The sequence below is a fragment of the Paenibacillus sp. FSL H8-0283 genome (genome assembly GCF_045040675.1).
Taxonomy (GTDB): Bacteria; Bacillota; Bacilli; order Paenibacillales; family Paenibacillaceae; genus Paenibacillus; species Paenibacillus amylolyticus.
In genome coordinates this window covers 1-230686 of the sequence record NZ_CP150295.1, presented here as the reverse complement: position 1 = coordinate 230686, position 230686 = coordinate 1, and the positions used below count along the sequence as shown (strand labels likewise).

198 protein-coding genes, 12 tRNA genes, 9 rRNA genes, 2 other RNA genes and 2 riboswitches (1 of these 223 cut by a window edge) are annotated in these 230686 nt (G+C 46.9%); of the genes, 28 read left to right on the top strand and 193 right to left on the bottom strand.

The window, feature by feature from the left end; genetic code table 11:
- The 4 genes from MHI52_RS01105 to MHI52_RS01090 all read right to left on the bottom strand — a co-directional run.
- Positions 1-1014, bottom strand: partial view of a TFIIB-type zinc ribbon-containing protein gene (locus tag MHI52_RS01105; RefSeq protein ID WP_338707501.1) — the 5' portion only. It extends 18 nt beyond the left edge of the window; only the first 1014 of its 1032 coding nucleotides appear in the window; the start codon lies at positions 1012-1014; the stop codon falls past the left edge of the window.
- A gap of 36 nt (positions 1015-1050) precedes the next feature.
- The gene (locus MHI52_RS01100; RefSeq protein WP_405158281.1) at positions 1051-1755 is read right to left on the bottom strand and encodes a PspA/IM30 family protein; all 705 of its coding nucleotides are present in this window, start codon (positions 1753-1755) and stop codon (positions 1051-1053) included.
- A gap of 203 nt (positions 1756-1958) precedes the next feature.
- The gene (locus MHI52_RS01095; RefSeq protein WP_405158280.1) at positions 1959-2912 is read right to left on the bottom strand and encodes an alpha/beta hydrolase; all 954 of its coding nucleotides are present in this window, start codon (positions 2910-2912) and stop codon (positions 1959-1961) included.
- Between the two features lie 109 nt (positions 2913-3021).
- Positions 3022-3240, bottom strand: coding sequence for a hypothetical protein (locus tag MHI52_RS01090; protein ID WP_127546406.1), 219 nt, complete (start codon positions 3238-3240; stop codon positions 3022-3024).
- 228 nt (positions 3241-3468) lie between these two features.
- On the opposite strand from MHI52_RS01090, the gene MHI52_RS01085 reads away from it, so the two are divergent.
- From MHI52_RS01085 to MHI52_RS01055, 7 genes are all read left to right on the top strand, one after another.
- Positions 3469-5151, top strand: a complete 1683-nt coding sequence (locus MHI52_RS01085) for a sigma-54-dependent transcriptional regulator (protein WP_076329624.1) — start codon at positions 3469-3471, stop codon at positions 5149-5151.
- A gap of 166 nt (positions 5152-5317) precedes the next feature.
- Positions 5318-6304, top strand: a complete 987-nt coding sequence (locus MHI52_RS01080; protein ID WP_036616292.1) for a 2-keto-3-deoxygluconate permease — start codon at positions 5318-5320, stop codon at positions 6302-6304.
- A 95-nt stretch (positions 6305-6399) separates the two neighbouring features.
- Positions 6400-7695 carry a four-carbon acid sugar kinase family protein gene (locus MHI52_RS01075; RefSeq protein ID WP_315370706.1) on the top strand — a complete coding sequence of 432 codons (1296 nt, stop codon included), beginning with the start codon at positions 6400-6402 and terminating at the stop codon, positions 7693-7695.
- The gene (gene pdxA / locus MHI52_RS01070) at positions 7692-8693 is read left to right on the top strand and encodes a 4-hydroxythreonine-4-phosphate dehydrogenase PdxA (RefSeq protein WP_315370705.1); all 1002 of its coding nucleotides are present in this window, start codon (positions 7692-7694) and stop codon (positions 8691-8693) included. The genes MHI52_RS01075 and pdxA overlap by 4 nt, the downstream gene beginning before the upstream one ends.
- A 306-nt stretch (positions 8694-8999) precedes the next feature.
- Complete coding sequence (locus tag MHI52_RS01065) at positions 9000-9566, top strand: TetR/AcrR family transcriptional regulator (protein ID WP_405158279.1); 567 nt, start codon at positions 9000-9002, stop codon at positions 9564-9566.
- Between the two features lie 123 nt (positions 9567-9689).
- Positions 9690-10811, top strand: coding sequence for an ABC transporter permease (locus MHI52_RS01060; protein WP_405158278.1), 1122 nt, complete (start codon positions 9690-9692; stop codon positions 10809-10811).
- Positions 10811-11494: an ABC transporter ATP-binding protein gene (locus MHI52_RS01055; RefSeq protein WP_405158277.1), complete on the top strand. Its 684-nt coding sequence runs from the start codon at positions 10811-10813 to the stop codon at positions 11492-11494. Before MHI52_RS01060 ends, MHI52_RS01055 begins: the two co-directional genes overlap by 1 nt.
- Positions 11495-11617: 123 nt before the next feature.
- Here the strand turns inward: MHI52_RS01055 and MHI52_RS01050 are convergent, their stop codons facing one another.
- Entirely contained in the window at positions 11618-12559 is a 942-nt protein-coding gene (locus MHI52_RS01050) for an AraC family transcriptional regulator (protein WP_405158276.1), read from the bottom strand.
- A gap of 199 nt (positions 12560-12758) precedes the next feature.
- Here MHI52_RS01050 and MHI52_RS01045 point away from each other — a divergent pair, with 199 nt between their 5' ends.
- On the top strand, positions 12759-15932 hold the full coding sequence (locus MHI52_RS01045) for an alpha-mannosidase (protein ID WP_405158275.1): 3174 nt from the start codon (positions 12759-12761) through the stop codon (positions 15930-15932).
- A gap of 117 nt (positions 15933-16049) precedes the next feature.
- Here MHI52_RS01045 and MHI52_RS01040 read toward each other — a convergent pair whose 3' ends face one another.
- From MHI52_RS01040 to MHI52_RS00915, 26 genes are all read right to left on the bottom strand, one after another.
- On the bottom strand, positions 16050-16904 hold the full coding sequence (locus tag MHI52_RS01040) for an aldo/keto reductase (RefSeq protein WP_405158274.1): 855 nt from the start codon (positions 16902-16904) through the stop codon (positions 16050-16052).
- Positions 16905-17069: 165 nt separating this feature from the next.
- Positions 17070-18314, bottom strand: coding sequence for a macrolide family glycosyltransferase (locus MHI52_RS01035; RefSeq protein WP_405158273.1), 1245 nt, complete (start codon positions 18312-18314; stop codon positions 17070-17072).
- A 181-nt stretch (positions 18315-18495) separates the two neighbouring features.
- Positions 18496-18945 carry a hypothetical protein gene (locus MHI52_RS01030; protein ID WP_127546376.1) on the bottom strand — a complete coding sequence of 150 codons (450 nt, stop codon included), beginning with the start codon at positions 18943-18945 and terminating at the stop codon, positions 18496-18498.
- Positions 18946-19327: 382 nt separating this feature from the next.
- Entirely contained in the window at positions 19328-20581 is a 1254-nt protein-coding gene (locus tag MHI52_RS01025) for a mechanosensitive ion channel family protein (protein ID WP_405158272.1), read from the bottom strand.
- 148 nt (positions 20582-20729) lie between these two features.
- Positions 20730-21371 (bottom strand): polysaccharide deacetylase family protein, encoded by a 642-nt coding sequence (locus MHI52_RS01020; RefSeq protein ID WP_405158271.1) that lies wholly within the window; start codon positions 21369-21371, stop codon positions 20730-20732.
- A 45-nt stretch (positions 21372-21416) separates the two neighbouring features.
- Positions 21417-21542 carry a hypothetical protein gene (locus tag MHI52_RS01015; protein WP_405158270.1) on the bottom strand — a complete coding sequence of 42 codons (126 nt, stop codon included), beginning with the start codon at positions 21540-21542 and terminating at the stop codon, positions 21417-21419.
- Positions 21543-21568: 26 nt separating this feature from the next.
- Positions 21569-22444 (bottom strand): carbohydrate ABC transporter permease, encoded by an 876-nt coding sequence (locus tag MHI52_RS01010; RefSeq protein WP_405158269.1) that lies wholly within the window; start codon positions 22442-22444, stop codon positions 21569-21571.
- 15 nt (positions 22445-22459) lie between these two features.
- Positions 22460-23329: a carbohydrate ABC transporter permease gene (locus MHI52_RS01005; RefSeq protein WP_017691225.1), complete on the bottom strand. Its 870-nt coding sequence runs from the start codon at positions 23327-23329 to the stop codon at positions 22460-22462.
- Between the two features lie 144 nt (positions 23330-23473).
- Positions 23474-24787 carry an extracellular solute-binding protein gene (locus MHI52_RS01000; RefSeq protein ID WP_282319728.1) on the bottom strand — a complete coding sequence of 438 codons (1314 nt, stop codon included), beginning with the start codon at positions 24785-24787 and terminating at the stop codon, positions 23474-23476.
- Between the two features lie 172 nt (positions 24788-24959).
- Positions 24960-26723, bottom strand: coding sequence for a response regulator (locus MHI52_RS00995; protein WP_405158268.1), 1764 nt, complete (start codon positions 26721-26723; stop codon positions 24960-24962).
- Positions 26714-28735, bottom strand: a complete 2022-nt coding sequence (locus MHI52_RS00990) for a sensor histidine kinase (RefSeq protein WP_339285006.1) — start codon at positions 28733-28735, stop codon at positions 26714-26716. The genes MHI52_RS00995 and MHI52_RS00990 overlap by 10 nt, the downstream gene beginning before the upstream one ends.
- 633 nt (positions 28736-29368) lie before the next feature.
- Positions 29369-29731, bottom strand: coding sequence for a hypothetical protein (locus tag MHI52_RS00985; protein ID WP_210110274.1), 363 nt, complete (start codon positions 29729-29731; stop codon positions 29369-29371).
- A gap of 108 nt (positions 29732-29839) precedes the next feature.
- The gene (locus MHI52_RS00980; RefSeq protein WP_405158267.1) at positions 29840-30547 is read right to left on the bottom strand and encodes a uracil-DNA glycosylase; all 708 of its coding nucleotides are present in this window, start codon (positions 30545-30547) and stop codon (positions 29840-29842) included.
- A gap of 131 nt (positions 30548-30678) precedes the next feature.
- Positions 30679-31605, bottom strand: a complete 927-nt coding sequence (locus MHI52_RS00975) for a metal-dependent hydrolase (RefSeq protein ID WP_340983769.1) — start codon at positions 31603-31605, stop codon at positions 30679-30681.
- A 478-nt stretch (positions 31606-32083) separates the two neighbouring features.
- Positions 32084-32656: a zeta toxin family protein gene (locus tag MHI52_RS00970; RefSeq protein ID WP_340983770.1), complete on the bottom strand. Its 573-nt coding sequence runs from the start codon at positions 32654-32656 to the stop codon at positions 32084-32086.
- Positions 32649-32846, bottom strand: a complete 198-nt coding sequence (locus MHI52_RS00965; protein ID WP_017691232.1) for a hypothetical protein — start codon at positions 32844-32846, stop codon at positions 32649-32651. Before MHI52_RS00965 ends, MHI52_RS00970 begins: the two co-directional genes overlap by 8 nt.
- Positions 32847-32933: 87 nt before the next feature.
- Positions 32934-33298: a transfer-messenger RNA gene (gene ssrA, locus MHI52_RS00960) on the bottom strand.
- Positions 33299-33885: 587 nt separating this feature from the next.
- Positions 33886-34368: an SsrA-binding protein SmpB gene (gene smpB, locus MHI52_RS00955; RefSeq protein ID WP_036674736.1), complete on the bottom strand. Its 483-nt coding sequence runs from the start codon at positions 34366-34368 to the stop codon at positions 33886-33888.
- Positions 34369-34628: 260 nt separating this feature from the next.
- Positions 34629-37418, bottom strand: a complete 2790-nt coding sequence (gene rnr, locus MHI52_RS00950) for a ribonuclease R (protein WP_405158266.1) — start codon at positions 37416-37418, stop codon at positions 34629-34631.
- 560 nt (positions 37419-37978) lie between these two features.
- On the bottom strand, positions 37979-38212 hold the full coding sequence (gene secG, locus MHI52_RS00945; RefSeq protein WP_036616231.1) for a preprotein translocase subunit SecG: 234 nt from the start codon (positions 38210-38212) through the stop codon (positions 37979-37981).
- 211 nt (positions 38213-38423) lie between these two features.
- Complete coding sequence (eno, locus tag MHI52_RS00940; RefSeq protein ID WP_036616228.1) at positions 38424-39710, bottom strand: phosphopyruvate hydratase; 1287 nt, start codon at positions 39708-39710, stop codon at positions 38424-38426.
- 239 nt (positions 39711-39949) lie between these two features.
- A complete protein-coding gene (gpmI, locus tag MHI52_RS00935; protein WP_036616224.1) occupies positions 39950-41494 on the bottom strand; it encodes a 2,3-bisphosphoglycerate-independent phosphoglycerate mutase in 1545 nt (514 codons plus the stop codon).
- 1 nt (position 41495) lies between these two features.
- A complete protein-coding gene (gene tpiA / locus MHI52_RS00930) occupies positions 41496-42248 on the bottom strand; it encodes a triose-phosphate isomerase (RefSeq protein WP_036616221.1) in 753 nt (250 codons plus the stop codon).
- 36 nt (positions 42249-42284) lie between these two features.
- Positions 42285-43466, bottom strand: a complete 1182-nt coding sequence (locus MHI52_RS00925; protein ID WP_340983772.1) for a phosphoglycerate kinase — start codon at positions 43464-43466, stop codon at positions 42285-42287.
- Positions 43467-43617: 151 nt separating this feature from the next.
- Complete coding sequence (gene gap / locus MHI52_RS00920) at positions 43618-44625, bottom strand: type I glyceraldehyde-3-phosphate dehydrogenase (protein WP_017691243.1); 1008 nt, start codon at positions 44623-44625, stop codon at positions 43618-43620.
- A gap of 106 nt (positions 44626-44731) precedes the next feature.
- Positions 44732-45757, bottom strand: a complete 1026-nt coding sequence (locus MHI52_RS00915; RefSeq protein WP_036616216.1) for a sugar-binding transcriptional regulator — start codon at positions 45755-45757, stop codon at positions 44732-44734.
- 458 nt (positions 45758-46215) lie between these two features.
- Here MHI52_RS00915 and MHI52_RS00910 point away from each other — a divergent pair.
- Positions 46216-46290 (top strand) — tRNA-Arg (locus MHI52_RS00910).
- Positions 46291-46466: 176 nt separating this feature from the next.
- Positions 46467-47063 carry an ATP-dependent Clp endopeptidase proteolytic subunit ClpP gene (clpP, locus tag MHI52_RS00905; RefSeq protein WP_017691245.1) on the top strand — a complete coding sequence of 199 codons (597 nt, stop codon included), beginning with the start codon at positions 46467-46469 and terminating at the stop codon, positions 47061-47063.
- Positions 47064-47230: 167 nt separating this feature from the next.
- Here the strand turns inward: clpP and MHI52_RS00900 are convergent, their stop codons facing one another.
- The 10 genes from MHI52_RS00900 to MHI52_RS00855 all read right to left on the bottom strand — a co-directional run bounded on the left by MHI52_RS00900 (position 47231) and on the right by MHI52_RS00855 (position 58503).
- Positions 47231-48328: a stalk domain-containing protein gene (locus tag MHI52_RS00900; RefSeq protein ID WP_076320060.1), complete on the bottom strand. Its 1098-nt coding sequence runs from the start codon at positions 48326-48328 to the stop codon at positions 47231-47233.
- A gap of 389 nt (positions 48329-48717) precedes the next feature.
- Positions 48718-49470, bottom strand: a complete 753-nt coding sequence (locus tag MHI52_RS00895; protein WP_047841458.1) for an SIMPL domain-containing protein — start codon at positions 49468-49470, stop codon at positions 48718-48720.
- A 156-nt stretch (positions 49471-49626) separates the two neighbouring features.
- Positions 49627-49896 (bottom strand): HPr family phosphocarrier protein, encoded by a 270-nt coding sequence (locus MHI52_RS00890; RefSeq protein WP_017691248.1) that lies wholly within the window; start codon positions 49894-49896, stop codon positions 49627-49629.
- Positions 49897-50150: 254 nt separating this feature from the next.
- On the bottom strand, positions 50151-51089 hold the full coding sequence (whiA, locus tag MHI52_RS00885) for a DNA-binding protein WhiA (protein WP_036616210.1): 939 nt from the start codon (positions 51087-51089) through the stop codon (positions 50151-50153).
- A 6-nt stretch (positions 51090-51095) separates the two neighbouring features.
- Complete coding sequence (gene yvcK, locus MHI52_RS00880) at positions 51096-52082, bottom strand: YvcK family protein (RefSeq protein ID WP_017691250.1); 987 nt, start codon at positions 52080-52082, stop codon at positions 51096-51098.
- Positions 52083-52095: 13 nt separating this feature from the next.
- On the bottom strand, positions 52096-52995 hold the full coding sequence (gene rapZ / locus MHI52_RS00875) for an RNase adapter RapZ (RefSeq protein ID WP_017691251.1): 900 nt from the start codon (positions 52993-52995) through the stop codon (positions 52096-52098).
- 51 nt (positions 52996-53046) lie between these two features.
- Positions 53047-53997 carry an ROK family glucokinase gene (locus tag MHI52_RS00870; protein ID WP_340388316.1) on the bottom strand — a complete coding sequence of 317 codons (951 nt, stop codon included), beginning with the start codon at positions 53995-53997 and terminating at the stop codon, positions 53047-53049.
- Between the two features lie 447 nt (positions 53998-54444).
- The gene (locus MHI52_RS00865; RefSeq protein ID WP_036616412.1) at positions 54445-55476 is read right to left on the bottom strand and encodes an AI-2E family transporter; all 1032 of its coding nucleotides are present in this window, start codon (positions 55474-55476) and stop codon (positions 54445-54447) included.
- Between the two features lie 162 nt (positions 55477-55638).
- On the bottom strand, positions 55639-56598 hold the full coding sequence (gene trxB / locus MHI52_RS00860) for a thioredoxin-disulfide reductase (RefSeq protein ID WP_036674745.1): 960 nt from the start codon (positions 56596-56598) through the stop codon (positions 55639-55641).
- Between the two features lie 171 nt (positions 56599-56769).
- Complete coding sequence (locus tag MHI52_RS00855) at positions 56770-58503, bottom strand: tetratricopeptide repeat protein (RefSeq protein WP_340388314.1); 1734 nt, start codon at positions 58501-58503, stop codon at positions 56770-56772.
- Between the two features lie 479 nt (positions 58504-58982).
- On the opposite strand from MHI52_RS00855, the gene MHI52_RS00850 reads away from it, so the two are divergent.
- The gene (locus MHI52_RS00850) at positions 58983-59390 is read left to right on the top strand and encodes a hypothetical protein (protein WP_340388311.1); all 408 of its coding nucleotides are present in this window, start codon (positions 58983-58985) and stop codon (positions 59388-59390) included.
- Between the two features lie 139 nt (positions 59391-59529).
- On the opposite strand, the gene MHI52_RS00845 is transcribed toward MHI52_RS00850, so the two are convergent.
- The 50 genes from MHI52_RS00845 to rpoE form a co-directional block, all read right to left on the bottom strand.
- Positions 59530-61281 (bottom strand): hypothetical protein, encoded by a 1752-nt coding sequence (locus MHI52_RS00845; protein ID WP_340018869.1) that lies wholly within the window; start codon positions 61279-61281, stop codon positions 59530-59532.
- 255 nt (positions 61282-61536) lie between these two features.
- Positions 61537-62487: a sugar phosphate isomerase/epimerase gene (locus MHI52_RS00840; RefSeq protein WP_282322250.1), complete on the bottom strand. Its 951-nt coding sequence runs from the start codon at positions 62485-62487 to the stop codon at positions 61537-61539.
- A gap of 59 nt (positions 62488-62546) precedes the next feature.
- A complete protein-coding gene (locus MHI52_RS00835) occupies positions 62547-63419 on the bottom strand; it encodes a carbohydrate ABC transporter permease (protein ID WP_074092962.1) in 873 nt (290 codons plus the stop codon).
- A 75-nt stretch (positions 63420-63494) separates the two neighbouring features.
- Positions 63495-64391, bottom strand: coding sequence for a sugar ABC transporter permease (locus MHI52_RS00830; RefSeq protein WP_074092961.1), 897 nt, complete (start codon positions 64389-64391; stop codon positions 63495-63497).
- Positions 64392-64493: 102 nt separating this feature from the next.
- Entirely contained in the window at positions 64494-66080 is a 1587-nt protein-coding gene (locus tag MHI52_RS00825) for an extracellular solute-binding protein (protein ID WP_074092960.1), read from the bottom strand.
- Between the two features lie 425 nt (positions 66081-66505).
- Positions 66506-68764, bottom strand: coding sequence for an AraC family transcriptional regulator (locus tag MHI52_RS00820; RefSeq protein WP_282319735.1), 2259 nt, complete (start codon positions 68762-68764; stop codon positions 66506-66508).
- Positions 68765-69018: 254 nt separating this feature from the next.
- Positions 69019-69966 carry a ribose-phosphate diphosphokinase gene (locus MHI52_RS00815; RefSeq protein ID WP_405158265.1) on the bottom strand — a complete coding sequence of 316 codons (948 nt, stop codon included), beginning with the start codon at positions 69964-69966 and terminating at the stop codon, positions 69019-69021.
- An 80-nt stretch (positions 69967-70046) separates the two neighbouring features.
- Entirely contained in the window at positions 70047-70871 is an 825-nt protein-coding gene (gene hisJ / locus MHI52_RS00810; RefSeq protein ID WP_036674758.1) for a histidinol-phosphatase HisJ, read from the bottom strand.
- 12 nt (positions 70872-70883) lie between these two features.
- Positions 70884-71618: a bifunctional phosphoribosyl-AMP cyclohydrolase/phosphoribosyl-ATP diphosphatase HisIE gene (hisIE, locus tag MHI52_RS00805; RefSeq protein ID WP_127546306.1), complete on the bottom strand. Its 735-nt coding sequence runs from the start codon at positions 71616-71618 to the stop codon at positions 70884-70886.
- Positions 71611-72372, bottom strand: coding sequence for an imidazole glycerol phosphate synthase subunit HisF (hisF, locus tag MHI52_RS00800; RefSeq protein WP_405158264.1), 762 nt, complete (start codon positions 72370-72372; stop codon positions 71611-71613). Before hisF ends, hisIE begins: the two co-directional genes overlap by 8 nt.
- A 30-nt stretch (positions 72373-72402) precedes the next feature.
- Entirely contained in the window at positions 72403-73137 is a 735-nt protein-coding gene (hisA, locus tag MHI52_RS00795) for a 1-(5-phosphoribosyl)-5-[(5-phosphoribosylamino)methylideneamino]imidazole-4-carboxamide isomerase (protein WP_047841450.1), read from the bottom strand.
- Between the two features lie 62 nt (positions 73138-73199).
- Entirely contained in the window at positions 73200-73826 is a 627-nt protein-coding gene (hisH, locus tag MHI52_RS00790) for an imidazole glycerol phosphate synthase subunit HisH (RefSeq protein WP_100526428.1), read from the bottom strand.
- A gap of 3 nt (positions 73827-73829) precedes the next feature.
- The gene (hisB, locus tag MHI52_RS00785) at positions 73830-74459 is read right to left on the bottom strand and encodes an imidazoleglycerol-phosphate dehydratase HisB (protein WP_405158263.1); all 630 of its coding nucleotides are present in this window, start codon (positions 74457-74459) and stop codon (positions 73830-73832) included.
- Entirely contained in the window at positions 74452-75756 is a 1305-nt protein-coding gene (gene hisD, locus MHI52_RS00780; RefSeq protein WP_340031597.1) for a histidinol dehydrogenase, read from the bottom strand. The genes hisB and hisD overlap by 8 nt, the downstream gene beginning before the upstream one ends.
- Before the next feature lie 132 nt (positions 75757-75888).
- Positions 75889-76548, bottom strand: coding sequence for an ATP phosphoribosyltransferase (gene hisG, locus MHI52_RS00775; protein WP_315371828.1), 660 nt, complete (start codon positions 76546-76548; stop codon positions 75889-75891).
- 1 nt (position 76549) lies between these two features.
- On the bottom strand, positions 76550-77749 hold the full coding sequence (locus MHI52_RS00770) for an ATP phosphoribosyltransferase regulatory subunit (RefSeq protein WP_405158262.1): 1200 nt from the start codon (positions 77747-77749) through the stop codon (positions 76550-76552).
- Positions 77750-78152: 403 nt separating this feature from the next.
- Positions 78153-78695: a DapH/DapD/GlmU-related protein gene (locus MHI52_RS00765; protein ID WP_127546293.1), complete on the bottom strand. Its 543-nt coding sequence runs from the start codon at positions 78693-78695 to the stop codon at positions 78153-78155.
- On the bottom strand, positions 78692-79348 hold the full coding sequence (gene ppaX, locus MHI52_RS00760; protein ID WP_127546290.1) for a pyrophosphatase PpaX: 657 nt from the start codon (positions 79346-79348) through the stop codon (positions 78692-78694). The genes MHI52_RS00765 and ppaX overlap by 4 nt, the downstream gene beginning before the upstream one ends.
- A 6-nt stretch (positions 79349-79354) precedes the next feature.
- The gene (lgt, locus tag MHI52_RS00755; RefSeq protein WP_405158261.1) at positions 79355-80380 is read right to left on the bottom strand and encodes a prolipoprotein diacylglyceryl transferase; all 1026 of its coding nucleotides are present in this window, start codon (positions 80378-80380) and stop codon (positions 79355-79357) included.
- A gap of 121 nt (positions 80381-80501) precedes the next feature.
- Positions 80502-81440, bottom strand: a complete 939-nt coding sequence (gene hprK, locus MHI52_RS00750) for an HPr(Ser) kinase/phosphatase (protein WP_017691278.1) — start codon at positions 81438-81440, stop codon at positions 80502-80504.
- A gap of 418 nt (positions 81441-81858) precedes the next feature.
- The gene (locus MHI52_RS00745) at positions 81859-82986 is read right to left on the bottom strand and encodes an ABC transporter ATP-binding protein (RefSeq protein WP_017691279.1); all 1128 of its coding nucleotides are present in this window, start codon (positions 82984-82986) and stop codon (positions 81859-81861) included.
- Between the two features lie 103 nt (positions 82987-83089).
- A complete protein-coding gene (locus MHI52_RS00740; RefSeq protein WP_405158260.1) occupies positions 83090-84307 on the bottom strand; it encodes a PucR family transcriptional regulator in 1218 nt (405 codons plus the stop codon).
- 120 nt (positions 84308-84427) lie between these two features.
- Positions 84428-84500, bottom strand: a tRNA-Lys gene (locus MHI52_RS00735).
- A 7-nt stretch (positions 84501-84507) separates the two neighbouring features.
- A tRNA-Tyr gene (locus tag MHI52_RS00730) sits at positions 84508-84593 on the bottom strand.
- A gap of 12 nt (positions 84594-84605) precedes the next feature.
- A tRNA-Phe gene (locus MHI52_RS00725) sits at positions 84606-84678 on the bottom strand.
- 21 nt (positions 84679-84699) lie between these two features.
- A tRNA-Asp gene (locus MHI52_RS00720) sits at positions 84700-84777 on the bottom strand.
- A gap of 9 nt (positions 84778-84786) precedes the next feature.
- A tRNA-Thr gene (locus MHI52_RS00715) sits at positions 84787-84862 on the bottom strand.
- Between the two features lie 5 nt (positions 84863-84867).
- Positions 84868-84943: transfer RNA gene (locus MHI52_RS00710), tRNA-Val, on the bottom strand.
- A gap of 9 nt (positions 84944-84952) precedes the next feature.
- Positions 84953-85029 (bottom strand) — tRNA-Met (locus tag MHI52_RS00705).
- A 43-nt stretch (positions 85030-85072) separates the two neighbouring features.
- Positions 85073-85164, bottom strand: a tRNA-Ser gene (locus MHI52_RS00700).
- Between the two features lie 81 nt (positions 85165-85245).
- Positions 85246-88170 (bottom strand): 23S ribosomal RNA (locus MHI52_RS00695).
- A 210-nt stretch (positions 88171-88380) separates the two neighbouring features.
- Positions 88381-88456, bottom strand: a tRNA-Ala gene (locus tag MHI52_RS00690).
- A gap of 22 nt (positions 88457-88478) precedes the next feature.
- Positions 88479-88555: transfer RNA gene (locus MHI52_RS00685), tRNA-Ile, on the bottom strand.
- A gap of 36 nt (positions 88556-88591) precedes the next feature.
- Positions 88592-88708 (bottom strand): 5S ribosomal RNA (gene rrf, locus MHI52_RS00680).
- A gap of 106 nt (positions 88709-88814) precedes the next feature.
- Positions 88815-90367 (bottom strand): 16S ribosomal RNA (locus MHI52_RS00675).
- The 16S, 23S and 5S rRNA genes sit together here with 10 tRNA genes alongside, the layout of an rRNA operon.
- A gap of 348 nt (positions 90368-90715) precedes the next feature.
- Positions 90716-90985: a pro-sigmaK processing inhibitor BofA family protein gene (locus MHI52_RS00670; RefSeq protein WP_036607241.1), complete on the bottom strand. Its 270-nt coding sequence runs from the start codon at positions 90983-90985 to the stop codon at positions 90716-90718.
- Positions 90986-91019: 34 nt separating this feature from the next.
- Entirely contained in the window at positions 91020-91247 is a 228-nt protein-coding gene (locus MHI52_RS00665; protein WP_051447031.1) for a DUF2508 family protein, read from the bottom strand.
- Positions 91248-91480: 233 nt separating this feature from the next.
- Complete coding sequence (gene recR, locus MHI52_RS00660; protein WP_036607246.1) at positions 91481-92080, bottom strand: recombination mediator RecR; 600 nt, start codon at positions 92078-92080, stop codon at positions 91481-91483.
- A 36-nt stretch (positions 92081-92116) separates the two neighbouring features.
- The gene (locus tag MHI52_RS00655) at positions 92117-92428 is read right to left on the bottom strand and encodes a YbaB/EbfC family nucleoid-associated protein (protein WP_036607248.1); all 312 of its coding nucleotides are present in this window, start codon (positions 92426-92428) and stop codon (positions 92117-92119) included.
- Positions 92429-92469: 41 nt separating this feature from the next.
- The gene (gene dnaX / locus MHI52_RS00650) at positions 92470-94215 is read right to left on the bottom strand and encodes a DNA polymerase III subunit gamma/tau (protein ID WP_405158259.1); all 1746 of its coding nucleotides are present in this window, start codon (positions 94213-94215) and stop codon (positions 92470-92472) included.
- A 174-nt stretch (positions 94216-94389) separates the two neighbouring features.
- An RNA gene (gene ffs, locus MHI52_RS00645) (signal recognition particle sRNA large type) lies at positions 94390-94657 on the bottom strand.
- Between the two features lie 147 nt (positions 94658-94804).
- Complete coding sequence (gene rpmE, locus MHI52_RS00640; protein WP_036607255.1) at positions 94805-95002, bottom strand: 50S ribosomal protein L31; 198 nt, start codon at positions 95000-95002, stop codon at positions 94805-94807.
- Positions 95003-95104: 102 nt separating this feature from the next.
- Positions 95105-96379 (bottom strand): radical SAM protein, encoded by a 1275-nt coding sequence (locus tag MHI52_RS00635; RefSeq protein WP_036607256.1) that lies wholly within the window; start codon positions 96377-96379, stop codon positions 95105-95107.
- A 96-nt stretch (positions 96380-96475) separates the two neighbouring features.
- Positions 96476-97801: a transcription termination factor Rho gene (gene rho, locus MHI52_RS00630; protein WP_036607258.1), complete on the bottom strand. Its 1326-nt coding sequence runs from the start codon at positions 97799-97801 to the stop codon at positions 96476-96478.
- A 465-nt stretch (positions 97802-98266) separates the two neighbouring features.
- Positions 98267-99520 carry a UDP-N-acetylglucosamine 1-carboxyvinyltransferase gene (locus tag MHI52_RS00625; protein ID WP_036607261.1) on the bottom strand — a complete coding sequence of 418 codons (1254 nt, stop codon included), beginning with the start codon at positions 99518-99520 and terminating at the stop codon, positions 98267-98269.
- A gap of 147 nt (positions 99521-99667) precedes the next feature.
- A complete protein-coding gene (fba, locus tag MHI52_RS00620) occupies positions 99668-100522 on the bottom strand; it encodes a class II fructose-1,6-bisphosphate aldolase (protein ID WP_036607263.1) in 855 nt (284 codons plus the stop codon).
- Positions 100523-100782: 260 nt separating this feature from the next.
- On the bottom strand, positions 100783-101169 hold the full coding sequence (locus MHI52_RS00615; protein WP_017691292.1) for a response regulator: 387 nt from the start codon (positions 101167-101169) through the stop codon (positions 100783-100785).
- Between the two features lie 225 nt (positions 101170-101394).
- Positions 101395-102999, bottom strand: coding sequence for a CTP synthase (locus MHI52_RS00610; protein WP_405158258.1), 1605 nt, complete (start codon positions 102997-102999; stop codon positions 101395-101397).
- A gap of 80 nt (positions 103000-103079) precedes the next feature.
- The gene (locus MHI52_RS00605) at positions 103080-103358 is read right to left on the bottom strand and encodes a hypothetical protein (protein WP_143781163.1); all 279 of its coding nucleotides are present in this window, start codon (positions 103356-103358) and stop codon (positions 103080-103082) included.
- A gap of 93 nt (positions 103359-103451) precedes the next feature.
- Entirely contained in the window at positions 103452-104021 is a 570-nt protein-coding gene (gene rpoE, locus MHI52_RS00600; protein WP_047841137.1) for a DNA-directed RNA polymerase subunit delta, read from the bottom strand.
- A gap of 462 nt (positions 104022-104483) precedes the next feature.
- On the opposite strand from rpoE, the gene MHI52_RS00595 reads away from it, so the two are divergent.
- Entirely contained in the window at positions 104484-105638 is a 1155-nt protein-coding gene (locus tag MHI52_RS00595) for a S8 family peptidase (RefSeq protein WP_036607270.1), read from the top strand.
- Between the two features lie 288 nt (positions 105639-105926).
- On the opposite strand, the gene argS is transcribed toward MHI52_RS00595, so the two are convergent.
- The 5 genes from argS to MHI52_RS00570 all read right to left on the bottom strand — a co-directional run bounded on the left by argS (position 105927) and on the right by MHI52_RS00570 (position 111451).
- Complete coding sequence (argS, locus tag MHI52_RS00590) at positions 105927-107606, bottom strand: arginine--tRNA ligase (RefSeq protein ID WP_036667693.1); 1680 nt, start codon at positions 107604-107606, stop codon at positions 105927-105929.
- A complete protein-coding gene (locus MHI52_RS00585) occupies positions 107603-108028 on the bottom strand; it encodes a DUF1934 domain-containing protein (protein WP_017691299.1) in 426 nt (141 codons plus the stop codon). The genes argS and MHI52_RS00585 overlap by 4 nt, the downstream gene beginning before the upstream one ends.
- Positions 108029-108293: 265 nt before the next feature.
- A complete protein-coding gene (locus tag MHI52_RS00580; RefSeq protein WP_036667692.1) occupies positions 108294-108560 on the bottom strand; it encodes a DUF6171 family protein in 267 nt (88 codons plus the stop codon).
- A gap of 3 nt (positions 108561-108563) precedes the next feature.
- Positions 108564-110045: an alpha-N-arabinofuranosidase gene (locus tag MHI52_RS00575; RefSeq protein WP_282319745.1), complete on the bottom strand. Its 1482-nt coding sequence runs from the start codon at positions 110043-110045 to the stop codon at positions 108564-108566.
- 218 nt (positions 110046-110263) lie between these two features.
- Positions 110264-111451: a WD40/YVTN/BNR-like repeat-containing protein gene (locus MHI52_RS00570; RefSeq protein WP_405158257.1), complete on the bottom strand. Its 1188-nt coding sequence runs from the start codon at positions 111449-111451 to the stop codon at positions 110264-110266.
- Positions 111452-112079: 628 nt separating this feature from the next.
- Here MHI52_RS00570 and MHI52_RS00565 point away from each other — a divergent pair.
- Positions 112080-112211: a hypothetical protein gene (locus tag MHI52_RS00565; RefSeq protein ID WP_017691304.1), complete on the top strand. Its 132-nt coding sequence runs from the start codon at positions 112080-112082 to the stop codon at positions 112209-112211.
- A 308-nt stretch (positions 112212-112519) separates the two neighbouring features.
- Here the strand turns inward: MHI52_RS00565 and speB are convergent, their stop codons facing one another.
- Together speB and speE are read right to left on the bottom strand one after the other, a co-directional pair.
- Complete coding sequence (gene speB, locus MHI52_RS00560; protein ID WP_036607280.1) at positions 112520-113389, bottom strand: agmatinase; 870 nt, start codon at positions 113387-113389, stop codon at positions 112520-112522.
- Between the two features lie 15 nt (positions 113390-113404).
- On the bottom strand, positions 113405-114232 hold the full coding sequence (gene speE / locus MHI52_RS00555) for a polyamine aminopropyltransferase (protein WP_282319746.1): 828 nt from the start codon (positions 114230-114232) through the stop codon (positions 113405-113407).
- Positions 114233-114645: 413 nt separating this feature from the next.
- On the opposite strand from speE, the gene MHI52_RS00550 reads away from it, so the two are divergent.
- Positions 114646-116724 (top strand): transglycosylase domain-containing protein, encoded by a 2079-nt coding sequence (locus tag MHI52_RS00550; RefSeq protein ID WP_101315111.1) that lies wholly within the window; start codon positions 114646-114648, stop codon positions 116722-116724.
- Between the two features lie 198 nt (positions 116725-116922).
- Here MHI52_RS00550 and MHI52_RS00545 read toward each other — a convergent pair whose 3' ends face one another.
- Complete coding sequence (locus tag MHI52_RS00545; protein WP_017691308.1) at positions 116923-117426, bottom strand: YwhD family protein; 504 nt, start codon at positions 117424-117426, stop codon at positions 116923-116925.
- Positions 117427-117527: 101 nt separating this feature from the next.
- Between MHI52_RS00545 and MHI52_RS00540 the strand changes: the two genes are divergently transcribed.
- From MHI52_RS00540 to MHI52_RS00520, 5 genes are all read left to right on the top strand, one after another.
- Complete coding sequence (locus tag MHI52_RS00540; protein ID WP_405158256.1) at positions 117528-119519, top strand: M1 family metallopeptidase; 1992 nt, start codon at positions 117528-117530, stop codon at positions 119517-119519.
- Positions 119520-119529: 10 nt separating this feature from the next.
- Positions 119530-120381, top strand: coding sequence for a hypothetical protein (locus MHI52_RS00535; protein WP_036607309.1), 852 nt, complete (start codon positions 119530-119532; stop codon positions 120379-120381).
- 245 nt (positions 120382-120626) lie between these two features.
- Positions 120627-120764, top strand: a riboswitch (cyclic di-AMP (ydaO/yuaA leader).
- A 3-nt stretch (positions 120765-120767) separates the two neighbouring features.
- Positions 120768-121238, top strand: coding sequence for a C40 family peptidase (locus tag MHI52_RS00530; RefSeq protein WP_405158255.1), 471 nt, complete (start codon positions 120768-120770; stop codon positions 121236-121238).
- 355 nt (positions 121239-121593) lie between these two features.
- A complete protein-coding gene (locus MHI52_RS00525) occupies positions 121594-122088 on the top strand; it encodes a GNAT family N-acetyltransferase (protein WP_036607287.1) in 495 nt (164 codons plus the stop codon).
- A gap of 150 nt (positions 122089-122238) precedes the next feature.
- Positions 122239-122595: a cytochrome c gene (locus MHI52_RS00520; protein WP_036607288.1), complete on the top strand. Its 357-nt coding sequence runs from the start codon at positions 122239-122241 to the stop codon at positions 122593-122595.
- 74 nt (positions 122596-122669) lie between these two features.
- Here MHI52_RS00520 and rbsK read toward each other — a convergent pair whose 3' ends face one another.
- From rbsK to MHI52_RS00500, 4 genes are all read right to left on the bottom strand, one after another.
- Positions 122670-123653, bottom strand: coding sequence for a ribokinase (gene rbsK, locus MHI52_RS00515; RefSeq protein ID WP_405158254.1), 984 nt, complete (start codon positions 123651-123653; stop codon positions 122670-122672).
- A gap of 44 nt (positions 123654-123697) precedes the next feature.
- On the bottom strand, positions 123698-123994 hold the full coding sequence (locus MHI52_RS00510) for a 4a-hydroxytetrahydrobiopterin dehydratase (RefSeq protein WP_017691315.1): 297 nt from the start codon (positions 123992-123994) through the stop codon (positions 123698-123700).
- Between the two features lie 30 nt (positions 123995-124024).
- Positions 124025-124180, bottom strand: a complete 156-nt coding sequence (locus MHI52_RS00505; protein WP_157116010.1) for a hypothetical protein — start codon at positions 124178-124180, stop codon at positions 124025-124027.
- Positions 124181-124244: 64 nt separating this feature from the next.
- Positions 124245-124538 carry a hypothetical protein gene (locus MHI52_RS00500; RefSeq protein WP_074092938.1) on the bottom strand — a complete coding sequence of 98 codons (294 nt, stop codon included), beginning with the start codon at positions 124536-124538 and terminating at the stop codon, positions 124245-124247.
- A gap of 233 nt (positions 124539-124771) precedes the next feature.
- Here MHI52_RS00500 and motA point away from each other — a divergent pair, with 233 nt between their 5' ends.
- Together motA and motB are read left to right on the top strand one after the other, a co-directional pair.
- Complete coding sequence (gene motA / locus MHI52_RS00495; protein ID WP_036607291.1) at positions 124772-125572, top strand: flagellar motor stator protein MotA; 801 nt, start codon at positions 124772-124774, stop codon at positions 125570-125572.
- Positions 125559-126377, top strand: a complete 819-nt coding sequence (gene motB, locus MHI52_RS00490) for a flagellar motor protein MotB (protein WP_036607292.1) — start codon at positions 125559-125561, stop codon at positions 126375-126377. Before motA ends, motB begins: the two co-directional genes overlap by 14 nt.
- 217 nt (positions 126378-126594) lie before the next feature.
- On the opposite strand, the gene rluF is transcribed toward motB, so the two are convergent.
- Both rluF and MHI52_RS00480 read right to left on the bottom strand, forming a co-directional pair.
- The gene (gene rluF / locus MHI52_RS00485) at positions 126595-127296 is read right to left on the bottom strand and encodes a 23S rRNA pseudouridine(2604) synthase RluF (RefSeq protein WP_036607293.1); all 702 of its coding nucleotides are present in this window, start codon (positions 127294-127296) and stop codon (positions 126595-126597) included.
- Between the two features lie 18 nt (positions 127297-127314).
- Complete coding sequence (locus tag MHI52_RS00480) at positions 127315-129654, bottom strand: ATP-binding protein (protein WP_405158253.1); 2340 nt, start codon at positions 129652-129654, stop codon at positions 127315-127317.
- Between the two features lie 332 nt (positions 129655-129986).
- Here MHI52_RS00480 and tadA point away from each other — a divergent pair, with 332 nt between their 5' ends.
- Positions 129987-130493, top strand: a complete 507-nt coding sequence (gene tadA, locus MHI52_RS00475) for a tRNA adenosine(34) deaminase TadA (RefSeq protein ID WP_076254823.1) — start codon at positions 129987-129989, stop codon at positions 130491-130493.
- Positions 130494-130536: 43 nt separating this feature from the next.
- Positions 130537-131106, top strand: coding sequence for a GNAT family protein (locus MHI52_RS00470; RefSeq protein WP_339284960.1), 570 nt, complete (start codon positions 130537-130539; stop codon positions 131104-131106).
- A 261-nt stretch (positions 131107-131367) separates the two neighbouring features.
- Here the strand turns inward: MHI52_RS00470 and MHI52_RS00465 are convergent, their stop codons facing one another.
- The 13 genes from MHI52_RS00465 to MHI52_RS00405 all read right to left on the bottom strand — a co-directional run bounded on the left by MHI52_RS00465 (position 131368) and on the right by MHI52_RS00405 (position 145865).
- On the bottom strand, positions 131368-132462 hold the full coding sequence (locus tag MHI52_RS00465; protein ID WP_340983791.1) for a hypothetical protein: 1095 nt from the start codon (positions 132460-132462) through the stop codon (positions 131368-131370).
- Between the two features lie 235 nt (positions 132463-132697).
- Positions 132698-132850, bottom strand: coding sequence for a small acid-soluble spore protein P (locus MHI52_RS00460; protein WP_036607296.1), 153 nt, complete (start codon positions 132848-132850; stop codon positions 132698-132700).
- Positions 132851-132871: 21 nt separating this feature from the next.
- Positions 132872-133048 (bottom strand): hypothetical protein, encoded by a 177-nt coding sequence (locus MHI52_RS00455; RefSeq protein ID WP_340983792.1) that lies wholly within the window; start codon positions 133046-133048, stop codon positions 132872-132874.
- Positions 133049-133077: 29 nt separating this feature from the next.
- On the bottom strand, positions 133078-133416 hold the full coding sequence (locus MHI52_RS00450) for a hypothetical protein (protein WP_036607297.1): 339 nt from the start codon (positions 133414-133416) through the stop codon (positions 133078-133080).
- A 192-nt stretch (positions 133417-133608) separates the two neighbouring features.
- Positions 133609-133697 (bottom strand) — tRNA-Ser (locus tag MHI52_RS00445).
- A gap of 197 nt (positions 133698-133894) precedes the next feature.
- On the bottom strand, positions 133895-135178 hold the full coding sequence (gene serS, locus MHI52_RS00440; protein WP_017691327.1) for a serine--tRNA ligase: 1284 nt from the start codon (positions 135176-135178) through the stop codon (positions 133895-133897).
- A gap of 273 nt (positions 135179-135451) precedes the next feature.
- Positions 135452-136042 (bottom strand): pyridoxal 5'-phosphate synthase glutaminase subunit PdxT, encoded by a 591-nt coding sequence (gene pdxT, locus MHI52_RS00435; protein ID WP_036671585.1) that lies wholly within the window; start codon positions 136040-136042, stop codon positions 135452-135454.
- A gap of 217 nt (positions 136043-136259) precedes the next feature.
- The gene (locus MHI52_RS00430) at positions 136260-137648 is read right to left on the bottom strand and encodes a D-alanyl-D-alanine carboxypeptidase family protein (protein ID WP_340388285.1); all 1389 of its coding nucleotides are present in this window, start codon (positions 137646-137648) and stop codon (positions 136260-136262) included.
- 416 nt (positions 137649-138064) lie between these two features.
- Positions 138065-139522 carry an IMP dehydrogenase gene (gene guaB, locus MHI52_RS00425; protein ID WP_036607306.1) on the bottom strand — a complete coding sequence of 486 codons (1458 nt, stop codon included), beginning with the start codon at positions 139520-139522 and terminating at the stop codon, positions 138065-138067.
- 367 nt (positions 139523-139889) lie between these two features.
- Positions 139890-140006: ribosomal RNA gene (gene rrf, locus MHI52_RS00420) — 5S ribosomal RNA — on the bottom strand.
- Between the two features lie 78 nt (positions 140007-140084).
- Positions 140085-143010, bottom strand: a 23S ribosomal RNA gene (locus tag MHI52_RS00415).
- A 311-nt stretch (positions 143011-143321) separates the two neighbouring features.
- Positions 143322-144874, bottom strand: a 16S ribosomal RNA gene (locus MHI52_RS00410).
- A 439-nt stretch (positions 144875-145313) separates the two neighbouring features.
- Positions 145314-145865 carry a hypothetical protein gene (locus MHI52_RS00405; protein WP_036606096.1) on the bottom strand — a complete coding sequence of 184 codons (552 nt, stop codon included), beginning with the start codon at positions 145863-145865 and terminating at the stop codon, positions 145314-145316.
- An 86-nt stretch (positions 145866-145951) separates the two neighbouring features.
- On the opposite strand from MHI52_RS00405, the gene MHI52_RS00400 reads away from it, so the two are divergent.
- A complete protein-coding gene (locus MHI52_RS00400; RefSeq protein ID WP_076329925.1) occupies positions 145952-146542 on the top strand; it encodes a TetR/AcrR family transcriptional regulator in 591 nt (196 codons plus the stop codon).
- An 86-nt stretch (positions 146543-146628) separates the two neighbouring features.
- On the opposite strand, the gene MHI52_RS00395 is transcribed toward MHI52_RS00400, so the two are convergent.
- The 37 genes from MHI52_RS00395 to pth form a co-directional block, all read right to left on the bottom strand.
- Positions 146629-147966 carry a TrkH family potassium uptake protein gene (locus tag MHI52_RS00395; RefSeq protein WP_036606097.1) on the bottom strand — a complete coding sequence of 446 codons (1338 nt, stop codon included), beginning with the start codon at positions 147964-147966 and terminating at the stop codon, positions 146629-146631.
- A 204-nt stretch (positions 147967-148170) separates the two neighbouring features.
- On the bottom strand, positions 148171-149682 hold the full coding sequence (lysS, locus tag MHI52_RS00390) for a lysine--tRNA ligase (RefSeq protein ID WP_036606098.1): 1512 nt from the start codon (positions 149680-149682) through the stop codon (positions 148171-148173).
- A gap of 116 nt (positions 149683-149798) precedes the next feature.
- Entirely contained in the window at positions 149799-150278 is a 480-nt protein-coding gene (gene greA, locus MHI52_RS00385) for a transcription elongation factor GreA (protein ID WP_036606099.1), read from the bottom strand.
- A gap of 251 nt (positions 150279-150529) precedes the next feature.
- The gene (gene dusB / locus MHI52_RS00380) at positions 150530-151549 is read right to left on the bottom strand and encodes a tRNA dihydrouridine synthase DusB (RefSeq protein WP_047844501.1); all 1020 of its coding nucleotides are present in this window, start codon (positions 151547-151549) and stop codon (positions 150530-150532) included.
- A 96-nt stretch (positions 151550-151645) separates the two neighbouring features.
- Positions 151646-151840, bottom strand: coding sequence for a helix-turn-helix domain-containing protein (locus tag MHI52_RS00375; protein WP_036668438.1), 195 nt, complete (start codon positions 151838-151840; stop codon positions 151646-151648).
- Positions 151801-152349, bottom strand: coding sequence for a 2-amino-4-hydroxy-6-hydroxymethyldihydropteridine diphosphokinase (folK, locus tag MHI52_RS00370; protein ID WP_100528138.1), 549 nt, complete (start codon positions 152347-152349; stop codon positions 151801-151803). Before folK ends, MHI52_RS00375 begins: the two co-directional genes overlap by 40 nt.
- A gap of 9 nt (positions 152350-152358) precedes the next feature.
- Positions 152359-152721 carry a dihydroneopterin aldolase gene (gene folB, locus MHI52_RS00365; RefSeq protein WP_036606103.1) on the bottom strand — a complete coding sequence of 121 codons (363 nt, stop codon included), beginning with the start codon at positions 152719-152721 and terminating at the stop codon, positions 152359-152361.
- 117 nt (positions 152722-152838) lie between these two features.
- Complete coding sequence (folP, locus tag MHI52_RS00360; protein ID WP_405158252.1) at positions 152839-153702, bottom strand: dihydropteroate synthase; 864 nt, start codon at positions 153700-153702, stop codon at positions 152839-152841.
- Complete coding sequence (locus MHI52_RS00355; protein WP_405158251.1) at positions 153699-154583, bottom strand: aminotransferase class IV; 885 nt, start codon at positions 154581-154583, stop codon at positions 153699-153701. The genes folP and MHI52_RS00355 overlap by 4 nt, the downstream gene beginning before the upstream one ends.
- Before the next feature lies 1 nt (position 154584).
- Positions 154585-155160, bottom strand: coding sequence for an aminodeoxychorismate/anthranilate synthase component II (gene pabA, locus MHI52_RS00350; protein WP_036606106.1), 576 nt, complete (start codon positions 155158-155160; stop codon positions 154585-154587).
- A 70-nt stretch (positions 155161-155230) separates the two neighbouring features.
- Positions 155231-156838: an anthranilate synthase component I family protein gene (locus MHI52_RS00345; RefSeq protein ID WP_405158250.1), complete on the bottom strand. Its 1608-nt coding sequence runs from the start codon at positions 156836-156838 to the stop codon at positions 155231-155233.
- Positions 156839-156977: 139 nt separating this feature from the next.
- Positions 156978-157916, bottom strand: coding sequence for a cysteine synthase A (gene cysK / locus MHI52_RS00340; RefSeq protein ID WP_036668448.1), 939 nt, complete (start codon positions 157914-157916; stop codon positions 156978-156980).
- 344 nt (positions 157917-158260) lie between these two features.
- Positions 158261-159211 (bottom strand): peptidyl-prolyl cis-trans isomerase, encoded by a 951-nt coding sequence (locus MHI52_RS00335; protein ID WP_405158249.1) that lies wholly within the window; start codon positions 159209-159211, stop codon positions 158261-158263.
- A 23-nt stretch (positions 159212-159234) separates the two neighbouring features.
- On the bottom strand, positions 159235-160155 hold the full coding sequence (hslO, locus tag MHI52_RS00330) for an Hsp33 family molecular chaperone HslO (RefSeq protein WP_405158248.1): 921 nt from the start codon (positions 160153-160155) through the stop codon (positions 159235-159237).
- A gap of 73 nt (positions 160156-160228) precedes the next feature.
- Positions 160229-160999, bottom strand: coding sequence for a type III pantothenate kinase (locus tag MHI52_RS00325; RefSeq protein ID WP_026081372.1), 771 nt, complete (start codon positions 160997-160999; stop codon positions 160229-160231).
- A gap of 6 nt (positions 161000-161005) precedes the next feature.
- Complete coding sequence (gene nadC / locus MHI52_RS00320; protein WP_076254636.1) at positions 161006-161872, bottom strand: carboxylating nicotinate-nucleotide diphosphorylase; 867 nt, start codon at positions 161870-161872, stop codon at positions 161006-161008.
- Positions 161869-163509, bottom strand: coding sequence for an L-aspartate oxidase (gene nadB, locus MHI52_RS00315; RefSeq protein ID WP_405159345.1), 1641 nt, complete (start codon positions 163507-163509; stop codon positions 161869-161871). Before nadB ends, nadC begins: the two co-directional genes overlap by 4 nt.
- A gap of 35 nt (positions 163510-163544) precedes the next feature.
- The gene (gene nadA, locus MHI52_RS00310; RefSeq protein ID WP_036606114.1) at positions 163545-164483 is read right to left on the bottom strand and encodes a quinolinate synthase NadA; all 939 of its coding nucleotides are present in this window, start codon (positions 164481-164483) and stop codon (positions 163545-163547) included.
- Between the two features lie 299 nt (positions 164484-164782).
- Complete coding sequence (gene ftsH, locus MHI52_RS00305; protein ID WP_036606115.1) at positions 164783-166828, bottom strand: ATP-dependent zinc metalloprotease FtsH; 2046 nt, start codon at positions 166826-166828, stop codon at positions 164783-164785.
- Positions 166829-166928: 100 nt separating this feature from the next.
- Positions 166929-167468, bottom strand: a complete 540-nt coding sequence (gene hpt / locus MHI52_RS00300; protein ID WP_017691352.1) for a hypoxanthine phosphoribosyltransferase — start codon at positions 167466-167468, stop codon at positions 166929-166931.
- 52 nt (positions 167469-167520) lie between these two features.
- On the bottom strand, positions 167521-168960 hold the full coding sequence (tilS, locus tag MHI52_RS00295) for a tRNA lysidine(34) synthetase TilS (RefSeq protein WP_253504665.1): 1440 nt from the start codon (positions 168958-168960) through the stop codon (positions 167521-167523).
- 44 nt (positions 168961-169004) lie between these two features.
- The gene (locus MHI52_RS00290) at positions 169005-169952 is read right to left on the bottom strand and encodes a protein kinase domain-containing protein (protein ID WP_036606117.1); all 948 of its coding nucleotides are present in this window, start codon (positions 169950-169952) and stop codon (positions 169005-169007) included.
- A complete protein-coding gene (locus MHI52_RS00285; protein WP_036668461.1) occupies positions 169936-170688 on the bottom strand; it encodes a VWA domain-containing protein in 753 nt (250 codons plus the stop codon). The genes MHI52_RS00290 and MHI52_RS00285 overlap by 17 nt, the downstream gene beginning before the upstream one ends.
- Positions 170689-170774: 86 nt before the next feature.
- A complete protein-coding gene (spoIIE, locus tag MHI52_RS00280) occupies positions 170775-173282 on the bottom strand; it encodes a stage II sporulation protein E (protein WP_179086611.1) in 2508 nt (835 codons plus the stop codon).
- A gap of 472 nt (positions 173283-173754) precedes the next feature.
- Entirely contained in the window at positions 173755-174285 is a 531-nt protein-coding gene (locus tag MHI52_RS00275) for a S1 domain-containing RNA-binding protein (protein WP_017691357.1), read from the bottom strand.
- A gap of 198 nt (positions 174286-174483) precedes the next feature.
- Complete coding sequence (locus MHI52_RS00270) at positions 174484-174819, bottom strand: septum formation initiator family protein (RefSeq protein WP_017691358.1); 336 nt, start codon at positions 174817-174819, stop codon at positions 174484-174486.
- Positions 174820-174830: 11 nt separating this feature from the next.
- Positions 174831-175400, bottom strand: coding sequence for a spore cortex biosynthesis protein YabQ (gene yabQ / locus MHI52_RS00265; protein WP_076329917.1), 570 nt, complete (start codon positions 175398-175400; stop codon positions 174831-174833).
- Entirely contained in the window at positions 175397-175681 is a 285-nt protein-coding gene (gene yabP, locus MHI52_RS00260; RefSeq protein WP_036606119.1) for a sporulation protein YabP, read from the bottom strand. The genes yabQ and yabP overlap by 4 nt, the downstream gene beginning before the upstream one ends.
- Before the next feature lie 172 nt (positions 175682-175853).
- On the bottom strand, positions 175854-176132 hold the full coding sequence (locus MHI52_RS00255; protein WP_036606120.1) for an RNA-binding S4 domain-containing protein: 279 nt from the start codon (positions 176130-176132) through the stop codon (positions 175854-175856).
- A complete protein-coding gene (locus MHI52_RS00250) occupies positions 176132-176404 on the bottom strand; it encodes an HU family DNA-binding protein (protein WP_017691362.1) in 273 nt (90 codons plus the stop codon). Before MHI52_RS00250 ends, MHI52_RS00255 begins: the two co-directional genes overlap by 1 nt.
- 307 nt (positions 176405-176711) lie before the next feature.
- On the bottom strand, positions 176712-178205 hold the full coding sequence (gene mazG / locus MHI52_RS00245) for a nucleoside triphosphate pyrophosphohydrolase (protein WP_340983798.1): 1494 nt from the start codon (positions 178203-178205) through the stop codon (positions 176712-176714).
- Between the two features lie 148 nt (positions 178206-178353).
- Positions 178354-180102, bottom strand: coding sequence for an oligosaccharide flippase family protein (locus MHI52_RS00240; protein WP_405159344.1), 1749 nt, complete (start codon positions 180100-180102; stop codon positions 178354-178356).
- A gap of 167 nt (positions 180103-180269) precedes the next feature.
- Positions 180270-180812 (bottom strand): stage V sporulation protein T, encoded by a 543-nt coding sequence (gene spoVT / locus MHI52_RS00235; RefSeq protein ID WP_036606123.1) that lies wholly within the window; start codon positions 180810-180812, stop codon positions 180270-180272.
- Positions 180813-181143: 331 nt separating this feature from the next.
- Positions 181144-182304: a peptidylprolyl isomerase gene (locus MHI52_RS00230; protein WP_036668467.1), complete on the bottom strand. Its 1161-nt coding sequence runs from the start codon at positions 182302-182304 to the stop codon at positions 181144-181146.
- Positions 182288-185815 carry a transcription-repair coupling factor gene (gene mfd / locus MHI52_RS00225; RefSeq protein ID WP_036606125.1) on the bottom strand — a complete coding sequence of 1176 codons (3528 nt, stop codon included), beginning with the start codon at positions 185813-185815 and terminating at the stop codon, positions 182288-182290. The genes MHI52_RS00230 and mfd overlap by 17 nt, the downstream gene beginning before the upstream one ends.
- 272 nt (positions 185816-186087) lie before the next feature.
- Positions 186088-186318 (bottom strand): anti-sigma-F factor Fin family protein, encoded by a 231-nt coding sequence (locus MHI52_RS00220; protein ID WP_017691368.1) that lies wholly within the window; start codon positions 186316-186318, stop codon positions 186088-186090.
- 97 nt (positions 186319-186415) lie between these two features.
- Entirely contained in the window at positions 186416-186976 is a 561-nt protein-coding gene (pth, locus tag MHI52_RS00215) for an aminoacyl-tRNA hydrolase (RefSeq protein WP_405158247.1), read from the bottom strand.
- 139 nt (positions 186977-187115) lie between these two features.
- Here pth and MHI52_RS00210 point away from each other — a divergent pair, with 139 nt between their 5' ends.
- Positions 187116-187316, top strand: coding sequence for a hypothetical protein (locus MHI52_RS00210; protein WP_024633712.1), 201 nt, complete (start codon positions 187116-187118; stop codon positions 187314-187316).
- Positions 187317-187421: 105 nt separating this feature from the next.
- Here MHI52_RS00210 and MHI52_RS00205 read toward each other — a convergent pair whose 3' ends face one another.
- From MHI52_RS00205 to MHI52_RS00140, 14 genes are all read right to left on the bottom strand, one after another.
- Positions 187422-188375, bottom strand: a complete 954-nt coding sequence (locus tag MHI52_RS00205; RefSeq protein WP_017691370.1) for a ribose-phosphate diphosphokinase — start codon at positions 188373-188375, stop codon at positions 187422-187424.
- A gap of 101 nt (positions 188376-188476) precedes the next feature.
- Complete coding sequence (gene glmU / locus MHI52_RS00200; RefSeq protein WP_260633062.1) at positions 188477-189868, bottom strand: bifunctional UDP-N-acetylglucosamine diphosphorylase/glucosamine-1-phosphate N-acetyltransferase GlmU; 1392 nt, start codon at positions 189866-189868, stop codon at positions 188477-188479.
- A 77-nt stretch (positions 189869-189945) separates the two neighbouring features.
- Complete coding sequence (locus MHI52_RS00195; RefSeq protein WP_124118801.1) at positions 189946-190140, bottom strand: hypothetical protein; 195 nt, start codon at positions 190138-190140, stop codon at positions 189946-189948.
- Positions 190141-190223: 83 nt separating this feature from the next.
- Positions 190224-190508 carry a septation regulator SpoVG gene (gene spoVG, locus MHI52_RS00190; protein WP_017691372.1) on the bottom strand — a complete coding sequence of 95 codons (285 nt, stop codon included), beginning with the start codon at positions 190506-190508 and terminating at the stop codon, positions 190224-190226.
- 188 nt (positions 190509-190696) lie between these two features.
- On the bottom strand, positions 190697-191524 hold the full coding sequence (gene purR, locus MHI52_RS00185; RefSeq protein WP_017691373.1) for a pur operon repressor: 828 nt from the start codon (positions 191522-191524) through the stop codon (positions 190697-190699).
- A 97-nt stretch (positions 191525-191621) separates the two neighbouring features.
- Positions 191622-192476, bottom strand: a complete 855-nt coding sequence (gene ispE / locus MHI52_RS00180; protein ID WP_076254660.1) for a 4-(cytidine 5'-diphospho)-2-C-methyl-D-erythritol kinase — start codon at positions 192474-192476, stop codon at positions 191622-191624.
- Between the two features lie 149 nt (positions 192477-192625).
- Complete coding sequence (locus MHI52_RS00175) at positions 192626-192802, bottom strand: small, acid-soluble spore protein, alpha/beta type (protein WP_017691375.1); 177 nt, start codon at positions 192800-192802, stop codon at positions 192626-192628.
- 256 nt (positions 192803-193058) lie between these two features.
- Positions 193059-193334: a biofilm formation stimulator Veg gene (gene veg, locus MHI52_RS00170; protein WP_017691376.1), complete on the bottom strand. Its 276-nt coding sequence runs from the start codon at positions 193332-193334 to the stop codon at positions 193059-193061.
- Positions 193335-193487: 153 nt separating this feature from the next.
- The gene (gene yabG, locus MHI52_RS00165; protein ID WP_017691377.1) at positions 193488-194384 is read right to left on the bottom strand and encodes a sporulation peptidase YabG; all 897 of its coding nucleotides are present in this window, start codon (positions 194382-194384) and stop codon (positions 193488-193490) included.
- A gap of 59 nt (positions 194385-194443) precedes the next feature.
- Entirely contained in the window at positions 194444-195346 is a 903-nt protein-coding gene (gene rsmA, locus MHI52_RS00160) for a 16S rRNA (adenine(1518)-N(6)/adenine(1519)-N(6))-dimethyltransferase RsmA (RefSeq protein WP_100528122.1), read from the bottom strand.
- A 4-nt stretch (positions 195347-195350) separates the two neighbouring features.
- Positions 195351-195896 carry a ribonuclease M5 gene (gene rnmV, locus MHI52_RS00155; RefSeq protein ID WP_017691379.1) on the bottom strand — a complete coding sequence of 182 codons (546 nt, stop codon included), beginning with the start codon at positions 195894-195896 and terminating at the stop codon, positions 195351-195353.
- A gap of 155 nt (positions 195897-196051) precedes the next feature.
- Positions 196052-197236, bottom strand: a complete 1185-nt coding sequence (locus MHI52_RS00150) for a 3D domain-containing protein (RefSeq protein ID WP_074092915.1) — start codon at positions 197234-197236, stop codon at positions 196052-196054.
- A 273-nt stretch (positions 197237-197509) separates the two neighbouring features.
- Positions 197510-197763: riboswitch (cyclic di-AMP (ydaO/yuaA leader) on the bottom strand.
- Between the two features lie 241 nt (positions 197764-198004).
- Positions 198005-198775 (bottom strand): TatD family hydrolase, encoded by a 771-nt coding sequence (locus MHI52_RS00145; RefSeq protein ID WP_340984877.1) that lies wholly within the window; start codon positions 198773-198775, stop codon positions 198005-198007.
- Positions 198776-199108: 333 nt separating this feature from the next.
- Entirely contained in the window at positions 199109-200386 is a 1278-nt protein-coding gene (locus MHI52_RS00140) for an HD domain-containing protein (protein WP_036606129.1), read from the bottom strand.
- A 317-nt stretch (positions 200387-200703) separates the two neighbouring features.
- Here MHI52_RS00140 and MHI52_RS00135 point away from each other — a divergent pair, with 317 nt between their 5' ends.
- Positions 200704-200958 carry an AbrB/MazE/SpoVT family DNA-binding domain-containing protein gene (locus tag MHI52_RS00135; protein ID WP_024633700.1) on the top strand — a complete coding sequence of 85 codons (255 nt, stop codon included), beginning with the start codon at positions 200704-200706 and terminating at the stop codon, positions 200956-200958.
- Positions 200959-201240: 282 nt separating this feature from the next.
- Here the strand turns inward: MHI52_RS00135 and rsmI are convergent, their stop codons facing one another.
- The 12 genes from rsmI to MHI52_RS00075 all read right to left on the bottom strand — a co-directional run bounded on the left by rsmI (position 201241) and on the right by MHI52_RS00075 (position 211208).
- On the bottom strand, positions 201241-202125 hold the full coding sequence (gene rsmI / locus MHI52_RS00130; protein WP_036606130.1) for a 16S rRNA (cytidine(1402)-2'-O)-methyltransferase: 885 nt from the start codon (positions 202123-202125) through the stop codon (positions 201241-201243).
- On the bottom strand, positions 202126-202905 hold the full coding sequence (locus tag MHI52_RS00125; protein WP_036606131.1) for a tRNA1(Val) (adenine(37)-N6)-methyltransferase: 780 nt from the start codon (positions 202903-202905) through the stop codon (positions 202126-202128).
- A gap of 95 nt (positions 202906-203000) precedes the next feature.
- Positions 203001-203369 carry a DNA replication initiation control protein YabA gene (yabA, locus tag MHI52_RS00120; protein ID WP_017691386.1) on the bottom strand — a complete coding sequence of 123 codons (369 nt, stop codon included), beginning with the start codon at positions 203367-203369 and terminating at the stop codon, positions 203001-203003.
- A 28-nt stretch (positions 203370-203397) separates the two neighbouring features.
- Positions 203398-204198 (bottom strand): stage 0 sporulation family protein, encoded by an 801-nt coding sequence (locus tag MHI52_RS00115; RefSeq protein ID WP_017691387.1) that lies wholly within the window; start codon positions 204196-204198, stop codon positions 203398-203400.
- A gap of 117 nt (positions 204199-204315) precedes the next feature.
- Positions 204316-205287 carry a DNA polymerase III subunit delta' gene (holB, locus tag MHI52_RS00110; protein WP_036606132.1) on the bottom strand — a complete coding sequence of 324 codons (972 nt, stop codon included), beginning with the start codon at positions 205285-205287 and terminating at the stop codon, positions 204316-204318.
- Between the two features lie 9 nt (positions 205288-205296).
- Positions 205297-205740, bottom strand: a complete 444-nt coding sequence (locus MHI52_RS00105) for a YaaR family protein (protein ID WP_017691389.1) — start codon at positions 205738-205740, stop codon at positions 205297-205299.
- A gap of 342 nt (positions 205741-206082) precedes the next feature.
- Positions 206083-206412, bottom strand: a complete 330-nt coding sequence (locus tag MHI52_RS00100) for a cyclic-di-AMP receptor (protein WP_017691391.1) — start codon at positions 206410-206412, stop codon at positions 206083-206085.
- 61 nt (positions 206413-206473) lie between these two features.
- Positions 206474-207121, bottom strand: coding sequence for a dTMP kinase (tmk, locus tag MHI52_RS00095; RefSeq protein ID WP_017691392.1), 648 nt, complete (start codon positions 207119-207121; stop codon positions 206474-206476).
- A gap of 217 nt (positions 207122-207338) precedes the next feature.
- Positions 207339-208031 carry an LrgB family protein gene (locus MHI52_RS00090; RefSeq protein WP_083677615.1) on the bottom strand — a complete coding sequence of 231 codons (693 nt, stop codon included), beginning with the start codon at positions 208029-208031 and terminating at the stop codon, positions 207339-207341.
- The gene (locus MHI52_RS00085) at positions 208001-208429 is read right to left on the bottom strand and encodes a CidA/LrgA family protein (protein WP_083677614.1); all 429 of its coding nucleotides are present in this window, start codon (positions 208427-208429) and stop codon (positions 208001-208003) included. The genes MHI52_RS00090 and MHI52_RS00085 overlap by 31 nt, the downstream gene beginning before the upstream one ends.
- A gap of 509 nt (positions 208430-208938) precedes the next feature.
- Positions 208939-210765 carry an aminotransferase class I/II-fold pyridoxal phosphate-dependent enzyme gene (locus MHI52_RS00080; protein ID WP_405158246.1) on the bottom strand — a complete coding sequence of 609 codons (1827 nt, stop codon included), beginning with the start codon at positions 210763-210765 and terminating at the stop codon, positions 208939-208941.
- A gap of 257 nt (positions 210766-211022) precedes the next feature.
- Positions 211023-211208: a sigma factor G inhibitor Gin gene (locus MHI52_RS00075; RefSeq protein ID WP_017691396.1), complete on the bottom strand. Its 186-nt coding sequence runs from the start codon at positions 211206-211208 to the stop codon at positions 211023-211025.
- Between the two features lie 500 nt (positions 211209-211708).
- Here MHI52_RS00075 and MHI52_RS00070 point away from each other — a divergent pair, with 500 nt between their 5' ends.
- Positions 211709-212233, top strand: a complete 525-nt coding sequence (locus MHI52_RS00070; RefSeq protein ID WP_036606136.1) for a hypothetical protein — start codon at positions 211709-211711, stop codon at positions 212231-212233.
- 624 nt (positions 212234-212857) lie between these two features.
- Here the strand turns inward: MHI52_RS00070 and MHI52_RS00065 are convergent.
- The 6 genes from MHI52_RS00065 to gyrA all read right to left on the bottom strand — a co-directional run bounded on the left by MHI52_RS00065 (position 212858) and on the right by gyrA (position 222865).
- Complete coding sequence (locus MHI52_RS00065) at positions 212858-213298, bottom strand: hypothetical protein (RefSeq protein ID WP_017691399.1); 441 nt, start codon at positions 213296-213298, stop codon at positions 212858-212860.
- 212 nt (positions 213299-213510) lie between these two features.
- Positions 213511-213627, bottom strand: a 5S ribosomal RNA gene (gene rrf, locus MHI52_RS00060).
- Positions 213628-213701: 74 nt separating this feature from the next.
- A 23S ribosomal RNA gene (locus MHI52_RS00055) occupies positions 213702-216627 on the bottom strand.
- Positions 216628-216939: 312 nt separating this feature from the next.
- A 16S ribosomal RNA gene (locus MHI52_RS00050) occupies positions 216940-218492 on the bottom strand.
- Positions 218493-218959: 467 nt separating this feature from the next.
- The gene (locus MHI52_RS00045) at positions 218960-220078 is read right to left on the bottom strand and encodes an HD-GYP domain-containing protein (protein WP_405158245.1); all 1119 of its coding nucleotides are present in this window, start codon (positions 220076-220078) and stop codon (positions 218960-218962) included.
- Positions 220079-220300: 222 nt separating this feature from the next.
- Positions 220301-222865, bottom strand: a complete 2565-nt coding sequence (gene gyrA, locus MHI52_RS00040; RefSeq protein WP_076329292.1) for a DNA gyrase subunit A — start codon at positions 222863-222865, stop codon at positions 220301-220303.
- A 427-nt stretch (positions 222866-223292) separates the two neighbouring features.
- On the opposite strand from gyrA, the gene MHI52_RS00035 reads away from it, so the two are divergent.
- Positions 223293-224240 carry a YheC/YheD family protein gene (locus tag MHI52_RS00035; RefSeq protein ID WP_338707443.1) on the top strand — a complete coding sequence of 316 codons (948 nt, stop codon included), beginning with the start codon at positions 223293-223295 and terminating at the stop codon, positions 224238-224240.
- 93 nt (positions 224241-224333) lie between these two features.
- Here the strand turns inward: MHI52_RS00035 and gyrB are convergent, their stop codons facing one another.
- The 6 genes from gyrB to dnaA form a co-directional block, all read right to left on the bottom strand.
- Positions 224334-226244, bottom strand: a complete 1911-nt coding sequence (gene gyrB, locus MHI52_RS00030) for a DNA topoisomerase (ATP-hydrolyzing) subunit B (RefSeq protein WP_036611997.1) — start codon at positions 226242-226244, stop codon at positions 224334-224336.
- Between the two features lie 67 nt (positions 226245-226311).
- A complete protein-coding gene (remB, locus tag MHI52_RS00025) occupies positions 226312-226560 on the bottom strand; it encodes an extracellular matrix regulator RemB (RefSeq protein ID WP_017691405.1) in 249 nt (82 codons plus the stop codon).
- Positions 226561-226574: 14 nt separating this feature from the next.
- Positions 226575-227687 carry a DNA replication/repair protein RecF gene (gene recF, locus MHI52_RS00020; RefSeq protein ID WP_017691406.1) on the bottom strand — a complete coding sequence of 371 codons (1113 nt, stop codon included), beginning with the start codon at positions 227685-227687 and terminating at the stop codon, positions 226575-226577.
- Positions 227688-227744: 57 nt separating this feature from the next.
- Positions 227745-227960 carry a S4 domain-containing protein YaaA gene (yaaA, locus tag MHI52_RS00015; protein ID WP_036611994.1) on the bottom strand — a complete coding sequence of 72 codons (216 nt, stop codon included), beginning with the start codon at positions 227958-227960 and terminating at the stop codon, positions 227745-227747.
- Between the two features lie 16 nt (positions 227961-227976).
- On the bottom strand, positions 227977-229119 hold the full coding sequence (gene dnaN / locus MHI52_RS00010; RefSeq protein ID WP_017691408.1) for a DNA polymerase III subunit beta: 1143 nt from the start codon (positions 229117-229119) through the stop codon (positions 227977-227979).
- Between the two features lie 220 nt (positions 229120-229339).
- A complete protein-coding gene (gene dnaA / locus MHI52_RS00005; RefSeq protein WP_036611990.1) occupies positions 229340-230686 on the bottom strand; it encodes a chromosomal replication initiator protein DnaA in 1347 nt (448 codons plus the stop codon).

Here is a 230686-nt window from a genome sequence, read left to right as displayed (position 1 = left end):
CATCATCCAGGAAACCAGCTTCAGTGACAACAACGAGACCGCTGATACCCCTGCGAACCATCCTGCCACTTTAGCTTTGCTGATCGGTGGTTTACCGACCACCTTACCTGTCTGACCATTCATGGCAAAGGTATACTGTGCCCGATTGTAGTCATAGTTGACCATCCACACCGGGAGTAGCACATAGTCCGCATTTTTGAGCGTAGTATCAATCTGTTTGTCCGTGTAGCTCACGCTGGTATATCCGGATACAGTTGAGGCAATATAAGAATCAATGTACGATCTCGTTTTATCCTTGGCCCGTGGGAAAAGTTCCTCGTCCGTATAACTGTATTTTTCCGCAATGTACCCCGCCAGATACGGGGTCTTGAACAATTTCAGCTGATTATATGGGAAAGGCTCCAGCTTATCCATCAGTTCATCCTTCATTTTCTCCGATGCATCGATGGGCAGGTTCACGTAATTCAGCCGAATCCGGCGGTATATATCAAAATGCTGTGTTTCCGTGTAATGGTAGTCGCCCTGGGTGTAGGATCTGACCTTGGTGCCACGACCATGCACTTCGATTTTGTTATGTAACTCATACAACCAGAACGGCACGTACATGCCAGTAATACTCTGAATCCGATCGGCGGACATGAAGCCACTTGGCGTTAAAAGGCCGTTTCTGCACCACTTTTTGAAAGCCTGCTTGGCTTGATCCTTGTTGATCGAAAAGGGAATCACCATCGCAGGGGCCAGATTGCCCGTCAGCCGATCACTGAGTACAACCGCTGCACCGCAGAAACTGCAGGTCGTCGCACTGGTCTCCGGTTCTGTCACAATGTCAGCTCCGCAGCTATTACAGTGGTATTCCTTGACCTCATTTTCGGTGAATACTTGTCTTTTCAGGGGATCGGGGATCTGCTCTATGTTGTCCTCGCGGCCGCAGCTGGGACAGGATAGTGCACCTGACACACTATCAAAGATCATACCACTGCCGCAGTTTGGACATTTATATTCAATAACCGGCATCTGCTCACCTCAATGTTAACGAAATGGTGTAACGTATTACTTATTCTTCAGTTTTTCCTGAATCGCTGCGAGTTCTTCCGCTGCACTTGGCGACGCACTCTCATTATTACCCGCATCTGCGTTCATGTCCCTCTCCAACTGGGCAATTAATTCGTCCAAATCATCTTCCTGTGCCCCAGCACGAAGTTCTGCCAAAGCCTCTGCTTCGTTCAGCGCCTGGTTCGCCTTGTCTTCCATGGCCTTCAATGCAGCATCAGCTCTGCCCGCAGATGCATTCCGTTCGTTGGCCTGTTGCTGCGCCTTTGCATCTGCCATGCGACCTTTCAGTTCTGCATGCCGCGCCTCCAATTTCCCCAGATCTGCAACGAGTTTATCATTCATATGTTTCATCATCTTCGCTTTGGCTGAAGCACGTTCATAGGCAGCCTGTAATTCGTTCAATTTGCCAGCCAACTTCACTTTCTTCTCCAGAAAACCACGTGCCTTGTCTTCGTCTCCCGACTCCGCCGATTTTTCCGCATACCGCTGGAACTTGTTGACCTCGGCACTACACTCATCCAATGCTCGCTTCGCCCGGCTCTCATCCGACAGCACCGCTGCCGTTTCAGCCTTCACCTGACCCAGATCACTGCTCAGGTTGCGCATATATTCATTCACACTTTTCTCCGGGTCTTCCGCCCGAGACAACATGTGGTTCACATTGGCCTTCATCACGTCTCTAAACCTCGATAAGATTCCCATTACTTGTTCCTCCTCCGAAAAGTTCATATGTATACTATAATACATGAATACGCCCACATACGTTTCACATTTCACGATGGCAAGTGGAGTTACTACGATCCAAATCCGTACTATAAAAACGTAATATAAGAAAAGACGAGCACTTATAGTGTCGTCTTATAATCCAAAAATCCTCTCCTAATTCTCAGTTCTTTCTTCCTAGTTTACAGTCCTTTAATGAACAGCACACTTTCCTCTGCAATCCGATCTGGATCCGTATTATGTATGTAATGACCGCCATCTAAAATCTGATATTGTCCCATCTTCACAGACTCGATATAAGTTATTAGGTACTTTTTCCAATTCTCAACGGGTAACTCTTCTCCATTAGATATGAAAAAATACATCGGCACATCCGGAATTCCCTGTGTAGCAACTTTTGTTGCATTCTGTTTAATCATGTTGACTTCATCATTCATATTCGATGTCTGCGTATTCTTGTAGAATAGCGCCCGGTAAAGTTCCTCTTCCTGAGGAGACAGGTGATCCTCCTTAATCGCAGCGGATGAATCCACAATCCCGGGGAAAAAGCGTGTAATTCCCATTCGTGCTCCCAAACCTGTCAGACTCATCATGCCTCCCGAGGGCAAAGGATATGCTTCATATACCTCTGGAATAGCAGGGTCCAATCCAATAATCGCCTTAACTTCGGTTGGATACCGTTGTGCCCAATATAATGCTTCAATGCCTGACATGGAATGCGGAAACAACACATACGGTGGATTCTGGCCAGCTAAAGTCAGCGCTGTTCTGGTTTCTTCCAATATCGTATCGATATCGCGGGACACCTTGGCCGTTTCACTGAAGCCATACCCTGCCTTCTCAACTACAGCAATTTTGTATTGTTCAGACAATCTGGAGTAAAGTGCCTTGAAATCCAATACAGGAGCGGATGTACCCCCACCTGACAGAAAGACCAGTGTTTGTGACCCAGAACCTTCTGCATAGACATGCATTTGGTGATTATTCACGTTAACCATTGCACCTGGCGGCGACAGAATACTCAACTCACTCTTGAGCTTAATCGTATGATTCGTGAAACTAATTACAATGAACATTAGCATGACACCCAATATTGCCAAAGCACCATACCCCAATCTCTTCAACACAATTCTCATTGGTTCCCCTCCAACGTGATGTACACTCTTATTTATTTTATCATGTACATTGGAAGTTATATGAGATTTAATCCTTTTCTCATCGCGCTCTAATAAATCCCTACCTGATCTACGGCTCGACCGGAAGGCTCTCCACCGCTGTGAAAAACACATCCAGTAGCTCAACGTTGTACGTAATGCGGACGTATTCGGTTATTAACGCCACATCCTCTTCCCCCTGATACTCCAAGCATGGGCGGCCCTCACTCCACAGCACCCTGCACGGGAACCTCCCGACAACATCCTTAATGATGTGATCCGGCTCAGCTACTTTATGAATGTCTCCCATATGAAATCTCCTCATTTCTCTATACTTATCGTGTGCAATTATGCATTAATTTTGAAATACATAACGATTCGATTCAGTGCACTTCATCACATTCCACTCGGAGAGTTATGAAGGCATAACACACAGGCATTTTGCAGACACAACAGGGCTGGTTCCCCCATAGGTGCCATTCCTTCGTAAGTTGGCTATAATAAGGGGATCAAAGTTTTCTATAAAGGCAGGAAAATTATGCGTACACTGGTTCACTTTATTGCTCCCTACGAATCGATGATTCCTATTATACAAGAGTGCATTCCTCGCTTTCCCCAGTTAACCATTCAGACGGACGTGGGCGACTTGGCAAACGGTGTGGAATTAGCAACTCAAGCTGAGAAAAACGGTGCAGAGATTATCATCAGCCGCGGCGGAACCGCCCAACTCATTAAAAAAGCAGTGACCATTCCCGTCATTGATGTGCAGTTATCGGGCTATGATATGATTCGTTCACTTACACTGGCAAGCCAGTTTAACGGCCAAACAGCCATTGTTGGCTTCTCCAACATCACCTCTGGTGCACAATCGATTATTGATCTGATGGATCTGCCCCTCAAGGTCTATACCATACATAGCTCGGAAGATGTCGCCCGATTACTCTTGGAGTTGAAAGCTTCCGGGTACCGACAGATTGTCGGAGATGTGATCACCGTCAACACCGCGAAGACCTATGGTCTGGAGGGATTGTTAATCCAATCTGGACAGGAATCCATCCTTAGAGCGATGGAGGATGCACAGCTGGTCTACCGTTATTTGAGCAAAAATCATGCGATATCGATCATCCTGAATGACCTGGTTACACGGGAACATCCCAATTTACTTATTTTAAATGAACGGAATGAAGTTGTATTCGAGAACCTGACCGATTTTGGGAAAAATCCGCTGACCGATAATCACATATATCTGACCAATACCAGTCTGGAGTTCCATCAATCCCAGATCCAAAATGTGTTCATGGTGGACGATTACCAGCTCACGGTTAACGCCTATGAAACGACCCTGGACAACAAGAACTACAAGGTATATATGCTGGAAAAAGGACAACCCTATGCCTTTGCACAATTCGGCATAACAACGTTTACGGACGCATCGATGGAGCCTATCGTTGCCGAATCCCCTGCCATGCAGGCGGTATTACAGAACATTCGGGCACTCTACGAGAATCATGAACCGATCTATCTGCGGGGTGAAGCAGATTCCGGTAAATCTTTTCTGGTCAAACATATTCATCAGATGTACTCAGGTGGCGGACTCTTATTACAGATGGATCTCTCGCAAGTTCCGCCCGGTCATTTGCACAAGATACCACTCGCCAAGGTTAGAAATGTAGAGATTAACCACATGGAAACACGGATGGAAGATCCGGAGTTGCTCGCCTTTATCCAGAGCTGCCTTCAAAATCAGATTGGGGTGTTTATACTCGGGGAACAGATAATGAACCCGCAGTGGTCACTTGATCTGGAGCTTAATACAATCATGATGCCAAATCTTGCGGATAGACCAGAGGATCTGGCTCCACTGATGCAACATTTCCTGACGGATTACTACCACAAATACGGAACTACTGCGGTGAGAATCAAAGAAGATGCTCTACAGCTGATCCAAGATCAGATCACACATATGAATGTCAACCAGCTGAAACATCTGATCAAGCAGGCTGCACTCAACGAACAAGATTATGTAATCACCACGGCTACCTTGTCCCGCTTGCTGGATCAGCAACCTTCTTCAAGCCCAATGAAGTTGAACGGTACGCTGAAGGAGATTGAGAAAGAAGTTATTCAGTTCGTGCTTCAGGAGGAAAATAACAATCAATCAAAGGCCGCAGAGCGTCTGGGGATTAACCGGGCCACATTATGGCGTAAACTTAAAGATTAACTTTAAGTTTGCGTCTTTTTTATCGCTTTTATATGTTGCATTTTTAAACAGTTAACTGCGTATTTAAAATTTACAATAATTTATTGTTGCTATATTAAACGATATGGGATAATATAATCCCTGCAAGCGCTTCATAAAAACGATTACTTCATAAGGAGCTACTACTATGAACATTAAAGCAACTTTAGATCGCATCCCTGGCGGTATGATGGTCGTTCCCCTGTTACTTGGTGCAACCATTAATACATTCTTCCCGAATGCCCTGCGCATTGGCGGATTCACGGAAGCACTTTTTGTTAACAGTGCCAGTACGTTGATTGCCCTGTTCCTGTTCATTGCGGGTACACAGATTACGTTTAAAACAGCAGGTTCCTCTGTCGGCAAAGGTTTGACCTTGCTTACGTTCAAATGGGTGATTGGTGCAGCCCTTGGTTTTATCGCTATTTTGTTCGCGGATTCAAACGGGTTATTTCTCGGTCTGGCCCCGCTGGCCATTATTGCTGCAATGACTAACTCTAATGGCGGTTTGTACATTGCTCTCGCCGGCCAATACGGGAAAGAAGATGACAAAGCAGCCTACCCTTTCCTCGCTCTCAGTGATGGTCCTTTCCTGACCATGGTAGCGCTCTCCATCTTTGGTGCGATGGGTTTTGCAAACGGTATGTTTTCCCCTATGGCCTTTGTTGCGGTATTGCTTCCACTCATCGTTGGTGTCATTATTGGTAATCTGGACCGCAATCTGGCGGAATGGCTGCATAAAGGCAGTGACAAACTTGTTCCGTTCTTTGCATTTGCTCTGGGTATGAACATTAGCTTCTCCTCCATCATTCAAGGTGGTCTTAGCGGAATTTTACTTGGTGTGTTAACCGTGTTATTAACGGGGGGAATCGGTTTCCTGCTCTTTAAAGCCATCGGCTGGAACCCGATCGTTGGTGCTTCCGAAGGTTCAACTGCCGGGAATGCCGTAGGTACACCTGCTGCCATCGTGGCTGCTAATGCTTCATTTGGCCCAATTGCCGAGATTGCTACGGTGCAAATTGCAGCGAGCGTTGTAACAACAGCCATCCTGTTGCCGATCTTCATCGGGTTCCTCTCCAAACGATTAGAGAAATCAGGTGGAGTCGAGAAATACAATCAACGACCAACCACATAAATGGGTATCACCTGATTTAATTTGCTTAATCTGTGCTTAATGGATGATCTGAACGGACTTTTTATTAAATTGTGCTTACAAGGAGGGATGACTGCATGAAATTAGCCATTATTGCAGATGATTTGACCGGTGCCAATGACAGCGGGGTGCAGCTTGCCCGTCACGGCTTGAAGACCAGTGTTCTTTTTAATATAGATGAAGGCCCTCTTACACGTTACGATGCCGTCGTCTTTGATACAGATAGTCGTTCCATATCCTCGCAGGAAGCGTATGACCGTGTATATCAGGCTGCTGAATTGTTGACGAACAACGGATTTGAGACGATTTTCAAAAAAATGGACTCCACCATGCGTGGTAATATCGGCATCGAGATTGATGCTGTATATGATGTCGTAAAGCCGGACTTTATGATGATCGCCCCGGGTTATCCAAAAAATAACCGGACGATATTGGAAGGAATCCATTACCTGAACGGCGTTCCGCTGGCAGATACTGAAATTGCCCATGATCCGAAGACACCTGTAACGATTTCCTACCTTCCGGACTTGTTGAAACAACAGACCAAGTACGAAGTTGGCGAGATCACCATCGCTGATCTGGAAGCCGGGCAGAATCATATTCGCACCAAGCTAGAGCAGTTGAAAACAAAGAATATCCCGTATGTAATGGTGGACTCCACCGAAGAAAGACATCTGGAACTGATTCTGCAGATGACTCGTGAGTTGGAGTATACCTTTACTTGGGCAGGTTCGGCGGGCATTGCCAATTACCTCCCCGCACATTACGAGTTGGAATCCAGGGCTGCGTCACTTGATATCCCGGAGAATCCCGGTCCAATCCTAACGGTGGTCGGCAGCGTGAACAAAAACTCCCGAGAGCAGCTGCATCGCTTGATGCGCAAGTCCCGCGTAGCTTCAGTCTCCTTCCATTCCTTCAAAGCGGTATCCGCAACCGCAGACCGCGCGGAAGAGATGGAACGTGTCTATAACGAGGTTCGAGACAAAGCGCTGGAAGGACAAGATGTTGTCCTCTACTCCACCGCTGAACAGGTGGATATCGAACTGGCACGAGCAACGGGCGAAATTCGTGGTCTCAATCACACGGAAGTCAGCAACGAGATTGTACTTGCGATGGGTGAGATCTGTGCCAGACTGCTGGAAGAGGGACTTTTCAAAGGGGTATCCATGACCGGCGGTGATACAGCTAAACAAATCTGTCTGAAATGGAATATTAGCGGCTTCGAGCTGCTGGATGAGCTTGAAATCGGCGTGCCGATCTCCAAGTTTATCGGGATTGATGATCTGCATGTGATTACCAAAGCAGGCGGATTCGGCAAACCGGATGTCTTTATCCATGCGATTCAAAAATTAAAAGGGGGTATTCTTGTATGAAACCTACAATTGGAATTACGATGGGCGACGCAGCAGGTATTGGACCGGAGATTATTATGAAAGCACTGGGTCATCAAGAAATGTACGATCAATGCAATCCACTCGTTATCGGTGATGCGAAGATTCTGGAGCGTGTGTTGCCAGTCATCGGTTCAAGTCTGAACGTTAACGCGATTCAAGAGCCTTCTGAAGCCAAGTATGAATTCGGTACTGTGGATGTGATTGATCTGAACCTCGTTCCTGCGGATCTGGAATACGGTAAAGTATCTGCCGTGGCTGGAGATGCAGCATTCCAGTTTCTCGCCAAAGCCATTGATCTTGCCAAAACACAGCAGATTCACTCCATCTGCACCGCGCCTTTGAACAAAGAAGCTCTGCATCAAGGGGGGCACCTGTATCCGGGGCACACCGAGATTCTGGCTGACCTGACGGATACGCAGGACTTCTCGATGATGCTGACCACGCCTAATCTGCGCGTTATTCACCTGACAACACACATGGGTCTGATCGATGCCATTGCAAGTATTAACCCGGAAAGAACCTACACCGTCGTGAAGCTTGCTCATGATACGTTGAAAAAAGCAGGCTTTGAGAATCCGCGCGTTGCCGTATGCGGAATCAATCCTCATGCTGGAGAGAACGGCTTGTTCGGTAATGGAGAAGAAGAAGAGAAGCTTCAGCCCGGTATCGAACGTGCACAGCAGGAAGGCATTAACGTCGTTGGTCCACTCCCGGCGGACACACTCTTCTTCCGCGCTGGTCGAGGTGACTTCGATATCGTCGTAGCCTGCTATCACGACCAAGGCCATGCACCGATCAAAGTAATGGGCATTGAAGAAGGCGTGAACATCACCGTTGGTCTGAAAGGCGGTATCATCCGTACGTCTGTTGACCACGGTACAGCCTTCGATATCGCTGGTAAAAATATCGCCGATGATAAAAGCATGCTGGCTGCCATCCGCTCTGCTATTGAGCTGGCGCCGAAGGATCGAGGATAACATCAAGATTTATTCGGTACATGCGTGAGTCTGATCGTAAGATCAATTGTATTCGTATCGGTATATATTCGGTATTCGATAAATAGAAGGAAAAAGGCAAACCCTCTGTAAGTTCAAGGGTTTGCCTTTTTGTATATCGTCCACCCATTTATTCAGACCAAGAGTCTTGGTTGGTATTATGGCCATCAAACATATGCTAAACTGATCATAATAAGCAAGTAAAGTGGAGAACTCCTGTAGACCTGCAGTACACATCGATTACGTGAAGTTCACACCGATTTTAAATGATAAAAAGGAAGAGATTTAATGGGACGAAAACAATCTTTTACTGAAACAGAGCTACTGGACACAACTAAAAAATTAGTACTTGAGCATGGCTATGACGGTTTTCATCTCAAGCTGCTCTCACAGCATCTGTCCGGAGCCCGGAGCACGATATATCAATATTACGCGAATAAAGAAGAGATCGTCGCTGCTTGTATGAAGCGATCAATTGCAACCGTATTAGAGAATTCATTAGCCATTGATGAGACTGATCCAATGGATGCTCTTGAGCAACTGCTTCTGATTTACGCAGAAGAATCTACGCTCCATCAACTTTTGGGAGATGCTAGTAAAATTAATACGACTAATTCTGCTGCAGCAGCGAGAGATCTTGAATTTATTGAGGAAGCACATAGGACCCTAAAAATTCAATTATCACGCTTGTTTGAACGCGCTCAGCAGGATCAAGCCCTGCGACAAGATATTCCTCTACCTGTACTTATTGGTGTTTTTTTTAACTTAATTAATACGCCTAATATTCTAAATATCCCTACGCCTGATTGGGGAAAGCTACTGTTCCAAATGTGGATCGGAGGAGCCAAGAGCTAACTTTATTCTTGGCTTTAATTTGACACAAGTGTCATTTATATCGTTTAATAATGAAGACCGCGTGGCCGCGCATCTAAATTGACACTTGTGTCAAAAAAAGATAGAGAAGGAGTTGAACAGAACATGTTTTTAGCGATGAAGGAGTTAATGCATAATAAAATGAAGTTTTTGATGATTATCATTATCTTCGTACTAATGGCTTGGTTGGTATTTATTTTATCCGGTCTGGGAAATGGATTATCTACGCTAGCCGCATCAACATTCAAGACCATGAAGGCTGATTATGTCATCTTTGAAGAAGGAGCTCAGTCTTCCATGAGCAAGTCACTGCTGTCAGATCAACTGGTGGCGAAGGCGGAACAACTTCCTAATGTGGATGCTGCATCCCCTATGGGAAGTACGATGGCAACAGCAATGAAAGAGACGAGTACCAAGAATGAAGATAAAGTCGATATAGCGATTATAGGAGTTAACCCAGGAAGCTTCCTGGAACCAGCTATTGTAGAAGGTGAAAGCCTGTCTTCCGAGAATCCCACCGGGGTGGTTGTGAATTCGACCCTAAAAGATGAGGGCTATAATATCGGGGACACCTTTCAACTGGATGGCACGACGGAATCATTGACAATTATCGGATATGTGGAGAATCAGACGTATAACCACGTTGCATCCGTATTTACCCCAATGGCTGAATGGCGGGAGATTACCTTCGCGGCTCCAAGTTCAGATAAAGGAATCGCCGGACCGGTTAATGCGATCATGTTACAAGGCGAGAATATTGATCCAGAAGCTATAAATAAAGAGTTATCCAGCACAGATACAGTTACCCGAGCAGCAGCTGTACAAGGAATGCCAGGATACAAAGAAGAGAACGGTACGATTCTAATGATGCTTGCATTTCTACTCGCGATCTCTGCATTTGTACTCGGGGTATTCTTCTATGTCATTACGATGCAAAAAACCAACCAGTTTGGCATTATGAAAGCGATAGGCGCTAGTAACCGTTTCTTGGGAAAAGCCATTATCTCGCAAGTGTTTGTACTTTCGCTGACTAGTATTGTTGTTGGAATCTTGCTAACTTATGGGACAGCAGCAATTATGCCAAAAGGAATGCCATTTAAGCTGGAAACCAGTCTTGTCTTCAATTATTCTATTATCTTGCTGGTTATTGCTATGTTAAGTTCACTGGTATCTGTTCGCAAAATTACTAAGATTGATCCGCTTAAGGCGCTCGGGAGGGTTGAATAATGAGTAAGGGACTGCACATGCGGGAAGTCACCATGTATTATGCCGAAGGAAACAATCGGATCACCGCGCTTGATCATGTATCCATATCCGTGGAACCGGGGGAGTTTGTTGCTGTAGTCGGACCTTCTGGTTCTGGTAAAAGTACATTCTTATCTATTGCTGGGGCCATGCTGAAAGCCTCCGAAGGAGATATTCAACTAAACGGAAATCATATTTCGAAGCTTACGGAGAAAGAGCTATCTAATATAAGGCTGCAAGAAGTTGGATTTATTATGCAATCTTCAAATCTAGTTCCCTATCTAAATGTTCTGGATCAACTGCTAGTTGTAAAAAGGATGACCGGGACGATTAAAAAAGAGGATAAGGCATTTGCCTCCAAGCTGCTGGAAGAACTGGGGCTGGGTTTGAAGTTAAAAAGTTTTCCCGAAGAGTTATCCGGTGGTGAGAAACAACGGACAGCCATTGCTCGTTCTTTAATGAATAATCCCAACATCATCTTAGCCGATGAACCAACCGCCAGTTTGGATACCAAACGAGCCCATGAAGTGGTTAGTCTAATCGCGCAAGAAGTGAAATCACGCCAAAAGGCGGCCATTATGGTTACCCATGATGAGCGTATGCTTGAATATTGTGACAGAGTATATCGGATGTATGATGGCGGTTTGTTCCTAGCTGAATCGTAAATATATGGACCAAACAATATACCATTTCTCTTCTCTATTCTTTCTTTTATAAAAAGCTTCTATTCAGAAAAGAGTAACATGTTAAGTAGATTTTAGGTCTGTCCATCACTCTCCTCGTCCCACTCACTCTAGGCTCCCAAGTGGTTCGGGTCTCTCACCCACAAGTATAACTTCACGCTCGCTCTGCGAACGTCTGCTTCGGCGATATGCACTTGGTGACATTCCGTTCTGTTTGTTGAAGATGCGATTGAACTGGGAAAAGCTTGTGAACCCACACTGTGCAGCAATATCTGTGATTTTCTCACTCGAATTCAGCAGCATTTGCTGGGCATTCCGAATACGGGTCATCTGCACGTACTCTGTGAAGGTGAAGCCGGTAACCTTATTGAATTGGCGAGACAAGTGATGGGCACTTACATAAAAACGCTTGGATACCTCGTCCAAAGATAAATCCTGCTGATAATGGCTGTGAATATAAGAGGCAATGGCATACATGCGCCTGGACATCGTTGATCCAGTCTCTTCACGCACATACCCGTTCTCTGGTGAGTAACGATGAAGAGCACAGAGAAACTCCACGAACTTGCTATGAATCATAACCGATTGAAGGACAAAAGGGTGCTGCGATATAGCAAAAATATCATTGATTGGCGCGAGGACTTCCTTGCGTCTTTCTTCTGTAAATCGGAATATCGGGACCGGTTTATCAAAAATCGAGAACAGCTCTTTGTAACCGCTATCAAGACCAGGTGTATTAAGTGGCATGGCAAAGGTGATCATCAATCGTTTCGGCGGAGCACCCTTCGGATATTGCGTTTTATGCAGCAATGAAGGCCGCAACAGAACGATATCCAGAGGCTGGATCTCATATAAACTGCCTTCAATGATGTGCGCAGCTGTGCGATCGAGAAGGATACAGATTTCATAGAAATCATGGAAATGCTGAAATTCCATATTCAGTTCATGGGAGCGCTCGTCATAATCCAGATGATAAAAAAGTGAATCTCCAGGCTGGTTCACATGGATCGCATATCCTTGCTCGTATGCCAAAACCGATGGTGTCATGGACATGCCCCCTATCCTGATTCTAATGATTTTATTTTAGCATGAAATGCAATAAAAAGACGTTATTTTCAGCATACAATACATAGTTTCGCCCATTTCTCTTTTGTTATGATAGAGTTGATATGTTAGCGCTTGCAGTATTATCACTCCAACAACGACTACAGCCTGTACTTACTACAAACCAAGGTGGGAAACCAACATGAAAATGAATTCCTTATATACTCGAATCCATACCATTGTGAAACACTTGGAACGTGCACGACTAACCTCAAAGACATATATCCCTGAGCTTTATCATAAAGAAAGTGGTTACCACTCCTGGGAACTAGTGCATGAGGACCCTTCCTCCTGGAACGTATTCCGTAAGGGTGATGGCTGGGGTGGCAAAGATGTACACAGCTGCTTTAAAACCCGCATTCGAATCCCGGATCATCTGGAAGGAAAAAAGGTCGTGTGTACCATCGTTACTGGTGCTGATGACATCTGGAATTACGATAATCCGCAATTCTTAGCATTCCTCAATGGGGAACTGATCTGCGGTCTAGACGTGAACCATACGGAAATTGACCTGACACCCGCTGCGGCAAAAGGTGATGAATTCGAACTGGCATTATATGCGTATTGCAGTACGTCTGCCGCGGATGTTTTTCTAAATGTATATATCGCCGAGCATCATCAGCAAGTCTCCGATTTGTATTACGATCTCAAGGCTGCGCTGGATGCTGCGGATCTGCTGCGTGAGGATGATCTGGAGCGCCTGAAGTTGGTCGAACATCTGAATAAAGCCGTGAATTTGCTGGATTTGCGCCAGGAAAACAGCGCAGAATTCCATGCGTCGGTACTGGAAGCGCGCCGATATCTGCAAGATCATGTCTATGGTGATATCCGCCCTGCCGGTGATCACATCCCTACCGTGCACTGTATCGGACACACGCATATCGATGTGGCATGGCTGTGGACGCTGGATCAGACTCGGGAGAAGGTCATTCGTAGCTTCGCGAGTGTATTGTATCTGATGGACAAGTTCCCGGAGTATACCTTTATGTCCTCTCAGCCTCAGCTGTATGCATACCTGAAAGCAGACTACCCGTCCCTATATGAAAAAATCAAAGAAAAGGTGGCCGAAGGCCGCTGGGAAGCGGAAGGTTCAATGTGGCTGGAAGCCGATTGTAACCTGATCTCGGGCGAGTCCATGATCCGTCAGATTATCTATGGGAAGCGTTTCTTCAAGGAAGAATTCGGCGTGGAGAACCGTGTGCTCTGGTTGCCGGATGTATTTGGTTATAGTGCAGCGATGCCGCAGATTATGCGCAAGAGCGGCATTGATTATTTTATGACAACCAAAATTGCCTGGAATGATACAAACCAGATTCCAAACGATACGATGTACTGGCGAGGAATCGACGGATCAGAGGTCCTGACCCACTTTATCACAGCAACAGACTATGACAAACACCCTGATTTCAGGCAGCGTCGCTTCGAAACGACCTATAATGGACGGTTTAATGCTTCGCAAGTGAAAGGCACGTGGCAGCGATACCAGAACAAAAACATCAATGCAGATGTCCTGCAATGTTTCGGATTCGGAGATGGCGGCGGTGGACCAACTGAGGAGATGCTGGAGCATGGCAGACGACTTGATGTTGGATTGCCTGGTGTACCCGCGGTGAAACGTACCTTTGTACGCGAGTTTTTCGAGAAGCTGGAGCAAAATCTGGCTGATGTTCCTTCCGTTCCTCGCTGGTCGGGTGAGCTGTATCTGGAGTATCACCGGGGTACCTATACTTCCATGGCGCGTAACAAACGGTACAACCGTCATAGTGAATTTGCGCTGGCCGATGCCGAGCTGTATGCCATGATTCATCGACAGGCGAATGCACAGGCGGCCTATCCAACCGATGCACTGGAGCATGCATGGAAGCTGACGATGCTGAACCAGTTCCATGATATTCTCCCGGGCAGCTCCATTGAGCAGGTATATGTGGATTCCAAGGAGCAATATGAAGAAGTTCTGCGTGTCACGGATGAGCTGAAAGACAGTGCGCTGAACGGCATTGCAAGCCAAATTACATCTGATGGCGAAGCCATTGTAGTATTCAACACGACCGGATTTGTACGGACGGATGTGGTTGAACTGCCTGCTTTTGCGAGAAAAGTAACCGTCTATGATGGAGATCGCCCTGTACCAAGCCAGCAGACTCCCGAGGGAGGCCTCGTGTTCCTTGCAGAGAACATGCCTGCATCCGGGTATAAATCTTTCCGAATCACACCAGATCTAACAGACGAGCTTGTCGCGGGAGTTTCGGTTGCACAGTGGGAAGCAGATCGGCGCCATATCCACACACCTTGGTACGATATTCACCTGAATGAAAGTGCCGAGTTCACATCCGTATGGGACAAGCTGGAGGGCCGTGAGCTGCTCCAGTCTGGCAAGCGTGGTAACGTGTTGCAAGTGTTCGAGGATCGACCTGCGGAATACGAGGCATGGAACATTGACGATTATTATGAACAGCATATGTGGGAGATTAATGACCTGCAGTCGCTGGAGTGGGTTGAAAGTGGGCCGGTACGTTCCGTGCTTCAAGTGAAGCGACAGTTCCTGGACTCGGTCATTGAGCAGACGATCATCTTCTATGCGCACACGCGCCGGATTGATTTCCGTACGTTTGTGGACTGGAAGCAGGAGCATTTGCTGCTGAAAGCCGCCTTCCCGCTTGATATCTGGAGTGAAAAGGCCGTCTACGAAATCCAGTACGGCAACGTTGAGCGTGCTACCCACCGTAATACGAGCTGGGATCAAGCCCGGTTTGAAGTATGCGGGCAGAAGTGGGCCGATCTGGCGGAGAACGGGTACGGTGCTGCTCTGCTGAACGACTGCAAATACGGATATGATATTCATAACTCGGTGATGCGACTGTCGCTGATCAAGAGCGCAACGTACCCGAATGAAAATGCCGACAAAGAGCAGCACGTATTCACCTACGCGCTCTATCCGCATCAGGGCGACTTCCGTGAAGGACGTGTCATCCAAGCTGCTTATGATCTCAACCGTCCGCTGGTTGCCCGTGAAGTAAGTCCGCAAACCGGTACGTTGCCGGGAACATGGTCAATTGCATCGGTCGATCAGGATAATGTCGTGCTGGAGGTTATCAAAAAAGCCGAGAACAACGATGATATGATCATCCGAGTCTACGAAGCACATGGCCGCCGCAGCCGTGCTTCCCTGCAATTGCCTGAGGGAGCAGGTGTTACGGCGTACGCGTGTGATTTGCTCGAGAATAACGAAGCGGAATGCGCCGTGGAAAATGGTCGAATTTCTTTTGATATCAAACCGTATGAGATTCTGACCTTCCGTATCCCTGCTGAACAGTAAACAGAAATTACGCAACATGAAAAACTGCAACATTGCTTAATATGCTTCAACAATAAAGCAATAAAGGGCTGCCTCCTGTCATATCTGACATGAGAGCAGCCCTTCATTTGTCGTTCTTTAAAATTCTTCGTACTCGCTTGGGTCCTGATCCCACAACCGTCCATCTGGACGATTAAATGCAGAGATGACCTGCATCTCTTCTGTGCTCAACTCAAAATCGAATATATCGATATTTTCCTGTTGATGCTGCAAGGAGCCGGCTTTCGGAATGGGAATGCAACCCAGCTGAACATGCCAGCGCAGAATGATCTGGGTTGGCGTTTTGCCATGCGTTTCCGCAATCCGAAGAATGTTCTCATCCTTCAGAATATCCTGTACGGCATCATTGCCACGTCCAATCGGACTCCAGGATTCGTTCACGATGCCATGCTTTGTATCCTGTTCCCGCTGATCGGCTTGGTCAAAGAACGGATGCAGCTCAATCTGATTCAGACTCGGCGCTATCCCCGTTTCCTTAATCAGCCGTTCATTGTGCTCAGGCAGGAAGTTGCTGACTCCAATGGATCGGATATATCCACGTTTTTTGGCTTCGATCAGTGCTTGCCATGCCTCCACATACATGTCCTTTTTCGGATTGGGCCAGTGAATCAGATACAGGTCGTAATAATCCAGATCCGCTCTATACAGGGATTCCTGGATCGCCACAAGTGCTTTATCATGAGCGTGATAACGCCCCGGCAGCTTCGAGGAAATGAGCAGTTCTTCTCTGGCGATGGAGCTTTGTTTGATTGCTCTGCCCACCGTTGCCTCATTCTCATAGTTATACGCAGTATCAATTAATCGATAACCCGCATCCATTGCGGAGGCGATCGATTTAACACCTTCTTCACCTTTTAAACTATAGGTACCAAATCCAATTGCAGGCACTTTCAAGCCATCGTTCAATGTATATTCCGGAATTCGATGATTCATCTGAAGACTCTCCTTTGCAAAAGGTATACGAACAATATGGTAAAAATAATGCCCCTCTCCGTTTATCTACCCCTCCATACGCGCTTGAATCAATTGGAAGTCACCACTCCGTTTTAGTCGGGTGACGGCTTCCTCTTCTAGCTCTCATGAAGAACGGTCTCCTTTTCATTCAAACGAAGAGATGGGCGTGGCCGATAACCGTTGATTGCCTATAAAGTTCTTAATAGCCATAGCAGCCTGCTTATACCCGCCAGCATCGCGTAACGTTTTCCCAATAACCTCAGCATGCTCCTTGTAGGAGGCATTACCGAGCACTTCTAATACTGCGTTTCTAAGCACATCGGGTGTAAGGTTATTTTTGTCCACGATGACCCCTGCTCCCAACTCCTGTACCCGGCCTGCTACACGCGGCTGATCCGATGTTAACGGAAGCATGATTAATGGTACATTGTAATACAAAGCTTCGCTGGTACTGTTCATGCCTGCATGTGTCAGAAAAGCATCTACACACTGCAACACTTCCAGTTGAGGGACATAGGGTCTTATGATGAAATTGTCAGGAATGAGATCAGCAATGGGCTCTATATCGGTATCCATCCCAGAAGATAATATAAACTGCACAGGCAAATTACGAAAGGCCGTGAAGCAAAGCTTATAAAAATCAAGATCCTTATTTAAAATGGTTCCCATCGAAATATAAACTGCCTGTTTGTAAAGAGCATACAGAGATTCGTTTGCAAAGCCTGGCGCATCCTTGCGGGGGATAATAGATGGGCCAGTGAATACAAAGCTGTCATCCATCTTCTCCCCCATCGGTTGAAAATAACGACTTGTATACACAATCTTCAGTTGTCCTGAATGCTCTAAAAGTTCCGCCAGGGAAGGTACAGCCACATCGAACTGGGAAGCTATTTGCTGGGACACTTCCACGATGCTGTTATATAGCTCCTTGACCTCCTCCGTATCATCATTCAGTTGATTGTCTGACCCAAGAGGCTCCACAAAAACAAAGGTGCTGGTTGAGCATACCGTTGGTATACCTAGCTTCTCACCTAGAATTTGTCCTCCCCAGCCTATGATGGAGTCAAAAATGATATAATCGTAGGTTTCATGTTCGATCAGATTCAGAACATCTGGAATAAACCGTTGAATAACTTTTGCCAATATCATATATAAAAATTGGTAAGGATGCTTGAGTTCAAATGGCTTCATACCAGGGTTGTTGAGCAGGGTTGCCTCGTTGAAGGAATAGGCCTTAAATTGTGCGCCTAACGCTTCAATCTTCGTCCGGTATTTTTCGGTACAACAGTAAACCACTTCATCACCGTTCTCTACCAGTTCCTTGATTAATCCAAGCGACGGATTGATATGGCCTTCTGCAGGGATCATCACAACTAATACACGTGCCACGGCACTCACCTCCATTAAATTTTCCAATGCACTCAAGTGGGGGATATGGTAACCCATTCTTCCAGACCATTGGCTTGAATAAATAAAACTCTACTACCTCATTGAGGCGGTAGAGTTCCTATTCATGAGACGGAAGCATTAAAGTCTACGATACCTAACGTTTTTTACTCTCACGAGCTGGTCACGGCACCCAGACATCCCTTTTATAAAAGGTTACGCTGTAAGCATCGGTATCGCTGTATCGTCCATCTTTGCTTATCACTTTAAAATATACATTATTGTAGTCGACAAGAACTGTATCCGCTCCTGACGTATTCGTAGAAGAAGCAACCAAATTTCCAGCGCTGTCATAGGCGTACAGATCGTAATCATAGCCGGAAGGAGAACCCAGCACGACAGATTTGCCATGCCCTCTGAATGTAAAGTAGTCTACATCTGTCGGGGATGATAGATAAGACCAAGCACTTCCACCCCAGTAAGCCGGACCGTAGGGAGTGGCCACCGTTTGCGTTGGGATTTTATACGCGCTGCTCAAAGTGTCATTCGACTCGTAATTATCCGCCAAGGCCGTACCCACAATCGATCCTGATAAAAGCGTCACCATAATAGCAGAATACAACGTTTTCTTCATTTCATTCTCCCTCCATTTCTTTTGAAAAGTTAGCACGCCAAAGAGACTTCATGCTTTTCCCTCGTTCATAGACACGCCTGATCAGAAAAAGCTCCAAATCACCCCTTTCAAAATATGGAATTAATTAGATTATAATGTAAAGAAATACATATTGTCTACTTGTTTTTGCAGACATTCTGTTTTGTTATCTTGCACTGAACCCTATCCCATGAACTGACCGTCAGTCTCATAAATAAAGCACTTGGATCTGTTCCTGTAATTTTAAAATTAGCCAACTTGTTAAGACTCCACGTATCCTCACCCATGGCCGAATTGGAGGGGCATCCAAACGTAAAAACGACCACCAATATGGTGGCCGTCACATCTATTTTGATAAATCTTCTTAATATTCTCGCGAGTATTGCTTATCCTCTTTCAGTTGCACAATGTCATGTCCGGTTGGATTCTGGAAGGCCCGTAATCCAAATGTTGACGCCACCGCGAAGATATGGTCAAAGATATCCGCCTGAACGTTCTCATATACACCCCAGTTAATATCATTGCTGAATGCATAGATTTCCAGAGGCAGCCCGCGATCTTCCGGTGCTAATTGTCGCACAATCATCGTCATATCTTTATTGATTTTTGGATGATTCCTCAAATATTGATGGATATATTCCCGGAATACACCGACGTTTGTCAGTTGTCTGCCGTTCACGTTGCTTTCGGTATTCACCTCGTGCTCCATGTTGTATGCTTGAATTTCCTTTAATTTTTCCATGACATAATCAGTCAGGTAGTGAATTTTCTCAAATTCAGCCACCATCTCTTCCGTACAAAAACGGATACTGCTGATATCAATATAGATACTCCGCTTAATTCTTCTGCCGCCGGACACCTGCATCCCTCTCCAGTTACGGAACGAATCCGAAATGAGGGCATAGCTTGGAATCATCGTAATCGTTTTATCAAAATTCATAACCTTTACCGTATTCAATGTAATGTCGATGACATCACCGTCCGCATTATACTTTGGCATCTCGATCCAGTCACCAACGCGTACCATATCGTTCGACGATAGCTGTACACCCGCCACGAGGCCCAGGATCGAGTCTTTGAATACGAGCATTAATACCGCCGATAACGCCCCAAGTCCACTAAGGATAATGAGCGGGTTCTGTCCGATCAGGCTGGAGATGACGATAATGCCCCCGATAATGAACAGGACAATCTTGGCTACCTGAATGTAACTCTTGATTGGGCGAATCTTCGACACCTCATAGGTACGATAGATATCATCGAATACATTCAGCAGAGCATTCAGAACCGTAATCATGATTACAATCATATAGGTCATTGCTGATTTTTCAATTATGGCCTGATAGGGCGAGAAAATATAAGCAGAATAATAGATTATAATGGCTGGCACAAGATGCGACAGCTTCTGAAATAAATTTTTCTGAACCACAATATGGCCCCACTTGAAACGGTTGTTACTTACGATACGATGGACCGTCTTCAGTACCACTCGCTTAGCAATCACATTCGCCAATATCGAGATCACTGCTATAAAAATAATCATAATGATGTTTGAAAGATAACCAATGGAGGGTCCACTCATGCCGAGTTCTTCTAGTTGATTTCTGATAAAGTCCATTGTTTCCTCCTGACATAATCTAGTTTAGCCTATTATTATAAAGTAGTTTGAGAGGGCAAGCAAAGTTTGTGCCTCCACTTCATTCTTCCTATGTATTATATATATTAAAAAAAGACCCTGTCATTCAAAGAATGATGGGTCCACTTAATTATGTCGTCTTTATATCATGATCACGAGAAATGTCTAACAACTCACTCACCGTCACCAAACGGTACCCTTCCGCGACCAGTTCCTCCACCAGCACACGAACCGCCTCCACCGTCTGGGAACGATACCCGTACCCGTCATGGAATATGAGCACGCTGCCAGGTTTCGCCGCAGACCGGGTATGCTCCAGAATGTGCTCAACACCGGGATTGTCCCAATCCCTCGCATCACCGTTCACCGCACCAATCGTACGATATCCACGCTCCGCCGCCAGAGATAATATATCATCGTTTACGCCAAAATACGGCGGGCGGAAGCAGCGGGCAGGTTGCCCCGTAACTTTTTGAACAAGATTTTCCGCGCGTTGCAGCTCTTCGCCAGCTTCCTCCAGCGTCAACTTGGTCAGATCCGGATGCGTGTACGTATGGTTGGCGATCTCATGCCCTTCACGGTGCACCTCCGCGGCAATCTCCGGGTGGTTCTCCATCTCTTGGCCAATCATGAAAAACGTCGCCTGCCCACCGGCACGCCGGAATATCTCAAGCACTTGAGGTGTATAGACCGGATGTGGCCCATCATCAAACGTGAACGCCACAACCTTTTCCCGAACAGACTCCTGCTCTACCATCGCGATATTGACCATACTATAATGACCCCTCTCTGAAACTGACTGGCTATATACCCCTTATTATTCCATGACCACAGGCTCCGGTCTAGTCCAGAGATCACACCTTGCGAAATCCCGAATCAAGTCGATATCTACCAGAAAGAGAGTACAAGCAAGCGAGCGAGCAGCAAGCCCTTCTACCGCCACGCCCTCCAGTCCAGCCCAGCCTCCAGCTAACCTTTAATTGCACCTGCGATCATACTCTTCTGCACCTGTTTGTTCAGCAGCAGATAGATGACCACCGTTGGCACCGTCGTAATCATCAGTCCAGCACCAATGATACCCCATTGCGTAATGTACGTTCCCACCATCGACATCATGCCCACCGTCAATGTCTGGTAAGCCGTGTTATTGATAAACGTGACCGCAAACATCAGCTCATTCCAGCAGGACAGAAATGTGAAGATGGCTACCGTTGATATAGCCGGGGTTACCAGAGGCAGAATAATAGAGAAAAACGTCCGGTATATGCCGCAGCCGTCGATAACCGCCGACTCCTCCATCTCTCTTGGGATACCTTTGAAAAAACTGCCCAGAATGAATACAGCCATCGGAATGCCAAATGCCACATAGGGAATGATCAGAGACCAGTAACTGTTGAGCAGGCTCAGATTCTTCAAAATAATAAACAATGGCAGCAGCGCCGCATGAATCGGCACCATCATGCCCAGCAAAATAATCGTCATCGTCAACCCGCTGAGCTTCCAGTTCATTCTTGTGATTGCGTATCCCGTCATGGAGGACAGGATCAGTACCAAGACAATGGAGGCCGCAGTAACCAGCACACTATTCATAAAATAGGTCAGCACATGGCCGTCAGACATTGCTTTGGTGTAGTTGCTCCACAGAAACGCTTTGGGCAACCCGGCCACATCACCGCTGAAAATCTCACTGTTATCCTTCAGGGAAAACAGCGCCAGCCAGATGAGCGGGTAGATCTGCACAATCGCAACGAGGATCAAAAACGCTTGCAGGAACACTTTCCCGATCGGTCCGGAGATGGACCTCGACTTGGGCTTTTTTTGCAACATGACTTCTACGGTACTCATGCCTTATGCCTCCCTCTACTCCGTTTTGAACAATGAATTAATGAGGATCGTACACACCAGACACTCCACAATGATAAAGACCGAGATCGCACTGCCATATCCGTACCGGAACGTATCAAAAATGGTAGCGTACATCAGCGTGCTTGGCACTTCAGTGGTGTAAAATGGCCCACCACCTGTCAGCACATAGATCAGGTCAAACACCTTGAATGCACCGATAACCGAAAAAACAAGGCTTACCTTCAGAATCGGCTTCATCAGCGGGATCATGATGGACCACGCCGTGCGAATACGGGAAGCACCATCCATTCGAGCAGCTTCGAGTACATCCTGAGACACGGACTTCGCACCTGCATACATCAGCAGCATGTGATACCCCACGTACTGCCACAAGGTTGGAATAAAAGATGCCGCCAGTGCGGTGTCCTTCTGCCCCAGCCAGTCCTGCGCCAGGCTGGATAAGCCGATACTTTGCAGCAGCACATTCAGCAGGCCGTAATCGGCATTGTAGATTTTTGACCACAACTGGGCAATAACCACCGTCGAGATCAACACCGGGATGAAATACACGGTCCGGTAGAAGCCTTCCCCCTTGACGTTGGACGCCAGAATCAGTGCGAGCACCAGCGAGATCGGCAGTTGAATGAACACCGAAGCACCTGCGAATAACAGGGAGTTTTTGATTGAATTCAGTACCCGGGTATCCTTAAACATCTCTACATAGTTGTCCAGGCCGATAAATGTACCCCTGCCTACGCCGTTCCAGTCCAGCAGACTGTAATAACTGGAGACAAAGATCGGAATAAGCACAATGCCGCAGAACAGAAGCAGCGTGGGCAGTACAAAGACGGCTATCGTACCCTTATTGGAAAATACAGAGTTCATTGTTGTTCTCCTCTCAAAGGCGTGACCGGGATATTCCGGACCACGCCTTGTTTGGGTTCATCTTCATTGTTAGCAGGCTTCAGCTTGGCAAGCTCAACACGAGCTTACACGTGTATGGATTATGCGCATATTAGCCTGCGCGATCTACAAGCTCAGCTCTGTTGGTTTGAGCTGTGCCATCTGTTTGCAGAACTCCTCCGGTGTTACATCGCCGGCAAGCAGCTGGGCAATCAGATTTTTGTGCGCTTCGGCAGACTCCGCTGGCAGAATGTTATCCCACCACGCGATGAATGAGGTCGCCGTTTTCATAATATCTGCCGCAGACAAATCTAGGGAGGACAGGCTGGACGTGTCGAGTGTATCTGTTTTCCAGCTTGGCAGGCCGGCTCCAGCCAGGAAACCTTGTGTACCAAGCTGCTCGCTCAGATACATGAGGAATTCCACGGCTTCCTTCGAATGCTTGGTATTCTGGTTGATGTAGAAACCATCGACGGCTCCGCCGAAGATTTCGGTATTTGTGCCTTTGCCATCCTCAAACACTGGGAACGGAATCACTTTCACTTTGCCTTTGACTGCGGAGGACGGGTCCTCAATTCCTGCATTCACCCAGTTGGCCTGGAACATCATCGCCCCGTTGCCTGCATTAAATGCCCCCAGCATCTCGTCATAGCTCATGCTGAACATGCTGCTGTTGAATGCTCCTGCTTGTGCAAGTTGCTGCATTTTAGTCGCAGCGGCTACAAAGTCGGGCGAATCCCATTTCGACGGATCTTTAAAGGCTTCCATCACCGCAGCATTGCCTGCCTGACGCATCGCAATAATGTCGTACCAGTACATGCCCGGCCAGCGATCCTTTTCTCCAATCACAGCCGGGGTTATCCCCGCCGCTTTCAGCTTGGAGACCGCATCCAGCAGTTCGTTATAGGTGGTCGGAATCTTGGCACCCGCCTGCTCGAACAGTTCCGTATTCACGTAAAGGTTGGCGATATGTGTGTACACGGGCAATGTGTAGATTTTGCCGTCCATATTGATGGCCTCCGCCATACCCGGACCCATTCGTTCTTTGATATCGTCCGTCAGGTAACTTGAGATTTCCAGCACATTGCCGGATTTGATGTACGGCTGCATGAAGCTGCCGCCGCCCATGCCATAGAACAGGTCTGGCGCTTCACCAGCCGCAATCGATGTTTTGACTTTAGTTTTATACTGTTCTCCTGTCGTGCCCGTACGTTCAACCTGGATGTCCGGATGCTCGCTGTTCCATTTCTCAACAATCTCGGGCAGCAGCTTGGCCGAAGGATCGGTATTGCCAACCGATTGATCCCATAGCGTCAGCTTGATCTTGCCATTACTTTCCCCCTGTGTACCACCGGATGAACCGGATGAACATGCCGCCAGACTGCTTACAATTCCCAGAGTCAGAATTAGACTTGCTGATTTTTTTAATAGCGCTTTCATCTCTATGGACCTCCCTATGTGTTTTAGTTCGTTCTAGCCCATATTTTAGGCGAAATGTGCGTTGTTCTCCATTTAGAAAACAGGCATCGATTTGTAATATTCGAACATATGTGGAATTGGAGAGGGGGTGCGCTCACACCTTCTCTACACTCCCGGGTTTACATCTCGTTTCTCAGGTTTTTACATTCCGATATTCGTTCATGGACCGACCGATATGTTTTTTAAACAAGACGCTGAAATAATGTGGGTCCGGGATGCCTACCTGCTGCCCGATCTCATACCCCTTTAAATCGGTCTGCTTCAGCAACGTTTCGGCCTTTCTCATACGAAGCTGCGTCATATATTCCACAAATGTCTGCCCGGTTTCTTTTTTCATCAGCCGGCCCAGATGGCCCGAACTTACGTAAAAAGCAGCCGCGGTGCTGGAAAGCCCCACTTCCGCATTGCCCATGTTCTCTTCAAGATAAGCCATCACCCGGTCGATCAGATTACCTTCCTTGGCCTGTCGTTTGGCTTGTATGACATCCGATACCGTGCGGACATGTTGCTCCAACATGCTTTTTAGTTCAGGCAGATGACCTGCTGTAAAAATGGCCGCAACGGCCTCTTTGTTCAATGCGTACTCTCCCTCAAGCTGTTGCTCTATGGCGGCACGCTGGCACTCCGTAACCACATCCATGGCTGCCATCCGAAACTGTGAAACGTCCGAGAACGGCACAGACAGCATACGCTCCAGCAACAATACGGCTTCTTCCCCCGCACCAACACTGACGTAAAATTGCAGTTGTTGGAGCAACTGAGCATCCGAGTGGTAGGGCCTCTTACCGCCTTCGATGACCAGATCCTCGAAGCAAATAACCTGATTTTTCCCCACAAACGCCTGATAATCGAGTGCACGACAAGCTTCCCGGTATCCCACACAGGCCCTTCCCCATCCTGATTGCCATTGCCCAATCCCTACGGTCACATCAACTTCACACCCTTTGAGCTTAAGTGTATGTTGAAGTTCTTCCTGAAGCTGTTGCACCTGATTGGCAAATTCCGTATCCTCACCAAATGAGAGCACAACTATCCGGTTATGCGGGTCCATGATGATAATGGTTTGCGAATCCTGCGGATAAAATGCCTGCACTTGCTTCATGCCTACCATTCGCAGCAAAATATGTATTTCCTCAGCGGGTTGTCGGTGGGCTTCTGTCTGATGCTGGCTTAAATGGAGTTGATCGTGTTGTTGTTGTTGTTGAGACCCTCGTTGTGCTTGGTGTGTTTGGAGTGTTTGGTGATATGGTTCGGACAGATGTGGATATACCTCTGGTGCAGCTATCTTCGCTTGCGGTACAGCAACCTCCACCTCCATTACTGCGATGCGTGATCCTGGTTCACCAGATGAGATAGGAATGCCAAAGAAACGCGCCTTCTCTTGTAGTTCGTCCTCAGGCATCACATCACTTAACCATTGATTCACAAACCTCTCCCTGAGATAAGGCAAGCTCTGCTTCATCTCCTCCCGCAGCTTCATCAGCTCGTACTCACGCCCCATCTCCTGCTCGATTGCCACTCGCAGCTTCGTCGTAACCTGTAATAATTCAGAAGCACGGATGGGTTTCAAAATAAAATCGGATATGCCCAGCTTCACACTCTGACGAGCATATTCAAATTCATCATGTCCCGTCACTACCACGATTTTTATGTTTGGGTAACGCTCCATGAGGATGCCGCTCAGTTCAATGCCGTCCATCTTGGGCATGTATATGTCCGTGAACACGATGTCCGGGCGCAACAGCTCGACCTGTTCCAAAGCCTCTGCAGCATCGGAGGCCTCTCCAATGATGCTCATGCCTTGCTGCTCCCAATCGATACGCATGCGCAGCAGATTACGGATGAGGTACTCGTCATCCACAATCAATACCTTTAATGGTTCAATAGTTAATTCCATGATTCATCGGCTCCCTTCGGGATCGTTATGATAATGGTAGTTCCTTTTCCAACCTCGCTCTGCAACTTAAGTCCATCTTCTCTGTCATAAAAAATGCGAAGCCGCTCCATCGTTCCCCATAAGCCAAAGCTTGGATTGTGTTTAGCGTTATAGGTAGGATTAGAAGTGTTAGATGGGTTAGATGAGTTCGAGCGATTAGACCTGTTCATTTCTGTTCGTTGAATCTGCTTCACTTCTTCCTCGGACATGCCGACTCCGTCGTCAGTGATCGTTAGAAGTACTCCCTCCTTGGATCGACGAGCTTGGATGCGTATCGTGCCCGGGCTGCCTTTGGGACGAATACCGTGATACAGCGAATTTTCCACCAACGGCTGGAGCACAAGCTTGGGAATCATCACTCGTTCACAGCCTGAATCGATATCGTACTGCACCTCAAATACACCGGGGTATCGCACCTGCTGGATCGTCAGATAATTGCGTACAATCTCAACCTCCTCGTGCAGTGTAATCAGTTCACGCCCTTTGCTGACACTCAGCCGATAATAACTTCCGAGCGCTTCTAACAGCTCACATACCTTCTCGTTCATACCCGACATTGCCAGGGAGGTAATGGAATCAAGTGTGTTGTATAGAAAATGCGGCTTGATCTGCGCCTGAAGTGTATTCAGCTCTGCTCGGCGGATCGTCTGCTGCTCCTGAATGATGCGTTTCAACATCTGCTCAATCTGCTCGATCATCTGGTTGTAACCTCCATATAGCTGTGCGAATTCGTAACTGTTCAGCTCAACCGTCACTTTGCGGAAGTTGCCGCTTGGTGCTTTCTGCATGGAGCGAAGCAGCTTGTGAATCGGCTTAATGACGCTGCGCGAGATGATGAATGAACTGACAAAAAAGACAGTCCCGTTTACCGCCAGTAGGATCAGCGCAAGCATCACCATGGATTTATTGCGGGTATCGGTAGCCTGGTATGGGCTCATGCTGATGAATTTCCACTGATCATCACCAGACGAACGATAGGTAACCGCATATTCCTGACCACCTGATTGCAAGGTGATGAAGCCGGAGGATTGCTCTTGAAATGTTTGTTTTAACTTGGCCTGATTGGCCTCTAACATCTCGTGCATCCCTTCCTGTCCAGAAGCCACAGATATGGATTCGCCGGATACAGCAGGCACGGCCTTCTTTCCATCGGTAGCGTTGGTTGCAATCACCCGCTGATGCTCATCCAGGATGGCCACCTGAAATGAATCCGGTGCAGACAGGTTGGCATAGGCTTGAGCAATGGATTTTCCCTTGATGTTCATGACCAGAAATCCAAGTGGAGACGTATCATCCAAATCTCGAATGAGGCGAATAAACGAGACCACCTCTTGCCCATCATTCTCCCCCGTTGCCGAGACTCCGCTGTCGTTGTTGCCACCATTCAGCCTGAGCAGATATCTTCCGTTATGCTTCAGTGCCTGTTCGTACCACGGCGCTTCCTTCACATTCGCTTCCATAAACGTGGGCCATTCCTGTGTACCAACCGAGAATCGGTGCCCCGAATTATCGTAAATATATACTGAATCGATAATTGGAACCGCTTGCATAAGATTGGTCAAATACGCGCTGACCTTGGACTGTGTCTGTAAATTGGAGTACACATTGCCCTGCCGCAGCAGGTTCTGCAAGTTGGGATCGGAGAAAATCATTTTCGAATAATTGTTCACGTTCTCGATCATCAGATTAACGTTGGTCTCAATGGATGTAATTGTCTGCAATGATGCTTCATTGATCTTTCGTTGCGCGTCATTTTCCGAGATTCGATTCAAAACCAACGCACTAAACGCCACCGTTAGCAGAATAATGACAAAGTAGGCAAACGGAATTTTAAAAGCGAGTGTCTTGGGCTTGCGTTGAATGAACGCTTTGAAACGGGGAGTCCAATTCGTCTTCATTGCGCTGGTGTTCGCTTTTGCATTTGCGTTTGCTTCTGCATCGCTCTCAATATCTGATTGGGCTGTTGCTTTCACTTCTATTTTTCATCCCCTTCTGTTACTTCTCTTGCTCCTTCATCTGTTGTTGCATCTTTGGCTCTTTGATTCACTGTGACCCTCCTTTGGTTCCGATGTGTGATGGGTTTATCGGTTGTGATCGGATGACCTGTTGTGATATCCACCACTCTCTCGGATTTTATACAATTGTATATTATAGGACTGTGTATGGAGCAGGCTCAATTCTTTTTATCGCTTACGGATGGCTTGACTGAGTGAAGTGAGGCTTTGGGGATCTGATCGTGGTGAATGCTGCGGGTAGGGGCCCCTAATTGGAGCCGCAAGAAGTACTGCTTTATAAAATGTTGGAGGTACAGATAATAAGTTGTGGTTTGTGCCGGGTGGAGAGAGAAGCGGGGGAGAGACGGAGGATCTGAGTACACAAAAGAAGATGGTAAACGTCTACCTTGATATGGCATACTTTTGAGCAAGATTACAATATCTACGGGCATAATCTTACTACTTACAGAGTGTTGATCGAGTGGTTAAGGCTGGGAAGTCCAATTATGGTCTTCTCGTATGATGAATTTAAGTGGGGAAAATGTTGGGGGCAAACTGCCCTCGGGCAGGACAAGTACAGAGTTCGTTATGGTAAGAAACAGCGAATCGTGATCAAAGCGAGAATTCGGTAACGCCTTTTTTGGAGGCATATTTCAGCGTGTAGCTTCCTTCTGTGCCATATGGCATCGTAGCGATTTGGATGCGGGTATAATCCAACCGACTCTCTCTCAGCACTTTTTTAATCAGCGCTATGCTCCGATCTTCGTCCGTTACCACACAGAAAATGTTCATTACATATTCCTTCGGATCAGCCACACGGCTGCCCAGGTCACATCCATCCACCTCTCCCAACTCCGCCTGGGTCAGAACGGTTTCCAGATATTCCATCACCTTTTCCTTCAACCAATGATCTCGTTTGCTACCCTGCGCGCTCTTCAGTGGATATTGCACCACAAGCCAGTATTTTTCACTCATTTAGCTTCACCAACCAATCTTTATATGATAGGGCATTACGTTATGTGGAGGGCACTTGGACGATAAGGTGCATATGTTATGCCTTACACTCCTCCAGTTCAAAATGGGCTAAATAATTGACCTTACTGCTTTTTGGAATTGTACTGCCCTTCCATTTGCAGGATGAGGAACATGGTGATGTTTAATGAGTTGGGAGCTTAACGTGTCTGCTGACTTTCTGCCAATAGCCACGATCTGAGCATCAGGATTCAGTTGCATAAGCTGTCTGGCAAACGGCAAACCATCCTCCAACTCTGCCAAAGTCGGCGTTCGATTCGTCATCCTGTTTTCGGCAGATTGATAAGGATGAAAGGGATAGATGTTCCAAAATATAAAGTCCGTTGGTTTCCACCTTGAACTGGATAACACTTCACCCCATATGATGGATGCTGTCGGTTCTGCGAATCCATACAGCGCCTGACTCCGGTTAGGTTTGGCGATATTGGGCAGGCTTGTTCGAACACCCGGCTCGCCTGAAAAAATCATTTGGTGATTCACCAGCGAGTGATTCCCGGTAACCATTCGCTCGGACGTCAAAGGTACGCCGGAGAACCTCGCCCCTTGATATCCCACAGCTTCAGCAATAAAAATGTACCGAGCCTTGGACATTCGTGGTTCCAAATACCTGACCAAATGTTCCGAGCGAATCTTCACCGCTTCGGGGCCGATATCATAACCCGTCACATAATCTCTCCAAGGATTAATCACATTTATTGGCGAGACATATGCTTGTATGCCTGCAACAAACTCGCGGATCTGTTGCTGCGTTTGGCTCATGCTTTTTTGCCTCCTTTGGGAGATTACTGAGTATATCGGGCTTGCATCAGCTTATTTTACAAAGATTATAGCATAAACAGAAAAACCACCAACCAGAACGCTGGTTGATGGTGGATAGAAACTGTAGAAAACTATTGTGGTATAACTTCTTCCCACTGACCATTGGTGGTTTCTTTGTAGGTAAAAATGTTTCCATCATACTTTCCCTGAATAAAGTTAGAACCCGTTTCTTTCCATTCCTTAGTAACAGATAGGACAACTTTAGAATTCTGTGAATTTATTAAAATGTATTTCCCTCTTGATAAATTAATCTCAAAGGCTACTGGATAAAAATCGTACCAGAATAGTTTGTCTGATTTCTCTCCCAGTATACCCGCATCACCAACTTTAGAGAAATGAGGACTGATGACTCGAAACCTGAACTCCAACCACTTTCTGGGATCTAAAGGAAATTCGTAATGACTATTGGGCTCCACTATAATATATGACTTTTCAGGAACCGGATGTTGAACTTGAACTTTCTGCTCGATTATTTCTTTCGATATTACTCGAAAAACTAAATATACCACTATAAATAGTATCGAAGTAATTACGGGTAATTTAGGCTTGTTCTTCAAAAAAACACTCAATCCAAGACCAATAATTAACGGAAACCATATCCATGGATCTCCCAATGTAATGGCTCCCATAATATATGATTTATCGCTAAAGGGATAGAATGCTGGTAAATCATGTCCCATATAGTCTAAAAATAAGTGTCCAAACAAGACAGACAAAATAGAAGATCCCCAGATTAATTTGAAACTTGTCTTTTTATAGAACAGTTTTGTCAAATATGCTATTCCTAAAGCTAAAAGGGGTGTAAACAATATAGAATGGGACCACGGAGCTACACTTCTATCCCCAAAAATATCAGGAATTATTCCACACAGAGCACCCGAACATAGACATATCATAAGATTTTTCCATGTATCCCTTGGATAAAAGCAGTATGCAATTACCGCCCCAAGAAGAGCATGTGATAGAACATGAAAAAACAAATATAAATACGGATCCAAAATAACTACTCCTTTACTCTATTATTATAAATATTGTATTTAATGTTAAACATTATATATTATTTTTTCATATAAAAGACCTGAGAGTCGAACCTCTTCCAAAGGTCTGCGGGGAATAGTCTCCGTTTGGATGTATCCAATCTACTTTCTTAGATCCCACAACAATTGTTGGTTCGTATGTACTTTCTCTTATCATAATTTGGTCTAGCTAAAGCAGGCTATAGATACCTATATACGTTTCAGAACCTAAATGTACCTGATATACTTTCTGGAAGCTACTTTCGACCTATATATACCTTGATTTCCTCCATTTATATAATTTAGGTTATTATATCATAAAATAAAAATCCACCAACCAGAACAATGGTTGGTGGATTTTGCTTACTTTAATGGAGGCAAGGGGAGTCGAACAATTGTCCGAAGATAACGACACATAAGCTTCTACGGGTTTAGTCACAGTTTTGATGTCACCCGAGTATCAGTAACCCACAAGAACAGGATTAGCCCAAGCAGGTATGGACTCAACACAATAGATCAAATTACTCTGTATGACTTCTGCAACAATTAAAGGCTCGTATGTATTATCAATGATGATAACCTGATCTGCGATGGCTAGAGCCGCTTTAAGATTCTTCAATGACTGGCCATATCGATAACGAATGTCTTCTTCTGCAATCCAATGTCCACCTTGTTCAACACGAGAGGCTACACGATCTATATGCATTTGAACATCCTCAAGACCGATATAATAAACGACAATTTCATAATTGTTTTCTTTTGCTATTTCCATATGTTTTAAAACAAATGATCCGGACAATGTCGTTTCAATAGCGAAGTTTACACCACTCTTAATGAGAGATCGGATTCTTTTCACAGCTTCCCTACCAGCAGACAGGTCAGCACTACGCGGATTCTCTGGCTTCAACTCTCTTGCAATTTGATCCGGATCAATCAGTTCAACAAGCCACTCTCTCATTTGCATGCTGAGTGTACTTTTCCCTGCTCCATTGGTTCCAGCAAACACAGTCATAACTGGTCTGGTTTCACTCATGATATTCAAACTCCTGGCGTTTCCCAGTAGCATCAAATATAATTTCGAATTTATTACCCGCAGCATCCTCACGAACACGTTTGTTGTTCTTTATATAATAAATAGAGGCACCTGATTCTTTAGCTTGTTTCCGTGCATGTTGATTTGCTTTTTTTAAAATTTCTTGGAGCTGTTCTCGATTTTCAAACATCTTGAGTCCCCCAATCTAAATTTATGCTTATTATATCATAAACATAAAAACCACCAACCAGATTACTGGTTGATGGTTTCTTGACTCTAATGGAGGCGAGGGGAGTCGAACCCCTGTCCGAAGATAACGGCACATAAGCTTCTACGGGTGTAGTCACAGTTTTGATGTCACCCGAGTATCGCCCCGTAACCGGCTATACGTTGGGTCAGCCTGATTGTCTTCTTCAGCACACCCCAGGCGGAGATGTGACAGCGTATCCCACTACTAGTTAGCCCCTATCCCTGTCACATGGGCGATGCAGGGTAGAAGCACGCACACAGTTTCTTAGGCTGCGAAAGCGTAGTTTGTTTGTTGTTTGCCGTTTAATAGGCTTTAGCGTTGATAAAGCGGACGCGTCCCCACTACCCGCTACCCATGCTCGAACTATCCCCGTCGAATCCATAAACGCCCCCTCAATGAAGAAGGGCTCCAGGATTAATCCGTGAATACGGAGCAAAGGTGCTATACATCTTTTTCCTCCAAGGTAAAAAGATGCTTCTTTCAAACTCGGCATTCCTGTCTGCTACATGAGTAATCATAACACAGGACACATCACCGAAATAGTACAGATTGCTGGAAGACATTCCAGCAGGCTGAGCATGTGTACAAGGTTATACAATACAACAGGCTCAATCGTCTACATATTATACCGCGTCACTAATCGGAAGTAAAGTTTCCCAGATCGGATCACGAACAACTGCACCTAAGTATTTTACCCACTACCCTGACAAACTACGCAACATGTGATAATTTAGATTCATCACCATACTTAGCTCCATGCTCCTAGCAATGTACTTAATCACACACAACAAAAATCAGCCAACTGCATACTTCAGCTATTCACATCAAATCACCTTCCCCACTACAAATAAAAAAGCCTCAATCTTGCCCATTGCAGGACAAACCTTGAGACTCCTTAACTCATACATCAATTTTCCTAACTTCATCACAAAAACTAACTTATACACTTAAAGTAAAGTCTTTACGCCCAGCGCTCCACTTAACGCGCAACCTTCTGCTTCTCGCGCAGTACCCGTTGGATATCACGTTGAGCATCGCGCTTCGCGGCAGTTTCACGTTTGTCGTATTGCTTCTTACCTTTACCCAGTCCAAGCAAAAGCTTTGCATAACCATTGCGGATATAGATTTTCAGCGGCACAATGCTGTACCCATCCTGTTTCGACAGCCCGAGCAGCTTGTGAATCTGCACTTTATGCATCAACAACTTACGCGTACGTGTCGGATCGAGCGGATTATTTCGGTTCCCTTGTTCAAAAGGACTAATATGCATATTGTGAATATGAATCTCACCGTTTCGAATCGTGGCAAATGCATCACCAATATTCGCACGGCCGTTACGAAGAGATTTGATCTCCGTTCCGGTAAGCACCATGCCCGCTTCATACGTATCTTCAATGAAGTAGTCATGGGAAGCCTTTTTATTCTGTGCGAGCACTTTACTCTGTCCATCATTCTTGCCCATGTCCTCACTCCTTCTCCGTAAAATAAGCCGGTACCATGCTCTATAGCAGCGCACCCAATGTTGCACCAAGGTACCACGTGCCAGACCCTAATTGTAGCAAGTACGGCTGTTAAAATCAAGAAAGAGGCGACCTCTGCCGCCCCTCCTCATTACACCACTTTCAGACAGTGCGAAACAACACACCGGCTGAAGTGACTATTTTCTCCAACGCTTAACCTGGAGGAACGACTTGTAATCCATTTCTCCAAGTTACGTTAGCTTTATTTTTTCTTTTTCCGTACAAAAGCTGCCGTGCCGTTACCAGCTGCACCTTTGCTCTTCTTCCGCTTGCGTCGTGGTGCTCCGCCTTCCTGAGCGCCACCAGGAGTTGCATTCTCTCCAATAAATACGCCGCTTGGCGAAGTGTTTTTGCGTCCACTTCCGCCTTTACCACCTTTATTGCCGCCCTTGCCGGATTTAAAGCTTCCTTCACCGCGACCGCTGCCGCTGTTCAGGCCACTTCCTTGTCCATCGGTTGAACTACTATCCGATCCACCCGATGTAGAGCTATATCCGCCTTTACCTGAGCCAAAACCAAAGCTCACCGCACCTTTGCCCCGGCCAGTTGATCCTCCAGCATCACCAGCACGACGCTCAACTTTTGGTTTGCCGCCGCCTTTACCTGCGTAGCCACCAGATGAGCCTGCGCCTGCACTCGCTGCTCCACCGCGACCGCCACGTCCACCTTTGCTGCTTTCTTCCGTTGATCTGCCACCACGGCTGGCTCCAGCAGCGGATGAGCCTCCTTTGCCGCCACGTGAACCGCTGAAACCACCCGGTCCACCCTTGGCACCGCCGCGACCGCCACCACTTGCTGGGCGTCCACCTTTACCGCCACGTCCGCCACCGAAGCCGCCAGGACGTTCACCGCGAGGTTTCATATCTACCATTTCAAAATCAATCGTATACTCTTCCATGCTTACACGTGCCACACGGATCTTCACTTCATCACCGATGCGGAAGACTTTCGAGGTACGTTCACCAATCAGAGCCATATGCTGATCGTCAAAATGGTAATAGTCGTCCGTGAGTGCGCTGAGGCGAATCAAGCCTTCAACCGTGTTTTCCAACTCAATGAACATACCAAAGCTGGTCACACTGCTGATCATGCCTTCGAACTCTTCGCCTACTTTGTCGAGCATGTACTCGGCTTTTTTCATTTTCTCCGTATCCCGCTCAGCTTCTACCGCCACACGTTCACGTTCAGAAGACTGCTGCGCAATATCGGACATACGTGCTGCCAAATACTCCTGACGGTTCTCCGGCAATGCACCATTATTTTCAATGACTTCGCGAATCACCCGGTGAATGACAAGATCGGGATAACGACGAATTGGAGACGTAAAGTGACTATAGAATTCTGCCGCGAGGCCAAAGTGACCCGACATTTCAGAATCATACTTCGCCTGTTTCATCGAACGGAGCATCATCGTACTAATCACAGTTTGTTCTTTCGTTTCTTTAATATCCTCAAGCAACGATTGAAGCGCCCGTGGATGAATCGCATTGCCACGTCCTTTGACCTGGTGTCCAAAATTCGCCGCAAAGGCGAGGAAATTTTGCAGTTTTTCCTGATCCGGGTCTTCGTGCACACGATAAATGAAAGGAACCTTCAACCAGTGGAAATGCTCTGCCACTGTTTCGTTCGCTGCCAACATGAATTCCTCAATGATTTGCTCTGCGATCGAACGCTCCCGTTTCACGATATCTACCGGTTTGCATTCTGCGTCCACAACGATTTTGGATTCTTCAAAATCAAAGTCAACCGCACCACGGCGCATACGCATAGCACGTAGCTTCAAAGCGATCTCTTTCATCAGATGGAAATCATCTACCAGATCCTTATAACGCTCGAGCAATTCCGGCTCTTCACCTTCAAGGATTTTACGGACGTTGGAATACGTCATCCGCTCTTTGGTTTTAATTACACTTGTGAAAATGTCATGTTTTACAACCTTCATCTGGTCGTTAAACTCCATCTCACAAGACAGTGTCAAGCGGTCTACCTGCGGGTTCAAACTACAGATCCCGTTGGACAGACGCTGTGGCAGCATCGGAATAACCCGGTCCACCAGATACACACTGCATCCACGGTTGTAGGCTTCCTGATCAAGCTTGGAATTCTCCTGCACATAATAGCCAACGTCGGCAATATGAACACCCAGACGGTAGTTCCCGTTAGGCAGTTTCTCTACATTTACAGCATCATCCAGATCCTTGGCATCTTCGCCATCAATCGTGACAATGTTAAGTCCGCGCAGATCACGGCGACCCTGTTGTACAATCTCTTCATCCGTGATGGAGTCGGGTGCTTTTTCCGCCTCTTCTACCACTTCATCAGGGAAAGCTTCAGGCAACTGATGCTTGCGAATGACGGACAAAATATCAATACCCGGCTCATCCTTATGACCGAGAATCTCGATCACTTCACCTTCGGCAGCCGCACGGCCCTCCGGATAGCTGACGATCTTGGCTACGACCTTCTGTCCATCAACCGCCCCAGCAAAGTTGGTACGTGGGATGAAAATATCGCGATTAATCCGTTTATCATCCGGAATGACAAATCCGTACACCTCATGGCTTTGGAACACACCAACGACTTGTGTCACAGCACGAGTAACAATACGGACGATCTCACCCTCCAAACGACCACCTGAAGGTCCTTGAGATGTGACTTTAACCAATACCGTATCACCATTCATCGCACTTTTCATATCATTGGCGTGAATGTACACATCCGGGTGCTCCCGATCCTCAGGGATAAGGAAAGCGAAACCTTTGGCGTGAGCCTGTAAACGTCCACGTACCAAATCCATGCGCTCTGGCATGCCATAGCGATTGTTACGGGTCAGCAAAACTTTACCGGATTCCTCCAGCGTATTAAGCATAATCAAAAAGGCTTTGAAATCAGCTGCATCTTCAATAGCGAAGTGCTGTTCCAACTCCTGATAAGTCATAGGTTTATAAGCGGTTTCCCGCATGAAGTCGAGCAATTGTTGTTCTGTTATCATTAATATATTCACCTCGGGAAACATAAAAGTGTAAGCAAGTCTCATCTCTTTATGTATCGGAATTCTTACCTTTTTCATGCAATACAATATCATTGCTGTGAAGAGTGTAGTAGTACAACCATACTATCTCATACCCTAGTATACACGAATTCAATCCGGCCCATCCGTACCTCGCAAAAAAACCACAGTTGCCGGGCGCTCCTCTAAAATCACGCTTTCACGTATCTCTACAGCATTTTATGCGATACACGTGCTGTGCGCATCTGGAAAAGGACTACATCCGAAAATTTTCTGTACACATGACATTCATTATAGGGAGTGAGTTCGCGTAACGAATAAGCGAGGGACATACCATACATGATAGGGGTGTGTTGCATGTTAAGGAAGGAAAACCAAACAGAAGTGAGAAGAAGACCGAAAATCATGGAGTCTATAGATTAAATTGTTGGAAAAGTTTGGACGCGTAAGAATTTATTAAAAAACCCCCGTTTCTTCACGAAACGAAGGTTCATCAATTAAGCCATTAGCTTAAGCTATTCATTGAACAGCAGTTCCGAATCTTACTTGGAAACCACCGTAACAACAATAGACAAAATCATAAATCCTGCACCCAGTACCACCGTTGCACGTTGCAGGAAGAGATCCAATCCGCGCGCTTTCGTTTTACCGAAAAGATGTTCCGCACCACCGGAGATGGCACCCGCCAAACCAGCGCTTTTCCCGTGCTGCAGCAATACTACAGTGATTAGACCGATCGAGAAAACAACGAGCAGCAATTTCAAAGCAATATCCATTCTTTCCACCTCCTACCCATGTGGGCATACATCTCACCATAAAAACAGTTACTTTAATTGTAACATAGCTATGGTTGTACTACAAGTAGTACAGTTTATACAATGCCCTAAATTTCACCATCTGCGTGATCCTTACGTTATACCATTACTTCGTTGCAATAAAAAAGACAAGCCGGTTACCCGGCTTGCCTGTAAAAGCTGGATATCCAGCTTATTTTTTAAGGTTGTAGAATCCTTTAAGACCATTGTATTGAGCCAGTTCACCCAGTTGATCCTCAATGCGGAGCAATTGGTTGTACTTCGCGATACGGTCTGTACGGGAAGGAGCACCCGTTTTGATTTGACCAGCGTTAGTTGCAACAGCGATATCAGCGATTGTGCTGTCTTCGGACTCACCGGAACGGTGGGAGATTACAGCTGTGTATCCTGCGCGTTTAGCCATTTCGATTGCATCAAATGTTTCAGTCAATGTACCGATTTGGTTAACTTTGATCAGGATGGAGTTACCGATACCTTCGTTGATACCTCTGCCCAGACGCTCAGTGTTTGTTACGAACAGGTCATCACCAACGAGTTGTACTTTGTCTCCCAATTTCTCAGTGAGCAATTTCCAACCATCCCAGTCATCTTCGGACATACCGTCTTCGATTGTGATGATTGGGTATTTCTCAACCCATGAAGCCAGAAGGTCAACATACTCAGCGGAAGTGTAAGATTTACCTTCGCCAGCAAGTGTGTACTTACCATCTTTGTAGAACTCAGTGGAAGCAACGTCCATACCCAAGAATACGTCAACGCCTGGTTTGTAACCAGCTTTTTCAATTGCTTCGATGATTGTAGTGATTGCTTCTTCGTTCGAACCAAGGTTCGGTGCGAAACCACCTTCGTCACCTACAGCTGTGTTCAAGCCTTTGGAGCTCAATACGGATTTCAAGTTGTGGAAGATCTCTGCACCTACGCGAAGAGCTTCTTTGAAGCTTGGTGCTCCAACTGGAAGAACCATGAACTCTTGAACGTCGATGTTGTTGTCAGCATGCTCACCACCGTTGATGATGTTCATCATTGGTACTGGCAATGCTTTAGCGTTGAATCCGCCCAGGTAAACATACAATGGCAGGTCCAGAGCGTCAGCAGCTGCGCGAGCTACTGCCATGGATACAGCCAGGATTGCGTTAGCGCCCAGTTTACCTTTGTTTGGCGTACCATCCAAAGTGATCATCAATTTGTCGATACCCAGTTGATCCAATGCATCCATACCGATAACTTCTGGAGCGATTGTTTCGTTTACGTTTTTAACAGCTTGCAGAACGCCTTTACCGAGGTAACGGGATTTGTCACCATCGCGAAGCTCAACTGCTTCGTGGGCACCAGTGGATGCACCAGATGGAACGATTGCGCGTCCGATTGCGCCGGACTCCAGGTATACTTCAACTTCTACTGTAGGGTTACCGCGGGAGTCGAGGACTTCGCGAGCGTACACGTCAGAAATAATAGTCATTTGTGATAATCTCCTTTATAGTTGGGATTTAATTTTTGGACCAACTTGTGTTTGCCCTTATTTCACTATGTCAGCAGAATCGTCTTCCGATCGCTGTTATCCCCTGATTTCTTTGAACTTACTTTCATAAGTTGAAATCATGTGATAAAGGCGAGCGCTTCGCTTCTTCAGACTATTTCTGCTGCCTTCGTTCAATGTGCAAACGCCAAACCGTCCAATTATATATGTTGTTGCGTAACTTATTTACGGGTAGCGATGACGGATGTACCTGTCATCTCAGCCGGTTTAGGCAATTGCATCAGATCAAGGATCGTTGGCGCGATATCTGCCAGGATTCCGCCTTCACGCAAGGTTACATTTGCATCCGTAACGATGAATGGAACCGGGTTCGTTGTATGAGCTGTGAACGGACGTCCTTTCTCATCGAACACCATATCCGCGTTACCATGATCCGCTGTGATCAGTACAACGCCGCCTTTGGCAAGTACTGCATCCACAACACGGCCCATGCACTCATCTGTTACTTCAACCGCTTTGATGGTAGGCTCCAGCATGCCGGAGTGTCCAACCATGTCAGGGTTAGCAAAGTTCAGAATGATGGCGTCATGTTTGTCTGCTTCGATCTCGCGAACACATGCGTCAGCTACTTCATAAGCGCTCATCTCTGGTTGCAGATCATACGTTGCAACTTTTGGTGAGTTGATCAGTACACGAGTTTCGCCCGGAAGCTCCACATCACGACCACCGCTGAAGAAGAAGGTAACGTGCGGGTATTTCTCAGTTTCTGCAATACGCAGTTGTTTTTTATTGTTCTGTACCAGAACTTCACCCAGCGTGTTGTCGAGGTTTTTCGGCGAATAAGCCACATAACCTTCAACTGTCTCGCTGAACAAAGTCAAGCATACAAAGTGCAAGCCCACAGGGAACTTCGGACCACGATCAAAACCGCGGAAATCCTGGTTTGTGAATACTTGCGACAACTGGATTGCACGGTCAGGACGGAAGTTGAGGAAGATAACGGAATCGCCGCTCTCAACCAAACCTACCGGCTCACCATCCGCTTTAACGATAACCGTTGGTTCAACGAATTCATCAAATACGGATTTCTCATACGATTCTTCAACCGCTTTGAGTGGGTCAGTGTATTTTGGTCCATCTCCATAAACGATGGCACGGTATGATTTCTCAACCCGTTCCCAACGTTTGTCACGGTCCATCGCGTAATAGCGACCTTGAACCGTAGCGATTTTACCTACACCGACTTCTTCAATCTTAGCGATCAGTTTCTGCATGAAGTCTTTACCACTGTCTGGCATAACATCACGGCCATCCATGAAAGCATGAATATATACATCATTCATTCCTTCTTTTTTGGCCAGATCTAGCATAGCAAACAGGTGGTCGATGTGACTATGTACGCCGCCATCAGACAACAAGCCGTAGAGATGAAGTTTTTTGCCGCTTTGTTTCGCTTCACGAACGGCTTTGACAAGTGTTTCATTGTCGTAGAACTCGCCGTCACGAATGGATTTGGAGATACGGGTCAAATCCTGGTATACGATCCGGCCGGCACCAATGTTCAGGTGACCTACCTCGGAATTTCCCATTTGCCCTTCTGGCAAACCTACAGCTTCACCGCATGCAGTGAGCGTTGTATGTGGGAATTGGCTCATGAAACGGTCATAGTTCGGTTTCTTGGCTTGCGCTACCGCATTGCCTTCCACCGTGTTACGCAGACCAAAGCCATCCATGATGATCAGTGCTACAGGTTTTGGAGCTGTCATCTTACTTCGCCCCCTCAACAAGCGCGATGAACGAAGCCGGCTGCAAGCTGGCACCGCCAACAAGTGCGCCGTCGATGTCGCTTTGTCCGAGGTATTCTGTTACGTTCTCTGGTTTAACACTGCCGCCGTATTGAATACGAACTGCATTCGCAACCGTCTCGTTGTACAGATCCTTCACCAGCGTACGAATGTAAGCAATAACTTCATTCGCATCTTGGGAAGTGGAGGATTTGCCTGTACCAATCGCCCAGATTGGCTCATAAGCGATAACAACTTGGGCCGCTTGCTCTGCAGACAGACCTGCAAAAGCAGCTACTGTTTGCACTTTGCATACGTCTTTTGTTTGGTTCGCTTCACGCTCTTCAAGCGTCTCACCAAGGCAGAAGATTGGAGTCAAACCGTGACGGAATGCTGCATGCAACTTTTTATTGACAGTCTCATCGGTTTCCGCAAAATATTGACGGCGCTCCGAGTGACCAATAATGACATAATCCACACCCAGGTCTTTCAGCATCACGCCGCTGATTTCACCTGTGAATGCACCGTTATCTTCAAAGTGAAGATTTTGTGCACCAATTTTGATGTTTGTGCCTTTAACAGCTTCTACCAGGGATGGCAGATTTGTAAACGGTGCGCAGATTACAGTTTCCACGCCTTCAACTTCCGCTTTTCCTTTAACTTCCTGAATGAAGTCATTGGATTCGGAAACCGTTTTGAACATTTTCCAGTTACCTGCGATAATCGGTGTTCTCATGGGTTTCAACTCCTTCATGCTATAGGCTACTAAAACTTACTTGTCGTTCAATGCCACTACGCCTGGAAGTACTTTACCTTCCATGAACTCGAGCGATGCACCGCCACCTGTAGAGATGTGGTTCATCTTGTCAGCCAATTTGAACTTCTCAGCTGCTGCTGCGGAGTCACCGCCACCAATTACAGTGTAAGCTTCTGTCTCAGCGCAAGCTTCCGCTACTGCACGAGTACCGTGGGAGAATGGCTCGATTTCAAATACGCCCATTGGTCCGTTCCACACAACCAATTTGGAGTTTTTGATTACATCAGCATAGATCTCACGTGTTTTAGGACCGATGTCGATACCTTCCCAATCTGCTGGGATACCATCGATGTCAACGATTTGTGTGTTTGCTTTCGCACTGAAATCGTCAGATACTACGATATCTACCGGCAGGTAGAAGTTTTTGCCCAATTTTTTCGCTTTTTCGATAAAACCGAGAGCAACATCAAGTTTGGAATCATCCAGCAAGGATTGTCCAATTTCATGTCCTTGTGCTTTGAAGAACGTGTAAGTCAGACCGCCACCGATGATTACGTTGTCTGCAATGTTCAGCAGGTTGTCGATTACATCGATTTTGTCCTTAACTTTGGATCCACCAATGATAGCTGTGAAAGGACGCTCAGGGTTGGAAATTGCTTTACCCAACACTTCAAGTTCTTTCTCCATCAACAAACCGGACACTGCTGGAAGCAAGTGAGCGATTCCTTCAGTCGAAGCGTGTGCTCTGTGAGCCGCGCCAAACGCATCGTTAACGAAAACGTCAGCCAGTTCAGCAAATTGTTTTGCCAGTTCCGGATCGTTTTTCTCTTCGCCTGCGTGGAAACGAACGTTTTCAAGCAACAATACGTCGCCGTTCTTCAGTTCAGCGATTTGAGCTTTAACAGCGTCACCAACAGAACCGTCAGCTTTAACAACTGTTTTACCAAGCAATTCAGACAAACGCTCAGCTGCTGGAGTCAAACGCAAAGATTCAACCACTTCGCCGTTAGGACGACCCATGTGGCTTGCCAAAATGACTTTAGCGCCTTTTTCAATCAAGAAGTTGATTGTAGGAAGCGTTGCACGAATACGTTTGTCATCTGTAATTTTACCATCTTCGAGCGGCACATTGAAATCTACACGGACAAAAGCCCGTTTTCCTGTCAATTCGATATCGCGTACACTTTTTTTGTTCATCTGTATTTCCTCCGCACCCATGTATTTGGTGGACCAATCAAGAGCTAAAATCCCTCGTCAATCCTGGTGTTTTTGAGAAATTTGCAAAATGTAGATATATAAAGAGCGGAAACAATATAGCATCTGTTTCCGCTCTATGTTATTGCAGATATTACTTAATCATTTTTGCAAAGTGCTCCAAAGTGCGAACCAATTGTGCAGTGTAGGACATTTCATTGTCATACCAAGCTACAGTTTTAACCAATTGTTGGTCGCCAACAGTCAGAACTTTAGTTTGAGTTGCATCAAACAGGGAACCGAAAGTGATTCCTTGGATATCGGAAGATACGATTTCGTCTTCTGTGTATCCAAAAGTTTCTGGATCGGAAGCTTCTTGCATAGCTGCGTTAACTTCTTCAGCAGTTACTTTTTTGTTCAGAACAGTTACGAGCTCAGTCAGGGAACCAGTAGCTACTGGTACACGTTGAGCTGCACCATCAAGGATGCCTTGCAGTTCTGGGATTACCAGACCGATTGCTTTAGCAGCACCAGTTGTGTTAGGGATGATGTTTTCAGCTGCTGCGCGAGCACGACGGAAGTCACCTTTAGGGTGTGGAGCATCCAACGTGTTTTGGTCGCCAGTGTAAGCGTGAATTGTAGTCATCAAACCTTGAACGATTCCGAATTTGTCTTGCAGTGTTTTTGCCATAGGTGCCAGGCAGTTTGTTGTGCAAGATGCGCCGGAGATTACAGTTTCAGTACCGTCGAGGATTTCATGGTTTACGTTGTAAACGATGGTTTTCATGTCGCCAGTAGCTGGTGCGGAGATAACAACTTTCTTAGCTCCACCTTTCAAGTGTTTCTCAGCTGCTTCTTTCGTTGTGAAGAAACCAGTACATTCCAGAACGATATCTACGCCCAGGTCGCCCCAAGGAAGTTCTTCTGGATTACGGTTAGCCAATACTTTAACTTCTTTGCCGTTCACTTTGAAGAAGCCATCGTGTACTTCAACATCGCCATCGAAGCGACCTTGAGTTGTATCATATTTGAGCAAATGAGCGAGCATTTTAGCGTCAGTCAAGTCGTTGATTGCTACTACCTCGATGCCTGCTACATTTTGAATACGGCGGAATGCCAAGCGTCCAATACGTCCAAAACCGTTAATACCTACTTTAATCATGAGTAAGTTCCTCCCAAGTTTTGATTAATTTTTTATGAAACTTATATATTCAAGACAGACGGTGAAGTCCGTCAAGACAACAATAGTTGTGATGCAAAGTAAAACCTTATTCCATTTCAGCAACGATGACTTCGGCAGCAGCCTCATCAATAATCAGAATATCTTCCTGACCAAATCGTAACACGGAATGTATAGCAGCAGCTTTGCTTTTGCCACCTGCAATTCCAATCACAACATCGGTTCGTTCAATATCCTGAAGTCGCATACCCAGTGTAAGCATGGTATGTACCACCTTACCCTGATCATTAAAGTAATAACCGAAAGATTCAGATACGGCCCCTTGCTCCTGAAGTTCATCTATAATCTCCGTCGCAAGTTTGCGTCTTTTAGCCATCTCTACGGCATCACCAATTCCATGAATAACAATCCGTGATTGCCTGATCAGCTGCAGAATCTCCTGAACACTAGGGTCCTGGATTAATGATTCATAGGCATGATCACTGAGCAAATCCGGTACATGCAGGAGTTTGTATTGCGCCCCTACCCGTTTTGCCATTGTGGATGCGATCGTATTAGCCTGAATTTCAAGGCTTTCTCCAAGTCCACCGCGTGCCGGTACGAACCAGACACCTTTGAGCGATGTTGGCGGATTTAGTTGTTCTGCGACTTCGGCCGTTGTTGAACCGCCAGTAACGGCGACAACGTCGTTGTCACTCATGATATTGCCGAGAGCCTTCGCTCCAGCTCTGCCCAGTTCCCTTTTGGCAAATGGAGAAACGTCCGAATCACCAGGAACCACAACTACCTTTTGCAGACCGTAGGCTTGCTTGATGCGCTCTTCCAGCTCGGATAATCCGAACAGCTCTTTGGCTACGGGCTCTAACTGCTGCAGCAAATCATACCCTGCCTCGCTGATCTTCATTCCTGCACTGTCAATTTCAATAAGTCCCTGAGCCTTTAACAGATCGGTCTCAGCCCTCAGAACCCGCTCGGTCATCTGCATGGAATTAGCTAACGTTCTCCGTCCGATCACATCCGATAACATGATCTGTTGCAGAATCGTATACCTCTTTTTCAAGATATCCATGAGATCAGGCAGAAGCTGCTTTTGTACTTCTAAAATCGTTCGCATGCTTTCCACTCCCGCAAGTTCTCGTTCTAAGCTCTCTTTCGTGGCCCTAAAACGTCCCGGGTTAACTTTTTAAGTCCCACGTCTATTCTACCTAAAACTGACGTGACATGCAAGTGTTTCAACGTGTTATTTCGACACGCATTCAGCGTTTGTACGCGCCTATTTTCACAATCCTAGACTTTCATGATCTAGGACTAGCTCACGCATACCATATATAGAAGAAACAAATGAATTCGATCTACATATCGCTCAGAATCACATTTCATACGGCATGTCCAAAACCTCTAATAGCATTTACTTAAATGCACTCTTTATCCACTCTTCTTCATCATGATCATTTTTAGGTTAATCCAAACCAATACCACAACGAACTGCTTGCAATTAAATATTTCATGAGCTATAATCATTATTGCTGTCATATATTTAGAAAGCTACATAAATTGGTAGCAAATTAATGTGCGCCCGTGGTCCAATGGATATGACGTAGGCCTCCGAAGCCTGAGATCCAAGTTCGATTCTTGGCGGGCGCGCCATTTTTATTTAACAGCTCATAACCCATTTAACCAATGAAACCGGAAAGGTTTCTTTTTTTTGCAAGTTAGTTTGACTTTCTTTGACTTTTTGTTTGGAATTGTTTATTATGTGGGTAATACGGTAACAGTTTAAGTATAAACACCAATAACATTTACATTCCAAGGAGGTTTTTCACGTGAGTTTTATTCCAATGGTCGTTGAACAGAGCAACCGGGGTGAGCGCGCCTACGACATCTACTCCAGATTGCTGAAGGATCGTATTATTTTCCTTGGTAGCGATGTTAATGACGTAGTGGCTAATGCCATTATGGCACAGATGTTGTTCCTGGCTGCGGAAGATCCGGAGAAAGACATTCACTTATACATCAACAGCCCAGGCGGATCGATTACAGCCGGTATGGCGATTTACGATACAATGCAATTCATCAAACCGGATGTATCTACCATCTGTGTAGGTATGGCGGCTTCCATGGGTGCATTCCTGTTGAATGCCGGTGCAAAAGGTAAACGTTTTGCATTACCAAACAGTGAAATTATGATTCACCAACCACTTGGTGGTGCACAAGGTCAGGCTTCTGACATCGAAATTCGTGCTCGCCGCATCCTGAAAATGCGTGATACCTTGAACCGCATCATCTCTGAGCGTTCAGGTCAACCGCTGGAGCGGATTGAGAAAGATACAGATCGTGACTACTTCATGAGTGCTGCTGAAGCCGCCGATTACGGTATCATTGATAAAGTTATCGAAAACGTAGGATCACAAGGCATCTAAGTGTGACGTAGACCACGGTCTATGCGTTAACATAATCAACACCTAACGTAATCAGCAACATATAATTGTGTTGTCTATACGAGAAGAAGCCCTCATCATAATTATGATGGGGGCTTCTTTTTTCATTTTATAAGAAAAATAACTTAAGAGTGCATAATAATGATTCTTTATTTGGTTCCATTTACATTACTGAAAGGTTCTGTGCCTTTAGGGAGAAGCTCTTTGTACGTAAATGGCATTTCAGGGAAGCCTTCTGCGTACGCCGTATACTCATACAACTGGAAGAACACAACTACACCCGTTGGTGTCACATAGTAATCTTGATCTTTATTCAAACCTTTATAACCGTCGAGGTATCCACCGCGGGCTTTCAGTTGCTCACCCACTTTTTTACTCAACGTCTCGCGCATCGTTTTGTTATTTTGCAGCACATCATCTAACGTAAGCTCCTTACCTGTGTCCAGTGCAAAGGTGTGGCCCGTACGGTATGTCATGCCATGAGCGCCAGCATAATCTTCGTATCGTTGTGTAATGAGTCCCAGCACGCCTTTTTCGTTGTACGTCACTACATAGGAGCTCTCAAATGCATATGGACGGTTGGCGGTTGCACCGCCGAATTCAGATGTCTGTTTCTTGAAGTCAGCTACATAAGTATCCACTTCGTCTTTCAGCACTTTATTGATCGCCGCTTCAGCTTCTTTGCTGGCAAGTCCACTCACCTGTGGATATTGAACATCTACTTCAGCATTTTTTACAGTGACATTAACTGTTGCCGCTTTAATTTTAACGTTATTTTGTTTCAACTTGCTGAGTGACAACGTTTTGGTTTTGGCATCCCAATTCCCCTGTACACCCAGATAATCTCTCATTGCCGAGAATGGGATATATAATCTGCCGTTGATCAGCTTTGCGTCCACTTGAGGATAATAGTTGTTAATTCGAACACTCGGCTCGCCATCCAATAGGCTGATCGTCATCGTGTTATTGGCTGCTGTCAAAGCGTACTCTTTGGTTTTCGCATCATATTTCAGAGTCCCACCTGCCACATCTTTAACCGCCGTAAGAGATACCCAAGTTGAGCCACCTTGAAGAAGTCCTTTTTGAGTCAGTGTTTTTCCACCCGACTTCAGGGTCACCTCAGCTGTGGTTGTCACTTTCGAGGATACCGATGCCGCCTGAACCGAACTGTCCTGCCACACCGAACCGCTACCTACAATAATTCCTGCTGCGAGCAATGCACTTGTCCATTTTTTCCATGATGTCATATATAAAACTCCTCTCTGAATTCACAATTAGGGATCATTGCGTATGTAATCCTGACCTGATCGCATATCTCATACGCTCACCTCTCTATTATAATTAACCCGAATTCGGAAAGGTTTACAGCTCGAGTTACAATGTTGATGAATATCAGTAGGAAAATATATGGGGATATGACCTTTTTGTCACGAACAACTATACAAAAAAGATACCAATATACAACATTTCATGTTGCTTCGAATAAAGTTCCCTCCTATCTAACTTCATCAAAGTTTGCTTTTCCAACAAAAAAAGACTCTGTCCACAGGACAAAGTCTTTGTCATTATTTCATTTTACCCTTCAAATGACACTTATAAAGGTTACTTGAGCTTACAATCCTTAGTTCACTCTTGTTTATTTCATTTCATACGTGATATTCAGGATTGTACTTACTTTAACCTGGCCTGTTTCAATCTCAGTACCACCTGCTGTATCTTGTGCTTTGGACATCAACGCCTCGCTTGCATAGAATACAGGCACATTGGCATCACCTTGGCTTACGGAAAGAACAGCACCCAGTTGACGTTTAACTGCTTTTGCAATGGCGCCAGCTTTCACATCTGCATTGGCAACAGCTTTTTCAATCACTTGGGATTCATAACTTTCCGGATTTTCTACAGTAAAGCGTACGTTTTCAATATTGTTGGCACCCGCACCCGAAGCAGCATCGAGCAACTCGCCAATCTTGTCCATCTGACGATATGTGACTGTCAGCGTATGATGCGCTGTATATCCTTTAATTTGTTGTCCATCTTTTTCACTATACGTATAGTTGGGTTGTACAGAGAACTGACTCGTTTGAATGTCGTCTGCACTGATCTTCCACGTGTTCTTCAGCAAATTGGATACTTTTTGAACTTTGGCAGCATTCGCTTTTTGAGCAGATGCAGCTGTCTCTGCAGTACTGTTCACACCAATGGACAGATACGCGATATCAGGCTTCACCTGAATCTCACCTTTACCCACAACATTAATCACATTCTGTTGTACTCCCTGAACCTCTGCAGCGTAAGCATAGTTACCTGGTGCAACCCATGCTGTTCCTCCAACAAGCAACGTACTTGCCACCAGCACCGCACCAAACGGTTTCATCCATTGTTTACCCATCACGATAGCCTCCTTATGTGTTAACATCTCAAACTTTAAACGATTTGATACCTTAACAGACGGGACAAATTCCATAATGTTGCACTTGACGATAGCATAAACGTGAAAAACGCAAAAAAGCCCCTTTCGGGACTTCTTCATTGGATTGATCATATCTTATTGGTTTTCGAGCTCTTCCTTGCTTACCAGACTAACTAAAGCGTTTACAGCCTGTTCGGCATCCGCACCTTCTGCACTAATCTGGATTTCCGTACCTGTGCTAATTGCAAGGCTCATGATCCCCATGATACTTTTTGCATTAACTTTTTTGTCGTCCTTCTCGACGAACACTTCAGACGAGTACTTATTCGCTTCTTGAACGAACAGTGCCGCAGGTCTGGCATGGAGACCCGTTTTCAAACGGACAACTACCGGGTGCTTTGTCATGGAAACTTACCCCCTATTATGAAATCTGGACATTAAATACACAATTATATTTAAACAACATTATACCATTAACCCGTGCAGGACACTAGAAGAAAAAACTCAGGGTGCTTTGACGGGCATTATCTTGCCCTATTTCATCTTTTGCACAGCGCATCCAATGACCTAAGTAAGTCCCCTAGATCCTTAACGGTTGACTTCCCCGACCTTTCTGTTCAGCAGAAACAGCCGACCTTGTTACTTTACCCTACTCCGTCTTAACCATAACGTTCTGTGCGTACTTTCTCAGCCAGCTCATCAATTTTACGAAGCCGATGGTTCACTCCCGACTTGCTGACTGTACCTTTAAGGAGCTCGCCAACTTCCTTCAAGTTAATATCCGGATGAGCTAGTCGAACCTCCGCCACCTCGCGAAGTTTCTCAGGCAGCGATTCCAAACCAACTTCCTTTTGTAACAACCGGATATTATCGATTTGTCTTACCGCGGCTCCAATCGTTTTGTTCAGGTTGGCGGTCTCACAATTGACAATCCGGTTAACGGAGTTACGCATATCTCGCATAATTCGTACATCCTCAAACTTGAACAAGGCCTGATGAGCACCAATGATGCTGAGCAGCTCAATGATTTTCTCGCCTTCCTTAATGTATAGGATGAATCCTTTTTTCCGTTCTATACACCGGGCATTCAGATGAAATTCATTGGCCAGGTCAACCAGTGCCTGACAGTGCTCTTCATACATGGACGCAATCTCCAGATGGTACGAGGAACCTTCCGGATTATTAACCGATCCACCTGCGAGAAATGCACCGCGAAGATAGGCCCGTTTACAACAGTTTTGCTGAAACAATTCCGTACTGATCCCTGGGGTAAAGAGAAAGCCCTCAGATACAATATGAAGACTATTGAGAATCTCCTGTACCATGGTTGGAATACGAACAATATATACATTGTTCTTTTTCAGCCGCATTTTTTTGCGGACCAGTAATTCCGTATGCACTTGAAAATGCTTTTTAAGCAGAGAGTATGCCCGTCTTGCAATCGCGGCATTCTCCGTCGAAATATCCAAGATCACTTTTTTATTCGATAACTGCACTGCACCAAGCATACGGATGAGGGCTGAAAGTTCCGCCTTTTCGCAGCACGGTTCGCTCTCGATCATGGTTAATTCTTTTTTGGTCTGTGCTGCAAACGACATGGGACTTCACCTCTTCCGTAACATCCAATTTTGTACCAGTTGGTAGATGTGATGACTTAACTTGTCGGCATCATGACGCAGATAGGTTTTGAACAAAACAAGTGTATCTGCAACCACCTGATAACCGGCACTTTCGAGTACATTCATATCCAGCACAACCGGTTTTGCTCCTTTTTCCGCATACTTATTTTGCACTTGCAGCGGAATGTCACCATTATTTACGATAACATAGTCGAAGAGCTGATGACCTATATGCTCGTGTACCGCCTTAAGGTGGTCACTTACCGTATAGTTATCCGTTTCTCCCGGCTGTGTCATCACATTACAGATAAACATCTTCACCGCATCAGCCTCTACCACAGCTTCTGCAAGCTTAGGTACGAGTAAATTGGGAAGGATGCTTGTATAGAGGCTGCCTGGCCCGATCAGAATAGCATCAGCTTGACGAATCGCCTCTACTGCCTCTGGCAACGGCTCCACGTGATCCGGTTCAAGGAAAACACGTTTGATGCGTCCACCCGCCTCAGGGATTTTGGACTCACCTGTAATAATTGTCCCATCTTCCATCTCCGCATGCAACACAACGGCCTGCCCGGCTGCTGGCAATACCTCACCTCGAACGGCAAACACGCGGCTAAGCTCCCGCACTGCGGTCACAAAGTCGCCCGAAATATCCGTCATTGCAGCCAAAATCAAATTTCCCAAGCTGTGGCCTGCAAGCCCCGCGCCTGTATTGAAACGGTACTTCAACATATCTGAAAGCAATGGTTCTACATCAGCCAGTGCCGTAAGCACGTTGCGAATGTCGCCCGGAGGCGGCATCTGTAGCTCATTGCGCAGGATGCCTGAACTTCCACCGTCATCTGCAACTGTGACGATGGCCGTGATATCCAGCGGCTTCTCTTTCAAACCGCGCAGCATCACGGATAATCCGGTTCCGCCGCCCATTACAACTATTCTCGGACGTTCTCTTCGTGGTCCGGCCTCTTTCATCCCTTCACCCTCTTCAATGACGGTCCCGGTCAGCGTCGCGATGGCTTACGGTAACAGCTTCTGTCTCACTGCTTCCCAACATCTTGCCCAAATATTCCGATATTGCTACCGAACGATGCTTGCCTCCGGTACAGCCGATTCCAATAATAACCTGGCTTTTGCCTTCCTTCCGGTATTGCGGAATCAGGAAATGCAGCATATCCAGCAGCTTGGTCAGAAACGCCTGTGTCTCTGGCCATTTCATAACATATTCATACACATCACTATTCTGTCCCGTATTCGGTCGCAAATGATCAATATAATGCGGATTCGGTAAAAAACGTACATCAAACACCAGATCAGCATCAATCGGAATCCCATACTTGAATCCAAACGACGTAATATTCACCGACAGCATTTGGCTCTCGAGATGAGAAAAACGGGATATGATACGTTCTTTCAGTTGAGCAGGCTTCATTGTACTTGTATTCAGTACCTGAGTCGCAGAGTTTTTGAGTTCCTCCAACATCTTGCGTTCCAGTCGGATGCCGTCCAGCGGCATGCCCTCAGGAGCCAGTGGGTGTCTGCGCCTGCTTTCTTTGTAACGCTGAACAAGTACAGAGTCTGTAGCATCCAGGAATAAAATTTCGCAATGAATGGTAAAATGATCTTTAATATAGTTCAAAGACTCGGACAGAGCCGTAAAGAATTCACGCCCGCGCAGATCGATAACCAATGCAACCTTACCAATCTTGCCGTTTGACTGTTCAATTAGTTCCGCAAATTTCGGAATCAATACCGGCGGCAGATTATCCACACAGAAGAAACCCAGATCCTCCAGGCTTTGTACTGCAATGGTTTTACCTGCTCCGGACATGCCCGTAATGATAATGAGCGTGGCGCCTGTGCCTGGTGATCCTTCACCTTCAAGCATAAATGTCCCCTCCTTATCATATTGCTGTCTTCATATATTGTTACGAGGATACTAGGAACGCAAGAGAAGACCTGCTGCACCCACAATACCTGCATTATTACCAAGTGTAGCTTCCAGAATCTGAACCCCATCTTGCAACGGTTCTGGCGTCAGCTTAGCAAACACAGTACGGATTTCATCAAACAAGAAATTGCCCGCTTTGGATACGCCGCCACCGATGATGAACATCTCCGGGTTAATGACAGCTGCTACAGTAGCCATGGACTTGCCCAGGTAAAAGGCCGCACGATTCACAATGCGCTGTGCCACTTCATCGCCTGCCTTGGCAGCTTCAAATACTTCTTTGGCTGCAATCTTGTCGACGAGTGCCAGTGACGTATGATCCCCGCGCTCTACGGCATCCTTTGCCATACGGATAATACCCGTTGCAGACGATACTGTTTCTACACATCCCATTTTACCACAACCGCATTTGATGGCTTCCAGATCAGGTACAACACTGATATGACCCAGTTCTCCCGCCATACCGGAGAAACCCTGATAAATGTTACCATTCAGGATCAAACCTCCGCCAACACCCGTACCGAGTGTATAACATACGCAGTTGTCTACGCCTTTGCCGGCACCTGCCCAGACTTCACCCAGTGCAGCCACGTTTGCATCGTTATCTATTTTGATTGGCTTGCCCAGACGTTCTTCCAGAATCGAACGAATGGCCACATTCCGAAATCCGATGTTAGGGGCATGAACGATAATTCCCTCGCGTACATTCGTGAAACCGGCCACTCCAGCACCTACACCCTCAAGCTGTTCCCAACTGTAAGGTGATTCGGCTACGATATGTCGGACATACTTCTCGATGTTGGCGATGACCGTGTCTACGCCCTTATCCACTTCAGTCGGTCCTTCATACGTATGCATTAGCTGACCTTGTTCATCGCATATACCGACCTTGATTGCTGTTCCGCCGAGATCGACCCCAACGTAGATTTTCTCAGACATGCTGCAAGCCACCTTTATCTATCTAAAATAGTTTAAGTCCTACGTACCAACTATAATTGAAGGATACGCCTGGGTCAAGACGAGAAGACCTCTAGTACCTCCTGCTCCGCCGGGGTTGTGAACCACATCACGCACCGTTTTTGAATACGTATACATCCTCATTACCTTCATTTATAAACGCACGCTTTATTCCTTCCTCCCCATAACAGAGGAAGCCTCAACTCATGATATTGCATCTTCACTCGTTCCATTCATAAAAGATGATCTTCGCCCCCTCAGAGTGGTGACTCGTCTTATGCACCCCGCCACCTGTCATTCTTACGCAGAAAGCTATCTAATGACGGTATTGCCAACAAAAAAAGAGCCTTCCATCCACAGGAAGACTCCCTTACTTTTATGAAAATCTGAAATTGTAGAAATTGGGCTGACTCAGTTGATTTTTCTACGTTATAACTTCGTTTCCACACGTACCGGCTCTTCTGTCTTCTCCATCTTGTTCACATCCAGAATATCAAGCAGGAAGACAAAAATCGGAATACCAATGATCAGTCCCCAGATCCCCAGGAAGTGTTGCGACAGAATTAGTACGATAAAGGTGTAGAACATTGGCAATTTGGTCTTGTGTGCCATCAGTTTTGGATTCAGGAAGTACGTCTCCAAAGCATGAATAACAATAATCATGATGATCACAATAATGCTTAATTTCAGTCCACCCATCTGATACCCAATCAGACAGAGCGGTACAAGTGAGATGATAACCCCCGCAACGGGAACCAGACTGAGCATGAACACCAGAATGGTCAGAGCGAACAGATACGGGAAACCCAGAATCCATAAGCCCAGTATCGTCAGTACTGTATTAAACACCGCAATAAGAAGCTGCGCCTCAATGACTTTACCAAAAGAAGATACGAATTTGTCTCCCAGATAAGCAACTTCATTGTAGAACCATCCGATTTTACTTGTTTTAAACTTGGACGTGAACTTGGATATCTCCTGCTTTTGCAACAAGAAGAACAGACTCAGAATGATAACGAGCAGAATAAACTCCAGCCATTTGCTCAAAGCGAAAATATATTTCAATGCATCATTGGTGTAATTTTTAATATCGAATGATTGAAGATAACCCGCAATTTTGGATGCAAAATTATCACCGTCTGCACTATCCAGAAATTTCATAATCTCGTTCGTCAACTGAACAACCTGATCCACGATCCGTGGTGAATATCTGGAAATGCCAAGCACAATGACTGCAATCACAATCATATAGAGTAGGATGACAACAACTTTATAATTGATTGGAAACAACCGATTTAAACCACCTGTAATGAAATGCTGTAACCTGTTCATGACATACGTCACCAGGAACAACAGCAGAATCATGTGTAGCATACTCCCCATACTGAACAAAATTAAACAGAACAAGAGCAGGATCAAAAATCGTCTCACTGTCGCATTCTGTAACCAATCTTTTATCATTTCCCCCAAAATCTTCACCTCACAGCTAATATGCCCTATATGTATACGATCTCATGCCCACTGTAGTTTCAAAAAAAGAGAAGCCTTCCGGCTTCTCTCATTTCATGAGACTTCCCGTTGTCTCTTATTCCCAGCATATGCCTAACCTCACGCATGTAATGCTTATTTATCCAACGTTTCGCTCCAATCATGGACAATGCTTCCTTCAAGGAACTTCTCACAATCCATCGCGGCCATACATCCTGATCCTGCAGCCGTAATAGCTTGACGATATTTCGTATCCTGAACATCACCACAGGCAAATACACCTGGAATATTGGTCTCCGTTGTTCCGGGTTTAACGACAACATAGCCATGTTCGTCCAGTGCAATCGCATTACCCAGGAATCCGGTATTCGGTGTGTGACCAATGGCAACGAATACGCCATCTGCTTCAAGCAACTCTTCCTGCCCCGTCTCGTTGTTGCGCACTTTCAGCCCTTTGACACCCAAAGCTTCTGGTACGACCTCGAGTGGAGTACGGTTCAGCGCCCACTTCACCTTTTCATTGCTGCGAGCCCGATCCTGCATAATCTTGGATGCACGTAATTCATCCCGGCGGTGAACCAATGTCACGTCTGTTGCAAAACGAGTCAGGAAACTCGCTTCCTCCATCGCGGAGTCTCCACCGCCCACGACCACGATTTTTTTGCCTCGGAAGAAAAATCCGTCACATGTCGCGCATGTACTTACACCACGTCCCACATTTTCCTGCTCGCCCGGAATACCGAGGTAACGAGCGGAAGCACCTGTGGAGATAATGATCGATTCAGCTTCCAGTTCACCGATTCCTCCAACTTTGACCTTGAAGGGCGGTTTGCTGAAATCAACCTCTTCCACCCAACCGTTTTTGAATTCCGCTCCAAAACGTTCAGCTTGCTTACGCATGTTGTCCATCAGTTCCGGACCCATGATACCTTGCGGGAAACCGGGGAAATTCTCAACTTCCGTTGTCGTCGTCAATTGACCACCCGGCTGAAGACCTTCGATAACCAGTGGTTTCAGATTAGCACGAGCCAGATATATCGCTGCTGTCAGACCCGCAGGTCCCGTTCCGATCACAATCGTTCTGTATTTAGACATATAGATACAGCCTCCTTAATTAAGGTGAGAATGTGTTGTACTAGCGATGAACTTGCCAAGATGATATCCTACAGGCGTTTACGAAGCCCATTCGTTAAGTTTACCCGTTTTCCCGGTTGTTGTATCCTTCACCTGTTGATGTCTTTCTGAAAACGAGTTGAAGCGAACTTTCTATACTAGTGGTGGCTTGCTGTTACAAACCGAATGAATCTGTTTAGCATACTTGCTAACCGTTGATGCCGATATCCCATACCGCTCAGCAATGCTTTGATAGGTAACGGGCCGACTGTGATTCTTCGCTGCCAAGTATTCAAGTCCTGCAGCCCAACCCTCAATCTGCTTCGTACCCGGAAACTCCGGATGTACCCGGGATACATAATCCGTCCAGAGCCGTTCCATCTCTTGCTGCAACTCAGCCTTTGCTTCAGACATCTGTAACGCACGATCAACAACAGCCTGCCAATGGGAGGTTGATCCAGTGTCCGATTGCTCTGATGTGGATGGAACCTTCCCAATAGACTTCAAGGCTACAGGAGAAAAGGGTCGAACCACCTGAGAATTCCGATCCTCATGTTCAGCCGATTTCAATCCGTTCAGTACAGTCTGTGCTGCCTCAAGCAGATCCTTTTCTTCTCCAGTCTCTTCAATAAAGGATTGCAGAGCCTGCTGCACCTCATAGTCACCGATCATCCCAAGCGCATGAATCACCTGTAGCTTGGTTGCCCGATCACCATGACGCAATGCCCAGAAGAAAGATGAGCGAATCAGTGGATCATTTTTCATTTCTTCAGGTATGCCACTACCATAGTTCTCCCACTGTCTGAATTGCTCATCAAATGGTAGATGATAATGATAACTTAGCTTCTCTGGCTCTTGCTCGCCTTGTTTTACAGCCTCAAGACCTGACAGATAATACCGGGATACTTCGGAACCCGGATCAAGCTTGGACACATGATGCCATAAACGCTCAGCAGCATCATATCGTTCTGTATTATAAGCCGCCACTGCTGCATAGTGAGCAAGTGCCGGATCAGCAGCTGTCTCTTCGTCCTTGAGCAAACGCCGGAAGTGAACATAAGCCGTATCGTGTTGGCCCAGAATTCCCATCGTTGTCGCCAGTTTGTAGACTTGTTCGTGCTGGAAGGGCACGATGACCCGCAATTTTTTGATCAGAAGCAAAACCTGATCAGCCCGGTTCTCATTTTGATGGAAAATGGCCAAATTACAGAGTGCATGCAGATTACCTGGTTCCTGTTCAAGCACTTCGGCAATGGTCTCTTTTGCTTTGGGAAACAGACCCATATAATAGTAGGCGAGTGCCAGATTGTTACGGGCAGCCAAGTAATCAGGATAATCAGAAGACATGCCTTCGAGCAATTCAGCAGCCTGTGCAAATTTTCCTTCTTCCAGCAGTTCCCGTGCCTGATCGTGCTCCACTACACCTTTGCGTGATTTGATTCGATTCAGTTTGGTCGGACGATCCAGCTCATAGTACAGAAGCTCCATCATCTCTTCGGCTTCCGTCATGAACTGACCTTGGGTGTCCTCCTCCAGATAGGTAACAAGTGCTTGCTCGGCTTCCTCAAACCGATCCATATTTGCATAATTGTTCGCCATATAAAAATAACATTCCGTCATTGACGGATCTACCACTTCCAGCACGTTAGCCAGAATGGCATTGGAGGCTTCGTAATCCCCCTTCTCCGATAATATACCCGCCATATTACAATGATTTACCGGATTTTCCGGTTCGTATTCAACAGCTTTGCGAAAATATTTTAATGCCTTGTCGACATGATTTCGGTCCAGCGAGCGGACAGCTCTTTCAAAAAAGAAAGAAGCATCCAAGTGAATCGGTATAATATTGGCAAGGTGTCCCTCAGCCCGCACTAGCTTGCCCTTCATCTTCCAAGGCACCTCCTCTTTGCATTTCATTCATACTCTTCAGTATACCACATCTTAAGGCCCACTTCTCAATATGTAGTTTCATGTCGTTTATGAAAAAAATGCAAAAGAAGGTGATATTCCATTTTGCGGAAACCTATCACCTTGGAGCGTTGTTTATTCAAAGGAAAACCATGTTTACCTAGAGACTACTACACTCACTTACCATAGGCTCTCTTTGCAGTATTGCATTAGTCTATTCTTGTCGGTTACGCGGCATCTAACTGGATTCGGTCCGGTTATACTAATACGAGTGTAGTCTATGGTATTATTATCTTTATTGTCCTTTTTAGTGGTTTATCTCCATAAAAAATCAAACAACGTATATTAGCTCTGACGGTCAGCCTCTTTTTCGCGTATGTAATAAAAAATAAATATTTAAAGGGGATGTTATATTGAGGATCTCAAAGATAAAACCACTTATATTCATCTTAATATGCTTGTTTGCTTTGAATGGATGTTCAAAAGATATAGAAAACATAGAAAATAAGTTCACATTAGATGATGTACTGAGAGCGCTCGAGTCTCAAGAACTGGATTTAGTGTCCTTTGGTATAACCGGGTATCCTTTGAAATTAGATGATGTTGTACCTGAGGTGTACTCCGTTGAAGTGCCCGTAGAAGAAGAACCATATAGCCCTGAATTTATACATTTTTATATTTTCAATTCTGAAAAGGATCGCATCAACGGGACAAAAGAATTCAATAAACACATGGAAAGCGCCCAATTTACAACATTCCCTTTTCTATATGAGAAAGGAAATATTTTTATCGTTTACTGGAGCAAAACCAAAGATGATCCTCTGTTCACTAAACCAATCGAAACTGCGTTAGAGCAACTGAAATGATCATAGTTCATACATTACTGGACTGAGCTGGACAGTGGGAATATCATTTTAGAACGTTAATTGCAGTCGTTCGTAAAAAAAGAAGACCGAGCATTTGGGCTCGGTCTTCTAACTATTATGGCTTAAATATCTAATAAATCTAGATTTTCGACGCCATCGAAGGAGAAAGTGAAATATGAAGGGTTTTATCAAACGGCGTCATGAAATTGACCAGCACAACCTTACACTTGTCCGGCAGTTTTGCCTCACGTACCGTTGCCGCCAGATGACCCAGTTCGCCCCCAGTGATCTCCAGCCAGTCTTCTCCGCAGGTATAGCGTAATGTACCGCCTTTCCACAAATAGTGACCCTCACTCGTTTCAATCGCGTCCTCACAGGTCAGCTCACCTTCGCTTCCGAATACAAAGGATAACTGCATCATAATGTCCTCCGGTTCCTGTCCAGATAGATGCATGTTCCATCCGTTTTCCGTTGGCTGTAATTCTGCTCCTACACGGAATGTCTGCTCATGAGTAAGCTGACGACTCTGATGAGGTAACAAATACCATGGACTTATATCTGATGCAGCCGATTCTGGCAGCAGGTTCGCAGGGATTGGGCCGTAATAACCTTTTTTCTGCTCACCAGTTAGTCGATAGCCTTCGGACAGCCTCGTCATTTGCTGCATAGGTACATACCCTGGATTAAAGTATGAGGCCAGTTGCACAGCCAGCAGGCGCACCTTGCCATGACGAAGCGCGAAGAAAGAAGGAACTTCTGTCATCACAGTCACACTTGTAGCATCATCCCGAATTCGGGCTACCGGAGCACCAAAATCCGTATGCATCCGACTGTGCGAAATACGACCGTGATGCCCTACTGCGTCCATCTGCTCCAGATATTCTCCCCGTACAAAATGTTCATTCAGCATGACCTCATACTGTTCCGGTAATGCATCACGTGTGTCATTGGTCTGTTGAAGCTCCGGCTCAAGCATTAATCGAATGAGCGTATTCACCGAACATACTCCCGGATCTGTCAATGTATCTCCAGCCCAGGCTGCCATACCGGCTAAGAGTGGATCACCGTCCAGCCGAGCCAAAATGGCATAAGGCAGATAATAAGGTGACAGATCATGAACACTGCCCAGATCCTGTCGCCCTGAATAATCCGTAACAATTTCACCCGTTGGATGGACCAGATACACCATCATGCGGAGATTAAGCCTCACTGGTTCCAGCAGTTCAGGACGATTGAGCAGGCGCGCAGCATGAATTAACATGATGTCGCTAACTGCGCTGTATATCCCATTGCTCCGTTCTGTCCACTCCCCATCAGGTGTAATATCCATGCCTTCATCCATCCACTGCTCTGCGCGCTGCACAGCTTCCTCCAGATCAAATATTTCATGCAGGAAACCAAGCGCCGCGCATAGCACCCAGCGATGATTGGGCGTATGACAACCTCCCGTAAGCATGGTTGGGATTGTCCGTTCCAGAAACAGCCTCATATTGTTCAATACAGGTTGAAGCGGCTCCCATTCTTGTTGCTGAAGAAGCTGATACAACTGTGAATACCCTACAACGACAAATGCAGTATCTGGAGGGGAATGGTAATTGGTCCAGCCAGGCGATATTGAACCGTCTTCATGCTGGAAGCGGAGTACAAATTCCGTAGCTAACAGCAGTCGATTTAACAACGATTCATCCCGGTAATAGATAGAGTCCGGATTGGAGAGCGCAGCTCCCCAGTAACACATATCCGTGGGCGTTCCAGTCGTATGGTTGACCCAGGCAACACCTGTGAAGGGATCAATTGTCCCTCCATAGTAACGGCTTTCCGGGTCAAGCATCTGCCGGGATATGCCTCTTTCTACCGCTCTGTCATTACTGTCCACCAGTTGTTTGTACATGTGCAGTCCCCTCCATACCAATGCATTCTCCCGATGTGCGGAGTATGTTGCTTCAGTGCCTTCAATTCAGACCGGAAGCCTACTCATACCGCCCGTAGGTGAGTTCATTTTTCTCGTCAGTATATATCATATTTCTACAAAAGTCGCTAGAAAACCTGTGCTTGTTTTACTACATATTTATGGGTCTCCGTCACTGAGAAAACAGTCGTTAAACACATGCTGTGAACATGCAAACTGTTTCCCACATCACCGCGCCTACTCTGTCACTCCAAGCTTCTTCATTAGCAAGTCATGACTCTCATGAATCTCTTCTGCCTTACAGGCAGACTTCAACTCATACACCTTCACCTGTGCCCGGCGAATCATCGGCAGATAGGCATCATAGAAGTTCATATCCTTACTGTGTACATACGGGCACCAGTGATCCGAGAGACCAAGCGTCTCATGGATATGGACCCCTACGATATCATCCATCAGGCCCCGCATTTCTCCCACACTGTCATAAAGGCCCATTCGGTCCATCATTATGGCATGACCGGTATCGTACCAGATACCAACCGGAGCCCCTTTGAGGGCCGTGATGATGGTCTTGGCTTCGGCAAGGGTAGGAATCTGTTGTGGTCGGGATCTTGTCTCGATGCCAAAACGAACATCCAGACCTTTAGCTGCCGCCCGATTGCATACCTCATCCAGACTGGCGATAATTTTCTCCACATACCCTGAACTGAGGGCTTCCCGCCGCTCCATCAATTCAGCCCATTTGCTCCGATACTTCGGTGAGTCCGGACCTTCCTCGTTATAGATCTTTCCAAGGTCTTTGCTGATATCCTCAGGAAAAGGTACCTCTCCCGGGTGTACAACAACAGCTTCTCCACCATAACGTTGGGCATATTCAGCTGACTCTACCAGCAATTCGATCGCCCGCTTACGTTTCACTTCATCTTCGAAGCCGAGCAAGATGGAATCCGTACCGTAGTCTGGATCAGGGTCATGTGGAAAGGTGTTGTGGACACTAGAAATTCCGATCTCTCCACGCTCAATCATGGGCTCAATCGTCGTGAGCATCTCCTTCGTCACATTATAATTGAGCTCCACCCGACGAAAGCCGAGATCCGCAATCTCCCGAATCATATCTTCCCCTATGGGATGTTTCCTGATGTTCCAACATGTCGAGAATGAGTATTCGCCCTTGTCTTCTCCCTGCATATTCATTTCCTTCTCCTTCCCCTGATATCAGTTCTTGTGTGTACGGGGATCACCCAACATTATCCTTTAACCGCTCCCAGCATCGCACCGCTGACGAAATACTTTTGCAACCATGGATATACCAGTAGGATAGGTACTGTTGCGAACACGACCGTTGCAGCCTTAAGACTCTCTGGAGTTAATCTGGTCCGGTTGGCACCTTCCATTAATGTAAGCTCACTAACCATGTTGTTCTGTACCATTTGATAGAGCTTTAGTTGAAGTGGATATAGCTTCGGATCCGTGATGTACATCAGGGAATCCTGAAAACCATTCCAGCGTCCAACCGCATAGAACAAACTGAGTGTAGCGATTACTGGCATGGATAATGGCAGAATAATTTTAAAGAGCGTGTGTACATGTGAGCTTCCGTCGATCTCAGCCGATTCTTCTAAGCTCTCCGGTATCCCACGGAAGAAGGAGATCAGGATAATCAAGTTAAACGGACTCACTAATCCTGGTAGAATCAAAGCCCAAACGGAATTCAGCAAATGCAGGTCACGAATCAGCAAATATTCGGGAATAATCCCTCCGCTGAAGAACATGGTGATGATGATGACGTACATAAACATTTTGCGACCTTTTAATTTTTTCTTCGTGAGCGGGTACGCTGCAGCAATGGTAAACAACATGCACAGCGCTGTCGTAGCTATCGTAAGAACCGTGGTGAAGCCTAGTGAATAGATCATGGAATGATCCGAAAATACTTGCCCATATGCATCCCAGTTAAATTCCTTTGGGAAGATGGTTACTTCACCTGATGTAATGGCCCGGTTCGAACTTAGCGATATCGCAATCGTGTGCAGAAACGGAGCAAGACAGAATATAACAAATAAGGTGATAAAGGAGACATTGACAATATCAAAAATCCGGTTCGAGGTGCGGTCACTCATCTGCGCACAACTCCTTTACTGATGGTCTATACGTTCAACAAACCAAATGTAACAAATTTTATTATTTCCCTAAAATTATAGTATTCCTTCACCGGTTGTTTTCTTCGAGATATAGTTTGAGCCGAGTACAAAGATCAATCCGACAACAGCCTGGAATAAGCCGACAACCGTTGCAAGTGTATACTGTCCAGACTGTATACCCATTCTGTATACAAAGGTACTGAGTACATCGGAATATTCACGAACAGCCGTATTACCAATAACATAAGGCCGGTCAAAACCGATGCTGACCATATTTCCGAGATTAAGGATAAGCAAGGTTACAATGGTTGGTTTAATACTTGGCAGTGTAATATGCCAGATTCTCTTCAGCCGCGTTGCACCATCAATCTCAGCTGCTTCGAACAATTCCTTGTTAACGCCGGTTAATGCAGCCAGATATAGAATGGTTCCCCACCCAGCACTTTGCCACACACCTGTGAACAGGTAAGTAACAAGCCAAGGGTTTTTCTCTGTCAAAAACGGAATTGAATTTAGGCCCATACTTTCCAGAATACCGTTTACCATACCAGATTGATTACCAAACAATTGGTATACAATTCCCCCGATGATAACCCAGGAGATAAAGTGAGGAATGTACAAAATGGTCTGTGAAATTTTCTTAAACCATTTAAACCTTACCTCATAGAGCATAATGGCCAGAATGATTGGAGCAGGGAATGAAACGATCAGATCAAGAAAATTCAGCATAAATGTGTTACGTAGCGTAGTGTAGAAGTCCGGCATTGCGAATACCTCGCGAAAAGCATCAAAACCGATCCATTCACTACCGTTAATACCTTGAAACAGGTTAAAGTCTTTAAAAGCGATCTGCACACCGTACATTGGTCCGTATCGGAAAATGATAAAATAAATAAGGGGTAGTGAAATTAGCGCATACAGTTGCCAGTATCTCTTCAAGTATGTGGTCATGTCTCTCTCTCCTCCTCACAAACGAAGAAACGCTATGCCGCCATCCAAGAGACGGCACAGGCTTCATCGAAACACTTCAATTTACACACATTTTGTTCAAACTTATTGTTCAGCAGCTTCCAATTCTTTTTTCAGCTCTGTTCCACCCAAGGACATGTAGTCAGCCATTTCTTTTTCAAATACAGCATCGAATTCTTCAGGTTTTGCCATCGCTGTTTTTACGATAATAACGTCCAATTTATCTGTCAGTGCTGTGCTATACTTCATCTCTGTCTGAATTGGCTTGCTGAAGACAATTGGTCCAACAGTATCTGTGTTTGCAACTTCAAGTGCTTTTTTCAAAATTTCCTGATTCGCTGGAGGGAATCCCATGATCCAAGCTTTTTCATTTTGTGCTTGATCACCAAGGTTTTTACCGTTCGAAATAATTGCGGTATCTCCTGCATTGAACAGACGATCTTTTGCTTCTTGAGTAGCGTCTGCTTTAGCAACCGGAATGCCGTCTACCAGATCATAGTTCTCGCCTTCCACACCATCATAAATGGCAGTGAGGTTTTTATCGGAAGCCATCCAATCCAGATATTTAATTGCTTCTGCCGCACGTTCGCTGCTCTTCGGAATCATGATGTACATACCATTCGAACCATAACGAGACTTGATATGTTTTCCATCAGCATTCGCATTGGTGTATGCATCGAGCGGAGCCAAGTTGCTGTCCGGTTTGTTTGTTTTCAACAGATCATAAGATCCATCTGGCCAGAAAATAGAGTCCACATCTTCAGAGAAGAAACCAGTATTTCCATTTGCAACGTCTTTGTTTAACTGGGTTTTATCCTTATCCAAGCTGAAATCCTTACTGATCAATCCTTCGTTGTATAGCTTGTTCAAGAACTGCATGGATTCTTTGAATCCTTCATGCAGAGGCAGTTCATAGCGTTGAGCATAAGTCTTATCACCAGCGATTGGCTTAATGAAAGAATAGATGAGTGGTTCATAGGAAGCTGGTGCAAGCGCAAAACCCATAGGAATGTTTTGACTTCCCACATTGCCAGGATCTTTTTCTTTAAAAGCTTTCACTGTGTTATACAACTCATCTGTTGTTTGAGGTGCTGGCATTCCCAGCTTATCTAACCAATCTTGACGAATGAAGGAGCTGTACCGCGCTGTAATCGCACGTTTACCCGGTATAGCAAACTGCTGTCCCTCCACTTGACCAAACTTTAATGTATCTTCGCCCAAAAACTTTTTCAGATTCGGTCCATACTGATTAATCAGATCACCTACATCTGTCAACCCGCCTTGTTGTGCATAGCGGTAAAACACGCTGGAGTCATAAACGAAGACAATATCCGGAACATCCGAAGCACTAGCCATCAGGACATTCAGCTTGGTTACTTCCTCAGAACGTTGAACAGGTACGAACTGTACGTCAATGTTGTTCGGATCACCAAAGTTCTTTTGAATCATTTGAGAGATAAAGTTATTTGAGATCGTGTACTGAGAAGGTGTTTTACCACGGTCGAAAAGCTCCACCTTTAATGTGACGCGTTTTCCATCGCCAGATGCCCCACCTTCTGCTGATTTGTTATCAGCAGATGAGCACCCCGCAAGTAGTGAGACGCCCATTACTGCTGTAAGCGCCAAACCCATCAACTTCTTTAGACTCCCTTTTCTTGTCATTCCGTTCATCCCCTTTGGCTTTGCGTGAATGTTTTTGAAGCTTGCTCTGAGTATTCCACATCTCTCGTCTTTCTTACAATAAACTAGTTTCGTAAGCGTTTACATACGGATTATGGTTTATACACTCTGATTATTATCGCAGACTGACTATTTTCCAACCCCTTGCTGCTAAAGGCTTTAGTGCTAGTCTGCCCCCTCTGACACAGAACACTCTGCTCATATTCGGATAAACCATTTTCACATACTGCTTATATTCGTAAATAGAAAAAAGTGGGAATATCCTTGTAATCTCGCACACAAGTAGTTACTTCCCTTTCAGTTTATAACTGAATAATACAAACAGGGTGAATCCCAGACTGTCCGCTCTCTCAGTGAAGAGCGACTGCCTAAAACTCACCCTGTATTTACTTAAGCCATGAACATCTATATTCTTGTCATTCTTCGAGATCAAGGTGTTCACGTTTCAAACGACGATAATCCCCTGGTGTAATACCCATCACCCGTTTAAACACACGGCCTAAAGTAATCCCGTTCGCGTATCCTACTTTCAAAGCAATGTCCTGCAAGGAATGATCCGTTTTTAACAGAAGCTGTTCGGCCTCCTTCATGCGAAGCTCTGTAACAAAATCAACAAACTTCATGTTGAATTCGGTCTTAAACAAATAACTCGCATGTTTGCCCGTAATCTGAAATCGATCACTCAGATGTTTCAATGAAAGATCTGGATTAGCAAACTGTTCTTCAATATAGGCTTTCATTTCGTTAACCATTGCTTTGTAACTCTTGGTTTCAGTGACCGCCACATAGGTTCTGAACAGATCCGTCAGATTATCAAACAGAAGGCCTTTGATATCCTCAAGTGTCTCTGCCTCTTCCATCAACTTGAGCCACTTGTTAATGTTCTCTTCTGACAGCTCTTCTTGCAGCTTCTCTGACATCATTGCGACTTCTCTACTGAGCATCTGTAACATCGCCTGGATGAGAGAGCGAATCTCGTCATCTGGCAGTTTATTTCGCTCAAATGCTGTGAAAATCTCTTCCAGTTGATCACGCCACTGAACACTCGACATGCGGAATCGTTTAACAAAGTCGGCAATCATCTGCAGGTAAGTGTAAGTATCCAGCAAAGGATGCTGATGCTCTCCGCACTCGGCTTGCCCCACGTCACCATTCATCAAAAGCTTGCGTTGCATTACCGTCTCGGCTGCTGCATAGGAATCCCGAATCGATCCTATGCCTTCAGCAATAGGCCCAATACCAAAGCTAAGGGAAATACGCAGATTCTGTTCCACCCAAGATTGACATTCCTCTGCCACAATGCGAATCTGCCCTGACATATCCGAGCTGTTACTGTCACTATCTTCTTTGGACAGAAAGAGTATCGCTACTCGATCTGCGCTGATCCATTCAGCCCAGCACTGCACTCCCATATTACGTGATAGTTCCTGCAGAACGTTCATCAAAGCAAACTTCAGCGTATTTTGTTCACCTCTCGTAAACCGTTCCTGGAACCCCTTTTCATACTTGTTGATTTCTCCAACCACAACGGCAAAACGGGACGAGTCATGCACTTCATCAAAAGGAGACAGATCCTTCAATTGCTCTGAAACTTGATCCATATGTTCCCCAAGCAGTAAGGCATTAAACAGCCTGCTGCGTTGTAAAAGTGCGTTCTCTCTGCTCTTCTTATCATAGTCCATCATATGATTGATCAGATTCTCAAGAACACCATCAATCATCTTCATCTCATCGGTCCGAGTGCCTGAGTTTTCCAACGCGCGGATTTGATGAGCTTCAATCCGGTTCATGATGATCTGAATAGGCTTATAGTTACGACGAGTAATATAGACTATATAAACGATGGCACAGATAACAGTCACCATTCCAATTACAATCCACACGTAGGAAACTACGGATACCCAGCCAAACAAGTTGCCCGCCTTAATTCCACTGGACAGGGTCCAGCCCAATCTGTCTAGCGGTAAATGATTTAGCTCCTTTCCATTCACTGCGCCTTCATAATCGGAATGGGCATTATACACAATCTTGCCCTCACGATCCGTAATCGTCAGAAAGGAAAGTTGCCCATTAACCATACTATCCACACTTTGCTCAATACTGCTCATCTTGATATTAATGACCAGTGTACCCTCGGAGCCAAAAGGTAAAGGCATGCCCTTATTCACTGTCAGTACCCGTACAGGTTGCTGAAAGTCCACCTCGATTTCCCGGACTGGTTGCCAGCCCGACCCGATTGGCCCGTTAACAATCCGATCAATCCACACCTTATCCGAGAAGCTGTCCGATTCTCTGGAGCCACTTACTGTCAAAACTCTGTCGTTTCTCTTGTCGTAGATATAGATGGATTGAATCCATGAAGAAGAACTGGACAGTTCGCGCAAATTCTGTGCAATTGAATAGACCGTGTCCGAGCTGGTCTGGACGGTGTTATTAAAATAAAGCTTGTAAGCTTGTGTGTTCTGTACTGTTTCGGTCACAGATAGCTCAATATCCCGGATCGTACGATCCAGTGTAGACTCCAAGTAACTGGAGGAGATCCGATCTGCCTTTCTGGTCTCTTCCCTGGAGACGTCATTTATGAAAACAAATGCGATAAAAATAAGGATCGTCATGGTAAAAAAGAAAATAGGGAAATACGAAAACAACAGTCGATAATACCAAGTACGCGACAATAGACCCCACTCCTCACTCCACGATGCCAATGTTCTCAGCCGTGGTTCTACTGTTCAGCATCCATCTCACCTTAGGGGCTGAATACTATATGATAACGCTATCATAACTGATTTTATGTTATTATAGCACAAGCCTCTGAGCAGCAAAGCAAGAATTGAATTCAAAGAGCAAAAACAAAAAAACCGTGCTGAGCAGACAACAACTCAGACACGGAACAGTTCATCTGGCAACACAACGTTATATCCTCGATGCTCTATATGCCAGAATCTTTAAACAATGTGGCCATGGAGCCACCATCCACAATAATGCGTACGGCGCGGGCCAGCATTGGCGCAACAGGTAACACTTTGAAGCATTCAGGGTGGTCATCTGGCAGTGCGATCGAGTCCGTAACGACCACCTCTTCAATTGACGGGTGATTCAATTTACTTACTGCCCCATCCGAGAACAATCCGTGTGTTGCACATACATATACATTTTTGGAGCCACGCTCCTTCAACCCTTCCACAACATTCAGAATGGTTGTTCCAGTGTCAATCAAATCCTCAATAATAATAGGTGTCCGTCCTTCTACATCACCAATGACATGGGTAATCACCGATTCATTATGGCTTGGACGTTTCTTGATCATAATGGCAAATGGAGAATCCAGACGGTTCGCCAGCTTCTCTGCCATCGATGCTCGTCCCGCATCCGGGGAGACGACAACAGGGTTCTTGATTCCTTTGCTTAACAGATAATCACTAATCAGATCCAGTGATGTCATATGGTCAACCGGAATGTTGAAGAATCCCTGAATGGCCGCTGCGTGCAGGTCGATCGTTACCACTCGATTGGCGCCAGCCGTAGTTAATACATCTGCTACCATCTTGGCCGAGATCGGTTCCCGTGGAGCAGATTTGCGCTCTTGACGAGCATAGCCGTAATACGGAACGATGATGTTCACAGTGCGCGCTGACGCCCTCTTTGCGGCATCAATCATCACCAACAGCTCGACAAACAGCTCATTAATCGGATGAGACAACGACTGTACCAGAAAAACATCACAATTACGGATCGTTTCTTCATAATGAACGTATATTTCTCCGCTCTTGAACCTGGACAGCTTGATCTTGCCCAGTTGTACACCCAGCTTGTCACATACCTGTTCTGCCAGCTTAGGGTTCGATGAACCGGAAAAAATACGTAACGAATGCTGCATAATGCCCTCCCGAGGGTTGAAGTCCCTATATAATCCCTTATCTAAAAGGTTATTTCCTACCCTCATTATACTCTAATGGTTTATACATTTAAAGGAATGAACGAGCGATGACGGCCTTCAAAAACAGCGACTTCCGTACAGCCCAACTCATGTAAAAGTGCTTCAGCTTCAGGCAAATAATCGCCCAGCTTCAGTGGGTCATGTGCATCAGAGCCCATGGTTAATGGAATACCCAAGCGAATGGCTTCTGTCAGCATTCTGCGACTAGGGAACATCTCGGCACAAGGCTTCGATATCCCGGAAGCATTCAGCTCCATGGCGCAACCACTTTTGGCAATAGCCTGCAGCGCTGCGTTCTCCAGTGAGATACGTTCTTCTGTCTGCTCCGTTGAAGGAACAAAGCCAAACCGTTTAATGACATCCGTATGGCCCATAATATCGTACATGCCCGTGGCGGCTGCCTTGCTTACGGCATCGTAGTACTGACGATATACCTCAAGGATGTCTTTGCCCTCCCAGTGATGGGTCTGGCGGAAATCCGTAATGTCCCATTCCCCGAGAAAATGAACAGAGCCAATCACATAATCCCATGGATAGCGCTCAATGATCGCGCGGATCTCTGTTTCCCAGCCTTCAATATAGTCACCTTCCAGACCAACACGTACGTCAATCTGACCACGGTAACGTTCTTTCAGGGAGAAACACTCCTCTACGTAACGCGGCAGCTCATCCATAGGCATCGCCATTTCCGGATAATATTGAGCCGGATCGACATGCAACAATGGCATGTGATCGGACAATCCAATCTGGGATAGTCCGATCTCCACACCACGCTGCACGTACTCTTCCAGTTTGCCCACGGCATGTCCACACCGCTCATGGTGTGTATGATAGTCTATACGCACGAAACTCGCCTCCTAATCGCGGCGAGGCCGTTCATGACGGCGGCTCAGCTCTGACATAATGTCGTCCAGCGGTAGCTTGCGCTCTTGTAACAGGACGAGCAGGTGATACATCAGGTCACTGACTTCCAGACGAAGCTCGTCATTATCTTTATTTTTGGCGGCGATGATCGTCTCGGACGCTTCTTCACCGATTTTTTTCAGTATTTTGTCTACACCTTTATCAAACAGATACGTTGTATATGCACCCTCAGGACGCTCACGTTCACGCTCTGCAATAACGGATTCCAGTTCAGCCAATACCTCAAAGCGACTTTCGGAACCGGAACTTGCAGAAGCAGATGCCGCACCCGCTTCATCCGAAGCCTTGTCTGCCGATTTCTCTGGCAAACCAATGATTTCATTATGGAAACAAGTTACCGCCCCTGTATGGCAAGCCGGACCGTTCGGTTTCACCTCTACCAACAAGGTATCGCCGTCACAATCATATTTTAGGGAAGTAATCGTCTGCACGTTGCCAGATGTTGCCCCTTTATGCCACAACTCCTGACGCGAGCGTGACCAGAACCAGGTCTCACCGGATTCCAGCGACAACTTCAGGGATTCGCGATTCATATAAGCCATCATTAAAACTTCACGAGTATCTACATCCTGCACAATGGCAGGAACCAAACCGTCACTCCAACGAATGTGTTCCACAACCTGTTCCAAGGATAACTGTTCCTTGATTTCATCGCTCACTTTAGTCACGGATCTCCACCCCTTGTTCTCTCAAATGTTGTTTTAACGCCGGTACGGCGATTTCTTTGTAATGGAAAATCGTTGCGGCCAACCCTGCGTCCGCTTTGCCTGTGGTAAATACATCATAGAAATGAGATTCCTTGCCCGCACCGCCCGATGCGATGACTGGAATACGCACAGATTCGGCTACCGCTGCCGTCAGCTTCAGATCAAAGCCGTCTTTTGTTCCGTCCGCGTCCATACTTGTGAGCAGAATTTCTCCCGCGCCCAAGCTCTCAGCCTGTTTAACCCATTCCAGTGCCTTGATCCCGGATGGTTTCCGTCCACCATGCGTGTAGACCTCCCACTCACCCCAAGCTTCATTATACTTGGCGTCGATCGCTACGACGATACACTGTGAACCAAAACGACGTGCGCCATCGGCAATCAACTGTGGATTAAGTACTGCGGCTGTATTCACTGCAATCTTGTCGGCACCTGCACGGAGAATCCGCTTCATGTCCTCCACTTTGGAGATGCCACCACCTACCGTAAAGGGAATAGCGATCTCGCCCGCCGTCTGCCGCACGACTTCTTCCATCGTTTCGCGACCTTCTACCGAAGCGGAGATATCGAGAAACACCAATTCGTCCGCGCCCTCGCGGTCATATAGTGCCGCCAGCTCTACCGGATCACCCGCATCGCGGAGATTAACGAAGTTGACGCCTTTGACGACCCGGCCGTCCTTCACGTCCAGACAGGGGATGATTCTTTTTGCCAGCATGCTACCTCTTCCTCTCTATCCGAATATCCCTTACTTATTGACCGCACGTACTGCTTCAGACAGATCGATGCTTCCCGTATACAGTGCTTTACCCACAATTGCTCCACCAACACCATCATCCGCGTGGCGACTCAGACGAAGCAGATCATCCATTACACTCACACCGCCTGAAGCAATAACCGTCCGTCCACTTGCCTTAGCTAGAGACACAATCGCTTCCACATTAGGACCCTGCATCATGCCATCACGGGAAATATCCGTAAAGATAAATGTTTCTGCTCCATATGCCGCCAGTTCCTTCGCGAGCACCTCTGCTTGCACTTCCGATGTTTCAAGCCAACCGCGAGTTGCCACGTAACCGTTACGAGCATCGATGCCAATTGCCACTTTGTCGCCATAACGTCCCAGTACTTCCTCTGTAAATGCACGATCCTCAATCGCTGCTGTTCCAATGATCAGCCGGCTAACACCCAGACCCAGCAAACGTTCTACATCCGCTACCGTACGAAGTCCGCCGCCCACCTGAACAGGTACGTTCACAGCCGAGGCAATCCGCCCGATCAGCTCATCGTTAACAGGATGACCCGCTTTCGCACCATCCAGATCGACCAGATGAACGTATGTACCGCCTTGCTTCTCCCAGGATAGAGCCACTTGAACCGGGTCATCGTTATACACGGTCTCCTGATTATAATCTCCCTGCACCAGTCTTACACATTTGCCGTCCCGGATATCAATCGCCGGATATAGGATAAAAGATGACATACAAGGCCTCCTGAATATGAATTAGATTTGTACGCTTTCTATAGTTAAGAAGAGATGATGTTTTACCTTTGTACAGGTGCTCCTGTCAGAGCCAAAAAGTTGCCGAGCAGCTTCATACCGAGCTCTCCACTTTTCTCTGGGTGGAATTGCATGCCGAAGTTGGATCCTCTGCCTACAATGGCTGTCACCGGATGTCCGTAATCCGTTACCGCCAGCAGATCGTCCCTGTTTTCAGTAAGCGCATGATAGGAATGGACAAAATAGACGTGACCTGCCTCAAGCCCCCTAAATAGAGGATTTTCCGCGTGCAGAAATTCCAAACGGTTCCATCCCATATGAGGAACTTTCAGCTCTCCTGGTGCGAATCGCACCACTTTACCTGGCAAAATATCCAGTCCCTCATGCTCACCATGCTCTTCACTTGAGCTGAATAACAATTGCATGCCCAAACAGATACCGAGCAGTGGTTTAGACCCGGCAGCGGCTTCCTTCACCACCGTATCCAGTCCGCTCTCCCGCAGATGAACCATCGCATCACCAAAAGCACCTACGCCTGGCAGAATGACACCATCTGCGCCAAGAATCTCTTCCCGGTCACCCGTGACCAGCGCTTCGTAGCCAAGACGTTCGACCGCTTTGCCGACGCTGTGCAGGTTACCCATACCGTAATCGACAATTGCAATCGCCATCGTCTACAGCACTCCCTTCGTGGAAGGCACACCCGTTACACGTGGATCAATCATCGTTGCTTCATCCAGTGCACGTCCCAATGCTTTAAAGATCGCTTCAATCATGTGGTGGGTGTTCTGACCATAGTGCACAATGACATGTAACGTAATCCGAGCTTCCAGCGCTAATTTCCACAGGAATTCATGTACCAGCTCCGTGGAGAAACTGCCTACTTGTTGGGAAGGGTATACTGCACGGTATTCAAAGTGAGGTCGGTTACTCACATCAATAATGACCTGAGCGAGTGCCTCGTCCATTGGTACAAAAACACTGGCGTAACGCTTAATTCCACGTTTGTCACCCAACGCTTCTCGCAACGTCTGTCCGAGACAGATTCCGATGTCTTCAACCGTGTGATGATCGTCGATATCAATATCTCCGCGGGCCTGCACGTTCAGGTCGAATAGTCCGTGCTTTGTGAACAGATCCAGCATATGATTCAGGAAAGGTACATCCGTTTCAATCGTGGATTGTCCTGTTCCATCTACATTAAAGGCCAATTGGATATTGGTCTCGTTTGTTTTGCGGTCAACCTCTGCTTGGCGCACTGCACCTTTGTTTTCAAGTTCCACACCATTATTTTGCTTATCCATTGTCCGATTCCGCCTTTCCTTCCTGTTCTAACCGTACAGCAATTGCACGGGCATGCCCTTCAAGACCCTCATGGCGGGCCAACTCTATAATAGCCGCTCCGTTCTTCAGCAGCGCTTCTTTACTATAATAGATCAGACTCGATTTCTTGATAAAATCATCCACGTCCACTGGCGAACTGAACCGCGCAGTGCCATTGGTCGGTATAATGTGATTGGGTCCTGCAAAATAATCCCCTACCGGCTCCGAGCTGTACGGGCCGAGGAAGATCGCGCCGGCATTTTCGATCCGGCCAGCGTAAGCCATCGGCTCCTGCACCATGATCTCCAGATGCTCCGGTGCGAGCCGGTTCACCACGTCAATTCCCTCATCGATGGAATCAACCACAATAATAGCGCCATACTGCTCCACGGAAGCAGCAGCGATATCACGCCGCGGCAGCACTTCAAGCTGCCGCTGCACTTCGCCCTGCACGGCTTCCGCCAGCGTGGCCGAATTCGTGACGAGAATGGCCGATGCCATCTCGTCATGTTCCGCCTGCGACAACAGGTCGGCGGCGACGTACACTGGATTCGCCGTATCATCGGCGAGCACCACAATCTCACTCGGCCCGGCGATACTATCGATATCGACCGCACCGTACACCTCGCGCTTCGCGAGCGCCACGTAAATATTGCCCGGTCCACAGATCTTGTCGACCGGTGCAATACTCTCCGTGCCGTAAGCCAAGGCGGCGATAGCTTGAGCGCCGCCAACCCGGTACATCTCGCTCACGCCTGCTTCCGCAGCAGCAACGAGGATGTACGGGTTAATACCTTCGCCACCGTTCGTTGACGGCGGCGTCACGAGAACAATCTCCGGCACGCCTGCCACCTGTGCCGGAATCACATTCATCAGCACAGACGATGGATACGCTGCTTTGCCGCCAGGTACATAGACGCCGACCCGCTTCAGCGGTCGGATGACCTGGCCCAGCAGGCTGCCGTCCGGCTGCCAATCCATCCACGAGTTGCGTTTCTGTTTCTCATGAAACGCACGAATGTTGGCGGCGGCTTGCCGGATCGCCGTCACAAAGGATGGCTCCACGGCTGCATAAGCCGCCTGTAGCTCTTCCTGCGGCACGCGCAATTCCGCGGCCGTCAGCTTTGTGCGGTCCAGTTGCTCCGTGTAACGCAGCAGTGCCGTATCACCCTCACGGCGAATGTCGCTGACAATACGCCGTACCGTTTCATTTTGCTCCGGCGTGCCATACTCCACTTCCCGCTTCAGATCAAACTCCCGTGCAGGTACAATTTTCATACGTACAACCTCCTCATCCTCTGTATACCTGCCTTCATGTGGCCAATTTGCTTCTTTATTTTGTCTCTTACTCTTAATTTTGCTTCTGCTTCTGCTTTGTATGTTTCTCATCTATGTTTCCAACGCATTAATTTATCCCCGAAAGCTTCCCGCCGATATCTCATTCGATGTCGGTATGACCTGCTGAAGTGCATCACACAAAGCCTGGATTCGTGCATTTTTCATCCGATAACTTACCCGATTGGCGATAAGACGGCTGGTGATGTCCAGAATGCTTGTCATCTCCACCAATCCGTTCTCGCGCAGTGTCTGACCTGTCTCCACCAGATCGACAATCCGGTCTGCCAGACCAATCAGGGGCGCTAGCTCAATGGAACCATTCAGCTTGATCACCTCGACCTGCTGCCCCTGCTCCCGGAAATACTGTGAAGCAATCCTTGGATACTTCGTTGCAACACGTTGCTGGATGCCTGGCTTCCAGTCTGGAAGTCCGATCACAGACATACGGCACTGAGCGATTCCCAGATTCAACAGTTCGTACACATCCCGATCTTCCTCCAGTAGCACGTCTTTACCAACAATTCCGATATCAGCAACACCGTACTCCACATATGTTGGAACATCTACTGGCTTAGCCATAATGAATTCCATTCCCGCTTCCGGTACTTCGATGACCAATCTGCGTGTATCGTCCACGTCTTCTGGAATATCCAGCCCCGCTTCACGAAACAATTTGGAGGCTTTTTTATAGATTCGGCCCTTCGGCATGGCCACCTTCAGAATATCCGACATCTCAGCGTCCTCCTTCTTCAGATCCGTAAGTAATAACCTGCTCCGCTTGAACGGTTCTTGCTTCAACCGATACGGCACTTGCCCCAGCCCCATCTTCAGGAAGAAGGAGTGTCACTACATTTTGTCCCATACTGCGTAATCTTGCCGCTTCTGTTAGTGCCTCGGCCCGACGTTTCGGGGTATATTGGATAAGTACCGGTTTTTTCTCTTCAATCGTAATGCCATGAACACCATCAATAATACGGTTCGTTTTCAGGGCAAATCCTGTAGCTGGCAACGAGCGCCCAAACTGTTGTAACAGATTATCATACCGTCCGCCGCTACATACCGGTGAACCCAGTTCTGCCGCATACCCTTCAAAGGTCATGCCTGTATAATAGGAGAAATCACCGATCATCGTCAGATCAATCAGCACATGCTCGGATACACCGTACGCTTCCAACACTTCGAATACGGCACACAGATGTGCAATCGACTGTGCTGCTTCAGCACTTGAACTTAGCTCTACCGCATGTGTGCATACTTCCTTGCCACCACGCAGACGAAGGATCGCTTCAAGCTGTTCTTTCAACTTCGGCTCCAGATTCAATGCTTCAATCGACTGGCGATAGCCGACATAATCACGTCCGAGCAGCCCTTCCTTCAATTGCTCCTGCTCAGCGGTCTGGCCTGGAATCACTTCCTCCAGTAATCCGTTCAGGAATCCCATATGACCCATCGCTATTTTAAAAGAAGACACTCCCGCTGCCTGCAAAGAGGCAATCGCAAGCGCAACAACTTCTGCATCCGCCTCAGGTGAGTCGTCTCCAACCAGCTCCACGCCCGTCTGGAAAAATTCAGCTTCACGTCCAGCTTCCTCTTCAATAGAACGGAATACGTTCGCATGATAGGACAGACGCAGCGGCAACTGCTCATCTTTGAGCATGGATGAAACGACGCGTGCAATTGGAGCTGTTAAATCCGATCTCAGCACCAGCGTGGTTCCACGGCTGTTCAATAATTTAAACAATTTGCGATCTGATGTAGAGCTTGCCACACCTACCGTGTCGTAATATTCAATCGTTGGTGTGATGATCTGACGGTAACCCCAGCGTTCCATACATTCCAGTACATTGCGTTCAATCGTCCGCAGCTTGGATACTACATGTGGTGTATAATCGCGGAATCCGGTCGGTTTTTCAAAACCTTTTGGTTTGGACATTGGTAATATTCACCCCGAGTCAGTAATTTAAGAGTTGCACTCGTTCTATTTCAACAGGATTTATGTAGTGTAAATCCCCATTCTATCTTATAAACCTGAATCACAGTATTATCGCATAAGCCTTCAACTATTGGTTTAGTTCAATCCTTATCATGCTTCATTTCTCCAAGAATACTTTCACATGGTAAAGTGCTAACAAACTAAAGGATATGGGATATGATAACATGAAATCCGCACTACCGTCAACAATACCAAAGCTTGATTGCCCTTGGATCGACATATCGTTTTATATACACACCGTAACGCTCGCCAATCGGTATTTATATACGAAAAAAGCTGCCGTCAGCAGCTTTTTACTTCGAATCATCTTCATTGATTCATCTTCATTCATTACTTTATTGACTCAATGCACACTACCCTGAGAAGAACCATCCGTGTTAAAGACAGTTTCTTCCGTAGAAGCTGCCGCACGGGATAAATCACGCAGTGGATTACCTCCAACAAAAGCTCCTGGTGCAACATCCTTATGTACGACTGCTCCAGCAGCCACAACGGCTCCATCCCCTATGGTTACCCCGGGCAGAATCGTTGTGTTAGCACCAATCAATACATTTTCCCCGATAATCACCTCACCGAGCCTGTACTCCTTAATGAGATACTCATGAGCGAGAATCGTTGTGTTGTAACCGATGACCGAGTTTTCGCCGACCGTTATTTTCTCCGGAAAAAACACATCCACCATCACCATCAGGCCAAAGGCCGTGTGTTTTCCCACCTTCATACCGAGCATTCGGCGGTAAATCCAATTCTTCACCGATAGGATCGGACAATAACGTGACAACTGGATCCAGATAAAATTACGAACGCCCTTCCACGGACTCACTGTCTTGTAGATATGCCAAAGTGCATTCTGGTCCTCTACCGGATAGCGGGTTACTTTTCTCATGAACGTCCCGTTTCAATACGGATGAGTTTCAACAAGTCTCTCATGTCATGCAACATATGATCGGGTCCATATCCGTTCAGGATTGTTTCCCCTTTAAGGGACCATGCAACCCCCGCCGAGAGTGCGCCCGCATTCTGTGCCGATTGGATATCCACTGGACTGTCACCCACCATTAACGTTTTGGCAGGATCTGCACTCAGTTCCGTCATCGCTTTCAGTACCGGTTCAGCGTGCGGCTTCGGATTCGTTACGTCAGTTACTGTTACAATCGTCTTCATATACTTCAATAGGTCAAAACGTTCTAGCACCTTTAATGTAGATGGACGAATTTTGGTTGTGACCACACCCATAACAATGCCAGCCTGATGCAGCGCCTCTACTACCTCAATAACATGTGGAAAAGGTCTAACCATCGCTTCATGATGGATATCATTATAAGCACGGTAACCTTTCACGTACTCGGAGACTTCCTCCTGGCCAGAGAAGGTACGCATTTGCTGCTCCAGTGTGCCACCCATATGTGGAATGATCTGTTCCCGAGTCCATGGAGCTGAATGCTTCCATCCCCCCATGACATGCTGGAATGAGCTGATAATCAACTCATTGGTATCAATAATTGTTCCATCCAGATCAAACAATACCGTGTCAATCATGTTGCATTACTCCTTTTTATCATCAACTTGCTTGGATTCATCTTTGGCTGGAGGTGTTACCTTATTCTCTTTGCCAGCAACTGTTCCCGTATGCTCCATATCATCTGAGGTAACTTTGGACGATACAATCGGATCACTGTAACGAACATCTGCTTTACCTGTCACTCTTCTCACCACAATGAATACAACAGCAACAATAATGATGCCAATCGCGAGCAGTTGCGAGATTCTTACGTTACCGTAAGCAGGATCAAGATATCCTTGTTCGAAGCCCATTGCAGTCATTGGAGACCACAACCCGTTCACTAGTGAAGCAACCCACTGCGGAGCCTGGAAGCCCAGACTGTCCGTACGCAAAGCTTCAATAAAGAAGCGACCGATAGAGTACCAGATGAAATAAGACATGAACAGTTCACCTGAACGCAGAAACTTCTGACGACGCAGAACCAAGAGCAAGACCAGACCAACGAGACTCCACATCGATTCATACAAAAATGCAGGATGGTGGAATACGCCATCTACGTTCATTTGATTCACAATAAAGTCCGGCAGATGAAGCTTGTCTCTCAAAAATGACTCTTCCACAGGACCGCCGTAGGCTTCCTGATTCACAAAGTTCCCCCAGCGTCCGATCAACTGTCCAACGAGCAGTCCAGGCGCACAGATATCGGCCATACGCCAGAAGTTATACCCTTTACGACGGAAGAAAATAACTGCACAGATGATTGCACCAATAAGGGCACCATAGATGGCGATACCGCCATTCCATATTTTAAAAACATCCCAGAAATTATCTTTATAATCTTCCCATTTAAATGCGACGTAGTAGATGCGGGCACCAATGATGGCAGAAGGCACACCCAGCAGGACCATGTCCATAAACACTTCCTGTGGAATATTGTATCGTTTGCCCTCCCGGATCACGAGCAGGAGTCCTATAAGTGCCGCAGCACCAAGAATAAGCCCGTACCAGTGAACCTTTAACGCTCCAATAGAGAACGCAATCGGGTTCAACAGTAATAATGTATCCATTCATTCACACTCCTATTTATTCAATCAATCGCACGCATGACGAATGGTTGGCATACACTGCGCCTTAAGAGAAGCAGTACATGTCAACCATTTATCTTCATTTCCTTGTATAAAATGTTTCTTAATCCATGTCTTCCATATCTTCCGAGATGGTTGCTGTCAGCTTGTTCGTGAATTGCAGTGCAGCATTCAGACCCATCTGTTTCAGGCGATAGTTCATACCTGCCACTTCAATAATAACCGCCAAGTTCCGTCCCGGACGAACAGGAATCGTAACGAGAGGTACATCCGTATCAATGATACGTGTAGTCTCTTCATCCAGACCCAGACGATCATATTGTTTATCCTGCTGCCATGCTTCCAGACGTACAACCAAAGTAATCCGTTTGTTATTCCGAACCGCACCAGCCCCGAATAATGTCATGACGTTGATAATACCGACACCTCGAATCTCGAGCAAGTGGCGGATCAATTCAGGTGCAGTACCGTGCAGCTGAAAATCTGACGTTTGGCGGATCTCTACCGCATCATCGGCAATCAGTCGGTGTCCACGTTTCACCAGTTCAAGCGCTGTTTCACTCTTACCAATACCGCTGCTACCTGTGATCAGCATACCTACGCCATAGACATCACAAAGTACACCGTGAATGGTTGCTGTTGGTGCCAATTTCTTTTCCAGAAATCCTGTGATCCGGCTGGATAGGATCGTAGTAGCCATATTGCTGCGAAGTACAGCCAGATTCTGCTCTTCACTGATATCAATCAGCTCTTGCGGAACTTCCAGTCCACGCGTGACAACGATACAAGGCGTCTCTTCCGTACAAAGACGTTGCATACGATCGCGCCGCTCTTGCTCAGGTAACATTGCAAAGAAAGCTAACTCCGTTCTTCCAAGCAGCTGTACCCGTTCTTGTGGATGGTATTCAAAATAACCGGCCATTTCCAGACCAGGACGGTTCAGGTCATCTACCGTAATGACTCTTTTCAATCCGTGAGATCCAGAAACAACCTCCAACTGAAATTGCTGCACCAGTTCAGATACTTTCACTTTTTTCGCCATTTGTCTCTTCCTTTCAGCATTAGCTGTCCCTCTATGTACATCAGATCGTGTATCAGTTATTTCCATTATTAGCGCATTCACAACATGGGGTACAGAATGCATACCCTTCCAACAGTCGATTCTCTCAAATAAATGAAGACAGACCTTCAAATAATCTTAAATGAATTCCGGGATGAATGCAATCGCAGCCTCCGACAACCATTAGTAAGAAAAGTCTTCTGATCGAAGCACCTTCTAGGATACTACATTCGTAGTTTAAGGGGTGTTTTTCTTACGATTATTAATCCTTCAACTCTGCCGAAACTTATAAATTCATTAATCTTAAAAAAGCCCCTTCCAGCAATAACGGAAGGGGCTCTCATTACAATGTATAATTGCGTTAACTGTCAGGTTCCATCGTCACCGAGGAATCCCAGTATTATTTGTCTTGAAGAAGTACGTTCACTTCAGTCTCTTTGTCAAAGATATGAACTTTGTTCATGTCGATGGCCATTTTAACTGTGGAACCATCACGAGTGTTAGAACGTCCGTCTACACGTGCGATCGTTGTATCATTACCAACACCGCTCAAGTAGAGGAGCATTTCGTGACCCAGGTTCTCTGTAACATCGACGTGTGTAGAGAATACAGAGTTCGGGGATGCTTCCAGGAATACTGGCTCTTCGTGAATGTCTTCTGGACGAACACCCAGAATCACTTCTTTACCAATGTATCCTCTAGATTTCAACACTTGTGCTTTACCTTGCGGGATTTCAACATCCACACCAGGAGCTATGAAATGCATGCTAGTACCTTGCTCAGCGAGTTTACCCGAGATAAAGTTCATTGTCGGGGAACCGATGAAACCAGCTACGAACAGGTTAGCCGGCAGGTTATACAACTCTTCCGGAGAAGCTGCTTGTTGGATGATACCATCCTTCATAACAACGATCCGATCACCCATCGTCATAGCTTCGATCTGGTCATGCGTTACGTAGATAACAGTTGTTTCCAAACGTTTCGCAAGTTTAGTGATCTCAGCACGCATTTGACCACGCAGTTTGGCATCCAAGTTGGAGAGAGGCTCATCCATCAAGAACACTTGTGGATCACGGACAATCGCACGTCCCAAAGCGACACGTTGACGTTGACCACCGGACAATGCCTTAGGTTTACGCTCAAGCAAATGTTCAATATCCAGGATTTTAGCTGCTTCACGTACACGTTTGTCGATCTCATCTTTTTTAACCTTACGCAATTTCAAACCAAACGCCATGTTTTGATATACGCTCATATGCGGATACAAGGCATAGGATTGGAATACCATCGCGATATCGCGGTCTTTAGGTGCAACATCATTAACGACACGGTCACCGATATAGAGTTTACCTTCAGAAATTTCCTCAAGGCCTGCGATCATACGAAGTGTTGTTGACTTACCACAACCGGACGGACCTACCAGTACCAGAAATTCTTTATCTTTAATGTCCAGGTTAATGTCAACTACAGTTGCTTTATCAGAACCCGGGTATTTTTTGAAAATATGCTCTAAACGTACTCCAGCCATGATTGTTGCCTCCTCAGAGATCATTTTGTAATCGAATACAATTTGTATTTTTATAATACCCTATCTACGTGAGGTTTGACTATTCGCAAACTGCACAAAAATATCAATGCTTTTTCGTCACTTTGTACATTAGTAGTAAAAACTGCACTAGAACGGCACTTTCGAAGTGCCTCACATCATAGCCAATCTCCTGTTTGATCTTGTCCAGACGGTATACCAACGTATTACGATGAATGAAAAGTCGTTTCGCTGTCTCGCTGACATTACAGTCCAGGCTAAAAAAGGTCTCCAGCGTAGCAAGTGTCTCACTGTCATTGAAGATTACCGTGTCTTTGCCAGTTTCCTTTATAAAACGTATACGTTGATCATCTGGAATGCTCGCTACCAACCTCTCCAGGTGAAGATCCCATGGGAGATGAATATGCTGCGTAACATGGAATGCTCTCCCTAAGTGAACACTCTCTCTAAGAAGAGTTGTGACCGATACAAGTTGTTGCGCAGGAATGCATGGCAGAGATGCAGACAGATGGAACACCCCAGCCCACTCACTGGCAACCAATTCATGTAACCCCAGACAAAAGGCGTTCAGCGAATCCTTTTTGGCTTCCGTTGTATCTTCCTCGGCTTCTTCTGTAACAATTTCCTTATCACCCATGAAAATCCACTCTTGCTCCCCCAAAGGAATCAAGACTATCTCCTCGCCAAAGTAACTCTCAAGCAACTTGTTGAGTTCCTTGGACCGTAAACGATGTGCATCCGGTGTATCGCCTTGCAGCAAGAACAGAATCTTCTCAGCATTTAATCCTGCGGGCACCACAAAGCGATCAGGAACCGCTTCAGATTCCTGCTTGGTTGGTTCTTCGATCTGCTCTTTAAGCCAGAGACCCAATTCAGTCAAATACTGCTCCCTATCATTCTCATATACAACAGGCTGTACCTCATCGGGTAGAGCCGTGTTAGTGCGGATCAAAAGCTCAATCAATTGTCGTGTTTCTACGGTAATTGATTTTGCAGGGCATCCCCAACACACGACAGTCTCTTCTTGCTCATTCATCCGAACCTTAAAAAATATACGCTTTCCCGTATTCAAACTGATTACATCGGATGAAATTGGAGATGCAGATTGATCAGATAACTCCTGATGCTCACCTTCATCACCAAAGGTCTCTAAATTTTCATGATTACCAACTAGATTGGCAACAGATTGCATCCATTCTTCTATTGTAATTTCATATTCGTCCAAATTTGTGCCTATAATGACTTCAATTTGCTGTTTTAAATCAGGTATGAGCTTCATATAATGAACGTCACCACTCTGCATGTTTTCTATTAGTTTATCATATCTTGCCCAGCATTAATAAATATCCATATTGAGCTAAAATTACATAACAAAAAAAGAGCAACTAATCAAATTAATGATTAATCACTCTTTTCTTAAAGATGAGTCATGAAGGGCTCGAACCTTCGACACCCTGATTAAAAGTCAGGTGCTCTACCAACTGAGCTAATGACTCATAAAACTGGTGGAGGATGATGGATTCGAACCACCGAACCCGTACGGGAGCAGATTTACAGTCTGATGCGTTTGGCCACTTCGCTAATCCTCCAAGGATTAAAGGTGGCTCGGGACGGAATCGAACCGCCGACACGAGGATTTTCAGTCCTCTGCTCTACCGACTGAGCTACCGAGCCATATTTAATTTTTAGGATTAATGGCGGAACCGACGGGATTCGAACCCGCGATCTCCTGCGTGACAGGCAGGCATGTTAGGCCAACTACACCACGGTTCCAGGCATTAATGGTGCCGGCGAGAGGACTTGAACCCCCAACCTACTGATTACAAGTCAGTTGCTCTACCAGTTGAGCTACACCGGCGTATATGGTGGAGGCTGAGGGGATCGAACCCCCGACCCTCTGCTTGTAAGGCAGATGCTCTCCCAGCTGAGCTAAGCCTCCTGGGTAATATGGTAGCGGCGGAGGGGATCGAACCCCCGACCTTACGGGTATGAACCGTACGCTCTAGCCAGCTGAGCTACACCGCCATATTAATTGTGTCTTGATTGCTTGTCCATCTTTAGGTAAAGATGGCGGAGAGAGAGGGATTCGAACCCTCGCACCGCTTACGCAGTCTAACCCCTTAGCAGAGGGTCCCCTTATAGCCACTTGGGTATCTCTCCAAATAACAATCATCAACATCATTCAAGGATTGCTCCCTGAAAACTAGATTCGAAACGAAACACGCGATTTAGAACTTGCTATTGGATAAGCCCTCGACCGATTAGTACTGGTCAGCTCCATGCATTGCTGCACTTCCACCCCCAGCCTATCTACCTCGTCGTCTTCAAGGGGTCTTACATACTGGGAAATCTCATCTTGAGGGGGCTTCACGCTTAGATGCTTTCAGCGTTTATCCCGTCCGTACATAGCTACCCAGCGGTGCTCCTGGCGGAACAACTGGTACACCAGCGGTACGTCCATCCCGGTCCTCTCGTACTAAGGACAGCTCCTCTCAAATTTCCTACGCCCACGACAGATAGGGACCGAACTGTCTCACGACGTTCTGAACCCAGCTCGCGTACCGCTTTAATGGGCGAACAGCCCAACCCTTGGGACCTACTTCAGCCCCAGGATGCGATGAGCCGACATCGAGGTGCCAAACCTCCCCGTCGATGTGGACTCTTGGGGGAGATAAGCCTGTTATCCCCAGGGTAGCTTTTATCCGTTGAGCGATGGCCCTTCCATGCGGTACCACCGGATCACTAAGCCCGACTTTCGTCCCTGCTCGACTTGTAGGTCTCGCAGTCAAGCTCCCTTATGCCTTTGCACTCTTCGAATGATTTCCAACCATTCTGAGGGAACCTTTGGGCGCCTCCGTTACTCTTTAGGAGGCGACCGCCCCAGTCAAACTGCCCACCTGACACTGTCCCCGCACCGGATTACGGTACCAGGTTAGAACCTAGATACGATCAGGGTGGTATCCCAACGTTGCCTCCACGCAAGCTGGCGCTCACGTTTCAAAGGCTCCCACCTATCCTGTACAGATCGTACCCAAATTCAATATCAAGCTGCAGTAAAGCTCCATGGGGTCTTTCCGTCTTGTCGCGGGTAACCTGCATCTTCACAGGTATTAAAATTTCACCGGATCTCTCGTTGAGACAGCGCCCAAGTCGTTACGCCATTCGTGCGGGTCAGAATTTACCTGACAAGGAATTTCGCTACCTTAGGACCGTTATAGTTACGGCCGCCGTTTACTGGGGCTTCGGTTCACAGCTTCGGATTGCTCCTAACCACTCCCCTTAACCTTCCAGCACCGGGCAGGCGTCAGCCCGTATACTTCGCCTTACGGCTTCGCACAGACCTGTGTTTTTGCTAAACAGTCGCTTGGGCCTTTTCACTGCGGCCCCCTCGTGCTATTCACACTACCGGGGCACCCCTTCTCCCGAAGTTACGGGGTCATTTTGCCGAGTTCCTTAACGAGAGTTCTTCCGCGCGCCTTAGAATACTCTTCTCGCCTACCTGTGTCGGTTTGCGGTACGGGCACCATCACCTGGCTAGAGGCTTTTCTTGGCAGTGTGAGATCATGACCTTCGCTACTATAATTTTCGCTCCCCATCACAGCTCAGCCTTACAATGTGCGGATTTGCCTACACATCAGCCTTACTGCTTAGACGGACATCCATCAGTCCGCGTCACTACCCTACTGCGTCCCCCCATTGCTCATAACGGCTTACGGTGGTACAGGAATTTCGACCTGTTGTCCTTCGACTACGCCTTTCGGCCTCGCCTTAGGTCCCGACTTACCCTGAGCGGACGAGCCTTCCTCAGGAACCCTTAGGCTTTCGGCGGATCAGATTCTCACTGATCTTTTCGTTACTCATACCGGCATTCTCACTTGTATAATGTCCAGCGCTCCTTACGGTACACCTTCAACCCTTATACAACGCTCCCCTACCCCTGATGCAAAGCATCAAGCCATAGCTTCGGTGGTGTGTTTAGCCCCGTTACATTTTCGGCGCAGAGTCACTCGACCAGTGAGCTATTACGCACTCTTTCAATGATGGCTGCTTCTAAGCCAACATCCTGGTTGTCTGTGCAACTCCACATCCTTTCCCACTTAACACACACTTGGGGACCTTAGCTGATGGTCTGGGCTGTTTCCCTTTTGACAATGGATCTTAGCACTCACTGTCTGACTCCCGGAAGTAAGTCTATGGCATTCGGAGTTTGACTGAGCTTGGTAACCCTTGCGGGCCCCGCACCCAATCAGTGCTCTACCTCCACGACTCTGTTTTCCGAGGCTAGCCCTAAAGCTATTTCGGGGAGAACCAGCTATCTCCGAGTTCGATTGGAATTTCTCCGCTACCCCCACCTCATCCCCGCATTTTTCAACATGCGTGGGTTCGGGCCTCCAGTGCGTGTTACCGCACCTTCACCCTGGACAGGGGTAGATCACCCGGTTTCGGGTCTACGTCCACGTACTAAGTCGCCCTATTCAGACTCGCTTTCGCTGCGGCTCCGGCTCTTCACCTTAACCTTGCACGGGAACGTAACTCGCCGGTTCATTCTACAAAAGGCACGCCATCACCCCTAAAACGGGCTCTGACTTTTTGTAAGCACACGGTTTCAGGTTCTATTTCACTCCCCTTCCGGGGTGCTTTTCACCTTTCCCTCACGGTACTGCTTCACTATCGGTCGCTAGGAAGTATTTAGCCTTGGCAGATGGTCCTGCCGGATTCATACGGGGTTTCACGTGCCCCGCACTACTCGGGATCCGTCTCGGAGGGAACAGACTTTCAACTACAGGGCTTTTACCTTCTTTGGCGGGCCTTTCCAGACCTCTTCGCTTAACCGGTTCCTTTGTAACTCCATGTGAGACGTCCCACAACCCCAAAGAGCAAGCTCTTTGGTTTGGGCTTCTCCGCGTTCGCTCGCCGCTACTGACGGAATCACTATTGTTTTCTCTTCCTCAGGGTACTTAGATGTTTCAGTTCCCCTGGTATGCCTCTACATAACCTATGTATTCAGTTATGAGTAACTGGAAATTACCCCAGCTGGGTTTCCCCATTCGGACACCCCCGGATCAAAGCTTGCTTACAGCTCCCCGAGGCAGTTTCGTTGTTCGCCACGTCCTTCATCGGCTCCTAGCGCCTAGGCATCCTCCGTGTGCTCTTAGTAGCTTAACCATTTTGTTCCGGTTTCGGTCGCTCGCTTCCCTTGATTTGGACTACGTCCAAATCCAAAAGTCGCTCTCACCCGATACCATCACAAAAGCAATTTGACTACCGTTTTTATTGAAACTTGTTTGCACAAGTTCAGCTAAAAAGGAATGTTCTAATTCGCGTTTTTTTCGTTTCGATATCTAGTTTTCAAAGAACAAACTTGTAAAACTTTTTTGGTGGAGCCAAGCGGGATCGAACCGCTGACCTCCTGCTTGCAAGGCAGGCGCTCTCCCAGCTGAGCTATGGCCCCATATAAAGTTTAAAGGTATAGATGGTGGGCCCTGGTGGACTCGAACCACCGGCCTCACCCTTATCAGAGGTGCGCTCTAACCAACTGAGCTAAGGGCCCACATTACATATACTATTTGAACCCAAAATGGGTTACGCTTGGCGGCGTTCTACTCTCCCAGGACCCTGCGGTCCAAGTACCATTGACGCTGAAGGGCTTAACGGTCGTGTTCGGGATGGGAACGTGTGGAACCCCTTCGCTATCGCCACCAAACGTTTGAGAGTTTGAACTCTCAAAACTGAGCAACGAGTGAGTAACTAGCCGACCTGGCTAGATTTTGTATTTGAATGTTTCCGTTGCAGGAAACGATTCTCCATAGAAAGGAGGTGATCCAGCCGCACCTTCCGATACGGCTACCTTGTTACGACTTCACCCCAATCATCTATCCCACCTTCGGCGGCTGGCTCCTTGCGGTTACCCCACCGACTTCGGGTGTTATAAACTCTCGTGGTGTGACGGGCGGTGTGTACAAGACCCGGGAACGTATTCACCGCGGCATGCTGATCCGCGATTACTAGCAATTCCGACTTCATGCAGGCGAGTTGCAGCCTGCAATCCGAACTGAGACCGGCTTTGTTGGGATTGGCTCCATCTCGCGATTTCGCAGCCCGTTGTACCGGCCATTGTAGTACGTGTGTAGCCCAGGTCATAAGGGGCATGATGATTTGACGTCATCCCCACCTTCCTCCGGTTTGTCACCGGCAGTCTATCTAGAGTGCCCACCCGAAGTGCTGGCAACTAAATATAAGGGTTGCGCTCGTTGCGGGACTTAACCCAACATCTCACGACACGAGCTGACGACAACCATGCACCACCTGTCTCCTCTGTCCCGAAGGAAAGATACATCTCTGCATCGATCAGAGGGATGTCAAGACCTGGTAAGGTTCTTCGCGTTGCTTCGAATTAAACCACATACTCCACTGCTTGTGCGGGTCCCCGTCAATTCCTTTGAGTTTCAGTCTTGCGACCGTACTCCCCAGGCGGAGTGCTTAATGTGTTAACTTCGGCACCAAGGGTATCGAAACCCCTAACACCTAGCACTCATCGTTTACGGCGTGGACTACCAGGGTATCTAATCCTGTTTGCTCCCCACGCTTTCGCGCCTCAGCGTCAGTTACAGCCCAGAGAGTCGCCTTCGCCACTGGTGTTCCTCCACATATCTACGCATTTCACCGCTACACGTGGAATTCCACTCTCCTCTTCTGCACTCAAGTCACCCAGTTTCCAGTGCGATCCGGGGTTGAGCCCCGGGATTAAACACCAGACTTAAATGACCGCCTGCGCGCGCTTTACGCCCAATAATTCCGGACAACGCTTGCCCCCTACGTATTACCGCGGCTGCTGGCACGTAGTTAGCCGGGGCTTTCTTCTCAGGTACCGTCACCTTGAGAGCAGTTACTCTCCCAAGCGTTCTTCCCTGGCAACAGAGCTTTACGATCCGAAAACCTTCATCACTCACGCGGCATTGCTCCGTCAGGCTTTCGCCCATTGCGGAAGATTCCCTACTGCTGCCTCCCGTAGGAGTCTGGGCCGTGTCTCAGTCCCAGTGTGGCCGATCACCCTCTCAGGTCGGCTACGCATCGTCGCCTTGGTGAGCCGTTACCTCACCAACTAGCTAATGCGCCGCAGGCCCATCCCCAAGTGACAGATTGCTCCGTCTTTCCAGTTTCCTTCAGGCGAAGAAAACAATTATTCGGTATTAGCTACCGTTTCCGGTAGTTGTCCCAAACTTGAGGGCAGGTTGCCTACGTGTTACTCACCCGTCCGCCGCTAACCATCAGAGAAGCAAGCTTCTCTTCAAGTCCGCTCGACTTGCATGTATTAGGCATGCCGCCAGCGTTCGTCCTGAGCCAGGATCAAACTCTCCAATAAAGTATTGAAAAGAGCGATAAGCTCATTTTGAATCTGACGAGATTAAAAATCTCATTTGTGCTCCAGTCGATTCAAGCCAAGGCTTGTCTCAAACTTTCGCGTTCATTCTGCAAGCAGAATGTTTACTCACTCGTTGTTCAGTTTTCAAAGATCAAACTCGTTTTTTCGTCACCATTTTCTCTCAGCGGCGACTTTTATAATATATCATACTTCGTTTGTTTTGGTCAAGTGTTTTTTTGAAATTCTTTTTCGAAGTTCGTAATGAACTCCTTCATTTCATCTAAAGCATCTAACCAAGCAAGCAAAGCAACGAGATAAAATGTACCATATAAATATCCTGCGAGTCAACTATCCGAACAAAGAAATTTTCAACCCTAATAATAGCCCCACACCTGGCAATCCCAAAACAGTTACAGTCCCTATCGTTGCAGGGTTCAGCGGGATGTAGGTCCCTGTAATCCAGCCGGAATAATTCACGATATATATCCCTACTGCAGCCAGCACTAGATGAATTCCAAATGACGTGAAAAACGATAACCCTATCCGCTTTCTGAATAAAATAACGATAAGCCCCAGTAACGATATAACCAATACACTTCCCAGTATGATACTCTTCATATGTTTCACCTCCGTGTTTAATGTAAACGTGTCTCTACATACTAACCCCTCGCTGTGATGTAACATCATCATTAGCTCTGGCTCGCTTTGCTCTTCTCAAGTGGATCTGGTACTTCCGCTCAGCTGCCTCCAATACATAAATAGCATAATCAATCTCATCCTGTCCCTGTGCATCTTCAAACTGTCTCATAGCCCGTTCCCATTCCTGCTTAGCCATTTGAATATCTGCATAGATCTGATCCGCCTCAAGTTCCTTCAACATTCTGTTGTGTTTCTCTACCGAGTTCCGTGTATTTCGCCACAAAAACATAATCTCTCCCCCTCCTGATCAGCACAGCATATTCTCATACTTATCAGGGAAAGGACAAACTTAGAACTCGAGCATTCATTTTCTTCACAAAAAAAAGAGAGCCCTAAGGCTCTCTTTGCATATCGAAACTTATTTGGCATCCGAAGTTTCCAAGGAAGTCCGCTGCGTAATACAAATTGATCACACTAACGCATCTCCCTGCGCCCTTCCAACGCTTTGGAAAGGGTCACTTCATCCGCATACTCTAGATCGCCACCTACAGGCAATCCATGCGCAATCCGGGTCACACTGATCTCAAACGGACGCACCAACCGGGAGATGTACATCGCTGTAGCCTCACCCTCAATATTGGGGTTCGTTGCCAATATGATCTCTTTTATACGTTCATCACTTAATCGAACCAGGAGTTCCTTCAAACGAATATCGTCTGGGCCAATTCCCTCCATAGGTGAAATCGCGCCCTGTAACACATGATAGTACCCATCGAATTCCTTGGTGCGCTCCATGGCCACCAGATCTTTCGAATCCTGAACTACACAGATTACAGAGACATCCCTGGACTTATCCTGACAGATGCGACACGGGTCCGTATCAGTGATATTACAACATACAGAACAGTAATGAAGATTACGCTTCACACTTACGAGCGCTTTGGCAAAATCGATAACGTCATCTTCCTTCATGTTAAGCACATGAAAAGCTAAACGCGCTGCCGTCTTGGGACCCACACCCGGCAACCGGGTGAAGGCATCAATCAGCTTGGCTATTGGTTCGGGATAATACAATCGATTGTGTCTCCTTTGACAGGATCAATTTTTTAATTAAAATAATCCCGGAATATTCATGCCGCCTGTGAACTTGCCCATATCCTTGTTGGCAATCTCATCGGCTTTGGCCATTGCATCATTAACAGCTGTCATAACGAGATCCTGCAACATTTCAACATCTTCCGGATCTACCGCTTCAGGTTTGATCGTGATAGCAAGCAATTTCTTGTGTCCGTTAACTTCAGCCGTCACTACACCGCCACCAGATGTACCTTGGACTGTTTTGTCCGCCAGTTCCTCTTGTGCTTTCAGCATTTGCTCCTGCATTTTCTTCACTTGTTTCATCATTTGGTTCATGTTGTTCATAATTGTTCATCTCCTTTGTTATGGTTATCGCGCTATGCGCATTATTCTTTGATCACTACAAGATCCTCACCAAAGAGCTGGATCGCTTCATCAATCCAAGGCTGTTTGTTGCCTGAACCGCCGTCTTCATGCTCAGGTTCAAGCTTAAAGTCCTCCTTTGGCGCTTCAGAAGCTCCCTCCATTGCCCCGGTCCAATCTTTGAGCATCATCGTCACCAATCGTGCCGGACGCCCAAGTTGTTCGGACAACACCCGCTCAATGACTTCACGGTTAGCCTGCTTCTCCGTCGTTTCACGGTGAATGTTGTTTTTAAAAGCAACCAACACATTGTCTTCAAGCAATGATACCGGCTCACCATCCACAAACCAGGCGTGAACGGTAACCCTCTCTTCCTTCACTCGTTGCAGGATCTGGCTCCATTTTTTGCTGATATCTGCGAACTCAGGAGCTCCCTTGCGTGCAACATACTGATCCAACTGTGCAGGAAGCTTCGCAGGCGAATTGCCTCTCGATACCGGCGCTCTTGTTGCCGGGCGAGATGGAGCACTCGATGAACCTTCTCCACCAGACAAACCACTTTTCAGTGCACGATCCAACTTCTTCTCCAACTCAGCAAGCTGCTGCTTCAAGCGGTTGATCTCTCCCCCATCAGCAGGTGCTGCATGAGCTGAAGATCCCACCTGAACAGAAGCCTCACCTTGAGCTGGAATACTACACAGTTTAAGCAATGCAACTTCAAATAATGTCTGTGGTTGTACTGCATATTTCATTTCACTCTGGTACCGATTAAGGGTGTCAATCATGTGGAATAGTTGTTCCCTGGTGAATGACTCCGCCATATCACGGAAAGACTCCGGATTAAGTACCCGGTCCGTCAGTTTATCTGCATCAGGTACCATCTTAATCATAAGCAAATCACGGAAATAATACAGTAAATTCTCCATGCACTTGTCTGCACTCTTTCCTTCATGCATGAAACCTTCAATCATCTGCAAAATATGACCAACATCACCCTTGAGCAGCGAAGCAGCCAATTTGGCAAATTGCTCTGAAGCAATTCCACCCGTCATGTCCATGACCTGCTGGTACGTTACTCGTCCATCCGTAAATGAAGAGATCTGATCCAGCACACTAAGTGCATCCCTCATTCCACCGTCCGATAACCGGGCAATGTATTGGAGCGCATCCTGGTCAGCTTCCATGCCTTCCTGTTCACAGATCAGTGTAAGTCTTGCTGTCTGCTCTTCCAGGGATACCCGGCGAAAATCAAATCGCTGACAGCGCGATATAATGGTAGCCGGAAGGCGGTGCGGTTCCGTTGTTGCCAAAATAAACATCACATGTGGTGGTGGCTCTTCCAATGTTTTGAGCAAAGCATTGAATGCCTCCGTTGTCAGCATGTGCACTTCATCAATAATATAGACTTTCTGCCGGACTTCGGTTGGCGCATATTTAACCTTTTCCCGAAGATCACGGATTTCTTCAACGCCCCGATTGGATGCAGCATCAATCTCTTGCACATCCATCACAGCGCCAGTCGTAATTCTGCGGCAAGCTTCACACTCGTTACAAGGTTCAGGCGCAGGCCCACGTTCGCAGTTCACAGCTTTGGCCAAAATCTTGGCGGCACTTGTCTTTCCCGTTCCTCTGGGCCCGCTAAATAAGTAGGCATGGGAAGTCCGCTGTTCACGAATCGCGTTCTGCAAGGTCTGAATAATATGCTGTTGCCCCACCATATCTTGAAACGACTGGGGACGCCAAGCCCGGTATAACGCGATATGCTCCATGATGCGTTACCTTCCTTCCACTTCGCATTCGAGTCCTTTGTCGTTCCCCTATTATACTATATTCTAGGGTGAATCCAAACTTTATCTGACTCATTCATGCGTGGTTTATTAAGACATATCAAAAAGACCTCTGCATACATACAACTGCAAAGGTCTCTACATTTAAAAGGTAAGCCGTGCACCTGCTATCGATATTTGCGATCCAAGTGGCACCCCTGAACAATAGCTCGGGCTAGGCAACCCTCCGGCACAAGAGTGATCTCACTTATGGCTGCTTCCTTCCGGACCTGACCAGGTTCATGAGTACTCATTGCGGAGGACCCAACCGTCAACACCACGTTTAGGGACCAAACCTCACATCGGCAAAACCTCTAGCAGGAATTCAACCTCGCTATAGCGGATTGCGAGTTACAGGGCACCGCTACCTCCCCATCTAGCACGGTAAGAAATAGTATAACGTAAGGTTATCCAAATTGCAACCAGAGGAACGTGAATGCGACTTTGCTTACATATAACATATAAAAAACCCCTGCCAGATCAGCAGGGGTGTGTTGGATGCAATTAGCAGACAACTCCAAGAATTGTCCAATTAGATTCCGTATTTCTTTTTGAAACGATCAACACGGCCGCCAGCATCGATAAACTTCTGTTTACCTGTGAAGAACGGGTGGCACGCGGAGCAAATCTCTACACGAAGTCCGTCTTTAACCGAACCTGTCTCAAAAGTATTCCCGCAAGCGCAAGATACTTGACCAATCGTGTAATTAGGATGAATTGCTTCTTTCATTACCTTTCACCTCTTTCCGCCCTGAGCCTCAAGCGGACCCAGAGTAAATGGCACAACCCTGAGATTATAACACGACCTTGCGCCTGTTGCAATCCATTATTGTTAAGAGGTAATCAACCGTTTTGGACGTGCCATTCCAGCGGGTGGAACATGAGTATACGATCCAATCACAACACCAGGCAACTCGTCTTCAAAGATCTCAATCATCTGCTTCATGCCCAAGATATCACCTTGAGCAGGAGGAATTAATTCCAGATAGCTCTCTGGATCAATATTGAGATTACGCATCTGAATCAAGCGTAGATCGGTTCTTCTTGCAAACTCAATCATCGCCTCAATCTCTTCTTCACGATCTGTTACGCCTGGGAAGATCAGATAGTTAATGGACGTGTATACACCCTGCTGCGCTGCGTATTTCATCGACTTCTCAACATTGGCTAAGGTATAACCACGTGGTTTATAGTAAGCGTTATAATGGTCATCCAGTGCACTAATTGTACTTACGCGCATCAGATCCAATCCAGCATCTACAATACCTCTAATGTGATCATTCAGACCGGCATTGGTATTAATGTTGATATACCCCATGTCCGTTACGGAACGCACTTCGCGAATCGCTTCAATAATCAGCTTGGCCTGCGTGGAAGGCTCCCCTTCACAACCTTGTCCAAAGCTAATGATGGACTCCGGCGTCTTCAGGTGTTCCAGCATAACCTCCACAATCTCATCCACACGTGGTCGGAAGTTCATACGTGTCTGCGGGGAAACAAAGCCGCTATCATCCGGTTGCTCGGAGATACACCCGAAACAGCCCGCATTGCAAGAATAGGATACCGGCACTCCACCTTCCCAACGATTCAGGAACGTGTTTGATGAAGTTAGACATTCATATCCAAGCGCACAGTTGGATAGATGGGTGTAAAGACGGTTCTCGGGGTATTGCTCCGTCAATCGTTTGACCCCGGAACGCACATCGTCACGATCACAGTTGAGTGGATTCCATTTTTCAGGACTATCCGACTTCGAAGCGGTGACATAGAAACCGCCATCTTTCCAAACTACTGCGGAATAGCCGAATAACGGCAATTTATACTCTTTATCCGTCTTCACATAACCAGGGAGACACAAACGAGTGAATCCCTGTGGAAGCAACGCACCTACAGCCTGTGTGTCTGATGGCATTGGCAGCATCTCACCGGTGTCCGGGTCCATACCAATGGGCCGGGTACTCGGGAGTCCAACCAACGTTGCACCTTCTGGCAGAGGAATCAACTCATCCTCCATAATCTCAACGATCATATCTCCACTGCGGGCAAGCCCGTACAGGGAAGGATGATCAAATACATTACCTTTTTCATCTGCGTATACTAAATACATGATGTTCTCCTCACATCTAATGGGTTAAACCTAACGACGAGTGTATTGTAAAATTCACAGCAACGCTGTAAAAGTATGTTATTGGTCGAACGACACTTAAGTCGATGTACCTGACGTTGCTGTCTGTCTAGGTGAGCGACGGGTTGTTGTTGTACCCGAATTGCTTGTCGGGCTATTACCAGCCGAATCAAATGCGGCCAAAAACTCTGCATTTGTCTTACTGTTACGAAGTTTTTTCAGGAATCCTTCAACAAAGTCATGGGAATCATTCATGTTTTTACGAATTGCCCAGATTGTATCCAACTCTTCCTTGCTCAGCAACACTTCTTCACGACGTGTACCCGAACGACGAATGTCGATCGCCGGGAATATGCGGCGCTCTGCCAGACGACGGTCCAGATGGAGCTCCATGTTACCTGTACCCTTAAACTCTTCATAAATGACGTCATCCATACGTGATCCCGTATCAATTAATGCCGTTGCCAGGATCGTCAAGCTTCCGCCTTCCTCCACATTCCGGGCAGAACCGAAGAAACGCTTCGGACGATGGAACGCAGCTGGATCAATACCACCACTAAGTGTACGACCGGATGGTGGAATAACCAGGTTATATGCACGGGCGAGACGCGTAATGCTATCCAGCAGGATAACAACATCTTTTTTGGCCTCAACCAGACGAAGCGCACGCTCAAGCACCAATTCCGCCACCTTGATATGATTCTCAGGCAGTTCATCAAATGTCGAAGCCACAACTTCCCCTTTTACCGAACGCGACATATCCGTTACTTCCTCTGGACGTTCATCAATCAACAGGACAAACAGTTCAATTTCAGGATTGTTAGTTGAGATGCTGTTGGCAATTTCTTTGAGGAGAAGCGTTTTACCCGCTTTGGGAGGTGCTACGATCAATCCGCGCTGTCCCAATCCTACCGGGGCGAGCACATCCATAATTCGTGTGGACAAATGGTTGGGGGATGTTTCGAGAACCAGTTTTTTCTGCGGATACAGTGGGGTTAGTGCCGGGAAGTGAAGTCGCTCTGCAGCCGCCGATGGATTCTCACCATTTACAGCGTTGACTTGCAACAAACCGAAGTATCTCTCGTTTTCCTTAGGCGTTCTACACTTACCTGATACGAGGTCACCTGTTCTTAGATCAAACTTGCGAATCTGAGAAGCTGAGATGTAGATGTCTTCCGTACTTGGCAAGTAGTTGATCGGCCGAAGAAATCCGTAACCTTCAGGTAGAATCTCGAGTACGCCTTGCATGAACATCAGGCCACTCTGTTCAGCTTGTGCACGCAGTATAGCAAAGATTAATTCTTTCTTTTTTAACGTACCATAGTACGGTATCTGATATTTTTTGGCCAGTTTGTAGAGGTCCGTTAGTTTCATTTCTTCCAAATCGGAAATTTGTAGATCCATATAATAACCACCTATTCAATTAATAAGTCCGTGTGAAATGGATAGTTTCGCTAGATGTTCCGGCTATAGAGAGCGGCGTCTGCCACAATCCCTTCTGTCCATTGTACGGAATGTAACCGTTATAATGCAAATACTTGTCTTTGAGTGTAAGTTTCCGGGTGGGATGGCCAACATTCGGCAATATCCGCTATTGAGTGAACGCTGCATTGAGGCGATCAATCCGGGTAGACCGGCTATGGAGCGCAGTTCAAACAAAACCGGGGGTTGGGGATGAGAAATGATGTTCTTAAAGCCATATGAAGTTTATTTCAAAAAAAGATCCTCCGGTAAAGGAAACAGAAACATTTCGTCTTATGCCGGAGAGACTGAGAACTCTATTAAAACAGGTTTACCTAATCATCAAAAAGATATGCAGTTCAGTTAAAATAAACATGTGTAGGACTGAATCATGCATAATGCTTCCTATTAATCAGTTTCCCGCCATACATCTGCACCGAGCAGGCGCAGATTAGTCACCAGATGATCATAACCGCGGTCGATATATTCGACCCCCGTTACTTCAGTCACACCTTCACTGACGGTGAGACCTGCAATCACCAGCGCTGCTCCAGCGCGAAGATCGGATGCTTTTACTTTAGCCGCGTTTAATGCACTGCCTTCAATAATCGCTGACCGTCCTTCTACTCGAATCTTTGCACCCATCCGCACTAACTCAGGCACATGCTTGAATCGATTACTGTATACAAAGTCGCTCAGGACGCTCACACCAGTTGCCTGTGTCAAAACACTGGTCATTGGTGACTGTAGATCCGTTGGGAAACCAGGATATACAAGTGCCTTCACGTCCACATGGTTATAGCTTGGTTTACCAATGACACGTATACTTTCATCCAATTCCTCAATGCCAACACCCATTTCTAGCAGCTTTGCCGTTAAAGCTTCCAGATGTTTGGGAATCACATTGTCAATCAGAACATCTCCGCGCGTCGCCGCTGCAGCGATCATATACGTACCTGCTTGGATACGGTCCGGAATAATGGAATGACGGCAGCCTTTAAGCTCCGAGACCCCTTCAATACGGATCGTTTCGGTACCTGCACCCTTGATGCTGGCACCCATGGAATTCAGAAGTGTTGCTACATCTATAATCTCAGGCTCTTTAGCCGCGTTTTCGATAATTGTAGAGCCTTTGGCACGAGTAGCCGCCAGCATGATATTAATGGTTGCGCCGACACTGCTTACATCAAGATAGATTTTTGCTCCGCGCAGCTCTTTGGCATGCAAATGAATGGAGCCATGTTCGTTTGTTACGGTTGCGCCAAGCGCTTCAAACCCTTTGATATGTTGATCAATTGGACGAGGCTCAAAATTACAGCCCCCTGGTAAACCTATGGTCGCTTCTTTGAAACGCCCTAGCAATGCACCCATCATATAATACGAAGCACGAAGCTTCTTCACGGGACCATTCGGCATAGGAATGGATTTGATGTCAGAAGGGTCAATCTTCATCTGACTGCCTTCCCAAGTCACATGTGCTCCGAGTTCCTCCAAAATTTCTGCATAAACCGCCACGTCACTCAAAAGCGGCAGGTTGTCCAACACGACTTCTGACTCGGCAAGCAATGCTGCAGGAATAAGCGCAATGGCGCTGTTCTTGGCGCCGCTTATAGTTACAGTTCCCTGTAACGGACGTCCGCCACTAATCATCAATTTTTCCATAAAGCTTAATGTCCCCCTACGTGTTTTGCAGCCGATGAACGGCAATACGTGCTGTTGGCTTCCGATGTAGAAATAAGGTGTGAAAATGGAAAGACACCGGCTAGGCGGTGTTTTTCCATTTCACAGTATGGAACTGGTAAAGATAAATTACGCTTTGTTGTTAGAACCAAACTCGCGGATTTTACCTTTAACGGTTTCTTTAATTGCTTCACGGCCTGGTACGATGAATGTACGTGGATCGTAAGCGTCTGGTTTAGCTGCAAGCACTTCACGAACCACTCTTGCAAAAGCAATTTGGTTCTCTGTGTTTACGTTGATTTTGGACGTACCCAGGGAAATGGCTTTGTCGATGTCGTGTTTAGGAATACCTGTACCACCGTGCAATACGAGTGGAACTTGTACCGCGTCACGAACTTCTTCCATTTCTTTGAAGCCCAGGTTAGGCTCGCCATGGTAAGGACCGTGTACGGAACCAAGAGCTGGTGCCAATGTATCGATACCTGTTTCTTTAACGATACGGATACACTCGTTCAAGTCAGCGTACATGATACCGCCGATAACGTCGTCTTCTTGTCCGCCTACAGTACCTACTTCAGCTTCTACAGAAACGCCTTTAGCGTGTGCATATTCAACAACTTTTTTAGTCATTTCGATGTTCTCATCGATAGAGTGGTGGGAACCGTCGATCATTACGGATGTGAATCCAGCGTCGATCGCTTCTTTACACTTGTCGAAGCTTGAACCGTGGTCCAGGTGAATTGCAACTGGAACAGTGATTTTCATGTCGTGAATGAGTCCTTCTACCATTTTAACTACAGTGTAGAAGCCACCAATGTGACGTGCTGCGCCTTCGGATACACCCAAGATTACTGGGGATTTCTCTTCTTCAGCAGCACCAAGAATCGCTTGAGTCCACTCAAGGTTATTGATGTTGTATTGACCAACTGCATATTTTCCTTCAAGTGCTTTGTTCAACATGTCTGTCATAGATACTAATGGCATGGTTTCAATCCTCCTAGGGGTTTGGGTTGTGTCTATGGTTTTTAGCCGAAATCACATACGGGCTTATTATACCACATCCCATGTCAAATACTAAACAAGCATTTGCAAAAATGCTGTGCTTTGCAGCACAGTTTTCATAGACACCGCTTTATAACTTCCCCATTTCCAATATTCCCCGGATAAAGGAGTGAAATACCTCATTTTCCCACCAAGTACCTTGTATGTTCTCCACACGCAAAAAAATCCTGTATCAACAGGATTCAGCTGCATTTATTGGCGGTACCGTTGCGAAGTTGCATATTCACAGCCACTCGCATCTCGTCGATATCAAACGGTTTCGTAAAGTGCATGAGCGCTCCGAGATCCGTGGCTTCCTTAATCATGTCCAGTTCACCATAAGCGGTCATCATGATCACCTTGATACCCGGATCAATTTCTTTAATATGCTTCAGGATTTCCAGACCGTCCATCCCAGGAATCTTCATATCGAGCAATACCAGGTCAGGCTTGTCATTATTCACAATCTCCAGAGCAACCTTGCCGTTGGGTGCTTGAAACGTGTTATACCCCTCACTGCTGAACACTTCCATTAACAGGATTCGAATACCATTCTGGTCATCAACAATCAAAACTTTTTTATCTTCCACTCTGTAACCTCCTAGAATTAGGAAAGCATGCACACCTTCGAATCTGGATAACTATCCCATAGTCGTCATGATAAGTATTCTACCTCTTCCATTAAAATCCTGCTACCTTCACAAAATGACAAAAAGCATTTTCACCCACTTTTTACGAAAAAAAAGGATGTTCCGGCATCCGCTATGGTTGCCAGGAACATCCCCAATATCTATTACGTTAACACAAAAAATTTATTACTTCTGCGCATTCTCCAGAGAAGCTTTTACAAAATCACGGAACAATGGTTGCGGACGGTTCGGACGGGAAGTGAATTCCGGATGGAACTGTACCGCCAGGAACCATGGGTGTCCTGGAAGTTCCACGATCTCAACCAGACGTCCATCCGGGGATGTACCCGAGATAACCAGTCCTGCTTTTTCGATCGTTTCACGGTATTCATTGTTGAACTCATACCGGTGACGGTGTCTCTCATACACCAGCTCGTCATCATAACAAGCCATCGCCAAAGAACCTTCCTGAAGCTTACAAGGATACAGACCCAGACGCATCGTGCCACCCAGATTCTCGATATCTTTTTGCTCAGGCAACAGGTCAATCACAGGGAATTCCGTAGCCGGATTAATTTCGGAACTGTTCGCACCATTCAAGCCAACGATGGAACGTGCATACTCAATAACGGAAACCTGCATACCCAGGCAAATACCGAAGAACGGAATTTGTTTCTCACGAGCATAACCGATTGCCGACACTTTACCTTCAATACCACGATCTCCGAATCCACCAGGAACAAGGATACCCCCAATACCATGTAACAAGTCGCCTACATTCTCATCCGTAATATCTTCAGAAGGAACCCAGCGAATTTTCACATCAGCATTGGATGCAAATCCTGCATGAGACAACGACTCAACAACACTCAGGTATGCATCATGCAACGCTACATATTTACCAACAATAGCGATCTCAACTGTATGCTCCAACTTGTTGATCCGGTCAACCAGCCCTTCCCACTCGCTCATATCCGGTGCAGGAGTAGTCAGTTTCAGGTGATTTACCACGATCTCATCCAAGCCTTCTTCACGCAGGTTCAAAGGTACTTGATACAACGTGTCTGCGTCACGACATTCAACCACGGCATTTTCATCAATGTCGCAGAAGAGAGCGATCTTGGCTTTCATGTCTTTAGATAATTCATACTCCGTACGGCATACAATCACATTCGGTTGAATACCGATGCTGCGTAATTCCTTAACACTATGTTGCGTTGGTTTTGTTTTCACTTCACCAGCTGCTTTGATATAAGGAATAAGTGTTACGTGGATGTACATCACATTGTCGCGACCTACATCACTCTTGATCTGACGGATAGCTTCCAGGAAAGGCAAACTCTCAATGTCGCCCACTGTTCCACCAATTTCCGTAATAACCACATCCGAACCCGCTTCACGTCCAGCGCGGAATACACGCTCTTTGATCTCGTTCGTAATGTGTGGAATAACTTGTACCGTTCCGCCCAGATATTCCCCGCGCCGCTCTTTGCTGATGACGGAAGAGTATACTTTACCAGTCGTGACGTTGCTGTTTTTGGAGAGATTGATATCAATAAAACGTTCATAGTGGCCAAGGTCCAGATCCGTTTCCGCGCCATCATCCGTTACAAAAACCTCGCCGTGCTGATAAGGACTCATTGTTCCCGGGTCGATGTTAATATATGGATCAAATTTCTGGATCGTTACCTTAAGCCCTCTGTTTTTCAGCAATCTGCCCAGAGAAGCAGCCGTAATCCCTTTGCCCAGGGAGGACACAACTCCGCCCGTCACGAAAATATACTTTGTCACTGTTATTACCCTCCTAATATAAGTACAGAAATTCAGGCGATATATGGTGTTATCGTAACCTGTTTCCCAGGTAATCATCGTTAAAAAGAGCAATGGCAGAAATTCCCTGCATCTGCGAACTGCTCTTTCTGCGAAGTCGGTTTAAATACACGTTGTTCTACAGCAAAAAATGGTGCAAATATTCCGATGGCCTTCATTCCATTTGGTGTTTTTGATATACAAAAACGGGCCACGAAATGTTGGCCGGGAGCATACGGAAAAAAATCATTTTGCAAAATTATGCCTCTAAAAATACAAAAAAAAGTACTCCCGCAGGACGGGGCACCTTCTATAAAAAACATAAATATATTGTCGCTCATTCATAAGCCCATGCAATAGTTTACCCGTTACCCCGTCTGCTGTCAAGGCTGACTATTCCGGGGAAACGGGTAAATTATAGACGTCAAAAATGACTACCGATTATCAGAATCGTCGTCAAATTCATCCTCGTTTTCGGACTCTTCTTCGTCTTCTTCGAGGTCTTCATCTTCCAGATCGTCATCTTCAACCAGCACTTCTTCTTCGCTGTCTTCTTCGTCAAAGATGTCGTCTTCTTCTTCCTCTTCTTCGTCTTCTTCTTCGTCTTTATCCGTGCTGTCAAAGCCTTCATCGCTGCTATAGCTGTCTTCTTCTTCACCGAAGTCTTCATCTTCCAGATCATCGTCTTCATCGTTGATGATACGCGGACGCTTCGCACCCGTCATGGAATCTTCTGTTCCAGCTACCGGATACCAGCGCTTTAAGCCCCACAGACTTGTACCGACGCAAGCAAAACGGCCATCGATATTAATCTCGGTATATAGCTGGGCGATAAACTCGTTGATTTCTTCATCAGTCATTCCGCGCTGCTTCGCTACCTCATTCATTAAGTCACGATAGTAATACGGCGTATTAGCCGCTTTCAGCACCATAAAGGCAAGGTCCACCAAAGGGATCTCTTTTACCTTTTCTTTATCAATTTTCAAATTGAGCGAGGTACTCACTGCAGACACTTCCTCTCACACAAAATTCACTTTTTAACCCCTACGAACTGGACTGTTACGTATAACATATCCATTAACAAACCTAAGTAAAACCTATTTAGCGTTAAAAAGCAAGTTTTTATGTACGGATGTGACGCAAATGCGGAGAGCAGCAACAATATGTCCACATATTAAACGTGAAGTGACATCAACCCCACAGGAATATCCTCTTTTGCCAAAGAGACAACTCCATAATAAAAAAGACGGAGTCCCCTCCGCCTTCTGACTGTATACCCTTGGAGGATTACTCCTCACCAGGTTCCCCGCAAGAGCCCTCTAGCTCTCCATCCATCATATGTCCCTGCGCCCGTTTTGACACGAAGAGAATGTGTTTTTGTAAAAAAAGGGCAAGTTCCCCATGCGGCGGGATGAGCGCATTCATAGAATACCTCAGCATGTTCATCCCGAAGGGGGCTGCCCATTATGGACTATACTGGTTTATTGCATCAATTGATTGACGGAATGCGACGCCCTGAACCAGAACAGGGTGGGCGATATTTGATCCGATTTGCCAAACCGCAGCAGTACGAGGCCTGTCTTGTGGAATTGTCCCGAATGCGGAATGAATTCACCGACCTTGGGGCTGTCCGTTCCTCGCGACTGGCTCGTTCCATTATCGCTCCAGTCCAACGCCCGGAGGACCTATACCGCTATGGGGATGAAATTACGATTGAAGAAGACGTTCCCATCTCCCTTCATGCCACTGCACTCCACAGCAAACCAAGCAATGCTCAAGGCATACCCTGGGGAGTGAAGCAGATTCGGGCGCCCAAAGTATGGTCTGTGTCTACCGGACACCGGATTAAAATCGGTGTGATTGATACAGGTGCTGATTATCATCATCCTGATCTTCGTTATTCACTGGCACGTGGAATCAATCTGTTAAACCGCAGCCTGCTTCCTCATGATGATAACGGACATGGCACCCACATTGCAGGGACCATCGCCGCAGCCAACAGTACCGCAGGCATGATTGGTGTAGCTCCACGCTCCCTGATCTATCCGGTGAAAGCATTTGACCACAACGGATCGGCTTATGTATCCGACATTGTACTTGGCATCGACTGGTGTGTACGCAACAAGGTCGATATCATCAATATGAGCTTTGGCATGAAAACACGTAGCAAGGCGCTTCTTGACGTTGTCAACCGTGCGTACCATGCCGGAATCGTTATTGTTGCTTCGTCAGGAAATGACGGCAAACGCCGCAGTATTGATTACCCTGCACGGTATCCCCAGACCATCTCTGTTGGGGCAACCGACAAAAACAGACGTATTGCGTCCTTCAGCAATCGTGGCGCATATGTGGATGTCTATGCACCCGGTGATAAAATCGTCTCCTCTTGGGTACAAGGCAAACATCACGAGATGAGCGGCACATCCATGGCGACGTCCCATGTGAGTGGCGCTATCGCCTTGCTGCTCTCCAAACATCCGGGGTTATCCCCTAGTGAAATCAAGACACTCGTCAAACGTGCTACGATCCCTTTGCGTGCTCGCAAGACTACCACAGCAAAGAGCAAGGTGCGTGGTGGTGAGATTGATGCCCTGAAGCTAATGCAGGAGGGCGGGGAGTGAGCCAGCTCTGTCAGCCGTCAGCCGAACTTGATTGAGGCTTCGTGGCGAAACGCAGTAGCCCGGACCAGGCAGTACGCACGAGGGAGTATTACGTAGCGGCTGAAACTCTAGGTTACGCCCACTGTGATGTCAGAGCAGGCTAGTGTGCCTTGGATGGGTCAGGCATTTCGTTTTCTTCAACTCCGGGTACACAATAAAAAAAGTCTCCATGTACCACGTTGCAGTTGCAACGTGGACTTGGAGACTTTTTTGTTAGGCAGAGCGGCGGATGTGCCGCTAGCCTGGAATTTACATTTTGTCAGGAGCGGTTACGCCTACCAGACGAAGCGCTGTTGCGATAACGGTACGTACAGCACCGATCAGTGCCAGACGTGCTTGAGTTTGCTGCGTGTCTTCCGTAATGACACGTTCTGCACGGTAGTAGCTGTGGAACAGGGATGCCAACTCGTATACATAACGGATGATACGATGAGGCGCATATCCTGTTGCTGCTGCCGAGATTTCCTCAGGCAACTCTCCCATTTTGCGGAGAAGGTCATACTCGTGCTCTGTTGTCAGCTTGGACAGGTCAATCTGTGCCAGTGGCAACAGTTCAATACCTTGTTCTTCAGCCTGACGGTATACGCTACATACACGGGCATGCGCGTATTGTACGTAGAATACCGGATTCTCATTGGATGTCGAAATCGCAAGGTCCATGTCAAAGTCCAGATGGGAGTCCATGCTGCGCATTGTGAAGAAGTAACGGATGGCATCAATGCCGACTTCATCCATCAGATCTTCCATCGTTACAGCTTTACCTGTACGCTTGGACATCTTCACTTTTTCACCGTTCTGGAACAAGCTCACCATCTGTGCAATCAAGACCACCAGTTTCTCAGGGTCATTACCCAGTGCTTGCATCGCGGCTTTCATCCGTGGAATATATCCATGGTGATCGGCACCCCAGATGTTGATCATCGTGTCGTATCCACGAGCATATTTGTCGCGGTGATAAGCAATATCTGGCGTCAGGTAAGTATACGTGCCATCGTTCTTGATCAATACACGTTCTTTGTCGTCACCGTACTGCATCGTTTTCAACCAAGTTGCTCCATCTTGCTCATAGATCTCATTACGGTCACGCAATTCATCAAGCACTCGCAGCACTTCTCCGTTATCGTACAGGGAAGTTTCGCTGAACCAGATGTCAAAGTTAACACGGAAGCGATTCAAGTCACGTTTGATCTTGTCCAGTTCCTTCTCCAGACCAAAGTCACGGAAATAAGCCGCACGGTCACCCGGATGCATGGACAGCAATTCGTCACCCTTTTCAGCAACAAGCTGCTTGGCGAATCCTTTAATATCTTCACCGTGATAACCGTCTTCAGGCATCTCAGCATCCTGACCCAGCTCTTGCAGATAACGAGCTTCAATGGAACGAGCCAGATTAAACACCTGATTACCTGCGTCATTAATATAGTATTCACGGGTTACATCATATCCTGCGTAGTCAAGGATGTTACATAGTGCATCACCTACAGCTGCTCCACGGGCATGACCCAGATGCAGGCTGCCTGTCGGGTTGGCACTGACAAACTCCATCTCGACTTTGCGTCCTTCTCCGATGTTAATTCTTCCGTAATCTTTACCCTGCTCCTGCACAAGCGCAAGTACTGGATAAAGGTAACTCTTGTCCAATTTGAAGTTAATGAATCCTGGGCCCGCAATCTCAGCCTTCTCGATTCCTGCTTCAGCCAGATTCAGATTGGCAATGATCTCTTCAGCAATCTGACGAGGATTGCGCTTGGCAATCTTGGTCAGCTGCATGGCAGCATTGGTCGCCAAGTCTCCGTGTGTCTTCTCACGCGGCACTTCCAATGTGATGGCTGGCAATTCGTCCTGCGTAACAATTCCGGCCGTCACAATGGCGTTGCCGATGGCCGTACTTACCCGTTCGTTAATCGTATCTAGTGGATTACGTGTCATGAAATTGGTTCCTCCTGTATATGCAAACTAATCGCGAAATGTCCAGATTCTTCATCAAAGCGGTAAAAGTCGTAGCTCCACGCTGCGCGTGCGCTCAATCCCTGAATGGAAAGTTCCAGCTTCTGTGTATGCGTGGACAGGGCAAACGACATGTATGGTGATCGGTAGAAACCAGGAAGCTTCCGATTCAACTCAAAAGTCTGCTCCGATTCCACCTCACCATGACGTATAATCTTGATGGATTGTCCGCCCAGCTTCAATGTTGTACGGGTTGTACCTCCCTCAGGTCCAACCTGCGGTTCTTCATAACGAACATAAAGAACAGACCCTTTTAACACGGCTTCACCCTGCATTTCCTGCAGCACATCTTCACCTTCATAACGGCTGTGCAGCCGGATGTGTACCGGTCGCATGTTCGACATGAATGTTAACCTCCATTATATTCGAGGCGACGCAAAATCAGGCACGGCTGGTGAGAACAGCCCTTCCCGTATTGTTGTGTCGCTATACGCGCTCATATTCCCGGATAGCTCGCTATCCTACACTCTACTGTATAACTATATCCAGTTCCCTCGCTCAATTCAAATCCAAATTCAGAGTTTTTTCCTCATCAAGCCAAAAAAGAAGAGCCGCACCTGTAAAGTGCAACTCCCTTTTGCTTCATTATAATAAGATTCGTTCCTCCGATCAGGCCCATTGGGATTCATAAGGAAAAGGACATGTCGACTCACTCAGCTTCGCTCGCACCTGTACGAGACAACCACAATGCCGACAAGTTGTGCCATATTGCAATCCCGGACAAGCAGAGCAGATGGATAGCCGACGTTCATATTCCTCATCCTGTACCGTCGGACGCGAACGTGAGGCAATCTCCACAAGTCTGGCCATTTTGGCATCGCTAATCTTCACATCGTACTGATCATTACAGCCTTTGCAAGGTTCCTGCCTTTTCATGCATTAACCCTCGACAGCGAGCACCCCAACCGATGCTGGTGGAAGGACAAAACGCAGTGTGTTATTCTCCAGTGTGATTCCATCCCACGCTACAGGCTGAACATGATTCGGCTGTTCAAAGGTATTGAATGCACCAAAATCAGTATGGTGCATAATCTGCCCGGTTACTTTAGCCGCTTGAGTTGCGTCCAGCTGACACACAACTTCCAACTCATCCGTGTGACTCAGATTACAAGCTGTCACATGAATGACCCCATCCTTGTTGCGGGAAGCTGATAAGCTGAGCTGCGGAATGGTCTCTTCTCCGAATGTGTATCCTGGGCTTTCATAATTCAAATCCAGTCGCTGTGCATCCATATGGACCTGATACATATCAAATACATGGTACGTAGGGGTCAGGAGCATTTTGTCCCCTTCCGTGAGCACAAGCGATTGAAGCACATTGACGATCTGCGCAAGATTTGCCATGTGTACCCGTTTATTATGTTGGTTGAAAATATTCAGGTTAACACCTGCAAGCACAGCGTCCCGCATCGTATTCTGTTGATACAGGAACCCTGGATTGGTTCCCGGCTCAACGTTATACCACGTGCCCCATTCATCCACAATAATGCCGACTCTGCCCTCTGGATCATATTTGTCCATAATCTCGGAGTGCTTCACCAGTAATTCATCCATATGGAGCGTCTTTTTCAAGGTAGTGAACCATTCAGCCTCGCCAAATCCTGTAGCTGCGCCTTTATCATTCCACTCTCCTGTAGGGATGGTGTAATAATGAAGACTGATTCCATCCATAAAGCGAGCAGCCTCCCGCATCAGGACTTCCATCCATTCATAGTTGCCTTCGTTGGGTCCACAAGCGATTTTATAAATCTCGTTCCCGGAATAGTTACGTACATATGTAGCATACCGACGATATTCATCCGCATAATATTCAGGACGCATATTGCCGCCGCATCCCCAGTTCTCATTTCCCACGCCAAAATACTTCATTTTCCACGGTTCTTCCCTACCGTTACTCTTACGCCAGTTCGCCATCGGCGATTCGCCGTCAAACGTGATGTACTCCACCCATTCCTGCATCTCCTGCACTGTACCGCTACCCAGGTTGCCACTGATATATGGCTCCGTGCCGAGCAACTCACATAATCTCAAGAATTCATGTGTACCAAAGTGATTGTTCTCTTCCACACCGCCCCAGTGTGTATTGATCATACGAGCACGCTTACTCTTCGGACCCACACCATCTTTCCAGTGATATTCATCGGCAAAACAACCGCCTGGCCAGCGAAGTACTGGAATATTAAGCTTCTGCAAGGCCGTCAATACATCATTTCGAATCCCATCCGTATTCGGAAGAGGTGAATCTTCTCCTACCCACAAACCCTCATAAATACAACGTCCCAAGTGTTCGGAAAAATGACCATATATATTGCGATTTATTAATCCTTGATCCGAATCTGCCTTTAAAATAACATTAACCATGATTTCAACCTCCATATAATGTATTGTTATCGCTTACAATAACTCGTTTTAGAGTAGGTTTCAACCGTTTTTATTTCTACACAAACAAGCCTCTTCCTGTGTAATTGATTAGGAAGAGGCTTGTTTGTTATAGAAATTCATACAGAGACTTACCAAATTGATTTTTATACATTTCTAATTTGGATTTGCCCGTTTATTATTTCAGAATAACAGGCTACTTAATCCTGCTCTGAAGGCAACAACATTTTTTGTGTCCACGTCGTTCCACCATCTATAGTCTGATAGATCGCAGGAGAGTTATCACTTGTGACTACGAGCCAACCCGTCTTGGCCGATGGGAACGAGATACGGGAACTGTATCCCGGATCTTTCAGGTCAATATTTTTCCACGTGGAACCTGTATCATAAGAACGTCCAATACCCACTTTGCCAGCTGCGGGTGAACCTGCAGACAGATACGCCGTCTGATTACCAATCAACGCTATGTTGCCGGGATGACCACCCGGGTTGGCTGGTCCATTTCCTTTGCCCGTACTGTTTGTACCCGGTGCAGGACCTCCCCCTGCTGTGGATTGCGCAAATACTTGGGTCCAGTTCTTGCCTTGATTACCGCTCGCATAGAGGGAGTACGATTGTTGGGACATGCCTGCATCACCATACAAAAGGGCCCATACTTGTTGGCCATGTGCATACAGATCCGCTCCGCTCCATGTGTCTGAGACAACTCGAAGAGAGGTTGTCCAGTTCTTGCCGCCATCACTCGTTTGCTTCAGATGATATCCCGATCCAGGTACAACCACGACGGCATACCCTTGTTTCTCTGTTGCAAAGGCAGCTACACGCGTGTTGGCAGGTGTATTCATTTTATTCCAGGTTACCCCGCCATCCTTCGTCTGATATGCACCATTATAGGTGTAACCATAACCTACATCTTTATTGCGAAAATCAATTCGCTTGAATTGAATGCCCGGCGTATCGAGCCGCGTCCAGTGCGATCCCCCATCATGGGTACGGATCAGATAGGTTGCAGGTGAATCCTTCACTCGCGCCAGCGCATATCCGTTCACATTATTCGGAAAATCAAGCTGTGTGAATTGCCACTGCCCGGTATATATGGACTGCCACGTACATCCTGCATTCGAGGTACCGATCAGGAAGCCCTCACCCCCAGCTCGTCCAGTCGTATCATTAAGAAAATCAATGTCCGTAAATTGCAGGTGTTGCTCTTCCACACCACTACCTTTTTTCAGTGTAGCAGATAGTCCATGATCTCCCTTTCCACATGCCTGTGAGGATGCAGCGTTAGCACCTGATAGCGTATGTACCGGACCCATCCCCCAAGCCAGCGTTAACGATAATGCGAGTGCACCAATCCGTTTCCATGTCATTGTACTCTTGGTTGTCATCGTAACACCTCCTTCTATGGTTTTACCCAAATTTGATGGTTCTAACGTAACAAACTGATTAACCCCGATGACAATTTCGCAAGAAAAAAACCACCTTTACCCATGATTGGATCATGTAGGCAAGGGTGGTTCATCACCAAACATTGTGTACTCTAAATTAAATGGGAAATGTCCTGATAGTAAGGATAACAAAACTGATACTTAATAAAAGGCATAAACTAAAATATATTTTGTTGTATTTATATTCCCGAATACTATATGCAGCAAAAAGCATAGCCAGATCAGCCACCATCAACGTAAAGTTGAGAAATATCGTCACTGCTAATACAAAATTGATGACAAACACTATAAAAACTGCAGTCAGCCACTTGGGATACATACTCAATTGAGTCCGAATCACACGCATTCACATCCACCTTGCCCTTCCTCTATTTCCATATTATACACAAATATTAAGATAGAGTCATACCAAGGCACGATATCTGCGTAAGAGGAGAGTCCATACTAACACATGAAATAAATGGTAGAGGCAAGGGAACATACGTGCTATAATTAATGTTATGGACTTTTGAATATCGGTGGATGTTTTCCAGACCACGGCGCAGCTTCCCGAAAGGGGGTGACGTCGATGGTCAAACTTGTGGCGTTACTTGATGTAATCCGATGGATTGCTGCGATCCTCAGTATTGTACTGAGTGGGCGAAAGCTTTACCGTTGGTTGCGCAAAAAGTTTCGTAGCAAGCGAAAACCCACCTCATAAGGTCGGAAGCCTGACGGTGGGTTTTGCTTGAATAGCATTATTTAGTTCATGCGCGCCGTGGCAATCCACAGCCTTTCGGGTCCTAAGAGTCTTTACCGTTGGTAGCGGTAAAGGCTCTTTTTAGTATATGACCGAACCCGATCACCATATACTTCACGAATGTAATATATCAATTAATATACTACTGAATACTTATGTAGTCAGTATAGCACAGCTCTGTACAAAAGTTAACAATACAAAACGCCCTCCCCTGCGCAAAGTTGAACCCGCGCAGACAGAGAGCGTTATACTTATCGATTATTCTGTGATTATTTCACGAATCCAAGAAGCATTTCACGGATCAGCTTCGCAGCTACAATCTGTGTCTGTTGTGTTGGATCATAGATTGGTGCAACTTCAACCAAGTCACAACCAACTACATTTACATCAGATCCTGCGATCATATGAATGGCTTCCAGCAGTTCCTTGGACGTAATGCCACCCGCTTCTGCTGTACCTGTTCCTGGTGCTGCTGACGGATCAAGCACATCGATGTCGATGGTCACATACACCGGACGGTTGCCCATCTTCGGAAGAGCTTCCTTCATCGGAGCTGCCACTTCAAATGGATAGAAGTTGATGTTCTCGCGACCATACTGGAACTCCTCACGGGAACCGGAACGGATACCGAACTGATAGATATTTTTGCCACCCATCAACTCAGCTGCTTTACGTACTGGTGTGGAGTGGGACAATGGCTCGCCTTCATAGTTTTCACGAAGGTCAGCGTGTGCATCAATATGAATCAGGATAAGATCCGGGTATTTCTTGTACATCTGTTGGATGACTGGCCAAGTAACCAGATGCTCGCCACCGAGACCAACTGGGAATTTGTCGTCAGCGAGCAGACTGCCGATGTATTCATGAATTACCTCAAGACTGCGTCCAGCGTTACCAAAAGGCAAGAGCAGGTCTCCAGCGTCAAAGTATGTCATGTCTACAATGCTTTTGTCGAGATATGGGCTGTACTCTTCAAGTCCAACCGATGCTTGACGGATATGAGATGGGCCGAAACGGGAACCCGGACGGAAGCTGACGGTGTAGTCCATCGGCATGCCATAGATAACCGCTTTGGAGTTCTCATAATCCTCAGAGCTGCAAATAAATACGTTTCCTGAATAAGCTTGATCCAGTTTCATTAATGATTTCCCCTTTTATTTCGTTAAATCTTCCACGAATTTAGGAAGTACAAATGCTGCTTTGTGCAGACGCGGAGAGTAATACTTGGTATCCAACTCCGGGATTTGAGTCTCATCCACTTCGAGCGGGTCATGTTTCTTGCTACCCATGGTGAATGTCCACAAACCACTTGGATAGGTTGGAATATTACAGCCGTACACATGTACGATCGGGAAGATTTCTTTGACGTCTTTGTTCACCTTCTGGATCAGATCCGCCTTGAACCAAGGGTTGTCCGTTTGGGCAACGAAGATTCCGTCTTCTTTGAGTGCTTCGTAGATGCCTTGGTAGAAACCACGCTCAAACAATGGAGCAGCCGGGCCTACAGGCTCCGTGGAGTCTACGATAATCACATCGTATTCATTTTTATGTTCAATAATATGCATGTAGCCGTCGTTTACAAGCACTTCAACATTAGGCTCGTCCAACTTGCCGGCAATTTCAGGCAAATATTTTTTAGAGTATTCAATGACTTTACCGTCGATTTCGACGAGAACTGCTTTTTCTACAGCAACATGCTTGATGACTTCACGAATGACTCCGCCATCGCCGCCACCGACAACCAGAACTTTTTTCGGATTTGGGTGTGTGTTCAGCGCAGGATGTGCCGCCATTTCGTGATATACGAATTCGTCTTTTACTGTAGTCATCACCATGCCATCAAGAAGCAACATGTTACCGAATTCCTCGGTCTCTACCATGGCCAAATCTTGAAAATCCGTTTTCTCTGTAACATAGGTCTGCTTAATCTTCGCGGTGATCCCGAATACCGGGGTCTGTTTCTCCGTAAACCACAATTCCATAATCTCTACCTTCTTTCCGTAAAGTTAATGATCAGCCATACCCGACCAAGCGCTGTGCACTATAATCGGTTCGCCCAAGCACGTCCAGCGTTCGGCGCCATATCGTGTTATGATTGCTGGCCTGCGGGAAAGGTCCGCGGTTCACTTCATTTATATAGATTAAATTGACCAGAGCGTGCAGAGCGTCTGACTAATCAATGAATCAATGACCATTCGTCTGTTCGTCCTTACGCGCTTTAGTATCTTGTGCCGAATCTTACCTTTTCATTACCCTTTTGCATTATACGCGATTGACGTTTATACTGCAAAACGGTTTTTAAGGCGAAAATGCTACATTTTGTTTGCTTATGCACCCGATTGAATATCCCTGCCAATCAAGTCCCATACTGGAAGAAAAGAGAGGAGCCCGTTCCATGACCAAGCCAAATCAAAAGACCCGCAAACGCGGGTTCCGTGTACGTAAATTGTTTAAAAACCTGTCTCTGCTCGCCGTGCTCGCCATACTTGCTACCGCTGCAGGATTGGTCTATCTATACGCAACCAGCCTTCCCCTAGCAGACTCTGATCGGAATTCCAGATTACTGGACAGTCAGGGTGAAGTCATCGCTACCTTCTCCGCAGGTGGCAAAGACTCTGTACCCGTTCAACTGGAGGATATCGCTCCAGATTTGGTCCATGCCACTCTGGCTGTAGAGGACCGCAAATTCTATAATCACTACGGGTTCGACGTGCAAGGGATGGGACGGGCTGTGCTCGTTAACCTCGAACATATGCAGATGTCGCAAGGTGCAAGTACATTGACTCAACAGCTTGCGCGTAACCTGTATCTATCTCATGAGAAAACATGGACTCGCAAAGCCAAGGAAGCCATGTACACGGCGCAATTGGAGATGAAATACAGCAAGGATGAAATTTTGCAGATGTATCTGAACGAAATCTATTATGGGCATGGTGCGTACGGAATCGAAGCGGCTTCACGAATGTATTTTGGCAAATCAGCGAAACAGCTGGATCTTGCAGAGAGTGCCATGCTGGCAGGAATCCCGAAAGGACCTACCTACTATTCACCCTATAACCATATGAAGAATGCCAAAGACCGACAGAAGATTGTGCTGAATGCCATGGCTGATATCGGCAAGATCACCCAGGCCGAAGCGGATAAGGCCTATGAGAAAATGCTTTCGTTCAAACCGGAGAGCGAGCGTAAAACGGTGGAAAGCGCCCCGTATTTCCGTGACTATATCCGGAATCTGGCCATCAAAGAGTTGGGAATCAGCGAAGCGATGCTGGATCATGGGGGATTGAATATCTACACCACCCTGGATCTGCGTGTACAAAAAGCAGCGGAAGACGCCATAGCGAAGGGTATGGATGCCAAAAGTGAGCTGGAGACGGCCCTCGTGTCCATCGACCCTCGTACGGGCTACATCAAAGCCATGGTAGGCGGCAAGAATTACCGTACCAATCAGATTAACCATGTTCTAGCGACAACGCGCCAGCCAGGTTCGGCGTTTAAACCGATTATGTATCTGGCAGCCCTGGAATCCAAGCAACTCACCAGTGCATCCATATTTAACAGTGAACCTACCCTTTTTCACTATGACAATGACCGCAAAACCTATAAACCCGGCAACTTTGGAGACAAGTATCTGGGTGAGATTGATCTAAGACAGGCGATCGCCGCTTCAGACAATATTTATGCGGTGAACACCATTATGCAGATCGGTCCTGAGGAGGTTGTGAGTATGGCAAAAAACCTTGGCATTACAAGCAACCTGAGCGCCGTACCTTCTCTTGCACTGGGAACGTCACCTGTCAGCCCGCTGGAGATGGCATCGGCCTTTTCCGTCATTGCTGCTGGTGGACAACGGACGCCACCTGTAGCCATTCTACAAGTGACAGATGCCGCAGGACGTGTGCTCTATGAATCGCCTCAGACGAAGGCTGAGACCGTTGTGGAACCTGCGGCAGCTTATGTACTGACTCGTTTAATGGAAAGTGTCTTCGAAAATGGAGGAACGGGCAACCGGGTGTCTAAGGCGATCAAACGCCCGGTTGCGGGAAAAACGGGAACAACCAACACGGATGCCTGGCTCGTTGGATTCACACCGGAGCTCTCCACCGCGGTATGGGTTGGGTACGACCAAGGCAAAGCCATCTCCACTTCGGATGGCCGCCGGGCAGCGCCGATCTTTGCCCAGTTCACAGAACAGGCCCTTGCGAGCGTACCACCCAAAATCTTCACCGTGCCTGATCATGTCGTAAGTGTCTATATTGATCCGGAATCCGGCAAGCTGGCAGGCAACGGTTGTGAAGAGAAACGATTGGAAGTTTTTATTGATGGTACTGAACCGACAGAGGTATGTCATGGTACGACGGATGATTCGGATTCTGGAGAAGATGAGAAGACTCGTCAGGTACAGAATCAACAAGGCATACAGGAAGAGAAACATTCTTGGTGGGGAGATTTCAAACGTTGGTGGGTAGAATGACGTAAATGGGCGATGACTTAGTTGCGTCACCTATAACCCCTGGTTATATTGAACAATTGGAAATTCACTTTGGATGAAAACTCATAATTATTCAGATCGATGAATACGATTAAAGCACAAGCAAAAGACCCCCAACCGAACTTTCCGGTCAAGGGGCCTTTTGCCTTTTTTCTTTTAGACTGTGTTGAAAGATCTGCCTTAGGCGAGTGCTTCCTTCAATACATCTGGAGAAGCATTCCACCAGTCTTCGTTGTGTGAGATCAACAGTGTCTTAAGTGCAGCTCGAGCTTCGGGTCCAAGCTCATCCAGCATGAAGCGACGCTTCAAGGCATAATCCATGCGATTCACATGTTCGGCCAGCAGTTTCCATCCACGTCTTGCTTCCGTATCAATCCACATCTCACATGCCGTTGCTCCACCATACAGTTGGCCTTCCTCCGTGCGGTCGACAGCTACCCACACCAGCCATACCTGGCGTCCGTTGGGCACATCCTCACGATTAGTAGAGAACTTGATATTGCGTTCCACTTTGCTCTTCGCATGCATCGCACCGATATCGATTTTGGCTTCGCCATTATCAATAATGACCGGGGAAAGGTTATTCAGCTCAATGGAGCCTGCACCGAAGCCTTTATGCTTGCTTTTTGCACTAACGATATTCAAGGCAATCTGTTTTTTGCCGTTTTGCTCGTTTTGGTCCATGTTTATAACCTCCAAGGGTTGATACAAATATTTTAACTAATAATTGCCCCATTGCAAACATATACATGCTGTAGATGCTTGTCAACGGGAGGTATTTAACGATGATTCCACGACGCGCCAAGAGCTGGCTCACTGCATCCCTGGCCCTGTGTGTACTTGCCGGAGGGATATGGATCACTCTGGGTTATAATCGCTCAACTCATTCCGAATTGCCAGTACTCGCCCCCGAATCGGGCAAGCCTAAGGCAATAGCCCCAACGCCAGCACCTCCAGAAAGTGTACAGACCCCTACTGCCGAAGTGTACAGCAACCGTGTTGTGGAATATCACATGGATGTAAAACTGGTCGAAGGGAATGTACTGGAAGGGACTCAGACGATTACCTGGACACATCCAGGTAAAAAAACCGTCAGCGAGCTTTACTTTCATATGTATCCCAACGCCTTCTCTTCTGCTGACACCACCTTTATGAAGGAATCCGGTGGAAAGCTTCGGGGTGATGTCATGCCTACCAATGGTTATGGCTCCATGAACATTACCGAAATGAAAACGGAGGACGGGCTCTCTCTGCTGCACCGGATGCAGTATGTGCAACCAGATGACGGAAATATCAAGGACACCACCCTCATTAAAGTACGCTTGCCCAAACCCGTCAAAGGCGGGGAAAGCATCACGCTCCACACCCGATTTGAAGTGAATCTGCCGAAGATTTTTGCCCGGATGGGAACTGCTGATCATTTTGTCATGGCAGGTCAATGGTTTCCCAAATTAAGTGCCTATGAACCTGTGGGCAGACGTGGACGAACAACGGAAGGCTGGAATCTGCACCAGTACCATGGCAATTCAGAGTTTTACGCTGACTTCGGTATATATAGTGTGCGTATTCGGGTGCCTGAAACATACAAAGTAGCTGCTACTGGATTTCCGACGCAGCAAGCCGTGGTGAAGAATGGAGAAAAGGTCTATCAATTTTACGCCGATGATGTGCATGACTTCGCATGGGCAGCTTCACCGGATTTTGTCTACGCCGAGGAACCCTTCTCTGCACCCAATGTGCCTGGTGTACGAATCAAGTTATATCTGGACCCTGCTCATCAGGATCTGAAAGAACGTTACTTCTACGCCGCGAAGGCCGCTCTAGCCAATTATAGCAAATGGTTTGGCCCATATCCTTACGCTACCTTATCCATCGTAGTTCCACCCAAAGCGGGGAACGGCGCTGGAGGTATGGAATACCCTACGCTAGTTACGGCCTTTGGAGCCGATGATACTACTCCGGGTTATGACCTGGAACGTACCGTAGTCCATGAGATCGGACACCAGTACTTCTACGGCATGGTTGCCAGCAACGAATTCGAGGAAGCCTGGCTGGATGAGGGATTCACCTCTTATGCAGAAGACAAACTGATGGAGCAGGAATACGGATTGATTCCGAATCTGCCAGTACAATCGGGACTGATTACGTCTCCTTCATCCTTAACACAAGAATCCTGGAAGTTTGATTCACAGAATGAGTATGCAGCCAATGTCTATACACGTGGCAAACTTGTATTGCTTGGTATCGAACATCAAGTCGGTGCCAAAAAGATGGAACGCATCCTCTCTACCTATGTGAAGAAGTACCGCTTCAAACATCCCACTTCGGCTGATTTTCAGAAAATTGTGGAACAAGTGACCCGCACTTCCTGGTCTGATTATTTTGATCAATACGTCTATAGTAACGGGATGGCTGACTTTGCTGTAGAGAAGATTCGTGTTACGCCCGTACAGAAAGACGGTCAAACATTGTACGAGTCATCCGTGACGATCGCAAAAAAAGGTAGTGATTACAGCGCCGTTCCTGTTCGCATTGCTTTTGAAGACGGGCATATCCTCACCAAGCAATGGAATGGCAAAGAAGATCGCATCACGTATAAATTAACTCACACATCCCCCGTATCCTGGGCCATGACCGATCCCCTGTACTCGATCGTGCTGGAGAACCGCCATATGAACAATTTCCTGAAATCCGGACTGGATGAGCAGACGAAGTCCCGCTGGAGCATGAGTGTAACCAAACTAATAGAAGCCATATTCGGAGGTCTGTCATGGTGAGGTGGAAACGGTGAAAGCGAAAATACGTGAAGGCTGGTTTCTCGTCCGTCAGCATATGTTCATTGCCGCACTCTTATTTCTCTATCAACTCATTTGGGGATATTTCTTCTATCGAATGGTACAATCGGCCGTCATCCCACTGCTCCTTCGCTATCCAGATGCTGATGCCGGTGAGCTGAGTACACTTTTGTTCAAAATGGAAAGTCAACTTAACCTGTCTACCCATCCGGAGGTTCATCGTTATCTATGGATTCTCGGGGGCATGCTGCTGGTTCGCATGTTGATCAGCCCCCTCATTCAGGCAGGACTGCTCTACTCACTTCAGCACTTTAATTCTACAGAAGAGCGCATCCCCTTTGTCCGCGGAATCAAAAATCTGTGGAAACCGATGCTACTGCTCCACACCATACGTACATTATTGATACTTCTGCCCGCCTACTGGCTCATACCGAAGCTTTACTCAATTCTCATGGACGGATTTCATTCGCTTCAATTACTTTTGCCTGGTATACCTTATGTTGCTGCCTGGATTGTATATGGTTGGATCATCCACCATGTCATACTCTACATGCAGTTCGGTGTTTCGGCACCAGAAGGAGAAGGCGGGGCTCACGGCACCCTCAAAGCCCTCTGGATTGCACTGCGTCATCTCATCGCCGTAATCGGCATTGCACTCCTGCTGGGCGGAGTACACCTGCTCGTCTTTGGGGCATTCACTACAGCCTCATGGTTATTAACGGGACTTACCGGGCTTATACTACAACAGACGTATCCACTTGCCAGGTGTCTATTAAGTCTGTGGAAAATATGCAGCCATTTCCGTTTATGGCAGTCCAAAATATCCAAAGGTGAGAGCAGATAGTTTAAAAATTGTTACCATCAAATGTTAAACTCATGGCCTAATATGTACTTATAAATAGGCAAACCTCAACCTTTCCCCGTCAAAGGTCGGGGTTTTTTTTGCTAAATTTGTTGCTAAACGTTGCCAAAGCCGTACTCCTCTGTTACAATAATCGCAGTGAGTTTTTAGTAACAACTTTGTAATATTTACATTCATATTTGTAACTACTTAAAATTAAATCATCATTTCTTGATTTCGCAGGTGCATAACTAGCATAGCCAAATTCCTGGCACCTGGGAAGCGGGGGAACCAGTTATGGGTGAATTGATCTTGCTACAGAGGGATCATAGGGGACCTTCAACCGAATCCTTAAGCTAACCTCGCAGGCGTTGGAAGGGGAATATCTCTTGTTCAAGAAGAAATTAACCGCAGCTGTACTTAGCATCACATTCGCATTATCGCTTGGTGCAGGTAGCGCATTCGCAGATTCTAAGATGGACAAAGTAATTGATTCAGCAATGGGAACTACATATCAAAGTGGAGGAACAACGCTCAACGGCTTTGACTGCTCCGGATTTACACGGTATGTATTCGAAAAGTTGGGTATTGATTTGGCACGCCAATCCAGTTCCCAATTCGACATGGGCGATTCCGTATCCCGCATGGAAATGAGAGCTGGCGATCTGGTGTTCTTTAATACAACAGGTAAAGGCGTATCCCATGTAGGAATCTTTGTAGGGGATGGAAAGTTCGCACACTCCTCTTCTTCCAAAGGCGTTACGATCAGTGCATTGAGTGAAAACTATTGGGCCAATCGTTATGTTGGCGCAAAACGGATTATGAGCACGGACGCATATGAATCACTGGCCCTTGACTAGGGACAAGCTGAGCAACATGATGCTGTAACCATTAAACATACTGGAACGAAGCAAGAAGCATAACAGAACCGCCCGGTACATTCTCCGCAGGAATGTATCCGGCGGTTTTTTTGTGCTTCAATCCTTATTCATGTTGCAAGTTATACTCGGGGCATATCCTGCGACATCAACAGGTTCATTTTGCGTTCGTTCGTCCGTGCCCTTATGATGTTTTTACCCATCCCGTTATAATATAAACGAAATTACCGGAACTTTTGTTTCATTTTTTTTCTTGGGAAGGAAGACTTGCTAAATGAACATCTCTTTTGTAGAGTGGACAAAGAGTTCTGTTTCAAGGAAAGGAGCATGCAGGTGTATGAAGGAAACCCCTGTGACGTTTCACGTTGTACCCATGCGAGAAGAACATGCGGAGCTTATCTGCAGTTGGCAGTATGATCCGCCTTACAATATCTACAGCTGGCTCCCCTGGGAGCAGATGAAAGCTCTGGAAGTGGAATTCGGAGATGCACAGCTGCGGCAGGAGCAATATGCGATCGTCTTGGATCAGAACGATCGTATATGTGGGTTTGCTCAATACTTCCCACTTCAAGGGGTAACCCGGATTGGCCTTGGCATGCATCCAGAGCTGTGTGGTCAGGGTCAAGGGACAGCTTTTGTCACTGCCATTGTACAGGAAGCTATTCGCCGAAATCCCACGAATGAGATTGATCTGGAAGTACTCACTTGGAATGCTCGTGCCATTCAAGTCTATCTGAAGAGTGGATTTGTCACCCAGGATACATACGAACGACAGACCCCCAGCGGCTTGAAGCCCTTTCACTGTATGGTTTATGAAGGGCCTCGCGGTTAGAATCCATTGCAAAACAACCAAATTTGCCCCTTGTTATGTGATTAGTTCAAAAAATTCCCACAAAATGCTATGATGTCAGTACAGGTTCCGTTATAATGATATGGATAGTTTCAGGTTAGATGATCTTTCATTCTGGAGGGGACATAAGGGATGCACAAATGGATCATGAGCGGAGTATTTTTTGCAGCATGCGCTTTAGCTATTGTTTTAATGTTTACGCTTCCAGGGAAAGAAGAAGTGGCTGAAGAAGCCAAGCCAACCATGCCGGAAGTAACATTGGATGCCGGACAAGCTGAAGCACTGGTCAAAGCCAATTGTATCTCCTGTCACGGGGATCAGCTTCAAGGTGGCGTAGGACCTGCTCTGGCCAACATCGGCAGCCAGGATGATCTGGAGAAGATCTATTCTACGATTGTCAAAGGTAAAGGTGGTATGCCTTCCTTCAAGGGCAAACTGCAGGACGAAGAGATTGCAAATATCGCCATGTGGCTGTCAGAGAAGAAATAATCTCTGCACACGCATAACAAAGAGGCGCTTAATCCCCTTTTCGGAGAATAAGAGCCTCTTTGTTATATCAATTATTAAGCCTCTGCGGCATGCTCAGCCAAAAAGGCCTCAACTTCACGTGCGGACGGCATCCCGGACTGGGCGCCGAGCTTTGTCACGGATAACGCGGCCGCACCCATGGCGAAGCCTACGGCCGCGTCCAAAGTCTCACCGCGCGCGAGGGCTACCGCCAGCGCGCCGTTGAAGCAATCGCCAGCGCCGGTCGTATCGACGGCGCTTACGGCGTAGCCGGGCGCACGGCACGCGCCGGCACGCCCTGCTTGTACGCGGCCACCAGGCGCCGCCGCGTAGACAGCCCCCTCGGGGCCGAGCGTCGTGACGACAGCGGCCCCGAGGGATGCGGCGAGCTCTGCGACCGCCGCATCCAGGTCTTCCGGCCGGAGATGATCCCGGCCGGTAAGCACGGCAAGCTCGCTGCGGTTTGGCGTGACAACGTCGACGCACCGCAGGAGCTCCTGGGGCAGACCCGGCACCGCGGGAGCCGGGTTGAGCACCACCAGTGCGCTGCCTTCAGCCGCCAGTTGGGCGGCGCGGGTAACCGCTGGCAGCGGGATCTCCAGCTGTAGCAGCACCGCTGCCGCTGCAGTCAGGCTTTTTACCGTATCCGCCTCTTCCAGCATCTCAGGCACCACTTGCCCATTCGCACCAGGAATAACGATAATCCGGTTGTCTCCCCGAGAGAGCCAGATGGAAGCCGTCCCTGTAACCGTGTCTTCCAATATGCGAACCTGCGAGGCATCTGCACCACTTTCCGTCAGACTGTGCAGCAGACGTTCGCCAAAACCGTCCGATCCCACCGCACCAATCATCGTAGTCTGTCCACCCAGACGCGCAACGGCAACAGCCTGGTTGGCCCCTTTGCCACCAGCGAGATAATGTAGCTCCTCACCGCTCACCGTCTCTCCCTCTTCCGGAATCGTGTCTGTCTTCACCACAAGATCCATATTGAGACTGCCTACGACAGCAATAAGAGGTTGTTTCTGATTATAGTCTGACATGTATGGTTCACTCACTTCTGGCCGCGTGATAATAACCGACCTCGTTATTGCGACCTCATTTTGTCATAAGCTTCGTTATATTGCCCTGCTTCCTTGATATCTACAGATGTGATACCACCCGCATCCCATGATGTGAGACGCAACGTAACCGTTGTATAATCAATCGTAATAAAAGGATGATGATTGAATGCTTCCGAGATCGCAGCGACCTCATCCACAAATGCAATCCCTTTCATGTAGTTGGAGAACACGAATTTACGTACAATCCACCGTCCCTCTTCCAGTTCCCAGCCTTCCAGCCTTCCCAGATGAGCTTCGACTTCCTCTTGCGAAAAAACCATGCGTTATCTTCCTCCCCATAGGATGGTACATTACAGACATGCGTCCGTATAACCACCGACACCTTCGGTGCGATCAACAGCAACCTCAAAGGCCAGGCTCACCGCCATGCGGTTGGCCCATTTCACGACTAACATCTTACCACGGACAAGCTTCAAAATCCAATCAACTACATGGCATAGAACCAATAACCATAAGGCTTTGAGGGGAATTCCAATTCCATTTACACCCCTAAAGATGCAAGTAAACACACTAAATTAAAGGTACAAATGTTAACTCTTCTTCCCCGATCAAAATATGAATGCGGTGCTGTTCCTTATCGTGGATGACCACGCCACTTCCAACCGGAATAACGGACTCCTCGCCCAGCGCATAGAACAGATCCTCCGCCAACGCCTCATCCACTTCAAGTTGGTCAGATGCAGCCAGTCTCTCCCACTCTTCCGCGTCCATTTCAAAGAAAACATACCGATCCGGTATGCGTCCGATTGCCGTTGTCAGATCTGTCAAAATTCCTTCATAATCCCGTCCATGCTTTACGCCCATTGGCTTTTCACTCCTATTCGGCCCCTAAGGAGCGGATTTGATCTTATTATACCTGAAAATAGCCCTTAAAAAAAAAGGCCTTCTGGTCGATAAATACATATATGACCGTTTTAACTGTTTTAGCAACCGTAAGGAATGCCTAACATTGAACGGATTGCGGCCAAAAATTCGTCCGGAAGCCCGAACACAGCCGCTTGAAAGGATTCAATTTTATCTCATGGATGAGGTGTATGATGAACATTTCAACGATTATTGGACTAATTTTGGGGCTGGTCTCCCTTGTATTTGGTATGTTCTTGAAGGGTGCGCCCTTAATCAACCTGGTTAACAATCCCGCAGCCTACATTATTATCTTTGTTGGTACAGCAGGAACCATCTTTATCGCATTTCCGATGTCTGAAGTTAAAAAAATCCCTAAGCTTTTCGGGATTGTTTTCAAAAATCAAGTACTAATTGATCGCGTATCCCTGATCGGCACATTTATGGATTGGGCTTCCACTACCCGTCGTGAAGGTTTGCTTGCACTGGAATCAAAAGTAGAAGAGATTGACGATCAGTTCCTTCGTGGCGGTATGCGTATGATTATAGACGGCAACGATCAGGAATTTGTAAGTGATGTGCTCATGGAAGATATTCATGCTACAGAGGAGCGCCACCGTGGCAGTGCCTTGATCTTCGCTCAGGCGGGGATGTACGCACCAACGCTCGGGGTTCTCGGGGCCGTTGTAGGTCTCATCGCAGCACTTGCCGATCTCAGTGACATGGAGAAACTCTCCCATGCGATTGCGGCAGCATTTATCGCAACACTCCTTGGTATATTTAGTGGTTACGTGTTATGGCACCCGATGTCTAACAAGCTGAAACGGATGTCCAAGCAAGAAATGGAGATCAAGCTGATGATGGTTGAAGGACTGTTATCCATACAATCCGGTGTCTCCACCATCGCCATCAACCAAAAGTTATCCGTATTCCTGACACCTTCCGAACGTAAACAACTGGAAGAGAAGGAGGGATCACCAGGTGAAAAAGGCTAAGAAGCACGAACCACATGAAGAGCATATAGACGAGAGCTGGTTGCTTCCCTATTCCGACTTGATGACCTTGTTGCTCGCTCTGTTTATTGTATTGTTCGGTATGAGTTCAATCGATGCAGCTAAGTTCGAGCAGATGGCTTCCGCACTAAACAGTGCATTAAATGGAGGTTCCGGGATTCTGGACCATTCGTCCATGAATCCGGATACGCCAGGTGCTGATTTGGGTAAGAACAAACAGGAACCTACAGAAATCACCAAGAAAACACCAGCTCAGATTACAGATGCACAGATGGCTAAGAAAGAACAAGAAGACCTGGAGAAACTCAAAGAGCGGCTCGACAAATATATCTCGAAGAACGGGCTCTCGGACCAGCTGAACACCAAGCTGAATCAGTCTGAATTGAAGATCACCATCAGTGATAACGCCCTGTTCTCCTCAGGCCGAGCAGATGTGAAGCCTGAATCACGATCCCTGGCCAAAGCAATCTCAAGCATGCTGCAAGAGTTCCCTGAATATGAAGTGGTTGTATCCGGTCATACCGATAATATTCCCATTTCGAACAACCAATATAAGGATAACTGGGATCTAAGCGCAGATCGTGCGCTCAACTTCCTGAAAATCCTGTTGCTGAACTCGCAATTGGACCCTTCCAAATTCACACCAAGTGGTTATGGAGAGTATCACCCAATTGCCAGCAATGACACCAATACGGGACGGGCACAGAATCGCCGTGTAGAGGTATCTATCATTCGGAAGTATCAAAGTAACAATACAAATGTAAAAGCCGTTGGCGGAGGAAACTAGAGGCCTGCAGCGATTCATTAACCAAAGACCGTTCTCCAGGTACAAGGAGAACGGTCTTTTGGGTTTATATAAGGCTTATGCCTGGTTCATCTACATATTTCCTTACTATTCGGTATTATTGACTAGTCTTCATTAACTCTGCTTTCCGAGAAAAAGCCCTGCGCTCCTTTTCGGAAAGCAGAGCTTTAATCGGTTAAATTAGTCGAACTCGAACCAACTATTCCAGTGAATAGTCTAACAGACCGCCCAGCTCCGCTTTTTCAGCAGGGGTAAGCTCTCTCCATGAACCTGTCGCCATTTCTCCAAGATGGATGTTCATGATCCGAATACGCTTCAACTTACGAACCTCGTAACCAAAGGCACTACACATCCGCCGAATCTGACGGTTCTTTCCTTCAGTCAGGATGATACGGAATACTCGATCCGTCATCCGGGTCACTGTACAAGGCAGGGTCATTTCACCCAGGATCTTCACCCCAGTGCTCATACCTCTAAGGAAACTCGGGGTTACAGATCGATCAACAGTAACGATATACTCTTTCTCATGGCGCCCTTCTGATCTAAGAATCCGGTTAACGATATCACCATCATTGGTCATCAGGATCAAACCTTCCGAGTCCTTATCCAGACGTCCAATAGGAAAGATACGTTCATCGTGCCCGACAAAATCAACGATATTGCCCTGAATATGCTGCTCGGTTGTACTTGTGATCCCGATCGGTTTATTCAGCGCGATATATACGTGTTTTCTCTTTTCCTTGATTGGCTTGCCATTGATTCGTACATCGTCGCCTTCTTCTGCCTGACTGCCCAGTTCAGCCTTAACTCCATTAATGGTTACCTGACCACTATCCACCAACTTGTCGGCTTCACGCCGGGAGCAATAACCTGTTTCACTAATAAATTTATTAATACGCAAAAGGTAATCTCACCTCATCTATTTCTCTTCATCTGTAAATGTGTCATCTGTTACCTGATCTACCTCAATAACTTCCGGTTGTTGCTCGGATGCAGGCAGTTCAATAATAACCGTTGTTCCCTTGTTCATGACGCTTTTAATATCCATCATGCCCTTATGTGATTGAATAATGCGCTGACTGACCATCAGGCCAAGCCCTGTTCCAGACTCTTTATTCGTAAAGAAAGGCTCCCCAAGCTTGGGCATCATCTCTTCCGGGATACCGATCCCTTCATCCCTGATCTCAATTCTGACGCGTTTCGATTGCTCGTCATGCTTGAGCTTGATATGGATGTTTCCTCCATTTGGCATGGCCTCCATACCATTTTTCAGCAAATTGATGAATACCTGCTTCAATTGGTTCTCTTCACAGTGTACCATAGCCGAATCGGATGAGGCACGCAGTACAAATTCTACACCATGCAGATGCGCCTGACTATCCAGTAACGAGATGACATCGCCAAGAATAAAACGAATATCCCGATTCTGAAAATGAACCGCCTGCGGTTTCGCCAGAATCAAAAATTCACCAACAATAAGGTTGATTCGATCCAGCTCCGATAACATCAGATCCAGATGACGATGATTCAGCTTGTTGCTCTCTTGCTGTAACTGCAGGAATCCGCGCAGCGTGGTCAGTGGATTACGAATCTCATGTGCCACACCTGCTGCAAGCTGGCCCACGGTTGTTAGCTTCTCAGAACGTCTCAGCAGCTCTTCCATCCGATTACGGCTTGTAATGTCCCTGGAGACACTAATGAGCGCGGTAATCTCTCCAGCCTCGTCTCGTACCGGAGCCGTACTGACACTGACCTCTACTCGGGTCCCGTCTTTCTTCATCCAGGTAGTTTCGTTGGACGTAATGGACATCCCTTCAACGAGTTGGGCATGCTGACGTTTCATTTCTTCTTCTGCCTCTGGCGGGATGATCTTCAGATTACGACCTTCCACCTCACGACTTCGAAAGCCATATAATTGTTCAAATGCGCGGTTAACCCGCAGCACTTTTCCTTCAAGATCCGTAATGTGAATGGCGTCCGCTGTCTGATTGATAATGGACTCCAGATGTTCTTTCACCGCCCGATTCTCTTCATACATCTGTTTCAGACGACTCGTATAATGGCCCAGATTACGAATCATGGCATTAATACGATTGGCCAGTTGGCCAAGTTCATCCTTCCTCCGTACTTTCAGACGGAAATCAAAGTGCCCATCTGCTACATCATTCACTTTGCCCAGTATGGATTGGATCGGACGCGTAATATACCCTGCGAGCAAATAGCTGCCAAAGATCACAATCTCCAGCAAAACCAACGATATGGAGGCATGGCTCACCAACTGCTCAGATACCATGGAGGATATTTGCTTATAGTCCATGACAATACTGATCACATAGGAAGACTGATTGGGTGTAAAAATGGGAATAAAACTCTTCAGTACCTTCTGTTCGTGCGTTTCACTGACAAAAGATACATTTTGGCCTGTTCGAATGGCGCGCACCACAGCACGATGATCCTCATCCGTAGAACCATACTGGTATGTACCAAAACGAATCGGTCTGTTATTCAACTTGCTAAAGTTCGAATCTCTTCCGTCATCACTCATGTTCGGGCTACCAAAAGTCAACGGATTGATGCCTGTAATCTCCAGAATGGAGGGATTGACCTCACGAATTTTATTTAAAATCTCATCCGGACTAGAGATTTTCACATAGTCATCAACTTCCGTATTATTATAGAAGGGATTGATTATGTAGTTTCTCTTTCCATCATGGTAGTAACCCCAGATATCAATATCCGAAGGACTGGATGTCGAATATTCGAATCCATCTGACCAGAAATGCTCCAACTTCTGTCCTTGGGGAATCGTCACCTGTTGTTTTTCAAACAATTGCTTAAAGGCCTGATACCAATAAGTCATGGATTTGGTGGACAGCCCGATTTCTCTCGGATCTGAGGAGCGGTTAACAACGATGTCATCATCCGTCTGCTCCATTAACGAAATATGTGAGACGCCGACCTTTTGGCTCAAGCGTACAAGTTCTTCATTTGTGATATTATTAATATCCGGGTCCAATTCTTCCGCTGCCATGACAGCAGCAAGCCACAGATTGTTTCCAATCTGCCGTTTTACATAATCCGAACTGTATTGATTCTGTTCGACAGCAATTGCAATCTGCTTTGCAGTGAGCACCATCTTGGTTTCACTGTCCTGCCTCAGATTCTCTTCTGTAGTATAATAACTCAGTGCGATATTCAACACTAAAATAACGAGCACTGAGCACGACATAATCATGGATAATTTCGTTTTAATAGACAAGTTTTTTTGTTCACCTCTCGGCTTGTACCCTCTGGCGATATATGGCAAAACCTATCTCCATCATAACGCTTGTATGTCTTTTTGAAAAGGATAATTGACCTGTGTCCAAAAGTTACCGAATGACTGAAAAGCTCGAAATTCGTTGTTTTTTGCATTTTCGAACTCTACAATGAAATTAATCACTATATTTATCCACATACCCACAGGCTTGTGGATAGTTTGTTTATAACTATGTGAGCAACTACATGGTTATCCACAATTCTATACACAACATGTTAACAACCCGAATATTTGTTCGCTGAATAAACGATTTTGGAAGGAGTTATATAGTAATGAATGACCATTCTCCCCAGCCCGATCTTGGGAATTTATCTGAAGAGGCTCAACATGAGCACTGGATGCGAGAGGCCATTGCCGAGGCCTACAAGGCTGAAGCTCTTGGGGAAGTGCCGATTGGAGCTGTAATCGTACAAAATAACCAAATTATTGGTCGGGGATACAATCTGCGTGAAACTACACTGGATTCCACCGCCCATGCAGAGATGGTGGCTATTCGTCAGGCCAGCGAGACCATCGGAGCTTGGCGTTTGTTGGATTGTTCTCTGTACGTCACATTGGAACCTTGTCCAATGTGTGCAGGTGCAATTGTACAATCCAGGGTCCCCCGCGTAATCTATGGTACGGCTGATCCCAAGGCAGGCTGTGCAGGTACACTGATGAACCTGTTACAGGAGCCGCGTTTTAACCATCGCACCGAGGTTATTGCGGATATTCTCCAACCTGAATGCTCCACGATGCTAACTCAATTTTTCAGAAGTCTGCGCCAAAAGTTAAAGTAGTCACCGACTACAAACATCCCAATTAGAAAGGAAGTGTGCTGTAATGGCACTAACACTCTATGATACAGCCAATGGCATAAGCCTTCGGTTGCTCACACCCCAAGATACACAGTCCTATTTGGACCTGATTCAGGTCACACGCGTCCCCTACCAGTCTGTAGAACCCGTGCGAGACGATGAATTCTATACACTGGATGCTCAGACTCGGCGGATTGAGGATCGGGTCAAGGCAGCAGAAGATGGTACAGGATATCAATTTGGAATCTATACTATTAAAGACAGCCTGTTGATTGGACAAGTAAGTATCAACAATGTCGTATTGGGCGTTGCCAATTATGCGGATATGGGTTACTTTATCCATCCAGATTATCAGGGTGGCGGACGAATGACAGCAGCGGTTAAACTGGCCGTAGCTTATGGCTTCCGTGCGCTAAAGTTAAATCGGATTCAGGCTGCAGTATTGCCCTCCAACAAAGGTTCACAGCGCGTACTGGAGAAGAACGGATTCCAGTTTGAAGGTACTGCGCGCAAATACCTCAAGATCAACGGCAAATATCAGGATCATCAGATCTATGCTGTACTTGCTGAAGACTTGGACGAACTTAAGAATTAATTGATTTAGAAGCTTCCCAATAAAGCTGTCTGTATTCCCAATTCAACAATATACAAATTTAATGTACAAAACCGCACTACTCTAGTTATGTAGGAGAGAGTGCGGTTTTATTTATATAGATCACCAGCCACGATTCAACTTCAAAGATCAATTATTTTGCGTATATCCCCTCTTACGCTGTCTAACTAAAAAAACCGCCTGTACCCAAGCGGAAGGATATTATCCTTCACTTGAATCACAGACGGTTTGAACTCAGCGAGATTAGTATCCGTATGAAGCGTTCATCAGTTCTTCGAACTCTTGCATAGTAATTACGTCATCGCCAGTAGGGATGTTGATTTTGAATGCTGCTTTTTCGTTAATCTTAGTGTACGTATTGGAACCGGTAAATGCCAATTTCACTTCGTCTTTTGTACCTTCTGGCTTGATCAGCACATCAGCGACCATCTTTTGATATACAGGGAAGTCGTTTTTGTCCAATGCGAAATCGATGTTGAATTGGTTGATTGTCAGAACATCTTTCAATTTATCCAAGTCTTTAGCCATTTCAGCCTGATCTGCTTCAGTGATCTTCAGATCTTCTTTAGCTTTGTCGATATCAGCCTGATCCATTTGCAGCATTTCACGATATTCCTCTTTGGAAATAATATCCAATACTTTAGGCATAGCTTTTGTTACCAGTACAGTAACTGCTTCTTTAACATTGTCATTATTCACCGAGAATTGTACAACTTGCTTCGCATCTACACCTTCAGGAAGTTTTGCATCTTTGGTGTCTAGATTTTTGAAGAATTTAGCTTGATCGTACTCGCTCAGCACTGCGTCCATGACTTCGTTGCTCAGCTTTTGCGTTTTGGCTGCGTCCATAGCATCAGGGTTCCATTCTGTACCCTCTTGCTCAGCCAGTTCTTTCAGGTCCAGCTCCAGGAACTTGTTAACAACATTCTCCGGAATCGGGAAGAATGGAATATTCGGCACTTTCACATAGAGTTTCTCTGCTGTCATCACCATTGGGATGTTAAAGGTCATACCCATGTCGCCTTTAAGCTCGATGCCAAGAGTCATCTCTGTCTGCATTGGCTCACTTTGGTATACACCTGTTACATTCAACTGAGCATCCTTCAGCATGCTCATAAACTGAGTCATGGTAGGATCAGTTTGTGAAGCATCCCCAGGTTTATAGCTCAATTCATTAATAGTGAAATTAGAACTCATTTCATACGAAGTCAATTTGGAAGCATTGGCCGCAGCCGTCTTCAATGCCTCTTTTGGTTCCTGCTTGCTGCTACATGCTGTTAATGCCATAGATACGGTCAACAGCAACGTGAGAAGAAGCGCCCCCATACGTTTAGTCATTTGTTTCTCTCCTCTCGTGATAACCCCAAAAAAAAGTAATTCAATATCAATGATATACCATATCACCAGATACCGAAACCTAATTTGGGAAAAATGTGATCTTTCCTCTTTAAAATGGCTACAAAGACCTATGTCAGCTTTGGGAATAACCATGTGCCTGTCTTTATATATGTATGAATACGCAAAAGCCCCCTGTTAGGTAACAAGGGACTTTTGCGTGAATCTGTTTCTTCTATTAACCTTGAGGATTCAAATGATCCACATGATTTTGATTTTTTACTTTTTTGGAACCGGATAATGGTTCCTGCATGGAAGAGCGTTTGGATGAATGACGATGCTGTTCGGATGCTTGCGCTTCCGGTACGGGAATTGTTTTTGGTTTGCTCATATTATTGCCCCCTCATCATTGTTAGGAATGGGATGGGTCCCTATCTTCCGTTTTGTCATGATTCAGTGCATCCTGATGACGGCGATCATTAATATCTTGCTGATTTTGCTGGGCATAATGACTGTTTACGGCAGGCTGCTCCAGATCATCGACTACATTTTGCAGGTTTTTGTCTACTCCCGCTTTGGCTTTAGTCAATTGAGTTCACTCCTTCAGATTTCAGGCTATTATCTCGTCTGGGATTGTAACGACTGGGCGCATTCATGAATGTGCCGTGTATAATCGTGAGCCAGTTCCTGAATCGGTTCTGTACGCTCATCCGTCGTTCGTCCATCCCGTTCCACATCAATCAGCTGTACGCTGACTTCACGGGAATCGACATATGCACATTTGAAATCAAAAGAGTACATCTCGTGCCCTGCTGTAGCAATGTGTATCCGAATCGCCTGCTGATCGGCTTCATCGGCCATTACCTGAGCCTGGTCTCCAACATTCAGGACTTGAGGCAAACGTTCTTGCCAAGCCCCTACAAGCTCTGTCTGATCGATGTTTAACTCGCGGTTCATCTTACCACCTCCACTCCTATAAAGTGCGGCGATGAAGATGTTTTTATACATATTAGCCTTATTCAAAATATAACGTTGTCCTATGCAACATATACATCGGTCACCAACCTGTATGCTCACTACGCTGGACAAACTCACAACGCAAAAAAGGATTCGAGCGAGATCGCTCGAATCCTTGTTATAAGTGTAGTATGGCGGAGAGGGTGGGATTCGAACCCACGTGGAGTTGCCCCCTAACGGTTTTCAAGACCGCCCCGTTATGACCGCTTCGGTACCTCTCCAGGGAATTAACTTTTATAAACTTGCCACGAAAAGTATCATACCACATCTCGACATTATAATGCAACCTTTTTATATTAAAATTGATAATTCCGTATCAGACAACTGCCTCAGTTATACAAAACACTCCAATCCGCCATTCCGAAATGACGGATTGAATTTGTATTCCCCTTGATGAGGATGGTTAGCTAACTCTTACTTAAGAGCGACGTGCGATCACACTTGCACCGCCCATATAAGGACGTAATGCTTCAGGAATGACAACCGTACCATCTTCCTGTTGATAGTTCTCCAGGATAGCGGCTACCGTCCGTCCAACCGCCAATCCTGACCCGTTCAATGTATGAACAAATTCCGGTTTGGCTTTTGGCTCTCTGCGGAAACGGATATTGGCACGACGTGCCTGGAAGTCCTCACAGTTGGAGCACGAAGAAATCTCACGATAGGTATTGCTCTCAGGTAACCATACTTCAATATCATACGTTTTAGCTGAGGTGAAGCCCATATCTGCCGTGCACAATGTCAGGACGCGATACGGCAAGCCCAACAATTGAAGCACACGCTCCGCATTTTGAGTCATTTGCTCCAGCTCTTCATACGAAGTCTCTGGAGTAGAGAGCTTGAGCAGCTCTACTTTGTTGAATTGATGCTGACGAATCAAGCCGCGTGTATCCCGTCCAGCCGAACCGGCTTCAGAGCGGAAACAAGAGCTGTATGCCACAAAGTGCTTAGGCAATTGATCTACATTCAGAATCTCTTCGCGATGATAGTTCGTTACCGGAACTTCAGCAGTAGGGATCAGATAATATTCGGTATCTTTCAACTTGAACAGGTCTTCTTCGAACTTAGGCAGTTGACCTGTTCCAAACAAGCTGTCCCGATTAACGATGTATGGAGGCAGAATCTCTTCATATCCATGTTGATCGCTGTGCAGATCCATCATGAAGTTAATCAATGCACGTTCCAGACGTGCGCCTAGACCTTTATAAAAGGTAAAACGGGAACCTGTTACTTTGGCAGCCGCTTCAAAATCAAGAATATCGAGATCCTGTGCAATTTCCCAGTGTGCTTTTGGTGCAAAAGTAAATGACTTCGGCTCTTCCCAACGACGAATCTCAACATTGTCGTCTTCAGAAGCTCCAATAGGTACGCTTTCGTTAGGAATGTTCGGAATCGCCATTGTGAGATCATTGATCTTTACTTCCAGTTCCCGAACTTCCTCGTCCATGGCTTTGATTCGATCAGACACTTCGCGCATCTCCACAATCAGATCATCAGCATTCTCACGATTTTTCTTCAGTCTAGCAACTTCCGCAGAGACCGTATTCCGACGGCTCTTCAGTGTTTCACTCTCTTGAAGCAATTCCCGACGCTTGGCATCCATCTCGGTAAATCCAGCGATAAGATCCAGCGATTTGCCACGTTTAGTCAATGCTTCTTCTACACGTGCATACTCATTCCGCAATATTTTCACATCAAGCACGATATACCCCTCCTAAATAACCTCACAACGTGAAGCCTTATGTTAAATCCATTCTCAAAACTCTACTGTATACACCTTACTATATACTTATCGGAACCTGTAACCCAAAAAACAACCTATATCCCCCTTGTCACCCTCCGCTGCGATTCCCGCTATGAAGCAGATACAGGCAACATCAGGCATCCGTTCAGATGCAACTGCCAACCAGTGGCCTTACACGGCTTCTGGTGAAGTGATCCGATGACCGGGAGATCATAGGTTGTACATCATGCATTATTTAGAGTCTACCGTGTGTTTGTAGGATCTGGCCATGTCTACAAAATAAGTATGCAGACGATAGTCATCCGTCAATTCCGGATGGTAGGAGCAAGCCAACAAATGTCCCTGACGAGCCGTAACAATCTCATCCTTGTATGTGGAGAGAACCTCCACCTGGTCTCCGACACTCTCGATCAAGGGCGCCCGTATAAATACAGCCCTTACCGTTTCCTCAATACCTTTGACTGGCAAATCCGTCTCAAAACTCTCTCTCTGCCGTCCAAATGCATTTCGGGATACAGTCATATCCATTAGCTCCAAATGAGCTTCTTCTTGCCCTGCAATGTGTTTAGCCATAACGATCAAGCCAGCACAGGTACCAAATACCGGTTTACCCTCAGCAGCAAACGCCCGAATGGCATCCATAAACCCATACTTGCGCATCAGTTTACCAATCGTCGTGCTTTCCCCGCCAGGAAGGATAAGACCATCCAAGTCCTCCAATTGCTGAACCTGTTTGATAGCTATACCTTCTGCTCCAGCACGTTCAATACTTCGAATATGCTCTGTGACAGCTCCTTGAAGTGCTAAAACGCCGATCTTCATACGCTCATTCCCCTTCTCTTACCAGCCACGATCTTGCATACGGTAAACGAACATTGTACTTTTTCATTTCATCATACGTGAATTCTAACTTGATATTTTACCGGAAAAATTGTAAATATACAATCCATCCGGTCGGAATAACTTGTATTTTGTCAATGATATGACCAGATAGACATTAAAATCATGATCATACTCATTCCATAAAGTTTGCTAAGGGTTAGAACAGGTTTTTGATTCCGTCAAAAAGATCCACAAAGAAATCCTTCACAGCACGGAAGAACAAGCGGAACCATCCGCCTTTTTCAGCCTCTTCAGCAGTGATCAAGTTCACTGTTTTTTCCTGTGGCTCAATTCCCTCTGCTTTATACGTGTACGTTACCGTACCAACCTTCGTACCTGCCTTGAGTGGTGCTACCAACTTGTCAGCCTCAGTTACGTTGGCTTTGAACGTCACATTCAGGTTCTGAGTACCTTTGGGTACAACAAAACTTACCGCATTATCTGTTACAACAGGAACGGTTGTTTCTTTCCCTTTTTTCAAAGGTACCGCTTCCCAGCCCGTCACTTTGGTCTTGCCTGCAACAGCCTGTTTCACTTCAAAGTTGTTAAATCCATAGTCCAATACCTTTTTAGTTTCTCTGAAACGTGCGGATTCCGAATCTGTGCCCATAACAACACTAATTAGACGCATACCGTTACGTTCTGCTGTACCTGTAAAGTTATTACCTGCGTTCGTGGTATGGCCTGTTTTCATTCCATCCAGACCTTCATACGCATAGCTTTTGAAATTGGTTATATTTTTATTCGCTTCCAGCATCCAGTTGTAATTGATAATTGGAGCTTTATCATTGGGACGGAACTTGTAGGATTGAATCGTTGTGAATTCTTTGTAGTCTGGGTGATCCATAATGATGTATCGGCATAGAATTGCAGCATCCAGAGCGGACATCACCGTTTCCTTGTCTTCAGCTGGGCGGAAATCAGCAGGCATATCTGCTCGATCGAGACCGGAAGAGTTGATAAAGAAGGTATCCTTCATGCCCATACGCTTCGCTTCATCATTCATCATTTTCACGAAAGCTTCTTCGGAACCGGCAACATACTCAGCTAAAGCAACCGTAGCATCATTGGCAGAGCCAACAGCCATAGCAATATAGAGATCCTTAACTGTGTGCTCGTCACCTTCTGCCAGGAAAATACGTGATCCGACACTTTGTGCAGCATTCTTTTTAACAGGTACAATATCGTCCCAGCCAAATTTACCTTGTTTGACCTGTTCTGCGACAATGTACTCTGTCATCATCTTGGTCATACTTGCAGGTGGCATCGCTTTATCCGCATCAACATTTAGTAGAATCTGTCCAGTTGAGGCTTCCATAAGCACTGCAGATCTAACTTCAAGCCCAAGTGAGTCTACCCCAGGCACCTTTACGGCTTTTTCCGTCTTTGTTGTTGTTGCCGTAGCAGTCAGAACCTGACTGGAGTTGTCCGCAGCAGCCATGACCGGCATGACTGCAGACATGCAAAGCATGTTAATTAGCATTACCGAGGCTACGCTCTTTTTGAGCATTTGGCGTTTCTTTTTATTCATGTGTTTGGCTTTCAATGATGAATACTCCCTTCGATCCAAAGCATTGTTAATTGCTTCAGTGCAGCTTATGCTGCGATTTTCTTGTTCCCTAACCTGCGTGTTTGATGTATGAGATGTGTGCTATATGCGCTGTATCGAACGAGCAATATTATTGCTCCTAAAGTTCGTTATCGATTGTCACTTAGTCCGCATTTTGCAAATGCTTATGTAAAAGGACGTCCGCGCTTCTGTTTACCTGGCAGCCTTTTCTGGCACTGCATTTGCTTTTCAAAACCATATTCATAGATTCACGTCAAAAAGCCGTCGCAACGCCTTAATCCACCCATGGATCGTCACCGCTTGTTCTATTCTATCACAGGGATATCTGCAAAAAAAGACAGACCCGGTGAAAATCACCGAGCCTGTCCTGGAAATGATTAACTCTCTTCAGATTACAACGAGTAGTTAGGTGCTTCTTTTGTAATCTGTACATCATGCGGATGACTTTCGCGCAGTCCCGCACCTGTAATTCGGATAAAGCCTGTATCGTTACGAAGTTGCTCCAAGTTACTTGTACCACAGTATCCCATACCCGAACGCAGACCACCAATCAGTTGGTGGATCGTATCAGACAATGGTCCTTTGTAAGCGACACGACCTTCGATTCCTTCCGGAACCAGTTTCTTGTCATCATCTTGGAAGTAACGATCTTTACTACCTTGTTTCATTGCAGCCATTGAACCCATACCGCGGTATACTTTGTAGCTACGTCCTTGGAAGATTTCAGTTTCTCCCGGGCTTTCTGCTGTGCCGGCAAACAAACTTCCCAGCATCACCGCGTGTGCGCCTGCAGCCAGTGCCTTTGTAATTTCACCAGAATATTTAATTCCGCCATCCGCGATAATGGGAACTCCATATTCGCGTGCCACTGTAGCACAATCGTACACTGCAGTTACTTGAGGTACACCAATACCAGCGATAACACGTGTTGTACAAATCGAGCCTGGACCAATACCGACTTTGACTACCGAAGCCCCTGCTTCGATCAGGTCACGAGTGGCAGCGCCAGTAGCGACGTTACCTGCAACGATGGTCAGACTAGGGAAACGTTCACGAAGCTGACGTACAGCTTCAATGATATTGATGTGGTGTCCGTGAGCCGAGTCTACCGTAATCAGGTCGACACCAGCTTGTACCAAAGCATCAGCACGTTCAAATGTATCTTTGGAAATACCAATCGCTGCACCAACCAACAAACGTCCTTGAGCATCTTTGGCTGCATGAGGGAATTGAATGGCTTTCTCAATATCTTTAATCGTGATAAGACCTTTCAACGTGTTTGTCTCATCAACTAATGGAAGTTTCTCAATCTTGTGCTTCTGAAGGATACCTTCAGCTTCTTGCAGTGTAGTGCCAACAGGAGCGGTAACCAGATTCTCATGAGTCATGACTTCGCTAATTTTGATGCCGTAATCATGAATAAAACGCAAATCGCGGTTGGTCAAAATACCAACCAGCTTCTGATCTCCTTCAATAATAGGTACACCGGAGATCCGATATTTCGCCATTACTGCTTCCGCATCAGATACCAGATGATCTGCCGTCAGTGAGAACGGGTTTGTAATAACACCACTCTCCGAACGCTTAACACGATCTACTTCTTCTGCCTGTTGTTCAACCGACATATTTTTATGAATAATACCGATACCGCCTTCACGTGCAATGGCAATAGCCAATGTCGCTTCAGTTACTGTATCCATACCCGCACTGATCAAAGGAATATTTAGCTTTACAGTATCACTCAAACGAATAGATACATCTACTTCTTTAGGCAGTGTCTCCGATTTCCGTGGCACTAGCAATACATCATCAAAGGTGAGGCCTTCCTTACCAAATTTATCTTCCCACACGCAAGTGTTCCTCCTTATGTTTGCTCAGCTTTACGGTCCAAAACCCGAAGATTCCAGGCTGTATTTTACGCCGAAAATACGTTTTCTGAAAAATTTATTATTGCCATCTTAGCAAAGCGATATTTAGACTGTCAAGGAAAAGTACTTGGTTATATCAGGTGTATTGCCTGATGAACACAACTGTTTTTCCAGAGCGGACAAGTCTAGTTATTACGCAAAAAAACGTCAATTCATATCGAATAACGTTACCTGTATACATCCTATTGTGCTGAGAAATCACCAAATTCAATCTGTATTTTAATCCCATACTGCATAATAAAACTATATAATAAAAACCACCACCGAATAACATCGGCAGTGGTTCTTTGCTTGGCGGCGTCCTACTCTCCCAGGACCCTGCGGTCCAAGTACCATCGGCGCTAGAGGGCTTAACGGTCGTGTTCGGGATGGGTACGTGTGGAACCCCTCCGCCATCGCCACCAAACGCAACGCTTAGCTTACATTCAGAGATCGTTCTCTGAAAACTAGATTCGAAACGAAACATGCGAATGACAACTTGCTATTGGATAAGCCCTCGACCGATTAGTACTGGTCAGCTCCATGCATTGCTGCACTTCCACCCCCAGCCTATCTACCTCGTCGTCTTCAAGGGGTCTTACATACTGGGAAATCTCATCTTGAGGGGGGCTTCACGCTTAGATGCTTTCAGCGTTTATCCCGTCCGTACATAGCTACCCAGCGGTGCTCCTGGCGGAACAACTGGTACACCAGCGGTACGTCCATCCCGGTCCTCTCGTACTAAGGACAGCTCCTCTCAAATTTCCTACGCCCACGACAGATAGGGACCGAACTGTCTCACGACGTTCTGAACCCAGCTCGCGTACCGCTTTAATGGGCGAACAGCCCAACCCTTGGGACCTACTTCAGCCCCAGGATGCGATGAGCCGACATCGAGGTGCCAAACCTCCCCGTCGATGTGGACTCTTGGGGGAGATAAGCCTGTTATCCCCAGGGTAGCTTTTATCCGTTGAGCGATGGCCCTTCCATGCGGTACCACCGGATCACTAAGCCCGACTTTCGTCCCTGCTCGACTTGTAGGTCTCGCAGTCAAGCTCCCTTATGCCTTTGCACTCTTCGAATGATTTCCAACCATTCTGAGGGAACCTTTGGGCGCCTCCGTTACTCTTTAGGAGGCGACCGCCCCAGTCAAACTGCCCACCTGACACTGTCCCCGCACCGGATTACGGTACCAGGTTAGAACCTAGATACGATCAGGGTGGTATCCCAACGTTGCCTCCACACAAGCTGGCGCTCATGCTTCAAAGGCTCCCACCTATCCTGTACAGATCGTACCCAAATTCAATATCAAGCTGCAGTAAAGCTCCATGGGGTCTTTCCGTCTTGTCGCGGGTAACCTGCATCTTCACAGGTATTAAAATTTCACCGGATCTCTCGTTGAGACAGCGCCCAAGTCGTTACGCCATTCGTGCGGGTCAGAATTTACCTGACAAGGAATTTCGCTACCTTAGGACCGTTATAGTTACGGCCGCCGTTTACTGGGGCTTCGGTTCACAGCTTCGGATTGCTCCTAACCACTCCCCTTAACCTTCCAGCACCGGGCAGGCGTCAGCCCGTATACTTCGCCTTACGGCTTCGCACAGACCTGTGTTTTTGCTAAACAGTCGCTTGGGCCTTTTCACTGCGGCCCCCTCGTGCTATTCACACTACCGGGGCACCCCTTCTCCCGAAGTTACGGGGTCATTTTGCCGAGTTCCTTAACGAGAGTTCTTCCGCGCGCCTTAGAATACTCTTCTCGCCTACCTGTGTCGGTTTGCGGTACGGGCACCATCACCTGGCTAGAGGCTTTTCTTGGCAGTGTGAGATCATGACCTTCGCTACTATAATTTTCGCTCCCCATCACAGCTCAGCCTTACAATGTGCGGATTTGCCTACACATCAGCCTTACTGCTTAGACGGACATCCATCAGTCCGCGTCACTACCCTACTGCGTCCCCCCATTGCTCATAACGGCTTACGGTGGTACAGGAATTTCGACCTGTTGTCCTTCGACTACGCCTTTCGGCCTCGCCTTAGGTCCCGACTTACCCTGAGCGGACGAGCCTTCCTCAGGAACCCTTAGGCTTTCGGCGGATCAGATTCTCACTGATCTTTTCGTTACTCATACCGGCATTCTCACTTGTATAATGTCCAGCGCTCCTTACGGTACACCTTCAACCCTTATACAACGCTCCCCTACCCCTGATGCAAAGCATCAAGCCATAGCTTCGGTGGTGTGTTTAGCCCCGTTACATTTTCGGCGCAGAGTCACTCGACCAGTGAGCTATTACGCACTCTTTCAATGGTGGCTGCTTCTAAGCCAACATCCTGGTTGTCTGTGCAACTCCACATCCTTTCCCACTTAACACACACTTGGGGACCTTAGCTGATGGTCTGGGCTGTTTCCCTTTTGACAATGGATCTTAGCACTCACTGTCTGACTCCCGGAAGTAAGTCTATGGCATTCGGAGTTTGACTGAGCTTGGTAACCCTTGCGGGCCCCGCACCCAATCAGTGCTCTACCTCCACGACTCTGTTTTCCGAGGCTAGCCCTAAAGCTATTTCGGGGAGAACCAGCTATCTCCGAGTTCGATTGGAATTTCTCCGCTACCCCCACCTCATCCCCGCATTTTTCAACATGCGTGGGTTCGGGCCTCCAGTGCGTGTTACCGCACCTTCACCCTGGACAGGGGTAGATCACCCGGTTTCGGGTCTACGTCCACGTACTAATTCGCCCTATTCAGACTCGCTTTCGCTGCGGCTCCGGCTCTTCACCTTAACCTTGCACGGGAACGTAACTCGCCGGTTCATTCTACAAAAGGCACGCCATCACCCCTAAAACGGGCTCTGACTTTTTGTAAGCACACGGTTTCAGGTTCTATTTCACTCCCCTTCCGGGGTGCTTTTCACCTTTCCCTCACGGTACTGCTTCACTATCGGTCGCTAGGAAGTATTTAGCCTTGGCAGATGGTCCTGCCGGATTCATACGGGGTTTCACGTGCCCCGCACTACTCGGGATCCGTCTCGGAGGGAACAGACTTTCAACTACAGGGCTTTTACCTTCTTTGGCGGGCCTTTCCAGACCTCTTCGCTTAACCGGTTCCTTTGTAACTCCATGTGAGACGTCCCACAACCCCAAAGAGCAAGCTCTCTGGTTTGGGCTTCTCCGCGTTCGCTCGCCGCTACTGACGGAATCACTATTGTTTTCTCTTCCTCAGGGTACTTAGATGTTTCAGTTCCCCTGGTATGCCTCTGCATAACCTATGTATTCAGTTATGAGTAACTGGAAATTACCCCAGCTGGGTTTCCCCATTCGGACACCCCCGGATCAAAGCTTGCTTACAGCTCCCCGAGGCAGTTTCGTTGTTCGCCACGTCCTTCATCGGCTCCTAGCGCCTAGGCATCCTCCGTGTGCTCTTAGTAGCTTAACCATTTTGTTCCGGTTTCGACTGCTCGCTTCCCTTGTTTTGCTTGCGCAAAGCCAAAAGTCGCTCCCACCCGATACCATCACAAAAGCAATTTAACTACCTTTATAAACACTTCACTTGTTTACACAAGATCAGCTTAAAGGAATGTTCTAATTCGCGTTTGTTTCGTTTCGATATCTAGTTTTCAAAGAACAAGCTCCATGCAAAAGCAAGCTGTTTGAGAGTTTGAGCTCTCAAAACCGAACAACGAGTGAGTGTTTTGCAGCTAAGCTGCGTATTTGAATGTTTCCGTTGCAGGAAACGATTCTCCATAGAAAGGAGGTGATCCAGCCGCACCTTCCGATACGGCTACCTTGTTACGACTTCACCCCAATCATCTATCCCACCTTCGGCGGCTGGCTCCTTGCGGTTACCCCACCGACTTCGGGTGTTATAAACTCTCGTGGTGTGACGGGCGGTGTGTACAAGACCCGGGAACGTATTCACCGCGGCATGCTGATCCGCGATTACTAGCAATTCCGACTTCATGCAGGCGAGTTGCAGCCTGCAATCCGAACTGAGACCGGCTTTGTTGGGATTGGCTCCATCTCGCGATTTCGCAGCCCGTTGTACCGGCCATTGTAGTACGTGTGTAGCCCAGGTCATAAGGGGCATGATGATTTGACGTCATCCCCACCTTCCTCCGGTTTGTCACCGGCAGTCTATCTAGAGTGCCCATCCGAAATGCTGGCAACTAAATATAAGGGTTGCGCTCGTTGCGGGACTTAACCCAACATCTCACGACACGAGCTGACGACAACCATGCACCACCTGTCTCCTCTGTCCCGAAGGAAAGATACATCTCTGCATCGATCAGAGGGATGTCAAGACCTGGTAAGGTTCTTCGCGTTGCTTCGAATTAAACCACATACTCCACTGCTTGTGCGGGTCCCCGTCAATTCCTTTGAGTTTCAGTCTTGCGACCGTACTCCCCAGGCGGAGTGCTTAATGTGTTAACTTCGGCACCAAGGGTATCGAAACCCCTAACACCTAGCACTCATCGTTTACGGCGTGGACTACCAGGGTATCTAATCCTGTTTGCTCCCCACGCTTTCGCGCCTCAGCGTCAGTTACAGCCCAGAGAGTCGCCTTCGCCACTGGTGTTCCTCCACATATCTACGCATTTCACCGCTACACGTGGAATTCCACTCTCCTCTTCTGCACTCAAGTCACCCAGTTTCCAGTGCGATCCGGGGTTGAGCCCCGGGATTAAACACCAGACTTAAATGACCGCCTGCGCGCGCTTTACGCCCAATAATTCCGGACAACGCTTGCCCCCTACGTATTACCGCGGCTGCTGGCACGTAGTTAGCCGGGGCTTTCTTCTCAGGTACCGTCACCTTGAGAGCAGTTACTCTCCCAAGCGTTCTTCCCTGGCAACAGAGCTTTACGATCCGAAAACCTTCATCACTCACGCGGCATTGCTCCGTCAGGCTTTCGCCCATTGCGGAAGATTCCCTACTGCTGCCTCCCGTAGGAGTCTGGGCCGTGTCTCAGTCCCAGTGTGGCCGATCACCCTCTCAGGTCGGCTACGCATCGTCGCCTTGGTGAGCCGTTACCTCACCAACTAGCTAATGCGCCGCAGGCCCATCCCCAAGTGACAGATTGCTCCGTCTTTCCAGTTCTCTTCAGGCGAAGAAAACAATTATTCGGTATTAGCTACCGTTTCCGGTAGTTGTCCCAAACTTGAGGGCAGGTTGCCTACGTGTTACTCACCCGTCCGCCGCTAACCATCAGAGAAGCAAGCTTCTCTTCAAGTCCGCTCGACTTGCATGTATTAGGCATGCCGCCAGCGTTCGTCCTGAGCCAGGATCAAACTCTCCAATAAAGTATTGAAAAGAGCGATAAGCTCATTTTGAATCTGACGAGATTAAAAATCTCATTTGTGCTCCAGTCGATCCAAGCCAAGGCTTGTCTCAAACTTTTGCGTTCATTCTGCAAGCAGAATGTTTACTCACTCGTTGTTCAGTTTTCAAAGATCAAACTTATTTTGTTACCGAATGTTGTTCTCTTCAGCAACTTTTATATCTTATCACATCCAAACCAACTTTGCAAGCTCTTTTTTTAAGTTTCTTTCGAAGCTTATTTCATTTGCTTGCCGCACCGTGTAAACCGTGTTTTCTTGGCCGGAATTAGAATATACCATGTACAGATATTGAATGCAAGTCTTTTTTTAAAACTATATTAACAATCGGTTTGACCTAATACGGACGTACATGTGGGTATTCTCCCAACTTAGCAAGTTCATACACACGTCCATTTTTACTTTAACGTTTAACATTCCTAGCAGGAACCTTTCTTGGCCATAAACTGTAACTAAAACTTATCAGAAAATCGATACCGAGTATCATTCCCCACACTCTGATCAGATTATTGAAGACAGCTGTACGTTCAGCATCTCCAATCCACCATATCATGGCCAATAAAAAAGCACTTCCTATAGCCCAAGCCAATAGATGTCTAAACCATCCACTACGCTCACGACTCGCATGTTCTCTACCATATAACTTGTTACTACGAGGGTTTTCTCCACCTTTGAACCAATATAGGAAATATCGATCCGCCCAAGCGATCATCTGGTGACCATAGGCAATGCTTACTCCTATATACACCGCAGCTATACCATGAATCATACTTGCTGTAGCTCCTCGCTGTAGATCCATAACTGTAGCTACCAGCAATAACAGATCGATAACCGGCGTCGCCATTAACAAACCGATGCCTATTCGCTTCATGCCAAGGAGATACCTGACACTCAGACCTGCGAACACAAACACCCAAAAGGCAATCTCACAACCTATAATGAAATAACCAATCATTTCAGCCTCTCCTTTTTTGATACAAATGTATTAAATATAATTTAGCACGTGTGTACTATAATAATCAACAGTGATATAATATGCCTATGCCTAAAATTGTTGATCACGATAAACAGCGCGTGCTCGTGGCCGAGGCAGCTTGGCGTATTATACGAAGAGATGGCATGGAACAGGCCTCTGTTCGGAATATTGCTGAAGAAGCTGGAGTTTCGGTTGGTTCGATGCGTCACTACTTTTCTACACAGTCGGAACTACTACGATATGCCATGAATTTGGTATCTGAACGGGTGTCTCATCGAGTCCAAAAAATGTCCTTTACTGGCTCTCCCATGGACAATATGAAATGCTTATTGCTCGAATTCTTACCAAACACGGAAGAAAAACTGGCCGAAATGGAGGTGTGGTACGCTTTTACAGCCAGATCGAAAACCGATCCTACACTCAAAGAACTTGCTAATACCGTATATGATGAACTCAGACAAGCTGTAGGCTCTGTTATCACCTACCTGATAAAGCTCGACCTCTCCAGACCCGATCTGGACAAAGAACTGGAGATCGAGAGATTGTATGCACTGGTAGATGGCTTAGGCATACACACCGTGCTTAGACCGGATCAGATGAATGCCAAGCTCATGGACGATGTTCTCACTTTGCATCTTGCTTCCTTGTGTCGTTAAACCAAAAAAAACCGCAGCACATTCGTTGTGACTAAGGCCCGTTACGATAACAGGAGTTAGTTCTGAATGTCTGACGGTTTTTCTTTTTATCCGATAATGATCCGGCCCTCCGGATGACGATACAGTTTCTTCTCTTTGCGCGGACGAAGGGCATACGCGATGGTTAATGGCCCGATCCGACCTACAAACATGGTAAAGGTAATGATGATTTTTCCCCAATTGGTCAACTCATCAGTCACTCCCACAGAAAGACCCACGGTACCGATTGCGGATGCAGCTTCAAACATCAGTGAAAGGAATGGCGCATCCTCTGTCGTAAGCAGAAGCATCACCACGATCATGAATATGATCAGAGAAACCATAATAATGGTCAACGCCCTCATCAGCAGTTCTTTCGGAACACGCTGGCGGAAAAACACAATATCCTTATTTCCCCGAATCATGGCATACACCGCACCAATCATGATCAGGAATGTAGTCGTCTTGATTCCGCCCCCGGTCGATCCTGGGGAAGCCCCGATAAACATCAGCAGAATGAAGAAGAATTGGGTAGCCTGCCTCATCTCCGTGATATCGATTGTGCTCGTTCCCGACGAACGTGTAGAGACAGACTGGAAGAAGGACGCATAGATCTTCTCGCTCCATGTGAGTGAAGCCAGTGTATGTCCATTGGTGAATTCGAAAACAAACAACACAATCGCTCCTATACCGATCAGCGCTCCGGATACAGACAGCACCAGTTTGGACTGAAGAGATAAACGGCGGCGTTTGCGATACTCAAACAGGTCATTCAATACAACAAAACCCAGTCCACCAGAGACAACGAGCACAGAAGCGGTCACATTGAATATCCAATCTCCAGTGTAGTATTGGAAGCTGTTACCAAACAGATCAAATCCACCATTATTAAACAATGAAACGGAATGAAATATTCCATAGTATACGGCCTGACCCAATGGCATCTCCGTCGCCCAGCGCAGCGCTAGTATGACAGCCGCCACCCCTTCAATGGTAAAGGAGAAAATCAACACCTTGCGAATAATGCGTACTATCCCTTCCATACTGTCTGCATTAATGGCTTCTTTGAGTAATAACCTGTCCTTGAGTGAGATTCGCTTGCCCAATACAAGTGCAAAGAGAGTAGCCATGGTCATGAATCCGAGTCCACCAAGCTGCATCAATACCATAATGACGATCTGACCAAACAAATTAAACGTCGTCCCTACATCCACAACGACAAGTCCAGTTACACATGCGGCAGAGGTTGATGTAAATAGCGCGTCAATAAACGCCAAATGCATACCGCTTTGGTTGGAGATTGGCAGCATGAGAAGCACCGTTCCAATCGCAATGATAAGCAGAAAACCACCGACCAGAATTAACGGAGGAGATAAGAATTTGGCAAAGTGAAGCCTGAACTTCATGAAGGGCACCTCTTTTAACAAAAATACGAACAGGTTAATCTAACAATTTCAAGACGCGGTGCTACCCTAATGTTGTGCTGTGAGCAAGGGCCTTCTGACAAACTTTATTTTTAGCGTCTATGTAAACCTAAAGAGGAACTTGCCCCAGCATGATACTGAACGGCAGGTTCCTCTTCTATTATGAACGTATCCTACGTTCCTTATTTAATCTTGCGTACGAGGACGCATGTGCGGGAAGAGCAGTACGTCACGAATCGACGGGGAGTTGGTAAGCAACATGATCAGACGATCAACCCCGATTCCCAATCCGCCTGTTGGTGGCATACCATATTCGAGCGCACGGATGAAGTCGTCATCCATCTCATGAGCTTCGTCGTTCCCATGTTCTTTCTCCAGCATCTGTGCTTCAAAGCGCTGACGCTGATCGATTGGATCATTCAGCTCTGTGAAGGCATTGGCATGCTCGCGTCCAACGATGAACAATTCGAAGCGATCCGTGAAACGCGGATCTACATCATTTTTCTTCGCCAGTGGTGAGATTTCAAGAGGATGTCCCATAATGAATGTCGGTTGAATCAACGTCTCTTCCACAAACTCTTCAAAGAACGCGTTCAAAATATGACCAAATGTCATATGTTTTTCAACCGGAACCTTATGTTCCTTCGCCAAGTTGTGTGCTTCCTCATCCGTCATGTGTACGGAGAAGTCTACGCCTACAACTTCCTTAACTGCATCCACCATCGTAACACGGCGCCACTGTGGCGTAAGATCTACTTCATAATCTCCATACTGGATCACTTGCGTACCCAGTACTTCCTGTGCAATATGAGCAACCAGGTTCTCCGTCAATTGCATAATATCCTTGTAGTCGGCATATGCCTCATACAATTCAATCATGGTGAACTCCGGATTGTGACGTGTGGACATACCTTCATTCCGATATACACGGCCAATCTCATATACCTTCTCCAGTCCGCCAACAATCAGACGTTTCAGGTGAAGTTCAATCGCAATCCGCATGTACAGTTCCATATCCAGCGCATTGTGATGAGTGATGAACGGACGTGCTGCCGCTCCTCCTGCGATCGTATGCAACGTAGGTGTTTCCACTTCCAGATATCCAAGGGAATCCAGGTAACGACGCATCGATTGAATGATTTTGGAACGTGCGATAAAGGTCTGTTGTACGTCCGGGCTCATAATCAGGTCAACATAACGCTGGCGGTAACGCAGCTCTACGTCAGTGAGACCATGGAATTTATCCGGAAGCGGATAGAGCGATTTGGACAGCACTTCAATATCTTTCACTTTGACAGAAGTTTCACCTGTTTTGGTCTTAAAGATCACACCCGTTACCCCAACGATATCGCCAAGGTCCAGCAGGCTAAATGCCGCATACTTGTCTTCAGGCACGCTATCCTGACGAACATAGATCTGGATTCTGCCGCTCAGGTCCTGAATATGTGCGAAGCTTGCTTTACCCATTCCCCGCTTCGCCATAATCCGTCCGGCAATACTGACTTCGATGTGCTTCTCTTCCAGCTCTTCCTTGGTCAGTTCTTCATACTTCTTCAGAATGGAGCCGGCTTCTTCGGTACGTACGTATTTTTGGCCAAAAGGGTCGATTCCCAATTTGCGGAGCTCGTCCAATTTGTCACGGCGAATTTGTAAAAGCTCGCTAAGTTCGGTTTCCTGATTCAAGACTTCATCCGTCATGATCTGTATTCATCTCCTTATTTACATTGCAGGCATCGCGAGAGGTCGTTTTTCCTCTAATGTTGAAAAAGCTTCCCTAAGGAAGCTTTTGTTTACCGTGCCCAACTGCTTCGTTGCTATAGCTTTTTAATGTCCATAATTTTATATTGAATTACGCCAGCAGGCACACTTACATCAACAACTGTACCTTTTTTCTTGCCGAGAATCGCTTTACCTACAGGGCTCTCGTTCGATATCTTGTTCTGAAGCGGGTCTGCCTCAGCAGTACCTACAATTGTATATTCCGTGATGTCGCCAAACTCCAGATCTTCTACAGTGACGGTTGCACCCACGCTTACGGCATCGGTATCGATCTCGTCGCTGTTAATAATCCGCGCGTTACGAAGCAATTTCTCCAACGTGATTACACGTCCTTCGATGAAAGCTTGCTCATTCTTCGCGTCTTCGTATTCAGAGTTTTCACTGATATCTCCATACCCGATGGCTACCTTAATCCGTTCAGCCACTTCGCGGCGCTTCACTGATTTCAATGTTTCCAATTCTTCTTCCAGCTTCTTGAGTCCTTCTGGTGTAAGGATAACTTCCTTGTCGCTCATCTCAACCGATTCTCCTGTCATGGGAATAAATTTGATTGTACGGCAACGGAATCAGTGCTTGTTACAGAGCTCCGCTCGCATACATCTTCAAAACTATATGAAGTTCTCCAGAGGAATAGAATATTCCTCCTGATGCTATATCCTTATTAACGCACATGGCGAATTTATACTGAGAAATTATAGGGGAACGATCTCGAAAAGTCAATGTTACGTCCCCTATAGGTGTAAACGTTTTACAGATGCGTTTATAATTAAGATGCATTTCCGGTGATTACCGGTTCTGACTCCAAATTACCTTCGCTTTTCAGCTGACTCACAAAGTTCTCCAGAATCTGTACCATCTCGTCCCGCTTGGTTCCTTCCATAATAACATCCTTGATGCGGGCAGATCCTTTCAGGCCTTTCAAATACCAAGCCAGATGTTTACGCATCTCGCGTACGGCAACTGTCTCATTCTTCAATGCGATCAGTCGATCCATATGCAGGATGGCAACACGGATCTTCTCTTCCCCATTCGGGTCAGGAAGCAATTCCCCCGTGCTTAAGTATTGAATGGTACGATACAGCATCCATGGGTTACCCAGGGCAGCACGACCGATCATAACTCCGTCACAACCCGTTTCATCCAGCATACGTCGTGCATCCTCTGGCGTATGAACATCACCATTGCCGATCACTGGGATAGAGACAGCTTCTTTTACATCTTTGATGTGTGACCAGTCAGCTGTGCCTGTATAGAGTTGCTCACGCGTACGGCCGTGTACACTTACCGCCTGTCCACCAGCACGTTCAACCGCGAGCGCATTCTCCACCGCGAAGATATGCTCGTTATCCCAGCCGATACGCATCTTGACGGTCACCGGCTTCTCCACCGCGTCCACGACAGCGGATACCATCTCATAGATTTTGTTCGGATCAAGCAACCAACGTGCACCGGCATCACATTTCGTTACCTTTGGCACAGGGCATCCCATGTTAATATCGATGATGTCTGCATTGGTTTCTTTGTCCACGATTTTGGCTGCTTCTACAAGGGAATCACGATCTCCCCCAAAAATCTGAAGGCTCAGCGGTTTCTCACGCTCATCTACAAACAACATCTCACGTGTACGCTGGTTGCCATGGACAATGGCTTTGCCACTCACCATCTCCGCGCATACGAGACCTGTTCCGAATTCTTTTGCGATCAAACGAAAAGCCGGATTACATACGCCAGCCATCGGCGCAAGTACGACCTGGTTTTTCATTTCAATGCCACCAATGTTAAGCACGGTAGTCGTTCCACTCCTTTTTTAATTCTGTATATATCACGATATAAAGTTCGATCAGTGTCTTGGTTGTTGTAACATGACGAAACCGAAACGGTCCTAGTTGCCCCGCAACTCCTCGATACTGATTGCCAGCACACCAGCAATTCGATCGAGCTCTTGCTGTGATACCTTACGGTTTCCCCGTTCAATGGTTCCCAGAATGGCCAGCGAGATGCCGGTCTCGGCCGCAAGTTCATGTTGTGTTAAACCTTTCAGCTTCCGGAATGCCCGGATTCGGTTGGCCAATTGCATGTTTTCCAAAGCTGTATTCCATCCTTTCCATCCAGTACAGACAACGATGAGTGTACAAAGGTATACAAACCTGAAATCTCGCCCTCCGGTACGATATCCGACAGTGGGACCAGCACAAAAGCCCGTTCTCCCATACGAGGATGAGGCAATTGAAGCAATTCGGTATCTCGCGTCTCACCTTGCATCCAGAGCAGATCCAGATCAACGGTGCGCGGTCCCCAGCGAATATCACGAACACGACCGAGTCGATTCTCGATATCCAATAATTCCGTAAGCAACTGCTCCGGTGTCAGCATCGCCTGCACGGCGACTGCCATATTCAGAAATGCAGGCTGATCTACATATCCTACAGGCTCCGTCTCATATAGCGCAGAACAACGCAGAACGGATATATAAGGGTGTTCATCCAGCAAAGACAATGCTTCAAACAGCGTCTGTTCCCGGTCACCCAAATTGGCCCCTAAAGCAATATAAGCCTCTGAAGATTCAGAGGTCGAATGTGCAATCATGATCGGTTCTCACTTTCTTGTGCGGCGAAGCTCTACCGTTACGCCCTCAAAATGAATATCGAATGGCGGATGTGGCTTCGTCACCTTGACTGTCAATGCATTGATAATAGTATAAGTGTCTAGTAAAGAAGATGCAATATGTTCGCCCAAAGCTTCAATTAACTGGAATGACTTATTCTCTACAATCTGTTTTACCAGCTCATGGATCTCCGCATAATTAATCGTTTTGGTCAGATCATCGTTACGTCCGGCCTCACCCAGATCCATATCAATCTCCAGATCAATATAATACCGCTGCCCAAGCTTCCGTTCTTCTGCAAAAACACCATGATATCCGTAATACTCCATACGATGCAATACCATTCTATCCATACGATCCGCCTACCCTCTATATATATTGAAATTTTAATCTATTTGAAGTTATCCCTTAGCTTCGCCTTTGAAAAACGCTGCGCTTCCACTGGACGGGTCACCAGGGACCCGCCAGCACTATCTCCTCCGTATACCCGGAGAAGCATACAACATGGCATCACACATGTCTGCCGTCCGCCGAATCGGTTTCACATCATGAACCCGAACCATCTGGCAGCCTTGGGCAATGCCAAATGCAACGGTCGCAGCCGTTCCTTCCAACGCATCATCCGCCCCGACATTCAGGGTGTTCTGGATGAATCTTTTACGTGAGGTGGCTAGCAGAACGGGATACCCCATTTCATTGAGCAAACCGAGCGATGACATGAGCGTCAGATTTTCTCCGAGATCCTTCACAAAACCAATGCCCGGGTCCAGGATAATTTGGTCTGCTTTCACGCCGGCTGTTAATGCAATCTGTATGCTCTCCTGCAAATCGCTGACGACATCACTCAGATAATCGGTGTAATTCCGATCCTGCCGATTATGCATCAGAACGATGGGACACCCCAGCTCTGCTGCCGTGCGGGCCATATCTGCATCTGCCTTGGCACCCCACACATCATTAATAATATGAGCACCGGCCAGAATAGCCTGACGTGCAACATCGGCCTTATACGTGTCTACCGATATCGGAATGTGCGGGGCTTGCTGATGCAATGCTTCAATAACCGGAATAATCCGGCTAAGCTCTTCATCGGCGCCCACAATATCTGAACCTGGCCGGGTGGACTCCCCGCCGATATCAATCAGGTCCGCCCCATCCTCCATCATCTGCTTGGCATGGGCAACCGCCCGCTCCACGTTGGTATAACGTCCACCATCCGAGAACGAGTCAGGCGTGACGTTAAGAATGCCCATAATCTGTGTTCTTGTACCCAGCTTCAATTCAGCTGGCCCCCATGCATAGTTCCGTTCATAGATGACAGGTGTAAGTGTCATGAAGTATACCCCGCTTTCTGCCGGTACATACCCAGAAGGACTGCTGTAACCGGGCCAATATGTCCGTTGCTAATTATCGTTTCGGCTCCGTCCTGATCCCGCAGAGTTGTCACCGGAACCAGTTCGGCCACCGAGCCGGTTAGAAATATTTCATCTGCTTGCAGGAGATCCTCCCAGGAAGCTAACGTTTCTATGCAGGGGATTCCTTGTTGCGAGGCAATCTCCATTACCACAGCTCTCGTGATACCCGGCAGAATGCCGGTTGAGAGTGCTGGCGTGTAGAGAACATTTTCCCGTACCCAAAACACATTGCTGACGATCCCTTCCGCTATATGACCATCCCGGGTTAATTGTAGCCCTTCTGCACCCTGCACATGCTGCCCGTATCCATTAAGCTCCCGTTTCGCCAGAATACTGTTCATGTAATGCAGCGACTTGAACCGAACTTCTCCTTCGGGCGTGTTGCGAGGTGTAGACAACCGTTGAATCATTTTTCCACTCTCATATAAAGAGGGAGAAGGATCAGGTAATGCTTTTGCCAGTAAAATATGATTTGGCTTCGAATAATCACCAGAAGGTAAGCCTAGCGGTGCTTCACCGGCTGATACCGTGTATCGCACATACGCATCCCGAAGTCCGTTCGCATCCATCAAACGTTGAAGCCCACCTGTCACCTCTGCCGCGGTCGTTGTAAAAGGAATGCCAAGTTCCTTACACCCCGAAGCCATGCGATCCAGATGCCGTTCCAAAAGATATGGGACACCTCGATACGTCCGGAACGTCTCAAACAGTCCAAGTCCGTACAAAAAGCCGTGATCCGTTACAGGAACCACGGCCGCCGCCATATTGACCAACTCTCCGTTTATCGCGGCATATTGCATGTTATACCTTCACTTGTTGTGACAAAAAGTTACGAAGCATCTGATGACCATGGTCTGTAATAATGGACTCCGGGTGGAACTGAACACCTTCAATCGCATATTCTTTGTGGCGCAAACCCATAATTTCACCTTCAGCTGTCTCCGCTGTAATCTCCAGGCAGTCAGGCAAGCTGCTGCGCTCGACAATCAGGGAGTGGTAACGGGTAGCTGTAAATGGAGATGGCAATCCGGCAAATACCGATGTCCCATTGTGGTGCATCTCGGATGTTTTGCCGTGCATCATGCGCTCCGCACGAATGACATTGCCGCCAAATGCTTGTCCAATGGACTGATGCCCCAGACAAACACCAAAGATCGGAATGCTTCCCTTGAAATGATCAATGACTGCCAAGCTAATGCCTGCTTCATTCGGTGTACACGGGCCCGGAGAGATCAGAATATGATCAGGTGCCAGTGCCTCTATGCCTGCCAGATCAATCTCGTCGTTGCGGCGAACTTCCACCGTCTCGCCCAGTTCACCCAGATATTGAACCAGGTTATACGTGAAAGAATCGTAATTATCGATAACCAGTATCATATGCCTGCTCCTCCTCATCTTCCGTCAATGCAAGTGACGGTTGCTTCGTTTTATTTTATTTTAGTTTAGTTTAGTTAACAGCTTCTGTTCTTTTCGCTTGTTCTTGTTCAATAGCTCTGCTTGCTTCCGCCTCTTCGCTGTAATTCACAGCTCTCATCATGGCTCTTGCCTTGTTGCGGCATTCCTTGTATTCCCGATATGGATCGGAATCAATAACAATCCCTGCCCCGGCCTGTACATAACCAATACCGTCCTTAATGGCAAGTGTACGAATGACGATGTTCAATTCCATATTCCCACTGTAATCCATCCACCCGATGGAACCCGTATAAGGCCCACGCCGCACAGGCTCAAGTTCCTCGATAATCTCCATGGTGCGGACTTTTGGGGCTCCTGTAATCGTTCCACCCGGGAATGTCGCAGCGATCACATCAAATACGGATAACCCTTCTGCCAGCCTGCCTTCCACCTGGGAAACGAGATGCATGACATGGGAATACTTCTCGATGGTCATCAATTCAGGCACATGAACCGAACCGTAGGCTGCAATCCGTCCGATATCATTCCGTTCCAGATCAACGAGCATAATATGCTCCGCCCGTTCCTTCTCACTGCTGAGCAGTTCATCCGCCATAGCTTTGTCCTCTGCTTCATCCCGGCCCCTTCTTCGGGTCCCTGCGATGGGACGTGCACTGACTTTGCCATTCTCCACTTTGACCAGAAGCTCGGGAGATCCGCTTACCAGTTGAAAGTCTGGACTACGCAGCATTCCCATATACGGTGATGGATTCACAAGGCGCAGCCATTCATAAATATGCTCAGCGCTCGAATGAAGCCGCTTTTCCTGTCTCAAGGACAGGTTCACCTGGAACACATCGCCCTGCCTGATATATTCCTGTACCGTACGCACAGCTTGTTCAAAGTCCACCTGGGGAAAGGAGGTTTCCCATCCTTCCGATTCCCTTTCCGCATCTTCAGGCTGCGGGGTACGATTGACCTGCTTGTTGCGGCGTTCCAGTGCCTGTTGTTGTTCCTCAGCCTGTGCAGCCCCCATAATATGAAGCCAACGTTTCTGCATCGCTGTCGCTCGTGCTTCTGCCGCTGAATATAGACTACGGATATCAGTTTCGTTCCGGTTAGGCTCTATAGCCAGATGAACCATGCAGAAAAGTGCCTGCTGCTCATGGTCATACGCCCATATTTCTTCAAAGCGCATCCACCAATAATCCGGCAGAGCCGGGTTATCCTCAGCCAAATCTGGGAGCTTCTCCAATGATCTTGCTACATCGTAGCTGAGATAACCTGCGTATCCACCCCCAAAGTCTGGAGCCCCATTAACCTTGGGTGCACGATACGGGGCAGTCCATCTCTTCAATACATCAAGCGGCTTGCCGCTGTCCGTCGAGGTGGCTCCTTGCGTCACATCATGAATAACCGCTTCTTGACCCTTGCCGGAAATAACGGATACGGGGTCTAACCCCAGAAATGTATATCTCCCGCCTTTGCCATTCTCCAGCACAATTGCGTATGGTGACGCCTGCTTCCAGGCTGCCTCCCACGATAACGGTAAACCGCCATGATACGGTCCCTCATCCGACTTCGTGATATAGGGCATCATGGTCCAGCCTTGTTCAGCCCACTCCATCCAGTCGGCGTATGTTGTCATCAGGTGTGTCATTGCGGTGTGCCGCCCTCCATCTGTCGCTAGTTCTATTGTCTGATAGTATACTAAAGCGCCGCCCCTTTTAAAAGCATTACGCCAAAAATCCTCCATACCCGTCATACGGGCAAGGAGGATTGGTTTTGTCATTGTAGACTTAGCCTTCGAAGTTGTAAAGAGGCGTGCTGAGGTAACGTTCGCCGTTACTTGGCACGATTACGACAACGCGCTTGCCTTCACCCAACTGTTTCGCAACCTGAAGACCTGCACGGATCGCCGCACCGGAAGAAATACCGGACAGAATGCCCTCTTCCTTCGCTACCTGACGAGCCGTCTCGAATGCATCATCATTCTCAATGTGAATAATCTCATCATAGATTTCCTGATCCAGAATCTCAGGGATAAAGTTGGCACCAATCCCCTGAATCTTATGTGGCCCTGGTTTGCCGCCCGCCAGAATTGGCGAAGCTGCTGGCTCAACCGCAACAATTTTAATACCAGCAAAAGCTTCTTTCAGCACTTCGCCTGTACCTGTAATTGTTCCACCTGTACCGATTCCTGCAACGAAAGCATCCAACGTACCGCCTACAGATTGAATTGCTTCAACAATCTCAGGGCCAGTCGTTTCACGGTGGATCTTCACGTTGGCTTTATTTTTAAATTGCTCAGCCATGAAATAGGAAGGGTTTTCTTTCAGCAGCTCTTCGGCTTTTTTAACAGCACCATTCATACCTTCAGCTCCAGGTGTAAGCACAAGCTCAGCACCATACGCACGAAGCAAGTTGCGACGCTCCAAGCTCATCGTCTCAGGCATTACAATAACGGACTTGTAGCCTTTGGCTGCAGCCACCATCGCGAGTCCAATTCCCGTGTTACCACTTGTTGCTTCAATAATGGTATCACCTGGTTTTAGCTTGCCTTCTTTTTCCGCTTCTTCCACAATGCTAATTGCGATACGGTCTTTCACGCTTGAACCTGGATTCTGGTACTCCAGCTTCACGAATACTTCAGCACTGCCTTCAGGTACGATACGGTTCAGACGAACAAGCGGAGTACCTCCGATGAGTTCTGTTACGTTATTAACTACTTTAGCCATATGAATGCCCTCCTTAGTGGATGAATAAAACTTGAGTCCTGTTAACCTATACTGTGCGGCCGATAGCCTCTAGCTGTTATAGAAGAACTGCGGAAATCCTGTTGATCCTATCCCTTACTGCCAAGATTTCTAGCAGGGCGGAGGTTTCCGAAAGTTTCTTTGTTCATAAATAAATCTTTTATATCCGAGTAAACGAGTAGGTATTTATTATTTTCATCTTATCAACGTTAACCCTTATTGTCAATATGAGTACTCAAAAAAAATACTCTGCCTTTGGCCCTAAGACCGCAGACAGAGTATTTTTATCAAGATGCAGCAGTACGAGACAATCTTTTCCATTGCATTCAGGAGGCAGGAATCTCGGACAGGATTACGGCTTCATACTTGTTACGCAGCATTTGCTCTACCTGCGGCAACGGATCAGCCTGACTCAGAGCCAGTTCCATTCGAATCTCCTCACGGACTTCTTCGGCAGATTGCACCTGGCGTTCTTCTTTATCATTAAGTCTGATAATAACATAACCTTCTTCCACTCGAACCGGTCCGGCAATATCGCCTACATCCAGCCCGGCAGCAAGTTGAAGGATTTCTTCTGACTGGAATGGATCATTCCGCTCAATCCACCCCAGCCTCCCACCAGCATCACGAGAGAAGCTGTCTGTCGATTGCTTGCGAGCAGCTTCTTCAAAGTCCTCCCCCTTCTCCAACGCATCCAGTAAGGAATCGGCTTCATCTTCTTCCTTCAATACGATGATGGACAAGTCATATTTCTCGGGGGAAACGTAATCCTCACGGTGTTCAGTCCAGTAATGCTCAATATCTGCATCCTTGATCTGTATGCCGATCGTTGCGATTTTCTCAAGCAGCAACCTGTAGCCGGCTTCCAACTCAAGTTCCTGTTTCGACAGGCCCAATTGAGACTTCATTTCGTCAAAATATGATTTCTCTGAATCGTACCCATCCATCGCGGCGGCAAGTTCTCTTGCAATCTCTTGGGGAGTGACGATCAGCTTGCGTTCAATTGCTTCGGCAAATACTGCTTTACGGTTTAACATCTGGAGTAATAACTCGCTACCATAGCGTCTTTTCAGCGCATCGGTCCACTCTTTGTCCGTGATAACTTCTCCGTTGATCGTCGCTACGGTGCTTCCTTCTTCCGTATTAGCATCATGGGATGCATCTGCCTCGTCTTTGCCCTGTCTGAGACCATGCATAGCCATCACACTACCCATGACCAGCATACCTAGCGTCAAGACAATTACAGCCGTCCACAACCCTTTTTCCTGTCTTGTCATTCCGCATCCCGTCCCCGCATAGATCAGTTCTTGGCTTGCTCTAGGATGGTCTCAAGTTGTTCTTTGTTAAAGTCATAGGCTTCATTACAGAATTGGCAGACCACTTCAGCCTGGCCCTCTTCTTCAATTAATTGCTCCATCTCCGTTTGGCCCAGGCTGATTAGTGTCTTCTCTACCCGCTCACGTGAACACTCACAGCTAAAATGAATATCCAATTCTTCCATCACTTGTACATCTGGCAACAATCGGCGAAGCAACTCTTCCAATTCAAGTCCCTGCTCCAGCAACGTCGTCACTGGCGGCAACGTACTAATGGCGTTTTCGATCGCCGTGATCTCTGGATCTGTTAATCCCGGCAACAGCTGCATAATGAATCCACCTGAGACAATAACGGAATTATCCGTATCAACGAGCACACCAACGCCTACAGCAGAAGGGGTTTGCTCCGATTGCGCAAAGTAGTACGTGAAGTCTTCGCCCAGTTCTCCTGAAATAATAGGCACACTGCCACGATATGGTTCTTTCAGTCCCAAATCCTTCGTTATGTTGATGAAACCTTCCGTTCCAACCGCGCCTGCAACGTCCAGTTTTCCCACACTATTGCTTGGCAAATGTACATGCGGATTAGAAACATATCCTCGTACTTCGCCTTTCGCATTGGCATCAGCTACAATCTGTCCAATGGGCCCATCACCGTTGACTTGTACCGTTAACTTCTCTTCACCTTTGAGCATTGCACCCATAATGGCTGCTGTTGTAACCGTACGCCCCATGGCAGCTGTAGCCGTGGGAAACGTATCGTGTCTTCTGCGTAGTTCCTCAACCAGTTCCGTAGTCTGGATAGCAAAGGCTCTTACCTTTCCATTCATTGCTGTACCACGAATTAACCGGTCATGCTTGTTGTTGTTTTCCAAGTCATTCAGCCTCCTTTGGCGTATCGCCATAATAGTCGTAACACAGAAAAAACGGCACAACACTTAAGCTGTAATCTCAGCCCGCTGTATGCCGTCACTATGCTCACCTTTCCCGGTTCCGCTCATATATAATACGCAGCCCTTCAAGCGTAAGCAGCGGATCAACTTCCTCTATACTACGGGTTTCTTCTGCGATAAGTGTAGCGAGACCACCCGTCGCGATAACTCGGGGCTTCGCTCCCATCTCCTCGCGAATACGTTCTACAATACCATCTACCTGCCCTGCATAGCCAAATATGATACCCGCTTGCATAGCATGAATAGTATTACGGCCAATGACCTTTTTAGGTTTCTCCAGCTCTATACGAGGCAACTTGGATGCCCGCTCATAGAGCGCTTCAGTGGCGATCTGAATGCCAGGTACAATAGCTCCCCCCAGGTAGTGACCTTTCTCGTCAATACAGTCAAAGGTCGTTGCAGTACCGAAATCGACCACGACGAGAGGGCCGCCATACTTCTCAACGGCTGCCACTGCATTAACAATACGATCTGCACCCACTTCACGAGGGTTCTCGTATCGCAGGTTCAAGCCAGTTTTGATACCAGGCCCAACGAGCAAAGCTTTTTTGCCTACATACTTCTCACACATCGCTTCGATTACATTCACCAGTGGCGGAACCACAGATGAGATGATGACACCTTCGATGTCACTTGCCCTGATGCCGGACATATGAAATAAATTATAAATCAATACGCCGTATTCATCCACTGTTGACTGACGTGATGTACTCAGACGAAAGTGGTGCAGCAATTCCCGGCCTTGATATACGCCGAGCACCATATTGCTGTTCCCCACGTCTACAACTAGAATCAAAGAGGTTCACCCCTCTTTCTTTTCATTTAAATCCAGACTAATATCCAGGCTCTCAAAGGAATAGGTTAACCTGCCAACCGAAATTACATCCACACCACTCTCTGCAATACCACGAATGGTCTGAAGAGACACGTTACCAGATGCTTCAACCTTCACATGAGGAGCCTGTTCACGAATAAGTTCAACCGCTTCACGCATCCGCTCTGGATGCATGTTATCCAGCATAATGATATCTGCCCCGGCTTGCAAGGCTTCTCTCACCTGCTCCAGATTTTCAGTCTCCACTTCAATCGTCATCGTATGTGGGATAACGGTTCGCGCACGCTGTACCGCCTCGGTGATTCCGCCTGCACCCTTGATGTGGTTATCCTTAATCATAACGGCATCGTACAGTCCAAATCGATGATTCGCTCCGCCACCCACGCGCACTGCGTATTTCTCAAGTAGTCGGTGGCCCGGCGTTGTCTTACGTGTATCCACGAGCCTGGTCTCAAGACCATCCAGCACATCCACGTAGGCACGCGTACGCGTAGCTATTCCGGACATACGTTGCAGCAAGTTAAGTGCCAGTCGTTCCCCCGTAAGCAGTGAATGTGTACTTCCCTCTACCTCGGCCAAAATCGTGCCATGGGTAACCTTGTCTCCGTCTGTTACCTTCGGTGTAAATACAAGATCAGGATCAACGACTTGAAATACAAGTTTAGCTACGGTCATGCCTGCAATAACACCATTGTCTTTGGCGTGTATAATGGCCTTGGATTGGTTGCCTGCTGGAATCGTCACACTTGTTGTAACGTCACCTGCACCAACATCTTCACGAAGCCAGTTTTTGATTGATTCGATAAGCCCTTCATTATATCCATTCAGTATCATGACATCAATTCCTCCACAATCGCTTGTTCTCGCTGCTGCAGACTATGCTTCTGCCACACGATATCATCACGTGCCGGGAAATCCTCACGATAGTGCGCCCCCCGACTCTCCTCGCGATGTAATGCACCGCTGGTAACTAACCAGGCACAGGTCAGAAGGTTGGCATACTCCAGCTCTTCCTTATGCGTGAGTGTCTGATCAAAAAATTGCAATTCCTGTTGCAGCTTGTCCATGGCCTTCTGCAGGTCCTCACCATTCCGGCGCAAACCTACCTGACGAACCATCATTTTCTGTAATCGTAAACGTCTTTCAGATATAGGTTTTTGCTCTTTCATGATCTTGCTATTCATGTTATTCATGTCCACAGATGAAGGCGTAGCCCCTCTTGCTTGTAATAAACCAAGCGGAGGGAGAGATTGAATACGATCAACAATTCTCCGCCCAAATACAATCGCTTCTGATAAAGAATTGCTTGCCAGGCGGTTGGCTCCATGCACTCCTGTAGAAGACACCTCGCCACAAGCAAATAATCGGGAGACGCTGCTCTCTCCACTTAAATCCGTTTTCACTCCACCCATCATGTAATGGGCAGCAGGTGCAACGGGAATCCAGTCCGTTGTCATGTCCAATCCATAACGCATACAAGTCTCATATATGGTAGGGAACCGATGCTTGATCATCTCTGGCTGTTCATGTGTAATGTCCAGGTACACAAAGGTACTGTTGGTAGACTCCATCTCACTAACAATCGCTCGTGCCACGATATCGCGTGGGGCCAGTTCAAGCTGGGCATGATAACGATCCATGAAGCGCTCACCCTTCACATTGCGCAAATATGCTCCTTCGCCACGTACGGCTTCTGACACAAGGAAGCGCGGGGCCCCAGGGTAACATAGAGAGGTGGGGTGGAATTGGATAAATTCCATGTCACGAACAATAGCCCCAGCCCGATAAGCCATGGCTACACCATCGGCAGTAGCTACATCCGGATTCGTCGTGTATCGGTACAGTTGTCCTGCCCCACCAGAACAAAGAACGGTTGCCTGTGCCTTCACGAACACTTGCGATCCGTCATCCTTCTGAACCAGAGCGCCAATGCATTCCCCTCGATCTCGATCCGTAATCAGGTCAACAACAAAATGCTCATCCCAAACTTCAATCCCGGGATGCTCATTCACTTCAACAGCAAGCGCACGTACAATCTCATATCCTGTTGCATCTCCGTTGGCATGCAAAATACGGCGGTGGCTATGCGCACCTTCCTGCGTCAACGCCAACTCGCCGTTCTCCAGATCAAATAAAGTACCCAAACGAATCAGTTCCTTCACTCCGTCCGGCCCCTCATTCACCAATACCTCTACCGCTTCGGAGCGGCATAAGCCCGCTCCTGCTACAAGTGTGTCCTGCAAGTGGTAAGCAGGTGAATCATCCTCAGCAATAACCGCAGCGATGCCTCCCTGCGCATATCTGGTGTTACTTTCAAGTAATGACTTCTTTGTGATCATTAATACACGTTGTTGTTCGCTTGCCTTAATGGCAGTAAACAAACCAGCAATCCCTGAGCCTATAACCAGTACATCCGTCTCTACCATGGGTAGCGCAGACAGATCAAAATCAACTAAATATTGCGGTATCATGTTATTCACCTGTCTTGGAGCAAGAGTAGCGCATCCTACTTTACCAACAACATGCGCTCTAGCGATTCTCTGGCTTTGTCGGCAACGGCCGGTGGCACGTAGATTTGCGGCTTCATCGTTTCCAGGCATTTCACCAGTTTCTTCAAGTTGTTCACCTTCATGTTGGGACATACGAGGAACTTGGTAGCAAAGTGGAACTGTTTATCCGGACTATCCAGACGAAGCTGATATCCTGTACCATCTTCGGTACCTACGATAAATTCCTTCGCTGATGAATTTTTGCAATACTCCAGAATAGCTGTTGTGCTGCCTACAAAATCACCCATTTCTACAACCTCAGGGCGACACTCTGGATGGACAACAAACTCCGCATTGGGATGCTTGGCTCTCATCTCCACCACATCTTTGACTGTAAGCATATCGTGAGTGTTGCAGTAACCTTCCCATATAATCATTTTCTTGTCTGTATGCTGCTGCACATAATGTCCCAGGTTTTTATCCGGTACCCAGATAATTTCGTCGGAATCCACCGATTGAATAACCCGGACTGCGTTCGCTGATGTACAACAGATGTCAGTCTCTGCTTTGATCTCAGCCGAGGAATTGATATACGTAACCACCTTGGCATTAGGATGTTGTGCTTTCAATTTGCGTAGTCCATCCACATTCACCATATCTGCCATTGGGCAGCCCGCACGTTCGTCCGGGATAATAACTGTTTTATTTGGCGCAAGAATTTTAGCGCTTTCACCCATAAAATGAACACCACAGAAAACGATCACATCCGCATCTGTCTGTGCTGCCTTCTGGGCTAACAGAAATGAATCTCCACGGAAGTCGGCAACCTCCTGTACTTCGTCACGTTGATAATAATGGGCAAGAATAATGGCATTACGTTCCTTTTTCAACACCATAAGCCGCTCACGCAGCTCGCGGTTCATCTCAGCCTTGCGCTCTAAAGCCAGAGCTTCCACCTGTGATCCTCTCCTTTATCGGGACAGCGTCATGCGCTGTTTCGTGGGCTAACCTAAGTCGTTATCTTCGCTTGAGAAACGAATCACAAGCGGTTTAACAACTAATTTACACAACGTTCACGACTCTGTCAATAAATGAAAAAGGCCCGGGACAGCGCTGTAACCACCTGTTTGCTAACTGGTTCGCCATCTAACTCCCGTTTATCTTTATCTATCCTCTTTTAAAATAATGGATAAAAAAAGAGAGCCTCGAGGGCTCTCTTGATTTCACCTGCTATCATAGCCAGATGTATTATGCATTAAGACGTTGGCTTCGTTCCGCCATCATCCGGGTTATTGTTATTACCCTTTTCCAGATTCGGAGCTTCGTTTGGAATATCTCCGGCTGGTGGCTCAGGCGTTTCATCTTTACCTTGAATACGAACACGCACATCACCGATGGTGTCGATGATTGGCTCTCCGCCTTCAGTTGGTGTGCCTTCACCATCATTGTCATTCTCTGCTTTTGGAGTCAAAGAACCTGTTTCGATCAATTGCTTGATCTGATCCATTTCCAAAGTCTCAACCTCAAGCAAAGTTTGAGCGATCAGGTGCATCTCTTTTGAATGTTTAACAAGCAAGTCCTTACACTTCTCATAACAGTCATTAATAAAGCGTTGCATTTCCTGATCAATCTCGTAAGCAATGGAATCCGAGTAATTCTGTTCATGACCGATATCCCGACCAAGGAATACCTGTCCTTGTGAACTTCCGAATTGCATAGGTCCCAATTTCTCACTCATACCGTATTCCATAACCATGCTGCGAACAATACCTGTCGCTTGCTGGAAGTCACTGTATGCACCAGTACCAATTTCTCCGATGAACAATTCTTCAGCTACACGACCCCCGAGAAGTCCGGTTACTTTATCCAGCAATTCCTGCTTGGTAACCAGCATACGGTCTTCTTTTGGCAACATGATTACATATCCACCCGCACGTCCGCGCGGAATAATGGTCACTTTATGTACCATATCAGCATGTTCGAGGAAGTATCCAACAATGGTATGACCTGCTTCGTGATAAGCAACGATTCGTTTCTCGCGATCACTGATGACACGGCTTTTCTTCTCCGTACCAACGATGACACGGTCAATCGCTTCGTCAACTTCCTTCATGGAAATATCTTTACGGTTACGACGCGCTGCAAGCAATGCCGCTTCGTTCAAGAGATTCTCCAAATCCGCACCAGAGAAACCTGTTGTACGCTTCGCGATAATATCCATCTTCACATCTTTGGTCAGTGGTTTATTACGGGAATGTACTTTCAGGACAGCTTCACGACCTCTTACATCAGGGCGGTCAACCGTAATTTGACGGTCAAAACGTCCTGGACGCAGCAAGGCAGGGTCCAAAATATCTGCACGGTTCGTTGCGGCAATGATGATGATACCTTCATTAACTCCGAATCCGTCCATCTCAACGAGCAACTGGTTGAGTGTCTGTTCACGTTCATCGTGACCACCACCAAGACCAGCACCACGCTGACGTCCTACAGCATCAATCTCATCGATAAAGATGATACATGGGGCATTTTTCTTCGCATTTTCAAACAAATCACGAACACGTGATGCACCGACACCGACAAACATTTCCACGAAGTCGGAACCTGAAATAGTGAAGAATGGTACACCCGCTTCACCGGCTACGGCACGAGCGAGCAATGTTTTACCGGTACCTGGAGGCCCTACGAGCAATACGCCCTTAGGAATCCGCGCACCTACTGCTGCGAATTTACGAGGGTCCTTGAGGAAGTCTACAACCTCAACAAGTTCCTGTTTCTCTTCGTCAGCACCCGCAACATCTTCAAATGTAACCCGCTTCTTCTCTTCGTTGTAGAGACGAGCACGGCTTTTACCAAAGTTCATTACTTTACCGCCGCCGCCTTGAGCCTGATTAAACAGGAAGAAGAACAGCAGGAACATAATGATCAAAGGAATAAAGGAAGTCAGCAACGTCAACCAGATGCTGTCACCTTTCATTGGCTCCTGATGATATTGGAAATTGTTAGTTTCACTTGCAGCTACAAGCTCACTAATTGCCTCATCCGTAGGAGGAATATACGTTGAGAAATTTTCTGATTTGGCGCCATCAGGTGCCTTCTTGTATTGACCGGTCACGAGATACGTTTGACCGTTGAATTGAACCGTCAATTCAGAGACATTGTTGGCTTTGATCGCTGCACGCAACTGATCATATCTAGGATTATCGGTGGCTTCGCCGCCATTGCTGACGAACTGGACTATCCCCACCACAACTAAAAAAAGAATCAAATAAAAACCAGAATTCCGGATGAACCGATTCATCCCCTACCTCCTCTCGAGACACTTTAATTATTTTAACATAGCCCGACATGGCTTCTCAACAGAAGCCAAGAACAGCTCAAGGCTTGGGTCGGGCAGGATATTAGCTACTATAGACTTCCGGCTTCAAAATCCCGATATAGGGCAGGTTCCGGTACTTCTCCGCAAAATCCAAACCGTAACCAACGATGAACGCGTCAGGAATGTCAAAGCCTGTGTAATGAGCTTCCAACTCAACTTTACGGCCTGAAGGCTTGTCGAACAGCGTAACCACTCGCACCGACTCGGCACCGCGGTTTTCTAGCAGTTCAATCAGATAGCTGAGTGTAAGTCCGCTGTCGATAATATCTTCGACAATCAGAACTTCCCGTCCTTCTACGGATACATCCAGATCCTTAATGATTTTGACAACACCTGATGACTTGGTGGAAGCGCCGTAACTGGATACTGCCATAAAATCCATTTCAACAGGTACCGTTATGTTTTTAACCAAATCAGCCATAAATATAAACGCACCCTTGAGCACACAAATGACCAAAGGATTGCGATTTGCATATTCGGCACTTAGTGTTGCGCCTAATTCCTTGACTTTACTCTGAATTTCTTCTTCACTGATCAATACTTCCTGAATGTCGTTCTGCAACTGTGCGAACCTCCTAAGTTATACTATGAAAGCCTTACCTGAACCATAACCACTACCCCTGAATCGCTGAATCGCCTACAGTCATGTACAGGATTGCGGAAGTGCCCTCCCTGACAGGAGCCACACTGGACCGTCGAACACCCGGTAACCAGATGATATGACCTGCTCCATCACATACCACAGGAATACGTGGACGGACAGATGGGGGGATTTTCTCATCGATGAAAATATTTTTCACCTTTTTGCTTCCGTTTAATCCCATCACTTTCATGGTATCTCCAGGTAACCGTGAACGCACAACCAGCGGCATAAGCAGTTGATCCGCATCAAACGCGGCTTGATCCGCCGATTCCGGTACATGATAGTCCTCGGGACTCACCGTCATCAACCGAATATACCGGTTAATTGGGGTGAGTGAAAGCTCATAAGTTCCACTCCATTGCGCAAGACGATACTCGTAAGATTGATCCTGTACGTCCGTCCGTATGCCAAAAGAAATCAGATTATACTCCCGAGTGCAGGCGAGTGTCTGTCCTATATCCAGGCTCCAGGTCGTCACATGGGTCTCCATGACCTTGTGCCGAATGGTTTCTATACGGGTAAAGTCGACAAAATCACTGTCCAAAGGCAGATAATTCAATATTAGTTTAATCAACCTTCGTTGTAAAGCGACATGTAACTTCAAGAAGGAAGGCACCTCAAAGGTTTGCCTTCCGCCGTTCACCTGCACTAGACACCTGTATGTGTCATATGCACTCTGCTCCATGAAATCGTCTTCATCACCCACAATTTCGGCAAGCCGATTCAATGACGGCGTGAGTTGTCCATTATACTGCCCCAAAAAAGGAAGCACATCCAAGCGAATGGCATTACGCCGATATTTACGCAGGGCGTTGCTCTCATCATTGAAATACATAAAACCCTGGGTATTACAAGCTTCTACAAGGTCTGTCTTGTTTATACGAAGGCATGGACGAATAAGTTCCACATTTTTTTCTCGTCTTTTAAACTTCATTCCTGAGAGTCCCGACAAGCCGGTTCCACGAAGCAAATGAAGCATGACCGTCTCTGCCTGATCATCCGCATGATGTGCCAAAGCGATGCTTGCTGCATTATATTTGGAAGCCACTTCATGAAGAAAGGCATATCGCTTGTTGCGGGCTGCTTCCTGTGGTCCCTGACCCGTAAGCTCCATATATGAAGGTACATCAGCCTTGGTCCATTCAAATGTAATACCAAGCTGTTGTGCCAGTTCCATCATTTTCTCCGCTTCATCATCAGATTCACTCCGGAAGCCATGATGCACGTGGGCACAGATCAATTCAAGTGGCACATGCCGCTTGCTAATCTCGTGCATGATATGCAAAAAAGCTACCGAGTCCGGCCCGCCCGATACTGCGACGACAATCCGATCCCCGGGAACCCATAACTGATGCTCTTCCGCTGCATCCAGCACGTTCTTCACCAGCATGTTCCAGCGTAAAGCCTCCATACCTGTTCCTCATTCCTTGCGTTATGTATATGCACTCTCACAGATCAGAAAAGTAGTGCATAGATGAGCACTCCAATAAGTAATATCACAGATACAGCGAATGCGTTCATAAGCCAGCGCGGTGTTGTACTTTTGGAACGACGGCGGAGAGGCGTGGGGCGTGCCATCATTTCCTTCCACCCTTGTGCCGCATGGCCTGCATCACGAAACTGACCTCGTAATGCCTGAGTCGTCCAATTGCGAAAAGGACCCAGTCGTTCACTGCGCTCCACCAGCGCTACGAGCTGATTCACACTTCGCAGTTGCGGTAATCCTTCGGCCGCCAGTGCCTTGAGCGCGTCTGCTTCAAGTACATGAATCAATAATAATGCAAATGCAAATACATCATAGGTACCATCTGCCGTACGGCTACCTGCATTCCAGAAGCCCCGATCATACCATTCGGTGAACTGTTTGACGCTTCGACCAATCGACGTAACTCCGCCGTAGTCGATCAATTCCACCTGCCCATAGTCGGATACCAACACATTCTGAGGTTTGAGATCACCAAACACCCATCCCGCCTGATGCAATTGTGCCAGCTTCTGCAAGAGTCTAAGTCCCACCAGAAGTGTCCAGTCTGTCCCCTGACGCCGAATAAAGTGATGAAGTGCCTCACCTCTAACGTAACGCATCACATAAAAGGGAATATCCCGGCCACGAACGGCATAATCATCCACATCTTTAAGATAGGAAGGAATGCCGCTCTGCCGAAGGGCCTCATGATTACGCTGTAGTTGAAAAGATTTGAGCACATTAACTTCCGATTGCAGATCAACCGGATCAAATCCCATTTTTAGCGCATAGTGTTTGCCATTTTCACCCCGTTGGACAAGAAAAACGATGCCATTAGCTCCTTTGCCCAGTAGCTTCCGAATCGTGTATCGACTGCGATTCCATTTCCCTGTAACCACTGTTCCTGGCGGGAAAGAGGCGTCAGACAACGTTGTCACCGAGCATCCCTTCTCTTTCAATGCGATAGTTCCCTTCTATTTCCTGCTGTTTCTCCAGTGTACCATAACGGTAAAAATCAATCACCTTCTGAATTGCAGGACCTGTCGGCGTTGCACCCTTCATCTGCAACCTTCCAAACAAGGACCGAACACGGCCTGGATCCGTTGTCCAGTCAATATCCATTACCGCATCTTCTCCACTGTGTCGTCCCGGAAAATGAAATACGGAAAGCTTGCTCTGACCTATACGCGCCTGCAAACTTAACATTAAATCGCGAATGCCTTCTTCTACCGCAGCCAGTTTGGGCTTCATGCTGGCACTGACGTCGATTAACAATATAACCTGTAAGGCTGTAGTTTCAGCCATATCATCCATCACTTCCACGACCCGGGCGCGTTGTGCAGGCTCCAGATCGGTTACCGTTTTGGGCTCCTTCTCTCCCAAAATTTGTGTTAACTCTCTATTAACCGCCTGCTGAATGGTCTGAACCACCGTTTTCCTTGTCATCATCTGCATCGTATGGGCAAGCTGCCGTGTACCTACAATTTGGCTGATTCCACCTCCGGCTCTGGCAATATCCTCAATCTCCCGGCTACCCAGCTCACCAATGGTTCCATAATCAATCACGCCAACCACATTAACCGTAATCCCCTCTTCCAGCGCTTCGGCCGCTGCCAGCACCGGACTTGGTCCTACATTGGAACAACCGTCGGTAATCAATAAGATTTGCTTCATCCGATATCCCTCCGTTATTCGTTACTCTCCAACTCTATGACTAGCATTGCCAGAATGAAGAGACTTCAAACAGAAGAAATATGCAATTAACTGACGGTCCGTGGACGCTCCATCCGGTTGATGCCAGGCACACGCAGTGTGGCCCATTCAGGGCGGAAATGCTCTACTTTTCCAACAACGACGGTCATGTCATCCAAAATCTCATGCTGCTGATATCTTATGACACTTTCAAGCAGGCAATCGGCCAAATCTTGTGGATCATCTGTATCAATCTCTTGAATGAGCCGTTTCATCCATAACTCTTTGTTCACCGCATACCCCGGTGCATCATAGATGCCATCCGTCATCATAATGAGGATATCCCCCGGCTGAAGCTGTACCGTCACCAGATCCACTTCAATATCTTTAATAATACCGATTGGCAAATTGCTGGCTGAAACCTGAATAACCTCCTGTCCTCGTTTGATAAAACTTGGCGTCGATCCGATTTTCATAAACGTGGTCTCTGCCGTATATTCATCGATCAGCGCCATATCCACTGTTGCATACATCTCTTCAGGGGAGCGCAGCATCAGAACGGAGTTCACGGATTTGATCGCCAGTTTCTCGTCCATGCCGGACTGTAGCAACTGTTCCAGTATGTTCAGCGCCGCGCTGCTCTCCATGCGTGCCCGTTCTCCATTGCCCATTCCATCACTGAGCGCCACCGCGAATGTACCGTTGCCTAACTCAACCGTACTGAAGCTGTCGCCTGACATCACATCTCCCCCTTTTGCGGCGGCAGCAACACCCGTGGTAACCTCGAAGGTTTTGGCCGAACCAAACGTGACGGTTGCCAGTCCCTGACGAGGATCGGTCATGGTCTCATGCAAGACGGCAATATGCTCGTCCAGTACATCCGAGATCAGCGGAGCAATCATTTTCCGGCACTCATCGAATCCACGTGTATATGCATGTACAATCTCAATCTCTACATTGCCCGCTTCCAGATTGATGATCTCAATGGAGTGAATGGATAAGCCCAGTGACTCCAGTGCGTCCCGAATCTGCTCCTCCTGCTGTACCATCTCATCACTTTCCCGCTGAATTTCTTTGGCCAGGTCCTCCATGACCTGAGATACACCGGACAATTGCTCTGCAACCAGCTGCCGGCTATCGATAATTTGACGCTTCCATTGCATGTTATGTTGATGCAGTCCATACTGGGCGCGCATGACTTCAAGGACCTCTTCCGGTTTCGCACACACCCTGTTCCAGTCCACTGGAATCTGCTTGCCTGAGATCTCCGGGTTTCCTTCAATCGTACTCATCACGTCCGTCATATATTTGTAGGTTTGAATAAACTTCGCATCCCAGCATTGTGTACGCTTGAAGCAGCTTGCACATGTGCCCTCGGCAACCGCATTCATGAAATGGTCCATTCCACCTTCTTTCTGTACCTGCTCCCCTGCACCGGACATCTGATCAAAGCTGCGTGACAATTGACGGAATACCTGTGAGAACCGGGTTACCCGTTCTGCCGTGATATCCCGTATCCGTTTGGCATACTCATGCTGCGATTTGGTATGATCCTGCGTACCCGGTACATATTTGGATATCGCCGTCATCAGGCTTTTAGGTGTTAACATGAATAGTACGATAGCTACACACGTCTCCCATAATGAATTCATCACATCGCCCGGTCCTCCCAGATATATGGATAGAATGGACGAACCCAGCAGCATGCCCAGTGCAACCGCTGCACGTTTACCCTCTCGAAGCATACCCGCCAGCATCCCGGCAAAAGCAAGCAGGCTCATCTGATACACCGCTGACATGTCAGCAAGACTCAGAATCAAGCCGGTAATGACCCCAACTGAGGCTCCAAGGGGGGCTCCGCCCACCAGCGCAAAGATTAATATGAGATAACGGGAGAGCATATGCTCGACGGATAAAGACTGAATGGTCCACCCTACGGCTCCCGTCATAACGGAAGCGAGCAATATGATCAGGCAGAGGATCTCCTCGTTCTTTAGGCTGAACTTTTTTTTGCGGTAGGTGAAGATCGGTATGGCTTGTATAAAAACAAGGGTGAGCACGAAACTTAGTACGGAATCCATCGTGAGCATCAGCATCGCGTACCAGCTGAAGGATGGTCCAATCACAACCGCGAATAACTTGACCATAAATGTAGTCGTAAACACCATCGTTGGTGCATAAGATAATTCAGCACGATCATATGACTCCAGACCGCGGAAGAGCAGATAAAAGATTGCGATCTCCGATGCAACAATGAGTGGTACCGGAAACGGTGCAAAGAGACTACCTGCGAGAAGTGCAGCGCCTACCGGAATGATGTAATCCCTGCGCATGAAAGCAATTACGGCGAAGTAAGCAATGGCAAAGGGAGATAACTCATTCAGGATCATTGCCTTTCCGAGCAGGAACCCCATAAACGTAAGCAGCAGTACCCATTTGCGGGAAGCAACCATCTGGACAGCCTTGCGGGAGCCAAGCCATTGTTTCAGACGTACCGACAGCTCCTCCCGAGCTTCCGTACCTCCTTTACCTGCTTTCATTCCCGGAAATTGAATGACATTCCACTTTTCCATCATCCTCAAGGCACCCCATTCGATTAATTTGAATTTTCGTGTTTCGTTCTCGATGGTTCTGATTATAGATAGATTAGAAGACGTAGTTTGTCAGAATAGGTGGGCAGGGTCCAAAAAGTTTACGACAAAAGAAACAAGCCTGGCGCGGTGGAGCGAAACCCCGGCCTTATTGTGGTTTCATTCATTCTCCTACTTGATTCCGACAATCGGAATGTCTGATTTTGAACCGGAGATGGTTTGGTCTCGCCACCATTTGAGCAGGATAACTGTGGAATGCCACGGAAACCTGTCGGTAAAAAATGGTAGACGACAAATATTCTTATGGTTTCATTTTGCCGTGCAGAAAAACTGGGGATATGGAGCTTCACCTTACAAAAAAAGCTATTCAACTACTTATCTGTGAAAGAAACGCAAAAAAACCGTTAGCCCATGGGCTAACGGTTTTACTTATATGTTTAGATCAGGTTGTGACAGATTACACACGCTTGGCTCCACGGCCTCCGCGTTTGCCTTCTGTGTTCTTCTTAAGCGAAGAGATCCGCTCTTCACTATCTTTCAGGAAGCGTGACATTTTATCCTCAAATGAAGGTTTGCCTGCTGCGGGCTTGAAAGAACGGCCTCCGCGGTCACCACGGTTAAATCCACCGCCGCCACCACCACGACCTTGGCCACCACTTGGGCCTCCGCCGCTGAATCGTTCGCGATCTCCTCCACTGCGTTCCGGTCTAGGAGCTCTCGGGGGTCTAGATTGGGTTTGTTGCTCAACCGGTTTGTCAACAGCTTGCTTAATGGAAAGTCCGATCTTGCCATCCTTGTCAACGTTGATAACCTTCACTGTAACGAGGTCATTCAGCTTCAGGTGGTCGTTGACATCTTTGACGTAATTGTCGGCGATTTCCGAGATGTGAACGAGACCCGTGACACCTCCTGACAGATCCACAAATGCTCCAAAATGCGTGATTCCTGTCACCTTGCCCTCTAACTTGGTGCCCACTTCAATTGCCATAGAATAAAATGATCCTCCCTTAAAAATATACAACCCGATTTTTTGAATGCCAAAATCAATGCTGCGCTAATGTAATTATACCTTATGCCATAAACCAAGGTCAACTGAACACTACCCCATCAGAGAGCCTATTTTTTCCGGTTTAACGGCTTCAGACACACGGATAACAAACCTAGCTCGGTAATAGACCGAATTCCATCAGTTCCCTGACTCTTCAACCTGGATCGGCGTTTCCTCAGGAAGATAATATCCTTTTTTCCGTGCCAGCTGTCCTATGTATTCAGGGTCATTCAACCGGCTGACTTCGTACTTCAACTGTTCCAGCTTCTTCAACGTATCTTCCTTTGAAGCTTGCTGAGTGGCCAGATGAGAACTCTTGTCCGAAATTTGTGCAGTCTGCACAAGGAATGTATATCCTGCCCATATTACAAATACAATCATAAACGTCATCCAAAGCATGAGGCGCCTTTTTGCACCGGCAGATTTTCCTTGGTTAGTTGGAGCCTTTGATCTGCCCACAGGTGTTTTACCCATTACGGACCTCCTTAAAACCAGCGTTTCCACATCGCTGCAATTCTTGTACCCACACGGATCATGAAGCGTGGCGTTACCCAATGTTTCAGGAGCGGCCTAAACATCCAGCGGAACAACTTGCCGAAAGGTACCAAACACTGTAGCACCAGCCTGCCCAGGAATAATAGTATCGCAATTACAAAACCGAATAATACGCGAATAAACTTATAAATTCCTTTAACCGGCATAACGATCAGGATGTTAAGGATATGTCCACACCAATGAATCAGCGTTCTTGCGAGTTTAATTAACATTACCACAAAACGCTGGGTTGTAACACTTAAAAGCCAAAAATAGAAGCAAACCCCTATAATCAGCCCCAAAAAGACATAAAACCGCAACTGTCCGTGGTTTCCGGCGTATAGCATCCGAAAAACGAACAGCGCGGAAGCAACCCAGTACAACAGATCGAGCGTGTGAATACTCCATCTCGGAAATCGCAGCTGTCCGGACAGTACCCGGTAACTGTCGTAGGCCATTCCCATCACGACCCCCGAAGTAAGCATCCACATCAATGTGATCCATTGAGTATCCGGACTCATCGGAACATCTTGCCAAACAGGCCTTTACCATTTTTGGACTGGGAACCGGGGTCCAGATATTGGAGCGAACTGACAGTGCCTTCAATGGATAACAGACCTTCCTCCAGGCTCAGGTTTTTGATATGTAAATTGTGCCCCCGGATGGTCAGATGCCCAAGTTCAGTCTGCAGCAAAAATTCCTCACTGTCGAAGCTCTCCACGTTGGAGACACCCGTCAGATCCAGCAGTTTCCGATTCTGCATGCTCAGATGATGCTGTTTGGCCTTACCGTGCTCAACCATGGCATGTACCCCTCCTTCTTACACCTAGCTTATGGGTGTGGAAGTTGGAATAGAACCAGTGTTGTTGAACAAATAACCCGCCATCCAGTAAAAAACAAAAACGCCCTTCCCTGTTACAGGAGGACGTTTCGATTCAACTTGCATTGAATGAATATTTATACCAGATGTACTGTTACCAGTTCATTCCGTTATCCTTGGCGATCGGCTCTTCCTTCACCAAGGTGTAGAGGCTGCTCGCCTCATCCTTCTTGGTACTCTCGGCAATTCGTTCCACCTTCACAGTGACCAGTTTCTGACCGAACTGAACCGTCAGCTCATCGCCCACTTTGACAGCGGCGCTGGGCTTAGCTTCACGTCCGTTCACCAGAACACGTCCCTGTTCAGAGACGTCCTTGGCCACAGTGCGGCGTTTGATTAGCCGGGAGACCTTCAGGAATTTATCAAGACGCATTATTTTACGGCTTCTTTAAGTTTGTTGCCTGCTTTGAATGCAGGAACAGTGGACTCAGGAATCACGATTTCATTCCCTGTTTGTGGGTTACGTCCGGTACGACCGGAACGTTTGCGGGTCTCAAAAGTGCCAAAGCCGATCAATTGTACTTTGTCTCCGCTGGCAAGTGCATCTGTAATTTCTCCCAAAAAGCCGTTCAATACGGACTCAACGTCTTTTTTAGTCAAACCACTTTTGGTTGAAATGTTGTTAATCAGATCTGTTTTGTTCATTTTTAAAAGCCTCCCAAATTGAAAAAAAAGTATCTGCGATTCCTGACAATACATCGATTGCCGCTGATTCGCGTTAGGTCACTACACATGTATTCTGGCTTGGCATCTGAAATCCTGCCTTAGTCCGCGACTTTTTTTAGCTTTTTGTCGATGGTACTCAGGCAACAGTCTAAGACCAGTACCCGAAACCATCCGTCGCTAAACACCTATCCCAGTCAACACAGATGAACACATGTTCGTATATCATAACACACTGCATAACATGATGGAATAAGGTTATCTGGCTTTTCCCAGAAAATTGAACCTGTTATAATCCTGCCTTCTTCGCATCCTGCCAGAATTGCTCCATCTCTTCTACATTGCTTTCTGCTGGTGTTCTTCCCTGTTCGCGAAGACGCTCTTCGATGTACTGGAATCGCCCGATGAACTTGCGGTTGGTCGCAGCAAGTGCCTCTTCCGGGTCCGTATCGATGAATCTTGCAACGTTCGCGGCTGCGAATAATAAATCACCCAGTTCGAGCTTCCGTTCTTCCGCAGACTGGCCTTGTTGCACCGCTTCTTTCAACTCCGCCAGTTCTTCCTCGATCTTGGCAAACACGCCTTCAACATCATCCCAGTCAAAGCCTACTTTGGCTGCTTTCTTCTGTAACTTGTATCCCTTCATCAATGCAGGCAAGTCACGCGGTATACCATCCAGCACGGAAACCTTCTGTTGATCCTGGCCTTTGCGCTTCTTCTCCTCTGCCTTCATCTGTTCCCAGTTCTGAAGAGCTTCATTCGCATCTTCTGCCTGATTATCGCCAAAAACATGTGGATGGCGGAAGATCAGCTTATCATTCAAACCTTCGATGACATCATACACATTAAATGTACCAACCTCTTCTTCCATCTGGGAGTGCAATAAAATCTGCAGCAGCAGATCACCCAGTTCTTCTTTCATATGGTCGGGGTCATCCTCATCGATCGTCTCAATGACCTCATAGGTCTCTTCAATCAGGTTTTTGCGAATGGATTGATGCGTCTGCTCCTGATCCCATGGACAGCCACCCGGACTGCGAAGAATATTGACGATCTCATGCAAACGCGCAAAGGATCTGCGACGCAAGGCATCATCGGTGTTCTTCGGTACATAGATCAGTGACAGATTGCCGTACCCTTCGATCCGGTCCAGTTCGTGCAATGGAATCTTGTGAATGACCTCCTGACCCTGCACACCCAACGCATGACCCACAAATACCGGATAATCATCCGGGTAAACCTCCATCAGGCATAGCTTCACATCCGAAGCAGTGAACACATCGTAGACTTGTCCGATCAACGTATGTAGCTGTGGTTGTACCAGTTCCGTGTTCAGGCTGCTGGCATCCAGAAGTTGAAAACCTTCGATTGGATCGAATCCAAGTCGTATAAAAGCTTCATCTAGGAAGCTCTCCCCGCCCATCACACGCAGTGAAATACCCATCTGCGGACAACGCTCTTTGAGTAGGCGCACACTTGCTTCTGCCACCATGGGATGACCCGGAACGGCATACACAACTTCGGTTCCGGCCTCACCCTTACGAGCAGCCTCTATCAGTTGGTTCGCGATCTCATCATACACCTCGGGGAAGGAGGACTTCGCCTCATAGATGGCATCAAATGAGGTCATTACCAGTCCCTCTTGCTTCAGATCATTCAAAACGGGATGATCCAGGGTACGTACATACAGCGTAGCTGCATGTTTCATTTTTTTGATAATACCTACGGTCAGTTGGTCTACATCTCCAGATCCAAGACCCACTACGGTTAAAGCTGCACTCATTACGTAAACCTCCATCCGGACTATCCTGTCCAGCTCAATGATTCATCATGCCTGAACAGGACTAATTACACGTATTATACCAGAATCATTCGATATCCTATAATTACATATTCGCTGTGCTGGGTGTAGAAGCACCGTGAGCATGAAGCTAGCGCAGCACACGCAGTCTGCGCAGCAGCTTGGCAAGGCGAGGCCCCAACTTGGGCACAGCCGCCAGCTCCGCGGCGGTCAGTAGCCCTGTCCGGGCCGCCGCCAGCAAGAACACGGCCGAGCCTGCGGCAATGCCCAGCAGGCTCACGCCCATCGCGGCCAGCCTGCGGTCGGCCGCGACACCCATGCCGCCGAGCACGGCTTCGGCGGCCCAGGCCGTGCCTAACGCCGCCAGACTCATGGCGGCGATCACCAGCGCCGGCTTCGCCAGGACGGCGCCAGGGGCAGGGCGCAGGGCGACAAGTCGCGCCAACAGCGCCACATTCAGGCCAGCCGCCAGCATGTAGGCGACTGCGCCTGCCAGAGCCGCGCCGCTGATGCCCAGCGCCGGCACAAGCATGACGTTCAGCAGCGCCTTGACGCCTGCGGCGGCCAGCATGCTGAACGCGGGTGCGCGCACGGCGCCGAGGCCTTGCAGCAGCGCCGCCGCAATAATGCTGACGGTGCTGCCCGCAGCCGTCAGCGCCATGTACCGCAGTGCTTCGGTGCCTGCGGCATCTCCGTACAGCATGCGGTTAATCGGCTCCGCCAGCACCGCGAGACCCGCGGATGCCGCCAGGCCGATCAACCAGAACCAGCGCAGCGCGAGGCCTGCTTGCTGCCGGACGGCTTCTGGCCCGCCCTTTAACCGGGCTTCCGCCATCGCCGGAATAAAGAGCACAGATAGTGACGTGGCAAGCATCGTCACCAATTGAACCAGCGGCAATCCACGGTTGTAGATGCCGAAGGAAACCATCGACTGAAGCTCGTCCAGTCCTTCTCCCCGCAGCAATCGGGGTACAGTGAAGGTATCCACCAGATTCATCAGTGGCACAGCCAGCGACCCGAGACAGACGGGAATGGCGTACATGAGTAGCGTCTTGATCCACTCCCCATTGGATCGTGATCTTTCTGCCAGAGCCGGGTTAATAGCACTCACCGTTTTCTTCAGCGGCGTAACCGGTGTATTCTCCTGACGCTCATGACGATCTGATCCAACCTCCCCGCCTTTACTGCTCCATTCCGAATCCAATTGTTCGGTGACGACTTCCCTGCCTTTCCGCCGATGACGGACCATGTAACCTAACATGGTTAACAGTCCAACCATTCCACCAGCAACGGAGCCCATCATGGCGCCAGCGGCAATAGTCTCAAGCGAAGCATCCCGTCTCATCAACCACAGAAGCAAAACAATCATGACGGTGACACGTATCGTCTGCTCCACCACTTGTGATACCGCTGTTGGAACCATCTGCTGTAATCCCTGAAAATATCCCCGCAGCCCTGTCATCACCGGTACGAACAATAACGCCCATGAAGCAGCACGAATCGATGGAACCACATGGCGGTTGCCAATCATGTCAGCAATCAGTGGCGCACCTGCATACATCAAGAGCGCCATTATAATTCCAATTCCCCCGAGCAGTAGGGAAGATAGTCGAATAATTCTTCTGCTCTCGTCTGGTCTTCCAAGTGCGTTCTGTTCTGCTACAAATTTGGATACGGCCAGAGGCAACCCTGCAGCAGCAAGCGTGATAATGAGCATATATAACGGATATACCGTATTGTAGATGCCAAATACACCGTCTCCCCCCAGATTCTGCAGCGGAATCTTCTGAAAAGCACCAATAATTTTAGAGATAATGGCGGCAAGCCCAAGTATAAATGCACCCTGTAGCAGCCTTAAGCCTGTAGACGGCTGTTTCATAATTCCCTCCCTGCGTAATCCTTTTAAGCATACCTTGCTATTATAACTGCCTGAAGGCACACAGACTAACCCTCCCCCATCACAATCATCCGGACTAACTTCGTTGTCCCTTAAAATGCAAAAACTCCCGTATGCCCAAGACAGGGCACCAGGAGTTGATCTGCGGTCTATTGTTCCATTTGCTTGCCAAGGAAACCAGCAGCCGTCTCAGACATCTTCACTTCCATCTGAGACATCTTCACCGATTCGTCCTTATTGAACAGGATAACCGTTCCGATGGGGTCACCACCTGAAATAATCGGCGCAATAACAAAAGAGGATAACGTCTCGTCATGATCTTTGCTAAGTTCATAAGAACCATTGTTTGTTTCCAGAATGGTCTTCCTGTTTTCCATACATCCCTCTAACAGTTGACCTACCTGCTTGTCCAAATATTCTTTCTTGGAGCCGCCTGCCACCGTGATAATGGTATCCCGGTCAGAAATCATCGTTACATGTCCTGTACTCTCATACAGGGATTCTGCATATTCTTTGGCAAAATCACCAAGTTCGCCAATTGGCGAATATTTTTTAAGGATAACTTCTCCATCACGATCCACGAAAATTTCCAGTGGATCACCTTCACGAATACGTAACGTACGGCGGATTTCTTTTGGAATGACCACACGACCAAGGTCATCTATACGGCGGACAATACCAGTAGCTTTCATTTCACATGTTGCCCCACTTTCTCGAGAAGATTTTTCAACTACTGTTCCTTAATGGGTAGAGGAAAGTCCCAGAACGTTTAGTGTGATATCTTGACCATAGTATTCATCTGTTCCCATTTCCTTATACATGCTTCGGAGAATATAGTTGTGTAACTTTCGAAGAAGGCGACCATGTACCCATACGGCTTGAATGTATACAAGAAGAAGCAAGAAGGAGGTCCTAAGTCCTCCCCTTGCTTCTCTGCATGGTTGTCCATATTTACGAAGTACAAGGCATTCATTCGGGCGAATTCAACCCCTGAACGTATGCTAACACAGCAATTTTACCAGCTTACTTGCTGCTTGTACCTTCATCTGTAGTTGCATCTTTGTCTGTTCCAGTCGTACCTTGGTCAGTCTTGGTATCCGTACCTGTGGAGTCATCCGTTTTTGGTTCGGTTGTTTTTTCTCCTTCAGTTCCTGTACCCGTAGTGCCTTCAGTTGTGCCTTCAGTCTTACCTTCTTCAGCTTTTTCTGTTTTTGGCAGTTTAACTTCTTTTACGATTTTGTCCAATTCATTTTGCATGAACGTATCGATTTCGGCTGCAGCCAATTGGCTCTTCAGACTTTCTTTTTGTTCAGCCGTCAATTTGGCAAAGTCAGCTTCTGTACGAGCTTCCACTTTCATGACATGGTAGCCGTACTCTGTCTCTACTGGATCACTGATTTTGTTCAGTGGCAACGTTTTTGCAGCTTCCTTAAATGCTTCTACCCAGCTACCTACAGGTGTATTTTCATACAGTCCACCCTTTTCAGCAGAACCTGGATCTTCGGAATATTTTTTTGCAATTTCAGCAAAATCAGCTCCGCCATCCAACTTGGTTTTTACTTCTTTTGCAATTTTAAGTGCATCTTCTTTTTTACGCTCTTTTTGCGTTTTTGGATCTGTGAAGTTAATCAGCACGTGACGAACGGAAGCCGTTGTGAACTGATCTTTATTTTTCTCAAACTCAGCCTTGATTGCATCGTCCGTAACGCCTGTTTCTTTATCTTTGATTACTGTCATGATCCGAGTCATGTAGTCTTTAATGTTGTCGTCAGTCAGTTTCTGAGCTTTGAGCATTTCTGTCCATTGATCTGCCTGAACAGAAGCTTTCATTTTATCGAATTGCTCAGTTGCCGCTTTTGTACCTGCTGTTTTGGCTTCTTCACTTGCTTTGCCACTCAGATATTCATAAGCAACTTCCTGTTTTACCAGATACTCTTTGAAATCGTCCATATCCATCATTTGTGCATACTCCGGATAGAGGAATTTCATGACACGTTGCTCCATATCGAATTCATTGGCTGTAATAGTACCACCATCATACGTAGCGACTACAGCACTTGTATCCGTGGATTCAGGTGTTTTTGCTTCTTCCTTCTTGCCACATGCAGCAAGCAGTGATAAGGATAGTACTGCAACCATGCTCACAGACAGTACTTTTCCTACTTTTTTATACTTTGGTAACATCCTTTAGTTCCCCCTTTGATTTAAAAGCAGTTTTCATGGACTCCAGAATTTTCTCTACCAGCTCCATCAGTTGCTTATCCCCAAGCCCCTTGCCTTTAGCGTGAATCAGCATATGGGGTCCTTGTTCAAATTGTACACGTCTTTCGAACTGATTTCCAATGTGCGCGATTTTCGAGAGTTCAAAGGCATGTTCACGCCCTTCATAGAACTTCACGGTAATGTCCTCACCACGTTGGGAAATGGACTCAATACCGTAGATTTTGCCGTATACTTTCATCCGCGCAACAGCCAGCAAGTTAATGACGGCTTCCGGAAGATCACCGAATCGGTCAACCAATTCGTCTTCCAACTCCATCGCATCGTCGAAGGATGCAATGACCGCCACTTTTTTGTAGATCTCAATCTTCTGAATACTGTCATAGATATAATCGGACGGCAAGTAGGCATCGATACTGAGATCCAGGGTTGTGTTCCACTGATCTGAAGGTACCGGCTCCTCGCCAAGCATCGTAACTTTGCGTTTGTTGATCTCCTCCGCAAGCATCTGGGAATACAGGTCAAACCCGACGGAAGCGATGAAACCATGCTGCTCCGCTCCTAGCAGATTTCCCGCACCACGAATCGACAAGTCACGCATGGCGATTTTGAATCCCGAACCCAGTTCGGTGAATTCTTTGATTGATTGCAGACGTTTCTCAGCAACTTCAGTAAGCACTTTATCCCGTTGGTACGTGAAATAGGCATACGCAATACGGTTGGAACGACCCACACGTCCGCGCAGCTGATACAGCTGGGAGAGTCCCATTTTATCCGCATCATGTACGATCAGTGTATTTACGTTCGGAATATCTACCCCGGTCTCGATGATACTTGTGCTCACAAGCACGTCATATTCACCGTCTAGGAAGTCCAGAATCGTTTTCTCCAGCTCTGTTTCCGACATCTGACCATGTCCTACACCAACTTTGGCTTCAGGCACAAGCTCAGAAATTTCGGCAGCCATCTCCTGAATTCCCTGAACACGGTTGTAGAGGTAATACACTTGCCCACCACGGGCAAGCTCACGCTCAATGGCTTCACGAACAAGCGCCTGGCTGTGTTCAACCACATAGGTCTGCACCGGGAAACGGTTCTCTGGTGGAGTCTCAATAACGGACAGATCACGCACACCCAGCATGGACATATGAAGCGTACGCGGAATCGGCGTTGCCGTCAGTGTCAGCACGTCTACATTGGTTTTCAGCTTCTTCAGTTTTTCCTTATGGGTTACACCGAAGCGCTGTTCTTCATCAACAATGAGCAGTCCTAGGTCCTTGAACACCAGATCCTGCGACAGCAATCGATGTGTCCCGATGACAATATCCACTGTACCTGCCTTGATGCCTTTCGCTGTTTCATTCTGCTCTTTACGGGAGCGGAACCGGCTAAGCACATGAATGTTGAACGGATAACCGGAGAAGCGCTCACGGAACGTCTCAAAATGCTGCTGTGCCAATATGGTTGTTGGCACGAGGACAGCCACCTGTTTGCCTTCAATAGCTGCTTTAAATGCAGCCCGAATAGCCACCTCGGTTTTGCCGTAACCAACATCCCCACACAATAAACGATCCATTGGACGGTTTTGTTCCATGTCCTTTTTGATTTCTTCGATCGCACGCACCTGATCACGTGTCTCATCGTAAGGGAACATGTCCTCAAACTCCTGCTGCTCCGCAGAATCCTTGTCGAATCCAAACCCTTTGGAGGTCTGACGCTCTGCATACAGCTTAATTAGATCATCAGCAATATCCTGTACAGATGTGCGTACTTTATTTTTAACCCGTGTCCACTCATTGCCGCCCAGCTTGTATATTTTCGGTTCTTTCTCTTCGGAACCAACATATTTCTGAATCAGATCGATCTGCTCAATAGGTACAGACAGTTTGTCTCCACCCGCATAGAGAATATGCATGTAGTCCTTATGAATACCGCCAACTTCGAGGGTGCCGATCCCCAGGTACTTACCAATCCCGTGGTTCTGGTGAACGACATAATCGCCCACTTTTAGCTCGCTATAGGATTTGATCCGTTCAGCATTATCTACATTCCGAATCGGTTTGCGTACTTTACGCTGTTTTTGCGAGAACATCTCGCCCTCGGTCACAACAGCCAAATGAATGGACGGCATTTCAAATCCCGTTTGCAAATTACCGATCATCATCTCTGGCTCTGGAATATCATAGTCCATCAGTACCCGGCGCATCCGCTCGAGTCGCTCCTCACCATTCGCCAGCATGAGCACTTTGACTCCGGCCTTCTGCCAACGCTCCATCTCTGCCTTCAGTACGTTCATCTGTCCATGGAAATCCTGCATACCACGACTGATGAAGTTCAGAATGTTCTGTGGTTGGGTGTGTGGAACTTGGCGCAAAAAGATCGACATAAACAGCGTCTGGAATGGACGCTCATACAAGAGTTCATCACCGTCTGCGGATAATGGAAGATCCGGAAGTGTTTTCCCGTTTTGCATCAAATGCAGGTTCCACTCCGATTCATCACGGTCCAGCTGTTTTGATGTCTCCGATAGTCTGGCAGGCTCATCAAGAACCAGCAGGGTATCTTCTGGCATATAGTCGTAGATCGTTTTGTTCTCCGGATAGAGCGGAGAAATATATTTATACATTTCGGAGAAATACACGTGTTCCCGCAAAAGCTCAATCTCCCGGTGAATTTCCTCACGAAGACGCAGCTTCGCCTGCCGGTCTGTCATTTTCTCCAGTTGTTGCTCCAGCAAAAGAGCAGCCGCATCGGCAGCCTTTTCCATACGTTCACGATCTGCAATTAACTCCTTGCATGGTAAAACCGTAATTTCTTCAATCCGTTCAATCGAACGCTGATCCGCTGGATCAAATGTCCGAATGGAGTCGATCTCATCATCAAATAACTCCACCCGATATGCGATCGATGAAGTAACCGGATAGAAGTCGATGATACCTCCGCGTACACTCATCTCACCACGAGATTCCACGCGTTCCACACGCTCGTACCCGAGCTTTACCATCTCCAGCAGGAAGGAGTCCAGTTGAAGTGTGTTACCCTGTTTAATCAAAATTCGAGCATTGGCCATCACTTCCGGAAGCGGAACATAACGTCTTACCCCGGAAAAAGGAATAACAACAACGCCCCTGAATCCCTGGGCGCAACGGACCAACACATCAATACGCTGACCCAATGTTTCCGGGCTGGAAACAGCAGCTTCCGCAGCGACAAGTTCGTTGGCAGGATAGATCAACACCTGATCAGGTGAAAGCGCTTCCTGTAAATCTTCTGCAATTTTTTGAGCTGAAAACATATTATGTGTTACTACGAGCAATGGTCGGTTCATTTCCTGATGCAAGGCAGCCAGCATAATCTGACGCGCCGAGCCGGATAAACCCGAAACCAATTGTTCCTTCATGCCGGACTTGATTCCGGCTGTAATGGATCCGAAGTCCGGATCTTTGGAAAAAGCCTGTATAAGTGCTTGTAACAAAAGGGGCACCTCTCTTATAACTTACTTGATTATCTCACGCATACGCGTAGCATCACTATTAAAATGGATACAAATTCCTTTTTGTCCTGTTTCATCATATCGGATTACTCGCAACATTGCCACATCTGTTGATGCGGCTGAGCCTGATTTCGAGATAGCCATGACTTTCATGCCAACTGAAAAGAAGCCTCAGCAGGCTGCCAAGGCTATAAAAGGTGGAGCGTTATTACGCAACCGCCCTCAACTGTCATTCGATCCTGTACAGGCGATGTCTACTGAAGCGGACTCGCGAGCAGGCTAAGCTCCGGATTGTGCTCCAGGGCTTCCTTACAGTAATCACATGTAATCCGAACGGTAATGTCACCACCGGAATTATACGCTATTATATCCCTCCGCTCGTCGGGGGTCAAGAAATGAAAGCCGAGCTCTACTTCCGTTATCCGGGCAGAATCGATTCGTCCAATAAAGGTACGGCAATGCCTACATACGTAATTCACTGACATGTTTATGCCTCCTGAACATGGTTTATACATCCAGTATGTCCAGTATGGCTGAATCGAACCCGTCTTTATGATCATTTTACCAGTATGTCTTACAAAATTAACCGTTAAACTTCGCCATTGTTTGTTCAAACGTATGAGTCAAGCTATGCTCCAGGGCATCACATGTTTGCTCAATGGTCTGATCAAGGGCTTCCTTTTCTTTCTTCATAAATGTCGACAGTACATAATCAACAATGGCATGTCCTGGTTCAGGCCGGGATATTCCCATGCGCACCCGGTTAAACTGCTGTGTACCGGTATGCTGAATAATGGACTTGATTCCATTATGTCCGCCTGCACTACCTTGGTAACGCAATCTGACTTTGCCAATCTCTGTATCCATGTCGTCGTACACAACAATCAGATCTTCAAGACTAACTTTATAAAAATCCATATATGCTCGAACCGATTCACCAGACAAGTTCATATAGGTCATTGGTTTGATCAGTACGGTTTTCACACCGCCAATGTTGCCTTCTCCAATCAGCGCTTTACATTTATTCTGTGTCATGGAGATATTATGACGATCAGCCAACCGATCCAGTGCCATAAAACCGATATTATGACGGGTTTTGGCATAGTTCGAGCCTGGATTTCCAAGTCCGACAATCCACTTCATCTTGTTCCCTCCTTCGGATTAGCCTGAGGTGAGGCATAGACTTCGAATCTTATATTTCATATAATATCAAGAAAGTAAAGATCGATTTACTGTAGTGTTCACAGTTAATATTTTATCGACCCAGGAAGGTGAGCGGGTTTTGCGCGAAGACAATGGACAACTGACTCAACATAGCGATTTTATCTATCATCTCGAATATCACGTACCTGTACAGGTATACGACCGCGACACCCATATTGAGATTGGTCTAATCACACGTTTCGATAATCAATTCGTCGAAATTGCCGACACGCTTTTTCATCGGCGTCGTTTCCGATTTATCTCCCGCCCCGGGTATTAGCTGACCAGCGTCTGTTTCACTTTTAATAAAACGGCACGCCGACAGGGGTTACATTTTCCATTGAACCGGAAAACGTAACCCCTCTACTACTTTATGCAGACATCCTTATTCAATTTCAAACAGCTTGCTGATTGACAATTCCTCATGAACCCGGATAATCGCTTCTCCGAGCAAAGGCGCTACAGACAACACTTTGAGTTTGCTTGTCGGATTAGCATGCGTAATTGGAATGGTGTCCGTTACGATGACTTCCTTCAATGGTGCATTCTCCAAACGTTCCATCGCAGGTCCGGACAATACCGGGTGAGTACAGCACGCGTATACTTCTTTTACGCCGCCTTCCATCAGAGCATTCGCTCCCAGTACAATCGTTCCCGCCGTGTCAATAATGTCATCGATCAGGATAGCTGTTTTACCCTCGATGTTACCGATAATGTTCATCACTTCGCTCACATTTGGCTCAGGACGACGTTTATCGATAATCGCCAGGGGTGCATTCAGGAAATCAGCCAGTTTACGTGCGCGCACTACGCCACCGTGGTCAGGCGACACAACAACCGGATTTTCGATCTGTTTCGACCGGAAATATTGAGCCAGAATTGGCACGCCAAGCAAATGGTCGACTGGAATGTCGAAGAATCCCTGGATCTGCATTGCATGCAAGTCCATCGCGATGACACGGGTTGCACCCGCTTTTTCAATCAGGTTAGCAACCAGTTTCGCTGTAATCGGGTCACGTGAACGTGCCTTGCGATCCTGTCTTGCATAGCCATAGTAAGGAATAACGACGTTAATCGTCTTGGCAGATGCCCGTTTGAGTGCATCAATCATAACGAGCATTTCCATCAGGTTATCATTAACCGGCAAGCAAGTGGACTGCACGATATAAACGTGACAACCCCGAACACTCTCGGAGAGTTTCACTTGAATCTCGCCATCACTAAAGCTGGTTGTGTGAGATTCACCCATGGGGATCCCGATATAATCAGCAATTTGATGGGCAAGCTTGGGGTTAGAATTGCAAGTAAATATTTTTAATTTCGAATCAAAATAAGTCATAAAATAAAAACCCTCCGTGCTGGTTCATTGGAATCAATAAGCGTCTGCGACATGTCGGCACCTCCCCGATCTTCGGGAGGCAATCTTGTTATCAAAACCCCTTATTGGGGTTTGGCATTTTGTTTCTTGGCTTTGGCACGTCCGCGAATCTTCTCCGCATAACCAGGTTTATTCTCCTGACGTGGACGAGCAATGGCCAGATCATTCTCGGGAACGGAATGGGTAACGGTAGAGCCAGCAACCACATAAGCGCCTTTTCCTACCGTAATCGGTGCAATCAGATTGACGTTGCTACCTACAAAAGCATCATCTTCAATCGTTGTCACAGCTTTATTATAACCATCATAATTGACAGTTATTGCCCCGCATCCAACATTTACGTTTTTCCCTACTTTGGCATCCCCAATATAGCTGAGATGAGATACTTTGGATCCTTCATCAATTGTAGCATTTTTCACTTCAACAAAGTCACCAATTTTTACGTTGCGACCCAGTTTGGTCCCTGGACGCAAATTAGCAAATGGGCCTACCGTTGCATCAGAACCAACCTCGGCATTGGATACTACCGAATGTTTAATCGTAACTCCGTCCTGAATAACGCTGTCTTCCACATCTGCCTGAGGACCAATATGACATGCTTCACCAATGGAAGTTGTGCCTTTGAGGATTGTCCCCGGATACAAAACTGTATCTGATCCAATCGTAACATCCGCTCCGATATATGTCGATGACGGATCAATGATTGTCACACCGTTCAACATATGGCGTACGGCAAGACGTTCACGCATGAAGGCTTCGGCTTGCGAAAGTGCAAGTCGGTCGTTAACCCCGATGGATTCTGCGATGTCATCCGACATGTAAGCTTCAACCACTTCTCCATCATTGCGGAAAATGCCAACTACGTCTGTGAGATAATACTCTCCCTGAGCGTTCTGGTTCGTCACTTTTTCCAAGGCAGCGAACAATTTTGCATTATCGAAACAGTATGTGCCTGTGTTAATCTCATTCACAGCATCTTCCTGCTCTGTGCAATCCTTTTGTTCCACAATCCGTTGTACAGATCCATCTTCTCCGCGAATGACGCGGCCATAACCTTTGGGATTGTCCAACTGAGCCGTAAGAACTGTGGCTGCTGCTCCGCTGCTCTCATGCAACTTCATCAGACCTTCCAACGTCTCACTGGTCACAAGTGGTGTATCTCCGCAGACCACAATCGTAGAGCCAGTTTCACCGCCAAGCAAGGATTTAACCTGCTTCACTGCATGACCTGTACCCAGTTGTTCCGCCTGAAGTGCATACTCCGCTCTGGAACCCAAAAATGACTGCACCGCTTCGGCACCATGACCGACTACAACTACACTGCGTTCAACGCCTGCGCTGAGTGCTGCATCCAGCACATGTCCAACCATAGGTTTACCGCATACGGGATGCAGTACTTTGTACAATTTTGATTTCATTCGTTTTCCTTGCCCTGCGGCAAGAACGATTGCCATTCGTTTCAAAATTAACGACCTCCTGTTCTGAAAATCCCATTGAAATGCATTGCTGATCTATATCCAATGAGTATCGTTCAGCCGGCTTCAAGCCGGTCCTGTTCATCGCCTGCTGTCTCTGTAATCACACGTAACAACGCGGACACCAACGAATCGTGACCTATATGTATACGCCGTGTACCTGCGAGCTTAACCGAATCCCAATGATTCCTAAGATGCCGCCCTGCCACCAAGCGCACGATGCGCTTTTTGTTCTCTGCTAATAAACTCAATACTGAATATATCTTATTCCGGTCAAAAAGAAAAGAGAGCCATAAGACATGGCTCTCTTTTCCTTCGAACCCCAATAATGTTCTCAGGCACCTTCTTCAATGACTTCTTCCTCAGTTGCCGCACGATCGTATTCAGTCAAAACTGCTGCCTGAATCTTCTCACGCGTACCGGAAGAGATCGGGTGGGCGATATCACGGAACTCTCCATCAGGAGTACGTTTGCTCGGCATAGCAACAAACATTCCGTTGTTACCATCAATGACACGAATGTCATGAACGACGAATTCGTTATCGATGGTAATGGATGCGATAGCCTTCATTCTCCCCTCCGAGTTAACACGGCGGAGTCTGACATCCGTAATTTGCATGTGTGTGTTCACCACCTTTTTCCATCAGAACTTGGTGTATAATTCCACACAGCATATACGAACTCCTTCTTTTTATAACCACAAAAATTTCCTAATTTCAGGAATTTTTTTATTTAATACACAATTCGACAACGTTAGTGCCAGGTCGATGGAAAAGACCTTTTAACGACATAACATTCGTCATCTTTCTACAGGTCAAAATAGTTGCCAGGCTTGACGGAAATCTGTCTGCTCTTGGCATCAACCGCTGTCAGTTTCGCCAGAGATACGTAATCTGTTAACAGGCGTTCTTCTGAATCCACAGAACCAGATTCCACCAGTACCCCTACCCCGGCTACTGTAGCATTAAACTCGGCCAAAAGATCGATCATTCCTTGCACCGTACCCCCGGCCTTCATGAAGTCATCCACAATAAGTACTCTGGAATGCTCACGCATCGCCCTACGAGAGAGGGACATGGTATGCAGACTTTTGTGGGACCCGGATACATAATTGATACTTACGGCCGATCCTTCTGTAGCCTGATGGTCCCTGCGTACGAGCACGACAGGCAGGTTGAGCTGGGCTCCGGTCGCATAAGCCAATGGAATTCCTTTGGTTTCTACCGTCATAACCACATCAATATTCATATTGCCAAAGGCCGTTGCAAAAATCTTGCCGGCTTCATTCATCAATGCGGGCTGACCAAGCAAGTCGGACATGTACAGGTATTCTCCAGGCAAGATCCGATCAGGTTGCGCGAGCTGGGTCGAGAGCCGCTCCGCAAATGCCAATGCCAGTTCTCGGGATACCTTCGGAATCCATCTTACTCCCCCGGCTGCTCCAGCCAGTGTATGCAGTTCTCCTGACCCACCTTCTTCGAACACTTCCTTGATAATCGCCAAATCTTCACTAATTGAAGACTTTGCGGCACCATAACGTTCGGCAAATGTGGTCAACGGAATAACCGTATGCGGTCTGGACAATAAGTATTGCGTCATTTCAACCAGCCTTGCGCTTCGTTTTAACTTCTTCACAGAGATCCATCCTCACGATCACGGAAACATCCAAATCCGAATAATTATTTAAGAATATAACACCTTTATACGTGTTTGTACATTATAAAAGCGAATTTCACGTCAACATACGCACAGCGTAAACTTCTTTACAGAACCCACGCAGACCATTGTATATCCGGGCAACCTTGGATTCTTTGGAAACCAGGCCAAATACCGTGGGACCGCTACCAGACATTAACACGCCGTCTGCACCCAATCGAATCATGGCATCCTTCAGATGCTGAACTTCCGGATACAGCTTCAACGTTACATCTTCAAGCACATTGCCCATCTGGTCACAGACTTCCGTAAATGATTGATTGCGTATAGCCTGCTCCATTTTAGTTGCACTCGGATGACGAACAATCTTGTCACTGCGGAACCTTCCGTACACATCGGCTGTAGACACATTAATCGGAGGCTTGGCCAGAATTACCCAGCACTGCGGCGGATTAGGAATGGGAGTTAACTTCTCACCACGGCCTGTAGCGAGTGCAGTCCCTCCTGTGATACAGAATGGAACATCCGACCCAAGTTCAGCCCCAAGCTCCTGAAGTTCGTGATCCGGTATATTCAACCGCCACAGACGGTTCAATCCACGCAGCGCTGCTGCTGCATCACTGCTGCCGCCGGCGAGTCCGGCGGCAACTGGAATCTTTTTATCCAGATGAATGTGGACGCCCGTACGCACGTTATAGCGTTCCTTAATGAGTCTGGCTGCCTGGAAAGCCAGATTCTTCTCGTCGAGCGGGATATAACCCGCCTGACTGGAGATGAAAATAGTATCTCGCGGCAGCTCCGACATTTCCAGCCGATCAGCCAGATCGACCATGGTCATGATCATTTCAACTTCATGGAAACCATCGCTTCTTTTATGTAAAACGTCCAGCATCAAATTAATTTTAGCAGGCGCTTTTTCGTAAATTTTCAAGGCGTTCACCCGTCCTCACCTTTTCCCTAAGACAACTTAACATATTATATCAAAATGGGGCTGTCAAGTCATTTGTATTCCGCATCTAAGGGGAAAAAGCGGGGTTATTCCTGACGGATTTCCCCGCTTTACAGTCTGCTTGAACCGGATTAAGATTTGCGGGCAGCCTGCTCAGCAAGTTGAATGGCTCTTTTCACCATGTTTCCTGCATCCTTGGCTTTAATTCCGCCCCAACCTTCCTGTTGCACCGTATCATAGAAGCCCAGGTCTTTCGCGAGCTCATTCTTCAGATCCTCTGACATGACACTTCTTCTTCTGCGACTCATGAACCATCCTCCTCCAAAGTATCCTTCATAATGTGATGAGTTCGTTGTTCGTTCACGTTTTGGACATTTTGTCACCAGGCCATATTCAGTTTCCTGCATTGCTTAAGAAACTGTCCCTTCACCTGTCCATATAGTATGCCGCGACCGTTCCTCGCTCATTCCTGAGTATGTATGGGTTACGTTAGAAGGAGAATTGGTGTTTAAAAAAACAAAAAAGCGATCCGCCTTGTGGGGCGAATCGCCTGTAAATCGATACTTACGTCTCCATATAGGAGCTATGCGTCTGGCTGCCCGGGTCATAAACCATGACTTCCACCGATTCCGTAAGTATATCCGCATAACTATAAGATACTCGCTTGAAGGTTTCTTGCTCCTCATCAAGCTTAACAATAAAAACAGAAGGGTACGTTTCTTCCAATACACCCGTACGCTCAATGGTCTTACGGCGGCCACCATTAGCCCGCAACATAATTTTCTGACCAATATGTGCATCGAGATTGCGTTTGATATCCAACAGCGTGTTTTTAGCCATTGTCGACGACCACCTCTTTTCTTGTCCATTATACCGGATTTTACAGTCATTGTCAAATCAAAACTAATTATTATATCAGCATCAAAAAGTTGTTGTCAATGAATTTTTTTTCAAACAAAAAAAGCCCCAAATTGGGACTTTAAATGGCCTACATCAGACTGCCGACGGGTTCACTTTTAGCGTAGATAAATCATTCAGCCCAGGCAGACCTACCCGGTAACTCCCCCGTGTCTCGACACCACCCACACCCTGGCTACCACTGATGGTATTGTGCAGAACATCACTCATGTTGACCGTATCGCGCACAGAAGTAAAGGAGGCCTTGGCTGCCACATAGACCGGATCAAGTGCATGAATGAGAATTCTGCCTGGGGAACTGGCAAAGTTTGCTCCAGCGCGCAGCAGTGCCTCAAAATGGGACTGACAGGCCCCTGCAACAATAGTGAGGGCGTCCAGATGGCGTTCATATTGTCTGGCCACCTGAATGGCCGATACAAAATTTTGCGAGTTCTTGTAGCTACCAAGACTATATAAGTCATAGGGCTGACGTGTCTTTAACACCCCATCATGACCCGTAATAACTACGATATCCGGACGTACTTTGGGTAATAAGCGGTATAAGGTATCTGCCATTGCCGATTCATGGACATACTGTCCCTCTGCGGGTACACGAAGTTGCTCATAGAGATCCATACTTTTTTTCAAATAGTTCGGATCTCCATCCAGATGAAGCACCTTTCCAGGCATTTCAAAATAAGCCGGTTCCTGCTGGGCAGACCAATCCTGTACCAGACCTTCACGATTCCGCTCAGCCTGTTCCATACGATTCTGCTGCAGACGGGACAGGGTCTGATGTGCTTTAATATGCGCCTGTCTGGTCTTGGCGCTTTGTGGTTCGTAGGGAACCTGTATCAAATCGTCCACCGGGGAATCGGCAATCAGCCGGAACTCAGTCCCTTTAATGACCGCAGCATCCAACTGGAGGCCTTCCACCCGAAAAGTCACATCGCCGCCGTATGACTTCCGAACGACCAAGTCTCCGATATTCATCAACGTAATCACCTCTACCCCATCGTATGGGCAGAGACCCGGTTTGGTTCATTCAAATTTTACAGCGCTGCACGTACCCCTGCTTCCCACATTACGGTGCTGAGTGTGGCATACTCTTGCAGACTCAATGTCTCTCCACGCCGGGACGGTTGAATACCTGCCTGCTCCAGCAGAATGTCTGCCTGTTCCCGGTTCTCCTTTGTGAAGAAACGTGCTTTCAAGTTGTTTGAGATTGTTTTTCTCCGCTGGGCAAAAGAAGCCTGTACCACTTCGAAGTAGTGTGCTTCATCCGGAATCTCCACTGGCGGCTGCTCACGCACTTTCAGCTTAATGACAGCTGATTCCACATTAGGTTGCGGAATGAAGACCGTAGGAGGCACAATACACACAAGTTCCGGCATACTGTAGTACTGAACTGCGATGCTTAGACTACCGTAGTCTTTTGATCCTGGTGCAGCAGCCATGCGTTCAGCCACTTCTTTTTGGATCATGACAACAATGCTGTCTACCGGCAGCTTCTCTTCCAGCAGTTTCATCATGATTGGAGTCGTTACATAATAAGGCAGGTTAGCCACGACACTGACTTTGTCCACGGATGCAAAATCCGTATTAAACAACTCAGCCAGATCAAGCTTCAGCACATCCCCATGATGAACACGTACATTCGAATAAGGCTGCATCACTTCTCCCAGGATTGGGATCAAGCGCTGATCAATCTCTACGGCTGTGACAGGACCGGCTACCCGAGCCAGTCGCTCCGTAAGGGCTCCAATACCCGGCCCGATCTCTAACGCACCCTTGGACTCGTCCAAATCGGCTGCATTAACGATTTTGTTTAGTATATTTTGATCGATCAGAAAGTTCTGACCCAGACTTTTCTTAAATGAGAATCCGTGTCTTTGAATAATCTCTTTCGTACGCTTGGGCGTTGCAATTTCAATCGTCTCTTCCATGTTCTTCATATGCTCACAATCCTTCACGTTCAATTTGCGCTAATGCTGTAGAGAATTCTTCCCGTGTAATCTGAAATACACTGAGACGTTTGTGGAACTGCTTTCCGTTACAATATCCGATGCCCAGCAGATTGCCCATCTCCATGCGACGTGCAGCAGCCTGCGGATGCACAATAAGTCCTGCCGCGATCAGGTCCTCCCAATCGATCAGGCTCGGAGCACCTTCGTATGAAGTATGTACGCGCGCCAGAGCATGACGGATCGCCTCTGGTGAGGCATTCTCCACCCCAATGTCCCCTTTGCGCGTTGCATCGGCTTCCGGAATGAAGGCATGTTTGCAGCCTGGCACCTTGTTCGCAATAATTTTTCGAATGCGTTCGCCAGCATGATCCGGATCTGTCAGTACAATGACTCCCCGTCTCTCCTGAGCAAGCGCAATCCGCTTCAGAATGCGTTGGTTGATTGCTGATCCACCTGTTTCTATGGTATCGGCTTCCACGGCCCGACGGATAGCTACCGTATCGTCACGGCCTTCCACCACAATGACTTCTTTTATCATGTTCCATTTCTTCCTTTCTAACGCAAAAAGAAGAGGAATATCCTCTTCTCTGCCAAACGGCGGGGGAGACTGAATTCAGACTCCTCCGCCGCATATTCCGCATGAATCATTCATGCAACTATTTTATAGCATTCCCATTTCAAAGTAAAACGATTTTAGTTCGCTTCCGGCTTCACCGGACCGATCACGTAGACCGTCTTGCCTTTCTTACGTCCAAAATTCAGGGCATGCTTCACACTGTCATAATACACATCAATTTTGTTGCCTTTAATGGCACCGCCTGTATCTTCCGCACGACGGAATCCCAGACCTTCGATATATACCCACCAGCCAATTGGAATGACTTTGGGATCAACCGCAATGGTGCGTCCTTCCGTTACACGAGTCCCGGAAGCTGTTTTAGTTCCAATGCCAGGCTCTTCGGAAGAGTAGGCAGTCATGGATACATTTTTAAGTACTTTGGAGTATTTAAAAGAAGTCCCGGATACGGTAATCACTTTGCTGCCCGAGGCAGATGTTTTCTTCGAGTTCGTTGTTGTAGCCTTTTTGGTTGTTGAAGTTTGAGCCGATACGGTCTGAATCTCAGGTTCTTTCACGACCGGTTTTGCTTTTGTGCCGACAGCGATCACTTTATCTACACGATTATTAGCGACAGATTTGCCGACCATTTTTTTGGAGACCAATTCTCCATCCTGAAATACCTTTTCGATATGCTGTACAATTGTGCCTTCTTTGCCGTTCACAACGACACGGTTATCACCTTTGTACAAGCTAGGGTCAGCCGTTTTGATGACTTTGTAAGCGATCGGTTGCTCTACATCCACTGTACGCTTTGTTACGCGCACTACACGAATCTTCATCTCCGCTTTGATAGCAGTTCCAAGCGCCGGATACACTTTATCATTACTTTCAACTTGAATACCTGATTTTTGAATTGCATCTTCTACCGATGAATCGGTTGTATACAGAGTCTTGGTGTCTCCGTCTGCCGTAATGTTAACTGGAACGGCCCGCTCAATAACGATTCGGTCTCCATCTGTTAACGCCCCATTCATGGACATGGATACCTTATCGTGAGGGCTGACTGTGATCGACTGCTCCTCCAGCATTTCCTGAAGCATTCCTGTACGAGTCTCTACCACCTGAGCTTTGCCATCAATAACCAGTGAAATTTGTTTCCCGGCCTGACCGTAAACGACTAACAAGATCATGATTGTAAGCGCAATTGAGAAAATCGCGATCAATGCCATTTGACGCATGTTCTCATGCTTCCACCGCAACGCGAAAGACTTACTGGATGATCGTGACTCATGGGTCTCTTCTGGTTGGAATGTGCCCACTTCTCCGTCCTCCTTCATAGCCTCGCCGTCTAAAGTAATGCATGATGTCTTTGACGTGACTATACCAAATTTTCTACAGAACACAGATTGGACCAACATAATCCGGTTCTGCACCATGAATCAATCTTCGCAACATGATGTCATCCTCCTGAATACCTACCGTATGATGACAATATTTCTTTTATTCAAAAACAAAAAAGCCAAAGAAAGAGTGTAAGAGGAACTCTTTCGTGGCTTCCGAATGATTTTGAATATCGGAAATTCATGCACGAGGTTGCCTCTCTTTTTCCGCTTGCGAGGTTAGCTGTCGGGTTCGGGCGAAAGAGAGCCGCCCTATCTTGGGTCACCCGCTCATGGCGGACGCCCTTGAATTCACCCCGAGACCCAAAGAAGAAATCAAATACGGCTTCGCAGTTCCCTTCGCTGCTTTTGGGTCAGCGAACGTTGCGCATCGGCCAAATACACCGATGTTTAAGCCCTATTGGTTCCCCCGCTCTCCGTTAACGGAGACTCAGCGAGACTGATTCATGAAAGTAATGTTGTTTCATCGGAAAGTGTCCCTTTGTTCATCCCCCGAACATCTGTCCAATTTTCCGCACAACAATTCACTGAAAAGATGATATCCTGTTTTGATGCATGTTGTAAAGCGTTGATCAAGTACGTTTTTCTGAATATTTGGTTAAAATATTGTAATATTCTTGATTTATTTGGATCAAAGGGCAAATTACCTCCGCTTACCTGCCTTTTTCACCTCATTTGCTCGTTTTTTTAACGAATCCCAAATCGTTCCATGGCATTTTTGGTTGTTATTGCAGCAATTTCCTCCACCGAAATGCCTTTAATTTCCGCAGCTGCCTCTGCAACCAGACGTACATGCGCTGTCTCATTTCGCTTCCCACGATAAGGGTGCGGTGTCAAATATGGAGCATCTGTTTCAATGAAAAACCGGTCCATAGGAACCTTCTCCAGCACCTCTTTGGGTTGCTTTGCATTTTTGAATGTGATCGGTCCTCCGAAGGAGAGATGGAAGCCCATATCGAGGCAACTTTTTGCTGTTTCCCAGCTGCCCGAGAACGAGTGCATCACACCACCAACTTCACTCGCCTTCTCTTCACGCAAAATTCTTATGATATCCTCATGCGCATCCCGATTATGGATGACAATTGGCATGTTCACTTCACGCGCCAAAGCAATTTGTTGTCGTAATACGCGATGCTGTATTTCTTTTGGTGAAGTATCCCAGTGATAATCCAATCCAATCTCACCGATCGCAACCACTTTTTCATGCTTGCATAAAGATGCAATCCACTCCAAATCGCCCTCCTGCATTGTGATCGCATCTACGGGATGCCACCCTACAGCTGCATATATAAAGTCATATGTTTCAGCGAGTTTCATTGTGGTTGGAATTGTCTCCCGGTTAAAGCCAATGTTGATCATGCGACCAACTCCTGCATCCACAGCACGCTGAATCATTTCCTCGCGGTCCTCGTCGAATTGTGGTGCATCCAGATGTGTATGTGTGTCGAACAGCATCATGTCTGTATCTCCCTTCATGTCGAAATAACGACTATCTTCTTTTTCAAAATCCACTTTGTAAAATTCAATAATTTAATGACTCATACATAAAACATTTTGGGTAATCTGTGTATTACATCATTACGTTTGTTTCTTCACAACTACAATATATAGAAGATATACGGATATTCTGATCTATATATTGCTAATTGTGCTCATTCTGCCTGCTTGCATTTACAAAATTATGTCGATCTACATATACTCCCCATTAAAGCAGATTACTGTATCATGGAAAATAGCTCTTTTAGAAAGTGTTTTGATATCGAAATTCTTCATCGGATTATACCCACACGATTACAAGAAATAGGGGCGTATATGTGACGGTAATTCGTGAATAATCGCATCCACCTTGTTTTGCGGGTAATACAAATGATGTTTCCCTCGGTGAAGCCCACTGATGGAACGGACAATGTCAGATACTTCTGACAACTCACGTAAATTGTCCTGTCGATCCAGAAGAAGAATCTGCTTATCTGTGGATTCATCCGGACGAAACACATCATACGGATTATCCGAAGGAAAATCAATTTCAAGATCATATTCGGGATCGAGGCCAGCCTGTACAAAAGCTTCCCGAATCTCTTCCATCATTGTCAAGTCGACCTGTTCAAGCTCTACATACTTATATAACTTGCGATCCATAAAACGTTCGCATAACTCACTCAGAACAGTATCGTCCTCCTTGCGCCACTGCGTAAATGCCGTCTGAATTAATGCTTCATCCAACTGCAAATATTCATCCACGGATAATTCTCCTTCAAATAATTGAGGGAGTGGATCAATCATGAAGCGGAATTGAAAACCATGTTGTAGGAGTGTTTTCGCTCGCTTGAATATTTGCCGCAATATAATTTCAGAACTACGAGTTACCGGATGGAAGTAAATCTGCCAATACATCTGATACCGAGACATTAGGTAATCCTCCACAGCATGCATGCCTGACTCCTTGACTACAATCCGCCCATGATAAGGACGCAGCATCCGAAGGATACGATCAAGGTCAATCGTGCCGTAATTTACACCTGTAAAATAGGCATCCCTGAGCAAATAATCCATTCGGTCTGCATCAAGCGGACTGGTCACCAAGTTCACCACAATCGGCTTTTCATACGTTTTTTGAATGACAGACGCTACTTTCTCAGGAAAATCAGGAGCATACCGTCTTAAGATCGCCCCTACTTCGGTATCACCTGTAATAATGCGACAAGTCCAATCTTCGTGATTCATGTCAAAAGCTTCCTCGATGGAGTGAGAGAATGGCCCATGCCCGAGATCATGAAGTAGAGCTGCACACAGAGCTACAATCTTTTCTTCCTTCGGCCAATCCGAATAATGACTTCTTTCAAATTGAGAGATGATCTTGCGTGTGATCTCATAAACACCTAGTGAATGTGAGAACCGACTATGCTCTGCTCCGTGAAAGGTAAGGTAAGAAGTACCCAGTTGACGAATCCGGCGTAAACGCTGAAATTCTGGGGTGTTAATTAACTGCCATATAACCGGATCTTGCACGTGGATATAATTATGTACCGGATCTTTGAATACTTTCTCTTCCGTTAAACGTTGTTCCATGTCGACTCACTCCTTTAATTTCTTTTATATTAACGCTTTGAGCTCTGCGATTCATCTAAGATTCGACACCATATGACGAACTTTGTCGAATGAAGTAGTTTTGTCGTTTTCCAAATCGACAAAGCTGACATTGAGGTTTAAATGCGAAAAACGGCTTCCAATCCCTTACCACCAGTAACCTTGTGAAAAACAGCCTTAATTTTAAGCTAATTTTAAGGTTGACTGATTTGGGAATCGTTGGTATGATGAGTATCATAAAACATAAAATAATGTCGAATAATGACAAAGATAGTTAGCTGAGAGGAGCACTGATTATAATGATGAAATCAACAGGTATTGTAAGAAAAGTGGACGAACTGGGACGGGTAGTTATTCCAATTGAATTGCGCCGTACGCTCGGTATTGGTGAAAAAGATGCTCTGGAAATCTACGTTGACGGCGAGCGCATCATGTTGAAAAAATACGAGCCTGCTTGTATCTTCTGTGGTAATGCAGAGAACGTTACTTACTTCAAAGGTAAAATTGTTTGTAACGAATGTATTTCCGAAATCCCTGCACCTGTGACAAAATAAGAAAAACCAGGTATACTGGACTTATCTAAATTGTTATTTCTAACCTTTTTAATATTCCTTAATGACCTTCCCGGTGTGAACCCCACCGCGGAAGGTATTTTTTTGCCTTGTTATGGGTTCCATTACCCAAAATGATTCTGTCACACGCGAACTGGGAGAGAACGATGAAATTTGTTCGGAATTTTTTTTAGCCACTCTGCTCTTTTTAATATTCCACTAAGGTTGGATATAAGCTTCTTTTCAGGTTATGTTCCCCACAACAGAAAATATTTGGTTAGATTACTACTCGATTAATGCATTATATACATCACGCTTCGCCAGACCGCGATCGGTAGCCGTTTTTTTCATTGCATCTTTGCGGTTATGTCCTTCACCCTCATAATGGCTGACATGATCCGCGAGTGACATGAGCTGCCACCATGCTTCGCGCTCAGCCTTACGCTCCTCTTCCTTAATGCCCTCTACCAGCAAGCAGTACTCGCCAAGAGGTGGATGTTCTTCAAGCCAGTCTATGCATTCCCTCACAGTACCCCTTGCGAATTCCTCATGACGCTTGGTTAGTTCACGAGCCAGGACAATCGAGCGATCACCCAGAATTTCTTCAAGGTGGACTAATGTTTTCCGAATACGATGAGGCGATTCATAAAATAACAAAGTCCCGTTGGATTCGTCAAACGCCTCCAGCACTTTTCGCATGTCCTTTTTCTCCCGCGGCAAAAAACCGCCGAATGTAAAACGCTCCGTCGGTAATCCGGACACGATCAGAGCAGACAACGCAGCATTGGGCCCCGGGATGGGAATGACCGTTATTCCAGCTTCCAGTGCAAGCTGTACAAGGTCAGAACCAGGGTCCGAAATAGCTGGCAAACCGGCATCGCTGACGAGTGCCAAATTTTTTCCTTCTATTATATAGCGTATCAGTTCAGGTCCACTCGCCCCCTTATTATGCTCATGATAACTAAACAGCATCGAAGGTGTAATTTCAAAATGGGTAAGCAGCTTTCGGGTCTGGCGTGTATCTTCTGCTGCAATGATGTCACAACTCTGCAATGTCTTGATGGCACGGAAGGTCATATCCTCCAGATTACCAATGGGTGTTCCAACCAGATAGAGCTTGCCTGATCCTTCAGGCTGCTCCGCATAGCTTTTTTGAATATGCAAAGTCATCTAAAGCCCTCCTTTCGTAGTACGCTCAGCATGTTGCTGACCATAGTAAATATCCATAATCTCTTCGCAGTATTTCCCCTCTTCATTGTAGACAATGAGTGGAGGAAGCATCCTAACTTCCGGTTTACCATCTTTCATTCCTTCAATTAACACCATGTTGGCTTCCAAATGAGCACGGGGATGTACCATCCGAATCCGTTTTGGTTCCAGCTTATATTCGCGCATGAGTGAGATAATCTCTGCAAGGCGCTGTGGACGATGAACCATCGATACTTTGCCGCCATTACGTACAAGTCGACTGCAAGCTTGTATCACTTCTTCCAGGGTACATCCGATCTCATGACGTGCCATTGCCTGATGTGTGTTCATCTTGAGATCACTGCCATTCAGAGGCATATATGGAGGATTAACGGTTATTGCATCGTATACAGCATGTCCTGTTTCTTTCACGAGTTCTCGCAAATCACCTTCACGAATCATAATCGACTCATCCAATGCATTTAATTGCACACTGCGACGCGCCATATCAGCCAAACGTGGCTGAATCTCGATCCCTTCCAGACTAGCCTGCGTACGCGTTGTAAGCAAAATGGGAACCACCCCGTTACCCGTACACAAATCAAGTATACGACCCCGTTTAGGTACGGAAGCAAACCGGGCTAATAATACGGCATCCATCGAAAAACTAAACACTTCATCACTTTGAATGATTCTCAGATCATGAGAGAGCAGATCATCAATCCGCTCTGACTCATGTAACACAACTTCATTTTCTTCCATATGTTACGCTCATCCTCCGGTACTCTATATCTCATGTTCGTTTAGTTTAGGTTTATAACCTTGAAAAAAAACCGTAGGGGATCCCTACGGTCACTTCATTTATTCAAAAAAGACAGGCAGAACAGACAATCGCCTTCCGTCCGCAAATGTCCATAATAGACGTTGCAGATATGGAAGCCTTCGTGATACAACCGAGCCAGATTATCATACCCTTCACCCACAACATCCTCGCCTGTAGCCGGACCTGCTGGTCTTGCTACAGGAGCGAGTGCTGATGAGATCGGCAGATCTGCCGGAGCCTCACGTTTGAGCAGTTTGCGTAACTGCTCATTCTCGATGGTAAGCCGCTGATTATCCTCAAGCAGCTCCTTCACAATCATTTTTAACTCTCCTAAATCACCGTGCAACTGACCCAGTTGGGTTTCCATTTCATGAATGTGCGTAAACAGATTTTTCTTTTCCAAGTTTCCACCCCGAAGCAACCTTTATGGTTTACTTGATAACGACGTCATCCAGCGGAAGTTCTTTGACTTTACTGATGTCGAACAGTTGAACATGGACTGTGCGGCTACCGGCATTAATTCCGACAACTTTTCCTTCACCCAATGAGGTGACGACCAATTTGCCTACAGCTGGCAGTTCTTCTCTCACACTTTCATAGTTATCATGCTCAAATTTCAGACAGCACATGAGTCTTCCGCACAACCCTGAAATTTTCGTCGGATTCAGTGACAGGCTCTGATCTTTAGCCATCTTGATTGATACCGGCTCAAAGTCTCCCAGCCAGGAAGAACAACACAACACACGGCCGCAAGGTCCGATTCCGCCAAGCATCTTCGCTTCATCACGTACACCAATCTGTCTCAGCTCGATTCGTGTCCGGAATATGCTTGCCAGATCCTTGACCAGCTCCCGGAAATCAACTCTTCCTTCAGCTGTAAAATAAAATATAATTTTATTGCGATCAAACGTAAATTCCACATCGACCAGCTTCATTTTGAGGCCATGGTCTTTGATTTTATTTAAACAAGTACCGAATGCTTCTTTGGCTGCACGTTTGTTCTCATCAACCACACGGGCATCTGTATCGCCCGCAACGCGGATGACTTTCTTCAGCGGCAACACCACATCGGACTCGCCCACTTCCTTCTTACCTACGACAACCTTACCGTACTCAACCCCCCGCGCTGTCTCCACGATAACGCAGTTTTCTTTCTCAATGGGAAGGTCCAGGGGATCGAAGTAATAAATTTTGCCCGCTTTTTTGAAACGGACACCCACTACACTGTACAAAAAATTAACCCCCTTGTAAGCCAACCCCACTTCGTCTGAAGCCCCGTCTTCTTAGGGAACCGGCCGAAGTTATAACCGTTTGCATATGATTGGAGCTAACTTTGCCCTCTCCCAGTCTTATGCCAAACCGATCAAAAATTGCTCCAGACAAAGCTGGCCATTGACGTTGAAACGCAATTTTTTTCTGCATGCTGCGGCCATATCCATGTAGGAGACCCACTGCTCTGTGCTGCGGGTATGTGCCAACTGAGATAACATGTCTAACTGATCTATAAAAACGATATGTTCATGCCTATCGTACTGAACATACAGCATGTCCCTAAACCATAGATGGAACAAACTAAGCAGCATGTCCAGGTGTTCAGAGAGTCCGGTTTTAAAAAGCTTCTGCTGTGCAGAGATCAATGATGTACTTCCTCTACCCAGGGACTCCTTCCCTAATTGTAACATTACGTTTCTAATTTCTGCAAACCAATTCTGCTGGAGAATTTCTCTACATGCTTCCAATCCTGACGCTAAATGGACGGCAGAGCGAGCCAGATTGGCAGGATGCCCTTCCTCAATTAGTGATTGCAGCATCTCTTCCGGATTCAGTGCGCTGAACGGTACCAATTGGGAGCGTGAGCGGATCGTTGGCAACATGGCCTGTCCATTATCTGTAATCAGGATGCCGACTGCTGGTACCTGCGGTTCCTCCAGAAATTTGAGCAAACTGTTTGCTGCCTGCACCGTCATTTTCTCGGCTTGTTCTATAATATATACTTTGGGATGGCCTGCCTCTGATCGGTATGAAAAGATACGCTGCAGATCCCGGATTTGATCTATTTTAATGTTGTTTCCATCTGGTGCAAGCATGGTTAGATCCGGATGGTTACCATGATCTACCTTACGACATTCAAGACACTGCCCACAAGCGTCATCTTCAAGCTCTGTACAGAATATTGCCTTGGCAAAGGTAATTGCCGTCTTCCGTTGCCCGCTACCAGCTGGACCGCTAAACAAATACGCATGGCTTATTGCCTTACGTCTCAAACTGCTTTGTAACATTTTCTTGGCCGCTTGTTGACCCATAATCTGTTGAAAGGACATACTTCCTCCTCAGAAGCTTAAATTAATAAGCATCCCCCGAATTTCGCCTACTTGTTGTAATAGAGAGATTTTTCCTTCTTCTGTATCCAGCAATTCATCAGCCATGGATAACAGAGCGGAGTCAATTTCATCAATCAGCTTATACCGCTTACCTCTGCCACGACGATCCCAACCCCTTGTCTCTTTCATGGATACACCGCGACGAACGGTCTCTTCCAGGAACCTTTTAACAAGTTGCTTATACGCCTTCAGTTCACGAATCGTCATGGAACGTGCCAAGCGATCTCCCTGAAGCTGGATTTCACTAAACCGGCGATTCAGTTCAGCTTGTGAGGCCCGTTCCCCCTGGTGATTCATCATATCAGAGAAATTTTTGGATTGAACCGGTTTGGAACCTGAATCAGTAGAACTGATCCCGCTCTGAATCGGTCTGAATCCAGGATTGATTTTCATGGATACGCCCGCTTTCTATCATAGTTAGCCAATCGCCCATCAGCACAGTGCGCGTTGCGCCTGTGCGTGAGAATGAGGCTTTTATATATGCTGATCACACTCTATATATAATGGTAGATACACATCACCATCAAGGACTTGTTCTTTGTAGTCAACCTCTTTCCGAAAGGAACCATTCCCAGCTGGGAAATGCTCATCCGGAAAGAGTATGCTGATTCTTCTCGTCAAAAAAGGCGTTCCGTAAGTGGCACGCACGAACTCTGTTAACTCTTCTTGCATCCATAGTTTCCAACATGCTATCGATCATGAAGGACCCTCATGGGATCCATGCAATAGGTTTAATTAGAAATGTTCGAAGCGATCTACCGGGAGAACAAATACAGTAGCTCCGCCTACTTGAACTTCAACAGGTAGCGGCAGGTAAGAGTCGGTTGTTCCACTCATCGGTGTGACCGGAGTCACGAGCTGTTCACGAACCTTACAGCTGCTGCGAATGACGTTCATTACGGATTCGACTTGACCATCATCGACACCGATCATAAACGTCGTGTTGCCTGCCTTCAAAAATCCGCCCGTACTGGCAAGCTTCGTCGCCCGAAAGTTTGCTTTGACCAATGCGCTGGATAATCGGTTGCTGTCTTTATCCTGTATAATCGCAACAATCAGTTTCATCCTGCATAACCTCCTTTAGAATAAGCACCTTTATCAAATGCCCTGTCTATATATTAGACAATTACTCGTCAAAATCCTTCAAAATCCCTGTCTCCAGCGACAAAATCATTGCTGCCAAGACATCCTCCTGCTTCATGGAAGCATCGATAACTCTGATCCGTTCTGGGAACTGCTCTTTTAATAGGAAGTAACCCTCTCGCACTTTACGGTGAAACTCCAGATTTTCCAGATCCAGACGGTTCACTTCGCGGCCATCATGAGCATCGATCCGGGCAAGCCCCACTTCAGGCTCAATGTCCAGATATAAGGTCACATCCGGCATGAGATCACCAATCGCAAAACGGTTAATGGCCCATACATTCTCTATCCCGAGTCCACGGGCGTAGCCTTGATAGACCAGACTGCTATCGACAAATCGGTCACAGATGACTGCTTTTCCAGCTCTCAGTGCAGGCTCTACTTTCTCCGCCAGATGCTGGCTGCGTGCAGCTGCATACAATAGTGCTTCGGTTCGAGCATCCATTGCCGTATGAAGAGGGTCCAGAATAATTGAACGTATTTTCTCCGCAATCTCAATTCCACCAGGCTCTCGCGTAACTACGTAAGGTATACCCCGTTCTTCAAAATAAGAACCTATTCTACCGATCATCGTTGTTTTACCGGAACCCTCTCCCCCTTCCAGCGTAATGAATTTACCTCTGCCCTGCATATGCTTCCCTGCTTTCTATGTCGATAATTGCATCTATTGCTGCTGTAATTGAATATGCTTAGACCCTCTTGCTACAAGATATGATATCCCCCGCCCAGAGGTGTATAGCTACAGCTATATCGGTACGTATTAATAACACCAAGATCATACAAGCTTGTTTCTTTCTATCATACTATAGGTCAGCGGTTACTCCAACATGAACAACAAAGTAAAGCGTTCAACCGTAGATAATCCATACCCATAATGGAAGCATAATTGATCCGGCAATAGCACTGACAATCATGGAAACTGAACTGAGGGCTACCGCATTCTCTCCATATTCAAAAGACCTTGCCATGCCGAGGGCATGAGATGCTGAACCCAGTCCAATTCCATAGGCATGTTTACTGCGGACCTTGGCCCATTTCAAGAGCATCGGCCCTAATAATATCCCCGAGAATCCTGCAATCATCACAAACAGCGATGTGAATGAGGCATTCCCCCCAACCTGATTAGCGAGTTGAATAGCCACAGGAGTTGTCACTGATTTTGGCAATAAAGCGATGACCATCTCTTGAGGATAGCCAAGCAGAATGGCGATCAACGCCCCCGTGGAGACGCCTGTAATACTGCCTCCGATTGTTCCACCCACAATTGGAATGATATTTTGCTTCAGCACATGCAGATGTCTGGACAAGGGAAAAGCGAGCGATACAACTGCTGGACCCAAGAGCTCCTGTATCCATTTGCCACCCAGCATGTACGTATCCAGCTTTATACCGGCAATCACCAAAATCAGGATCAGTATGGCAGTCGTTGTGAGTACAGGCATAAGGATCGGCCATTTCAGCCTTTTATATAGACGAGTAGCTGGAATATATACAGCGATGGTTAGCGCGATCATTCCAATTCCGAGGATGAATGCTGACAAGTGATCGCCTCCTTTTTGCCTGAATGAGACGATCTCCATGTCATAAGCCACTCACTTAATTTGGCAGATATCAGACATGTGATTAATGTGCTAACGATCAAACCCAGAACCAATAACAAGGTGTTAGCTCTAAAAAAATCAAAATGATTAATAATGCCCACAGTTGGGGGGATGAACAACAATTGCAGATGAGATTGAAGCCACGTCGACCCTTCTTCTCCCCAGCTCATTTTGATCCATCCCAGTTGAATGGTGACAAACAATACCAACATGCCCACAATACTGCCTGTTAACGGCAGGTGTAATACAGCTTGAATCAAGTTTCCAATCCAATAAAAACCGTACATCAACAAAACTTGCAGGACTATTCCTGTATATTTTTTTAGCGGAATACCCAAAGTGTTCCCTTCTTTCTTATGTCTATCTCTATAAGTTGAACTAAAGCGTGTCTTCAAACTGAATGTGTCTGGAGCAGGGCACGGAGCGGGAGGGCTAACGACCCTGTGACGTCTTATTCAGCGATTTGAAGCGCCCGCAGCAATCTAAGGAATCTGAAACACGGTATATTGGAATAACCAGCCGTTTACAGCGTGTTTATTAGGTGATTTTGGTTAATAACGTGTCTCAGGTTTCTTACAAAATAAAAGGAGGACTCGAAGGCTAAATAAGACGTCCTCGATTCCTTAGAAAATCGTCTGGACAATTCGCCAGGATCAGCAATCCTTGATTTCAAGATGTTGGACCCTGACATCCTTCAACGTCTTGCATGCCTGAGTTTGAAGACACACCCTAGCAACTAAATTAATGACCAAGAGACCCTCACATGTGTAGGGTCTGATATCGCTATCCGTATTGGTCATATAAACTACCTATTGGTGAATGCAATTCAGATCTTCATGTGTTCCCTTCATTCCTTCATGACCTTCAATGACTGTAGAGATGCATCGGATACCCCATGAAACTTTGCACCCTCATCCCGCAGGAGTTGTATACGAGCCACCATCGATGGACTAATACGTTCACCCGGATATACAAGCGGAATCCCTGGAGGATAAGGAATAACCATCTCGGCTGATCGACAACCCGCGCTTTTTTCTATCAGGACATTGATCGTATCCGTCTCCACAATCGGTTGCAGTGTAAAGGAGATCGGTTCCGAGTAGCGAGTTTTTTCTTGTAAATTGTTCCACGTGGAAATATAATGTGCCGAACCTTTCGCAATCTGTTGCGATGGCACTGCATTAGATTGGACCTGCTCATGCCCGTTGGCAGAGCTGATATGGTGTAAAGCCTGCAACAGGTGCTGAGCATCTTGCACCGTTGAGCCCAGGCTGAAGAGCAAGACGACGTACCGTTCGTCGCTCATCTCAGGCACACAGCCGCACGCTTCCAGCTGCTGCTGTAGCCCATAACCGCTCAGCACCCCTGCGCCGTCATAGATGACAGCCTTGAATGGGTCCTGAGCGGTATACCCCGCGGCAGATGGCATCGCCGCCGCGGTCAGACCCTCCCGTGTCTGCTGCGCAGCGGACACGGACAAGCCAGCCGGCTTCGCAGTCCCGGCTGGCGGTTCTGGCTGCAGCGGCTGTGCAGGCTGCAGCAACTGGAAGCGCGGCAGCTCCGCGAGGCCGCGCTTAAAGGCATTCACGGCGGTGAGCCCCGCCGTGAATGTGTTCGCGCCCTGCACGTGCAGCAGCCGGCGCGCCAGATCAAGCGAAGCCATCACCGGGTATGATGGGCTTGAGCTTTGCACCATGGCCAGACGCTGCCTTAACAGGGACCGGTTTAACCGTGGTCCCTGAATGTGCAGCATGGCACCCATGGTGAAGGCCGTCAGCATCTTATGTGTCGACTGCACGACACCGTCTGCTCCGCATGACAGTGCAGAGACAGGCAGCTCCGGATGCTGCCCATAATGCGCGCCATGCGCTTCATCCACGAGCAATGGCATGCCAGCGGCGTGGCATACCTCGGCTATGGGCGTCAGATCAGCGCCCATGCCGTAATAATTAGGCAAAGTGACCAATACGCCCTTTGCCTCAGGATAGGACTGGACAGCAGCCTGAACCGTCTCCACCGACGGCATGACCGCAAGTCCAGACGCAGGATCGACCCACGGCTCCAGAAATACAGCTCTTGCACCTGCCAGCATTAACCCGTGAATAACGGATTTGTGCACATTCCGTTGCACCAGTACAATACTGTTTGGCTCGTCACACACGGTGAGCAATAAGGACAGATTACCAGCAGTACTGCCTCCCACAAGGAAGAAACTCTCCTCCGCTCCAAAACAATCTGCCGCAAGCTCCTGTGCTTCCTGGATTACACCTTCCGGATAGTGCAAATCGTCGGTGCCCGTGATCTCCGTAACATCCATCTCCATCATTTCCAGAAATGAACGCACTGGTGTCAGTTCTATTTCCAAACGAACCCCTTCGTCACCAATATGTTTCCCGCTCTCCAGATCAGCCCCATGTTCACCCACCGAACTGAAACGCTCTACCTTCTGGTTAACATTCTTTCCTCCATCATTCTGAATCTCACCGTTGTGCTGGTGTTCCTCATTAACGATATCCTTAGCTCGAGGTTGCCCTGCTTCTGCTTGTTCTACCAAATGTCGATAAGCTTGTCCATTCTTATGCCCAGGCACATGAAAAGAACGCTGCTTCGAATCACGATACGCAAGCAACGCTTCATATAAAGGGGCACTACTTAATTTATTTTTATGTTCCATGAAATAACCATCCTGTACATATATTATGTGCGTCCTATGCGCTTTAAAATGCTTCCTAATCCAAGGAACGCACTTCTTCCCCATCTCCACACGCGTTACTGCAAATGATCTATACCATTATATCAGCATACGCCTTCCCAAGATGGCATACAAGACAATCTCTCCTCTTAAAAACAGAAAAAGGCCCATTGGGCCTCTATACACATCAGCATCGTTACAATGTGATGTTTCGCTTCTACTTCTATTAGCAACATTTATTATGCGTTTTTTTGTACCCAAATTTGCTTCATTTGATGAATAAAATAATTGTACTTGGCATCCTGCGCGTCGGTATGAACCATTTCTGCTTCACAAGTGTCACATATGAATTCAGATACAATAAAAATGCCTTCTCTTTTTCTTTGCTCGCAGATAATACATGTGTGTTCGGCATGTTCTTCCATGAACCATCCCACCTTGTTTTACGTTTACTATCAGTATTGCACAGTTTCTATTATTTTAAACATTTTCATAGTGCTTTCTTTCTATAAAATATATATATTCGCCCACCCCCTCTTGGGTGTCTGTACCGAAAAATACATTCATTCTCCCTACAAGAACATTCACCTGCTTATGTATATACAGTTATCCTACATTCCATCGCATTTACCTCTACATCACGTATCCCTTGGCCTGACTCAAACTTATATTTAATTTCCTTAAAAAAACTTGGAATCCCAGCCGATATATAATACATGATAACGATATCAAAGCCTGACAGTCCGTGTATTCGGGAGTATACTGAGATAAGCTCCGTCGAATCTCAATATCTTGTACAATCGTCATGGCGTGAGATACAAGGTTCATATATACATACATGTATGATTCATTCCCTTTTACTCGTGTAAGAAAAACGAATACCTACCCCACACAAACGTGAATCCGAAGGAGGATATATAATCGTATGATCGCCGAACCGGAGAATAAAGCAACATTTTATCAATACCGGCTTCTGAAAAAAAAGGCTATCGCCCGCAGTGTCATTTACAGCTATCTGTGTCTGCCGGTCATCATGCTCTTATTCAATCTACTCGCATTCTCCTGGACTGGCCTCTTCTTTTTTGTACTGGCAGGTCCAATCACCATCTGGATTCATTATGTCATCGCCAGAACCATATTACTTCTGGTCCGTACCTCTTACGCCAAACGCTGGCGCTGGAATATGCGTATGCCCTGGTTAGGTTATATCCCTGATCAGCATTTTAGCTTCCGTATGTTTGTCCGGGTACACCTTAACATGAGCTGGATTGGATTATGTATCATTACAGTATGTTTGATATGGTCGCCATTGTCCTTCACCCTCTCGCTGATCTTCTGGCATTTGTGGTTGCTGGGTCCTCGCTTGTATGTTGTAATGGTTCTCTCCCGTGAGCGCAAAGATGGACTCATCAAATTGAATGAACAAGATGTCTCATATTATCTGCAATAACACTCCCTCATTTATGCAATACTCAATGTACCTTACTTACTTGTAATACATAACCGCTGAGCCCTTCGAATAATCTGATGCAAAAACATAATCGTGTATCGTTCAGTTGACTCAGCCTCACATGCTCAAATAAAGGTTATCCACAGTGGATAACCTTTATTTATTGTTCCCTTCTCATCCATTATCCACAGCATGGGCATAGTTAAATGAGTTATCCCCACTCAAGGCTCCGTTCTTCTCCTCTTTTCCTCCCGCTGCTCCATATCCTCATAACCCCAGATATCTCGTAGATCTTACACCTTCGAGCGATCTTTTGCCTTAGTCTCAGCTCTGTCTCCCTTATGGTCGCATACAACTTATAGCTCTCCCCCCTCTACTTTTAGCGCTCTACACTCCCCTATACTTCAAGCAAACATACCACCTATACATGTACGGAAGAAACTGCCCCATTCCTTCTGAACCTGTATGACCTCTGATCCACCATACGTGATAGCTTCTCCCATCATTACTAAAGCCTACTTCGCCAAATAACAAAAAGCCCCCGATCATGTACACGGGAGCTTTACTATATTATAAGGAACATCACAGCGTTAATTAATCATACCAAACCATACTTGAACCAGCTTAATCATCTTCAGCCAATGATTTAACTGTCGTTTGAGTAGCATCATTTCTAGGAACCATTAGTGTAAAGGAACCATCATGTACTGCTAAATGCACAGTATGTCCTTCCTTTGCAAATACACGCAAGGTACTGGATTCATTGGATGTACCCTTGGCTTGCCTCTCTGTCCAACCCCAGCTTTTAATCTCGTCTAGATATACCTCAGGCAAGCTAGTACTCTCACTAATACCAGACAGCGTATATCGAACATAATCCATATCCGAATTATTTTCAGACTGGTCAGATTTATTCGCTACTTTCGGCACCGGAAAACTCTTCTCGTTCACCGCACCTTCATATGAAGTCCATACAGATCCTGAAGCTTCACCGCATCCTGCTAGAACAACGGTCAAACAAAGCAACAGAAATGATTGTAGTCCAAGTCTCCGCCAACTTAACACACACACCCTCCTTTTCACAGCTGCACATTCCAGCTCTGTGGTCAGGTACTTTTAGCATATTTAACATAGTCCTATTATACTGGTTTTGCCGCTGTTATCCGTAACAAAAATGTTACCTTCCAGTATCGATCGTGTCAGAGCTTCCGCTCATCGTTTCTAATCCTTATAAACAAATAAAAACCACCACCGAATAACATCGGCAGTGGTTCCTTGCTTGGCGGCGTCCTACTCTCCCAGGACCCTGCGGTCCAAGTACCATCGGCGCTAGAGGGCTTAACGGTCGTGTTCGGGATGGGTACGTGTGGAACCCCTCCGCCATCGCCACCAAACGCATAGCTTACATTTCAGAGATCGTTCTCTGAAAACTAGATTCGAAACGAAACATGCGATTTAGAACTTGCTATTGGATAAGCCCTCGACCGATTAGTACTGGTCAGCTCCATGCATTGCTGCACTTCCACCCCCAGCCTATCTACCTCGTCGTCTTCAAGGGGTCTTACATACTGGGAAATCTCATCTTGAGGGGGGCTTCACGCTTAGATGCTTTCAGCGTTTATCCCGTCCGTACATAGCTACCCAGCGGTGCTCCTGGCGGAACAACTGGTACACCAGCGGTACGTCCATCCCGGTCCTCTCGTACTAAGGACAGCTCCTCTCAAATTTCCTACGCCCACGACAGATAGGGACCGAACTGTCTCACGACGTTCTGAACCCAGCTCGCGTACCGCTTTAATGGGCGAACAGCCCAACCCTTGGGACCTACTTCAGCCCCAGGATGCGATGAGCCGACATCGAGGTGCCAAACCTCCCCGTCGATGTGGACTCTTGGGGGAGATAAGCCTGTTATCCCCAGGGTAGCTTTTATCCGTTGAGCGATGGCCCTTCCATGCGGTACCACCGGATCACTAAGCCCGACTTTCGTCCCTGCTCGACTTGTAGGTCTCGCAGTCAAGCTCCCTTATGCCTTTGCACTCTTCGAATGATTTCCAACCATTCTGAGGGAACCTTTGGGCGCCTCCGTTACTCTTTAGGAGGCGACCGCCCCAGTCAAACTGCCCACCTGACACTGTCCCCGCACCGGATTACGGTACCAGGTTAGAACCTAGATACGATCAGGGTGGTATCCCAACGTTGCCTCCACACAAGCTGGCGCTCATGCTTCAAAGGCTCCCACCTATCCTGTACAGATCGTACCCAAATTCAATATCAAGCTGCAGTAAAGCTCCATGGGGTCTTTCCGTCTTGTCGCGGGTAACCTGCATCTTCACAGGTATTAAAATTTCACCGGATCTCTCGTTGAGACAGCGCCCAAGTCGTTACGCCATTCGTGCGGGTCAGAATTTACCTGACAAGGAATTTCGCTACCTTAGGACCGTTATAGTTACGGCCGCCGTTTACTGGGGCTTCGGTTCACAGCTTCGGATTGCTCCTAACCACTCCCCTTAACCTTCCAGCACCGGGCAGGCGTCAGCCCGTATACTTCGCCTTACGGCTTCGCACAGACCTGTGTTTTTGCTAAACAGTCGCTTGGGCCTTTTCACTGCGGCCCCCTCGTGCTATTCACACTACCGGGGCACCCCTTCTCCCGAAGTTACGGGGTCATTTTGCCGAGTTCCTTAACGAGAGTTCTTCCGCGCGCCTTAGAATACTCTTCTCGCCTACCTGTGTCGGTTTGCGGTACGGGCACCATCACCTGGCTAGAGGCTTTTCTTGGCAGTGTGAGATCATGACCTTCGCTACTATAATTTTCGCTCCCCATCACAGCTCAGCCTTACAATGTGCGGATTTGCCTACACATCAGCCTTACTGCTTAGACGGACATCCATCAGTCCGCGTCACTACCCTACTGCGTCCCCCCATTGCTCATAACGGCTTACGGTGGTACAGGAATTTCGACCTGTTGTCCTTCGACTACGCCTTTCGGCCTCGCCTTAGGTCCCGACTTACCCTGAGCGGACGAGCCTTCCTCAGGAACCCTTAGGCTTTCGGCGGATCAGATTCTCACTGATCTTTTCGTTACTCATACCGGCATTCTCACTTGTATAATGTCCAGCGCTCCTTACGGTACACCTTCAACCCTTATACAACGCTCCCCTACCCCTGATGCAAAGCATCAAGCCATAGCTTCGGTGGTGTGTTTAGCCCCGTTACATTTTCGGCGCAGAGTCACTCGACCAGTGAGCTATTACGCACTCTTTCAATGGTGGCTGCTTCTAAGCCAACATCCTGGTTGTCTGTGCAACTCCACATCCTTTCCCACTTAACACACACTTGGGGACCTTAGCTGATGGTCTGGGCTGTTTCCCTTTTGACAATGGATCTTAGCACTCACTGTCTGACTCCCGGAAGTAAGTCTATGGCATTCGGAGTTTGACTGAGCTTGGTAACCCTTGCGGGCCCCGCACCCAATCAGTGCTCTACCTCCACGACTCTGTTTTCCGAGGCTAGCCCTAAAGCTATTTCGGGGAGAACCAGCTATCTCCGAGTTCGATTGGAATTTCTCCGCTACCCCCACCTCATCCCCGCATTTTTCAACATGCGTGGGTTCGGGCCTCCAGTGCGTGTTACCGCACCTTCACCCTGGACAGGGGTAGATCACCCGGTTTCGGGTCTACGTCCACGTACTAATTCGCCCTATTCAGACTCGCTTTCGCTGCGGCTCCGGCTCTTCACCTTAACCTTGCACGGGAACGTAACTCGCCGGTTCATTCTACAAAAGGCACGCCATCACCCCTAAAACGGGCTCTGACTTTTTGTAAGCACACGGTTTCAGGTTCTATTTCACTCCCCTTCCGGGGTGCTTTTCACCTTTCCCTCACGGTACTGCTTCACTATCGGTCGCTAGGAAGTATTTAGCCTTGGCAGATGGTCCTGCCGGATTCATACGGGGTTTCACGTGCCCCGCACTACTCGGGATCCGTCTCGGAGGGAACAGACTTTCAACTACAGGGCTTTTACCTTCTTTGGCGGGCCTTTCCAGACCTCTTCGCTTAACCGGTTCCTTTGTAACTCCATGTGAGACGTCCCACAACCCCAAAGAGCAAGCTCTTTGGTTTGGGCTTCTCCGCGTTCGCTCGCCGCTACTGACGGAATCACTATTGTTTTCTCTTCCTCAGGGTACTTAGATGTTTCAGTTCCCCTGGTATGCCTCTACATAACCTATGTATTCAGTTATGAGTAACTGGAAATTACCCCAGCTGGGTTTCCCCATTCGGACACCCCCGGATCAAAGCTTGCTTACAGCTCCCCGAGGCAGTTTCGTTGTTCGCCACGTCCTTCATCGGCTCCTAGCGCCTAGGCATCCTCCGTGTGCTCTTAGTAGCTTAACCATTTTGTTCCGGTTTCGGTCGCTCGCTTCCCTTGTTTTGCTTGCGCAAAGCCAAAAGTCGCTCTCACCCGATACCCTCACAAAAGCAATTTGACTACCGTTTTTATTGAAACTTGTTTTAACACAAGTTCAGCTAAAAAGGAATGTTCTAATTCGCGTTTGTTTCGTTTCGATATCTAGTTTTCAAAGAACAAGCTCCATGCAAAAGCAAGCTGTTTGAGAGTTTGAGCTCTCAAAACCGAACAACGAGTGAGTGTTTTGCAGCTAAGCTGCGTATTTGAATGTTTCCGTTGCAGGAAACGATTCTCCATAGAAAGGAGGTGATCCAGCCGCACCTTCCGATACGGCTACCTTGTTACGACTTCACCCCAATCATCTATCCCACCTTCGGCGGCTGGCTCCTTGCGGTTACCCCACCGACTTCGGGTGTTATAAACTCTCGTGGTGTGACGGGCGGTGTGTACAAGACCCGGGAACGTATTCACCGCGGCATGCTGATCCGCGATTACTAGCAATTCCGACTTCATGCAGGCGAGTTGCAGCCTGCAATCCGAACTGAGACCGGCTTTGTTGGGATTGGCTCCATCTCGCGATTTCGCAGCCCGTTGTACCGGCCATTGTAGTACGTGTGTAGCCCAGGTCATAAGGGGCATGATGATTTGACGTCATCCCCACCTTCCTCCGGTTTGTCACCGGCAGTCTATCTAGAGTGCCCATCCGAAATGCTGGCAACTAAATATAAGGGTTGCGCTCGTTGCGGGACTTAACCCAACATCTCACGACACGAGCTGACGACAACCATGCACCACCTGTCTCCTCTGTCCCGAAGGAAAGATACATCTCTGCATCGATCAGAGGGATGTCAAGACCTGGTAAGGTTCTTCGCGTTGCTTCGAATTAAACCACATACTCCACTGCTTGTGCGGGTCCCCGTCAATTCCTTTGAGTTTCAGTCTTGCGACCGTACTCCCCAGGCGGAGTGCTTAATGTGTTAACTTCGGCACCAAGGGTATCGAAACCCCTAACACCTAGCACTCATCGTTTACGGCGTGGACTACCAGGGTATCTAATCCTGTTTGCTCCCCACGCTTTCGCGCCTCAGCGTCAGTTACAGCCCAGAGAGTCGCCTTCGCCACTGGTGTTCCTCCACATATCTACGCATTTCACCGCTACACGTGGAATTCCACTCTCCTCTTCTGCACTCAAGTCACCCAGTTTCCAGTGCGATCCGGGGTTGAGCCCCGGGATTAAACACCAGACTTAAATGACCGCCTGCGCGCGCTTTACGCCCAATAATTCCGGACAACGCTTGCCCCCTACGTATTACCGCGGCTGCTGGCACGTAGTTAGCCGGGGCTTTCTTCTCAGGTACCGTCACCTTGAGAGCAGTTACTCTCCCAAGCGTTCTTCCCTGGCAACAGAGCTTTACGATCCGAAAACCTTCATCACTCACGCGGCATTGCTCCGTCAGGCTTTCGCCCATTGCGGAAGATTCCCTACTGCTGCCTCCCGTAGGAGTCTGGGCCGTGTCTCAGTCCCAGTGTGGCCGATCACCCTCTCAGGTCGGCTACGCATCGTCGCCTTGGTGAGCCGTTACCTCACCAACTAGCTAATGCGCCGCAGGCCCATCCCCAAGTGACAGATTGCTCCGTCTTTCCAGTTTCCTTCAGGCGAAGAAAACAATTATTCGGTATTAGCTACCGTTTCCGGTAGTTGTCCCAAACTTGAGGGCAGGTTGCCTACGTGTTACTCACCCGTCCGCCGCTAACCATCAGAGAAGCAAGCTTCTCTTCAAGTCCGCTCGACTTGCATGTATTAGGCATGCCGCCAGCGTTCGTCCTGAGCCAGGATCAAACTCTCCAATAAAGTATTGAAAAGAGCGATAAGCTCATTTTGAATCTGACGAGATTAAAAATCTCATTTGTGCTCCAGTCGATCCAAGCCAAGGCTTGTCTCAAACTTTCGCGTTCATTCTGCAAGCAGAATGTTTACTCACTCGTTGTTCAGTTTTCAAAGATCAAACTTATTTTGTTACCGAATGTCGTTCTCTTCAGCAACTTTTATATCTTATCACATCCGAACCAACTTTGCAAGCTCTTTTTTTAAGTTTCTTTCGAAGCTTATTTCATTTGCTTGCCGCACCGTGTAAACCGTGTTTTCTTGGCCGGAATTAGAATATACCATGTACAGATATTGAATGCAAGTCTTTTTTTGATTATTTATATATCTTTCTATAATCTTTCTGTTTTTTTCTACATTTCCACATTTATCTCACGTAAAAGGCCTCTCTATAAAAGAAAGACCCTCTCATCAAGTTACTTTAATATCTATTGTTATCCGATAACCTCTTGGATGTGAAGCTGCCGTTGCTGCATCAGATTAATGATGGTTCCTTCTACTGACACCATAGGCCGTGTAGGATGATCTCGATCAGAGAATACGATCTCTCCAATCTGGTTATTGCTGAGTTTCACTCGGATGCCATTATGGATCTGGGTCGACCGTTGAACAAATACACTTACGATTGCAGGATCCAATTTCCCAAATGCCTCACTTTGGATCTGTTCTAGGACTAGGTATGGTGATTGTGCCTTGCGGTAGATCTTCTCCAGCGTCATAGCGTGGAAAATATCAGCGATAGCTACAATTTTGGCATAAATATGAATCTGCGTCCCACTAAGCTGCAACGGGTAGCCTGAACCATCCACTTTTTCATGATGCTGCAAAGCTGCAAGTCTGGCTCCCTCATTAATGGCCTTTGCCTGTTTAAGGATCTGATAACCATATTTCGTATGCTGACGAATCTCTTCTTGCTCTGTAGCCGTCAACGTGGATGGTTTATGGAGAATCTGCGGATCTACCTTGTTGTTACCAATATCATGGAACAAGCCTGCAAAAGCCACTTGCATCCAATCCTTGGAGGGGAGATCGATCCATTGAGCCAGTTGATAGGATGTGATCGCACTCAGTACGGCATGGTGATATACATAATCATGTTCTTGCATTACTCGTGGACTGAAGGTAAGCACATTATATTGTTTGAGATGTGCAAACACAGCCTCCAACTGTGTACGTAACTCATAGACCGGTAATTCAGCCGCCAGAGAGGACAGGAAAGCATTTTTCGTTAGTCCGACCATCTTCTCATACTCATCCTGCAAAGACGTTACTACAGGAGATGTGGTGACGTTCCCTGTCTTCCCTGCCCGTTCACCATTGTTGTCATTCGTAGAACTTCCTGCGGACACAGATGCACCTTTGGTTCCTGTACTACTCGACACCGTTCTTTCTTGTTCAATATCTACCTGTTGAATCATAAAGGCTCTGAGCACTTCCATATCCTTGGGTAAAATGACTTTTCCCTTCTGAAGCAGAACGTTGCCGCGAAGTGTTTGCACATCACTCCCAAGTTTGAGTCCTGGTTTGACTTCTGACAGGGTGATTAATCCCATGTGTATTCCCCTCACTCATCGTTCTTCTATGTTAATACAAACAAGACCATAGTCCCGGTTTTTCATGATATTTTCCATTATATTACTCAGGAATCAGGCTGTACATCCCAGAATCGGAAGAATAAAAGAAGAGATTCCTTTATACAAACAAAAGGGCTCCCGGTGGGAGCCCTCGCAATCTTCTTCCAATCTCAAAGAGATCAGTCTTTATAAAATTCTATTTTATGCTTCCGAACCGGAATCGTCGTCGCCCTCAACTTCATTAACCTCAGCGTCAGAAACGGTGCCTTCTTCCAAGCTTACTTCCGGAGCTTGGGACTCCTCGCCTTCCAAGCCTTCAAGCGACTCATCGTCTGGTTCCTCTTCATTTTTGTCAATTCGGCTGACTGTAGCTACTGAATCCTCGTCACGAATATGAATCAGCTTCACACCCTGCGTGTATCGACCCATAGTGGATATGCCTTCCATGCTCATCCGGATCAACGTACCGCTGGACGTGATAATCATCAGATCCTCTTCGGTTTTAACCATTTTGAGACTGACTACTGAGCCGTTCTTCTCTGTGACATTAATAGTCTTGATCCCTTTACCGCCACGAGTCTGCATCCGATAATCATTGACAGGTGTACGTTTACCATAACCTTTGGCTGTAACGATCAGAACATCAAGCTCTTTATCAACTACATCCATGCCGATAACAGCATCCTGTTCATCCAATGTAATCCCTTTGACCCCGGTTGCGCTACGTCCCATGGAACGTACATTACCTTCCGAGAATCGAATAGACATTCCGTGAGCTGTACCCATGATGATCTCTTGCAATCCATCGGTCAGCTTAACATCGATCAGAACGTCATCATCACGTAAGGAAATACCGATCAAGCCGCCTTTGCGGATATTGGTGTAATCCTCAAGTGGCGTCTTCTTCACAACCCCTTGGCGGGTAGCAAAGAACAAATATCTGTCACTTTCGAATTCCTGGACCGGAATTACGGCATTGACCGATTCGCCCTGCTCGATCTGGATCAGGTTGATAATCGGCGTTCCCCGAGCGGTACGTCCAAGCTCTGGAATCTCGTAAGCTTTGAGACGGTACACTTTACCTTTGTCAGTGAAGAACATGAGGTAATTGTGGGAGTTGGTCACAAACAGATGCTCGACAAAGTCGGTATCTTTTGTATCCATACCCACGACCCCACGTCCACCTCGTTTCTGGCTGCGGTATGTGGATACCGGCAGACGTTTCACGTAGCCTGTATGAGTAATCGTAATGATAACCTCTTCACGTGGAATCAGGTCCTCATCCAGAATGCTCTCTTCGCCTACAGTGATCTCTGTACGACGATCATCGCTGAAGCGGTCGCGGATCTCTTGCAGCTCCGTACTGATAATCTCAAGCACCAGATGCTCATTGGCCAGAATTTCGCGATACTCTCTGATTTTGACCATCAGTTCGTTATATTCATTTTCAATACGTTCGCGTTCCAGACCTGTGAGGCGTTGCAAACGCATATCGAGAATAGCTTGAGCCTGATCATGACTGAGTGAGAAGCGCTCAATCAAACCTTCTCTTGCTGCATCCGCATTACTGGATGAACGAATCAACGTAATAATCTCGTCGATATGATCCAACGCAATACGTAAACCTTCTAGAATGTGTGCACGAGCTTCAGCCTTTTTCAGTTCAAACTGCGTACGTCTGCGAATAACCTCAATCTGATGCTGCAGATAGTGATACAACACTTCACGCAAGTTCAGAATTTTAGGTTCTTTATTAACAATCGCAAGCATGTTAATCCCGAAAGTGGATTGCATCGATGTATGTTTGTACAGGTTGTTCAGGACAACCCCCGGATTCACGTCTCTGCGAAGTTCAATTACAACCCGCATACCATTACGGTCAGACTCATCACGAAGGTCAGTAATACCATCAATCTTTTTATCACGTACCAACTCGGCGATTTTCTCAACAAGTCTCGCCTTGTTTACCTGATAAGGCAACTCTGTAACGATAATTCGCGCCTTGTTGTTGTTCTCTTCGATGTTGGTTTTAGCCCGCATCGTTACTGAACCACGTCCGGTCTGATACGCCTGGCGAATGCCTGAACGGCCCAAAATGTAGCCGGACGTAGGGAAGTCTGGTCCTTGAATGTAATCCATGAGTTCCATGGATGTAATGTCCGGATTTTGAATCATGGCCTGTACACCATCAATGACCTCACCCAGGTTATGAGGAGGAATATTGGTAGCCATACCTACCGCGATCCCGCCGACCCCATTGACAAGCAAGTTAGGAAAACGAGCAGGCAGAACGATTGGCTCATGTTCTTCACCGTCATAGTTTGGTTGGAAATCAATCGTATCCTTGTTGATATCTCTGAGCATTTCCATAGCAATCTTGGACAAACGTGCTTCGGTATAACGCATGGCTGCTGCCATATCACCATCGACAGATCCAAAGTTACCGTGTCCATCTACATGCATATAACGCAGGGAGAAATCCTGTGCCATCCGTACCATCGTCTCGTAAACAGCAGAGTCACCGTGTGGGTGATACTTACCGATAACTTCGCCGACGATTCTGGCTGATTTTTTATGTGGTTTATCGGGTGTCATGCCGAGCTCTGACATCGCGTACAGAATACGCCGGTGAACCGGCTTCAATCCATCACGCACGTCAGGTAAGGCACGGCTAACGATGATGCTCATCGCATAATCCATAAACGATTCACGCATCTCGACGCCTATATCCCGATCTGTAATCTGAGAGTTCATTTCTTCCGCCATGCTGGACCTCCTTCTTGTCCTTCAACAAACGTTCCATTCCGTCATGCAAAAAAGTTGATTATATGTGAAAAGCCTAACAAGGCTAAAACCGCGCAAGAACGCTACTCTTTATTATATTACTTTCACAAAAGTTACACAATTAAACGTCCGCTGGGCAATAGCCTTTCTTCTGGGAACTTCTGCGTGTCTGGGGATACGCCCTGCCTTCCTCCCCAATTGCACATACAATGCTAGAAAAACGGCATATGTACTGTGCCTACCGAGGCTAAAGCCATTCCCGTCCTACGATCAAACTGCAAATTGTGCAGCTCATCGCACAAAACGCCATATTTCTCTATTATACCACTGAAATCGTCTCTTGTCCTTTGATTTCTCCGTGTCTGGTCCCTCTTTAGAACTGAACAAAACATGAAAGGACTGATGAATCTTGGGTATCCAACGCGTCTCCAGCAAATGGGCCAAAACAGCCGTGTTACAACGCAGTCGCATTGTGAATGAATATATCCCAGTGACCCGAAAATATAGCCGTCAAACTCTGGAACGAATGACTGAATTATTTGAGTCCAACTATATCAAACCGGACCGTGGCACTTACGGTAATGGCGTTATGCGGGTGAGAACAACCCGTTTATACGAACCTGTTGTTAATTCCGAAGATTCCACCACAGATGCAGAGGTTTCGGAAGAAACCAATGATCGAAACCTGGCTGATGAACCCGAAGCAAGTGCTGTTATCTCCAGAGCTACCTATCTCACAACAACATATCATCTCCAATACGGTACAGAGGAGAGATCATTTCATTCCCTGGACGAACTCGAACGAGCACTGAATGATCGTATTCAGGAACGTGAATATATCATTCAACAGGGAATCTCGCTGATGAAGCATGAAAATTTGCCTTTTGACTTGCGTGTGTTAACTCAGAAAAATCTGCAACACAACTGGGAAACAACAGGTGTTCTGGGACGTATTGCTGCCCCGGGCAAAATCATCACTAACATTCATGGTGGTGGGCGATTGGCCACGTTTGAAGAACTCGTACTCCCCCATCTTCACCAGGATGGCTTCAAAAAACTTCGCACTGAGCTGTACCGCTTAGGTATTCATACCGCTGTGCAATTGCAAACATCATTTCCAAGACTCAAAGAGATTGGTATTGATATTGCGCTAGACGAAGCAGGGCGTCCCTGGATTCTTGAAGTCAACACACTGCCAGGCATTTATGCCTTTGGCTTATTACCGGACAAGGAGGCGTACCGGAAGATCAAACGTTATGCGATTGCGTACGGTCGTTTGCCCTCCAAAAAGGGTAAGAGCTCCCGGCCATCCCCTAAAGCACAGGCTTCATCTGCCAAAAAACGTGTACGCAGATAACAAAGGGATATGGAGATCTAAGTATACGCCTTCCCTGTTCCATACCTTCCCTAATATAAAAAAGGCGCCCTCTCAGGCGCCTCTTCGAATATGTTAAATGTCGAGGTTTTTCACGTATTTTGCATTTTCCTGGATAAAGTCACGACGCGGTTCAACGTTATCCCCCATCAGGGTGTCAAACATGGTATCAGCAAGTATGGCATCATTAATCGATACTTGCATCATGGTCCGGCTCTCCGGATCCATCGTCGTTTCCCACAATTGTCCGGCATTCATCTCGCCAAGACCTTTGTAACGCTGAACGTTGAATTTCGCATTTTCGCCGAGCGTTGCAATAATTTCATCGCGCTCTCTCTCGGAACCGGCATAACGAATCACTTTGTTACGCTCAATCTTGAACAATGGCGGTTGTGCAATATATACATAACCTGCCTCAATGATTTTACGCATGTACCGATACAGGAATGTCAGCAATAGTGTTCGGATATGAGCACCATCAACGTCGGCATCGGTCATCAAAATGATTTTGTGATAGCGTGCTTTGGCAATATCGAAGTCATCACCAATACCCGTACCCATTGCCGTAATAATTGCTCTAATCTCCGCATTACCCAATATCCGGTCGAGACGAGCTTTTTCCACGTTCAAAATCTTACCACGCAGTGGCAAAATCGCTTGGAAATGACGATCCCGACCTTGCTTTGCTGATCCGCCTGCAGAGTCACCTTCGACGATGTACAATTCGCTGATTGAAGCATCCTTGGATGAACAGTCTGCCAGTTTACCTGGAAGTGAGCTCACTTCGAGTGCACCTTTACGACGTGTCAGTTCACGGGCTTTACGGGCAGCTTCACGCGCACGTGCTGCTTGCAGACCTTTTTCCAAAATGCGACGGGATACGGAAGGATTCTCTTCCAGGAACTCCTGCAGCTTCTCGGCAAACAAGGATTCGACAATCCCACGCACTTCGCTGTTGCCCAGCTTGGTCTTTGTCTGTCCTTCAAATTGCGGTTCCGGAATCTTGACCGAAATAATAGCTGTCAAGCCTTCACGCACGTCATCTCCGGAAAGGTTCCCCGTGCTGTCCTTGATTACACCCGCCTTACGAGCATAGTCGTTGATGATCCGTGTAAGGGCACTTTTGAAACCTGATTCGTGCGTTCCGCCCTCATGCGTGTTGATATTGTTCGCGAAGGAATAGATATTCTCGGTGTAGTTGTCATTGTATTGCAGGGCAACTTCCACCTGAATGTTATCTCTGGAACCTTCGACGTAAATTGGATTTTCATGCAGGACTTCGCGCTTCTGGTTCAGGTAGGAGACGTATTCGATAATGCCGCCTTCGTACATGAACGAGTTGGTTGCACCTGTACGCTCATCCGTCAATGTAAGACCGATGCCCTTGTTCAGGAATGCCAGCTCACGAATCCGGGCAAGCAAGATGTCATATTCGAACACTCTTGTTTCCGTGAAAATTTCAGGATCTGGATGGAATCTAACCGTTGTTCCTGTTTCGTCGGTTGTACCGATCACTTTCAGGTCATACTGTGGAGCTCCACGGCGATATTCCTGTTGATAGATATGTCCCTCACGTTTAACCGTTACAACCACTTTTTCAGAGAGTGCATTCACAACGGACACACCAACACCATGCAAACCACCGGATACTTTATATCCGCCGCCGCCAAATTTTCCCCCTGCATGGAGGACAGTCATAACTACCTCAAGTGCAGGACGTTTCATTTTGGTATGTTCGCCGACAGGAATACCCCGTCCGTTATCGACTACAGTCACGCTATTGTCTTCATGGATACTGACCTCAATGTGGTCGCAGTAACCTGCAAGCGCTTCGTCAATACTGTTGTCCACTACTTCCCAGACCAGATGATGCAGGCCCTTGGAACTGGTGGAACCGATATACATGCCCGGACGCTTCCGTACGGCTTCCAATCCTTCAAGGACCTGAATTTCATTCGCATCATATGACGGTTGATTCATAGACATGCCTTTCACCTACTTCTATAGATTCAATATCGTAAATATGCGTTAACTAATTTTATGCCACACAACGCTAGAGATCCGGAAAAATGTGAGCCCGCTTTTTCAGCGTGGCTGAGGAAATAGGCGAGTAGTACACAATGTTTTTGGTCACCACAATGGACTTGGCTTCCTCTTCGCCGATGTGTTCCACTGTTTTTTCCTGCTCGGCATGCGTGACATACTGCTTGGAGATCTTTGAGGATTTTTCAATCGATATATCAAAAATAGCGACCAATTCGGAAGAACGGATGATCTTCTCACCGCCCAGATGAATGTACATAAGCCCCTCACTCCTTAGCGTTCAACCTGTCCGGCATGAACGTGATAAATACTGGCATCTTTGAGCTTGTCAACGTTCAGGCTCTCGATCCCCGTAGCTGTAATAAAGGTTTGCACCTTGCTCTGGAACGTTTCGATCAGCTGCGTCTGGCGAAAAGGGTCCAGCTCGGACAGAACATCATCCAGCAACAGAACTGGATATTCTCCGATTTCTTCATGAATCAGTTCAATTTCCGCAAGTTTAAGGGACAACGCCGTTGTGCGCTGCTGCCCCTGCGAGCCATATGTTTGTACTTCCCGATCGTTAATGAAAAAGGACAGGTCATCCCGATGTGGTCCACTAAGGGTTGTGCCTCGGCGAATCTCCTGCTCTTTCATTTGTGATAATTTTATCATAAATTGGTCCATTAAGACAGCTTCATCTTCCTCAGCGGCTTCGCTGAAGGAAGGAAGGTAGGCCAGCCGCAAGACTTCTCCGCCTCCGGTGATCCCCTGATGAATCGTTTCTGCCCACTTTTGTAGTTTCTTTATGAATTGTTTCCTTTTTTTGACGATTTTAACACCATGCTCGACCAGTTGTTCGTTCCACACCTCAAGCATGGTCTGGGCCGATGCCCCTTTTCCCCATAACTGCTTAAGCAAATTGTTTCGTTGGACGAGCACTTTTTGGTATTGCTGCAGGTGATACAGGTAACCTGGTGCAACCTGTCCAATCTCCATGTCAAGAAACCGGCGGCGGACCCCCGGTGTGCCTTTTACAATCTCCAGATCCTCCGGCGCAAACATCACAACATTGAGCGCTCCGACAAAATCACTTAACTTGCGCTGCTCCAGGCCGTTAATCTTTGCTTTTTTGCCTTGTTGCGACAAAGATAGTTCAAGCTTGACCGATCCGTACTTTTTGTCGACCTCTGCTGCAAGTCTGGCACGTTCCTCACCGAAACGGATTAACTCCTTGTCACGGGATGTACGGTGGCTCTTGGTGAGTGCAAGTACAAAAATCGCCTCTGCAAGATTGGTCTTGCCTTGGGCATTTTGCCCGATCAACAAGTTTACGGGACCAAAAGAATCCAGTCTCAGATGTTCATAATTGCGGAAATTCTGCAGATCAATGCTGTTCACAAACACGCGGTAACCTCCCTTTTATCCCGTCCGTCAGGAGGCAGCAGGATCGAACTGGTCTTCTTATTCTGCAGCAACTTCGAATGTGCCTTCTCCGTCCACTTCAACGATATCCCCAGGGTATAACTTACGTCCCCGGCGTTCCTCAGGCTCTTTATTCACACGTACAAGTCCTTCCTGAAGCAGAGCTTTGGCCATACCTCCAGTTGGGATGCAATCAGCCAGTTTCAAAAATTGATCAAGCTTAATATATTCCGTACGAATCGTAACTTGGTTCACTATGATCTTCCTTTCGTTAGTTGGTCGTCCGATATGGCAATATCACGTAAAGGCTGTGACTGTCATCCAGCGGTTTCAAGATGATTGGACTCATGACTCCTGTAAAAGCGATCATCAGTTGCTCACTTTCAACAACTTTCAGCACATCCAGCATGTATTTGGAGTTGAACGAGATTTTTAACGGATCTCCTGTAAACTCGGCAGGTTCGATTTCTTCTCTTACTTTACCTAGCTCGGAAGAGCTTGAAGAAATTTCAACGGATCCCGAATCCATCGTTTGCATACGCACGATGTTTGTTTTCTCTTCACGCGACAGCAAATAAGCCCGGTCAATGGATTCACTTAATTTTTTTGTATCTAAAACAAGTTCTGTTTTGTATGACGTTGGAATAATTCTAGAAGTATCCGGATATGTTCCGTCCAAAATACGGGAGTAGAACAATACACGGTCGATTTTGAACAGGACCTGGTTATCTGCAACAACGATATCCACAAGGGTATTTTGATCCGGAACAATTTTGCTGAGCTCGTTCAGCGTTTTACCGGAAATGACTACGTTGTTGAAGCGGATACCCTCTGCATTATCCAGCATTGCTGATCGAGTAGCAAGACGGTGACGGTCTGTTGCCACAAATTTCAATTCGTTGTCACCCAAACTCCAGAGTACACCTGTCAGGATTGGAGTAGTCTCATGTGTGGAAATGGAGAAGACCGTTTGTTTGATCATATTTTTCAGCAAATCTCCTGGAATGGAGACGGTTTGGTTTTCTTCGATGCTTGGCAGTACCGGGAATTCTTCCGGATCCAGACCTACCAGTTGAATTTCGGTAGCACCTGCGGAGATAAAGGTGTTGAAGTTCTCTTTGACTTCCATGTGCACTTCCTGTGATGGCAGCTTTTTGATGATCTCCACAAAAAACTTGGCTGGCAAAACTACACTGCCGGGTTGATCTACCTGAACTACGCTTTTATCTCCATCTTCAAGCGGGATGAAGGATTGAATGGATATATCGGTGTCACTTGCTGTCAACGTTACACCTTGATGATTCACGTCGAATTTGATACCGCTCAGAATCGGAATCGTCGTACGGCTCGAGATCGCTTTGGATACTTGCTGTATGGAATCGTTTAAGTAGTTTTTCATTATGCTGATTTTCATGGTTTCACTCCTAGCTGTTTTTTTGGGTGTTGGGGTGTTAAAAGGTGTTTTTCAAAGGCCGAAGGCTAAGCTCCGAAATGGCTATTTTGGAGATGATATCTTTAAGATCTTTTTAGTAATAATAGTAATAGGGGCACTGAATATGTGGATAAGTGGGTATAAACCCGTACACCCAAGCCTATCCACATGTGTATACGTTGTGCATAGGCTTGGGACTTGTTCAGGTTGGATTCTTTATTTTTTCGGTTAAGTTGTTGATAACTTTATAGAGATCCTGATCGTTTTTAATCGCTTGGGAGATTTTTTCGTGAGCATGTATGACAGTGGTGTGATCTCGTCCTCCGAATGCTTCCCCAATTTTGGGCAGAGAAAAGTCTGTCAGTTCACGAGAGAGATACATGGCAATCTGTCTTGGAAAAGCAACTGCCTTGGTCCGTTTCCGTGCTTTGAAATCTTCAAGCTTAAGGCTATAATACTCGCCGACCTTTTGTTGGATGTCATGAATAGTGATCATTTTGGGACGACTGGAAGGAATAATATCCTTCAGTGCTTCAGCTGCCAGATGAGTGGTTACATCTTGATTAGTCAGTGAAGAATAAGCAACGACCCGAATCAGGGCGCCCTCCAGTTCACGGATGTTGGTGTCAATCTGGTTGGCAATGTACATCATCGCTTCATTCGGAATATCCAGGTTTTCCGCACGTGCCTTTTTCCGCAAAATTGCGATCCTTGTCTCCAAATCTGGAGGCTGGATATCCGTGATTAACCCCCATTCAAAGCGAGAACGAAGCCGTTCTTCCAATGTCGGAATTTCCTTCGGTGGTCTGTCGCTGGAGATGATAATCTGCTTCCGTTCCTCATGCAGCGCATTAAACGTATGGAAAAATTCCTCTTGTGTTGATTCTTTTCCCGCCAAGAACTGAATATCATCAATGAGCAAAATGTCGACGCTCCGGTATTTGTTACGGAAGCTCTCCCCGCGGTTGTCACGGATCGAGTTAATGAATTCGTTCGTGAATTTCTCAGACGACAAATAAACGACTTTGCTGCCCGGATCATGCTCCAGAACATAATGTCCGATCGCATGCATCAAGTGAGTTTTACCGAGACCTACTCCTCCATACAGAAAGAGAGGATTGTAAGCTTTGGCGGGCGCTTCAGCGACCGCCAGCGATGCGGCATGGGCAAAACGGTTGCCCGGCCCGATGACAAATGTATCGAACGTATATTTCGGATTCAGCATGCTGAGTACGGCTTCTTCCTGTACAACTGTAGGCGTTGGCGCCGGCAGTTGCGGGTCCGGTTCAGCAGGCTTGTTCTCTTCGATGACAAATTTCACATCGACTTGCTTGCCAAGCAACTCGTATACCGTCGAGCCAACCAATTTGGTGTAACGGCTCTCCAGCCATTCGACGGCAAACGTGGTTGGTGCGGAAATGACGATTGAACGGTCATTCAGCTTGGTGGCTTTGGTTGCTTTGAACCAGGTGTCAAAGCTGGGTTTGCTGAGTTTGTTTTGTATGATTGATAAAATTTGCTGCCATAAATCAGAAGTATGGCTGTCCAC

Bases quoted from the DNA above. Each gene is read 5' to 3' on its own strand.
- holB (WP_036606132.1), bottom strand. From the start codon at position 205,287: ATGTCCTTTCAACAGATTATGGGTCAACAAGCGGCCAAGAAAATGTTA.
- MHI52_RS00840 (WP_282322250.1), bottom strand. From the start codon at position 62,487: ATGCAGGGAGAAGACAAGGGCGAATACTCATTCTCGACATGTTGGAAC.
- MHI52_RS01085 (WP_076329624.1), top strand. From the start codon at position 3,469: ATGCGTACACTGGTTCACTTTATTGCTCCCTACGAATCGATGATTCCT.
- MHI52_RS00900 (WP_076320060.1), bottom strand. From the start codon at position 48,328: ATGACATCATGGAAAAAATGGACAAGTGCATTGCTCGCAGCAGGAATT.
- MHI52_RS01060 (WP_405158278.1), top strand. From the start codon at position 9,690: ATGTTTTTAGCGATGAAGGAGTTAATGCATAATAAAATGAAGTTTTTG.
- MHI52_RS00465 (WP_340983791.1), bottom strand. From the start codon at position 132,462: ATGACTAAACGTATGGGGGCGCTTCTTCTCACGTTGCTGTTGACCGTA.
- folB (WP_036606103.1), bottom strand. From the start codon at position 152,721: ATGGATAGAATGGTATTGCATCGTATGGAGTATTACGGATATCATGGT.
- MHI52_RS00205 (WP_017691370.1), bottom strand. From the start codon at position 188,375: ATGACTTATTTTGATTCGAAATTAAAAATATTTACTTGCAATTCTAAC.
- MHI52_RS00105 (WP_017691389.1), bottom strand. From the start codon at position 205,740: ATGAAAATCAATCCTGGATTCAGACCGATTCAGAGCGGGATCAGTTCT.
- hprK (WP_017691278.1), bottom strand. From the start codon at position 81,440: ATGGCGAAAAAAGTGAAAGTATCTGAACTGGTGCAGCAATTTCAGTTG.
- MHI52_RS00985 (WP_210110274.1), bottom strand. From the start codon at position 29,731: ATGAGTGAAAAATACTGGCTTGTGGTGCAATATCCACTGAAGAGCGCG.
- MHI52_RS00045 (WP_405158245.1), bottom strand. From the start codon at position 220,078: ATGGGATTAATCACCCTGTCAGAAGTCAAACCAGGACTCAAACTTGGG.
- MHI52_RS00965 (WP_017691232.1), bottom strand. From the start codon at position 32,846: ATGTTTGAAAATCGAGAACAGCTCCAAGAAATTTTAAAAAAAGCAAAT.
- trxB (WP_036674745.1), bottom strand. From the start codon at position 56,598: ATGTCTAAATACAGAACGATTGTGATCGGAACGGGACCTGCGGGTCTG.
- argS (WP_036667693.1), bottom strand. From the start codon at position 107,606: ATGACACGTAATCCACTAGATACGATTAACGAACGGGTAAGTACGGCC.
- lgt (WP_405158261.1), bottom strand. From the start codon at position 80,380: ATGGATACATTATTACTGTTGAACCCGATTGCGTTCTCTATTGGAGCG.
- MHI52_RS00405 (WP_036606096.1), bottom strand. From the start codon at position 145,865: ATGATTGGTTATTTCATTATAGGTTGTGAGATTGCCTTTTGGGTGTTT.
- MHI52_RS00845 (WP_340018869.1), bottom strand. From the start codon at position 61,281: ATGTACAAACAACTGGTGGACAGTAATGACAGAGCGGTAGAAAGAGGC.
- MHI52_RS00540 (WP_405158256.1), top strand. From the start codon at position 117,528: ATGATTCCACGACGCGCCAAGAGCTGGCTCACTGCATCCCTGGCCCTG.
- MHI52_RS00460 (WP_036607296.1), bottom strand. From the start codon at position 132,850: ATGAGCAAACCAAAAACAATTCCCGTACCGGAAGCGCAAGCATCCGAA.
- MHI52_RS00550 (WP_101315111.1), top strand. From the start codon at position 114,646: ATGACCAAGCCAAATCAAAAGACCCGCAAACGCGGGTTCCGTGTACGT.
- MHI52_RS00345 (WP_405158250.1), bottom strand. From the start codon at position 156,838: ATGACACACCTGATGACAACATACGCCGACTGGATGGAGTGGGCTGAA.
- yabQ (WP_076329917.1), bottom strand. From the start codon at position 175,400: ATGAGTCCGGATACTCAATGGATCACATTGATGTGGATGCTTACTTCG.
- spoVG (WP_017691372.1), bottom strand. From the start codon at position 190,508: ATGCAAATTACGGATGTCAGACTCCGCCGTGTTAACTCGGAGGGGAGA.
- MHI52_RS00355 (WP_405158251.1), bottom strand. From the start codon at position 154,583: ATGCAATATGCCGCGATAAACGGAGAGTTGGTCAATATGGCGGCGGCC.
- MHI52_RS00070 (WP_036606136.1), top strand. From the start codon at position 211,709: ATGATCGCCGAACCGGAGAATAAAGCAACATTTTATCAATACCGGCTT.
- pdxA (WP_315370705.1), top strand. From the start codon at position 7,692: ATGAAACCTACAATTGGAATTACGATGGGCGACGCAGCAGGTATTGGA.
- MHI52_RS00140 (WP_036606129.1), bottom strand. From the start codon at position 200,386: ATGGAACAACGTTTAACGGAAGAGAAAGTATTCAAAGATCCGGTACAT.
- MHI52_RS00510 (WP_017691315.1), bottom strand. From the start codon at position 123,994: ATGGTTTTTTCGCAAGAGGAAGTCGAAGCTCATCTGGGAAGGCTGGAA.
- ppaX (WP_127546290.1), bottom strand. From the start codon at position 79,348: ATGATTGACACGGTATTGTTTGATCTGGATGGAACAATTATTGATACC.
- MHI52_RS00335 (WP_405158249.1), bottom strand. From the start codon at position 159,211: ATGACAAGACAGGAAAAAGGGTTGTGGACGGCTGTAATTGTCTTGACG.
- MHI52_RS00450 (WP_036607297.1), bottom strand. From the start codon at position 133,416: ATGAACCGCGAGTTAAACATCGATCAGACAGAGCTTGTAGGGGCTTGG.
- MHI52_RS00815 (WP_405158265.1), bottom strand. From the start codon at position 69,966: ATGCAGCATTCGTTACGTATTTTTTCCGGTTCATCGAACCCTAAGCTG.
- MHI52_RS00980 (WP_405158267.1), bottom strand. From the start codon at position 30,547: ATGAGCCAAACGCAGCAACAGATCCGCGAGTTTGTTGCAGGCATACAA.
- glmU (WP_260633062.1), bottom strand. From the start codon at position 189,868: ATGGCAATCGTTCTTGCCGCAGGGCAAGGAAAACGAATGAAATCAAAA.
- MHI52_RS00400 (WP_076329925.1), top strand. From the start codon at position 145,952: ATGCCTAAAATTGTTGATCACGATAAACAGCGCGTGCTCGTGGCCGAG.
- tmk (WP_017691392.1), bottom strand. From the start codon at position 207,121: ATGCAGGGCAGAGGTAAATTCATTACGCTGGAAGGGGGAGAGGGTTCC.
- MHI52_RS00500 (WP_074092938.1), bottom strand. From the start codon at position 124,538: ATGGGCGTAAAGCATGGACGGGATTATGAAGGAATTTTGACAGATCTG.
- MHI52_RS01025 (WP_405158272.1), bottom strand. From the start codon at position 20,581: ATGGACTTTATCAGAAATCAACTAGAAGAACTCGGCATGAGTGGACCC.
- pdxT (WP_036671585.1), bottom strand. From the start codon at position 136,042: ATGAAGATCGGCGTTTTAGCACTTCAAGGAGCTGTCACAGAGCATATT.
- MHI52_RS01095 (WP_405158280.1), bottom strand. From the start codon at position 2,912: ATGAGAATTGTGTTGAAGAGATTGGGGTATGGTGCTTTGGCAATATTG.
- ftsH (WP_036606115.1), bottom strand. From the start codon at position 166,828: ATGAATCGGTTCATCCGGAATTCTGGTTTTTATTTGATTCTTTTTTTA.
- MHI52_RS00230 (WP_036668467.1), bottom strand. From the start codon at position 182,304: ATGTTACCAAAGTATAAAAAAGTAGGAAAAGTACTGTCTGTGAGCATG.
- MHI52_RS00670 (WP_036607241.1), bottom strand. From the start codon at position 90,985: ATGAAGAGTATCATACTGGGAAGTGTATTGGTTATATCGTTACTGGGG.
- MHI52_RS00625 (WP_036607261.1), bottom strand. From the start codon at position 99,520: ATGGAAAAATTGATGATTAGTGGCGGACGTCCGTTACAGGGAACTGTA.
- rnmV (WP_017691379.1), bottom strand. From the start codon at position 195,896: ATGATAAAAGAAGTCATTGTGGTGGAAGGCCGTGACGATACGGTAGCT.
- gyrB (WP_036611997.1), bottom strand. From the start codon at position 226,244: ATGTCTATGAATCAACCGTCATATGATGCGAATGAAATTCAGGTCCTT.
- MHI52_RS00220 (WP_017691368.1), bottom strand. From the start codon at position 186,318: ATGTCAGTGAATTACGTATGTAGGCATTGCCGTACCTTTATTGGACGA.
- smpB (WP_036674736.1), bottom strand. From the start codon at position 34,368: ATGGGCAAGAATGATGGACAGAGTAAAGTGCTCGCACAGAATAAAAAG.
- MHI52_RS01020 (WP_405158271.1), bottom strand. From the start codon at position 21,371: ATGGTCAATATCGCGATGGTAGAGCAGGAGTCTGTTCGGGAAAAGGTT.
- MHI52_RS00595 (WP_036607270.1), top strand. From the start codon at position 104,484: ATGGACTATACTGGTTTATTGCATCAATTGATTGACGGAATGCGACGC.
- MHI52_RS00830 (WP_074092961.1), bottom strand. From the start codon at position 64,391: ATGACCACATACTTGAAGAGATACTGGCAACTGTATGCGCTAATTTCA.
- fba (WP_036607263.1), bottom strand. From the start codon at position 100,522: ATGCCATTAGTATCTATGACAGACATGTTGAACAAAGCACTTGAAGGA.
- mazG (WP_340983798.1), bottom strand. From the start codon at position 178,205: ATGAGTGCAGCTTTAACCGTAGTGGGTCTTGGATCTGGAGATGTAGAC.
- MHI52_RS00175 (WP_017691375.1), bottom strand. From the start codon at position 192,802: ATGAGTCGCAGAAGAAGAAGTGTCATGTCAGAGGATCTGAAGAATGAG.
- MHI52_RS00925 (WP_340983772.1), bottom strand. From the start codon at position 43,466: ATGAACAAAAAAAGTGTACGCGATATCGAATTGACAGGAAAACGGGCT.
- MHI52_RS00270 (WP_017691358.1), bottom strand. From the start codon at position 174,819: ATGGGTAAAACACCTGTGGGCAGATCAAAGGCTCCAACTAACCAAGGA.
- rapZ (WP_017691251.1), bottom strand. From the start codon at position 52,995: ATGCTTGAAGGTGAAGGATCACCAGGCACAGGCGCCACGCTCATTATC.
- MHI52_RS00855 (WP_340388314.1), bottom strand. From the start codon at position 58,503: ATGAAGGGCAAGCTAGTGCGGGCTGAGGGACACCTTGCCAATATTATA.
- MHI52_RS00240 (WP_405159344.1), bottom strand. From the start codon at position 180,102: ATGAAACAGCCGTCTACAGGCTTAAGGCTGCTACAGGGTGCATTTATA.
- yvcK (WP_017691250.1), bottom strand. From the start codon at position 52,082: ATGAAAGAGGCCGGACCACGAAGAGAACGTCCGAGAATAGTTGTAATG.
- nadB (WP_405159345.1), bottom strand. From the start codon at position 163,509: ATGATACCGCAATATTTAGTTGATTTTGATCTGTCTGCGCTACCCATG.
- MHI52_RS00525 (WP_036607287.1), top strand. From the start codon at position 121,594: ATGAAGGAAACCCCTGTGACGTTTCACGTTGTACCCATGCGAGAAGAA.
- yabG (WP_017691377.1), bottom strand. From the start codon at position 194,384: ATGAATATCGGAGACTTGGTCGTTCGGAAGTCATACGGCGGCGATGTG.
- MHI52_RS01005 (WP_017691225.1), bottom strand. From the start codon at position 23,329: ATGAACTCTGTATTTTCCAATAAGGGTACGATAGCCGTCTTTGTACTG.
- hisB (WP_405158263.1), bottom strand. From the start codon at position 74,459: ATGGATAAGCAAAATAATGGTGTGGAACTTGAAAACAAAGGTGCAGTG.
- folP (WP_405158252.1), bottom strand. From the start codon at position 153,702: ATGACACTTACACCTGTCATCTATGAACGGAACTATGCATGGGGGCCA.
- pth (WP_405158247.1), bottom strand. From the start codon at position 186,976: ATGAAGTGGATTGTCGGACTTGGAAATCCAGGCTCGAACTATGCCAAA.
- MHI52_RS00565 (WP_017691304.1), top strand. From the start codon at position 112,080: ATGGTCAAACTTGTGGCGTTACTTGATGTAATCCGATGGATTGCTGCG.
- spoIIE (WP_179086611.1), bottom strand. From the start codon at position 173,282: ATGATGGAAAAGTGGAATGTCATTCAATTTCCGGGAATGAAAGCAGGT.
- MHI52_RS00825 (WP_074092960.1), bottom strand. From the start codon at position 66,080: ATGAACGGAATGACAAGAAAAGGGAGTCTAAAGAAGTTGATGGGTTTG.
- MHI52_RS01090 (WP_127546406.1), bottom strand. From the start codon at position 3,240: ATGGGAGACATTCATAAAGTAGCTGAGCCGGATCACATCATTAAGGAT.
- rbsK (WP_405158254.1), bottom strand. From the start codon at position 123,653: ATGTCAGACTATAATCAGAAACAACCTCTTATTGCTGTCGTAGGCAGT.
- gap (WP_017691243.1), bottom strand. From the start codon at position 44,625: ATGATTAAAGTAGGTATTAACGGTTTTGGACGTATTGGACGCTTGGCA.
- MHI52_RS00995 (WP_405158268.1), bottom strand. From the start codon at position 26,723: ATGGAATTAACTATTGAACCATTAAAGGTATTGATTGTGGATGACGAG.
- rpmE (WP_036607255.1), bottom strand. From the start codon at position 95,002: ATGAAAGAAGCAATTCATCCTAATTACACGATTGGTCAAGTATCTTGC.
- MHI52_RS00970 (WP_340983770.1), bottom strand. From the start codon at position 32,656: ATGAGTGAAACCAGACCAGTTATGACTGTGTTTGCTGGAACCAATGGA.
- MHI52_RS01000 (WP_282319728.1), bottom strand. From the start codon at position 24,787: ATGAAAGCGCTATTAAAAAAATCAGCAAGTCTAATTCTGACTCTGGGA.
- dnaN (WP_017691408.1), bottom strand. From the start codon at position 229,119: ATGAAAATCAGCATAATGAAAAACTACTTAAACGATTCCATACAGCAA.
- MHI52_RS01010 (WP_405158269.1), bottom strand. From the start codon at position 22,444: ATGAGTACCGTAGAAGTCATGTTGCAAAAAAAGCCCAAGTCGAGGTCC.
- whiA (WP_036616210.1), bottom strand. From the start codon at position 51,089: ATGTCGTTTGCAGCACAGACCAAAAAAGAATTAACCATGATCGAGAGC.
- secG (WP_036616231.1), bottom strand. From the start codon at position 38,212: ATGGATATTGCTTTGAAATTGCTGCTCGTTGTTTTCTCGATCGGTCTA.
- rsmA (WP_100528122.1), bottom strand. From the start codon at position 195,346: ATGAAGAACATGGAAGAGACGATTGAAATTGCAACGCCCAAGCGTACG.
- MHI52_RS00585 (WP_017691299.1), bottom strand. From the start codon at position 108,028: ATGTCGAACATGCGACCGGTACACATCCGGCTGCACAGCCGTTATGAA.
- hisF (WP_405158264.1), bottom strand. From the start codon at position 72,372: ATGCTGGCAAAAAGAATCATCCCCTGTCTGGACGTGAAGGACGGCCGG.
- eno (WP_036616228.1), bottom strand. From the start codon at position 39,710: ATGACTATTATTTCTGACGTGTACGCTCGCGAAGTCCTCGACTCCCGC.
- remB (WP_017691405.1), bottom strand. From the start codon at position 226,560: ATGTACATTCATCTGGGCGGTGAGAAGATCATCCGTTCTTCCGAATTG.
- MHI52_RS01030 (WP_127546376.1), bottom strand. From the start codon at position 18,945: ATGAAGAAAACGTTGTATTCTGCTATTATGGTGACGCTTTTATCAGGA.
- hslO (WP_405158248.1), bottom strand. From the start codon at position 160,155: ATGGCGATACGCCAAAGGAGGCTGAATGACTTGGAAAACAACAACAAG.
- MHI52_RS00890 (WP_017691248.1), bottom strand. From the start codon at position 49,896: ATGACAAAGCACCCGGTAGTTGTCCGTTTGAAAACGGGTCTCCATGCC.
- MHI52_RS00250 (WP_017691362.1), bottom strand. From the start codon at position 176,404: ATGAACAAAACAGATCTGATTAACAACATTTCAACCAAAAGTGGTTTG.
- folK (WP_100528138.1), bottom strand. From the start codon at position 152,349: ATGATTGCACATTCGACCTCTGAATCTTCAGAGGCTTATATTGCTTTA.
- MHI52_RS00865 (WP_036616412.1), bottom strand. From the start codon at position 55,476: ATGATAAAAGATTGGTTACAGAATGCGACAGTGAGACGATTTTTGATC.
- MHI52_RS01040 (WP_405158274.1), bottom strand. From the start codon at position 16,904: ATGAATCATCGAATTCCGGAATATACATTGAACGATGGCTTGAAAGTG.
- MHI52_RS00255 (WP_036606120.1), bottom strand. From the start codon at position 176,132: ATGCGTCTTGATAAATTCCTGAAGGTCTCCCGGCTAATCAAACGCCGC.
- MHI52_RS01055 (WP_405158277.1), top strand. From the start codon at position 10,811: ATGAGTAAGGGACTGCACATGCGGGAAGTCACCATGTATTATGCCGAA.
- MHI52_RS00395 (WP_036606097.1), bottom strand. From the start codon at position 147,966: ATGAAGTTCAGGCTTCACTTTGCCAAATTCTTATCTCCTCCGTTAATT.
- veg (WP_017691376.1), bottom strand. From the start codon at position 193,334: ATGGCTAAAAACACGCTGTTGGATATCAAACGCAATCTCGATGCACAT.
- rho (WP_036607258.1), bottom strand. From the start codon at position 97,801: ATGGATCTACAAATTTCCGATTTGGAAGAAATGAAACTAACGGACCTC.
- MHI52_RS00470 (WP_339284960.1), top strand. From the start codon at position 130,537: ATGGCACTAACACTCTATGATACAGCCAATGGCATAAGCCTTCGGTTG.
- gpmI (WP_036616224.1), bottom strand. From the start codon at position 41,494: ATGACAGCTCCAAAACCTGTAGCACTGATCATCATGGATGGCTTTGGT.
- yabP (WP_036606119.1), bottom strand. From the start codon at position 175,681: ATGGTTGAGCACGGTAAGGCCAAACAGCATCATCTGAGCATGCAGAAT.
- tadA (WP_076254823.1), top strand. From the start codon at position 129,987: ATGAATGACCATTCTCCCCAGCCCGATCTTGGGAATTTATCTGAAGAG.
- MHI52_RS00125 (WP_036606131.1), bottom strand. From the start codon at position 202,905: ATGGAAGAAAATGAAGTTGTGTTACATGAGTCAGAGCGGATTGATGAT.
- rsmI (WP_036606130.1), bottom strand. From the start codon at position 202,125: ATGACTTTGCATATTCAAAAAAGCTATGCGGAGCAGCCTGAAGGATCA.
- nadC (WP_076254636.1), bottom strand. From the start codon at position 161,872: ATGATACTGAATGGATATAATGAAGGGCTTATCGAATCAATCAAAAAC.
- MHI52_RS00835 (WP_074092962.1), bottom strand. From the start codon at position 63,419: ATGAGTGACCGCACCTCGAACCGGATTTTTGATATTGTCAATGTCTCC.
- MHI52_RS00895 (WP_047841458.1), bottom strand. From the start codon at position 49,470: ATGGGTAAACAATGGATGAAACCGTTTGGTGCGGTGCTGGTGGCAAGT.
- MHI52_RS00285 (WP_036668461.1), bottom strand. From the start codon at position 170,688: ATGAAGCAAATCTTATTGATTACCGACGGTTGTTCCAATGTAGGACCA.
- MHI52_RS00655 (WP_036607248.1), bottom strand. From the start codon at position 92,428: ATGAACAACATGAACCAAATGATGAAACAAGTGAAGAAAATGCAGGAG.
- MHI52_RS00765 (WP_127546293.1), bottom strand. From the start codon at position 78,695: ATGAGAAAAGTAACCCGCTATCCGGTAGAGGACCAGAATGCACTTTGG.
- MHI52_RS00665 (WP_051447031.1), bottom strand. From the start codon at position 91,247: ATGTTGAAGGAACTTGAGGCGGATCAGATCTATGCAGATATTCAAATG.
- MHI52_RS00580 (WP_036667692.1), bottom strand. From the start codon at position 108,560: ATGAAAAGGCAGGAACCTTGCAAAGGCTGTAATGATCAGTACGATGTG.
- MHI52_RS00570 (WP_405158257.1), bottom strand. From the start codon at position 111,451: ATGACAACCAAGAGTACAATGACATGGAAACGGATTGGTGCACTCGCA.
- MHI52_RS00605 (WP_143781163.1), bottom strand. From the start codon at position 103,358: ATGAGCGACAATATATTTATGTTTTTTATAGAAGGTGCCCCGTCCTGC.
- MHI52_RS01100 (WP_405158281.1), bottom strand. From the start codon at position 1,755: ATGGGAATCTTATCGAGGTTTAGAGACGTGATGAAGGCCAATGTGAAC.
- MHI52_RS01050 (WP_405158276.1), bottom strand. From the start codon at position 12,559: ATGACACCATCGGTTTTGGCATACGAGCAAGGATATGCGATCCATGTG.
- speB (WP_036607280.1), bottom strand. From the start codon at position 113,389: ATGAAACTGGATCAAGCTTATTCAGGAAACGTATTTATTTGCAGCTCT.
- MHI52_RS00915 (WP_036616216.1), bottom strand. From the start codon at position 45,757: ATGCGAACGATTTTAGAAGTACAAAAGCAGCTTCTGCCTGATCTCATG.
- MHI52_RS00275 (WP_017691357.1), bottom strand. From the start codon at position 174,285: ATGGCAATTGAAGTGGGCACCAAGTTAGAGGGCAAGGTGACAGGAATC.
- hisG (WP_315371828.1), bottom strand. From the start codon at position 76,548: ATGTCGGATATTCTGAAGGTGGCCATGCCGAAGGGCCGAATCTATAAA.
- MHI52_RS01075 (WP_315370706.1), top strand. From the start codon at position 6,400: ATGAAATTAGCCATTATTGCAGATGATTTGACCGGTGCCAATGACAGC.
- MHI52_RS00870 (WP_340388316.1), bottom strand. From the start codon at position 53,997: ATGTCTGAGAAAATCTACGTTGGGGTCGATCTCGGCGGAACAGCAATC.
- gyrA (WP_076329292.1), bottom strand. From the start codon at position 222,865: ATGGCGGAAGAAATGAACTCTCAGATTACAGATCGGGATATAGGCGTC.
- hisD (WP_340031597.1), bottom strand. From the start codon at position 75,756: ATGAAAATTGTACCTGCACGGGAGTTTGATCTGAAGCGGGAAGTGGAG.
- motA (WP_036607291.1), top strand. From the start codon at position 124,772: ATGAACATTTCAACGATTATTGGACTAATTTTGGGGCTGGTCTCCCTT.
- pabA (WP_036606106.1), bottom strand. From the start codon at position 155,160: ATGATACTGGTTATCGATAATTACGATTCTTTCACGTATAACCTGGTT.
- tpiA (WP_036616221.1), bottom strand. From the start codon at position 42,248: ATGAGAACACCGATTATCGCAGGTAACTGGAAAATGTTCAAAACGGTT.
- MHI52_RS00145 (WP_340984877.1), bottom strand. From the start codon at position 198,775: ATGATGCTGTTCGACACACATACACATCTGGATGCACCACAATTCGAC.
- MHI52_RS01080 (WP_036616292.1), top strand. From the start codon at position 5,318: ATGAACATTAAAGCAACTTTAGATCGCATCCCTGGCGGTATGATGGTC.
- rnr (WP_405158266.1), bottom strand. From the start codon at position 37,418: ATGATAACAGAACAACAATTGCTCGACTTCATGCGGGAAACCGCTTAT.
- lysS (WP_036606098.1), bottom strand. From the start codon at position 149,682: ATGACGGATGAAGTCTTGAATCAGGAAACCGAACTTAGCGAGCTTTTA.
- speE (WP_282319746.1), bottom strand. From the start codon at position 114,232: ATGGAATTGTGGTTTACGGAGAAACAGACCCCGGTATTCGGGATCACC.
- MHI52_RS00545 (WP_017691308.1), bottom strand. From the start codon at position 117,426: ATGGACCAAAACGAGCAAAACGGCAAAAAACAGATTGCCTTGAATATC.
- MHI52_RS00635 (WP_036607256.1), bottom strand. From the start codon at position 96,379: ATGTATTTAGTATACGCAGATGAAAAAGGTAATGTATTTGATCATCCT.
- MHI52_RS00745 (WP_017691279.1), bottom strand. From the start codon at position 82,986: ATGGCTGGAGTACGTTTAGAGCATATTTTCAAAAAATACCCGGGTTCT.
- MHI52_RS00740 (WP_405158260.1), bottom strand. From the start codon at position 84,307: ATGCAGAGTGGTGACGTTCATTATATGAAGCTCATACCTGATTTAAAA.
- MHI52_RS00100 (WP_017691391.1), bottom strand. From the start codon at position 206,412: ATGAAACTGATTGTTGCGATTATACAGGATAAAGACAGCAACCGATTA.
- MHI52_RS00575 (WP_282319745.1), bottom strand. From the start codon at position 110,045: ATGGTTAATGTTATTTTAAAGGCAGATTCGGATCAAGGATTAATAAAT.
- hisH (WP_100526428.1), bottom strand. From the start codon at position 73,826: ATGGCGATTGCAATTGTCGATTACGGTATGGGTAACCTGCACAGCGTC.
- greA (WP_036606099.1), bottom strand. From the start codon at position 150,278: ATGAGCGACAAGGAAGTTATCCTTACACCAGAAGGACTCAAGAAGCTG.
- MHI52_RS00075 (WP_017691396.1), bottom strand. From the start codon at position 211,208: ATGGAAGAACATGCCGAACACACATGTATTATCTGCGAGCAAAGAAAA.
- cysK (WP_036668448.1), bottom strand. From the start codon at position 157,916: ATGGCTAAAGTAGTTAATAACGTAACAGAACTCATCGGAGGTACTCCG.
- MHI52_RS00375 (WP_036668438.1), bottom strand. From the start codon at position 151,840: ATGCAATTGGCCAACCGAATCCGGGCATTCCGGAAGCTGAAAGGTTTA.
- dnaX (WP_405158259.1), bottom strand. From the start codon at position 94,215: ATGGAGCATATCGCGTTATACCGGGCTTGGCGTCCCCAGTCGTTTCAA.
- spoVT (WP_036606123.1), bottom strand. From the start codon at position 180,812: ATGAAAGCTACTGGTATTGTCCGCCGTATAGATGACCTTGGTCGTGTG.
- MHI52_RS01045 (WP_405158275.1), top strand. From the start codon at position 12,759: ATGAAAATGAATTCCTTATATACTCGAATCCATACCATTGTGAAACAC.
- hisA (WP_047841450.1), bottom strand. From the start codon at position 73,137: ATGTCATCTTTTATCCTATATCCGGCGATTGATATCCGGGACGGCAAA.
- MHI52_RS01065 (WP_405158279.1), top strand. From the start codon at position 9,000: ATGGGACGAAAACAATCTTTTACTGAAACAGAGCTACTGGACACAACT.
- MHI52_RS00080 (WP_405158246.1), bottom strand. From the start codon at position 210,765: ATGGAACATAAAAATAAATTAAGTAGTGCCCCTTTATATGAAGCGTTG.
- MHI52_RS00135 (WP_024633700.1), top strand. From the start codon at position 200,704: ATGATGAAATCAACAGGTATTGTAAGAAAAGTGGACGAACTGGGACGG.
- MHI52_RS00520 (WP_036607288.1), top strand. From the start codon at position 122,239: ATGCACAAATGGATCATGAGCGGAGTATTTTTTGCAGCATGCGCTTTA.
- MHI52_RS00770 (WP_405158262.1), bottom strand. From the start codon at position 77,749: ATGTCCAAACCAAAAGGTTTTGAAAAACCGACCGGATTCCGCGATTAT.
- tilS (WP_253504665.1), bottom strand. From the start codon at position 168,960: ATGGAGGCTTTACGCTGGAACATGCTGGTGAAGAACGTGCTGGATGCA.